The sequence below is a fragment of the Arthrobacter sp. NicSoilB11 genome, from assembly GCF_019977375.1.
Lineage (GTDB): Bacteria > Actinomycetota > Actinomycetes > Actinomycetales > Micrococcaceae > Arthrobacter.
Genome location: NZ_AP024657.1, coordinates 2,856,718 through 3,087,403 on the forward strand (window position 1 = coordinate 2,856,718; position 230,686 = coordinate 3,087,403).

Genomic DNA, 230,686 nt, shown 5'->3' on the forward strand with positions numbered 1-230,686 from the left:
CACGGCAACGGTAATGCCATTCACCCACACCCCTTGATCAGGGTCGGTGCCGGATACCAGGGTGACGGGCGCGGTCAGTTCGCGCGGCGTGCCGTCGGCGGCGCGGATCATGCCTGTCACCTGCACCTTGGACTTCCCGTTCTGTTCGGATATGACCAGGGCGCGCACACCGTCGCGTGAGACGCGGAATTCCTTGACCGTGCGGCCGGCAAGCCAGGAGGGTGCCAGCGTCACGGACGGAACGGCGGCGCCCTCTGCCACTCCGGTGGGATGGAAAGCCACTACTTCCGTGGCTCCGGTGGCACCGGGTCCGGCCGTCCATACCCAGTCGGAGACACTGAAGGACGGGCGGGTGAGGGTGCTCCGGGTAGTCAAGGCGCGCGCAGGCTGGCCGGGATTGATGCTGTACAGCGTGGTGCGGCCTTCATTGAGGAAGGCAGCCGTCTGTGACACCGGGGATTCCGCCGGATAGCGGGGGTTGAGCGCAGACACCGGCTGCATGTCAGGCAACGGCGAGACGCGGTTGTTTTCATAGCGCACCAGTTCGTTGCCGCTGATGGCGATCTGGCGTGAGGGCACGGTCCTGTCCAGCACCGGAGGAAGAACGGACCCGTTGTCCTCCACCCGGACCAGGTCCTGGTTGGCACGGAGTTCAACATTGACCACGTCAGGCTGGCTGCGGAATGTCAGGGTCAGCTGCATCTGCATGCGGAGCCGGTCCTCCGCCGATGTTTCCGTCAGCTCCTTGGCTGTCAGGTCCACCTGTGCGGCCCCGGACACCACCGGCACGGATTCCCGGGCGAGCTTGATCCCGGAAGGGAAGGCACTGGCGACGGCGCCGCGCAGGTACGGGGCGGGCCCGGCCAGCAGGGCACTGGTCATTGCTTTGACCGTCTTGTTCTTCAGGAACCAGCGGACGTCCGGGATGGCATAGGTGAAGGTGGGGTCGTAAAAGTAGATGGGGTAGGCACCGTAGATCACCTTGAACGTTTCCTCGGCAATGGCGGTCCCGTCGGGAATCGCCGAAATCCGCCACTCTCCATCCACCTGGGTCACCGTCACCGGGATGCGCTCCACGGTTCCCGGCGGCGACTGGGTGGCTATGCCGTCGGCGTCCACCGTGTAGGACACATCGAGCTCGTAGTTGAAGACGTTTTCCGTGCCCGTGGGCACAACGCGCGCCTCCCGGTATACCAGCGCGCGTTTGTCCGGTTTCCAGGACACAGCCGAGGCCTGGGTCAGGTACTGGCGGGCCACCGCATAGTCGTCCTCGTAGCCACTGCCTGCCCGGTAGAAGTAGTCGATGATGGTCTCGGGTGATGCCCCGGGCTGCGGCGCTGCCGGGAGGAACACGGGGGCGCTGACGTTGCCGGCGCTGCTTTCGCTGCTTTTTCCCACCGGACCGGACGTGGGGATCCGTGCGCAGCCGGACAAGAGGACGATCAGCAGGGCAAGCAGTGCCGCCGGGTACTTCGCCAGGCGCACGGTGGCCCTCATGGTGTCTCCTCGGGCGCGCGCACCGGAGCAGGCCGGGCCGCTCCCGCCTGCAGCACCAGCATGTTTTTGTAGTCCTGTTCCGCGGGAACGCTCCCCGGTGCTCCGGGATTGGTGACGTCCTTTGGCTCCAGCTGGACGGGCGACTCAGTGATGCCACCGTCCTGGCGCAAGGGAAGGGTCAAACGGAAGTTGGCGCCGTCGCCTTTCCTGCCCCAGGCCTGGAGCCAGCCGTGGTGCAGCTTCGTATCCTCCATGGCGATGGACAATCCCAGCCCGCTGCCGCCCGTGGTGCGTGCGCGGGCAGGGTCGGCTCGCCAGAACCTGTCGAAAACCCTGGCGGCCTGTGCCTGGTCCATCCCGATCCCGTGGTCGCGGACAGCAACGCCCACGGCAGTTTCATTGACCGCGACCGTGACGGCCACCGGCTTGCCCTCACCGTGCTCCACCGCGTTCAGGATCAGGTTCCGCAGGATCCTGTCGATGCGCCGGGCGTCCATCTCCACCACCACGGCGCCCTCGGGAGCGGTCAGGACAATCTCCGAACCGTATTCAGCCGCCACCGGCGCGGCGCCTTCAATGACGTGGGAGATCACTTGGAGAAGGTCCTCGGGTTCAGCATCCAGGACGGCCACGCCGGCGTCGAAGCGGCTGATTTCGAGGAGATCGGAGAGGAGGGACTGGAACCGCTCCACCTGGTTGTACAGGAGCTCTGCGGACCGCTTGTTGATGGGGTCGAAGTCATCGCGGGCGTCGTACAGGACCTCTGCCGCCATGCGCACGGTTGTGAGCGGCGTCCGGAGCTCGTGCGACACATCGGACACGAAGCGCTGCTGCATCTGGGAGAGCGTCGCCAGCTGGGTGATCTGCTCCTGCAGGCTGGCGGCCATGTGGTTGAAGGAAGCGCCAAGGCGGGCCACCTCGTCCTCCCCCTTGACCACCATGCGCTCCTGCAGCTGCCCGGCGGCGAGCTTCTCCGAGACCATCGCGGCATGGCTGACCGGGCTCACCACGTTGCGGGTGACGTACCAGGCGACAGCGCCAATCAGGAGGACCAGCACCGCACCGCCGGCCCACAGGACGCTTTGGATCTCGTTAAGCGTCTGCTGCGCTGTGTTCAGGTCGTAGATCAGGTAAAGCTCGTAGACAGTGCCGTTGAAGGTCACCTTGTTGCCGACCGCGATCCCCGGCCGGTCCTCGGTGCCCACGGGGATGACGGTGGAAGCCCAGTACTGGTCCTTCCCCGACTGCTGGACGGCCTTGCGCAGCTCAGGGGGAATGACGCTGACCGTCAGTTGGTCGGATGCCCGCGACTCAACCCACCGGTTGCGGGGCTTGGTCTGCTCCGGCATCGCCTCGAAGACGTACCGGCGCTGGATCACTGAACCCCGGCCCTCCACCGCGTTCAGGGTGTCGTAGACCAGGGTGATGACGCTGGACTGGTCGGTGACCTGGGCGCCGTCGAACGTTTCCTGGACCTGCTTGACGTTGTAGCGGGTCTCGGACTCCGCCTGCGTCAGCCGCTCCTGGAACAGGTTGTTGGCAATCTGGTTGGACAGATAGGCACCGACCACGGCGAACGAGGTCACCGCGAGCATCAGGGTGGTGAGAACGGTGCGGAATTGAATGGACCGGCGCCAGCGCCGCTGCAAGGCCCGCCCAAGGTACCGCAGACCGGGAAGGAAGCGCCGGACTCCCGTCCGGACGAGCCGGGCGACGCGGAGCGCCACAATCAGGGCACGCCGCTGCCAGATCCTTGCCCGGAACGCCACGTGCCGCAGCCCGGGAGTGGCGGCGTCGCCGGCTTCCGGCGCATCCTGGACGGCGCCGTCCTGTTTCACGGCATCCGCGGAGTCCGGGGTTGGGCGCTGGTCCGGTTCCCCGTCCTGCGCGGCGGGGTCAGACCCCTGCTTTATAGCCGACACCACGCACCGTCAATACGACTTCCGGAGCTTCCGGGTCCTGCTCGATCTTGGACCGCAGGCGCTGGACATGGACGTTCACAAGCCGGGTGTCAGCGGCGTGCCGGTAGCCCCAGACCTGCTCCAGCAGCAGTTCCCGGGTAAAGACCTGCCAAGGCTTGCGGGCCAGCGCCACCAGGAGGTCGAACTCCAGCGGCGTCAGGGAGATCCGCTCATTGCCCCGGCTGACCGTGTGCCCGGCGACGTCGATGGTGATATCCGCGATGCGCAGCGTTTCGGGGGCTTTCTGGTCCCCCGGGCGAAGGCGGGCACGCACGCGTGCCACCAGCTCGGCAGGCTTGAACGGCTTAGGCACGTAGTCGTCAGCCCCGGATTCCAGCCCGCGGACGACGTCTGAGGTATCGGACTTGGCGGTCAGCATGACGATGGGCACGTCCGACTCGCCGCGGATCTGGCGGCAGACCTCGATGCCATCCATACCGGGAAGCATGAGATCGAGCAGGACCAGGTCCGGCCGCGATGACCGGAACACGTCCAGGGCCTGGGCGCCGTCGGCGCAAAAGACCGGCTCGAAGCCGTCATTACGGAGGACAATTCCAATCATCTCGGCCAGCGCTTCGTCATCATCTACCACCAGAATGCGTGCCTTCATAGCTATATATTCCCTTATCGGGATGGGTTTGTCCTGTTGAGCGGCTTCCGGCATGGCGGGGCACTAGGCCGTCCGGCGCCGGAACTATAGTCTTGGGGTCATGCCCCGCGTGGCCGGTGCGCCCTTTTGCCGGGTGCATTTCCGGCGCAGGAGCAGGCGGACTGGTATTGGGGGAGGAATCAGTGTCACCACAGGAGTCGGGGCCCGGGGAGCCGGCGCAGGAGCAGCCAGGCGTTGGACACGACGACGTCGGGCCGGCTTCCGCAGGCGGGCCCGGGCCGGTGCCGCCCGCCCGGGAACAGCAGTGGGACCAGCCCTGGACGCCGCCCGAGGGCAAGCAAGCAGGCCCCTGGCCGGGAACCGAACCGCGGCAGCAACCGCAGTGGCAACAGCAGCTTGGACAGCACCCGCCCCGAAATGCCCCGTACCCTGACGCCCCCTACCCTGGCGCCCCGTCCCCCGGAGCCTTCCCATCCGGCGGCCAGGCCTACGGGACCCCGGGATACAGCGGCCAGCCTTACGGCGGACCCCCAGATATCCGGTCGCCGTATTCCGGCGGTTCCTACGGCGCCTGGACCTCAGCGCAGCCCAGGTATGCAGCCCCGCCCAAACCCGGGATCATTCCGTTGCGGCCGTTGTTGTTCGGGGAGGTCCTGGACGGTTCCTTCCAGGCCATCAGGCGCAACGCCAAGGCGATGCTCGGCGCCGGCCTCCTGGCGCAGTCCCTGGCAGCCATCCTCGCGGCGGTGCTAACGGGAGTCCTCGCGACGTCGTCAGGGTCCATCGAAGCCTGGGCCCGGACGGCGAGCAACACCGATATCGCTTCTCTGGGATTCGGGCTGATGGCCACCTTCGTCCTGTTGTCCATCCTGTCCGTCTTCATCACCGTTGTCCTCCAAGGTGCCATGGTGGTCCCGGTGGCCCGGTCCGTCCTTAACCAGCCCACCGGCTTCCGGCGCATGCTGTCGTTGGCGCGCCCAAGGTTTGGGTCACTGATCAGGTTGGCGGCGCTGCTGGTTGCAGCCGTGCTGGCCACGGCGATCGTTTTCGTCGCCGTCGTCGTGCTCCTGTTCTCCAACGTGCGTGGCGCGGGAGCCCTGCTGGTCATCCCCCTGATGCTGGCCTTCGGCGCCGGGTTCCTCTGGGTGGCGGTCAAGCTCATGGTGGCGCCCGCCGCCGTCGTTATCGAAGAACTCGGGGCGTTTGCCGGCCTTCGCCGGTCCTGGAAACTGACCAGGGGCAACTGGTGGCGGATCTTTGGCATCACCCTGGTGGTGGGGATCCTGGTGGCCGTCATCACCCAGGTGGTCCTGATCCCGGCCAACATCCTGCCAACGGTCCTCTCCGGGGTGGTCTCGCCGCACGGCGGCAGCGGGCAGGAAGCAACGCTCGCCGTGGCCGTCGGCATCTTCACCGCGGTGGTCGGTGCCCTGGTGGGCGCGGTCGGTTACGCCTTCCAGACGTCAGTCATGGCGTTGCTCTACATGGACCTGCGGATGCGCCGGGACGGCCTGGACATTGCGCTGCTGCACCAATTGGAGAACGGCGCTGATCCTGACGGCATCCCGGGCCGGGGCGCGCACCCCGGCAACCACCGCCCGTATCCCGGATATGGAGCCTCGCCTGGAGCCTGGCCTTATGGCAGCTGAGCCACCCGTGCGTCCGGGTGCCGGGGAGGCACGGCGCTGGGCGGAGGAGGAATTGGCCAAACGGGAGTACCGTGATGCCGCCCCCTCATGGCTCGGCACCCTGTGGCGGAACTTCTTGGACTGGCTGCAGTCCCTGGATGGCTCCCAGGGAGACGCTGCCCCGGTGCCAAGCCCCGTCATCGCCCTCGTTATTGCCGCCATCATCGCGGCTGCCATCATCCTGGCCCGCCCCCGCCTGCACGCCCGGTCCCGGCAGGCCAGGGACGTCTTCGAACGGGAACCCACCCTTGATGCCACCGACTACCGGGCCCGTGCGGAAGCGGCGGCCGCCGCCGGAAAGTGGGGGGACGCCGTCGTCGACCGCTTCCGCGCGGTGGTCCGTAGTGCGGAGGACCGGGCCATCCTGGACCCGCAGCCCGGCCGCACTGCCGACGAAGCGGCCCGGGCCTTGTCCGTTCCGTTCAACAGCCAGTCCGGGCGCCTTGCCCGGGCAGCGGCCACTTTCGACGGGGTCCGCTACGGAAACAGGGCGGCCGACAGCGGGGACTACCGGCAGATGGTGGAGCTTGATACCGCCTTGGACGCCATGAAGCCCGCCACCGCCGGCACTGCGGCGGTGACGCCGTGACCGGCCTTCCCGCCATCGGCGAGAAACCCCGGGACGCGGGCAGGGAACCGGACGGTGGCAAGCAACCGGCCACCGGATCCGTGGCTGACAACCGGAGAATTCGGGGTTGGCTGCGGCGGCACCGCGGCCTGACCGCGGCGGCAATGGTGGTGGCTGCGGGGCTGGCACTTGTCGTGGGCACGCAACTCGCTCCGAAGGGTGACGCCGTTCCCCTCTCGGTCCACAATGCCGCGCCGGAAGGGGCCAGGGCGCTGGCGCAGATCCTGGGCCGGCACGGGGTTTCCGTTCACACACCCGGCCGGTTCGATGCAGCGCTGGCGGACCTGCGCTCCGGCTCCTCCCCCACCCTCCTGCTCTACGACAGGAACGGCATCCTGGGTGCGCAGCAGCTGGCCGACCTGAGAGCGGAGGCAGACCGGGTGGTGGTGCTCTCCCCACGGCTGGAGACGCTCACCGCCCTTGACAGCGGCATCCACCAGGCCGGCGTTGTTCCCGATGCCTTCCCGATCCTCGATGCCGGGTGTTCCCACCCTGACGCGGAAGCTGCGGGACAGGTCACGGGACAGGGAGGATTTGTGTACGACGGCGGCACGTCCTGTTTCCGGACAGCAGGAACCGCCGGGATGCTTGCCGTCAGCGGCGATGGCCGCCTGGCCGTGCTGGGCAGCACGGCCGTCCTGGGCAACGGGAGGCTGGACGAACTGGGAAACGCCGCGCTTGCCACCAGGTTGCTCGGCGCGTCGCCTGACCTGGTCTGGTACTTGCCCTCGATTGAGGACGCAGCATCCAACGGATCCGGGAAAACCCTCGATGACATTGCTCCGGCCTGGGCCCGCTTCCTGGGCCCCTGGCTGCTCCTGGTGGCGGTGACGGCCGTCGTGTGGCGGGGCAGGCGGCACGGGCCGCTCGTATTCGAGCCGTTGCCGGTGGTGGTCAAGGCTGTTGAGACGGCCGAGGGACGTGCCCGGCTCTACCAGGACGCGCGCGCCATCGACCAGGCACGGGACAACCTCCGGGCCGGCCTGCTGGTCCGGTTGTCCGGGAAGCTGCGGATGGGACCAGGCGCCACCGCCGAGGACACGATTTCGGCAGCAGCCCGGCTCCTGAACCGGGACGCCACTGAAGTCCGCACGCTGATCAACGAACGCCCCGCAACCGAGGCCCGGCTGGTTGCCTGGTCGCAGGCCTTGGACAAACTCGAGAAAGAGGTCAAGATCCGATGAGGGAACAGAGCAGTGGCCAGCGGGTCCTTAATACGGTTGACGACGACGGCGCACGGCAGGCGCTGCTTGCGGTCCGCCGGGAGGTGGCCAAGGCGGTGGTGGGGCAGGATGCCACTGTCACCGGCCTCCTGATTGCACTGCTTTCCCAGGGGCATGTGCTGCTGGAGGGCGTCCCCGGGGTTGCAAAGACGCTGCTGGTCCGGGCGTTGTCCTCCGCGCTGAGCCTGGACACCAAGCGGGTGCAGTTCACCCCCGACCTCATGCCAGGTGACGTCACCGGTTCCCTGGTCTACGACTCGCACACCTCCGAGTTCAGCTTCCGGGAAGGACCGGTCTTCACCAACCTCCTGCTGGCGGACGAGATCAACCGGACTCCTCCAAAGACCCAGGCTTCACTCCTCGAAGCCATGGAAGAGCGGCAGGTGTCTGTGGACGGCGTCTCCCGGCGACTGCCCTCGCCATTCCTGGTGGCGGCCACCCAGAACCCCGTGGAGTACGAGGGGACCTATCCCCTGCCTGAGGCACAGCTGGACCGGTTCCTCCTGAAGCTCACCATGCCGCTGCCTGAACGCAGGGATGAGATAGAAGTCATCCGCCGCCACGCCGCCGGGTTCGATCCGCGGGACCTGGCTGCCGCCGGCGTCCGGGCCGTGGCCGGCGCGGAGGACCTGGAACAGGCGCGGGAGGCAGTGGGCCGGGTGGCGGTGGAACCGGAAATTATCGGCTACATCGTTGACCTGGTGCGCGCCACCCGGTCAGCGCCTTCATTCCAGCTTGGCGTCTCACCGCGTGGCGCCACCGCCCTGCTGAACACGTCAAGGTCGTGGGCGTGGCTCTCCGGCCGTCCTTTCGTGACCCCGGACGACGTCAAGGCGCTGGCTTTGCCCTGTTTGCGGCACCGGGTGGCGCTGCAGCCCGAAGCACAGATGGACGGGGTCCGGGTGGACGACGTCCTGGGCAGCATCCTGGCCGCCGTCCCCGTTCCGCGCTGATGGCCATCTCCGGGCGCTTCGTGGCAGTGGCGCTGCTGGGACTTGTACCGGTACTGCTGTTCCAGGAATGGCTGACGGTCCTGGCCACGATCGCGGTGCTTGTGGGACTGCTGGGGGCCGACCTGCTGGTGGCGGCGCAACTCCGGCAGGTCAATCTGGTGCGTGCCGAACCGGAGAACGTAACCCTGAACAATGCGGTGGAGGCGGCGCTCACCATCCGTAACGGCGGCAGCAGGCGGCTTCGGGGATCGTTCCGGGACGGGTGGCAACCTTCCGCCGGTGCCCGGAACCCCGTCCAGGACATTGATGTCCCGGCCGGGGAAGGCAGGCGGTTCGCGGTTCGGCTCCGGCCGGTCCGGCGGGGTGACCTCTCAGCGCCGCACGTGACGCTTCGGTCCTTTGGTCCGCTGCACCTGGCAGCCCGCCAGCGGACCATTGACTGTCCGGGCTCGGTGCGGGTGCTGCCGCCCTTCCATTCCCGACGCCACCTGCCGTCAAAGCTGCGGAAGCTGCGTGAACTTGATGGGAAGGCGGCAGTCCAGGTCCGGGGCGCGGGCACCGAGTTCGATTCCCTGCGGGACTATGTCCGCGGTGACGACGTACGCTCCATCGACTGGCGCGCCACTGCCCGGCGCTCCTCCGTGGTGGTCCGGACCTGGCGCCCGGAACGGGACCGGCGCGTGGTGATGGTCCTGGATACGTCACGTACCGCCGCAGCAAGGATCGTGGACGAATCGCGCCTGGACACCGGGATAGAGGCTGCGCTCCTTCTGGGTGTCCTGGCCGAACGGGGTGGCGACCGGGTGGACCTGGTAGCCTTCGACCGCAGGGTCCGGGCGCGGGCGGGCTCTGCCGGGCAGGGCAATATGCTGGGCCGGCTGGTCCAGGCTATGGCTCCGCTTGAGGCCGAGCTGATTGAGATGGATTGGCCTGCGGTCCCGGCCCAGGTCCGTGCTGTTTCGGCGCACCGGTCGCTGGTGGTGCTGTTGACGTCGCTGGACAGCGGGGCGCCGGAGGAGGGCCTGCTTCCCGTGGCGGAGCGGCTGGCGAGCCAGCATGTTGTGGTGGTGGCGGCTGTCCGCGACCCGCAGCTGGGCGCCATGCTCCGGGAACGGAACGATGCCACGGCGGTGTTCCGCGCGGCCGCGGCCGAGCGCGCCCTCCTGCAGCGGGCGGCGGTCTCAGCCGAGCTGCGCCGCTACGGGGTGGAAGTGGTGGACGCCGAGCCCCACGAGTTGCCGCCCCGGCTGGCGGACATGTACATCCGGCTCAAGGCTGCCGGTAGATTGTGAATCCGGAGGCTATCGTCCTCCCCCGGCAACAGGAGGTCCACTTCATGAACGTCCCGATATACCAGCAGGCCCTGGGCCGGGAATTCTCCCGGCTGCAGCCCGAGCTCCAGGAGTACTTCTCGCTGGTCCCGGGATCCGGCCAGTACGGCGTAGGGGAAGGAACGTTCGACGTCGTGGGGTGCCGCCAGCGGTGGCTGCGCCCTTTGCTGAGGGTCACCGGGGGCGAAGAGGCCTTCTTCCCCGAGTACGGGGAGAACGTTCCGTTCCGGATCGAGAACCACGCCCACCAGGATCCGTTCGGCCGTTCCAGCCTTACCGCCCGGCGCGAGATCCGGTTCCCGGCGCGCACCCGGCTTTTCCAGGACACCACCAGCGTCACCAACCGGGGTGGCACCACCCAGCTGGTGGACTACGTGGGCAGATACCGGCGCCTGGTGACCGACCTGAACCTGAGCGTCACCGCTGCCGGAAGGCTGCGCGGTGTCTCAGAGGCGTCGCGGCTCTTCCTGGGCCCGCTCCGGGTCCCGCTTCCGGCAGGCCTGGACGCCAAGGCGTACGCCGAACAGTGGTGGGATCCCGCGGAAGGAAGCAACGGGCGGCACCGCATCCAGGTGAAGGTCATCCAGCCGCAGATCGGCCTGGTGCTGGTGTACGCGGGCGCCTTCGATTACCGGCTGCGGCCCTACACTGGCGGCAGTTCCGCCCAAAGCTTCCTGCCCCGCTACGCCCAGCCGGACCGCTGGGAGAACAGGGTGTAGCCCTATCCCAGCGCCTGCTGGTTCAGGCCGTCGGCCACCTGGATCAGCCGGCCCAGGACGGCGGTGGCCTGCGCAGGTGTGTGGCCTGCCAGTCCTGCTGAAGGCGTCACCCGGATGGCGCCAAGCAGCGACGGCGGAAGACCCAGCTGGCGCCACGGACGCCATACTGACTCCACGCAGTCGGCGACCCTGGGCAGCGGGGCGCCGGCGGGGACGTCCAGCGCACCGGCCCAGAACTGTTTCCCTGACTCCAGTGCTGCGGCAAGCTGTTCCCACTGGCGGTTGGTCAGTGCCTTGAGCGGCAGGGCGACGCCGTCCGCACCGGCCGCCAGGACCAGCTCGATCGGCGCTTCGATTTCAGGACATGAGACAACAACCTCAGCGGCACCGGCCGAGCGGAGGGCGTCCAGGACCAGGCGCCAGGATTCGCGCGCTTCCGATGCCGGCACTGCGCGGAGGGTGCGGTAACCGCTCGCCGTGGGTATGGTTCCGGCCAGCACGGCGGCGATGGCGGGCTCGTCCACCTGCACCACCAGGCGTGCACCCGGTACGGCCGCCGCAACCCGGCGAAGGTAACCGCCGACGCCCGCGGCAAGGGACGCGGCCACGTCCCGTCGGGCTCCGTAGTCCAGGAGGGCGCGCTCCCCGTTATGCAAGTGCAGGCCGGCGGCAAGGCTGAGCGGCCCCACCAGCTGCACCTTGAGTTCACCCGCCGACACGTCCTCGCCCCCGGCCACGTCGGCGAGGACATTCAGGTCGGTGGACAGCGCCGACACGGCACGCTGCATGTCCTTGCCGGGGCGGTCAACAAGCCGCCATCCGTAGGGCTGGACGTCCACCGCCAGCTCTTCCAGGAACGAGGCCGTACGGCCCAGGGCGTCTGAGCCGACACCGCGGTCGGGCAGTTCGGCGAGGAATGGCAGGTGCGGGCTACCGAGCTCGCCGCGGATGATCCGGGCGGCTTCCAGCGGGTCCTCGCCCGGCCACGGTCCCAGTCCGGTGGCCGTCACTTCCCTGGCTGTGACCTCCTGGAAGGGAGCCGCGGCCGGACGCGGGGCTGGGCCCCTTTGGTGCTGTTCCCGGCTCACGCCAGTGCGGAAGTCTGCGGCTGCTGGCCCGACGAGGCCTGGTGGTCCTCGGCGATGGCCTCGTGATGGCGGATCACCTCGCCGATGATGAAGTTGAGGAACTTCTCTGCGAATGCCGGGTCAAGGTGGGCGTCCTCGGCGAGGCGTCGCAGCCTCGCGATCTGGGCTGCTTCACGTCCTGGGTCGCCGGCCGGAAGGCGGTGTGTTGCCTTCAGGAAGCCCACTTTTTGTGTGGCCTTGAATCGCTCGGCCAGGAGGTACACCAGGGTGGCATCAATGTTGTCGATGCTGGAGCGGATGGACAGCAGTTCAGCCATCACCGAATCGTCCACGTGGCCAGCCAGTGAGCTGGCGGAGGGATCAAAATCGTCGGAGCCAGGAGTGCTGGGGTTGTGCTGCGTCATGGCTCCAGTCTATGGGAGCCGACGGAATCGACGCGGGTGTGAAGCGCCGGTGCGGCCGTCCGCCGGCACCGGCGCCCCACACTGCGGGCCTGGAGGGTCAGATGCCCAGGAGTGCCCGGTGCTCCTCCCGGCGTTTGGCCTGTTCGGCCGGGTCCGGCACGGGCAGGGAGGCGATCAGCCGGCGCGTGTAGTCATGCTGGGGGTTCCCCATGACCTGGCTTCCGATCCCCTGCTCCACCAGCTTGCCCTTGTACAGCACGCCCACCCACGAGGACAGGATGTCCACTACAGCCAGGTCATGGCTGATGAACAGGCAGCCGAAGCCGAACTCCTCCTGGATGTCCCTGAACAGCTCCAGGACCTTTGCCTGCACCGAAACGTCCAGGGCCGACGTCGGCTCATCCGCTATCAGCAGCCGCGGGTTCAGGCTCAGCGCCCGCGCCAGTGATGCCCGCTGCCGCTGGCCGCCGGACAGTTCGTGCGGGTAACGGGCCGCGTACGACGCCGGCAGCTGGACTGATTCGAGCAGCTCACCGACGCGTTTCCGCGCCTGGGCCGGGCTTGGATTTGTGTGGATGACCATAGGTTCGGCGATGCATTCCCCGATGGTCAGCTGCGGGTTAAAGGAGGCGGCGGGGTCCTGGAACACGAAGCCGATGTCCTTGCGGAGCGGCTTGAAAGTGCGTTCGCGAAGGTTGAGCATCTCATAGCCCAGCACCTTCAGGCTGCCGCCGGTGGTCCGGTTGAGCCCGGCGATCGCCCGCCCGATGGTGGTCTTGCCGGACCCCGATTCGCCCACCAGGCCGAAAACCTCACCCCTGGACAGGGTGAAGCTGACGCCGTCCACGGCCTTGAAGGCAGGGGTGCCGAGCCGCCCCGGATACTCGATGACCAGGTTGTCAGCAGCCACAAGGACTTCCTCATCCTGGTGGCGCCGTTCGGTAAGGCCTGCGGACGCGGAATTCCGGCCCAGGTGCGGGACTGCAGCCAGGAGCTTGCGGGTGTAGTCCTGGCGGGGTTCAGCGAACAACGTCTTCGCCGGGGCTTCCTCCACAACGTCGCCCTGGTACATCACCACCACGCGGTCCGCCAGGTCAGCCACCACGCCCATGTTGTGCGTGATCAGCACTATGGACGTGCCGTACTTGTCGCGAAGGTCTCGCAGCAGCTCCAGGATCTCGGCCTGGACGGTGACGTCGAGGGCGGTGGTGGGCTCGTCGGCGACAATCAGTCCGGGGTTCAGCGCCAGCGCGGCGGCGATCACCACACGCTGCTTCTGCCCTCCGGAGAACTGGTGCGGGTAATAGTTGACGCGGTGTTCCGGGTCAGGGATGCCCACCTTGCGGAGCGCCTCGATTGCCCGTGCTTTGGCCTCCTTTGCCGAGACGCGGCCTCCGCCATCCACGGCGGCGTGGGCGCGAATCCCCTCGGCGATCTGCCAGCCCACTGTGAATACGGGGTTCAGGGCCGTGGACGGCTCCTGGAACACCATGGCCACATCCCGGCCGCGGATCTGCCGCAGCCGGTGCGGACTGAGGCTGATGATGTTGGTGCCGTTGATCAGGACCGCGCCGGAACTCGTGGCGGTTTCCGGGAGCAGGCCCAGGATGGTTTTGGCCGTGACGGTCTTGCCGGAGCCGGACTCCCCCACGATGGCAAGGACCTCACCCTTCCTGACGTTGAGGCTCACGTCCTTGACTGCGTGGACGTCGCCTGCGTCCGTGGCGAACGTGACCTGCAGGTGGTCGATGTCGAGCACGTGCTGGCCGGCGTCGGGCTGGTGTACCGGCGACGGGTCGATGTTGCCTGTCATGAATTCCTCACTTCTGCAGCGATGGCCTCATTGGCCACCGGGGCCGGCGCCGTGCCGCCGGCACGCTTGCGTCCGCGCAGGCGCGGGTCGTTCAGGTCATTAATGCTCTCCCCGACCAAGGTGAGTCCGACGACCGTCAGGACTATGGCCAAGCCAGGGAACACACCGGTCCACCAGATGCCCGAGGAGGCATCGGACAGTGCCTTGTTCAGGTCAAATCCCCATTCCGCAGCGGAGCTCGGCTCAATGCCAAAGCCCAGGAAGCCCAGCCCTGCCAAGGTCAGGATGGCTTCCGATGCGTTGAGGGTGAAGATCAATGGCAGGGTCCTGGTGGCGTTGGCGAAAATGTGCCGGCCGATGATCCTGGCGCTGGAGGCACCTACCACCTGGGCGGATTCCACGAACGGTTCGGCTTTCAGCCGTATGGTTTCGGCACGTATCACCCGGAAGTACTGCGGGACAAACACTGCGGTGATCGCCAGCCCGCAGGCGAGGATTCCACCCCAGAATCCGGACTGCCCCTTATTGATCGCGATGGACATAACGATCGCTACGAGGAGGGTCGGAAAGGCATAGATGGCATCAGCAACCACCACAAGAACCCGGTCCAGCCAGCCACCAATGTAGCCACTGACGAGCCCCAGAAATACCCCGAGGAAGATTGACATCACGACAGCGGCCACAAGCACCGCTGCGGCTGTCTGTGATCCCCAGATCACGCGTGACAGGACGTCGTAGCCTCCAACAGTCGTCCCCCATGGGTGCTTGCCACCGGGTTCCGCCTGGGCCGGAAACGAGCCTGCTTCATCGGAAATCTGGGAGAAACCATAGGGCGCCAGCAGCGGCGCGAAAACAGCAGCCACCACAAAAACAACACAAAGCACGACGCCGATCAGCAGCATCGTGCGCTGCAGGCCAACGCTTTGGCGGATGTGGGACGCCACCGGCAGGCGGTCGAGCAGCGGCTTTTTGGGATGGGGCAGGGCTTCGTTATTCATCAGTACCTCACCCGCGGATCAATCAGGGCGGCAGCAATGTCCACCACGAAATTGGTGACCGCAACGATGACGGCCAGAAGCATGACTATCCCCTGGACCGCAACAAAGTCACGCGCCGTCAGGTACTGCGCCAGCTGATACCCAAGGCCCTTCCACTCAAAAGTGGTTTCCGTCAGCACTGCGCCGCCGAGCATCAAGGCGATCTGCAGGCCCATAACGGTGATGATGGGGATCAGGGCCGGCTTGTAGGCATGCTTTGTCACAAGCCGGAATTCGCTGACTCCACGGGAGCGGCCGGCCTCAACATAATCCTTGCCCAGGGTGCCAATGACGTTGGTGCGGACCAGGCGCAGGAAAACACCGGCTGTAAGCAGGCCGAGGGCGACGGCAGGCAGAACCGCGTGGTGGACGATGTCGCCAAAAGCTGCCAGGTCACCGCTGCGCAGGGCGTCCAGCCAGTAGATCCGGCTGGGCGCTGCCAGCCTGCCCATCGCCAGTTCCGTTGTAGTGGATGCACGGCCCGCGACGGGGAACCAGCCCAAGCCTACGGAAAAGACCAGCTTCAGCAGCAGACCTGCGAAGAAGACAGGAGTGGCGTAGCAAAGAATGGCAAACAACCGCAGGAGGGCGTCCGGAACCTTATCGCGTTTGTGGGCGGCAAACATCCCCAGCGGAATCCCCACCAGCAGCGCCACGATCAAGGCATTGATGCTCAGTTCCAGCGTGGCGGCCCCGAAAGTGGTCAGCATCTCGATGACGGGCCGCCCGTCTGAGATGGTCCTTCCGAAGTTGCCTGTGGCGATGTTGCCAAGGTACTCGACGTACTGAATGAACAGGCTCCGGTCATAACCAGCCTGGTGGATCAACGCATCAATCTGCTCCTGCGGCAGGCGTCCGCCTTGGGATGCGGTGATGGGATCGCCAGTGATCCGCATCAGGAAGAAGACCAGGGTGACGAGGATGAAGATCGTCGGAAAGATAAGCAGGAAGCGGATCAGGATGTATCTCCCGAGGCCACCTCCCGCGGATTTGGATTTGGGCGGCGCTACCGTTGGCGGCGGCGCATCGATCATTGTGGCCATGCTGTCCCTGCTTGGTAAGAAAACGAAAGATGTGGGGCCAACAGTTAGGAGGCGGAGCCGCGCAGGCCCCACCTCCTAAGCTGGCGGATTGGTGATTACTTGGAAACGGTCCCGAGCCTGAACTTGAAGGATGCGTCCAATGTGGAATCCACGCCCTTCACGTTTTTCCCTGAAACGGCCACCTGGGCTCCCTGCAGCAGCGGCAGGGTGGAAATGTCCTTGGCCAGTTGGTTTTGAATGTCCTGGATAGTCTTAACACGCTCCGATTTGTCGGCAGTGACCAACTGCTTGGCAATCAGCGCTTCGACGTCGGTGTTGGAGTAGTGGTTGTTGAAGAAGCCGCCCTTAGGGAAGAAGGGGGTCAGGTAGTTGTCCGCATCACTGAAGTCCGGGAACCAGCCAAGCTGGAAGACGGGGTAGCTGTCCTTCTTCGATGCCGAGTTGTAGGTGACCCACTCGGTGGACTGCAGATCTACGGTAAAGAGGCCGCTCTTCTCCAATTGGTCCTTGACCATGGCATATTCGTCACCCGAGGACTTGCCATAGTGGTCCGGGTTGTACTGCAGTTTGAGATTGACCGGACCGCTGATGCCGGCGTCGCTGAGGACCTTCTTCGCCTTGTCCAGGCTCGGCTTGCCGCTTCCGTCGCCGTACGCCTGCTTGAAGGATTCGTTGGCGCCGAGGAAACCGGACGGAACATTGGACCACATGGGCAGATAGGTGCCCTTGTAGACCTGGTCGGAAATGGCCTGGCGGTCAACGAGGTTGGCCATGGCCTGCCGCACGGCCAGCGCCTTCTTAGGATCTGCTTCGGGAGTCTTGGCGCCGAAGGGCATGGTGTCGAAGTTGAAGACGATGTACCGCATCTCGCCGCCGGGGCCGACGTTGACCTTGACGTTGGAGTCCTTTTTGAGGTCGTCAATGTCCGTGGCGCTGAGGCTGCGGTTGGCAACGTCGATCTGCCCACCCTTGACTTCCAGCTTCATGTTGGTCTGGTCGGTGTAGTACTTAATGGTGGCGCCGGAATTGGCCGGTTTGCCGAGGACACCGTCGTAATCGGGCCAAGCCGTGAGGCTCACCAGCGTGTTCTTGTTGTAGGAGTCGATAACGTACTGGCCGTGGAAGGCCTTGGCCTTGACGATCTCCTCGTCACTGAGGAGTTTGTCCGCCGGGAAGACTTCATCGTCAACAATGGGGGCCGCGGGACTTTGCAGGATCTGGGTGAAGGTCTGATCGTTGGCCTGCTTGAGGGTGAACACCACTGTGGTGGCATCCGGGGTGGCAATGGACTGGATGTTGGTCAGCAGGGATGCAGGCCCGTTGGGATCAGCGATCTTGACCTGGCGGTCGAACGAAAACTTCACGTCTTTGGAGTCCAGTACGTGCCCATTGGCCCATTTAAGGCCGCTCTTCATCTTGACCGTGAATTCCGTGGGTTTAGTAAAGGAACCCGATTCGGCCAGGTCCGGTGCAGGTTCGGCGCCGCCGGGCTTGGAGTTCATCAGGAAGGAGTAGATCTGGTTCATCACCATGAACGAACCGTTGTCGTACGACCCCGCCGGGTCCAGGGCAGTGACTTTGTCGGTGGTGCCGTAAGCAATGATGCTGCCTGCACTTCCCGATGCTGTGCTGCTTCCGCCTCCGGACGGGCCTGTGCAGGCCGTCATTGCCAGCGCGGAAATGCCTGCCAGCGCGATCGCGCCATGCAGGGCTTTGTTGCTCTTCGTCATCTGTGAGCTTTCTGTCCGATGAGAACGTGCGCTCCGGGCACATGGGCGTGTGTGCCCCTGCCCCGGAGCACAGGGCTGATCCCTAGATTCAATCAGAGAGTCAGCCCTCGGGACGGCCAATTTGTGAGTTGAAACACAAAATTTATCTCATTGGTACCCCTGCCCACTGGTCGGACTGCGGATGCAGGCGCCTGAGGGACAGGAATCGGCCGGAAACGCCAAAGCACCGCCCCGGCGACAACCGGGACGGTGCTTTGGGATGGTGTGGCTAGAGCGCGGCGCGCTGCAGCGACCGGGCGGTGTCGATGGTGGCCTGGCCCAGTACCCGGCTGCCCTGGTAGAGCACCACTGTCTGGCCGGGGGCCACCCCCCTCAGGGGCGTCACCAGCCGGACCACCAGCTGGCCTCCGGCTCCGTCCGTGGCAGGCTCCATCCTGGCAGTGGCCGGCACCGGGTCCCCGTGCGCCCGGACCTGGGCGTAGCAGTCGAACTCAGCTCCCGTTTCCACCTCGGCGATCGGAAGTCCCGCCCAGGACACCTTGATGCCGCGGATCTCGTCGATCGCCAGCAGCGCCTCGGGACCCACCACCACCTTGTTTTCCTTGGGCCGGATTTCCAGGACGAAGCGGGGCTTGCCGTCGGCAGCGGGAGTTCCGAGTTTTAGTCCGCGCCGCTGGCCGACCGTGAACGCGTTGGCTCCCGGGTGCTCCCCCACCTTCGCGCCGGTCTCGTCGACAATGTCGCCGGTGGTCATGTCGATTTTTTCCGCAAGCCAACCCGCCGTGTCGCCGTCGGGAATGAAGCAAATGTCATGGCTGTCCGGCTTGTTGGCGACAGACAGGCCCCGCCGCTCCGCTTCGGCACGCACCTCGGCCTTGGACGGGGTGTCGGCCAGCGGGAACATGGAGTGCTTGAGCTGTTCGTGGGTGAGGACGCCAAGGACGTAGCTCTGGTCCTTGGCCCAGTCCGCGGCGCGGTGCAGTTCCCGGTTGCCGTGGGCGTCTTCGATCACCTTGGCGTAGTGGCCGGTGCACACGGCATCAAAGCCCAGGGCGATGGCCTTTTCCAGCAGGGCCGCGAACTTGATGCGTTCGTTGCAGCGCATGCAGGGGTTGGGCGTCCTGCCGGCCGCGTATTCATCGATGAAGTCCTGGACGACGTCTTCCTTGAAGCGCTCCGAGAAATCCCACACGTAATAGGGAATGCCCAAAACGTCGCAGGCGCGCCAGGCATCCCGGGAGTCCTCAATGGTGCAGCAGCCGCGGCTGCCCGTGCGCAGGGTGCCGGGCATGCGCGAGAGGGCCAGGTGGACGCCGACGACGTCGTGCCCGGCCTCCACCGCGCGGGCGGCGGCAACAGCGGAGTCCACTCCGCCGCTCATGGCTGCTAGTACTCGCATGCTGGCCTTCTGTTGAGGGATATGTTTTTCCGGGCCGGGCTGGGACCCACCGGCAGCGGAAACGATCTTCGCCTATCTATTCTACGGTGGCAGGCAAATCGGCCGGCACGATCCAGGCCGGTATGGGCACGAAGAACGTCGGGTGGCGCGTTCACACGCCGCGCAGCGCCTGCCGCGCCACGGTTCCTGCTGTCTGGATGGAGGACTCGTGCCCGGCCATGCCGGCCTGGCGGGCCCGCGCATAAGCCTCCGGAAGCGCCCTCAGCAAAGCATCAACGTCGGCCTCGGTGGACGCGTGCCCCAGGCTGAAACGCTGGGCTCCGCGTGCCGTTTCCTCGTCCAGGCCCATGGCGAGCAGCACGTGGGATGGCCGCGGCACGCCGGCGGTGCACGCCGAGCCGGTGGATGATTCGACGCCGGCCAGGTCAAGAAGGAACAGCAGCGAGTCACCTTCGCAGCCGGGGAACGTGAAATGGGCATTGCCTGGCAGCCGGCCGCCGTGGGGTGCCCCGCGGAGGACGGCCTCCGGAACGCTTTCCCGGACGCCCTCGATCAGGCGGTCACGCAGTGCGGCAATCCGCGCCGCTTCCGCCGGCAGCCCGGCGGTGACGGCCTCCGCGGCGGCAGCGAAGGCAGCGATGGAGGCGGTGTCCAGCGTGCCGGAGCGGACATCACGTTCCTGGCCGCCGCCGTGCTGTACCGGCGTCAGTTTTACAGCGCGGCCCAGCAGGAGTGCGCCCACCCCCATCGGGCCGCCGATCTTGTGTCCGGAGATGGACATCGCGTCCAGGCCCGATTCCTTGAAGTGCACCGGGACGGAGCCGAATGCCTGGACGGCGTCCGAGTGCACGGGGACGCCGGCGGCATGGGCCAGCTCAACCACCCGGTGGATGGGCTGGATGGTGCCCACCTCGTTGTTCGCCCACATCACGGTCACCAGGGCCACGGCGGCGGGGTCGCGCGCGAGCTCGGCTTCGAGGACGTCGAGGTCCAGGACACCCTTGCCGTCCACCGGCAGCCAGGTCACGTCGGCACCCTCGTGGCGTTCGAGCCATTCGACGGTGTCCAGCACCGCATGATGTTCGACGGCGGAGCAAAGGATGCGGCGCCGGTGTGGGTCCCCTGCCACGCGGGACCAGTACATACCCTTCACTGCGAGGTTGTCCGATTCGGTGCCTCCGGAGGTGAAAATTACCTCGGAGGGGTGGGCTCCCGCGGCCGCTGCGATCACCTCGCGCGCATCCTCAACGGCACGGCGCGCCCGGCGTCCCGATCCATGAAGCGAGGACGGGTTCCCGGTCCGGGCCAGTTCACGCGTCAGGGCGGCGAGCGCCGCTGCGGACAGCGGAGTGGTGGCGGCATGGTCGAGGTAGGCGGGCATCCCCCAATTCTATCGTGGCCTGCCGCCGCATCCCCGGGGAGCCGGTCAGTCCCCGCCGGTAATCCTCGCGCAGCAATGGCCGGCGCCGGCAGCCGGGGCAACGCGCTCTTCCGGACTGCCACACCCCACCGCGGCCCCGCGCAGGAAGGCGCCGTTCATATCGCACACCACTGCCGCATGTGCCCGCGACAGGCGGTGGAACGGGCAGTTGGGAAGCAGGTAACCGCCCTCGCCGTCGTGCTCTGGCTGGTAGCCCGATTCGGTCAGGAACTCTTCCAGGTCCCCCGCCGCTTCCGCCAGTTCCCGGCCCTTCCGGAAGGCGGCCGCGCGGAGCGACTCAGCCACAGGCGCGCCGTCGGCCTGGGAGGCTTCGATGGCGGTCGCCATGAGTTCCCCGGCGAGGTCATAGTTCCGGTCCGGCACCGACGCGCCGATTTCACTCCCCACTGTCCGGTACATCTTGGCGGGGCGGCCGGAGCCCGGCCCCGTCCTTCCTGCGGGCTTGTGGAACTCCACGGCCAGCAAACCGTCCTGGACCAGCCTGTCCAGGTGGAATGACACTGTGCTGCGGGCCATGCCTGCGGCCTCGGCAACATCGTCGCGCCCCAGCGGCCGTGGTGATGATGCCACGAGCTCGAAAAGATGCAGCCTCTTGGCGTCCGTCAGCGAGGCAACGGCAGCAATCCTGTCAGCCCAGGGAAGTCGGTACATAATGCCCACCAATCCAAAGTCAAGATCTATTGATTATAGAACGTGCGCTTTCTAAAATGGGCATACCTACTTTTAGAAGGAGAACGCCATGAAATCAGCATCGGCAGTGCGTGCCCAGCACGCATCAACCACCATGCCGGCGGCCCGGCAGGCGTTCGTGCTGCTGCGTACCGTCTTCACCGTTGCTCCGGTCCTTTTCGGCCTGGACAAGTTCACGAACATCCTGACTGACTGGACCATCTACCTGGCGCCCCAGGCAACAGCGGTGGTGCCGCTGCCGCCCCAGACCTTCATGTACATCGTCGGCGCAGTGGAGATCATCGCGGGCATCGTCGTGGCTGTCCGGCCGAAGTATGGTTCGCTGCTCGTGGCGGCGTGGCTGGCAGGGATCATCGTCAACCTGCTCCTGCTGGGAAGTTTCTACGACGTGGCCCTCCGGGACTTCGGGCTGCTGGTCGGCGCGCTGGCCCTTAACCGGCTGTCGATGGGGACCAGCCGAACTGCTGTCTGACGCCGCTGGCGCCGGCCAGGCGCAAGCACTACAGACAGCGCACAGCATTACTCACGGCGCGGAGCGTTGTGCACATCCAAAGCCGCCGGCAGCTGAGCCCTCCAGCCGCCGGCGGTTTTACGAGCCGGACCCCGCGCCCCAGCCCTGCAACAGGGCCCATGCATGCACGTTGTCCGGGCTCAAGCAGACGGAGGCAGCAACGGCAGGTAGCGGACCACCTCGTCGCGCGCTGTGGCCAAGGTGGCCGGATCCGGGCAGGACACGGATATATAGGCCGAGGAGCCTGCGGTGCCGAAGACCCTCGCCAGCACGGCGGTGGACCTTCCGCCGGGAGCCGTCTGCTCCAGCGCCAGCACTTCCACATTCTTGCCGGGAGCCTCGGGGGTACCACCCCACCGCAAAGTCCCGGTCTTCAGGTACGAGGGCTGGATGGTGGTGTCCAGGTACTGGAAAAGGGCGACAGACGATTCACGGTCATCGCCGCGGACCAGCGGCCCCTGGCCTGTACTGACCCGTGCGGCGACAACGCACCCATCCGCCTTGACGTATTCATTGGCGCCCGACACGTTGTCCTTGGTGACCTTCCAGCCGGGCACGTCCTTCAGCCCGTCAGAAATTCCCACCGGCACCCCGGGCGCCAAGGTGCCACCGGCGGCAAAGGGCAGGTCCCGTCCCGCCACTGCAGCGGCGTCGTGGCCCGGGGTGATGGTTGGCGTGGACAGAACGGGCGTGCTGGCAGGGGCAGCAGGCACGGAAGGATCCCGGACGTCCACGCTGCAGCCGCCAAGAAGCACCGCAACCAGGCCTGCAATGGCGGGCTGCACTCCCCGGTTCCATGTCCTGCCGGCCCGTCCCGCCGTCGTCGGCATATCCGTCTCCAGTCCGTCGCATCCCCTTCGGCCGGTGTCCGGCCGCGCTGGCAAGAGTCTAGACGCCGTCCGCCGGGAACCTGGAAGCCCCGGACATTCGTTGTTACGGCAGGCCCATCAACCGTGCTGGCTAGACTGGGCGGGCACTTTGCTTTCCCTGCGGAGAATTAAGACGCCGCGCATCAAGAAAAGGAAGATCTTGACCGAGAGCAGCAGCTCCCACTACCAGGTCCTTCGCGTGGCCGTCACCGCCACCGAAAAGGAAATCAAGGTGGCGTACCGGCGCGCTGCCAGGGCGGCACACCCGGACCACGGGGGTGACGCCGCAACCTTCCGCCGGGTGACCGCCGCGTACGAGACCCTCATCGATCCGCAGCGCCGGAAAGCCTACGACCGCACCTATGGCGCGGGTGCGGTCCGTGACACGTCCGACGGCGGCGCCCACTTTGATGCGCCCGCCGCCGGAAGCCGGGCCTCTGCCACCGTCCGCAGGCCGGACAACGGCAGGAACACCGCAGGCGACCCGCCGGTCTACGTTCCGCCGTACGAGGCAGCTGGCTCCGCGGTCCCGCTCATTCCCCTTGCCCAGGCCCGCCAACAGGTACACGGGATGCCGCGGAAACGGGGTATCTTCGGTGCCGAGGCCCGCATCCAGCGCGAGATGCGCACCGTTCAGCTGCTGACCCGGCAGGTGCTTCCGGCCATCCCGGCCGCGCGGCTCATCAACGGCCTGCAGTCGCCCGCGGACAACAGCCACATCGACCACGCGGTCCTGTCCGGCTACCGGCTGGCCCTGGTCAACTCCATGCTGCTGCCCAAGGGCGCCTATGCATGGGACGGCCGGACCCTCAACCACGGCGGCCGCGCGGTGGCACCACCGCAGCTCGCCCGCGTGGTGTGGGCCATGCAGGACATCTTTCCCGAGCTGAACGTCACCGGATGGACCGTGGTGCACAGCCCGGACGGCAACCTCCACGAACCCGTGATCGACCACCACCGGCGCCCCGCGGGCGCCCTGGAGACCGTCCAGATCGTCAATGCCGCCGGCATGGTGCGCGGCCTGAAGGAGTTCCTGGCATCGGGCCCTGCCCCGAACACCGTCAACGTTCCGGTCCTCGCAAGGCTGCTGCGGGGAATGCACTAAGAACGGATCGCTAGGATGGGGAGGTGTTCCGCATCCTTTTCCATGCCCCAGAAATCCCCGGCAATACCGGCAACGCCATCCGCCTTGCCGCAATCACCGGCGCAGAGCTGCACCTTGTGGAACCCCTGGGGTTCGACTTCTCTGACGCAAAACTCCGCCGGGCGGGCCTCGACTACCACGACCTCGCCGTCGTCACTGTGCACAAGTCGATCGAAGCCGCCTGGGAGCACCTTCAGCCCGGGAACGTTTACGCCTTCACCTCTGACGGCACCACCAGCTACACGGACATCACCTACCGTCCCGGTGATGTACTGATGTTCGGCCGTGAATCCGTGGGACTGCCGGCGGAACTGAAGACCGATCCCCATGTAACGGCCACCGTGCGCCTGCCCATGCTGCCGGCCCTGCGTTCCCTGAACCTCGCAAACGCCGCCTCGATTGCCGTATATGAGGCCTGGCGCCAGCAAGGTTTTGCGGGGGCCAGGCTGTAGCAGTCCTCCGGACCGGCGTCCCCTCCCAGGAGCCATGCAAATTCTTCAGCCGCCGTCCCATCCGCCCCGCCTCCGGCCTCGAATGACTCTTGACGACATTCGAGCGGAGCAAGGAGCGGCAGGTGACACTACTGGAGTCAGGATCGAGGCAGGCAAGCCGCAACCGGCACGGCAGTGCTCAGGATTCGCCGCCCGGAGACTTATGCTTGGACTTAATGGAAACTCCCAACGCGCCAAATTCCGAGGGCTCCGCCGCGGTGACTGACCCGCCGGCAGACCTCAGCCAACGCCTGTCAATCCTGCTCGCGGGCATCGCCCGCGGAGACCAGGCGGCGTTCGCCGAGTTCTACCAGTTGACGTCCCGCAGGGTCTTCGGCATGGCACGGCGCGTCCTGATCGATCCCGAACTCAGCGAGGACACCACCCAGGAAGTCTTCCTGCAGGTCTGGCAGAACGCGGCGAAGTTCGATCCGCAGGCAGGGAGCCCGCTTTCCTGGCTGATGACCATCTCGCACCGGCGGGCCGTGGACAAGGTGCGCTCGTCGCAGTCTTCCACCGACAGGGAAGCCAGGTACGGGGCCAGCACGCAGGACATCGACCACGACAGTGTTTCCGACGAAGTGGGCAGCCGGCTTGAGGCTGAGGCGGTGGTCCGCTGCCTGGGGACGCTGACCGAAACACAGCAGGAATCCGTGCGCCTTGCCTACTACGGCGGCCTCACCTACCGGGAGGTCGCCGAACGGCTGAACGCAGCCGTGCCCACCATCAAGTCCCGCATCCGCGATGGACTGATCCGATTGAAGACCTGTTTGGGGGTGAGTTGAGATGAGCGGTATGGACGAAGGGCGCAGTGGACGTTCGGGTTCCTTCGGCGACACTGTCGCCATGGACCTTGCGTCAGGCCGCGCCGTTGACCTGGCCGAGCTCTACGCCCTGGATGCGGTCACGGAGCAGGAACGCGACGCCATTGACCAGTACATCTCCTCGGCCCCGGCAGCGGAGCGCCTGGCCTTCCTGGACCGCGTCCGGCAGTCCCGCGAGGCGCTGGCGCGCACTTTCCGGGTGGAGGAAGAACCCCCGTCGGACCTCTTCGAGCGGATCATTGCGCAGCTTCCTGCCCAATTCCCCGGGCAGGAGGGGCTGCCCGGTGGAGCCGTACCGGCCGCAGGCACCCCGCCAACCCCATTTGAAGGCAAGCCTGCAGGGCCGGACGCACGCGATGAGCTGGCGCAGGCCCGCAAGCGCCGGGAGGACCGGCGCGGCGCTTCCGGCGCCCGGCGCTGGCTGGTCGGCGTGGCAGCTGCAGCAGCCATTGCGCTGGGCGGCGTGGGCGTTGGCGCCTACATTGCCGACCAAAACGATCCGGTCAACCAGGTGGCCAGGGCCGGGGACCTGCGCGAAGCTTCCGTGAACGTGGTGGGCGGCGGCAAGGCCACCCTCCTGATTTCAGCGTCGGAGGACGCGGCCGTAGTGAAGATGAGCGGCGTGCCCGCTCCCCCGGCGGGCAAGGTCTACCAGATGTGGCTGATCCCCAAGGACGGCTCCGCACCGGTGTCGCAGGGCCTCATGGACGAACAGGCCCTGTCCAAGCCTGCGGTGGTCCAGGGCATCCACTCGGCCGCTTCACTGGGAATCACTGTTGAGCCGGCGGGCGGGTCCAAGGCCCCCACCCTGCCCACGGTGGCGGCAGCCCCGCTGGGAGCCTGACCCGGCCCCGGCATCAGCCGTCAACCCGGCGCACCAGCCGTCAAACAGTAAAGCGCCCCCGGTTTCCTTCCTGAGGAAGGAACCGGGGGCGCTTTACCAACTCAAAAGCCTGCGATGGTCCCGGGCCCGTTGATTGCCACCACGTGGAAGGCTTCCGCGCTGCGCCCCTCCGGCAGCCCGGCCCGTGCGGCATTGAGCCGCATACCCTGCCGGACGGCGGCTTCCATGGCAGCCACGTCAGGATGCTGGCTGACGTGGACATGGATGGCGGCCAGCTTGGCGTCCACCTGGGCGGTGACGTCCACGAAGTGGTTCTCCCGTTCCTCGGGTCCGGCGTAAAGCCACAGCCACGGCAGCTTGTAGGCTGCCAGGCCGGCTTCGGCCAGTTCCGGGTAGGCGAACGGGTTCTCGAGCGCGGGATACACGGCACGTGTTACCGCTTCCCCCACGGCCAGGTGGTCGGGATGGCTCTTTTGGATCCGCTGCCAGTTCCGTTCCGGATGCATGGCGAGGACGACGTCGGGCCGGAGTTCCCGGATCAGCCGCACCACCCCTTTCATCACCTCGTGCGACGGCTCGAGGTACCCGTCCCGCTGGTGAAGGTAGTGGATGTCGGTGACGCCCACCAGTTCCGCGGCACGGCGCTGCTCGGCGTCGCGCATGGCGATGATGTCCGCGCGGTGCGCCGGGTCGAAGCCGCCGGCGTCGCCGTCGGTCATGATGCAGTAGCTGACCTCCACGCCGGCCGCCGTCCAGGCGGCAACGGTGCCGGCTGCGCCAAAGTCGATGTCGTCAGGGTGGGCCGCAAAACAGAGCACCCGCCCAACCCGGTGTATGTCCGGGTTGAACGGGCTCCCTGCCTGCCCGTGGGAGGCAGTCAACGATTCAGCCTTTTCGCTTCTTGATCTCGGCGGTGGCCTGCGGGAGGACTTCGAACACATCGCCGATGATGCCGAAATCCGCAATCTCGAAGACCGGGGACTCGGCATCCTTGTTCACGGCAACGATGACCTTGGACGTCTGCATTCCGGCTTTTTGCTGGATGGCGCCGGAGATGCCTGCGGAGATGTACAGCTGCGGGGAAACTGTCTTGCCGGTCTGCCCCACCTGGGCATCGTGGCTGATCCAGCCCGCGTCCGTGGCGGCACGGGAGGCGCCCACGGCGGCACCGAGGGCATCGGCCAGCTCTTCCACCGGGCCGAAGTCGCCGTCCATGCCGCGTCCGCCGGCAACCACGATCCGTGCGTCCGTGAGGTCGGGCCGGCCGCTGGCCACCTTCTGCTCACGGGCCGTGATCCGGGCGGCTGCAGCCACCGCGGGGACCTCAACCGTCGCTGTTTCGGGCGTTGTGGGTGCAGGGGCAGGTTCCGGGGTGACGTTGTTGGCCTTCAGGGTCAGCACGGAAACCGGGGTGGTGGCTTTGCAGTCCGTGTTGTACGAGCCGGCCAGGACGGACTTGTGGGCAGTGCCGTCCGGGTCCACGGCCACCACGTCAGTAATGACCCCGGCGTTCAACCGGATAGCCGCCCGCGCCGCGATCTCCTTGCCTTCGGGCGAGTTGTCCAGCAGCACGATGCCGGCGCCGCTGGCTTCAGCCGCGGCGGCCACGTAGGCGGCCTTGGGTGCCACCAGGAAGTCATCCAGGTCCTGGGCAGACGGGCGCAGGATGCTTTCCACGCCGTATTCGGCGAAGGTGGCTGCGGCGCCGTCGGAAAGGTCTCCGTTGAGCGCCACGGCGCCCCCGCCCAGGGAACGGGCCAGGGTCAGCAGCTCAAGGCTGCTCTTCTTGAGCGATTCGCCGGGGTTGTCGATGAATACGAGTACTTTTGCCATGTCGATGTCCCTCTTAGAGCAGCTTCTGGGCGGCCAGGAAGTCAACCAGCTTGATGCCGGCGTCGCCCTCGTCGGTGATGATGGTCCCTGCAGTCCGGGGCGGCCGCTGTTCCGCGCTGGCCACGCTGGTCCAGGAACCCGCGAAGCCGACCTGGGCGGGGTCCACACCGATGTCGGCCAGGGACAGCGTGGTGATGCTCTTGCGCTTGGCTGCGATGATTCCCTTGAAGTTGGGGTACCGGGGCTCGTTGATCTGGTCCGTCACGGATACGACGGCGGGCAGCGGCGCCTCCACGGTCTCCGAGGAGGTGTCCGCGTCGCGGCGGGCCGTCAGCCGGCCGTCGTCGACCTCCAGCGTGGAGGCAAAGGTCACCTGGGGCAGCCCGAGCCGCTCCGCCAGCTGCGCCGGGACAAGCGAGGTCTCACCGTCGGTGGAGGCCATGCCGGTGATGACCAGGTCCACGTCGCCCAGGTGGCGGACGGCCGCTGCGAGCGCAAGCGACGTGGCCGCGGCGTCCGAGCCGGCCAGGGCGTCGTCCGTCAGGTGAACGCCCTCGGTGGCGCCCATCTGCAGCGACTTCTTGACGGCGTTGACGGCTCCGGAGGGTCCCATGCTCAGGGCGATGACCTGGTTGCCCGCTTTGCTCCCGCCCCTCGCCTCGGCCAGCTGCAGCGCTGCCTCGAGGGCGTACTCGTCAAGCTCGGACAGAATGCTTTCGTCGCGGTCCACCGTGTTGCCCTCACCGTTGAGATGACGGTCGAACTGGGCGTCCGGTACATGTTTGACCAGGACTACGATCTTCAATGTCTCTTCCACTGTGTTTACAGCAGCCTTCCATGCTTGTGGACAGCCAGCCGGGTGGGTCATGGCCGCGGAATGCCCGGCAGGCGGGTAGCTCCTAGCTAACCATATCGGCGCGCCCCTGCGCCCTCTTCCGTTAACGCCTGTGTCAGGCCCTCACCGTGGCTCAGCATGACGACGGCGGCGCCCCCTTGGATGGGAACGCCGCCGTCGTCATTGCTGCACGATGTTGCTGCCTGGCCTCAGCTGGCTGCGGCACCCAGCGTGACGTCGAATGTCTGTTCCTTGCCGCTGCGCTGGACCGTGATCTTCACGGTGGAGCCCGCCGGCTGTTCGCGGACGGCCGCGGTCAGCTGGTTCGGTTCGCCGATGGTGAGGTCGTTGAACTTGGTGATGACGTCACCGACCTTGATACCGGCTTTTCCTGCGGCAGAGTTGGGGTCAACGGTTGCCACGTCGGCCCCCACCGAGAATTCGGAGGAGGCACCCGACGTCTTGGCCTTGACGCTGACACCCAGCTGGCCGTGCGACGCCTTGCCGGTGTCGATGATTTCCTGGGCGACGCGCTTGGCGTTGTTGATCGGGATGCTGAACCCCACGCCGATGTTGCCGCTCTGGGAAGTGGACGTCCCGGAGCCCGCGGAAGCTATGGCGACGTTGACGCCGATGATCTCGCCCTTGCTGTTCACCAGGGCGCCGCCGGAGTTGCCAGGGTTGATGGCAGCATCAGTCTGGATGACGTTGATGGCGATGGATCCCTCGCCCGCGCTTTGCTGGCTCTGGCCGCCGCCCGGAGGGGCGAACTGGAAGCCCTGGTCGCCGCCCTGGCTGTTGTCGCCGCCCTTCGGGGCTGCGGACGATGCAACGCTGATGGTCCGGTTGAGCGTGGACACGATGCCGTCCGTGACCGTTCCGGTCAGCCCCAGCGGGGAACCGATGGCGATGGCCGTATCACCCACGTTCAGCTTGGAGGAATCACCGAGGGTGGCAGGGGTAAGGCTTGACGTGTCGTCCACCTTGATGACGGCGAGGTCGGACAGGGGGTCGGTGCCCACCAGCTTTGCCGGCAGGACCTTTCCGTCACTGGTCCGGATTTCGAGGGTGGCATTGGCGGTCTGGCCATCGAGGGTCACCACGTGGGTGTTGGTCAGGATGTGGCCTTGGTCGTCAAGGACGATGCCCGAACCCGTGCCCCCTGAGCTGCCGCTGGTGGCACTGATGGTGACGACGCTGGGCGAGGCCTTCACGGCAGCCGCGGTAATGGCGTTGACGTCGTCCTTGTTGTTGACGATGACCGTGCCGGGCTGGCTGTTGCTGCCGACGGTTGAAGTGCTGGACCCGGTGTTCCCAAACAGTTCGCCGGCACCCACCGTAGCCACGCCGCCTCCCACAAGGCCTGCTGCGAGGATGCTGGCCACGAGGGTACCGACGCCAAAGGTTGCCTTCCGGCGCGGCGCGTCCTTGGGATTGGGGGTGTAGCCGGCGTTGCCGTTCGGCGTGCTGGGGCCCCCGCCGTGAACGGGCTGGCCTTCGTGGTGCTGCTGCTGGCCATAGTATCCGGACTGGCCGTAAAACGGCTGGCGCTGCGGATACACCGGACGTGGAGCTCCGGGCAACTCCTGGGTGTGGTCGCGCTGCTCAGCACCGCTGTAGCCGCCGGGCTCCTGGTCCGCGGTCCCGTTCCCATACTGAGTGGCCACCTGCCGGTCACCGGGCTGCTGCGCGTCCTGCTGCTGGCCCTGCCGCTGCCACGGGTTCCGGTTGCCCGCGTGGCTGTCCTCCGGGACCGGTCCTGGGGTTTGATTCTCAGTCATGGGACTTCCTTTCATCCTCGTCTGCCATTAACTATGGACCGTCCCGCTGGAACAAGCTCGGATGTTTGCTGAGAGCTTCCTGAACGTTCCGGTCATGTCCTTCTGGAGGGCGGGGCGTTTCGCTGGGGGCATATTCGCCGTCATGGACTGGCTGTGGGGTGCACCATAGAATCAAAGATGAATTGCCACAGCGACCTGCGGCTTCACACCAAGCGTGGGGGCGCTGTTGGATTCGACGACTGATTCGTCCCGAATCGGTGTCAGGCGTGCTGAAGGGTTGCACATGCGGTCAAAGTTCAAACGTTTCCTCGCCGTGATCGGCCTTGCCGGGCTGCTGGCGGTACCCGTCGGCGCCGCCTGGGCCGAAAACCCGGTCACCATCCCCTCCGGCACCAACATTGTTGATGACGCGAACGTCCTGGGCAGCCGGAAGGGCGAGGTCCAGGACGCCATCCAGAAGCTGCTGAAGGACCACAAGTACAACCTGTACGTGGTCACGGTTAAGTCGTTCGAGAACCCCACTGATCCCGCAGCCTGGAGCAATGCGGTGGCGCAGGCCAAGGGAATGGGCAAAGCAGACGCCATTCTTGCCATCGCCACCGAGCAGGGCAAGTACTACTTCTCGCCCAATTCCGCCAGTTCCATTTACTCCAAGCGCAGCAACATCACCCAGAACGCTGTCGCCGCCAACCTCGGGGCGGGCAAGCGCGACTTCGCGCAGGCTGCCATCGATACCGCCTCAGCCATCGGCGATGCTGCCGGCGGCGGCAGCGGCAATGTGTCATCCGGTGACGGGGCCGGCGCGGGCATCCTGGTGGGTGCCGGCGTGGTGGTGGCCGGCGGCGGCGCGTACCTGTATTACCGGAACCGGCGAAAGAAGGCCGCCGGCAAGGATGCGTCCACTGGAAGTTACGGCCCCCAGGGCGCAGAACTGGACCCGCTGGCGTCACTGAGCGTGGAGGAACTCCGCCGGAAGAGCGGATCCCTGCTCATCGAAGCGGATGACGCCATCAAGTCCAGCGAGCAGGAACTCGGCTTTGCCCAGGCACAGTACGGTGATGCCGCCGTCGGAAACTTCACCAAAGCTTTGGCGGAAGCGAAGGCCCACATGACGGAGTCCTTCAAGCTTCAGCAGCAGCTGGACGACCACATTCCGGATACCGAGGAGCAACAGCGGACCTGGCTGGGCGAGATCATCCGGCGCTCGGAAGCCGCCCAGGCCTCCCTGCAGGAGCAGAAAGCGGACTTTGACTCCCTGCGTGAGCTGGAGAAAAACGCACCGCAGGCCCTTGAGGCGGTCAACACCGGAGCCCGCGAAGCGGACGCCAAGATCGCCAGCGCGGAGCAGTCCCTTGCCGCCATGCGGTCAAAGTACGCCGACAGTGCGCTGACCCAGGTCTCGGACAACATCGTGCAGGCCAAGGAACGGCTGGCGTTCGTCCAGAACGCCTCCGAAACCGCGCAGCAGAAGCTCGGCGAGGGCGAGAGCAGCCTGGCGGCAGTGGCCGTTCGCGCAGCCGAAGAAAGCCTGCACCAGACCAACGTCCTGCTGGATGCCATCGCCAAGGTCGCCGCCAATCTCGACCAGGCCCGCAACGGCCTCGAAGCGGCGGTGGTGGATACGTCCCAGGACCTGGCCCAGGCAAAGGCCATGATCCAGTCCGGCACCCACGCCGAACTGGCCGGTCCAGTGGCAGCGGTCGAGGCCGCCCTTGCCCAGGTGAAGACCGAAATCCGGGGCGGAAAGATTGACCCCATCGCCACCCTGCAGAGGGTGGAAACCGCGCACCAGTCCCTGGACCAGGCCCTGACCGGGATCCGGGACCAGCAGGAGCAGGCCCGCCGCGCACAGGCGTCGCTGCAGCAGACCATCATGTCCGCCCAGGCCCAGATCAGTGCCACCTCCGATTACATCACCGCGCGCCGCGGCGGGGTGGGCACCGAGGCACGCACCAGGCTTGCGGAGTCGCAGCGGAACCTCGACTACGCACTCTCCATTGCCCGCACCGACCCCGTCACCGCGCTTACCTACGCGCAGCAGGCCCACGCCCTGGCAGCACAGGCCGCACAGCTGGCCCAGGCCGACGTCGAGCATTTTGACGGCTATGCCAACCAGGGCTTCGGCCGTGGCGGCATGTTCGGCGGCGGAGGCGGCGGCGGACTGGGCGGCGCCATCCTGGGCGGCATCCTGATCAACTCAATCCTCAACGGTGGCCACGGCGGCTGGGGCGGCGGCGGCTGGGGTGATGGCGGTGGAGGCGGCGGCTTCGGCGGGGACGGCGGCTTTGGCGGCGGTGATTTCGGCGGCGGAGACTCCGGCAGTTTCTAAACACTTCCGTCGGAACACGCTGGAGAACCCGGCGGGCGGACAGAAGCACGACACCACTGTTCACGGACGTCAGTGGTCAACACAGAGCAGGACGAAAGGCAAACACCATGGTTAAGCAGTCCATTTTCGGCCGGATCGCGCAGCTGGCAAAGGCCAATATCAACTCCTTGCTGGACAACGCCGAGGATCCGCAGCGGATGCTGGACCAGATGGTCCGCGACTACACCAACAACATCGCCGAAGCCGAGTCCGCCGTGGCGCAAACCATCGGCAACCTCCGCATGCTGGAAGACGACTACAACGAAGACGTCAAGAACGCCCGCGACTGGGGGAACAAGGCACTGGCCGCCTCCCGCAAGGCTGACGAGTTCCGCGCCGCCGGCGACGTTGCCGACGCCGAGAAGTTCGACAACCTGGCAAAGGTCGCCCTGCAGCGGCAGATGGCGGCCGAGAACGAAGCCAAGGGCGCAGAGCCGAGCATCGCCTCCCAGCGCGAGGTGGTGGACAAGCTGAAGACCGGCCTGGACCAGATGAAGAACAAGCTCAACCAGCTGACCAGCAAGCGCAACGAACTGGTGGCCAGGTCCAAGACGGCAGAGGCGCAGTCCCAGGTGCACGACGCCATCAAGAGCATCGACATCATGGACCCCACCAGCGAAGTGGGACGCTTCGAAGAAAAGATCCGCCGCGAAGAGGCCAGGGTCCGCGGCCAGGAGGAACTGGCAGCGTCCAGCCTGGATGCCCAGTTCAACCAGCTGGAGGACCTTGGCGAGCAGACGGAGATCGAGGCCCGGCTGGCCGCTTTGAAGGCCGGCGGCGCCACACCTGCCCTCGGCGCCGCCAACGCCGCGGAGTCCGAGGCAACCGTGGAGGAAGCGGACTTCGACAAGCTCTAAGGCCAGCCAGCACCACACAGTCGAAACCAGGCGGTGGCCGGGACCCCGTGGTCCCGGCCACCGGCATGTCCGCAGTGTGTAGCGTGGAGCCATGACCTCCTCTGAAGAGACCGCCCTGGTCTGGCTGCGCGATGACCTTCGCCTGGATGACAACCCCGCCCTCAACTCCGCCGCCGCGCTGGGCCTGCCGGTGACAGTGGTGTACGTCCTGGATGAAGAATCTGCGGGCATCCGGCCGCTGGGCGGTGCAACCCGGTGGTGGCTGCACCACTCACTGGCACGGTTGGCCTCCTCCCTCGAGGCCCGCGGCTCGCGGCTGCTCCTTCGCCGGGGGCCGGCCGGGCGGGTGATTAAGGAAGTGGCTGTGCACGCCGGAGCAACGCACTTGTTCTGGAACCGGCGGTACGGTCAACCCGAGCGCAGCATCGACGCCGCGGTCAAGGCGTGGGCCGGGGAGAACGGCCTGGAGGCGTCAAGCTTCCAGGCAAACCTCCTGTTCGAGCCCTGGACGGTCAAGACCGGCTCCGGCGGCCCCTACAAGGTGTTCACTCCTTTCTGGCGGGCATGCCTTGCCGGCCAGGAGGTCCGGGACCCCCAGGAGCCTCCGGCCCGGATCCCGGGACCCCCGCAGGGCGGCCGTCTCCAGGCCGGCGACGAGCTCGACAGCTGGCGGCTGCTCCCCTCCTCCCCCGACTGGAGCGGCGGCCTCTCCGCCACCTGGACTCCCGGCGAGGAAGGCGCGCGCCACCGGCTGGCGGACTTCCTGGACGGCCCTGCCGAGGAATATGGAACCGGACGGAACCTGCCCGGCATCGAGGGAACCAGCCGTCTGTCACCCCACCTGCGTTTCGGCGAAGTCAGCCCGTTCCGGGTGTGGCGTGAGATCCGCCAACGCTTTCCGCATAAGGTGCCGGCCGACGTCGGAATTTTCCGCTCGGAGCTTGGCTGGCGGGAATTCTGCTGGCAGCTGCTGTACAACAACCCGGACCTGGCCACCCGCAACTACCGGCCCGAATTCGACCGGTTCGCCTGGCAGCAGCCGGGCAGGAGTGAGCTCGCGGCCTGGCAGCAGGGACGCACGGGCTACCGGCAGCTCTGGCAGACCGGCTGGATGCACAACCGGGTGCGGATGGCCGCGGCCTCGTTCCTGGTGAAGAATCTGCTGGCCGACTGGCGGATTGGAGAGCAATGGTTCTGGGACACGCTGGTGGACGCCGACGCCGCCAGCAATCCGGCCAACTGGCAGTGGGTGGCCGGTTCCGGCGCGGACGCGTCGCCGTACTACCGGATCTTCAATCCCGTCACCCAAAGCAGGAAATTCGACGCCGGCGGCCGGTACCTGCGCGAGTTCGTTCCGGAGCTCGCGGACCTGGACAACAAGTCCATCCACGAGCCCTGGAAGACCGGGGTCCCGGACTACCCGGAACCCCTTGTGGAGCTTCCTCAGTCCCGGGAACGGGCGCTGGCTGCCTACCAGCAGCTCAAGGACGGCTGAGCCGCCCCGGCTGTGGGGTGCCGGGTGGCCTTAGCGGCTGACCTTGCCCATGAGGGAGGCGATGGGCCGCAGGAAGACCGGGCGGGCCAGGAACCACGCGGCCGCCATGACGGCCACGGAGGCCAGGAACACCCAGAAGCCGAACCAGCCGTCGTCGTCCCGGACCCCGTACATGTGGTTCAGGTTCCGCAGAGCACCCGTGGTGAGCACCAGGAAGACGTGGACCACGATGAAGGCCACGAAGTAGATCATCACCGGGAAGTGGACGGCGCGGGCCCATTCGATCGGGTAGGCCTTGTTCAGGCCGGCAGCCTTCTTTGGCCAGGCGGAGGACATCCGCAGGCCCGTGATGAACGCCAGCGGAGCGGCGAGGAAGACCGTCACGAAGTAAGCCAGGAGCTGCAGCGCGTTGTAGTTGATCCAGCCGTCTTCCGTGGGCCAGTCCAGCGAGGCGTATTGCAGCGCGGCCGACAGGGCGTTGGGGAAGACGTCCCAGCTGGTGGGGACGATGCGCATCCATTGCCCGGTGGCGAACAGCAGCACGGCAAAGACGAGCCCGTTCAGGATCCACAGGGCGTCCAGCGTCAGGTGGAACCACAGTTCAAGGCTGATCTTGGTGGGCGCGTTCCTGGTGCGGATCAGGCCCTTGTTGTTCCGGGTCCAGTGCCCGCTGGGCCGTGTGGTGGTCCGCACCTGCCATCCGGTGCGGATGATCAGGAGCAGGAAGAAGGCGTTGAGGAAGTGCTGCCAGGCGAGCCACGCGGGGAATCCCACCGGGGCGCCGGCCGGCAGTGCCGACTGGCCCGGGTAGTCGGTGACAAAGGACGCGACGGCGGGCAGTCCCACGACCAGCCTGGCCGCCAGAACCACCAGGACCAGCGCCACGAGGACAGCAGGAACCGCCCAGTAGAGCCGGGACCGCTTACCCGTCGCGGCGCCGGGTTTCTTCGTGGGTGTGGCCATCGAACAACATACCTCTCAAGAATGACTGGAGCAGCCCGCAGATCGCGGGACCCTTCGAAAGAGAATACTAGGAACTGTGCGCATCCAAGGAAAAGAAAGACCCCGGCCGGCGTAACTGCCGGTCGGGGCCTTCATAAGTTGCGGGGACAGGATTTGAACCTGTGACCTCTGGGTTATGAGCCCAGCGAGCTACCGAACTGCTCCACCCCGCGTCGCTTGATCAACACTACCCTACTTTCACGGCCGGCCTGACCACACATCCACCAGGCCCCCTTGGGGTTCGACGACGGTCCCGGCGGCTCCAGCGGAGAAAGCAAAAGACCCGGACATTGTTTCCAATGTCCGGGCCTTTCCTCAGTTGCGGGGACAGGATTTGAACCTGTGACCTCTGGGTTATGAGCCCAGCGAGCTACCGAACTGCTCCACCCCGCGTCGCAAGAACTACTTTACCGGGAGGTGAACCGCAGGCCAAATCGAAGCGGCGTGACGTCCGTTACGCCGGCCCGGCACCTTGCCCCCATGGGGCTCGGATGCCGGGCCGCCGCCGTCGTGCTGCTGTGCCCGTCCTGCTACCGGCCCGCTGACGGGGACGGCGTTGCCGAGGGTGAGCTGGAAGCAGCGGGGGCCGGGCTTGCCTCCGGAGCGGTGACCGGGATCTTGGCCTCGGCGTCCATCGCCTTCTTCAGCGCGGCCGCCACCTTCTTCTGCGCCTCGCCATAGGCAGCGAAGTCGCCTGCCGCCAGTGCCGACTGGCCGGACTGGATGGCCGCATTCGCCTCGTCCAGGGCCGCCTTCAGCTGGGCCTTCGCGTCCGCTGCGGCCGGTGTCGCAGGCGCTGCCGGGCCGGCCGGCACCTGGCCGTTGTTGGCGGAGTCACCCGCTGCTGCACCGGAGTCACCACCGAAGAGCTGCTTGAGGGCCGCGTCAAGCGTTGGCGCGAAGCCCACCTTGTCCCCGAAGGCCACCAGCACGCGTTGCAGGGTGGGATAGGACGTCTCACCGGTGGACTTGAGGTAGACAGGCTGGACGTAAAGGATGCCGCCGCCGACGGGCAGGGTGAGCAGGTTGCCGTTCAGCACGTCCGACGCACCCTGCCGCAGCAGGTTCAGTGCCTGCGAAACAGTGGGATCGGAGTTGAACTTGTTCTGCGCCTGGCCCGGACCGGGCACCTGCGTTTCCGGCGGGATCTGCAGCAGCCGGAGCTTGCCGTAGCCGTCCGCCTTCACACCGGCCTGGTTCCCGGCATCCGAGTCAGCGGCGAGGAACCCGTACAGGACGTTGCGGGCATTGCCGTTGACGATCTGCGGGATGAACGAGGACGTCAGCTGGAACGCAGGCTTCTGCTGGTCCGGCATCTGCAGCGACATGTAGAACGGCGGCTGCTTCACGTCCGTATCCACCGTGGGATCGGCAGGTACGCTCCATGCGTCGTTGTTCTTGTAGAAGCTGGTGGGATCCGTCACGTGGTACTGCCCCAGCAGCTCACGCTGGACCTTGAAGAGGTCCTCCGGGTAGCGGACGTGGCTCATCACCGCGCCGGACATCTCCGAGTACGGCTTCAGGGATGATGGGAAGACCTTCTGCCAGGCCTTGAGGACCGGGTCCGTGTCGTCCCAGGCATAGAGGGTGACCGAGCCGTCGTAGGCATCCACAGTGGCCTTGACCGAGTTGCGGATGTAGTTCACCGTGCTGTTGGGCAGGGCCACGGCGCGGCCGGAGCTGGTCTGCGAATCAGTGGTGGCATCCGAGAGCTGCTTCTGCTGCGAGTACGGGTAGTACTGGCTGGTGGTGTAGCCGTCCACGATCCATTTGACCCGGCCGTCCACCACGGCCGGGTAAGCGCCGCCGTCAACGGTCAGGTAGGGTGCCACCTTCTGGACACGCTCGCGGGGGCTGCGGTCATACAGGATCTGCGACGCCGGGTTCACGCCGTCCGAAAGCAGCAGGTCCGAGGACTGGAACTTGATGGCGTAAAGGATCTTGTTGAAGAAGGATCCAACATTGGGCCCGCCGTTCCCCTTGAACGTGTACTGGGTTTCGCCTTCCCCTTCCTTGCCGGAAGGGCGGTCCTGCTCGCGCGGGGTGGCGCCGTCGGGTGCGCCGACGATCGAGTATTCGGGCGAGGACTCGCCGAAGTAGATCCGCGGCTCGTAGGTTGTATCGTTGCCCAACACCCCGGTGGACGGAATGCCGGACTGGAGGAATTCAGGCTTGCCGTCAACCGTGAACTTGTTGCCCTTGGCAGCCACAACCCCATAGCCGTGGGTGTACACCACATGCTGGTTCAGCCAGCCCTGCTGGTTGGTTGCCACGTTCGTGGGATTCAGTTCCCGCACGGCGATCACGGTGTCCTGGATCTTGCCGTCCACCTCGTAGCGGTCCACATTGAGGGCCTTGGGGAACTGGTAGTACGGGCGGTACTGCTCCAGCTGAGCAAACGCGTCCGAAATCAGGTTCGGGTCCAGGAGGCGGATGTTGGCAGTGGTCTGGGCGTCCGGCGCCAACGCGCCGGTACTGGCCGTGTTGGTGGCGTCGTACCGGGTTTCCTGGATGCCGTCCAGGCCGTAGGCCTTGCGCGTGTTCTCGATGTTGCGCTGGATGTACTTGCTTTCCAGCGTCTGCTCGGACGGGCGGACCTGGAACTGCTGGATCACCCAGGGATACACGCCCCCGGCCAGGATGGAGGTGATGATCAGCATGGCGGTACCGATCACCGGAAGGCGCCAGCGGCCAATCACGGCGGCCACGATGAACAGGATGGCCACCAGCACGGCAGCCACGGCGAGGATGGCCTTGGTGGGGATGACGGCGTTGACATCCGTGTAGAGGGCGCCGGCCCAGCGGCCGCCGTTGCTCTGGACGGAAGAGTAGCGGTCCAGCCAGAAGTTAACGCCGAGGAGCACCAGGAAGGCGGCGCCGGTCACGGCGATGTGGATCTGTGCCGCGCGGCTGGTGAACACGCCGCGCTCCATCAGCCGGATGCTGCCGTACAGGTAGTGCGTGAGGATGCCGGCGATGACCGCAATCACCACCACGCTGATCAGGAACCCGGTCACAAAACCGAGGAACGGCAGGGTCATCAGGTAGAAGCTGATGTCCATGTTGAACTGCGGATCGGCCTCGCCGAAGCCAACCTGGTTGAAGAACAGCAGGACCTTCTGCCACTGGCTCGCCGCAGCGCTGCCCGCAAACAGGCCGAAGAGGACCGGCAGGCCCACCATGACGATGCGCCGGACCGGCTCCAGCTGCGCCTGGTACCGGTTGAGGTTGTCCCTGATTTCAGAGTCCGGCGCGTAGACCGGCCGGGCGTTGTAGGCAATGCGGATCGAAAAGAAGACAGCCGCGAACATGATGGCGAAGCCGGCCACGAAGGTGGCGATCTTGGCGAGGTTCTCGGTGACGAAGACTTCGATGAAGCCCAGTTGCCGGTACCAGAGGACGTCGGTCCAGACGTTGGCGAAGAAAATGAAGCCCACTACCACCAGGGCGACAATAATCAGGGTGGGCGTCAGCACGCCGCGTCGTGAAGGGGGCCTGCCGGTGGACATGGTGCTGGCGGGACGGGACAAACTGGGTACCTCATAGCTGGTCGTCGAAATATTCGAAGCGTGCGAGCGACGTACGGTACCGGTCAAACGGCTGGTTTCGTCCGTCAACTGTGCCACGAGTGGCGGTAAAGCTTAGTTCCTGTGAGTCTAGTTGCGCCCAGTCTATTTGCTGGCGCAGGCCGGGAGCGCGGATGTGTCCTGGCCGCTTCCGGCCAGTTCCACGGCATGCCGGGCTTCCGAGAGGTTTTCCACGCGGACCACCTGGAGGCCGTCGGGAACGTGGCCGGCCACTTCGTTGCAGTTGCCGGCGGGCGCCAGGAAAAGGGTGGCACCGGACGAACGCGCACCCCGCATCTTTTGCCCGATGCCGCCGATGGGTCCCACCTTGCCGTCAGGCGAGATGGTGCCGGTACCCGCGATATGTTTTCCGCCGGTGAGGTCCCCCGGCGTAATCGTATCGATGATGCCCAGTGAGAACATGAGCCCGGCACTGGGCCCGCCCACCTTGTCCAGGGAGATCTGGACCTGGAAGGGGAAGCTGAAGAGGTACTTCAACATGACACCGAGGATGAAACGGCCCTGGCCGTTGTCCTTGGGCGTGACCTGGACGGTGACGGGCTGGCCGGCGCGTTCCACCGTTACCGATACCGGGGCACCCTTGCCCGAGGCCAGCTCATCCTGGATCACACTGAGGGCGGTGATGTCCCTGCCGTTAATGGATTTGAGGATGTCCCCTTGCTGGATCCTGCCGGCGGACGCGGAATCCTTGGACAGGTCCGCGGCCTGGAGCTGTTGGCTGAAGGGAATCCCGAGTTCATTCAGGGCGGAGGCCACCGCGTTCTCCTGGGACGTGGCCATGGCCACCGCACTCTGTTCCTGGGCCTCTTCCTTGGTTGTGCCCGTGGGATAGATCAGCTCCACCGGGTACACGGCTTTGGAGTTGTCCAGCCATGCCGAGAATGCGTTGAGGATGCTGACCGGGCCGTTGGGGCCGCCGTCAACGTACACGGTGGTCAGGTCGAGGCTCCCGGCAGCCGGATACGTTTCGCGGCCGCTGACGTTGATGACCGGATGTCCCTGGCTCTCCCCCAGCGTGTTGTAGGTGGGCCCGGGCGATTCAATGACATACGGCACCGGAAGCGTCCCCACGGCAATTCCCAGCCCCAACGCCGCCAGCCCGGCAACCATCATGGTGGAAAGCCGCCTGCCCGTGCCGCCGCCGTCGGACGCGCCGGGGCCGCTGCCTTCAACTGCCTGGCCGCCACCGGCCCCGGAGCCTTCGGGCGGGCTGCCGGCACCAAACGGACCGGGATTGGAGAAAGGGGGAAGATCGGGAACGTGGTCCTCTGAAGGGTGGCCGCCACGGGTTGTAGTCACCCCACCAACAGTACGCGGTGGTGGTGCGACGGGGCGCTTTGCCTAGAGCGAACGACGGCGGCGGGCGGCAGACAGCCGACCCCCACCGGGGTACCGTGAAGGTTGATCAACAGTCACACCATCGATCGGCGGGACCATGACCTCCAACCCACTCAATCCGTCCAACGGCGACGACACCCCCAAGGATCCGTTGACCGAAATGCTGCAGAACCTAATGGGCGGCAAGGGGATGGAAAACTTCGATCCCGCCGAGCTGGCCAAGGCGGCCGGCCTGCCGGACGACCCCAACCTGCTGGCCCAGATGTTCTCCCAGGTTCAGGCGATGATGAGCGCACCGTCCGAAGGGCCCGTCAACTGGACACTGGCCCACGACAATGCCCGGCGGGTTGCGGCCGGCAGCGCGGACCCGTCCGTCACTGCCCAGCAGTCCCGGGAGGTGGATGAAGCCCTCCGCCTCGCCGAGATGTGGCTGGACCCCGTCACCGACCTGCCCGCCACCGGTCTGATCGGCAAGGCATGGTCCCGCGCGGAATGGGTGGAGGCCACCCTGGGCACCTGGAAGCGGCTGACAGAACCCGTGGCCAACAGCATCGCCAATGCGCTCTCCTCCGCCATGACGGAGCAGATGCCCGAGGAAATGAAGTCCATGATGGGCGGCGCCTCCTCGATGCTGCAGAACATGGGCGGCGCCATCTTCGGTATGCAGCTGGGGCAGGCCATCGGCGCCCTGTCCAAGGACGTGGTGAGCTCCACCGACATCGGCGTCCCGCTGGCCGACCTTGAGATGGCACTCCTGCCGGCCAATGTCGCCGCGTTCGGCGAGGGCCTGTCCCTGCCCGAGAACGACATCCGGCTGTTCCTGGCCGTGCGGGAAGCCGCGCACGCCCGGCTGTTCGTACAGGTTCCCTGGCTGCGCGGACACCTGCTGGGCGCCATCGAGGCATACGCCCGCGGCATCCACATCGACACCTCACGCATCGAGGAACTCGCCCGCGACCTTGACCCCAGCAACCCGGAAGGCATCCAGGAGGCCCTGTCGCAGGGCGTGTTCATGCCACAGCGGACTCCCGCCCAGGAACAGGCACTGGAAAAGCTCGAGACCGCACTGGCCCTTGTGGAGGGCTGGGTGGATGAACTGACCGCGGCCGCCACGGAGAAGGTCCTGCCGTCCGCCGGGGCACTGCGCGAAACAGTGCGGCGCCGGCGGGCAACGGGCGGTCCCGCCGAACACGCCTTCGCTTCACTGGTGGGACTCGAGCTGCGTCCGCGCAGGCTGCGGGACGCGGCCACTCTGTGGGCCACGTTGAAGGAGGAACGCGGGATCGAGGGCCGTGACGCCATCTGGCACCACCCCGACCTCCTGCCCACGGCCGAGGACCTGGATGATCCGAAGGGTTTCAGCTCCCGCCGCAAGCTTGCCGAGGCAAGCGACAGCGAGGTGGATGACGCGCTGCAGAAACTGCTGGACGGCGGTTTCGACGACACCTCCGGTGATCAGGGCGGCGCCGGGGACACCGGCAGCAAGGACGACGACGGCGGAACGGACCAGCCCAAGGGCTGAGACATTGCTGGCGGGCCAGGGCTTCCTGGCCCGCCAGACTGCTTTTCGCCGGATTTAATGCCCGCTATTGGACTACGTCAGCGTCAAGCGGGCCGACGTCAGGCTGGTCGGCATCTTTGTCCATTCCCCGCGACGTGGCGAAGGAAACACCCTCGAGGAAGGCCTTGGCCCGCTGGGTTTCGGGGTAGGCCTCCAGCAGCTGCCAGAAGGCAGCGTTGTGTGAGGCCACCAGAAGGTGGGCCAGCTCGTGGAGCAGCACGTAGTCGATGACCCACTGGGGCATGGGCCGCAGCTTGTCAGACAGGCGGATGGTCCCCTCGGCCGGCGTGGCCGAACCCCACCGGGAATTCTGGTTGCTGACCCAACGGACGGATGTGGGCACTGACCGGCCACCGAGGTATTGCGTGGACAGCGTGGCCGCATGGGCTGCGAGGGCCTCATCTGTGGCAGGACGCCGCCGCCCGGCTGCCGCATGCCGCTGCCCCTGCGTGTGCAGTTTGGCCAGCATTTTGTGGACCCACTCGCGCTCCTGCGCCGCAGTGAAGCGGGCCGGAATGGCAACCACCGCCGTCCCGTCTTCCCAGAACGCCGCCACGGTGCGTGTGCGCCGGGCAGAGCGCCGCACCTCCACCGGAGAACCGTTCGAGGTGGTCAGCCCTGACGCCTGCCGGGCACCGCCGCTGGCTCCGCGTTTCACAGGACCGAGCTTTCGACGAGGACCCGGAGGACGTCCTCCCCGTACTTTTCCAGCTTGGATGGGCCAACGCCGGCCAGGCCGGCAAGTTCCTCCAGCGACGCCGGCCTCGCCTCCGCGATGGCAGTGAGGGTGGCGTCGGTAAAGACGACGAAGGCCGGGACGTCCGCGGATTGGGCCACCTCGCGGCGCCAGTTGCGGAGCGCATCAAAGGTCTGCTCCTCGTAGCTGGGGGGACACGCGTTGCAGCGGCCAACCTTGCGTTCCGCCCCGGTGGCAAGCATGCTCCCGCAGACCCGGCACACGGCGGGGGCGGCAGCCTTGCGGCGCGGAAGCGCGCCCTTCCCCCGGGTGCTTGAGCTTGCCACCGAGTCCGGCCGCAGGCCGTCGAGGAACCGGGACGGCTTCCGGTTGGCGCGGCCGCCGGGGGTCCTCGCGGTGCTCCACGAGAGGGAAAGGTGTTCACGGGCGCGGGTGATGCCGACATAGAGGAGGCGGCGCTCCTCATCCACCGATTCCGGTGAATCGGCGAAGGAAATGGGCATCAGGCCTTCGCTGAGCCCCACCAGGAAGACGGCATCCCATTCCAGGCCCTTGGCCGCGTGAAGCGAGGCGAGCGTAACGCCCTGCACGGTGGGCGCGTGCTGGGCGAGGGAACGCTCCTGGAGTTCGTTGACGAAATCAGCCAGGCCAAACTGGGGGCCGCGGGACTGCACCAGTTCGTCGGCGAGCGCCACCAGTGCCGCGAGGGACTCCCAGCGTTCGCGCAGGGCACCCCCGCTGTGCGGTGCCGAGTCGGTGTAGCCGAGGGAGGAGACGATGTCCCGGACCAGTTGACCCAGGGGTTCCGGTGTGTCCGATTCGGAAACCGCCCGGGTGGCGGCACGCAGCTGGAGGATCGCGTCCCTTACCTCCTTGCGGGCGAAGAAGCGCTCGCCGCCACGCAGCTGGTAGCCGATGCCTGCCGCGGCCAGCGCCTGCTCGTAAGCCTCGGACTGGCCGTTGGTACGGAAAAGGATGGCCACCTCGCTGGCTGGAGTGCCGGCGTCGAGCAGTGCCTTGATCTTCTGCGCCACCGTGGCGGCTTCAGCTTCGTCGTCCGTGCACTCGGTGAACTGGGGCGCGGGCCCGGCGGGGCGCTGCGCCACGAGCTGGAGGGGCGATGCCCACGCGGCGTCGGCGGTGGGCCCGCCGCTGCGGCGGGCGGCCAGCAGGTCATTGGCCAGTTTCACCACCTGCGGGGTGGAGCGGTAGTCCCTGATGAGCTTGACCACGTTGGCCTGGGGGTATCGGGTCTTGAAGTCCAGGAGGTGCCGGGGCGATGCGCCGGTAAAGGAATAGATGGTCTGGCTTGCGTCACCCACCACGCAGAGTTCGTCACGGCCGCCGAGCCACAGGTCCAGGAGCCGCTGCTGCAGCGGGGAGACGTCCTGGTATTCGTCCACCACAAAGTGCCGGTACTGTTCCCGGACCGTGGCGGCCACCTTCTCGTCCTCCTGCAGGATGCCCACCGTGATCAGCAGGACGTCCTCAAAGTCGATCACGTTGCGGTCCGTCTTGACGTCCTCGTAGGACTGGAAGACCCGGGCGACCGCGGTGAGGTCGAACCCGCCGGGCGCGCCCCTCCCCTGGGCGTTCTCCAGGTAATTGGCCGGTGTCAGCATGGACACTTTGGCCCATTCGATTTCCGAGGCAAGGTCGCGGATGGAGGCCCGGTCCGTGCTGAGCCTGAGCCGCCGGGCGGCCTCTGCCAGCATCTGGGCCTTGTGGTCCAGCAGGTTGGGCAGTGTTCCACCCACCGCCTGGGGCCAGAAGAACTGCAGCTGGCGCAGGGCAGCGGCGTGGAAGGTACGGGCCTGCACGTTGCCGGCGCCAAGGTCCCGCAGGCGGCTGCGCATCTCTGCCGCAGCCCGGGCCGTGAACGTTACGGCGAGCAGGCGCTGCGGAGTGTAAACCCCCGAGTGCACGCCGTAGGCGATGCGGTGGGTGATGGCACGGGTCTTTCCGGTGCCGGCGCCGGCCAGGACGCACAACGGGCCATTCAAGGTGCTGGCCACCTCACGCTGTTCGGCGTCCAGTCCGCCGAGGATCCGGTCCTCCAGCGAGGCTGCTCCGTCAAAATTCTCTGTAGTCACTTCTGCTGCTTTGTTTCTCGACTACCGCGTGCTGGAGTCTGGTGGATGGAATAACTTAGGCGCCAGTGAGGTCCTGGATCCGGCCGCCGTACCAGTGCTCAATAAGCGAGCGGGCAATGGAGAGCCTGGTGGAGATGGTGATCTCCCCGCTGAGCACCGCTTCCTGGAGTTCCTCCCGGCTGAACCAGCGGGCCCTGGTGACCTCCACGCCGTCGGGCGTTGCCTGGGCGTCCTCGGTGACGGCGGTGAATCCAAGCATAAGGGAGGCGGGGAACGGCCACGACTGGGAGCCGAGGTACTGGCAGGCGGTGACCCGCACGCCCACCTCCTCCTGGATCTCGCGCACCACGGCCTCTTCAAGGGATTCGCCAGGCTCAACGAACCCGGCGAGGGTGGAGTAGTTCCGGGCGTCCACGGGGCCGCCGCCGCCCAGGAGCAGCCGGCCGTCCGGGCCGACGACAGTGACGATGATGGCGGGGTCCGTGCGGGGGAAGTGTTCGGAACTGTCCGCCGGGCACCGGCGCACCCAGCCGCCGGCCACCACTTCCGTGGGGGTGCCGCAGCGTGGGCAATGCGTGTGGGCAGCGTGCCAGTTTGCGATGGCGCTGGCTTCCACGAACAAGGCTGTGGAAGTGGCCGTCAAGCCTGCTGCGACGTCGCGGAATCCAGCCCACTCAGCATCCGCGGGGATACCGGCGGTCCCGGGTTCCGGGGGCTCAGGAAGGACGAACAGCAGCAGCTCGGTCCCGGCCGGAAGGTGTGAGGCAGGCAGCGCCGAGCCCAGGTACACCACGAGTTCCGGCGCGGCTCCTGCTGCTTTCAGCTGTGCCAGGAGTTCCCTGGCCCCGGTCAGCATCATGTCGCCGCCCTGCACCAGCCCCTGGCGCCTCGACAGGACCGCAGCCAGCGCATCCGGGCCGGACAGAAGATCATCGATCAAGCCGGGCCTGGCGCGCGCGGCCGATCCGCGGTCCACCAAGGCCGGCCTTACGGGGAGCAGGGTATCCACCAGATGGTTCGCCGGCAGCCGTTCCGGCGCCGCCTGGTGGACGGGTATGACAGACTCCGCATGGCTCATGGTTCCACCGTACTGACTGCTTCCGACATTTCACATTTCGGGAGGTACCGCCCCGCCGCAGGGAAGCCCCCTATTTGCAGCTATCTCAAGACTCGCCGCGGCCGGACCGCTGTCTGGGAGGGCGGGCAATCTACCGTGGAACGGTGAGAAGAAAACCGATTGAACTGGCGGCAATAGCAACCGCGGCAGTCCCCGGACTGACCCCGACGGCCGTTAGCTCCGCGCCGGATGACCCCGCGGACTTCGATTCGGCCCTGCTCCTCGATTCCGAAGGAAAGCGCTGGCGGGTCCGGTCGCCGCGCCACGCGGAAGCCAGCGCGCGGCTGGAAACGGAATTCCTGGTACTCCGGGCTTTTGCTCCCGCCGTGCGCGCCGAACTGCCGTTCCTGATGCCGACGGTGGCCGGCAGCGTCCGGCTGGGAACGCTGACCACCTTCGTATACTCGCACCTGTCCGGCACCACACGCAGCGTCGAGGAGCTGACGTCGGGGCCTGCCGGCCTGGCCCGGGAGATCGGCTCCGCCTTGGCCGCGGTCCACGACCTGCCCCGCTCACTGGTCAGCAACGCCGACCTGCCCAGCTACACCCCCAACGAGTTCCGCCAGCGGCGGCTGAACGAACTGGACCAGGCAGCCACCACCGGCAAGATCCCGGCCGCACTGCTGCGCCGCTGGGAACACGCCATGGAGGATGTGTCCCTGTGGCGGTTCAACCCCTGCGTGGTCCACGGCGACCTGCATGAGGACAACCTGCTGGTGGAGGCGGGCAGGGTGACCGCAGTAACAGGTTGGACCGACCTGCGCATCGGGGACCCGGCCGATGACTTCGCCTGGCTGGTGGCTTCCAATGAACAGGACTTCATTGACGCCGTGCTGAAGGCGTACACATCCAGCCGACGCGACGTGCCGGACCAGCACCTCCTGCGCCGGGCCGCCCTGTCCGCCGAATTCGCCCTGGCTCAGTACCTGGTCAAGGGCCTCGCCACCGGTGACCAGGACATGGTCACCGAGGCGGAAGACATGCTGGAGAGCCTGGCCAGCGACATCGCCGAGTACGGCGGCCAGCCGATCAGCGTGGAGCCGCTTCCGGTCAAGGACAGCCCGGACGCTGCAGGCGCATCCGTTCCCGCAGCCGCCACCGGATCCGGAACAGGCGCGGCTTCCGGGAGCGGCAGTTCCGCCGTCACTCCCGCCGTTACGGTGGTTCCGGTCCCCGCCGGGTCCACTACGCCAGCGGAGCCGGCAGTCTCCATCCAACCTGCAGTGCACGTTGCCCCCATCCCGGCGGAGCAGCCCACTGCAGCCGGTTCCGCGGAGGCCACGGGCGCCGAAACCCCCGGAACCAAGGGTCCGGACGATACATCCACCGCCGCCATCTCGGTCATTAACGTCAAACAGGGCTGAGCCTGGCCAGGCCTGGCCACGTGGCAGTCCCACTCAAGGCCGGCTAAGCGCAGCGGCAACGATTCCTTCCAGCTCGTCGGCCGATCCCAAATCGTGCGGCCGCACCACAGCGTTGTCAGCCACGTAGAAGAATGCAGCCCGCACGTCCTCCAGGGGAACATCCTTCAGGCGTGCCCACGCCAGCCGGTACACCGCCAACTGGATCGAACGGGTCTTCAGCTGCTCCGCGGACGGCCGGCGGCCGGTTTTCCAGTCCACCAGGTCCCAGCGGCCATCGGCGTCACGGAATACGGCGTCCACCCGGCCCCGCACCACAACCTCCCCAACCCTGGTTTCCACCGGGACCTCGACGAAGGCCGGGTTCCGCTCAGCCCAAGGGGAAGCCTTGAACGTAGCCACCATCTCATCCAAATCGTAGGCAGCATCGATATGGTCGTCCGAACCGGGCGCTTCGCCGAGGTCCAGCATTCCGGCCCTGCCAAAATATTCCTCCACCCAAGCATGGAAAGCGGTGCCCTTCCGGGCCGACATGCCCGGTTCCCGGGGCACCGGCCGGCGCAGGCGCCCCAGCACCGCCTCAGGGTCATCCCCGAGGTCAACCAGGGTGGAAGCAGAGATGTGGGTAGGCAGGTGCACATCCTGCCCACTGGATCTTCTGGCCCTGCGCTCCAGCAGCAACGCGGCTTCGCGTGCCCAGCCGGCCGCTGCTCCCGTCAGGCCGGGCTGCGGCCCGGACCGCTCCGCGGGCACCAGCGCTCCCCCGCCGGTGGACAGGATCCCGAGCACCCGTTGGGCCGCCGACTCCATGGCCGTCCTTCGCCCGCGGGCCAACCGAAGGCGCTCACCGCTGCGTGGGTCCACGGGCCCTTCAAGGGGGTCGTACGGCCAGGTTGCTTCTTCTGTTTCCAGTGTCAACGGACTCTGCAGGGGCAGCGCTGCCTCCTCCAGCGACAGCGGGTGGACCACAGCCTCCCGACTTCCCGCGCCGTCAGCCGGTTGCGCCAGGACTTCCAGCTCCGCAAGGAATGGAGACATCTCCGCCCGCCCCGCCCGTGAGCCCACCCAGGCGGCACTGGACACCCACAGGACATGCTTGGCCCTGGTGTAGGCGACGTACGCCAGCCGCCGTTCCTCCGATTCGCCGTGGGCCTGCACCCCGGCCTTGTAGTCCTTCTCCGCGTCCAGCCAGCCTTTCTGGTCCGGTTGGTCGAGGTCCCACTGCGGAAGGTCGGCCCGGTCCCCGCGCAGCGGCCAGGGCAGCGCGGCGGAACCGCTGCTCCAGCGGGAGTCCCTGTCGCTGGGGAAGGCGCCGGCATTCATCCCGGGGACAAACACAACATCCCATTCCAGGCCCTTGGAAGCGTGGACCGTCAACAGCTGCACGGCCTCCCGGTTCACGTCACTGGCAGGCGCTTCCAACCCGTTTTCTTCCGCTGAAGCAGCCTCCAGCCAGGACAGGAAAGCGAGGATATCCACTCTCTGGGAGGTGCGCAGGAACCCGGCGGCGGCACCCTGGAACGCATCGAGGTTGCGGCGGGCCTGGTGGATGCTGATCCCCGGGCGCGCTGCCACTTCGATGTCCAGCAGCATGGCCCTCTCCACCTCGCCCAGGAGCGTGGTGAGGTCATCGCCGAGGTATCCGCGCAGTTGCCGCAACTCGGCAGACAGCCGGGCCAGCCTGCTGCGGGCCGCAGCGCTGAGGATGCGGCCATTCTGCGACGTCCACCCGTCACGCGGCAGGAAGTCCAGGGCCTCCACCAGGCTGGCGCCGTCGGTAAGGTCACCCTCGAGGACGGGGACGCCTGCTTCATCGCTGTCACCGTCCCGGGTGTCGGCGTCGAACTCCTGCGCAGCCCGCCCCCGCCTCCTTGCCAGCTGGCTCGACCAATCGCGCAGGGCCATGAGGTCGGCAGGACCTATCCGCCATCGGGCACCCGCGAGCAGCCGCATCAGGGCATCAGACCGCCCCGGATCGGCAAGCACGCGGAGGGTGGCCACCAGGTCAACAATCTCCGGGGTGTCCAGGAGTCCGCCAAGACCGACGATTTCGTAAGGGATCCCCCGGGCCTCGAACTGCCGCCGGACGGTTTCCATCTGGGCGCGCCTGCGGCACAGCACGGCGAGGGCCGGCGGCTCGGGCACACCGTCAGGTTTCAGTTCGAAGTCTGTCACCCGGTATTTCAGGACATCGTCAGCCAGGGCTGCAGCTTCCTCCACGTCGCTGGCGAAACGGCCCAGCACCACCGTTCCGTCCACGGCATGGGGGCTCGGCTGCAGCGGGGGCACGTCCGCAGCTGCTGCCCTGTCCCCGGCAGGTCCCTTGTGGGCCGCTGACCGGCCGAGGGATTGCGACATGACGTTTGCTGCGGCCAGGATCGACCGGCCGTTCCGCCAGGCCGTTGTGAGGTATGAGGTGGGGGCAGGCGCCCAGCCCGGTGCCTCGTCCGGTGCGCTGGTCCGGACGGGAAATTCGCGGACGAAGTGGAACAACTGGCCCGCGGAAGCGCCACGGAAACCATAGATTGACTGGTTGGGGTCCCCGACCGCTGTCACGGCGTGGCCGCCGCCGAACAGACGGGAAAACAGCACCAACTGCGCGTATGAGGTGTCCTGGAACTCGTCGAGCAGGACCACTTTGTACCGCTGGCGCTCCATCTGGGCAGCCAGCGGGACCTCCTGCGCCACCTTGGCGGCGAGGGCCACCAGGTCGCCGAAATCGAGTGCGCCGCGGGCCCGTTTGGCTGCGGCGTAGCGGCCCACCATGTCAGCGACGCTTGCCCTGGTCCGCAGCATTCCACCCAGGTCCAGTGCCGCCTTGGGCGGGTTCCTTTTCTTTCCGGCCACGTAGGGCAGTGAATCAAACTCCGAAAGGCGGGCCATGAGCCACGCTTCGACGTCCTCAGGCTCCTGAAGGTGTTCCGCGCATTCCCCCGCCAGCTGAATGACGGCCTTCACCAATGTGGACTTGGCGGCCCGGAAGTGGGCGTATTCGCCGTCGTAGGCCTCAACCACCTCACTGGCCAGCTGCCAGGCCTGCGCGCCGCCCAGCAGAACCACGTCCCGCTCCACCCCGAGCCGCAGCCCGTAGTCGGAGACGATGCCGCTGGCGAACGAATGGTAGGTGGACACTTTGGGCTCAAGGGCGTCACTGCTGCCCAGGGCCTCCGGAAAGACGCCTTTCCCGGCCTCCTTCGCCGCAAGACGCTGCAGGGCCAGGAGCTTTGACCGGATCCGGCTGGCAAGTTCGCCGGCCGCCTTCCGGGTGAAGGTCACGCCCAGGACCTCCTCAGGGGTGACCCACCCGTTGGCCACGAGCCAGACCACCCGGTCCGCCATGGTGGCGGTTTTTCCCGATCCGGCTCCCGCGATGACCAGCCGCGGAGCAAGCGGCGAGGAGATGATCGCTGATTGCTCAGGCGTTGGGGTATTTCTTTCTCCGAGCAGCGCAGACAGTTCTTCGGGGCTGAAGCGCACCGCCGGAGCGGCTTCCGCGGCTGCCGGCACCCCACTCATTCGGTCACCTGCCTTCCGCGCGCGCACAGGGGGCACACCTCAGGGAGCCGGCAGCCATGGCCGCCATGGCTGCCCTTGGCAGGGTCATGCCGTGCAACGAACTCCTTGCCGGCCATCACGGCGGCCGCCTCCTCCACCATGTCCAATGCCCAGTTCTCCTGCGGGTCGAGTGGTTCCTGCTGCTGGATGGCTGGATTGATGGCTCCAGTCCCCAGCTGTGCCAGCACGGCCCCGCCGGACCTGGGGCGGTCCCCGTCAGCGCCGGCATCGAAACCGCCCGCCAGTACTGCCGCCTGGTATGCGCCGAGCTGTGGGTGGCGGGACAGATCGTCCTTGCCTGGCTGCCGCTTCCCGGTCTTGAGGTCCACCACCACCAGCCGCCCTTCGGCGTCGATCTCCAAACGGTCCACCTGGCCGCGGAGCACCGCTTCACGCGGCGGAGCATCGTCCACTGCCACCTGACCAAGGGCCACTTCAAAGTCCTTTTCCACGCCCAGCAGGCTGCGGTTTCCGCTCCTCATCGAAAGCACGTACTGCGCAAGCTTGCGCACCATGGCTTCAGCACGCTGGAAGTCCAGCTTTCCCTCCCAGTTGTCCTTCATACCCAGCGCAGGCCAGCGCCGCACGAGTTCAGCAACGTACTCTGATCCGGACGCGTCCGGCATGTCCTGCGCGATCGCGTGCACCAGGGTGCCCAGGCTCCGGGCGAAGTCCGTTGCTGCTTCCCCGCCGGCTGCCTGGACGAACCAGTCCAACGGCGACTTTTGGACGGTCTCCACCTTTGAGGGGGAAACGGACACCGTCCCGCCGGGCGGGACCACCGCCTCCGAGGAGGTCAAAGGGGCAAGTCCCCACCAGCTGTCCGGGTGCGCTCCGGCCACGGCAGGGTCCTGCGCAGCGAGATGCGCCAGAACCCTCGCGGCTTCCGCTGCCTGGGCTGTCCCCTCCAACTGGACATGTTGCCGGAGCTCGGCGACCAGGGCGCGCAGCGTCATGGGCCGTTCCACCTGGGTGAACGCCCGCCCCTCCTCCCCCGGGTCCAGGGGCGCAACGAAGTCCAGGAAGGATGACGGCTGGCAGTCCTCCGACGAGACTGCCGTACAGACCAGCAGCTCCCGTGCCCTGGACACCGCCGTGGAGAAACTCCGGAGTTCGTCGTAGCGGATGTCCCGGAGGCGGCTCAAGGGGTCCCGCTGGAGGGCATACTCCGGACCATGTTCCACGGCATCCGCATACAGCGTGCTGCCGAGCAGTTCACCGCGGAGCCTTGTGTTGGGCCACACCCCCTCCTGCAGCCCCGCAACGATCACGACGGGCCATTCCCTCCCGGCGGCACTGGCGGGGGTCATCAACTCCACGGCATCATCCACCTGGGCGCGGGCGGCGAGGGTGTCCATGGGAAGCTCCTGGTTCAGGAGGTACTCCAGGAACTGTTCGGGGCCCGCGCCGGGCATCTGGTCCACGTAGCGCTCCGCTGTGTGGAACAGCGCCATCATGGCGTCCAGGTCGCGGTCAGCCCGGGCCCCGTGCGGGCCGCCCGACAAAGCGGTGGCCGTCCACACCGATGAGAGCCCCGTGGAGTTCCAGAGCGCCCACAGCACCGACTCGGCGTTGGCACCGGGCAGGTGGGCGGCTTCCCGCCCGGCCTGGATCATCCGGGCAGTCCGGCGGGCGGCGCGGCCCTCGATACCCAGTGCACCCAGCGCGCCGGGCTCAAGCAGTGCCTCGACCAGCAGCACATCGCTGGCGCGGCCCCCGCCGCCCAGGAGTTCCTCGCGCCGCAGCGATTGCCGGAGCCTGCGCAGTTCGATGGAGGTGGCACCACCGATGCGGGAGGTGAGAAGTGACACTGCGGCCTCGGGTGTCAGCAGCTTGGGATCCAACGCAATGGCGAAAGCATCCAGCAGGGGCCGGACAGCCACCTCGTCCCGGACCGCCGATTCGGCCACAGGCACCCGCACCGGAATGCCCTGCCCGGAGAGATAACGCTGCAACTCGCTGACCTGGCCGCCGTTGCGGACGATGACTGCAATATCCGCGAGACCGCGGTTGTGGTTGATGTGCTGGTCCAGGATCCGCTGTGCAACATACCGGAGCTCATGCACCGGAGTGGGGACCAGATGGGCCTCGACGTTCCCGGGAACGGCAGGTCCGGGGCGCGCGGGGCCTTCGGCCTGTCCAGGCCACACCGGCGGTTCAAGGCGCCGTGCCAGCTGGCCGCCTGCGCGCTGCGAAATGCGGCCCGCGACGTTTTGCCACGCCTCGGCCAGGCTGGGCGCCAGGCCGTGGGCGTGCCACAGCGGGCGCTCCAGGACAGGCGTCCGGGTTGACAGCAGCCGGGGCAGCTCCGCCACCAGGTCGGGACGGGCTCCCCGGAAACCCTGGACCACCGTGTCCGGGGACGATGTCACGTAGCAGTCCTTGCCGGCGGCGATATCTGCCAGCAGCTCAAAGATAGCGGGGTTTGCTTCCTGGATATCGTCCACCAGGACAACCTGCAGCCGGGCACGTTCCGCGGCGAGGAAATCCGGGGCGTCCTGGAAGATCTGCCGGGCGGCCGTGATGATCCCGGCGGGATCGAAGGCCTCGGGCATCCGCAGGTCAAGGACGTCGCGGTACTCGGCATACAGCGCAGCTGCGGCTTTCCAATCGGGCCGGTTGCATTCATCCGCCAACCGGACAAGGTCCCCGGCCGTGCGGCCGGATTCGATGATGCGGTCAAAGAGCTGCCGCACTTCCTGGCGGAAGCCGCGGGTTTCCAGTGCCCCCTCAAGATCGGCGGGCCAGGGCAGTTCAAGGCCGGGAAGCCTGTGGCCTTCGAGGAGTTCCCTGATGATGAGGTCCTGTTCCGGGCCGGACAGCAGCCGTGGCGGCCTGGAAAGCGGGATGACGCCCTCGGCCTTGGCACGGCGGATCAGGTCGAAGGCGTAGGAGGCCCACGTCCTGGCGGGGGTGGTGCTGAGGCTCCTGTCCAGCCGGGCGGTAAAACGGTCGCGCAGGAAATCGGCAGCGAGGCGGGTGGGCGCGAGAATCAGCATGCGCTCGGGGTCGACGCCGTCACGGAAGACCCGCTGGACGGCGGCCTCGACCAGGACGGTGGTTTTTCCCGTGCCCGGTGCGCCCGGGACCAGGACGGGCCCGGAACCCTGTGCCACGTCAACTGCGGCCTGCTGGTCCGGCGTGAGCCGGAGGGCTTCCACGTGCACCCGTCGCGGGGGCAGCAACCGGAGGGCAGGGACAGCAGGCAGGCCACTGCCGCTGTCCGGGGTCCCTGCGTCGGGAAAAGCCTGCTCCTGCCCCGTGTGGGGCTGGCCTGTCCTCGGCGCCTGCCGGTGCGGGTCCCAGGGGCCGGTCAAAGGAATTGTTACGGTCACAAAATCATTCCATCATCAGCCACCGACAATCTGTGGAGGCTGCGCTCAAGTTGCCCGGCAATTGCGTCGATACTGTCAAAATCACTCTCCGTGGGTGCCCAGCGGGCGGCCGCCAGGTCAACCCGCCACCGGCCCTCCCCGGTCCGGAGGTACGAACTGAAGTCGCCAAGGAGCGCGGTGCCCTCTTCAAGGTAAAGGATGAGGGCCTCGGCCTCATGCCCCTCGGGCACGTGGCCGCTGGCCTTCAGGACGCGCCACCAGGGAACGCCGCCGCCATGGTGGCTCATGACGGAACCGATCTGGCGCGGTCCGCCCGAACCCAGGAGCTCGGCCACATCCCCGTACGACACTGCGGACCCTGGCGGTACCAGCCTTACGACGGCAAGGACCGCTTGGACGTACTCATTCCGCATTGATCCAATCTAGCCCCAGTGGCGTTCCACGGATTTGTCAGTGGGTCCCTTTAGCGTTGAAGCATGAGTTCCTGGAACACCCTTCCCCGCGCAGCCTTCGACCTGGAAACCACCGGCCGCAATTCGCGGGCGGCAAGAATCGTCACCGCATCAATCACCGTGGTGGACCACCAAGGCCAGGTCATCAAGGAACACGAGTGGCTGGCTGATCCCGGCGTGGAAATCCCCACCGAGGCAAGTGACGTCCACGGCATCACCACCGAACAGGCCAGGCGGGACGGCCGCCCGGCGCACGAGGTCACCCGTGAAGTCGCCGCGGTGCTCCAGGAGCTCTTCGATTCCGCCATCCCGGTGATCGCGTTCAACGCGAGCTACGATTTCACGGTCCTTGCCGCTGAATCCGCCCGCTATGGGATTCCCCAGCTCAGCCGCTTCCCGGTCCTTGACCCCTACATCATGAACAAGCAGGTTGACCGGTTCCGCAAGGGCAAGCGCACGCTCACCGCATTGTGCGAGGAGTACGGCGTGGTCCTGGACAATGCCCACACTTCGGCCGCGGATGCGCTTGCCACCCTGCGGGTCCTCGATGCGATGGCGGGCAAGTTCCCCAAGCTGGTGATGCCGGCAAGCCAGCTGCACCAACTGCAGGTGGACTGGGCGGTCAGCCAGGCGGCGGACTTCCAGGGGTACCTCCGAAAGACAAAGCCGGCCGCCGTGATCGAGGGTGACTGGCCGGTGCTGCCGCCGCAGGATGCAACGGCAGGTGGCTTCTAGGCGCAGCCGCGCCACTCCAAACTGGGAGGCATGTCACAGTCATGCTGCTTCACAAACCGCGGAGTCTCTGCACCTGCATCCTTCACCGGAAGAGGGTAACCGCGCGCAAGCTGCTCCAACTTCCTCATAAAGGGCAGAATTTCGTTTGGCAGAACCGAGATTGGGCTCGCGCTTCTTCGGCAAGGACCCTCACTTCACGCTAGTGAGACAATAAAGTTTTGCGGTCACCCCTGCCCCGGACGGCTCGACCGGCACCGGGCAGGTGCCAGGCGCCACAGCGCTGCCTTGCGGCCCGGTCGACTTATGACTCATATGAAAGTGACAACCTGATGAAAATCAAAGCGATGAAGTGGCTCACTACCGCTCCCGTTGCACTTGCCCTCGCGGTTTCCCTCGCAGCCTGCGGCGGCGGGTCTTCCCAGCCCAGCGGCACCCCCACCGATGCCCTCGCCGGCAGCGACCAGCAGACGCTGGACAAGTACACCACCGCCAACGTCACCCCGGTGGACAAGATCGACAAGACCAAGCTGGGCCTCATCACCGAGGGCACCCTGCGCGTGGGAACCCTCTCGGACGCCCCGCCCAACATCTTCATCGACCCTTCGGGCAAGTTCACCGGCTACGACAACGAGCTGCTGCGCGCCATTGCCGACAAGCTGGGCCTCAAGGTTGAGTTCGCCTCCACCGACTTCTCGGCCCTGCTGTCCCAGGTGGCCAACAAGCAGTTCGACGTCGGATCCTCCTCGATCTCCACCACCGACGCCCGCCGCAAGACCGTTGGCTTCACCAACGGCTACGACTTCGGCTACATGGCTGTGGTCACCAAGAACGGCTCCAAGGTCAACGGCTTCGCCGACCTCAAGGAAGGCGTCCGGATCGGCGTCGTCCAGGGCACCGTCCAGGACGACTACGTCACCAACACCCTCAAGCTGGAGCCGGTCCGTTTCCCGGACTACAACACCGTGTACGGCAACGTGAAGAACGGCCAGATCGACGCCTGGGTGGCACCCTCCCAGCAGGCAACCGGCCAGGTCAAGGAAGGCGACAACACCAAGATCGCCGAGAAGGTTGTGAACACCCAGAACTTCACCGCCTACGCCGTCAACAAGGACAACCAGCCCCTGATCGACGCCCTGAACTCCGGCCTGGACGCGGTCATCGCGGACGGTACCTGGGCCAAGCTGACGTCCGAGTGGTACAAGGACCGCCCCACCGCCGCTGAACAGACCCCGCAGGGCTGGAAGCCGGGCAGCAAGGCCGTCCAGATCCCGGCCGCCAAGTAACCAGGGCGTTCCATGGATATCCTCAAGCAACTCGCTGACACCTTCCTTGACTGGAAGGCGATGGGCGAAGTCATCCCCAAGATGTTCGCCGTCGGCCTGCCGAATACCCTCGTGCTGGCCATCATCTCGGGCATCATCGGGACAGCCCTGGGGATGCTGCTCGCCCTGATGGGGATCTCCCGGAACGCAGCAGCGCGCTGGGTCGCGCGGATCTACACGGACATCCTGCGCGGCCTCCCGCCGGTCCTGACCATCCTGGTCATCGGCTTCGGGTTCGGGCCGATCGTCCGCGAATTCACGGGTTCCACGAGCCCCTACCCGATGGCTGTCGCGGCGCTTTCGCTGATGTCCGGCGCCTACATCGGCGAGATCTTCCGCTCCGGCATCCAGAGCGTCGACAAGGGACAACTCGAGGCTTCCCGCGCCCTGGGGTTCGGCTACGGTGCGTCCATGCGCCTTGTAGTGGTGCCCCAGGGCATCCGGCGGGTGCTTCCGGCCCTGGTCAACCAGTTCATTGCGCTGATCAAGGAATCATCCCTTGTCTTCCTCCTGGGACTGCTGGCAAGTGAGCGCGAGATCTTCCAGATCGGCAAGGATGCGGCGGCCACCACCGGCAACCTGTCGCCCTACGTGGCGGCAGCCGTCTTCTACCTGGCGCTGACCATCCCGCTGACCCACTTCGTGAACTGGATCGATGCCCGGCTGCGCACCGGCAGGCCCGAAAAGAAGGAACCGGACGAGGCCGCAGCGGTCGTTGGAAAGGGAGCCCAGGCATGAGCGAATTTGCGTCGGGAACACTGAGCGCCAAGAACATCCACCTTTCCTTCGGCAGCAACCACGTCCTGCGGGGCATCGACCTGCACGTTCCCCAGGGCACCACGGCGTCCGTCATTGGACCGTCGGGTTCGGGCAAGTCCACGCTGTTGCGCGTCATGAACCGCCTGATCGAACCGGACCAGGGGGACATCCTGCTGGACGGGCGGTCAGTCCTGAAGGACAACCCGGACGAGCTGCGCCGCCGGATCGGCATGGTGTTCCAGCAGTTCAACCTGTTCCCGCACAAGACGGTGGAGGAAAACGTTTCACTGGCCCTGCGGAAGCTGCGCAAGCTCTCCAAGGAGGAGGCGCGCAGTGAGGCACTGGAGCAGCTGGACCTGGTGGGCCTGAGGCATAAGGCCGATTCCCGCCCGGCCAACCTCTCCGGCGGCCAGCAGCAGCGCGTGGCCATCGCCCGTGCGCTGGCCATGAAGCCGGAGGTCATGTTCTTCGACGAGGCAACCTCTGCCCTGGACCCGGAGCTGGTCAAGGGCGTGCTGTCGCTGATGGCGGACCTCGCCAAGGGCGGCATGACCATGGTGGTGGTAACCCACGAAATGGGCTTCTCCCGCAACGTGTCCGACGCCGTGACGTTCATGGACGCCGGTGTTGTGGTGGAGTCCGGTCCGCCGGAGCAGCTCTTCACCGACCCGAAGACGGACCGGCTCAAGGGCTTCCTCTCGGACGTCCTCTAGGGCCGAAGGCACGCACAGACAGAAAATCCCCGCTTCCCGGACTTTCCCCTCGCATGCAGTGGGATTTGTCCGGAAGGCGGGGATTTTTCGTCCCGGCGGCAGGTTCACGACGCCGGGACGCGCCTTTTCGCTGTTCCTACCCCTGGGCGGCGGCTGCGGCCCTGGCTGCCGCGGGAAGGGCGTCGTAGATCCGGTTCATGGCATCATCGTCGTGCGCGGCGGAGAGGAACCAGGCCTCGAAGACCGACGGCGGCAGGTACACGCCGGACTCCAGCATGGAGTGGAAGAACGGCGCGTAGCGGAACGCCTCCTGAGCCTGGGCGTCGGCGTAGTTGTGGACGCCGTGGGCCGAGGTTCCGAAGGCCACCGAGAACAGGTTGCCGGCGAACTGGATGGAGTGGTCCACCCCCGCGGCATCCAGGGCGTTGGACAGCGCGGAGGACAGTTCGAGGGACCGGACGTCGATGAAGGAATAAACGTCCCGCGTGGCGTGCGTCAGGGTTGCCACACCTGCCGCCATGGCCACCGGGTTCCCGGAAAGCGTTCCGGCCTGGTAGACCGGGCCGGTGGGGGCCAGGTAGTCCATGACGTCGGCACGTCCGCCCAGTGCCGCCGTCGGCATTCCGCCGCCGATGACCTTGCCGAAGGTGAGCAGGTCCGGAGTCCAGGGGTCCTCGGCATCCGGTGCGCCTCCGGTGAGGCCCCAGTAGCCGGAGTAGCCGGTGCGGAAACCGGTCAGGACCTCGTCGACGATGAGCAGCGCGCCATGCTCGCGGGTGATCCGGGAAAGCCCTGCATTGAACCCTTCGGCGGGGGTGACCACACCCATGTTGGCGGGCGCCGCTTCGGTGATGACGGCCGCGATATTGGATCCGTGCGTGGCGAAGGCTTCCTTGACGGCCTGGAGGTCGTTGTAGGGCAGCACCAGGGTTTCGGCGGCGGTGGCTTCCGTGACGCCGGCGGAACCGGGCAGGGCGAGGGTTGCCACGCCGGAGCCTGCAGCGGCCAGGAGTCCATCGAGGTGGCCGTGGTAGCAGCCGGCGAACTTGATGATGAGGTTGCGGCCGGTGAACCCGCGGGCCAGCCGGACCGCCGTCATGGTGGCTTCGGTGCCGGTGGAGACCATGCGGAGGCGCTCGACGGCGGGGACGCGCTCCTTCACGATTTCGGCCAGGTTCGCTTCGTCCGGGGTGGAAGCGCCGAAGGAGAGGCCGCGGTCGACGGCGGCGTGGACGGCATCCAGCACGGCCGGGTGGGCGTGCCCCAGCAGCGCCGGGCCCCAGGAGCAGACCAGGTCCACGTATTCCTTGCCGTCGGCGTCGGTCAGGTAGGGCCCCTTGGCGGAGACCATGAAGCGCGGCGTCCCGCCGACGGAGCCGAAGGCCCGGACCGGCGAATTGACTCCGCCCGGCATCAGCTGGCGGGCGCGGTCGAAGAGTGCCTCGTTGCGAGGATTGCTGGAAGTCATGGTTTCTATTCTCTCAGTTAGCCGGAAGCGCAGTCAGCCGGCGAGCAGCTCTGCCACCCGGGGCGCCACCGCGGTGCCCATCAGTTCGATTGAACGCATCATGGCCGCGTGCGGCAGCGGTCCGTTGCTGTATTTCAAGTCGAAGCGGTCCACACCCAGGTTCCGCTTCAGCCTGACGATTTTTTGGGCCACCGTTTCCGGCGATCCGACGTAGAGGGCGCCTTCCGCGGAGCACAGGGCGTCGAACTCTCCCCGGCCGGCCGGTCCCCATCCGCGTTCGGCGCCGAGCTTGTTGCGCAGCTTCAGCCAGTGCGGGAACAGTTCTTCCCGGGCCTGCTCATCGGTGTCGGCCACGTGCCCGGGCGAGTGCGTGGCCATCTGCTGCATGGGGTGCCCGTACTTGGCCATCGCCTCCCGGTAGAGGTCGGCAAGCGGCCGGAAGCCGCGCGGCTGGCCGCCGATGATGGCAAAGATGATGGGATAGCCGTACTGGGCGCAGCGCAGCACCGATTCTGGTGTTCCGCCCACCCCGATCCACGTGGGCAGCAGGTGGTGCTCCAGGGGCGGATAGACGCTCAGGCCGTGCAGCGCGGGCCGGGTGCGGCCTTCCCAGTGCACGGGCTTTTGCGCGCGGACCTTGTCGAACAACTCGAGTTTCTCTTCGAACAGGACCTCATAGTCGGCCAGGTCCAGGCCGAACAGGGGGAAGGATTCGATGAAGGATCCGCGCCCCAGCATCACTTCGGCGCGGCCGTTCGAAATGGCGTCCACAGTGGAAAAGCGCTGGAAGACACGGATGGGGTCATCCGAGCTCAGGACTGTTACGGCGGAGCCCAGCCGGATGCGGGTTGTGCGGGCGGCAGCGGCGGCCAGGAAGACTTCCGGCGCTGACACCGCGTAGTCCTTGCGGTGGTGCTCCCCCACGCCAAAGGCATGGAGCCCGACGGCGTCGGCAAGTTCCGCCTGTTCCAGCAGTTGGCGCAGGACCTGGGCGTGCGGCTGCTGGCTGCCGTCCGGAGCCTCGCCAACGTCACCGAAGGTGTTCAGGCCGAGGAGGATGCGGTCCTCCCCCACCGGCGCGGTGGGTTCCGCGGCCTGCCCGGCTGTCACCGGGCTTCCTTCAGCCAGCCGGCCAGTTCGGCGGCCCAGTACGTGAGGACCATGTGGGCCCCGGCCCGCCGGATGCCCAGGACGGACTCGGTGATGGCTGCGCGGCGGTCGATCCAGCCGTTGGCGGCGGCGGCCTCGATCATGGCGTATTCACCGGAAATCTGGTAGGCGGACACCGGGACGGGACTCATCGCGGCAACGTCGGCCACGATGTCCAGGTAGCTCATGGCCGGTTTGACCATGATGATGTCCGCGCCCTCGGCGAGGTCCAGTTCAACCTCGCGGAGGGCTTCGGTGCGGTTGCCGGCATCCATTTGGTAGGTCCGCCGGTCGCCCTTGAGCTGTGAGTCCACCGCTTCGCGGAACGGCCCGTAGAACGCCGAGGCGTACTTGGCGGCGTAGGCGATGACGGAGGTGTTGGCATATCCGGCTTGATCCAGGGCCGACCGGATGGCGGCGATCTGGCCGTCCATCATGCCGGAGGGGCCCAGCATGTGCGCGCCGGCCTCCGCCTGTGCAACGGCCATCCTGGCGTAGATCTCCACGGTGCGGTCGTTGTCCACGTACCCGTCGGCGTCGAGGACTCCGCAGTGGCCGTGGTCGGTGAATTCGTCCAGGCACACATCGCTCATGACCACCAGGTCATCGCCCACTTCGGCGCGGACGTCCCGGATGGCCTTGTTCAGCACTCCCTCCGGGTCGAGTGATGCCGAGCCTTCGGCGTCACGGGTTTCCGGGATGCCGAAGAGCATGATGCCGCCCAGGCCGAGCTCAACGGCCTCCGCCGCGGCCCGCTTGAGCGTGTCGGTGGTGTGCTGGACCACCCCCGGCATGGAAGTGATGGGGTTGGGTTCGGTCAGTCCCTCGCGGATGAAGGCCGGAAGGATGAGTTCCGCCGGCGAGAGGCGGGTTTCGGCGGTCAGCCGGCGCATGGCGGGGGTGATGCGCAGGCGGCGGGGGCGTTGGTTGGGGAAAGTCATGGGTCCTGTCCTTCGCGTTGTTCTTGAAGCTTGAGGGGGCATACCGGGGCGGGACGGTCAGGGCGGGTTGAGGGCCTTCGCGACGGCCGCCACCAGCCCGTCCGGTGTGGGCTCAGCCGCCACCGCAGCCACGTCCAGGCCCAGGGCAGCAGCCTGGTCCGCCGTCGAACGGCCGATCACCACCAGCCGGCAGCCGCCCAGGGGACCAAGGGCGGAAATACGGCGTACGGCGCTCGGCGAGGCGGCGATCACGGACGCTATGCGCCCTTCGGCGATGTCCGCGGCGGCCGTTTCGGGCGTCAGGAGGGAGTACGACGGCGGGTGCTGGCCGGCGTCGCCGTCTTCCGGCTGCACGGCGAGCCTGCGGTCGGCTGCCGCCGGATAGTCGACGGTGCGGTAGGCCGTTACGGCGGTGACGGCGCTGCCTGCGGCAGCGAGGCCCTCTGCCAGTGTGCCGGCTGCGATGTCCGCCTGCGGCAGCAGGATCCTGCCGCCGCCGGGCCATACCGCGAGGAGGCCGGTGGCCGACTGTTCGCCGGCGGGGGTGAGGGCGGCATCCAGCCCGCCCGCCGACAGCAGCCTCCGCGTGGCGGGGCCGATCGCGGCGATCCGGGTACCGGAGGGGACCAACTGGCCCAGGCCAAGGCCACGCTCGGCGGCCTTTTCCATCAGGACATGCACGGTAGTGGCACTGCTGACCACCAGCCAGTCGAAGGCCCCTGCCGCCAGGGCGTCGCAGGCGACGTCGAGCGCGTGCTGGTCCGGGGCCCGTTCGAAGTCGATGAGCGGCAGCAGCACCGGCATCGCGCCGGCTCCGGCCAGGGCCTCCACCAGGGCACCGGACCGCTCCGGGCTGCGCGTGACGAGGACGCGGGCTCCGCCCAGCAGGGATTGGCTTGGTGGAATCTGCGGTCCGGACCTGCGGGAAGGCTGCGTCATCGCCGGGTCAGGACGCCTGCAGGTCTGCGATGTCGGCGGCTCCGGCGGCAAGCAGCGCTTCGGCCAGTTCGATGCCCAGCAGGGTGGCCCCGACTTCCGTGAGTCCGTCCGTGGCGCGCTTGTCCCGGACCGTTGCGGTGCCATCGACGGCGCACACCACGGCTTCCAGGTGCAGCATGCTGCCCTTCCGGTAGGCATAGGCGCCTACCGGGGCTGCACAGCCTGCTTCGAGCCGGGCCAGCAGGGCGCGCTCTGCCGTCACGGCAAGGCGGGTGTCGGGGTGATCCAGGGCAGCGAGGGCTTGGGCCAGGACCTCACGGGATCCTTCATCCGATCCCGGTTTGGGCGGCGCGTCGGCAGTACGGCACTCGATGGCCAGTGATCCCTGTCCGGCCGCGGGCAGCATCACGTCCGTTTCGAGGTACTCGGTGACGGCGTCCAGCCGGCCAATGCGCTCAAGGCCGGCGGCAGCAAGAACCACGGCGTCCAGGTCGCAGGATTTCCCGGGGACCACTTGGTCAGTGGAGTTGCCTGGCAGGCCGGGAACACGGCCCAGGCGGGTGTCCACGTTGCCGCGGATGTCGACAATGTCCAGGTCGGCGCGGGCGGCCCGCAGCTGTGCAGCGCGGCGGGGCGACCCGGTGCCGACCCGGGCTCCGGCAGGCAGGTCGGCCAGCTTGAACCCATCGCGGGCGCACAGGACGTCGCGGACGTCCACCCGGCGCGGCGTGGCGGCAAGGCTGAGTCCTACGGCCGCACCGGTGGGCAGGTCCTTGAGCGAATGGACGGCGACGTCGCACTCACTGCGCAGCAGCGCGTCGCGCAGGGCCGCAACAAAGACGCCCGTGCCGCCCATCTGGGACAGCGACCCGGTGAGGACGTCACCGTCAGTGCGGATGTGCACCAGTTCCACCGGGAAACCCCCGACGGCGGCGAGCTGGTCCGCGGTCTGCTGGGTCTGGGTGAGCGCCAGTTTGCTGGCGCGGGTTCCAATCCGGACCGTCACGGCTGCGCCGTCTCGCCGGCATCCCCCGAGGGATAAGGGTCATGCCCCGTGCCCACGGTGGTGTCGGCTCCTGCAATCGTGGGTTTTTCGCCGCGGAAGTTGGCGCAGCAGCCCGGGCGGCAGACGTCGTACCAGGGGCCAAGATCCGTCAGGGCGGGACGGTCGCTGATGTTGTTGGCCACCGTCCGCTCGCAGATGAGGTCCACCAGTCCATTAACGAACGTGCGGTGGGTACCGGGGGTGGGGACGCGGGTGGCCGCAAGGCCGAGGTTTGCGCACGTTTCCATGGCCTCGGTGTCCAGGTCCCAGACAACTTCCATGTGGTCGCTGACAAAGCCCAGGGGGACGATGACGATGCCCTTGACGCCCTGCCCGGCGAGTTCCTCGATGGCGTCATTGATGTCCGGTTCCAGCCACGGCACGTGCGGGGCGCCCGAACGGGACTGGTACACCAGGGACCACGGTGCGGTCAGGCCGGTTTCATCCTGGACCCGCCCGATGACGGCCGCGGCGTTGGCGAGGTGCTGCGCCACGTAGGCGGACCCTTCCTCGAACTCACGCGGCTCACCCTCGGACCGCCCCGCGGCCTCAGCATCCCGGGTAGGGATGGAGTGCGTGGCAAACAGGATGTGGACGGGCGCGTCGGGGCTTCCGGCGTCGGCAAGCTTGGCGCGCACATCGGCCAGTCCTGCGGCAGTTCCCTCGACGAACGGCTCCACGAAACCGGGGTGGTCGAAGTACTGGCGGACCTTGTCCACTTCCAGCCGGCCGTCCAGGCCGGTCTCCGTCAGGGCCATGCCGATGTCCTCGCGGTACTGGCGGCAGCTGGAGTAGCAGGAGTAGGCACTCGTGGTGAGCATCAGCACCCTGCGGTGGCCGGCGTCGTACGCTTCCTGCAGGGTCTGGGGGATGTACGGCGCCCAGTTCCGGTTGCCCCACAGCACGGGCAGGTCGATGCCGCGGGCAGCCAGTTCGGCTTCCAGCGCTGCCTTGAGTTCCCGGTTCTGCTGGTTGATGGGGCTCACGCCGCCGTTGGCGCGGTAATGGTGCGAGACTTCCTCGAGCCGCTCGTCCGGGATCCCCCGGCCGCGCGTGACGTTGCGGAGGAACGGGATGACGTCCTCCTGGCCTTCCGGACCGCCGAAGGAGGCGAGCAGGACGGCGTCGTAATTCTTGGGGGCCATGCGCCCGGCCTCGGTGACGGGGTTCACGGCGGTGGCAAGTGTGGGGTCGAGCGGGTTCATGCGAGCACCTCTGCTACTTCTTCGGCGGTGATCCGGCGTCCGGTGTAGAACGGAACTTCCTCGCGGACATGGTTGCGGGCCTCCGTGGCGCGCAGGTGGCGCATCAGGTCCACGAGGTCCACCAGTTCGGGTGCTTCCAGGCCGAGGATCCATTCCCAGTCCCCCAGGGCGAAGGAGGAGACGGTGTTGGAGATGACCTGGGGGAAGTCCCTGCCCAGCAGGCCGTGGTCGCGGAGCATCTTGCCGCGCTCGGCCTCCGGCAGGATGTACCACTCGTAGGAGCGCACGAACGGGTAGACGCACAGCCACTCGGCCGGAGCGACGCCCCGCGAGTAGGCGGGCGTGTGGTTCTTGGCGAACTCCGCCTCGCGGTGGACGCCCATGGCGGACCACACGATCTCCGTGCCCGCGAAGAGGGGGCTGCGGCGGATGTCGCGGATGGCCTGCTGCAGCGCCTCGGGCTTGGGGCCGTGGAGCCACACCATGACGTCGGCGTCGGCGCGCATGGCCGAGACGTCGTAGCTGCCCCGGTGCGTGACGCCGGCCGCGGCGAGCCGCTCCAGCAGCGCTTCGAAGTCGGCGGCGGCGTCGGCGCTGCGGACCACTGACTCTGACCGCTTGAATACCGTCCAGAGGGTAAAGAACTGCTCGGCTGATTCTTCGGTTTTAGTGACAGATTCGGCAGAAGTGTGGCTCATGGTTACAAGTTTGCCCCTTCGCTGCCCCCAAGGCGAAACCGAAGAGTTCTACGACTCGTAGAAGTGAGCAAAGTCACGTTTGCCTGCCGTGGAGGGCTTCCGGCGCCGCATCCTCAGGGGCGGCGCATGCGCAGGAAGACCAACCCGGCGGCGGCACCCACGCCAACCAGTCCGGCGCCCAGCCACACCATGGCATCCGGCATGTCCGGCAGGGGGCCGGTGGAGGAAACGGCGCGGCCCGGGCCCGCGGGTGCAGCGGCAGCCTGCGGCACCCGGGTGGGCTGGGACTGGCGTGCATTGATGGACAGCGCGGTGGGCAGCGACGTGGGCAGGGTGGGAGAAGGCGCAACCGCTCCCCCACTCGCGGCCGGGCCGGCCGCTTCTCCACCGGCCTCTCCACCGGTGGCGGTACCTGCCGCCCCGCCGGGGGCTGCTACGGCATCCTGTGAACCGGACGCCTGGCCTGCCGCTTCTGTTCCAGGCGAGGGAGGCGTCGGGGCCGGGGCGCCCCCCGCCGGGGAGGTACCGGCCGCGGGGGCAACCCCTGGCGCGGTGGCTGAGGTGGGCCCCGGCTGGGTGCCGGATCCTGGTCGGGTTGCCGTGGAGGATGCTCCGCCGGCCGGCGCCGCAGTCGAGGTGGTCGGGCCGCCGGTCACCAAAGGCGTTCCGGAGACTGCGGGCAGCGGGACGTCCGGAAGCGGCAGTCCCGTCATCGAAGCCTGCGCTGTGGCCTGTGCCGTCGCCGTCGTCGAACTGGGTGCGAGCGAAGCCTTCACGGCCGGCAGCAATGCTCCCGGCACGGCAGGGATGGCCGGAACCTTGCCACGAGGGGTGGCAGTTGCACCGTCCGCGGCCGTTCCGGCCGGGGACGCCTGCGCTGGGGAGTCTTGGGGAGGGGGAACCGCGTCGTCAGCCAAGGACGCCTGCACGCCGGTGGAAAGAACCAGTACCGCTCCGAACGCAGCGGCTGCAGTACCGCGTCGGAGTCCCCCATGGATACCGGTCCGGGACATGGAAAGCTCGGACCTGTGTTGAACCATAGTCATCGACCCTAACCAGAACGGATGGCCGATTGAAAACCGGGAAGGGCCGCGGGGCGTGCGGGTGGATACTGCCAAGAACCCGACGCGCCGGGCTGACCAGCACCGATGCCTAGGCGGCGGTTAATTGGCCGATTTGCTCACGTGTGTCGGCAACGACGGCGGCGAGGCCGTTTCCGGCCACCCAGCCGCCCACGATTGCCAGGCCACCGGCGGCGGTGCAGGCCTGGCGGATCTCTGCTGCCCGGGCGCGGTGCCCCACGGCTGCGAACGGCAGCGAGCCGCGCCATCGGACAACGTCCCATCCGCGCACGTCCCCGCCGGCGATCTGGAGGCCCAGGAGAGCGGAAGCGTCCCGCAGGGCGGCTGCGAAGAGCTCGTCATCGGTTTCCGGTCCGGCAGGCTGGTGCACCGAAGCGCCGTCCACCCGGCCGTAGGAAAGGCGCACCACGTGGCGTCCCTGGCCGGCAGCAGCCGCCAGCCAGTCCCATTTGCCCGTTGCATGCGTCAGCGCCTTTGCCTCGATGCCCGGCGTTTGCGGGGCCACCAGGATTCCTGTCCCCCGGGGCCGCCGGTCAAGGTCCGGTTTGTCCAGGACCATGGTGACCAGCTTGACGTCAGGTCCGGACGCAGGCTTCTTCCCTGCGATCAGCGGGACGGCATGTTCCAGCAGTCCGACGGCGGCCGGGCCATCCACGGCCACCACCAGCAGGGCGGTGCGGAAGGCTGCACCGCCGGCCTCCACCAGCCAGCCTTCAGGGGTGCGGGATACAGAGGTGGCAGCGGTGTTCGCCAGCAGGGCGACGCCCCGTCGCCTGAGATCTTCCACCAGTGCCTCCACCAGGGTGTGCATGCCGCCTTCGAGGCCCGCGACTGCGGAACCGGCCTTGGCAGGTTTTCCTGCTTGGCCGGGCTGGAGTGGGGTGCCGGCGCCGGCTGCCCCGGAATTCTCACCGGCCCCGCGCCGCTGGGCCGAAACCGCGGCAGCGAGGGAACCGTGCCGGCGCAACCCTGCCCGCAGCCCTGGAGCCACCATGTCGACGTCGAGCAGCCCGGGATCTGCGGAGTGGACGCCGCCCACCACCGGCGAGACCAGGCGCTCCAGCACCCGCGAACCCATCCGGGCCCTGACCAGCGCGGAGACGCTGGTGACGCCCGCACCGGCGCCCACGGAAGCGGGCAGCAGCCTGTCCAGGGAGGCCCGCAGCGAGCCCAGGGTACCCAGGGTGCGCCGGACTTCAGGATCCCAGGGGTTGGCGGGGATGCCCAGGACGCCGGTCCTGGGAAGTTCGCGGGCACCATCCGGAAGCTGCACCCACGCACCTCCGGGGCGGGGCGGAACGATCCTTGCGCCCAGGCCAAGTTCTGCGCACAGCCGCGCGACGGCGTCGGACCGCGTGGCGAACGACTCGGCGCCACTGTCCAGCGTGAGACCCGCTACCGTGTGGCTGCCCACGCAGCCGCCCCACGCCGGGCCCGCCTCCAGGACCGTCACCTCGTGGCCGGCCGCGGCGAGTTCCCGGGCGGACAGCAGCCCGGAGATTCCGCCGCCCACCACCAGTGCCGTGCCGGGCCTCGCCGCAGAACTGCCCATGTGGCTACTCCGGCGAGATGGAGTGGATGAGCTCCACCACCCGGGTCAGGACGTCCGGGTCGGTTTCGGGCGGCACTCCATGTCCCAGGTTCAGGACGTGGCCGGGGGCGGCGGAGCCGGCGGCGATGACCTCGCGGACATGGGCCTCGAGGATGTCCCAAGGAGCCGCCAGCAGTGCGGGGTCGATGTTTCCCTGCAGCGGGACGGTTCCGCCCAGCCGGCGGTTGGCCTCATCGAGCGGCAGCCGGTAGTCGACGCCCACCACATCCACACCCACGTCGCGCATGGCAACGAGAAGTTCGGAGGTGCCGGTGCCGAAGTGGATGAGCGGAGCCCCGAGGTGGCGGACATGGTCCAGGGCGCGGGCCGACGCCGGTGCAACGTACTTGGTGTAATCGGCCAGTCCCAGCGAACCCGCCCAGGAGTCAAAGAGCTGGGCGGCGGATGCGCCTGCCTCCAGCTGGGCCTGGAGGAACATGCCCGAGGCATCGGCAGCCCAGTTGGCCAGGGCGGTCCACGTCTCCGGATCCGCATGCATCATGGTCCGCGGGCCGAGGTGGTCACGGCTGGGTTTTCCTTCCACCATGTAGGCGGCCAGGGTGAACGGTGCGCCGGCAAACCCGATCAGCGGCGTCTTGCCCAGTTCGGCCACGGTCAGGCGGACGGCTTCGCGGATGGGTTCCAGGGCTTCCCAGGTGAGCTGGGGCAGGGCGGCAACGTCGGCCGCCGTACGCACCGGCATGTCAAGGACCGGGCCCACCCCGGGAACGATGTCCACGCCCACGCCGGCGAGCTTCAGCGGGATGACGATGTCCGAGAAGAAGATGCCCGCGTCCACATCGTGGCGGCGTACGGGCTGGAGCGTGATTTCGGAGGCCAGCTCCGGCCGGAGGCAGGAGTCCAGCATGGCGATGCCCTCGCGCACCTTGAGGTATTCCGGCAGCGACCGGCCCGCCTGCCGCATGAACCAGACGGGACGGCGGGACGGCTTGCCTCCGCGGTAGGCCGTGATCAGCGGTGAATCCGCTGTGCGGCCGTCCATCAGTGGATGGTCTGCGGCAAGGGCGCCGGCAGCGGAGACGGCAGGGCTAGGAGTCATGCTTTTGATTGTGCCGAAAAAGAGCTGCAAAAGATAACGACAACCTGTCGCTGGCAACGCGGGCCAGGGGGAGGTGGCGCGGATCACGGTGGAATGTGGCGGTTATCCTTTCGGGTGGTTGTTCTACCAGGCAACGAAAAAGCTATGATTGGTCTGCTGTGGTTCTTTTCTCATTGGTGGCTACACACGCCGACATCGACCTTGAAACCGTTGCTCAGTTGAGCAACGGTTCCTCCGGGATTGCCGCATCCGCGCTCACCGAATCCCCCGCCGTGGCAGGGGCAGTGGTGCTGGCCACCTGCAACCGCTACGAAATCTACGGCGAAGCTGCCAACCCCAACGACGTCGAAGCAGCCCGGGCGGCACTCGTGGCCCGGATCAGCGAGGCCAGCGGACTGGCCGAACCCCTCGTTTCACGTTCCTTCAGCACACGCACCGGACCCGAGGTGACCCAGCACCTGTTCGCCGTCAGCGCGGGACTGGACTCCGCCGTCGTGGGTGAACGCGAAATCGCCGGCCAGGTGCGGCGGGCACTGATTACCGCCCAGCACGACGGCACTGCCAGCGCCGGCCTCATCCGGCTTTTCCAGGCCGCCTCCAAGACAGCCAAGGATGTTGGCGCGCAGACGGCGCTCGGTTCCCGCGGCCTGTCCATCGTCTCGGTGGCACTGGACCTTGCCACCGATCTTTCCGAAAACCCGGACTGGACAACCAAGAAGGTTGTGCTGTTCGGGACCGGCGCCTACGCCGGGGCCACCATGGCACTGCTGCGTGAACGCGGCTGCACGGACATCTCCGTTTACTCCTCGTCCGGCCGGGCCGAAGGATTTGTCGCCTCGCGCGGCGGGACCGCCCTGGACGTGGACTCGCTGCGGTCCGCAGTGGCGGCTGCGGACGTCATGATCGGGTGCAGTGGGTCGGACACCCGGGTCGAAGCCGACGAGCTCGCCCAGGTGCGCGCCGATTCGCCGCAGCCCCTGATCGCCATCGACCTTGCCCTCACCCACGACTTCGACCCCGCCGTCGGCGAGCTGGACGGCGTGGAGCTGCTCACCCTGGAATCAGTCCGCCTGGCCGCGCCGCAGGAACAGGCGGAATCGCTGGCCCAGGCCAGCGGAATCGTGAAGGGTGCCGCCAAGGCCTTCGAGCAGGAGCGTGAAGCCCGCTCCGTCGATTCAGCCATTGTTGCCCTGCGGCGCCACACCATGAACGTCCTGGACGCGGAGATGGAAAAGGTCCGTGCCCGCCACGGCTGCACCGCCGCCGCCGAGGAAGTCGAGTTCGCCCTCCGCCGCATGGTCAAGCAGCTGCTGCACGTACCCACGGTCCGCGCCCGCGAACTCGCTGCGAACGGCCAGCAGGACGACTACGTTGCTGCGCTGGAGGCCCTGTACGGCATCACTGTCGAACAGCCCGCCACCGCCTCCCCTGCCGCCGTCGAGGCCGAATGCCCGGTGGACCACCAGGGCCGCGAAACCGCCTGACCACGCCCCATCACTACCTGCACTATTTACGGCAACGCCCCATCACTTTCTTCTGGAAAGTGATGGGGCGTACTCCAAAAGGGCGCGGGAAGTGATGGAGCGTCCCGTCAGTAGACGGGCTTCTGGGGTTCCACCTCACGCACCCAGGCCAGGATCCCGCCGTCAAGGTGGCTGACCCGCTGGTAGCCGGCCTGCCGTGCCGCTGCCAGCACGTTCGCGGACCGGGTGCCGGCCTTGCAGTGGAACACGATGTCCCGGTCCTGCGGAAGTTCGTCCCACGCCTCCCCGGCAAGGATCCGTCCCTGCGGGATCAGTTTGGCCCCGTCGATCCGGACGATGTCGTATTCCCCGGCTTCGCGGACATCTACCAGCTCGAAATCCTTGAGCCCGGCTTTCCGCGACGCCAGCATGGTGGCCAGCTGGGTAGCGGTGACTGTATGTTCCGTGTCCGCCTGCGAGGCGGGAGCGATGCCGCAGAAAGCCTCGTAGTCAGTGAGTTCGGTGATGGGTTCCGCCGCGGGGTCCTTCGACACCCGGATCTCCCGCCAGCTGCCGCCCAAGGCGTCAAAGAGGGCCACGCGGCCCAGCAGGGAACGCCCGACGCCGGTGATCAGCTTCACTGCCTCGGTCACCATGAGCGATCCCACGGCAGCGCAGAGCATGCCGAACACACCGCCCTCGCCGCAGGACGGCACGGACCCCGCGGGGGGAGCCTCCGGATACAGGTCGCGGTAGGTGGGCCCGTGCTTCTCCCAGAACACGCTGACCTGGCCGTCGAACCGGAAGATGGAACCCCACACGTAGGGCTTGCCCAGGATGGCCGCGGCGTCGTTCACCAGGTACCTGGTGGCGAAGTTGTCGGCCCCGTCAAGGATGAGGTCGTACCCCCGGAACAACTCCAGGGCGTTGGACGCGTCAAGGCGCAGGTTGTGCAGCCGGACATCCACCAGCGGATTCAGCTCCGCGATGGCATCGCGTGCCGACTCGATCTTGGGCCGGCCCACGTCGCTGACGCCGTGGATCACCTGCCGCTGCAGGTTGCTCAGGTCCACCACGTCGTCGTCGACGATTCCAATGGTTCCAACGCCTGCCGCGGCCAGGTACAGCAGGGCCGGGGCGCCCAGGCCGCCGGCACCGATCACCAGCACCTTGGCGTTCTTGAGCCGCCGCTGGCCCAGGGCACCGATCTCGGGAATGATCAGGTGCCGGGAGTACCGTTCAACCTCGGCAGGGGTGAGGCCGGCGGCCGGTTCCACCAGCGGATCCAGGGAATGGGTTGAAACATTTGCGGTGAAAGACGAAGCCATACTTCAATGTATGCCCCGGGATACCGCCGGGTCATATTACCCCGCAGTAAAGTGAAGGTAACTGCAATGGAAAGAAGGACAACTGTGGTCCCTGAAGCACGGGCTGACCGCCCGCCCGCCGCCGAACCGCAAACTCCCTCCCGCCCCGCAGGCCATCGGTCCGCCCGGCTGCCCCGGGATGAGCGCCGCGCACAGCTGCTTGCCGCCGCCCAGGAGGTGTTCGTGGCCAACGGCTACCACGGCGCGGCCATGGATGAAATTGCAGAGACCGCCCATGTCAGCAAACCGGTGCTGTACCAGCACTTTCCGTCAAAGCGGGAACTCTACCTCGCACTGCTCGAGAGCCACCTTGCGTCCCTGACCGAGTTGATGCTGGGTGCCCTGAATTCCACCACGGACAACGATGAACGGGTCCAGGCCGTCATGCGCGCCTACTTCCATTTCATCGCCAGCGACGACCAGGCCCACCGCCTGGTGTTCGAGTCCGACCTGATCAACGACCCCGACGTCAGCTCCAGGCTGGAAACCTTCAACCGGACCTTCGCCGACGCCATCGCCAGGGTCATTGCCGAGGACACCAAGCTCCCCCACCTCGAGGCCGAACTCCTTGGCCGCGGACTGGCCGGAATGGCGCAGGTCAGCGCGCGGTACTGGCTGGAAACGGACGGTAACCTGGACCTCAACGTGGCCAGTGACCTCATCTACCGTTTAGCTTGGCGCGGAATCTCTCGCTTCCCCAAAGAGTCCTAGACTACAAATAAGACATCATCGACGAACTTCACAGGCTGGGAGGCCCCCTTGGAAATTAAGATCGGCGTTCAAAACGTTGGCCGCGAGATCGTGCTGGAATCGGACCAGGACGCGGAGACTGTGGCCAAGGTTGTTGGCGAAGCCATCACCGGAGGCAACGAACTTCGCCTGAAGGATGAAAAAGGACGCCTGATCATTGTTCCGGGCAACGCTCTGGCCTATGTGGAAATCGGTGCCGAAGAGGTTCGGCGCGTAGGTTTCGGCCAGTTCTAGTCCCCGGTTCCAAGGAGATCCATGCTTTCGCTGTCCATCGTGGTGCTGGCCACTGTCGCCGGCGGCTTCGTCGTCTGGGCCAATGACAAGCGGCACGCCAAGTACGGTGCGGCGCTTCCGGCCGGCGTCGCCGCGGGTGCTGCGGCGCTGGTGTGGATCATTCTGATGGCGGCCGGTTTCGGCTACCTGCCCGGGCTGACCTGGCTTCCCTGGGTCCTGCCCATCGTTCTGGGCATTGCTGCCGCCATCGCCGCCGTCGCCTATTTTGGCCGTACGCGGGCGCGCCATGATGCGGAACGGCTCACTGCGATCCTGCGGCGCTGAGCCGTCGCTGGCAGGCTCCCAGGCATATGGCTGTGGCCACCACCCAGGCGGGTGGTGGCCACAGCCCTTTAAGTGAATGGCCGATGCCTAGAGGAACTCGGCCCGGCCTTCCATGGCGGATGAGGCGAGGGCATGCTCCCGGCGCGGGATGCGCCCGGCCGCCCGGGCCATCCTGCCCGCGATCACCGCGTGCATGAAGGCTTCTCCCATGAGCGTGGGGTTCTGGGCGCGGGTCACGGCCGTGGCCAGCAGCACGGCGTCGCAGCCCAGCTCCATGGCAAGGGAGGCGTCGGATGCCGTGCCGATGCCGGCATCCAGGACCACGGGCACGGAGGCCCGGGAAACGATGAGCTCAATGTTGTGCGGGTTCAGGATCCCCAGGCCGGTGCCGATCGGGGCACCCAGCGGCATGACGGCGGTGGCTCCAAGGTTCTCCAGCCGCAGGGCCAGCACAGGATCGTCGTTGGTGTAGGCGAAGACCTTGAAGCCGCGGTTGACCAGCTGCTCGGTGGCCTCGACCAGTTCCACGGCGTCCGGCAGGAGGGTTTGTTCATCGGCGATGACCTCCAGTTTCACCCAGTCTGTTTCCAGGGCCTCCCGGGCCAGTTCCGCGGTAAGGACCGCGTCCCTGGCCGTGAAGCAGCCGGCCGTATTGGGCAGGACCCGGATTCCATGATCCACCAGCAGCTGGAACAGCGAGCCGGTTTCAGCCGTGGAGTAGCGCCGCATGGCCACGGTGGTCAGTGCGGTGCCGGAGGCAAGGAGCGCCGCGCCCAGGCCATCGAGGCTGGGCGCTCCCCCGGTGCCCATGATGAGCCTGGAACCCAGCGCGACGCCGTCGATCACCAGGGCGTCGCCGGCACCGGCGTTTCCTGCAGGGTTGATGGTGCTGGTTTCGGTCATGGCGTCAGCCTCCCTGTACTGCTGTAACAAGTTCGATGTCGTCGCCGTCGGCGAGCGCGGTGGCGAACCATTGGCTGCGCGGCACCACCTGGGCATTGTGCGCGACGGCGACGCCGAGTTTCCCGCCGTCGGTCGCCTGTCCGTTGTCCGCCAGCGGGCGTCCGGTGACCTCGCTGACCAGCGTGGTGATCGAAGCTCCGTCGGCCACCGTGTGCGGGTTTCCGTTAAGGGTGATGTTCACGCAGTCTCCTTGATGTGGGGGCTTGTTGCTGCCGTTGCCGGCCTGGAAAACCGGTCCGGGCTGAAGGGACCCCAGCGGGGATCGGCCCTGCCGTCCAGCAGTTCCCTGCAGATGGCCGCCGCGGCGGGAGTGAGCAGGACTCCGTGCCGGAAGAACCCGGTGGCGATGATGAGTCCGGGGACGTGCCCGGCCTGTCCTCCCCCGGCGCCCGGAGCGGCCGGCACCCGGCCCAGGAGCGGCGCGTTGTCAGGGGTACCGGGGCGGGCGCGGGCGGTGCATTCCAGGAGTTCGAGTTCAGCGACGGCGGGCACCAGAGCCTGCGCATCCCGCAGCAGCTGGTAGACGCCGCCGGCACTCACGGCATCGGAGAGGGCATCCTCCCGCTGCGTGGCTCCGATCACCACGGTCCCGTCCTGCCTGGGAACGATGTACACGGGGATGCCGTGGACCAGGCCGCGCACCGTTGACGTCACCAAGGGCTGAAGGTGGCGGGGAACGGCAAGGCGCAGGATATCCCCGTGCACGGGCCGCAGCGGCAGCTCAAGGCCGTCCGGCAGGCCGTCAAGCGCCCCCGCCTGCAGGCCATTGGCCACCACGGTCTCCGTTGCCAGCACCGTGCCGCCGCCGGCCAGGCGGACCCCGGACACCGTTCCGCCCTCCCACAGCAGCCCGGCTGCCCGCTCCGGCACGGCAAAACCTTCCACTGCCCCGGCAACCGCCAGCTGGGGCTGCTCCTGCGCCGCGCCGGCCAGGGCCAGCCGCAAGGCGGCCACCAGGCGCCGGGGATCCACCTGGTGGTCCGCCGGGGTATCAAGTGCGCACGCAATGGCCGGGCTGAGCAGCGGCTCACGCTTCCGGGCCTCCCGCACGGTCAGGGGTTCCACCGCCAGCCCGTTGGCCTGCTGGACTGTGCGCAGGTCCATCAGCGCCCGGCGGTCGGCCGCGTCGGCACCCACGGCGAGGGTCGGCGTCGTCAGGTATCCGGAATCCGCGCCCGTTGCCCTGCCCAGCCCGGCGGCGAACCCGGGCCAGCGCGATGATGCGTCAAGCATCAGTTCCAGGAGCTCTTCCTCCTGGTAATGCAGTTCGCTGACGGGAGCCAGCATGCCGGCCGCCGCCCAGCTGGCGCCGGTACCGGGCGCGTCATCAATGAGGACCACCGAGCGCCCGGAACGCTGCGCCTCCCAGGCAATGCCGTGCCCCACCACTCCCCCGCCGATGACGGCAACGTCGGCCCGGAGGGTGGAGGGAATGGAGCTGCGGGCGGACCCGGGGTGATGGGTGAAGGGGGTACGCATGTGGGTTCCTTCCCTACGCCGGCATTAACCGGATCAGGTCAAGCGGTCGGCTCTGACGCCCTCTCAGCCCGGCGCTTTGTGACAGCCGCCGCGGGCTCCCGCAGTACCAGCCCAGTTTAGAGGAACTAGGCTTGCACGCATGAATGTGTCCACCCCATCCTTTCCCGCCGGCCACCACGCTCCAGCCACCGAAGTCGTCAATTCACGGGACAACGACGCCCTGAAGGCAGCCCGCCTGTACCTCTGCACCGATGCGCGCCGGGACCGCGGCGACTTCGCGGAGTTCGTTGACGCCGCGTTCGCCGGTGGCGTGGACATCATCCAGCTGCGCGACAAGACCATCGAGGCGGCCGAGGAACTGGACCTCCTGGCGGTGCTGAAGGAATCCGCGGTACGGCACGGAAAGCTGTGGGCGGTCAATGACCGTGCGGACATCGCCGTCCTCTCCGGGGCACCGGTGTTCCACATCGGCCAGAAGGACCTGCCGCTGGCGGCGGCGCGCACGCTGGTCAACGGCAACGCCGCCATCGGGCTCTCCAGCCACACCACCGGGCAGGTGGACGCCGCCCTGGCAGCAACTGCCGGACCAGCCGGGCTGGACTACTTCTGCGTGGGTCCGGTCTGGGCAACCCCCACCAAACCCGGCAGGTCCGCCGTGGGCACTGACCTGGTGAAGTATGCCGCCGAGGCCTCACGGCAGGCGGCGGACCCCGTGCCCTGGTTCGCCATTGGCGGCATTGACCACGGAAACGTCCACCAGGTGGCGGAAGCCGGTGCGCGCAGGATCGTGGTGGTGCGCGCCATCACCGAGGCCTCCGATCCCGCCGCCGCTGCCGCCTCCCTCCTCGACGCATTGGACGCCGCCGCCGCCTGATGCCATATCGGCGGACTTGGAGCTACGCTGACTTTTGTGTCACATCATCGGCTGGCTCCAAACGTCCATGACCACAGGAACGCTCTGGAAGAGGCGTTGGGCCTGCTGCGCACCGAACTTGAACTGCCGGGACCGTACCCGGCTGAGGCAGTGGCGGATGCCCGGGCCGCGGTGGCAGCGCTGAAGCTTCCGTCCTACGACCTGACCGCCGTCCAGTTCGTGACCATCGATCCGGCCTCCTCCACGGACCTGGACCAGGCGGTGTTCATCGAACCGGACGGGAACGGCTACCGGGTAATGTACGCGATCGCCGATGTGCCGGCGTTTGTTGCGCCGGGAGGTCCCCTGGACGCCGAGACCCGGCGCCGCGGCCAGACGTTCTACGCTCCGGACGGCCGGATTCCGCTGCACCCGGAAGTGATCAGCGAGGGGGCAGGAAGCCTGCTGCCGGGCCAGGATTGTTCGGCTTTCGTATGGGACTTCACGCTCGACGGCGACGCAACGGTTGTGTCGGTGGGCGTCAGGCGGGCGCGGGTCCGCAGCCGCGACAAGCTCAGCTACAAGGGTGCGCAGGAAGACCTCGACGCCGGGACGGCCTCGCCGGTGCTGCGGCTCCTCCGCGAGGTGGGCCTGAAGCGGGTGGCCCTGGAGCGGGAACGCGGCGGGGCCAGCCTCAACATGCCCGAGCAGGAAATTGTCCAGCTGCCCGACGGCGGCTACCGCATTGCTGCCGTACCGCAGCTTCCCGTGGAGGACTGGAACGCGCAGATTTCCCTGATGACCGGGATGGCCGCCGCGCAGCTCATGCTGGAGGGCAAGGTGGGAATCCTGCGCACCATGCCCGCCCCGGACGAACGGTCGCTGAAGCATTTCCGGCTGCAGACCGAGGTGCTGGGCAGGCCCTGGGACGGTGAAGTCAGCTACGGCGAATACCTGCGTTCCCTGGATCCCACCGATCCCCGCCAGCTGGCCATCATGCATTCCGCCGGCATGCTGTTCCGGGGCGCCTCCTATACCGCCTTTGACGGAACGGTCCCCGAGGACGGCGTGCAGTCTGCCATCGGCGCGGCCTATGCCCACACCACCGCGCCGCTCCGCCGCCTGGTGGACCGCTTTGTGCTGGTGATCTGCGAGGCCCTCAGCAATGGCGGGGATGTTCCGGACTGGGCGCGGGAAGCCCTGCCGCTCCTGCCGGGCATCATGGCCGGATCGGACCAGCTCGCGTCCAGGATGGAACGACTGGCCCTGGACACCGTTGAGGCCGCGCTGCTGCTGAACCACATCGGGCAGGAGTTCGATGCGATCGTGATTTCCGGCTCCCGGCCGCAAAACGGAAACGGGAATGGAAACGGGACCGGGACGGTGAAAAACGGCAACGGGAAGAACGGAAACGGCAGCGGAAGTTCGGGCATTATCCAGATTGCCGAGCCCGCGGTCACTGCCCGGTGCGCCGGCGAGCTGGAGTCGGGTACCAAGGTCCGGGTCCGGTTGGTTTCCTCGGACATCACCACCCGCGAGATCCATTTCGAGCTGATCCCGTAAGCGGCGGCGGCCGCGGCAGGCGGGCCGAAACGTGTTTCTGCGACGTTGCAGCTAGACTGAGAGGGTAGAAATGGATGCCCGGTCGTTGATTTCCTTGATTTGAAACCAACAAGCCCGCCCCTACGCGATCTTGAGATTTGCCCGTTGGTCACCAGTGCCAGCATTAGATAGCCCGCGATCGGCTTCCACTGGAATCGCTTGCGCGCCTGAGCGTGCTCCGGAACGGCCAGTCCTGGCCGGCCCGTTGAGCAGGCAGCGCCATTGCCCAAATGAATAAGGAAACTCCCCCGTGAGTGAATTGCATACCCACCAGCTCCTGAGCGATGAGACCGGCACGGAAACCATCGAGCCGGAAGAAACCATCATCTCGGACGAGACCCCGCACGAGATCGCGGAAAAGTCCTTTGCCGACTACAACGTCCGCGAGGACATCGTGGAATCCCTGGCTGACGCCGGGATCACCCACCCGTTCCCCATCCAGGCCATGACCCTTCCGGTGGCGCTGGGCGGCCACGACATCATCGGCCAGGCCAAGACAGGCACCGGCAAGACCCTGGGCTTCGGCATCCCCGCCCTGCAGCGGGTCATCGGGCAGGACGACCCCGGCTACGCCAAGCTGGCCGTCCCGGGAGCCCCGCAGGCCCTGGTCATCGTCCCCACCCGCGAACTGGCGGTGCAGGTGGCCGGTGACCTGGTGACCGCTTCCCGGAAGCGCAACGCGAGGATCGCCACCATTTACGGCGGCCGCGCCTACGAGCCCCAGGTGGAGGCCCTCAAGCAGGGCGTCGAGGTTGTGGTGGGTACCCCCGGCCGGCTGATCGACCTTTTCAAGCAAAAGCACCTGAGCCTGAAGAACGTCAAGATCGTGGTGCTGGACGAAGCTGACGAGATGCTGGACCTTGGCTTCCTGCCGGATGTCGAGACCCTCATCGCGGCAACTCCCGCAGTTCGCCAGACGCTCCTGTTCTCCGCCACCATGCCCGGTCCGGTCATCGCCATGGCCCGCCGCTACATGACCCAGCCCACGCACATCCGCGCCGCGGACCCTGAGGACGAGGGCCTTACCAAGCGCGATATCCGCCAGCTGATCTACCGTGCGCACAGCATGGACAAGATCGAAGTGGTGGCACGCATCCTGCAGGCCCGCGGCCGCGGACGGACCATCATCTTCACCAAGACCAAGCGCACCGCCGCAAAGGTGGCCGAGGAACTGGTGGACCGCGGCTTCGCTGCCGCTGCCATCCACGGTGACCTGGGGCAGGGCGCCCGTGAACAGGCACTGCGGGCATTCCGCAACAACAAGGTGGACGTCCTGGTGGCAACCGATGTCGCGGCGCGCGGCATCGACGTCGAGGACGTCACCCACGTGATCAACTACCAGTGCGTGGAAGACGAAAAGATCTACCTGCACCGGGTGGGCCGCACCGGCCGCGCGGGCAACAAGGGCACCGCTGTCACGTTCGTGGACTGGGACGATGTTCCCCGCTGGGTGCTGATCAACAAGGCGCTGGGCCTCAACGTGCCCGAACCTGTCGAAACCTACTCCTCCTCGCCGCACCTCTTCGCGGACCTCGACATCCCCGTGGGGACCAAGGGCCGGCTGCCGCGTGACAAGCGGACCCTGGCTGGCGTCGACGCCGAGGTGCTTGAGGACCTGGGCGAAACCGGCAAGAAGAACAGCCGCGGCGGCAGCCGCGACGGCGGCAGCCGCGACGGCGGCCGGTCCCGGGAACGGGACGGCCGTGGGCGGGAAAGCCGCACTGGCAGCCGCGAAGGTTCCCGCAGCGAAGGAAGCCGCAGCGGAGGCGACACCGCGCGCAGCGGCGAGCGCCGCCGTCGGACGCCGGACTCCGCCGCCGCTCCCGCGGCCGAGGCTGCCGCACCCGCAACGGGCGGCGAACAGCCTTCACGCACCCGCAGGCCCCGGACCCGCACCCGCCGCCGCAACGGCGAAGTGGTGGCAGGCGCCGACACGGGCACGCAGCCTGGCACGTCAGAGGGCTAACTGCCCCGATGACTGACACTGTTTGGGCGCCGGACGGCGGCAGCCTGGTGGTACACGCTGACAACGCGGAGTACCTCCCCACGCTGCCGGACGGCGCCTTCACACTGATTTACGTGGACCCGCCCTTCAACACGGGCAGGCCGCAGCTGCGCCAGGAAACCAGGATGGTGGTTAACGCCGGCGGCAGCGGGGACCGCGTGGGCTTCAAGGGCCGCTCCTACGACACCATCAAGGGCGCCCTGCACCGCTACGATGACGCGTTCAGCGACTACTGGTCCTTCCTGGAACCCCGGCTGGTGGAGGCATGGCGCCTGCTGGCCGACGACGGAACCCTCTACCTGCACCTGGACTACCGCGAGGTGCACTACGCCAAAGTGATGCTTGATGCGATCTTTGGCCGCGAATGCTTCCTGAACGAGATCATCTGGGCCTACGACTACGGCGCGCGGGCCAAAAACCGGTGGCCCACCAAGCACGACAACATCCTGGTGTACGTCAAGAACCCGGCGAAGTACCACTTCGACAGCGCCGAGGTGGACCGCGAGCCGTACATGGCGCCTGGATTGGTAACGCCTGCCAAGCGCGAGCTGGGAAAGCTGCCCACCGACGTCTGGTGGCACACCATCGTCTCACCCACCGGCAAGGAGAAGACCGGTTACCCCACGCAGAAGCCGGAGGGCCTGGTCCGGCGGGTGGTGGCCGCCTCGAGCCGGCCCGGTGACTGGTGCCTGGACTTCTTCGCCGGCTCCGGAACGCTGGGGGCCGTTGCCGCCAAGCTTGGCCGGAAGTTCGTGTGCGTGGACCAGAACCAGCCCGCCATTGACATCATGGCCAAGCGGCTGGGCGCGCACGCCACCGTTGCCTCGTTCCAGCCCAGCTGATATGTAGATCTCGTTGTCAAGAGTGCATGGATGAGCGGCTCCTGGGTTTGGTTCCCGGGGGCCGCTCATCGTGTGCCGGCCGGTTGTGATGCTGTGGGGGGCGTGGCGAGTCTTTTTCGACTGGGGCAGTGTCAGGCTGACATTCGCGGGTTGGTTACCGCATGACGATTTGTTCGGCTGGAGCGTATCGGTGTCTAGGATCGAGCGTCGATGGTGGTTTGGACCGTCTGCTCATAGCTGAAGCCCGAGTTGGCTCCGGGTGCTGTCATCGCCCCCCGCAACTGCTCACTGTCGGCGGGCAGGTTCCGGGTCAGGCCGCTTTCATGTGTTGTCCTTCCTGGAGCGGGGCGGCCAGTGACCAGCACCAAGCGGCGAGTTCGCGGGCGATCGCCGTGTTGGCCTTCACTGACATTTTGTGGCGTTCATCGAAGTGTTCCCATTTGCGGTGCAGCCGGTGGTTTCCTTCGAGGGCCCGGATGCGGGTTGCCGGCGCGACCAGGTCAAGTTGGCGCAGCAGCCGTTCTCCGGGCCGGGCGTAGGGGCGGCGGTGCTGCCAAGCCGCTTCGATGAGGAGTTTCCGGGCATAGGTGTTGCCGGCTTTGGTGATCGGGCCCTGGTGCCGGGACTGGCCGGAGGATTCTTCGCTGGGGACCAGACCGAGATAGGAGCCGATGGATGAGCCGGTGAAGCGGGTCCAGTCACCGATTTCCACGGCCAGACCGAACGCGGTCGTGAGCTGGATGCCGCGTAAGCACATCAGCGCGTCAATCACTGTTGCGTAGCGGCACGCCGCCGCTGTGATGGTGATCTGTTTGTCGATGCGAGCCAGATGCGCTGCAAGCAGCTCGGCCTGCTCGACATCGGCGTCGTAGGTGAACTGCAGCGCCGGGTCGTGAAAGCTCTGGCGGTGCAGCCACCGACTGTGTTCTGTAGTCCACCTGCTGTCCTTGGGGTAGCGGATCCCGTGCCGGAGCAGGACGGCGTTCACGTGCTGCCGGGCATGCGCGAGGTCTTTGGCGGTGCCCGAGCGCAGCCGGGACAGGTCCCGCAACGCCTCTTCGTCCGGCTCCGGGATGCGGACTTCGGTGACCGAGCCGACCGCGAGCATCTCAGCCAAAACCCGGGCATCCCGCCTGTCGGTTTTTACCCGGTCCCCGGGAGCGCGCAGCAGCTTCGAGGACGCCGCCACCACACAGTTGATGCCCGCGGCCCGCAGGTGCCGGGCCAGTACAAACCCTGTCGGGCCTGACTCATAAACGACCTTGACGGGCGGCTCGAATCGCCGGACCCACTCCAGGATCAGGGCCGGGTCAGCGGCCATCGTGTGGAGACTGATTTCACCAGTGCCTGGGTTCAGCGCATGGCCGACGACATTGACCGCGTGAACATCCAGACCAATGAAAGTATGCTCAAACATAGCCGGGACCTCCCAAACCTCACATGTGGCACTACCATTGCACCCCCAATGAGCCTCGCAGGCCACGGGAGCCGCCAATGGCAACCCACGGACCCTGTGAAACAGAAGGCCCCGGCCCCCCATGCTCCCGCCAGAACCTGCCCTTCCGGGATAAGGGACATCACTGCCGGGAACAGGTCCTGCAGCGGCCAGATCCCTCTCAGGGCCGCCGATCACATCAAGCCGGCGCTGCAGGACCGCCCGGCGATAATGGACCGACCCCGGACGGGCAGGTTCTGTTCCTCTTCATATCGTCTAGGGCCGGACGACGGCGGCTCCCGTGCCGAGTGCCTCGATCCGCGCGAGCATGTCGGGTGCCGTGAGGTTTTCGCCGAGCAGGTTGGGCTTGCCGGTGCCGTGGTAATCGGAGGAACCGGTAATCAGCAGGCCGTGTTTGGCCGCGAGCCTGCGCAGGAAGTCCCGGCCCTCTTCCGGGTTGTCCCGGTGGTCGATCTCCAGGCCGGCCAGCCCGGCGTCGATCATGTCGCGGTAGGTCCGCTCCCCCACGATCCGTCCCCGTGCGGACGCCACAGGGTGGGCGAACACGGGCACGCCGCCGGCGGCACGGACGAGTTCGACGGCGGTGGCCGGGTCCGGAGCATAGTGCGGGATGAAGTACCGGGACCGGGAGGTGAGGATGGAGGCGAAGGCTTCCGAACGGTCCTCCACCACGCCCGCCGCGACGAGGGCGTCTGCGATGTGCGGCCGTCCAAGGGTGGCGCCGGGTGCCACGTGGTGGATCACGTCATCCCACGTCAGCGGGTAGTCCTCCGCCAGGATGGTGACCATCCGTTCGGCCCTGGTGAGGCGGGAATCCTTGGCCTTGGTGATTTCCTCCAGGAGGCCGGGATGGGTGGGATCATGCAGATAGCTCAGCAGGTGGACGCTGATGCCCTCCTCCGTCCGGCATGAAACCTCCATGCCCGGTACCAGTGCCACCCCGCAGGTTGCTGCGGCCGCTGCCGCCTCCGCCCAGCCTGCCGTGGAGTCGTGGTCGGTCAGGGCCACCACATCAAGGCCGGCACGCGCGGCGGACGCCATGACATCGGCGGGCGTTTCGGTACCGTCGGAAACATTGGAGTGGGCATGCAGGTCAATCCTCACTGGTCCAGCGTAGTGGACCACGGCCCCGGGACCCGGCTGTCCTGTTCGCTTAGCCGGGATGCTGGTGAGACGATGGTGCCGTGAACGATGCCGAAAACACCCAAAACTCTGCTTCCCAGCCGTTGGAGGAGCGCGTCAACAACCGCTCGCAGCGGCCCAGTTCCAACGCTTTCAAGGCCTTCATGGCCAGCAACTGGGCGCCGTCCAGCCAGGAGCTTCCGCAGCGGGACGCCGTCGCCGGATACGCCGCTGCCCGGCGCAAGGCGATCTCCGCCCTGTTCAACGGCGAACGCCTGATCATCCCCGCGGGGCCCCTGAAAGTCCGTTCCAACGACTGCGACTACCGCTTCCGCCCGCACTCCGGCTTCGCCCACCTGACCGGGCTGGGCCTGGACCACGAACCGGATGCCGTCCTGATCCTGGAACCCGTGGCAGAAGGAACGGGCGACGACGGCGGGAACCACCGCGCGACGCTGTACTTCCGGCCGCTGGCCGGCAGGGACACCGAACAGTTCTACGCCGATTCCCGCTCCGGCGAGTTCTGGATTGGGGCCCGCCCCACCCTGGAGGAATTCGAGGCCCGCCTGGGACTGGCCACCGCGCACATCGACCAACTGGAAACGGCCATCACCAAGGATGTGGGCGCCCCGGAGATCGGCGGAATCTCCATCCGCCTGGTCCGCAAAGTGGACGAGAACATTGACGCACTGGTGGACACGGCCCGGTACAACACGGCCAGGGACCCTGAGAACCTGGACCTTGGCGTCCTTGATGCCCTGGACGAAAAGCTCAGTGAGGCCCTTTCCGAACTGCGCCTGCTCAAGGATGAGTGGGAAATCGAGGAAATGAAGATCGCGGTGGCGGCCACCGTCGAAGGCTTCGAAGAAGTGGTCAAGGCACTTCCGCGGGCACTGACGCATGCCCGCGGCGAGCGGGTGGTGGAGGGAGCCTTCTTCGCCCGCGCCCGCGAAGTGGGCAACGAACTGGGTTACGACACCATCGCAGCATCCGGCAACAACGCCACCGTGCTGCACTGGACCCGCAACACCGGACGCATCCACGCCGGCGAGCTCCTGCTCCTGGACGCCGGTGTCGAGGCCGACTCGCTCTACACTGCAGACATCACCCGGACGCTTCCGGCCAGCGGCTCCTTCAGCGACATCCAGCGCAAGGTCTACCAGGCAGTCCTTGATGCTGCCGACGCCGGGTTCGCCGCTGCCCGGCCGGGAACCAAGTTCCGTGACATCCACACCGCCGCCACCACCGTGCTGGCAGAACGCCTGGCCGAATGGGACATCCTGCCGGTCAGCGTGGAGGAGGCCATCAGCCCCGAGGGGCAGCAGCACCGCCGGTGGATGCCGCACGGCACCAGCCACCACCTGGGACTGGACGTGCACGACTGCGCGCAGGCCAAACGCGAACTCTACCTGGACGGCATCCTCACCGAAGGCATGGTCTTCACCATCGAACCAGGCCTGTACTTCAAGAAGGAAGACCTGGCGATTCCCGAGGAATACCGCGGCATCGGCATCAGGATCGAGGACGACATCCTCATGACCGCTGACGGCCCCGTGAACCTCAGTGCCGCCCTGCCGCGGAAACCGGAAGACGTGGAGGACTGGATGGCCGGCATCTACCGGACCGAAGAAGCCTGACCCCGGCCGGAAACAGCAAAGAGCGGGGCCGCCGGATTCGTTCCGGCGGCCCCGCTCTTTGCGTTGGCGCTCCCAGGTTTCCTTGGCTTTCAGGTTTCCTTGGCTTTCAGGCTTCCTGGACCTTGGCTGCTCCGGCCGTCCTACTGCCGGTGGTCGCCGTGGTGCTGGTCCCCGTCCTGGCCATGCCGGGCGTCGGGTTGGTGTTCCGCGTTCTGTCCTGGCGCAGGCTGTCGGGGCTCTGGCTGTCCTGGCCCTGGCTGTCCGGCGCCGGGACCCTGCGGCAGGCGCACGCCGTACTGCGGGCGGCCATCCGGCAGGTCCGGGTAGCGGACGGCCCGGACCGGGCTTGCCGGCTGCGCCGGCTGGTGCTGGCCGCCGTCGTATTGCTGCCCGCCGTGCTGCTGCCCACCGTGCTGCTGCCCACTGTGCTGCTGACCACTGTGCTGCTGGCCGGCGTCGCCTTCGTAGCCGCTTCCGTCCTGGGCTGATCCATCCTCGGCGGCTGTGCCGGCGGACCGCTGGCCGTAGGGATCGTTCCATCCGGCGGGACGGGCAGGGCCCTGCTGCTGCCCCGGCTGCTGCTGGTGCTGGTACGGCTGGTTGTAGTAGTCGTGCTGTGTGTACGGCCGCTGGCCCGCTGCCGCGTCCGAACGCGTCATGGGCAGCTGCTGCAGCAGGCGCCGCGCCTCGTGGGCGGCCTCCGGCGCAACGATCACGTCATAGCTCGTTGCCACCACCTGGCTGGTGGACGTGAAGTCCCGCTTGCCGCGCTGCATGGCGTACGTGACGATGCCGAAGAGCATGAAGAACGCCGCACCCATCAGCACCGACGTCATGATCGAGAAGTAGCCGGGCGAGGGTGCGAAGAAGGACAGCATGACGCCGACGAACAGGCCGAACCACATGCCGCTCAACGCCCCCGACAGCGCCACCCGGGGGTAGCTGAGACGCCCGGTGACCCGCTCCACCATCTTCAGTTCATTGCCCACGATGGAGACCATCTGGACCGGGAACTGCTGGTCCGCCAGGTAGTCAACCGCTTTTTGGGCGTCGAGGTAGGAAGTGTAGGAGCCAACGGTGTCGCCGGTGGGAACAGCCCGGGCATCGTCCGGTCCGTTCGCGGCGCCGGCCCTGGGAGGACCAAAAATGTTCGACATAACCCCATTCTTGCCCATCAAGGTGGGTGCTGCCTGTAAATTCAGCTAAAAGAGAGCAGACTCGGTAGCCTGTAGTGGTGAGCACAACACCTACTCGCGTCTTCGTGGCGCGCCTCCTGGGCCTCGATGTCTTCGACCCGCTGGGCGACCGGCTGGGCCGGCTGCGCGATGTTGTTGTGCTGTCCCGCGGAACCCAGGGAGCCCCCCACGTGGTGGGCATCGTGGTGGAAGTACCGGGAAAGAAGCGCGTCTTCGTGCCCATGACGCGCATTACCTCGATCGACCAGACCCAGATCATCTGCACGGGCCTGGTCAACCTGCGCCGGTTTGAACAGCGCGGAGCCGAAACGCTGGTGGTGGCGGAGATGTTCGACCGCAGGGTCACCCTCCGTGACGGCAGCGGGGACGCCACCATCGAGGACATCGCCATCGACCAGCACCGGTCCCGCGACTGGTTCGTCAGCAAGCTCTTTGTCCGGCGCGGCCATTCACTGTCCCCCTTGAGCCGGCTGCGCCGCAACGAAACACTGATCATTGACTGGGCGGACGCCCAGCAGGGGCCACGCACCGAGCCGCAGGCAGCCACACAGTTCGTGGCCAACCACGAGGACCTCAAGCCCGCTGACTTCGCCGAGGCACTGCAGGAGATGAGCGACAAGCGCCGGTTCGAAGTGGCCAGCGAACTGCAGGACGAGCGGCTGGCCGACGTCCTCCAGGAGCTTCCCGAGGACGACCAGGTGGAAATCCTCTCCGCGCTGGATGTCCAGCGCGCCGCCGACGTCCTCGAGGAGATGGACCCCGACGACGCCGCCGACCTCCTCGGCGAACTCCCCTCCGCCCAGGCAGAGGAACTCCTCCAGCTGATGGAACCCGAAGGCGCGGAGGACGTCCGCCGCCTGCTTGAATACGACGAGGACACCGCCGGCGGCCTGATGACTCCGGTACCGGTCATCCTGCCGCCGGAAGCCACGGTTGCCGAAGCCCTGGCCCACGTCCGGCGGGAGGAGCTCTCCCCTGCGCTGGCGTCGTCGATCTTTATTGCCCGGCCGCCGCTGGAAACCCCCACCGGCCGCTTCCTGGGTGTGGTGCACATCCAGCAGCTGCTGCGCTTCCCGCCGTTCGAGGCTCTGGGAAACCTGGTGGACAAGAACCTCGAGCCGTTGTCCGACCAGGCCCACATCAGCGAAGTGGCACGGACCCTGGCCACCTACAACCTCAACTCCCTCCCGGTGGTCAACGACGCCGGCCGGCTTGTGGGGGCGGTGACTGTTGATGACGTATTGGATCACTTGTTGCCGGACGACTGGCGCGCCCATGATGGCGAAGCCCCGATAAGAAAGCTCGGTGGCCGCATTGGCTGATAACAGCGCCCCGAAGAACCCCAGCCAGCGGAACCTGGCCAACGCGGAATCAAAAGGCAGTCTCGATACTCCCTTGAGCGCGCGGCAGCGGATCCTGCCCAAGTTCTCCCCGGATCCGGACGCATTCGGCCACGCCACCGAGGGCTTTGCCCGGTTCATGGGCACCCCGCAGTTCCTGGTCTACATGACGGTGTTCTGTATTTTCTGGCTGGGCTGGAACACGTGGGCGCCCGTCGAGTGGCAGTTCGATTCAAGGGACCTTGGCTTCACCCTGCTGACCCTGATGCTGTCGCTGCAGGCTTCCTACGCCGCGCCCCTGCTGCTGCTGGCGCAGAACCGGCAGGATGACCGCGACCGCGTCTCGGTGCAGCAGGACCGCCAGCGCGCCGAACGCAACCTGTCCGACACCGAGTACCTGACCCGGGAACTGGCCTCCCTGCGGATCGCCCTGCGCGAGGTAGCCACCCGCGACTACGTCCGCGCCGAGCTGCGCTCACTCCTTGAAGACCTGCTGGAAGCCCAGGAGGAACTCCGGACCCACGATGACACGGGCCCCGGTTCGCACGAATCCCCACGGGACAAGGTCAAGGACAAGCTGCGCGAACAGCGGGACCGGCAACGCAGCCCGCGCACCCAGCAGATCCCCCGGGTGAAACCGGGCCACTCTGCCCAATGACCGCCAGGCCGCCCTCCGGCAGGCCCGCCGCCGCATCCGTACGAAAGCCGAGGCTCCTCCCATGAGCGCCCCCATCGATCCCGCTGACTCCACCCAACCGGCACTGGCACAGGCCGTCAACAGCGCCCTCGCCACCGTGATCGATCCCGAACTCCGGCGCCCCATCACCGAACTGGGCATGGTGGACTCCGTCCAGGTTTCCGACGACGGCAAGGTGAGCGTGGCGGTCCTGCTCACCATTGCCGGCTGCCCGCTGCGGGACACGATCACCGCCGATGCGCAAAAGGCCCTTTTCGCAGTCCCCGGCGTCACCGCCGTCGACGTCGAGCTCAAGGTGATGGACCAGGCCCAGCGCGATGCCCTCAAGGAGAAGCTGCGCGGCGCCGGCGGCCAGCGCAAAATCCCCTTCAATGAGCCCGATTCCCTTACCAGGGTCTACGCCGTGGCCAGCGGCAAGGGCGGAGTGGGCAAGTCCTCGGTCACCGTCAACCTGGCCACGGCCCTGGCTGCCCAAGGCCTGCGTGTGGGCATCGTGGATGCAGACGTCTACGGCTTCTCCGTCCCTGCGCTGATGGGCATCACCCAGAAACCCACCCAGGTGGACGACATGATCCTGCCCCCGGTTGCGTACGGCGTGAAGGTGATCTCCATTGGCATGTTCGTCACCGGCAACCAGCCGGTTGCCTGGCGGGGACCCATGCTGCACCGGGCCCTGGAACAGTTCCTCACCGACGTCTACTTCGGCGACCTGGACGCCCTGTTCCTGGATCTCCCGCCGGGTACGGGTGACATCGCCATTTCCGTGGCCCAACTCCTGCCCAAGGCCGAAATCCTGGTGGTCACCACGCCCCAGGCGGCGGCGGCGGACGTTGCCGAACGCGCTGGCGCCATCGCCACCCAGACGGGTCAGAAGATCGCGGGCGTCATCGAGAACATGTCCTACCTGGAGATGCCCGACGGCGGCCGGATGGAACTGTTTGGAAGCGGCGGCGGGGCGGTCCTCACCGAACGCCTCAGCGCCACGGTCGGGGCGGAGGTACCGTTGCTGGGCCAGATTCCCCTGGACATCCAGCTGCGCGAAGGCGGGGACTCGGGGGTTCCGATCGTGCTGGGCCAACCTGCTTCGGCGGGCGCTGTGGCGCTGGCCGGCATCGCAGGGCAGTTGGCCGCAAAACCCCGTGGCCTTGCAGGGATGAAGCTGGGACTGCAGCCGCGCTGACCGGGCCGGAACTGGCGGGGCGCGAAAACCCTAGGTGGCTTCGGTGTCGAAAGGGGCTGCATCGCCAGGGGCCAGCCTCTGCACGACTCTTTCGGGCCGCTGCGGGGCTGCATCCGCCACGGCCGCGGCGCCGGAAACTGCTGCCACGGCGGCCGGAGCATTTGCGCTGACGGGCTTGGTGTCGTCGTCGAGCAGTGCTTCCTTGATGATGCGGCGGGGGTCGTACTGGCGGGGGTCGTACTTCTTCCAGTCGACATCGTCAATGTCGATGCCCACTTCTTCCTTGATTTGTTCACGCGCCCCGGAAGCCATGCGGCGGAGTTCCTTGACCAGGTTTGCCAGCTTCTGGGTATATTCCGGCAGCCGCTGGGGGCCGATCACCAGCACGCCGATGATCAGCAGAAGGATGAACTCCGGGCCGTTGATTCCAAACACTTTAGGAAGATTACCCTCTCCGGGCTGCGAGTGACGATTCCCGTCCGGCGGACGGGAAAACAGTCTGCATTACTGGGTGAACAGGGCAGCTATCTTGTTGATCCCGCGCTCCAGCCGCGACTCCAGGGGCTCCGGTGCCGGCGTCCCTGTGGTGTCGGGCACGGCGGCGGCAACCCCTTCCGCCGCGGTATCGGCGTACTGCTTGAGCACGGGCAGGGCATCATCTGCCTGCTCGGGGGGCAGATCGGAGCGGTAAGTGATGGTGAGGCCGGCTGCCCGGTAGGTGGCGGACCAGGGAGAGGTGCTCGAAACCTGCATTGGACCACCTTGGCCGGCGGTGCCCTCCCCCGCCGGGCCGCCCGGTGCCGGTGTGGCGTTGCCGGCCGGTTGATGATCAACCGGGTGCTGTTCCGTGACGGTGGCGTGATGGGTACCGTCGGTGAGCCGCAGCTCCACTGCAGGTTGCCCGTCAACCACCAGCGCCCTGGCCGCTTCCACATGGAATCCCATGGCCTGCAGTTCGGGGCAGGCCCACCCCTCGGAACGCAACGTGGCCAGCTGCGCGGCGGTCAAGGTCCGGCCGTCCGCAGGGGTCTGGGACGAGACGTGCGAAAAGGCTGCTTCGGTCCCCGCCCGTTCCCCGGCCGCAGGGTCTCCCGCTGCCGTGAAGGCCCCTACGGCCAGCACTCCGGCCGCTGCCATGGTTCCGCCCGCGGTGAATGCAAGTGCCCGGGCGGCCACACGGGAGGTCCCGCCCTGATGGGCAGGGGCGGGCGGCTGGGCTGCCAATTCGTGGGTGCGGGTCAGCAGCCGCGCCGTCAGGTCCTGGCTGGCGGGCGGAATGGGAGCATCGCGCAGACGCTCCAGGTACTGCCGTTCCCGGCGCACGGCCGCAGCACACTCCTGGCAGGCCTCAAGGTGGCTGCCGCTGCGCTGATGCCTGCCGCCGAAAGGAAACTGGGACTTCATGTGCCGTTCAGAGGATGCCGGCGATGCGTGGCATCGCAAGCTTGCGGCGGGACTGCTGCGGGCGGGGGTCCCGGTGGGCCAGCTTTTCACGGAGCATGGTCCTGCCACGGTGGATGCGCGAGCGGACGGTGCCCAGCTTCACGCCCAGGGCCTCGGCGACTTCGTCGTAGGACAGCCCCTCGAGGTCGCACAGGACCACGGCGGCACGGAAGTCCGGCGGCAGTTCCTCCAGCGCGGCCTGTACGTCCAGGTCCAGGTTGTTCAGCTCGAAGCTCTGCTCCGGCCCCGGCTCACGGCCGGGCAGCCGGGACTCGGCGTCCTCCGCGAGGGCGTCGAAACGGATGCGGGTCCTGCGCCGGGCCTGGTCAAGGAACAGGTTGGTGGTGATGCGGTGCAGCCAGCCATCGAGTGTTCCTGGCTTGAAGTTCTCCAGCGACCGGAAGACGCGGACAAACACCTCCTGGGTGAGGTCCTCGGCGTCGTACTTGTTTCCGGTCAGGCGGTACGCCAGCCGGTACACCTTTGCGGAATGGTTGGTGACCACTTCTTCCCAGGTGGGACGGACCCACTCATCATCGGGATTGTTTACTGCAGGGACAGGTGCCACAACTGAAGATGACATCGTCCACTCCCCTCGTGGAATGCTAACGCCCGGATACTGTTGACATCTCTGATTCGGCGCCGGTCACCTTTTGGATGAGCGGATATCAATCATGTCAAACTTGGCTGGGAATTTCCTGACCATGGGCAAACTTCAGCCTTCGGCGCAACGGCCGCTTTCCCGGCCGGCCGGCCCGAACACAGTAGGCTTGAGGAGACATTCCCCCCTTACGCCCAGAAAGCGATAATTCATGAGCGCCGACAAATCCAGCAGCTGGTCCTATGCAGAAGATCTGCCCGCTGAGGATGAGGTTATGCTTCGGGCCCGGGAACGTTCATTTGAATTGGGAGTAAGCGCCATCAGCCCCGGCGTGGGGGCCGTCCTGACGGTGCTGGCCGCCGCCTCCAAAGCCCAGACCGCCGTCGAGATCGGCACCGGCGCCGGCGTCTCCGGCGTCTGCCTGCTGCGGGGCCTGGGACCGCACGCAGTCCTGACCACCATCGACGTGGATGTGGAGCACCTGAGGGCCGCCCGCGAAGCGTTTGCGGAGGCCGGCAGTCCCGCCAACCGCACCCGCACCATTTCCGGCCGTGCGGGCGACGTCCTGCCACGGCTGACCGATGGCGCCTACGACCTCGTCTTCATCGACGCGGACAAGCCGGGCCTTCCGGGCTATGTGGAGCAGGCCATCCGGCTGCTGAAACCCGCGGGGCTGCTGGTCATCAATGACGCGCTGGACAAGGACAAGGTTGCCAACCCGGCGGGCCGGGAGGCCACCACGGTGGTCCTGCGGCAGGTGGGCAGGGCAATCCGCGACGACGACAGGCTGGCGTCGGCAATGCTCCCCACAGGCGATGGCCTGCTGGTGGCAGTCAAGAAGTAAGCCTCCCAAAAAAGGACAGGGTGCGCAGCCCGCGGGCCGCGCACCCTGTCCGGTACGACTATTCGGTAACGCCTACCAGGCATTCCTTGAGGTTGGCTGCCTCGGCAGCGTTCAGTTCGACCACCAGGCGTCCGCCGCCTTCGAGCGGGACGCGCATGATCAGGCTGCGGCCCTCCTTGGTGACTTCCATTGGGCCGTCGCCGGTGCGTGGTTTCATAGCCGCCATGAGGAATTCCCCTCCATTTTGTCCCAGGACTGATCAGCCCGGGCGGGCTGTGTCCGCATGTCGATCAGGCCGCTATGGCGGGGTGGTGGTGCCACCGCCAAGGCTGCGCGTTTTCTGAATGCTTTTGTCCTTGCTTACCTATCATTATCGCGGAATTACCCGTACGTAGCTAATCGATGGACATTTTCCGGCAACTGTTATTTCTCGGCTGACCTGCGCGGAAGCCTGATTTGTCAGGGCGGATAATCCCCTCCGCCGGGAAGCTGCGCCCAGGCCCAGAGCCAGACGATCCAGACCATCTGAAGCAGCAGGAACATCACCACCACCGTGCCCCGGTAAGCCCTGGAACGGGACAGGAACGCCGCCCCCAGGGCCAGTGGAAACAGCGGCAGCAGCATCCTGAAGGTGCTGGTTTGCGGATGGAGGAACATCAGCAGGTAACCCATGTAGCAGGCGCACCAGAGCCGCAGTTCGACGCCGAGCCGCACCACCGGGGGAAGGAACAGCATGGCAATGAACAGTGCCACGAAAACCACGGGGGCCAGAAGGCCCAGCACGGGGCCGAAGAGTTCGACGCCGGTGTCGAACCACGGCTGGAAGGGGACCAGGTCCTGGCCCCGCCACACCGTCTCGGTTTTGGTATAGGCCTGCGGGTCGCCCGTCGCTGCCCAGGCGGCGGCGGGCCAGGCCAGCGCGGAAACGCCTGCGACGGCGGTGAGCCCCGTCAGTGCCGCCAGGTCCCGGAGGGAATGGGCTGCTTCATCCGCGCCGCGCTGCCGCCCCTTCCGGATGTGCGCGGCGGCGCGGAAGACCAGCAGCAGCCCCGCCATGGCGGCGAAGGGGACGCCCACCGGCCGGGACAGGCACAGCAGGAACACCACGGGGATGGCCCAGAGGTACTGCCGGCGTACTACCAGCAGCAGGGCCGCGGCCAGCAGCAGGAGTGACAGCGGCTCGGCATACGGGACCTGCAGCACGGCGGAGACGGGAAAAGTCGAAAAGAACGCTACCCCCCACATGGCCGGCACGTGTGCGGCCTTCTGCCGGAAGAGCGTGTAGACCACCAGGGCGGCCGCCCAGCCGGCCAGCATGGCGATGAGGGTCAGCGAGGCGGCAGGGTTCAAGCCGGTGAGGCGGCTAAGTCCACCGGCCAGTGCAGGATAGAGCGGGTAGAAAGCCCACGTATTTTCCTGCACATTGCCGGCGGCATCCGTGGGAAGGATTGACGGGTAGCCGTTGGCGATGACCTGGGCGTACCAGCGGGCGTCCCAGATGTTGATGAAGTTCCAGTAATCCGGCTTGGGCGGGAACCAGGGGTTGACGCCCTGGTGGAGCGCCGCGGCCATGAAGATGCAGGCCGAAACGAGGCGTGCGGCGGCATACAGGCCGGTGACCTGGAGCCACCACGGCCAGTTGCGGACGGCTGAGGCCAGGTGCCGGGCCAGGGTGCCGGCAGAGGGCGGAGCGTTGCGGGGGGCCACCGTGCTCACAGGCCGCCCTGTCCCGGCACGGCAACCTCGTCGGCCTCCCCACTCCCGGCGTTCCCGCTGCCTGGCACTTCAGGTGCCCTCCCGCCGGGTGCCGCGGGTCCGCCGTCGGAAGCCTGCTCCCCCGCCTGCTCCATGGCAGCCAGCCGGATACGCAGCTCCGCCAGCTCGGTGTCCCTTGCGGTCAACTGGTCCCGCAGCTCGTCCAGGACCTGGTCCACCTGGTCCATCCGGTAGCCGCGCAGGCCAAGCGAAAAGCGGATCTGCTCAACGTCTTCCGGAGCGGCACGCTCCGGAAGCAGCACGGGCGGCAGGTTGGCGGGCGGCTCGTCGAATCCCCCGTCCAAAAGGGCGGGCAGCGCAGCCCCGCCGGTCTTGCGGGCGCGCCGGCCCAGGCCGGCCCAAAGGACGGCCGCCACCAGCACGACGGCCAGGAAAACGAGGAAGAAGCTCACGGTTCCATCGTGCCAGACCGGCGGCCCGGACTTTGGCCTGCAGCTACTCCGGCCGCTGTTCCCCGTTCAGGGACGGTGTCACGCCTGCATGCAGGACCCGGTCCACTGCCTCCGCGGGATCGTCCACGAGCTGGATCAGGTCCAGGTCCTTTTCCGAGACCATGCCTTCGGCCACCAGGGTGCCCCTGATCCAGTCGATCATCGGTCCCCAGAATTCGACGCCGAGGAGCACGATGGGAAACGAGGTCACCTTGCGCGTCTGGACCAGGACCATGGCCTCGAACAGCTCATCCAGGGTGCCCAGCCCGCCGGGGAGCACAATGAAGCCCTGCGCGTATTTGACGAACATCGTCTTGCGGGCAAAGAAGTACCGGAAGTTGATGCCCAGGTCCACCCACTGGTTCAGGCCCTGCTCGAACGGCAACTCGATGCCAAGGCCAACCGATACGCCGTTGCCCTCCACCGTCCCCCGGTTGGCCGCCTCCATGGAGCCCGGCCCGCCACCGGTAATTACCGCGACTCCGGCTTCGGCGAGCTTGCGGCCCACCTCCACACCCATCTCGTAGTACTGGCTGCCCGGTTTGGTCCGCGCCGAGCCGAAAACGCTGACCGCTTTTCCAATGTCTGCCAGGGCACCGAAACCTTCGACGAATTCACTCTGGATCCGCAGGACCCGCCACGGATCGGTGTGGACAAACTGGCCCGGACCCTTGGTATCAAGCAGGTGTTGGTCCGACATCTCCACGGCCGCCTGCTTGCGCCGCAGCTCAAGGGGCCCCTTACGGCGGGGCTGGGAATTCTTGGCCGGATCTGCGTTGATACTCATTCCCCTAGGCTAACCTCCCACTCCAGGTATCTCTTGAATCACGATCAGCAGGAACTTGGGGTGATTGGCGTCATAACGCACGGTTCTTCGCTAGATTCGTTCCTATGACTACTCATGTGCCCGGCGATGCCCTCGTCTCCCTGAACGCCGTAAACAAGCATTACGGCCAGCTGCACGTTTTGAAGGACATCAACCTGCAGGTCCGCAAGGGCGAGGTTGTTGTGGTCATCGGACCCTCGGGATCCGGTAAGTCCACCCTCTGCCGGGCCATCAACCGCCTGGAAACCATTGAGGGCGGAACCATCAGCATCGACGGGAAAGTCCTCCCCGAGGAAGGCAAGGAGCTCGCGCAGCTCCGTGCCGACGTCGGAATGGTTTTCCAGTCCTTCAACCTCTTCGCCCACAAGACGATCCTCGAGAACGTGACCCTGGGGCCCATCAAGGTCAAGGGCGTGTCCAAGGCGGCCGCGGAAAAGGACGCCATGGCCCTGCTCGAACGGGTGGGCGTGGGCCACCAGGCGCCCAAGCTGCCGGCCCAGCTCTCCGGCGGCCAGCAGCAGCGTGTGGCGATTGCCCGCGCCCTGGCAATGAAGCCGAAGGTCATGCTGTTCGATGAGCCCACATCCGCACTGGACCCCGAAATGATCAACGAGGTCCTGGACGTCATGGTCCAGTTGGCCAAGGAAGGCATGACCATGATTGTGGTCACGCACGAGATGGGCTTCGCCCGCAAGGCCGCCGACCGCGTGGTGTTCATGGCGGACGGCCAGATCGTCGAGGACGCCACCCCGGAGGAATTCTTCACCAACCCGAAGAGCGACCGCGCCAAGGACTTCCTGTCCAAGCTCCTCACCCACTGAGTTATTCGAACCATCACACGTCAGTTCGCATCCAGGCCGGAAACCCACGGCCACCAATGAAAGGAATGTCATGAAGGCATTTATGTCCAGGCGGAAATCCTTCGTCGTGGCGGCCACCGCTGCCCTCGCCCTGTCCCTCAGCGCCTGTGGCGGCGGAGACTCGGGTGGCTCCAGCAACCCCAGCCCCGTTGAGAAGCCGTCGTTCGCTGCCGGAACCACCATGGCAAAGCTGTCCTCCGCCGGCACCATCAAGATCGGCACCAAGTTCGACCAGCCACTGTTCGGCCAGGTTGGCCTGGACGGCAAGCCCGTCGGTTTCGACGTTGAAATCGGCAAGCTGATCGCCGCCAAGCTGGGCATCGCCGCGGACAAGATCGAATGGTCCGAGACCGTTTCGGCCAACCGCGAGCCCTTCATTGAGCAGGGCAAGGTGGATCTGGTAATTGCCACCTACACCATCAGCGACAAGCGCAAGCAGGTTGTCGACTTCGCCGGCCCGTACTACGAAGCCGGCCAGGCCCTCATGGTGAACAAGGACAACGACTCCATCAAGAAGCCCGAGGACGTCAAGGGCAAGAAGGTCTGCTCCGTGACGGGCTCCACCCCGGCCGCCACCATCGTGGACAAGTACGGCGCGGAACTGGTTCCGGCCGCCACCTACTCCGCCTGCCTGGAGCCGCTTCGCAACAAGCAGGTTGAAGCCGTCACCACGGACAACGTGATCCTCGCCGGTTTCGTTGACAAGGAGCCGGATGCCTTCAAGCTCGCCTCAGAGGAAACCTTCACCAAGGAGCCTTACGGCATCGGCCTGAAGAAGGGTGATACCGAGTTCCGCAACTGGATCAACGACCAGCTGGAATCCTTCGGGAAGGACGGCTCGTACAAGAAGGCGTGGGAAGCCACCGCAGGTTCGGTTATCAAGACCGCGCCCAGCCTCCCGGCCATCAACCGTTACTAAGTAGCGTCCGCCATGCTGCCGGGGCCCCTCAACGGCCCCGGCAGCACAGCCTTCAATCCGTCCACGCTTACAGCCGAAGGATCTTATGGACGTCATCTTTGAAAACCTGCCCCTGTACTGGGAGGGTTTTCTCCGCACTCTTTTCCTTTCCGTCGTCTCCGGTATCTTCGCGTTGATCCTTGGCACTTTGCTGGCCGCGGCACGCGTCTCCCCGGTTGCGGCACTCCGCGGTTTCAGCACCGTCTACGTGGAAGTCCTCCGCAACACCCCGCTGACCATCGCGTTCTTCTTTGCAGCAGTCGTGCTCCCCCGTATCGGAGTCAAGTTCGAACAGTTCGAGATCGCCGCGATCATCGCCCTCAGCACCTACACCGCCGCGTTCATCGCCGAAGCTGTCCGCTCAGGTGTCAACAGCGTGCCTGTCGGCCAGGCCGAGGCAGCGCGCAGCATCGGCATGAAGTTCGGCCAGGTGCTCTCGCTCATCATCCTCCCCCAGGCCCTGCGGACGGTGATCCCGCCGCTGATCAACATCCTGATCGCGCTCGTCAAGAACTCTTCGGTGGCCGGCGCCTTCTTCGTCCTGGAGCTGTTCGGCTACGGCCGCCAGCTGGCCAACGCCAACGGCGACGCCGTCATCACCGTCCTGCTGGGCACGGCGTTCTTCTATCTGCTCCTCACCGTTCCGCTGGGAATCCTCGCCAACACGGTGGAACGAAAGGTGGCGATTGCCCGATGAGCTCGGTTCTCTACGACGTCCCCGGCCCCAAAGCGCGCCGGGTCTCCCTCATTGCCTCGATCATCGGCGGCCTGCTGATTCTCGGCCTGCTGGCCTGGGTGGTCACGATCCTCGCCCAGCAGGGCATCTTCGAGGCGCGCCGCTGGCAAATCTTCACCCGCGGCGACGTGTGGCAGCTGCTCGGTAAAGGGCTGGGGTCCACGCTTTCCGCAGCCGCACTGGCGGCAGTCATCGCGTTCCCGCTGGGCCTGCTGCTGTGCCTGCTCCGCATTTCGGATGCCGCATTCATTCGGATTCCCATGAGGATCATCCTGGAATTCCTCCGCGGCATGCCCGTGGTCCTCATGATGCTCTTCATCCTGCTCGGGTTCGGCACCTCGGCGTTCATCGCCGTCGTGGCCGGCCTGGTGCTGTACAACGCTGCGGTCTTTGCCGAGATCATCCGCGCCGGCATCCAGTCCCTGCCCAAGGGACAACGGGAAGCCGGCCTGGCCATCGGCCTCACCAGCTACAAGTCCCGCATGCTGATCGAGCTGCCGCAGGCGATCCGCCGCATGATGCCGTCCCTCGTGGCGCAGATGGTGGTGCTGCTGAAGGACACCTCGCTGGGCTACATTGTGGCGTACGGCGAGCTGCTGCGCGCGGTGCAGGTCATGGCGGACTTCCTTGGCACGCAGTACCTGTTCCCCATCTTCTTCGTGGCGGCGGCCATTTACATCGCCATCAACATCTCGGTCTCGCGGCTTGCCGTGTGGATCGAGCGCCGCGGCTCCAAGAAGGCAGCCGGGGGCATGGCGAAGGCCGAACCCGATGTTTTGGAAGCTGCGGCTCCGTAGCTTCCAAGAGCCCACAACAGGAAAGGTCCGGAGCTCCCGTGGGGAGTTCCGGACCTTTCCTGTTCGTGGACCGTCAGGCAGCGAGCCAGCTCTGCACGGCGGCCAGGCACTTGCGGATGGCGTCGGCGTGGACGTGCTCGTCGTCCTTGTGCGCCAGCAGCGCGTCCCCCGGGCCGAAGTTCACCGCCGGGATGCCCAGCTCACTGAAGCGGGCGACGTCGGTCCAGCCGTATTTGGGCTTGGGCTCGGCTCCCACGGCGGCCACGAACGAGGCGGCAGCCGGGTGCTGCAGTCCGGGCCGCGCGCCGGCGGCGGCATCGGTGCGGACCACGTCGAAGCCCGCCAGCAGCTCCCGGACGTGGGCTTCGGCTTGGTCCGGCGTCTTGTCCGGGGCGAACCGGTAATTGATCTCGACGACGCAGCGGTCCGGGATGACGTTCCCGGCCGTGCCGCCGTTGATCTTCACCGCGTTGAGGCTTTCCCGGTAATCGAGCCCGTCGACATTGATGATCCGGGGTTCGTAGGCAGCCAGGCGGGCAAGGATCGGTGCCGCGGCGTGGATGGCGTTGCTGCCCATCCAGGCGCGGGCCGAGTGGGCGGCCTCCCCCACCGTGCTTGCCTCGAACCGGCTGGTGCCGTTGCAGCCGCCCTCCACCGTGCCGTCCGTCGGTTCCAGCAGGATGGCGAAGTCCCCCTTCAGCAGGTCGCCGTGGTTGCGGACCAGGCGTCCCAGTCCGCTCTTCACGGCCTCCACTTCCTCGTGGTCATAGAAGACGAAGGTGACGTCCCGCTTGGGCTGCGCGCCGCCGTCGAACAATCCTGCCGCCAGTGCGAGCTGGACCGCCACCCCGCCCTTCATGTCCGTGGCCCCGCGGCCATAAAGGACGCCCTCGCCCGGAACACCCGATTCCCAGCTGGAGGGAACGGTGCCCCGGGATCCTTCGGTGAGCGGAAGCGGCACTGTGTCCAGGTGGCCGGCAAGGATCACACGCTCAGCGAGTCCAAGTTCGGTCCGGGCGATGATGGCGTCGCCGTCGCGCACCACGGCCAGCTGGGGAATCCCGAGCAAGGCGGACTCGACGGCGTCCGCGAGCTGCTTTTCATTGCCGGACACGCTGTTGATGTCCATGAGCGCTGCGGTCAGCAGCGCCACGTCCTGGCGGAGGTCAAGGGTGGACACGGAAGAGTCTGGGGCGGTTTCAGCAGTCACGAAGCCAGTCTAGTTCGAACCCCATGCCCCGCCCTCGATAGACTGGGGCACATGACTGAGACCGCTTCCTCTGCCGTGCCCGAAACCCTGACCTCCAACGCTGATGACCGTTCCGCCTACGGTTTTGGCGTAGCCACCATTGCCACCGGCGACGCCACCGTCCTGGACGTCTGGTTCCCCGCGCCGGCACTGGGAGTTGCGGCGGAGAACCTCCGCACGGTGGACAACGCGGATGAAACCCTGGTGCAGATCGCCGAGAACGGCACGGACGAGGACCGCGGCACCGAGCAGAAGGTGGTCTTTGTCCAGATCAACCTCGATGAAGCCCCGGCGGACACCGCGGACGCCTACCTCCGCCTCCACCTCCTCTCGCACCGCCTGGTCCAGCCCAACACCATCAACCTGGACGGCATCTTCGGCAAGCTTCCCAACGTGGTGTGGACCAACTTCGGCCCGGCCGCCGTCGAAGGCTTCGAACTGACACGCGCAAGGCTTCGCCGCCGGGGCGCCGTCACCGTCTACGGCGTGGACAAGTTCCCGCGCATGGTGGACTACGTGGTCCCCTCCGGCGTCAGGATTGCCGACGCCGACCGGGTCCGCCTGGGCGCGCACCTCGCCGCCGGCACCACAGTCATGCACGAGGGCTTCGTCAACTTCAACGCCGGCACCCTGGGCACCTCCATGGTGGAAGGCCGTATCTCCGCAGGTGTCGTGGCCGGCGACGGCAGCGATGTTGGCGGCGGCGCCTCCATCATGGGCACCCTGTCCGGCGGCGGCAAGGAAAAGATCACCATCGGTGAGCGCGTCCTGCTCGGTGCGAACTCCGGCGTGGGCATCAGCATCGGGGATGATTCCGTGGTGGAAGCCGGGCTTTACGTCACGGCAGGCACCCGGGTCCGCGTTCCGGGCCCCAAGGACGAGGTGGGCGATGACACCACCAAGATCGTCAAGGCCGCCGAACTCTCCGGCGTGCCCAACCTGCTGTTCCGCCGCAACTCCACCACGGGGGCGGTGGAGGCCCTGCCCCGCAAGGGCCAGACCGTTGAACTGAACGACGCCCTGCACGCCAACTGATCCCTTCGTGGCACGCAGACGCGGCCTGCGCCGCCTGGCGGTGCTGCTGCTCACCCTCGCACTGGCAGCGGGCGGAATTTACACAGCAGTGTTCTTCGTGCAGCGTTCCGAAACCCTCGTTTCGGAGCGCTGCACCGCTGCGGCCGGCAACCGGACCGGTGAACTTGCGCCGGACCAGGCGGCCAACGCCGCGCTGATTACCGCGGCGGCCGTCAGGCGGGGACTGCCGGCGCGCGCCGCCACCATTGCCATCGCCACTGCCATGCAGGAGTCGAAGCTGCGCAACATCGGGCACGGCGACCAGGCCGGTCCGGACTCGCGGGGGCTTTTCCAGCAGCGTCCGTCCCAGGGTTGGGGCACGGAGGCCGAGATCATGGACCCCTACTATGCCGTTAATGCCTTCTATGACGCGCTGGTGAAAATTCCGGGCTACGAGGCGCTCGACATCACCGATGCAGCTCAGCGGGTCCAGAAGTCGGCCTACCCCAAGGCATATGCCCAGCACGAGGACATGGGCCGGGCCTTTGCCTCCGGACTCACCGGACAGACGCCGGCCGGAGTGCAGTGCACGCTCCGCTCCCCGGCGGCCGGCGGGACAACAGCATCGGTGGCCACCGACCTGGACCAGGCCTACGGCGGCGTGGACTCACAGGTTGACGGCGCCACCCTGGTGGTGGACGCCGACGGCGCGCTGGCATGGTCGGTTGCCCAGTGGGCGGTTGCCAACGCCAAGGACCTGGCCGTCACCCAGGTGGAGGTGGCAGGCCGGACCTGGCACCGTCCCGATGGGGACGGATGGCAGGCTTCAGGGGCCCCGGAGGGACAGGTGCGCATCACCGTACGTCAGGACAACGGCGGCAGCTGAAGGGCCGCCGTCGTCCTGCCTTAAGGGCGGCTAGACCAGGATTTCCAGCACCGGCTGGACGTAGCTGCGGAGGAGGTCCGGCTGCCCCATCAAATCCTGGCTCATGATGATCTTGTCGGGCTCCAGGTACCAGGCCCGCTGCTCGTCCAGCGGCAGCTCGATGATGGTCAGCTTGAAGTCCCGCGAGTCCCGCCCCACTTCCATCAGCCTGTCGTCCACCATGTCCTCAAGCAGCTGGTCCGTTCCGGAGGCCACCCGTTCGGCCTCGAGCTCGGCGTATTCGCTCCTGCGCTCCCTGGCCCAAGTGAGGGCGGAGCCGAAATGGGCCTGCAGGACCCGCTGCAGGGCCGGAGAGTTGCCGAACGCGTCAAAACTGGGCGGGGAGAGTTCCGGCGATGTGTGCGGATGGGCCTTCAGCAGCTGCTCCCACCAGGCCTCCCACTCGGTCTTCAGCGCGCTGATGCCACCAACGTCGGCCGTCAGGTGGGAGTGGTCAGCCGAACGGACCTTCGGCGACGCATGGGACAGCATCGGTTGTCCCACTCCGTTCAAGCCGGCCGCATCCCGGACGTACAGTGCGATCATCATTGGCCCGGACGTGTCGGTGGTGATCTGCCACCCTGAACCGCTTGCGTGATGCATCCAAAGTCCTTCCCTGGCCTTCCCATGCCGGGCGGCATGACCCGCTCTGCAGTACCCGGCTATCAGTCTATTCCCGCAGCCAGTTCCCGGTAGTGCAGGATTGGACCCGGGCGCCTACCGTGCCAGTCCGTCCAGGTGCCGCTCAAGCACGTCGCGGCACATCTGCGCTGTCATCCAGCCCGGTTGCAGCAGGGCATGCATGCACAGGCCGTCCAGGGTGGCCAGAAGGCGTTCCGCCTCCACCACCAGGTTCTCCTGCGGTTCATCTTCGGGGAGCAGGGATGCAACCACTACGCCCACGATGGCGGCCACCTCGCGGTGGCTGCGGTCGGCCTCGGCGGCAAGGAACGGCCTGATCCGCGCCGCGTTCTTGAAGGCAAGCCAGGCGCAGGCCTCCACAGCTGATTCCTCATCCAGCGGAAGCATGCCGCCCAGGAGGGTCAGAACCGCCTGCCGCTGTTCAGGGCTGGCCTGGGCAGCCTCCTGCACGCCCGGCAGCAGTGCCTCCAGCCTGCCGACCACCCGGTCCACCACGGTGCCGAACGAGAAGGCCAGCAGTTCATCACTGCCAGCGAAGTAGTGCCGGACGGAACCGACTGCCAGGCCGGCCTCGTCCGCCACTTCGCGCAGCGAGGCACGTTCCAGCCCATCGACGGCGATGATGCGCAGAACCGCTTGGACAACATCCTGACGCCGGGCATCCGCGTCTACTATTTTGGGCACCATTCTTATTAGCACACTTGTGCTTCCACTGCCGCCTCCACCGTCCGGTCGACGCCCGCCATCCGGGACGCAGGGGCGGGGACCGCTTCCCGTGGGATAGCGTTGAGGCATGAAAATCTTGGTCACAGGGGGTACCGGCTACATCGGTTCCCACACTGTTCTTTCCCTGCAGGAAGCCGGCCACGACGTGGCCGTCATCGACAACCTGGTCAACTCCAGCGAGGAGTCACTGCGCCGCGTGGCTGAGCTCAGCGGCAAGACCGCGGAGTTCCACAACGTCGACCTGGTGGACGAGGCCGCCGTCGACAAGGTCTTCGCCGGCGCCGGCATTGACGCCGTCATCCACTTCGCCGGGCTCAAGGCCGTGGGCGAATCAGTGCAGCAGCCGCTCAAGTACTACTACAACAACCTGGTGGGCACGCTCAACCTCATCCGCGTCATGGACCGGCACGACGTCCGCTCCATTGTCTTCAGCTCGTCCGCCACCGTCTACGGCGAACACAACCCCATCCCCTATGTGGAAAAGATGGAAATCGGCGCCAACAACCCCTACGGGCGCACCAAGGAACAGATCGAGGACATCCTCTCCGATCTTGGCGCAGCCGACTCCCGCTGGCACATAGCACTGCTGCGCTACTTCAACCCGGTGGGCGCGCACCCCTCAGGACGCATCGGCGAAGATCCCCAGGGCATCCCCAACAACCTGGTTCCCTTCATCGCCCAGGTGGCGGTGGGCCGCCGCGAGAAGCTCATGGTCTTCGGCGGCGACTACGACACCCCGGACGGCACCTGCCTGCGCGACTACATCCATGTGGTGGACCTGGCGGCAGGGCACGTCGCGGCACTGGACCACATTGCCGGCCGGACGGGCGTCTTCCGCTGGAACCTCGGCTCCGGCAAGGGCTCCTCCGTTCTGGAGGTCCTGCGCTCCTTCGAGAAGGCTGTGGGCAAGCCCATCCCCTACGAAATCACCAGCCGCCGGGCAGGGGACCTGCCCGCCTTCTGGGCCGACGCCACGTCCGCCCTGGCGGACCTGAGCTGGTCCACCACCAAGACGGTGGACCAGATGTGCGAGGACCACTGGCGCTGGCAGAAAAACAACCCCCAGGGCTACGCCTCGTAGTCCCCTTGAATGTGGCACAACGCGAAGCGGCCGCCCACCTTGGAAAGGTGGGCGGCCGCCGTCGTTATGGCCGGTTTCAGCGGACCGGGTAGTCCCGCTCCGGCTCGCCGATGTACAGCTGGCGCGGACGGCCGATCTTGGTGTTGGGATCGCTGATCATTTCACGCCACTGGGCAATCCAGCCGGGCAGGCGGCCGATGGCGAACAGGACGGTGAACATCTTCTCGGGGAAGCCCATGGCCTTGTAGATCAGGCCGGTGTAGAAGTCCACGTTCGGGTAGAGCTTGCGCTGGATGAAGTAGTCGTCGCTAAGCGCCTTCTCTTCCAGCCGCATGGCGATGTCCAGCAGTTCGTCGTTGCCGCCGAGCTTGCTGAGGATCTCGTGCGCCGTGGCCTTGACGATCTTGGCGCGCGGATCGTAGTTCTTGTACACGCGGTGCCCGAAGCCCATGAGGCGGACGCCGTCTTCCTTGTTCTTGACCTTCTCCATGTAGTCCTCGGGCTTGAGGCCCTCGGCCTGGATCTGGCGGAGCATCTTGAGCACGGCCTCGTTGGCACCGCCGTGGGCCGGGCCGAAGAGGGCGTTGATACCCGCCGAAACGGACGCGAAGAGGTTGGCGTTGGAGGAGCCCACCAGGCGCACGGTGGAAGTGGAACAGTTCTGCTCGTGGTCAGCGTGGAGGATGAGGAGCAGGTCCAGGGCCTTGACGATGACCGGGTCCAGCTCATACTGCTCGGCGGGCAGGCCGAAGCTGAGGCGCAGGAAGTTCTCCACCAGGTTCATCGAGTTGTCCGGGTACAGCATGGGCTGGCCGATGGACTTCTTGTGGGCGTAGGCGGCGATGACCGGCAGCTTGGCCATGAGCCGGATGGTGGAGACCTCCACCTGTTCGGCGTTGAACGGGTCCAGCGAGTCCTGGTAGAACGTGGACAGCGCGGACACGGCCGAGGACAGCACCGGCATGGGGTGCGCGTCGCGGGGGAAGCCGCCGAAGAAGCCCTTGAGCTCCTCGTGCAGCAGGGTGTGGCGGCGGATCTTCTGGTCGAACTCGTCCAGCTCGGTGGGCGTGGGCAGGTTGCCGTAGATCAGCAGGTAGGACACCTCAAGGAAGCTGGAGTGCTGCGCCAGCTGCTCGATGGGGTATCCGCGGTAGCGCAGGATGCCCGCATCGCCATCGATGTAGGTGATTGCCGAGGTGGTTGCTGCGGTGTTCATGAAGCCGGGGTCGAAGGTCACGGCACCGGTCTGCTTCAGCAGCTTGGAGACGTCGTAACCCTCGTTCCCTTCAACAACCTGGATGCGCGGGAGCTTCAGCTCGCCACCTGCGTGGAGCAGGGTCGCAGCATTGTTGGTCTCAGTCATGGAGTCCCCTTCATGAGGCTTCTGGGCCTCTGTCGAAAGCTTGATCCAACATCAGGTGAGCCGCGCACGAAGCCTGAGGAGACAGGTTCCAACACCCGGGCTGCCTTCTTGTAGAAAGCCACCATTGATAGTCACTTAAAAAGTACCGCCCCTTGGCGGGTGTCACTAATCCGCAGCCGTCAAATGCACCCTAAAACGCGCCTGATGTGGGGCGAGTCACACGATTATTACGTACCCTTAGGAGCCTGATCGGGCCAGGCGTGCCACGGCCGCATCGATCCGCTCGTCGGATCCGGTGAGGGCAACGCGGACATAGCCGTTGCCGGCGTCCCCGTAGAAGACGCCGGGTCCCACCACAATGCCGCGGTCAGCCAGGCGGGCCACCGTGTCCCACGTGTCCTCCCCCGCCGTCGACCAAAGGTACAGCCCGGCGTCGGAATCCTTGATCTCCAGGCCGAAGTCCAGCAGGGCGGGCACCAGCCGCTCCCGCCGGCCCCTGTAGAGGTCCTTTTGGGCCTCGACGTGGGAGTCGTCCCCCAGGGCCACACGCATGGCCTCCTGGACCGGGTAAGGGACAATCATGCCCGCGTGCTTGCGGCTGTTGACCAGGTTGGGCATCAGGTCCGGATCACCGGCCACGAATGCCGCGCGGTAGCCGGCGAGGTTGGACTGCTTGCTCAGCGAGTACACGGCAAGCAGGCCCTGGTGGGAGCCGCCCGCCACCTGCGGGTCCAGGATGCTGGGAACGCGCCGGCCGCCGCGCTGGACGTCCCAGTCCCCCCATCCGAGTTCGGCATAGCATTCGTCCGAGGCCACCACGGCACCCAGCTCACGCGCCTGTTCCACAAGCGCCTTGAGGGATTCGATGCCCCGGACGCTTCCCGTGGGGTTCCCGGGGGAATTGACCCAGATGAGGCGGACGCGCGAGCGGGTGGCGTCATCGAGTTCGTCCAGGTTGTCCGTTGCCACGGAGGTGACGCCTGCGAGGGTGGCGCCGATATCGTACGTCGGGTAGGCCACCTTGGGGCGTACGACGACGTCCCCCGGCTTGAGGCCCAGCAGCAGCGGAAGCCACGCAACGAGTTCCTTGGACCCCACCGTGGGCATGATGTTCCGGGGATCAAGGCCGGACACGCCGCGCCGGCGCTCGAACCAGCCCGCAATGGCTTCCCGGAGCGCCGGGGTGCCGTGCACCGTGGGATATCCCGGGGCATTCGCGGCCGCCTTCAGTGCATCCTGTATCAGCTGCGGCGTGGGATCGACGGGTGTCCCGATCGACAGGTTCACGGCTCCGCCGGGATGCTCCGAAGCCTTCGCCAGGTACGGCGCCATGGCCTCCCACGGGTAGTCGGGCAGGTCCAGGCCAAACGAATTCGTTGCTGCGGTCACGGCTTGCGTCCGCGTCAGTGGTCTTGGTTCTGCGGCGGCAGGGCGGCGATCATGGGGTGGTCCTTGCCCGTGTTGCCGACCTTGGCCGCGCCACCCGGGGACCCGAGGTCATCGAAGAACTCAACATTGGCCTTGTAGTAGTCGGCCCATTCCTCGGGGGTGTCATCCTCGTAGTAGATGGCCTCCACCGGGCACACCGGTTCACAGGCGCCGCAGTCAACGCATTCGTCCGGATGGATGTACAGCGAACGCTCGCCCTCATAGATGCAGTCGACCGGGCATTCCTCAATACATGCCTTGTCCTTAACATCCACACACGGCTGCGCGATTACGTACGTCACGTCCCTGGCCTCTCCACGTTGGGTTCCGGCTTCCCGCCGGCTCTTGCATCCGGCAGCACGGCCGGACTGTTGACATCTGAGCCTATTATCCCCCAGCCCGTTCCCGCGAACCTAGCCGGCGCACCTAGTATGAACTGGTGAGTCAGCCACTACCCGCACCCGCCCGCTTCCTTGCCTCGGCTGCGCCCGGCATCCGCGTGGTGGTGCGCTACCGGATCGAAGGAGGCCTCACGGACGCCCTGGGTCACCTGCTGGCCTGCGACGCCGGTTCCTGTACAGTCCGCACCCGGCAGGCCGACGTCGTTATTCCCCTTGGGCAGGTGGTGGCCGCCAAGGAGGTCCCGCCTGCTCCCCCGCGCCGCCCGGCCGTGCGCTGACTGCCGCTCCCGGTGCGCCCGGACTGCTCCTGCGCGCTGATCCCGGGCTTCATCGCGCCGTCCCGTACATGGCAAGTGCCTTACGGACGATTCCAACGAACTCCGCGGGGTCGCGGACCAGCATCTCGAACGTCACCCGGAGAGTTGGGACACCCCTGATGACGGTGACATTCCAACGCCGCCTGTCTTCCCGATAGGCCTCCCGGCTGCGCCTCGCGGCGAGCGTCCGCAGGTGGTGGAAACGGCTATGTGGAGAACGGACCCTGGCGCCGAAGTAGGCGCCCAGTGCGCCCACGCCGTCCCTGCGCATCGAGGCCGGGGTTGGCAGCGCCGCCTGGCTTAACGCAGAATGCCACCGGTGCAGTACCGGTGGCATTCTGGGCGTTCAGGCGTTGCTATGCCTTGGCGCGGGCGCGGTTGGCCTTGGCGCGCTCGTTGGTGTCCAGGATGACCTTGCGGATGCGGATGGCTTCCGGGGTCACCTCGACGCACTCGTCCTCGCGGGCGAATTCCAGCGATTCCTCGAGGGTGAGCTCGCGCGGCGGGGTCAGGTTCTCGAAGGTGTCGGAGGAAGCGGCACGCATGTTGGTGAGCTTCTTTTCCTTGGTGATGTTGACGTCCATGTCGTCGGCGCGGGAGTTCTCGCCCACGATCATGCCCTCGTACACCTCGGAGGTGGGCTTCACGAAGAAGGAGCCGCGTTCCTGCAGGTTGATCATGGCGAACGGGGTCACAACACCGGCACGGTCAGCAACCATGGAGCCGTTGGTGCGGTACTCGATGGGGCCGGCCCAGGGCTCGTAGCCTTCGGAGATGGACGCTGCGATGCCGGCGCCGCGGGTGTCGGTGAGGAACCGGGTGCGGAAGCCGATCAGGCCGCGGGCGGGAACGATGAACTCCATGCGGCACCAGCCGGTGCCGTGGTTGGCCATGTTGGTCATCCGGCCCTTGCGGGCAGCCATCAGCTGCGTGACGGCGCCCAGGTATTCCTCGGGCACGTCGATGGTCATGTGCTCCATCGGCTCGTGGATCTTGCCGTCAACGGTCTTGGTGACAACCTGCGGCTTGCCAACGGTCAGTTCGAAGCCTTCACGGCGCATCTGCTCAACCAGGATGGCCAGCGCCAGCTCGCCACGGCCCTGGACTTCCCAGGCATCCGGACGCTCGGTGGGGAGCACCTTGATGGAGACGTTACCGATCAGTTCCTTGTCCAGGCGGTCCTTGACCTGGCGGGCGGTGACCTTGGCGCCCTTGACCTTGCCGGCCAGCGGCGAGGTGTTGATACCGATTGTCATGGAGATCGCGGGATCGTCCACGGTGATCAGCGGCAGCGGCTGCGGGTTCTCGGCGTCGGTCAGGGTCTCACCGATGGTGATTTCCTCGATGCCGGCGACGGCGACGATTTCGCCCGGTCCGGCGGATTCCGCCGGAACGCGGTCCAGCGCCTTGGTGGCCAGGAGTTCGGTGATCTTGACGTTCTTGAGTTCACCGTTGGCGCGGGCCCAGGCAACTGTCTGGCCCTTGCGCAGGGTGCCGTTGTAGATGCGCAGCAGCGCCAGGCGGCCCAGGAACGGGGAAGCGTCCAGGTTGGTGACGTGCGCCTGCAGGACACCTTCGGGGTTGTAGGTGGGAGCCGGGATGTGTTCGATGATGGTCTTGAACAGCGGCTCAAGGTCCTCGTTGTCCGGGGCGGCACCGTTGGCGGGCTGCTCCAGCGATGCGCGGCCAACCTTGGCGGCGGCGTAGACAACGGGAACTTCCAGGACCTTGTCCAGGTCCAGGTCCGGCACCTCGTCGGCAAGGTCGGAGGCCAGGCCCAGGAGCAGGTCCATGGACTCGTGGACCACTTCGTCGATGCGGGCATCGGGGCGGTCGGTCTTGTTGACCAGCAGGATCACGGGAAGGTGCGCGGCAAGGGCCTTGCGCAGCACGAAGCGGGTCTGGGGCAGCGGGCCCTCAGAAGCGTCAACGAGGAGGACGACGCCGTCCACCATGGACAGGCCGCGCTCCACCTCGCCGCCGAAGTCGGCGTGGCCGGGGGTGTCGATGACGTTGATGGTGATGGTCTCGCCGTTGGAAGACGGACCGTTGTAGGCCACCGTAGTGTTCTTGGCCAGGATGGTGATGCCCTTTTCGCGCTCCAGGTCACCGGAGTCCATCACCCGGTCCTCGAGGTGGTTGTGCTCGGCAAAGGAGTTGGTCTGCTTGAGCATGGCGTCGACCAGGGTGGTCTTGCCGTGGTCAACGTGGGCCACAATCGCGACGTTGCGCAGGTCACTGCGCGATGCAGTGGCTACCGCGGTGTTGGTGGTGGTTTCAGACATGCGTAATGGCTCGATTCAGTGGAGTCAGCTGTTGTATCGCGACATTTCCAACTGGAACGCACGACGGACAAGGCCCTTGGCACAGGGCGCCTTCCTCTATTCTAGCCGCCCAGCCATTTGTTGGCCTAAATTCCGGCAGGTTTGCCGGCGCCGGGAATGCCGCGATCAGGCCCAACCGATCCGGCATGTGACTAAGTTCACTCCCACTTCCGCGTACGTGGCATGATGACTGTGACACAGCCCACTTCCGAGACCGCCGGAGACAACGATGCCCCCAGCCAAGGCCAGCACACCGCGGGGTGCCGCCCGGGCTGCCGCCGCCGCTGTGTCTGGCCTGGTCGCAGTATCGGCAGTGCTCGGACTCGCCGGCTGTGCGCTGTCCGGGGACTCTCCCCAGGGCGGCCTGGCACGGGCGGCAGCCGGCCAACCGGCGGACGGACAGGCGGCCGCGGGGCAAGCCGGCGGCGCAGGAGCGAAACCGGCCGTGGTGGCCACGTCCCGGATCCGCAATCCCGGAAACGGACGGCTCGAGGCGGTGGTTCCGGACATCAGCAGGACCGTGCTGCTGATTGGCGATTCACAGTCGGAACCCGCGGATGGCTGGCCGCGCCTGGGCCTCGCCGCTGCCGGCTACAACGTCTACTTCTGCGGCCGCGGCGGCACAGGCTTCGTGGCGGCGAACGGCTCCACGGGCAATTACATCGATGCCCTGCAGCGCGGGGACTGGCTGCTTCCCGCCGGAACGCCGGCACTGATCGTGATTGAGGGTGGCGGGAACGACGCCGCCGGGGGCGCCGGCGACGCGCAGATCGCAGGAAACGCCCAGCGGTTGCTTGCCGAACTGCGGACCCGCTATCCCGGCACGAGGATTGCCATGATAGGCACCCTGGCGCGGGGAGCAAACGACGGCGGTGGGCGCCGCAGCGAGGTGGACGCTCTGCTGGGTGCCGTGGCAGCAGCCAACGGACTTCCCTTTGTTTCCGTGGGCGACTGGCTCACCCGGTACGGACTGGCGAAAGACCTGGCGGATGCCGTCCACATGAACGCCGAAGGCCGTGTGGCGCTCGGTGGGATTCTTGAGCACAGGCTGCGCGAACTGGGACTGGACCGGAAACCGGCAGTGGAGCAGTGAAACAGCTTGAGCCGGGACCCGAAGATCCCGGCTCAAGCCGTTCAGCGAAAACGTTCCGCTACGCCACCTCAGGAGGAAGCATCAGCTTCGCACCGGGGATGGCGTTGAGCAGGGCCTTCGTGTATTCCTGCTGGGGCGACTCGAAAACATCGTCCGTGGATCCCGTTTCCACCAGGCGCCCCTTTTCCATGACGCACACATGGTCGGCAATTTGCCGCACCACTGCGAGGTCGTGGGTGATGAACAGGTAGGTCAGCCCAAGGTTGGCCTGGAGGTCGGCGAGCAGGTTCAGCACTTGCGCCTGAACCAGGACGTCGAGGGCGGAGACAGCCTCATCACAGATGATGACTTCGGGGTCCAGCGCCAGTGCCCGGGCAATGGCAACACGCTGCCGCTGCCCGCCTGACAGCTCGTTGGGATAGCGCTGCATGGCGGACTGTGGCAGTGCCACCTGGTCCAGCAGCGTCCGGACCTTCTTCTCCCGGCTGGCCTGGTCCCCGATCTTGTGGACCCGCAATGGCTCCTCGATGGTGCGGAAGATATTGTACATCGGATCGAGCGAGCCGTACGGGTCCTGGAAGATCGGCTGGACCCGCCGGCGGAACTTGAACAGTTCGCCGGGCTTCAGGGCCGACGTGTCGACGCCGTCGAACAGGATCCTCCCGTCCGTCGGCTTTTCCAGCTGGAGCACCATCTTGGCCACTGTGGACTTGCCGGATCCGGATTCCCCCACGATCGCCGTCGTGGTGCCGCGCCGGACGTCGAAGCTCACGCCGTCGACGGCTGCGAAGTCCGTCGCCTTGCCCAGCCCTGAGCGGAGCTTGTAGACCTTCCGCAGGTCCTGGATCTGCAGGAAGGTCTCCGGCTTCACCGTTTCGGCGGCAGGTGCCAGCAGGTCCGACGTCTCCACGCCCTGTTCCTTGGCCACCTGGATGCGGCGGCTGGCAAGGGAAGGCGCGGACTCGACGAGCCGCTTGGTGTACGGGTGCTGGGGATTGCGCAACAGTTCCAGTGACGGGCCCGCCTCAACGACGCGGCCCTGGTACATGACCACGACCTTGTCGGCACGCTCGGCGGCCAGGCCAAGATCGTGGGTGATCAGCAGCACCGACGTGCCCAGGTCCTTGGTCATGGTCTCCAAGTGGTCCAGGATCTGCCGCTGGACAGTGACGTCGAGGGCCGACGTCGGCTCGTCCGCAATCAGCAGGCGCGGCTGGCAGGAGAGGCCAATGGCGATCAGTGCACGCTGGCGCATACCGCCGGAGAACTCGTGCGGGTACTGGCTGGCCCGGCGCTTCGCGTCCGGAAGTCCCGCCTGGGACAGCACTTTGGCGATATCGTCCGGACCGCTGGGCCGGCCGTTCGCCCGCAGTGTTTCCCGGACCTGGTAACCGATCTTCCACACGGGATTCAGGTTGGACATCGGGTCCTGCGGAACCATGCCGATGGTGTTGCCGCGCAGCTCGATCATGCGTTGCTCGCTCGCATGGGCGATGTCCTCGCCGTCGAGCAGGATCTGGCCGCCGGACACCTTGCCGTTGTTGGGCAGCAGGCCGATGGCGGCCAGGGCGGTGGTGGACTTGCCGGAGCCCGACTCGCCCACGATGGCGACGGTTTCGCCGGGCATGATGGTCAGGTGCGCATCACGCACTGCCTTGACCTCGCCGCTGCCGGTCTTGAAGGTGATGGCAAGGTCGCGGATCTCCAGCAGCGGCCTTACACCGGCGGCCCCGGATTCATCAATACGGACGTCTGCACTGGTCATCTTGTTATCTCTCATCGCTGGCGGCTCTTCGGGTCCAGGGCGTCACGCACGGCGTCACCGAGCATGATGAAGCTCAACACCGTAAGGGACAGCGCCGCTGCCGGGTAGAGCATGATTTCCGGCCGGGTCCTGATCGATGCCTGCGCGCCGGCAATGTCATTGCCCCAGGACATGATGCTCTGGGGCAGACCGATACCCAGGAAGGACAGGGTGGCTTCGGCCACGATGAACACGCCCAGTTCCAGCGTCGCCAGGACGATGATCGGAGCCAAAGCGTTGGGCAGGACGTGGCGGATCAGTGCGCCGAACTTGGAGACCCCCAGCGCGCGGGCAGCGGTAACGAAGTCCGCGTTGCGTACTTCGATGACGGCTCCGCGGGTGATGCGGGCCATCTGCGGCCACGCCAGGAGCGAAATGACGAACACCACGGTCCACACGCTCTTGTTCTCCCGGAAAAGGGGCAGCTGCGTGATCACCAAGGCACCCAGGACCAGCGGCAGGGCGAAGAAGATGTCACCCAGGCGTGCGAGGACGGCGTCGACCCAGCCACCGTAGTAGCCGGCGAGGGCGCCGAGTGTCACACCGATCACCAGCACGCAGAGGACGGAAAGCAGGCCTACGGAAAGCGAGGCCTGCGTGCCGTGGATAACCCTGGAGTAGACGTCGCAGCCCTGGAAAGTGAAGCCGAACGGGTGCCCGGCCGTGGGGGCGCCTTCGGAATTGGCCAGCTCACAGCCCTCGTTGGGGGGCGTCGATGTGAACAGGCCCGGGAACAGCGCAACCACAATCAGGGCAAGGATGAGCAGTGCCGAGATGATGAACAGCGGACGACGCCGGAGCTTGCGCCAGGCATCGGCCCACAGGCTGAGCGGGGCTTGGTCCGCCTTCACGGCGTCAGTGGCCTGCAGCGGGGTCTCATCAATGGGGGCCACGAAGTGGCTGTTATTACTGGTCATAGCGGATCCTCGGGTCAAGCCAGGCGTACAAAAGATCGACAAGCAGGTTGGCCACCACGAACACCAGCACCAGCACGCTGACGATGGAGACGATGGTGGGGCCTTCACTGCGGAGGACAGCCTGGTAGAGCTTGTTGCCGACTCCGGGAACGTTGAAGATGCCTTCAGTAACAATGGCACCGCCCATGAGGCCGCCAAGGTTGGCGCCCAGGTAGGTCACTACCGGGATCAGTGAGTTGCGCAGGATGTGCGCCACCACTACCCGCGGCCGGGAAAGGCCCTTGGCGGTGGCTGTCCGCACGTAGTCGGCGTTCATGTTCTCGCTGACCGATGCACGGGTCAGGCGAAGGACATAGGCGAAGGACACGAGTCCAAGGACCACCGCCGGCAACAGCAGGGTGACCCAGTTGGCGTTGGCGCCCACGGTGGGTTTTGCCCAGCCAAGCTGCACGCCGAACACGAGCTGGAAGACGAAGCCCAGGACGAAGGTGGGGACTGCGATGACCACCAGCGAGGCGACCAGGACAGTGGAGTCGAACCAGCCACCACGGCGCAGGCCGGCGAAGACGCCGAAGGCAACGCCGAAGATGGCCTGGATGGCCAGTGCCTCAATGGCGAGCATCGCCGTCACCGGGAAGACGCGGGCGAGGCTGGCTGCAATCGGCTGCCCCGTGAAGTCATTGCCCAGGTTAAACGTGAAGAGGTTCTTGAGGAACAGTCCGTACTGGACCCAGAAAGGTTGGTCCAGGTTGTACTGGGTGCGCAGGGTGTCGATGACTGACTGCGGGGGCTGGCGGTCGCCGAACAGGGCCGCGATGGGATCGCCCGGCAGGGCGAACACCATGTAGTACACCAAGAGGGTAGTGCCGAGGAAAACAGGGATCACCTGGAGGAGTCGGCGCAGGATGAACCGGATCACAGGATCACCTGCCTTCCGGTAAAGGGGAAAACGCGTTCATGAATGCCTTCCTGCCGCTTGCAAGCCAATGGGGGCCCGGACGTGACCGGAACCCCCATCAGCCTTACGGCAAGTTAGATCTGGGACTACTTGGCGGTGATGCCGTAGTAGAGAATTTCACCGTTCCAGCCGGTTTCGGCCTTCGTGATGTTGTTGCTCCACACGATCGGACGTGCCTGGTCCCACAGCGGCAGGCCGGGCAGGTCCTGGAACAGGATCTCCTGCGCCTGGTTGAACTTGGCGTTTGCCTCGTCGGTGGTCTTGCTGGCAAGGCCTTCCTTGAGGAGCTTGTCGAACTCGGGGTTCGAGTACTTCTCGTAGTTCGACGGAGCGTCAGTGGCCCAAACCGGACCCAGGAAGTTGTAGAGCGACGGGTAGTCACCCTGCCAACCGGAGCGGGTCAGGCCCGGAAGCTGCTGGGACTTGCGCAGGTTCAGGACTTCGGCGAACTTGGCGAAGGGCTGGATTTCAGCCTGGATGCCGAGGTTGTTCTTGAAGCCGTTGGTTACGGCGTCGATCCATTCCTTGTTGCCGCCGTCGGTGTTGGAGGCAATCTGGAGCGGCTTGGAGTCGTCGTACGGCTTGATCTTGTTGGCCTGGTCCCACAGGTCCTTTGCCTTGGCGGCGTCGAACTTCAGGACTTCGCTGCCCTTGAGGCCTTCCTTGAAACCGTCGATGACCGGCGGCGCGAACGCCTTGGCCGGGGTACGGGTGCCGTTGAAGACCACCTTGGCGATTTCCTCGCGGTTGATGGCGTAGGACAGTGCCTGGCGGCGCAGCTTGCCGGCTTCACCCTGGAAGTTCGGGTTGTAACCGGGGATGTTCAGCGTGGAGTCGGTGGCAACAGCCTTGGTGGCATTGCGGTCCGGGAAATCGTTGACGTAGGTCTTCAGGGCGTTGGACGGCAGGACGTCGGTGATGTCCAGGTTGTCCGACTGCAGGTCCGTGTAAGCGGGGCCCGGATCGGTGTAGAACTTGAACGTCACGCCACCGTTCTTGGCGGGGCGGGTGCCGTTGTAGTCGGCGTTCTTGACCAGGGAGATGGACTGGTCGTGGACCCAGGAGCCCTGCTTCTCGAACTTGTAGGGACCGTTGCCCACGGGGTTCTCACCGTAGGACTTGGGGTCCTTCAGTGCTGCGGAGGGCATGGGGTAGAAGGCGGAGTAACCGAGGCGCAGGGACCAGTCGGCCTCAGGCTGGGCGAGCTTGACCGTGATGGTCGAGTCATCCGTCGCCTTCAGGCCCGACATCGTGTCGGCGGTCGGCGCGGGAGTGGTGGTCTTCTTGCCGTCCGCACCTGTCGAGGACGTTACCGCAGATACTTCCGGGTAGCCCTCGATTGACTCAAAGAAGAAGCCGTTCTGCTGCAGGTTCTTCGAGTTGGCGGCGAAGTTCCAGGAGTCGACGAAGGTCTTGGCCGTGATGGCCTCACCGTTGGTGAACTTCTGGCCCTGCTTGACCTTGATGGTCCAGTTCTGCGCGTCGGGAGACTCGATGGATTCGGCCAGCGCATTGACTGCCTTGCCGTTCGCGTCGTAGCTGCGGAGACCTTCGAAGAGCAGGTTGACGACGCGGCCGCCATAAACCTCTCCGGTGTTTGCCGGCAGCAACGGGTTTTGTGGCTCGTTGCTGTAGGCGGTGATGACCTTGTTCGGATCGCCGGCAGCATTGCTGGCACCCTCATTGCTGCCGCCGCCGCCGGTGCCGCATCCGGTCAGGGCAAGCGCGGCGATTGCCACGATGCCCAGTGCTTTGGAAGTGCGCGTAAAACGCATTCCGCCTCCTATGAGTTGTGGGAGAGATGTATAGGGGAATCTTGTGCTTCCCCGCAGGCCGAAGCAGCTCACCGCTGTGACGAAACCTACATATACGGGTTAGCCTAACCGCACAAAGTCCAGATACTGGTACTCCGTTGCCAAACCGTGACCGGCGCAGTCAAATGCCCCAGGCCACAGTGGATAGTTAGGCACGTCACATGCTACTCGCCAGTAAGCCAGACGGCGAATCGGCTGGCGCGGCTCCCCGCAAGGGCCGGAAGACCTAAAGGAAACGCGGCTGCGTCAGGACAGACGCCAGTCCCATACGTTCCACCACACACCGAGGGGGCCGGGACTGGTCTTCACGCCGGCCACCCTGGAGTTGAAGGCAGTTGTGCCGAGGGTTTGGTAGAGGGGCAGCCCGTAGGCGTCCTCCCAGACGTGCTTGTCGATCTCGGCCAGGAGCTCGTCCTGTTTGCCGAGATCCGTCGTGGCGGCGAGTTGTTCCATGATCTTGTCCGCGTCGCCGTCGGAATATCCCGTGAAGTTGCTGCCTGCCCCGGTGCGGAAAACCTGTGGCACCCTGCTGACGCCTCCCTCGGTCCCGATCCACCCTGAGAGGGCGGCCTCAAAGCCGCCCCGGCTCAACGCCGCGGGCCAGTCGGCGCTTGCCAGTCCGCCGTCGACCACCTTGAATCCCGCCAGCGCGGCTGAATCGCGGATCAAGCCGAATGCCCTGGCCCGGTTCGGGTTGTCGCGGTTGTAGAGGATGCGGATGCTGGGAGAGGCGCCCTTCAGGAGCTTCTTTGCACCATCGATGTCCACCTTGGCGTAGTCGGCGGACCCGTTGTTCTTCACGGTGTCGTCGTACTTCGGCTGGCCGGGGAGGAACACCTGCGAATCCAGCGGCTTGGTGTCCTGGGTTCCCACCACCGCATCCACGATCGCCTGCCGCGGCACAGTCTTCAGGAAGGCCTCCCTGACATCCTTGTCGGAGAACGTCCCGGTGAAGTTCAAATCAAGGTGGTCATAGCCGGACTGCTTGTAGCGTTGAACGGTGATGCCCTGGCTGGAGAGTCCGCTGAGGAGGCTGTCCGTTGAGGCCGAAGGCTGGGGCGAGATGATGTCTGCCTGGGCGCTGCGCAGGGCGTCGACTGCTGCCGGCACGGCCCCTGTGAACCTGACGTTGATTTCATCGAGCCAGGGTTCGGCGCCCCACACGTAGTCCCGGTTCCGGACCAGTTTCATGGAGACACCCGGCACGATGTCGCGGACAATGTAGGGGCCGCTGGAGAGGTACAGCGCGGGGTCATCGGGAATGGATTTCGCGTCGAACCCGGTGTTCCAGAAGTCACTGACCTTCTTGAGGGCCGGGTTGGAGGCCGGCTTTTCCGGGTTGCCCCGCGGCGTGTCCTTGAGGAGATTGACCAGGTCTTTTTCGTCGTTGAGTCCACTTTTTGCAGCAACGACGTGGGCTGGGAGTCCGACGTCGAACGCCACTTCCCAGTCAGCGTAGGGCGCGGCGTACTCAATGGTGATGGACCGTCCGTCCGAACCGATGTCGGGGAACAGGGTGCCCGCCAGGCCCGTGGTGTCCGAGGCGACGGAAAAGTATTTGGTGCCCTTCCCGGCAACAGGATCGACGTCGTCGAAATACCCCGATCCTGCAGCCCAGGCCAGCAGGAGGTCTGCCGCGCCGATCGGGGCCCCGTCTGACCACTTCACGCCCTCGTTGACCGTGTACTTCACCTTGAGCGGCTGGTCCGAGACCTTCTCGAAGTGCCCGAACTTGTCATTGCGGACCACTTTGGAGCTGTCGTCCAGGTAGTAGAAGCCGGAGTGCGTAATGGCACCGATCTTGGAGTTGATGTCGGTATTGCCGCCGGCGCTGTAGGGGTTGAACGAGGAGAACGCATTGACTTCTGCCACGGTGACGCTGCCGCCGCGCTTCGCCTCCCCCACCACCACCGAGGGGGCACTGGTGCCTGAGCAGCCTGAAAGAACCAGGGCAGCCGCCAACACGGCGATGAGCAACTGCATCAGACGCCGGACCGGCATGCCGCCTCCTTGTGTTTTCCCTCTCCGGAGGGGACGGGGTCGCCACGATCACGCCCTACAGACTCAGGATAAGCCGTCCGGCCGGTCAGACGTTGAAGCGGAACTCCACCACGTCGCCGTCGGCCATGACGTATTCCTTGCCTTCGATGCGGACCTTCCCGCGGGACTTTGCTTCAGCCATGGAGCCGGCCTCCACGAGGTCGCTGAAGGAGACCACCTCGGCTTTGATGAATCCGCGCTGGAAGTCGGAGTGGATGACGCCGGCGGCCTGCGGTGCCGTGTCCCCCTGCCGGATGGTCCAGGCCCGCGCTTCCTTGGGCCCGGCAGTGAGGTACGTTTGCAGCCCCAGGGTGTGGAAGCCGACGCGCGCCAGCTGGTCCAGGCCGGATTCGTCCTGGCCGTTCATCTCGAGCATCTCGCGGGCCTCTTCCTCGTCGAGTTCCACGAGGTCTGCTTCGAGCTTTGCGTCAAGGAAGATGCAGTCCGCGGGGGCCACCATGGCGCGCAGCTCCTCCTGCTTTTCCGGGCTGCCCAGGATGGCTTCATCCGCATTGAAAACGTAGATGAAGGGTTTGGCCGTCAGCAGCCCCAGCTCCTTGAGGTGCTCCATCTCCAGCTTGTCGCTCTTGATGGAGGAGTAGATGGTGTCACCCCGTTCCAGGACCGCTTGCGCGGCCTTGATGGCCGCAAGCTCGGCGGCCTCCCGCTTCTTGATCTTGACTTCCTTTTCGATCCGCGGGATGGCCTTTTCGATGGTCTGCAGGTCGGCGAGGATCAGCTCGGTGTTGATGGTTTCCATGTCCGAGCGGGGATCCACCTTGCCGTCGACGTGCACCACGTCGGGGTCATCGAAGACCCGGACAACCTCGGCGATGGCTTCAGCCTCGCGGATGTTGGCCAGGAACTGGTTGCCCAGCCCCTCCCCCTCCGACGCACCCTTGACGATGCCTGCGATGTCGACGAAGGACACGGCGGCAGGCAGGACACGCTGCGAGCCGAAGATCCCGGCGAGCTTCTGGAGCCTGGGGTCCGGGAGGTTCACTACACCGACGTTCGGTTCAATGGTGGCGAACGGGTAGTTCGCGGCCAGGACCTGGTTGCGGGTGAGCGCGTTGAAGAGGGTTGATTTGCCGACGTTGGGCAGTCCGACGATGCCAATAGTTAGAGCCACGAGCATTGATTCTACCCGTCCGGCCCCGGCAGCCCCTACCGGGGAATGTCATTGCCTTTGATTGTCAGAGGCCCGTGCAACAGTGAAGCCATGGATGCTTTTGCCTTGATTCTGGCCCTTCTCATGCTGCTGCTTGGTGCGCTTGCCGGCGCCGCGGCCACTTATTTCTCCCTGCGCAGGAACTCGCATGCCTTGGAGGCGGACTTTGACCAGGTGTCGTCCCGCCTTTCGGAGGTCACGGCGCAGCTGGCAGCGGCCGACGCCGAGCGGCGGCTTTTGGCGGTGCAGAACCGTGAGCTGGGCGAGGCCAGGACGCAGGACGGCAGTGTCCTGCGCGCCCTGGCCCCGGTGGCGGAGAAGCTGTCCGCTGTCCAGCAGCAGGTGGCGCTGCTGGAGCGGGACCGGGTGGAACAGTACGGCCAACTGGCGCAGCAGCTGCAGGAGGCAAGGCTTTCCGATGAACAGCTCATCCGGTCCACGCATGCCCTGGAATCGGCCCTGCGTTCCAACAGCGCCAGGGGCCAGTGGGGCGAGGTGCAGCTGCGGCGTGTAGTGGAGGCCGCGGGGATGCTGCGCCACGTGGACTTTGTGGAACAGGTGCACAGCGCCGGCCAGGACTCGGCTGTCCGCCCGGACCTGGTGGTGCAGTTGCCGGGCGACAAGCAGCTGGTGGTGGATGCCAAAGTCCCGTTGTCGTCCTACCTTGAGGCACAGGAACTGGGTGCGGTGGATCCGCGCGCCGGCCAGCCCTCCGGACTCCAGTCGGTAAGTGATGGGCGGAACCGGCAGGCGCTGCTGGCGGCGCATGCCAAGGCCCTGAGGGCGCACGTTGACGCATTGGGCACCAAGAAATACTGGGACATCCCGGGAAACTCTCCGGAACTGGTGGTCTGTTTCATTCCGGCCGAATCCATCCTGGCGGCGGCTCTGACTGCCGACGCCGGGCTCCTGGATTACGCGTTGTCCCGCAACGTGGTCCTTGCGTCGCCGAGCACCCTGCTGGCCGTGCTGAAGTCGGTGGCATTCACGTGGCGCCAGGACGTCCTGACGGACAGTGCACGTGAGTTGTTCGAGCTCGCGCGGCAGCTGTACGACCGGATGGGCACCCTGGGTGAAAACGTCACCAAACTGGGCTCTTCCCTCAAGTCTTCGGTGGACCGTTACAACGCCATGGTGGGCACCCTGGAAGCCAGGGTGCTGCCCACTGCCCGGAAGCTCAACACGCTCGAGGAGTCCGGCCTGGTGACACCTCCTGTTGTGGAGGTGACGCCGCGCTCGCTGGTGGCACCCGAACTCCAGGGCGACGGCGAAGCCGCCTGACAACGGGCCGCGGATGCAGGACGGGCCGGGCAGTCGTGTGACTGCCCGGCCCGTCTTTTACGTCTGGTTGGCGTCCGGCTGCTGATAATGCAGGGGACTCAGCTGCGGGGCCGGCGTCCGCCAAGGGCGCGGCTGACGTCGCCGGCCTGCTTCAGGGTTGCGCGGAGTTCCTTGGGCAGCGAGAACAGGAGGTCTTCCTCTGCCGTGACCACTTCCTCCACCGCGCCGTAGCCATAGTCTGCCAGGAGCCTGAGGACGTCCTGGACCAGGACTTCCGGAACCGAAGCCCCGGATGTGACGCCCACGGTAGCGACGCCCTCGAACCAGGCTTCGTCAACCTCGTTGGCGAAGTCCACCCGGTAGGAGGCTTTGGCGCCGTACTCAAGTGCCACCTCCACCAGGCGGACGGAGTTCGACGAGTTGGCCGAGCCCACCACGATCACCAGGTCCGCCTTGGGTGCGATCTTCTTGATGGCGACCTGGCGGTTGGTGGTGGCGTAGCAAATGTCATCGCTGGGCGGGTCCTGCAGGGTGGGGAACCGCTCCTTGAGCAGCCGGACGGTCTCCATGGTCTCGTCGACGCTCAGCGTGGTCTGCGAGAGCCAGATGACCTTCTCGGGGTCACGGACAGTTACCTTGTCCACTTCATGGGGACCGTTGATGATCTGGATGTGTTCCGGCGCTTCACCGGAGGTGCCTTCCACTTCCTCATGCCCGTCGTGGCCGATCAGGAGGATGTCGAAATCGTCCTTGGCGAAGCGGACGGCTTCCTTGTGCACTTTGGTAACCAGCGGACACGTGGCATCAATGGTGCGCAGGCCGCGCTCTTCGGCGGATTCGACCACTGCGGGGGAAACGCCGTGGGCGGAGAAAATCACCAGCGCGCCTTCGGGCACTTCGTCCGTCTCCTCCACGAAGATGGCGCCCTTTTCCTCCAGGGAGCTGACCACGTGGACGTTGTGGACGATCTGCTTGCGGACATACACGGGCGGCCCGTAGTGTTCCAGTGCCTTTTCGACGGCGATCACGGCCCGGTCAACGCCTGCACAGTAGCCACGGGGGGCAGCCAACAGCACCTTCTTGGTGCCGTTCACGGGGGCTGCCGCTGCTACGTCCTCAGGCGAGCGGCGCCTGCGTGGAATGGTTGGCATCGAGAGGGGTACAGCCGAGGTGGTCATCCCTCCATGCTACCGGCTGGCCCGCGCCCGTTTCCGGGATGCGAACAACGTCACAACGCCTGCTGCCATAAGAACGCCACCTGTCACCGTGGCCGCTGCGATCCACGTCTGGAAATCGGTGCCTGCGGCGGCCAGGAACTCGTCACGGAACATGTTGGCCACCGCATTGCCGGTGTCCGTGGCCTGGGCACGGGCCGAACCCAGCTGTAAGGCCAAGCCCCACGCCCCTGCAAGGGCCAGTCCGCCGAGTCCGGCTGCCAGCAGCACTGTCCAGCGGCGCCGTGCCGCGACGAGAGCCAGCAGGAACGCTATGGCTGAACCGATGGCCAGGATGTAGCCCATGGGTGCGTACGTGGCCAGCCGCTCGGTCCATTGCCGCTGAACGGGCTGGCCGACATTGATCAGCGTTTGCTCCGGAGGGTCGAGGGGAAGCCGGGTGGTGCGGGAGATCTCCTCCGAGCCGAGGGCAACCAACGGGGCGACGTCGAGGGTTAACGAGGATGCCGAGGCACCGCCCTGCGGACTGGCCGCCGGGTCGGCGAAACTTAGGCGGTGGCTCCGGCGGAGCGTCTCCTCCCACGCCGCCGGATAGCCGGGAAGCCCGGTCAGGGACTCCGCCGCCTTCTCGAGCATCGGCTGGACCAGCCCGGACAGGAAACCGGGGACAGATCCGGTATCGATCGTTCCCACCGCCGCCGCAGCGAGTTTCCTTTGGAAGTCTGAGTCCTTGCCGAGTGGAGCTGCAAGGCGGACAAACCCGTCTTCCTGGACAATGTTCCGGTCCACCCACATGGCGGGAACCGCAACGGCGGCCAGGAGGATGCCCAGCACGGTGGCGATGGCAGAGACAAAAGTGCGCACAACAGGTCCTTCGGGGTTGGGGGCCTTACCCCATCCTAGGCAGGGTGGAAGGGCCGTCCCTGTCAGTGCCCGGTGCTACACCTTATGGATAAGGTTGATTGACCGCCCACAACAGATGAAGGACCGCATGCCCGCAGCACCAGCAGCCTCCCAACGGCGTCCGCATGTCTGACCAGGCCTCCCTTCCGGGTGCGGCGCCCACTACCCTGCCGGCCACAGCGGCGGAAACCAGCCCGGACAACCCCTGGCCGCTGCAGCTGTTGTCGCAGAAGCTTAAGGCGCATATCGACCGCACCCCGTCGGCATGGGTGGAAGGCCAGGTCATCGAGCTGAACCGCCGCGGCACCAACGCCTACCTCACGCTTCGCGACGTGGACGCAGAGGTGTCCCTTCCCGCGTCGGTGTGGACCAAGGTGCTGGAACGGCAGAATCTGCCGCTGGAGCGCGGTTCACGGGTGGTGGCCCTGCTGAAACCGGAGTTCTGGTTGAAGACGGGCAGGCTCAACATGCTGGTGCGGGACATTCGGCCCGTGGGATTGGGCGACTTGCTGGCCAGGATCGAGCGGCTGCGCCAGGCGTTGGCGGCTGAGGGCTTGTTTGCCGACTCACGGAAGAAACCGCTGCCCCTGCTGCCTCACCGCATCGGCCTGATCACCGGGCGGGATTCGGACGCCAAGAAGGACATCCTGCGCAACGCAGCCCTGCGGTGGCCGGCGGTGGAGTTTGAGATCCGCGAGGTTGCTGTCCAGGGGAATACCGCCGTGGCCCAGGTGGTCCGCGCCCTGCGGGAACTGGACGCCCGGCCTGAGGTGGACGTCATTGTCATCGCCCGGGGCGGCGGGGCGCTGGAAGACCTCTTGCCGTTCAACAGCGAGGAACTGGTCCGGGCAGTGGCTGCCGCCGCCACGCCCGTGGTGAGTGCCATCGGGCATGAGGCCGACCGGCCGCTGCTGGATGATGTTGCAGACCTCCGGGCTTCCACCCCCACCGACGCCGCCAAGCGGATCGTTCCCGAAGTCTCGGAAGAACTCGCCGGCGTGCGCCAGGCGCGGGAACAACTGCGGCGGTGCATGGACCGGCTGGTGGACCGGGAGTCGGACCGGCTGGCGGCCCTGCATTCCCGGCCCGTCATGGCGGCACCCGAAGGAATGGTCTCCGTCCGGGCCGAGGAAATCGAGCGGCTGCTGCGGCGGTCCTCTGCGGCCGTGAGCTCCACCGTGGTGCGGGCAGCGGACCAGCTTGAACACCTGAAAGCCCAGGTCCGGGCCCTCTCGCCCCAAAAGACGCTTGACCGGGGGTACGCCGTCGTCGAACTGGCAGGCGACCAGGCCGCCCGGATCGCCCAGGCCGGCCACGCCGTTGTCCGCCGTCCTGCCGAAGCGCCGGCGGGGGCCGCCCTGTCCATCCGCGTGGCAGAGGGGCGCTTCGGAGCCACGTCTACCGGCACCATGTCCACCGGGGCCGGCGGGTCACAATCAGGAAACCCCGACCACCACCAGGAATTGGAAGAGAAGTCATGACCGAACAGAAACCTGAGTCCGACGTCGCAGCCCTGAGCTACGAGGAAGCGCGGGAGCAGCTCATAGCAGTGGTGGGCAGGCTGGAGGCAGGAGGGGCAAGCCTGGAGGAGTCCCTGGCCCTGTGGGAACGAGGTGAGGCGCTGGCGGTACGCTGCGAGGAGTGGCTGGAGGGCGCCCGGAAGCGGCTGGCTGCAGCCCGGGACCAGCCGCTTTAGGCAAACCCGGAAGCGGGGAAAACCAAACAGGGAAGCTGAAGCATGACCACGGCCAGGGCCGGCCCTCAGGAACGGGCCACCAGCTCCCGCTCGGCAGCTACGTCGAACTCGGCCTTGGGCCACTCCAGCTTCAGGCCGGACAAGGCGCCGAGCAGCAGCTGCTGGACCGCGATCCGGGCGAACCACTTCTTGTTGGCCGGAACAACATGCCATGGCGCGTTGGGCGTACTCGTTTCGTCGATGGCCGCCTGGTATGCGGCCATGTAGTCCTCCCAGTGGGCCCGCTCGTCCAGGTCTCCCCTGCTGTACTTCCAGTGCTTGGAAGGATCATCCAGCCGGGCCAGCAGCCTCTCCTTTTGCTCCGCACTGCTGATGTGGAGCATCACCTTGATGATCTTCGTCCCCGAGTCGGCCAGCCGTGTTTCAAACTCATTAATGGCCACGTAGCGCCGCTTGATCTCGTCCGGGGTGGCCCATCCGTGGACGCGATGGATGAGAACGTCCTCGTAGTGGGAGCGGTCGAACACACCCACCATTCCGGCCGCCGGCACTTCCTTTTCGATCCGCCACAGGAAGTCGTAGGACTTCTCCTCGTCGGTGGGCGCCTTGAATGCCTTGAACTGGACGCCCTGAGGGTTCATCGCCGCCATGACATGGCTGACGATTCCGCCCTTGCCGGCGGTGTCCATGGCCTGCAGGATCAACAGGATCCGCTTGGTCCCCCCGAACCGGGATTCGGCAAAGAGCTTTTCCTGCAACCCGGAAAGTTCGTCGTCCATCTCCGCCAGCAGCAGCCGGCCGTCAGCCTTGTTGCCGCTGTACCCGGGGGTCGAGTCCGGGTCCACTGCGGCAAGGGAAAACCCCTCCCCGGACCGAAGGGTTTCAGCAGGATGCTGGTCGAAGCCGACGACGCGGGCCATGGGAGTCCTTTCCGCAAGGTTGCACGGACCGGTGGGCCCGTGAGCACAGGCTAGTTCCCCTGGTACCTGGTTAGGAAGTCCCCCATCCGGCCGATGGCCTCTTCAATGTCCTTGACGTTGGGCAGCGTCACCATCCGGAAATGGTCGGGGCGCACCCAGTTGAAGGCACGGCCGTGGGACACCAGGATCTTCTGTTCCTTCAGGAGGTCAAGGACAAACTTTTCGTCGTCCCGGATGTGGTAGACCTCCGGGTCGAGCCGGGGAAAGAGGTAAAGGGCACCCCGGGCCTGCTGCGTGCTGACGCCCGGGATGGCGTTCAGCATGTCGTATGCCTTGTTGCGCTGCTCCAGCAGGCGGCCACCGGGGAGGATCAGGTCGTTGATGCTCTGGTAGCCGCCCAGCGCCGTCTGGATGGCGTGCTGGGCCGGGACGTTGGCGCACAGGCGCATATTGGCCAGGAGGTTGATGCCTTCGAGGTAGTCGGCGGCATCCTTCTTGGGCCCGGAGATGGCCATCCAGCCGGCCCGGTAGCCGCAGACGCGGTACGCCTTGGACAACCCGCTGAACGTCAGGCACAGGACGTCGTCACCGGTCAGTTTGGCGAGGTTCACATGGACGGCGTCCTCGTACAGGATCTTTTCGTAGATCTCGTCGGCAAAAATCACCAGGCCGTGCTTCTCGGCGAGGGCGACGATTTTCTTCAGCGTCTCTTCCGGGTAGACGGCGCCCGTGGGGTTGTTCGGGTTGATGACCACGATGCCCTTGGTGCGCGGCGTGATCTTCGCTTCCAGGTCGTCAAGGTCGGGCTGCCAGCCGGATTCCTCGTCGCAGAGGTAATGCACCGGCCTGCCGCTGGCCAGCGCCACGGACGCGGTCCACAACGGGTAGTCCGGCGTGGGGATGAGCACTTCATCGCCGTCGTCAAGAAGGGCCATGAGGGACATGGTGATGAGCTCGCTGACACCGTTGCCCAGGTAGATGTCATCCACGTGGATATTCTGGATCCCGCGGGTCTGGTAGTACTGCGAGACGGCGGTGCGTGCCGAAAAGATGCCGCGGGAGTCGCTGTAGCCCTGGGCATGGGGCAGGTGGCGGATCATGTCCACCAGGATGGCGTCCGGCGCCTCGAAGCCAAACGGCGCCGGGTTGCCGATGTTCAGTTTGAGGATTCGATGGCCCTCCGCCTCCATCTGCTGGGCGGCCTGCAGGATCGGTCCACGGATGTCATAGAGGACGTTGTTGAGCTTCGTGGACTGCCTGAATTCTGCCATCCCTCAAATATGCCACAGGAAGGATGCATCCCCGTTGAGACGTCCACCACACGGCCGACGGCGGCTGCCGGGCCCCCGCAGGTCCGGCAGCCGCCGTCGTTAATCACCAGTCCGTACCCTGCCCGTGCGGACAGGGAACCGATTTACTTGACGATGCCCTTGTCCTTCAGCCAGGCGGTCGCTGCCGCCTTGGCGTCCTGCTTCTGGCTGCCGCTGACTGCCCGGTTGAGGTTGATCAGGTCATCCGTCGTGAGCGTGCTGGACACGGAGTTGAGCGCCTGCTTGGCCTTGTCTGTCATCTTGGCCTTGTTGTACAGCGGCAGGACCTGCTGGGCGATGAAGTTGTTCTTCGGGTCCTCCAGCACCACCAGGTCGTTGTCCGCGATGGACGGCGTGGTGGTGTAGATGTCGGCCACCTGCACCTGGTTCTCCAGCAGCGCCTTGAGCGTCACCGGGCCGCCGCCGTCGCTGAAGGGCTCCAGCTTCTTGGGGACGCAGTTGTAATTCTTCTTCAGTCCGGGCAGGCCGTACGCGCGCTCGGCGAACGTGGCCGGAGCCCCCACTACGATCTCGCTGCAGACCTTGGCCAGGTCCTCGATGGACTTCAACTGGTACTTCTCCGCCGTTGCCTTGGTGACCACCATGGCGTCCTTGTCCTCGGCCTTGGACACGTCCAGCACGCCGAGTCCGTCCGGCAGCTTGCCGGGCAGTGCCTTGGCGATGTCACCGGCGGAGACCTCCTTGGCTTCCTTGTCCACGTACAGCAGCAGGTTGCCGCTGTAGTCCGGCACCACGTCCACCGAGCCGTCCTGGACGGCCTTGAAGTAGACCTCGCGGGAGCCGATGTTCGGCTTGGTGGTGGCGGTGATGCCGTTGGCGTTCAATGCACCGGCATACAGCTCGGCGATGATCTGGCTCTCCGGGAAGTCGGCTGAACCCACCACGAGGGAGGTCGCCCCGCCCGATGCACTGCCGCTGGTGGCCGGCGGGTTCTTCAGCGGATCGGACGACCCCCCGCAGGCGGACAATGCCACTGCCAGGCCAAGCCCGGCGGCCAAACCGCTGAACGCCCGCCTTCCGAGGCGCTGGGGACGGCTATCTTTCATGACTTACCTCCTTGAACAACAGTCTCCGCAACAACGGGGTCTGTGAGATCAACCGCAGCCTCATGGCTGCGGTAGGACAGCTTCGAGGCCCCTTGGGTCAGGAACAGCCTCTGGAACAGGGACAGGACAAGGTCGACGGCGATCGCCAGCGCCGCGATGAGGAGGGAACCTCCCAGCATCTGGGGGAAGTCACTAAGGACAAGGCCGTCGAAGAGATAGCGGCCCAGGCCACCTAGGTTGATGTAGGCAACGACGGAGACGGTGGCGATCACCTGCAGCACGCCGGTCCGGAAACCGCCGAACATGACGGTGAGTGCGTTGGGCAGCTCGGCCCGGAACAGGACCTGCAGTTCAGTCATTCCCATGGCCCGGGCCGCGTCCACCACATTCCGGTCCACGCTGGAGATGCCGGCATACGTCCCGGCCAGCAGCGGGGGCACGGTGAGGATCACCAGCGCCCAGATGGGAGGCATCAGCCCGATGCCGGCCAGCAGAACGAACAGGATGAGCAGGCCCAGGGTGGGCAGCGCGCGCAGGGCTCCGGCCAGGGCGACGACTGCCACCCGTCCCCTTCCCGTGTGGCCGACAAACAGCCCGACGGGAACGGCGATGGCAGTGGCGATCAGCATGACGAGTCCGGTGTACTGCAGATGCTCCAACATCCGGGCGGGGATGCCCATGCTTCCGGACCAGTGCAGGGGGTCGGAAAGCCAGGCGAAGGTATCTGAAAAGACGTTGCTCACGCTGCTTCTCCCGCCAGGGTGGCGCGCTCCGCAGCGGCGGCCGCAGTGCCGCCTTCATCCCTGCGGCCCCGCCGCGTTCCTGCCCGTTCCCACGGAGTGAGGATGCGTTCCAGCAGGACGAGGACGGCATCCATCAGCAGCGCGAGGATCAGGATGGCGACGATCCCCACCACCACCTCGGTGACGAAGTCGCGCTGGAGGCCATCGGTGAAGAGCATGCCCAGGTTGCCGACACCCAGCAGGGCGGCGACGCTCACCAGCGAGATGTTGCTGACGGACACCACCCGCAGCCCGGCGAACAGGACCGGCAGGGAGAGCGGCAGGTCCACCTGCAGGAACCGGGCCAGCGGCTTGAAGCCCATGGCCTGCGCGGCCTGGCTGACGTCTGCGTCCACGGAATCGAAGGCATCCAGGGCGGCGCGCACCAGCAGTGCCACGGCATAGATGGTCAGGGCCACCACCACGTTGAGGGGATCCAGGATCCGGGTGCCCAGGATGGTGGGCAGGATGATGAACAGCGCCAGCGAGGGGATGGTGTACAGGAGAGAGGAAGCCGTCAGGACCACGGAGCGGAGTGCACTGTTCTGCCGTGCCAACTGCGCCAGCGGAATGGAAATCAGCAGGCCCAGGGCCATGGGAACGAGTGCCAGCACCAGGTGCTGGCCGCCGCGTTCCAGGATCATGCCGGTGTTGGCCAGGAACCATTCCATCAGAGGGCAGCCTGCCGCAACTGGCGCGCCTCTTCGATCAGCGCCAGGACCTCACCGCCGCGGACCACGCCCAATACCGTGCCATCGGTATCAACGGCGACACCGAGGCCCGACGGGGACGACAGGGCCGCGTCAAGGGCCCGCCGCAGGCTCTCTCCCGGACGGAACAGCGACCCACCCGGAACGAGCTCGGTCTCGGTCCCTGGTGCCGACCATCCCAGGGGATGTTTGTCCGCATCCACCACCAACTGCCAGCCACCGGCAGCACTGGCATCAGACTCATATCCGTCCGGAGAGCGGACGATCGTGGGCACGGGATGGATGGCCACGCCGTCGGACGGCGTGAAGCCCAGGTGGCGGAAGCCGCGGTCCCGCCCCACGAAGGATGCGACGAAGTTGTTGGCCGGCGCCCGCAGGATTTCCTCCGGGGTGGCGTACTGGGCCAGCTTGCCGCCGGTGGCAAAGACGGCGACCTTGTCGCCCAGGATGGTGGCCTCGTCGATGTCGTGGGTTACGAACACGATGGTCTTGGCCAGGTCCTTCTGGAGGCGCAGCAGTTCCTGCTGGAGTTCGTCCCGGACAACGGGGTCCACGGCGCTGAACGGCTCATCCATGAGGAGAACAGGCGGATCTGCGGCGAGCGCGCGTGCAACGCCAACGCGCTGCTGCTGGCCGCCGGACAGCTGGGACGGGTACCGCTTGCCCAGGGAGTGCGCCAGGCCCACCACGTCCAGGAGCTCCTCTGCGCGCTTCCGGGCGTCAGCTTTGGAGACGCCGTTCAGCCGTGGAACGGTGGCGATGTTGTCGAGGACCGAGCGGTGCGGCAGCAACCCTGCCGACTGCATGACGTAGCCCATGGAGCGGCGCAGTTCGGCCGCCGGCACCGTGGTGACATCCCGGCCGTCCACGGTGATGGTCCCTGACGTGGGTTCCACCATGCGGTTGATCATCCTGAGCGATGTTGTTTTACCGCAGCCGGAAGGACCCACGAAGACCGTCACAGTGCCTTTGGCAATGGACATGGACAGCCCGTCCACCGCCGGCTGGCCGCCCGGGTACTGCTTGGTAACGCTCTGGAACTCGATCATCGCCTGGTCCATGGTGCGGACTTACCTGTTCTCTTGGACGGGCTGTTGTCAGCACCGCGACATTGCCATCAGCACGCTGATAGTTACGGTAACCCAAACGGGGGCCGGCTTCAGCAGATGAGGCCCTAATCCCCGCAAAGGAATCCCTACTGTAATCATTCGGTACCCCGCTTGGCGTGGATGGGTAGCCGAAGCCGGGCGGGCCTAAAGTGGAGGCGTGACCAACTTGGAAGTTTCACCCCAGCAGGAAGTTTGTCCGCCCGCACCTGCCGGAGGCACGTCGGGCCCGTGCCTGCAGCTGTGGCCCGAACGTGAGGTGCCCCTGGGCGGGGTGCGCGCCATGAACGTCAAGCGCACCCTGCCCCAGCGCGGACTGCCCACCATCGGCGCGTGGTGCTTCCTGGACAGCTTCGGGCCGGACCGTACCGCCATGTCTGTCCTCCCCCATCCCCATATCGGGCTGCAGACGGTGACGTGGCCGCTGGCTGGGCACATCCGACACCGGGACAGCGTTGGCAGCGACGTGGTAGTGCGCCCCGGGGAGCTGAATATCATGACGGCGGGGCACGGGGTCTCGCACTCTGAATTCGCCGTGCTTCCAGACGGCGGGGAGTTGCCGCTGCAGCGGGGCCTGCAGCTCTGGGTGGCCCTTCCCGACGGGGAGAGAAACCGGGAGCCGGCGTTCGAACAGCACCGGGAACTGCCGCGCGTCGCCGGCCACGGCTTCACCGCCACCGTCATGGTGGGTGGGTTTGCGGGCGTCGTGTCCCCCGCGACGATGTTTTCGCCGATCGTTGGCGCGGACGTTTCCTGCGAAGGGGACGCGGTACTGCCACTGGACCCCGCCTTTGAGCACGGCATCCTGGTGCTCGACGGCGGCCTGGCGGTGGACGGGCAGGACCTGCCGGCGGGGCCGCTGGGCTACTTGGGCACCGGCCGAAGCGAACTCCGGATGGAGGCCCGCCCCGGCACGCGGTTCCTGCTGATTGGCGGTGAGCCGTTCGGTGAAGAACTGCTGATGTGGTGGAACTTTGTGGGCCGCACCCACGACGAAGTGGAGCAGGCCCGGGAGGACTGGGAAGCGCAGGCCGGGCTGCCGGATGCCGAAACGGCTGCGGCCAGGTATGGACTGGTGCCAGGCCACGGTCCGGAGGCCGGGGCGGAGGCCGGCCGCATTCCCGCTCCCCCGCTGCCCGGCGTGCGGTTGACGCCCCGTAAGCGCGCCGTCGACTAAGCGCGCCGCCTGGCCCGCTGACGGGCAAGCGCGGTTTGGTTCCTGTCGGCCGTCAGGCCGGTTCGGCCAGGAGTTGCAGGACGCCGAACACCGGTTCCTGGTCCAGGACCCTCACGTCAGTGATGCCGCCTGCTTCGAGGTTCCGGCGGAATGACTCCTGCAGCGGTGCCACGTTCATGCCCAGGCCGCCGCCCAGGATCACCGGACCTTCAATTTTCAGCTGGCCCAGCACCTGCCCGGCCAAGGCGGCAAGGTCGCGGCCGGCCTGCTCCAGCAGGGCTGCACTGTCCTGGTGCCCGGCAGCGGCCGCTTCCACGACATGCCTGGCCTGCTGGGCCCAAAAGCGCCGTCCCGTGTCCGGGGAATGGAACAGCGCAATCAGCTTGTTGGGGTGGTCCAGGCCGCAGGATGCCAGGAGGGATGCCGTGAGCTGGTCAATCGGCAGGCCCTGGTTCATCCTGCGCAGGCTGTGCCGGACCGCTTCCCTGCCCAGCCAGTAACCGCTGCCCTCATCCCCCAGCAGGTAGCCCCATCCGCCCGCCCGGGCCTCGCCGCCGTCGGCGTTGCGTCCCCAGGCAGCCGAGCCGGTACCTGCAATGACCGCAACTCCCGTACTGGCACGGCCCGCGGCCAGCAGCAGGCGGGAGTCGTGGACAACGGTGATGCGGGCCTCCGGGACGAGTGGCTGGATCAGGGCCGCCAGGGCGGCGGCGTCCTCGTCGGTATCGATTCCGCCGGACCCTGCGTACACCCGGTCCACGCGGCCGCCACCGATCCTGGCGAAAAGCTCCGCCAGGTTCCGTGCTGCCTGGTCGCGGCTGACGTTCTGGACGTTGGAGCTCCCCGCCGCATCGTCCGCGACGGGCACTCCGTCTTCAAAGCGGATGCCGTGTGTCTTGGTGCCGCCGATGTCCAGGCCGATCGTGACGCCGTGCAGTGGGTTGCCTGGCGAGTCCGTGGCGTGCTGGTCGGGACTGGTGGAGGGGTTCTGGGTGTTCGTCACGTCACAAGGGTACTTGCGTGGCCTGGCTTTGGGGCGCCGCGCCTGCCTTCCGCGGAGGCGCGGCCGCCACCCGCCGTCGTCATCCGGTTCCCCGGGTCAGCGGCCCGCCCTGGTGACCAGCCCGGCCAACAAGCGTGGCCCCTGGGCCACCACCAGCTCGCGGAAGAGCCTGGCGGGAACGGGTTCGGTTTCGGGTTTCCGGCGCCGCCAGCTCACTCCGACTTCCCGGAAGGCCAGCTCCGAGTCCAGCGGCACCTCCACCCAGCCGAGGTCTCCGGTTTCCGGGCGCAGCGTCCTGCCGGGGGCGTCGCCGCCGGGCGGCAGGATGCTGACGCCCAGGCCTGCCGAGACCAGTCCGCGGACCGTGTGTGAATCCTGGCTCTCGAAGGCGATCCGCGGCCGGTATCCCGCCTCGCGGAACAGGGCGTCCGTCAGCGAACGCAGCCCGTATCCGGTTCCCAGCGCCACGAACGGTTCCGTCCGGATATCGGCCAGCCGGGCCATCCGCTGCCTGGCCAGGGGATGGGCGTGATGCACCACCAGCCGGAGCGGTTCCCGGTACAGCGGGGCCGAATCGAGGGTTTTGCCCGCCGGCGCCACGGGAGCGGTGAGGGCCAGGTCCGCTTCCCCGGATGACAGCTCTTCAAGGCATGCGCTCCGGGCGCCCTGGCTGAGCCGGAACCCGGTCCCGGGATGCCGGGCACGGAAGGCGCTGATCAGCAGGGGCAGGGTAGCCTCGCCGAAGGTGTGCTGGAAAGACAGGGACACGGTGCCCCTGACCAGTTCGGACTCGTTCCGGACCAGGTCCAGGCCGGCCTGGAACTCCGCGAGCGCCTGCTCGATGTAGGGCAGCAGGGTGCGGGCTGCGGGCGTCAGGCGGACACCGCGGCCGTCCCGGACCAGGAGTTCGGTGCCGACGGCGGCGCTGGCCCTTGCCACTGCCCTGCTCACCGTCGATTGGGGTAATCCGAGGAGTTCGGCCGTCTCCGTGACGTGTTCGGTCCGTCCCAGCTCGGCGAGTACCGGCATGAGGGGCAGAAGTTGGGCCAATTGTTTCCGGTCCGGTTCCATGGCTGCTCCCTTGCCGGTTCCCGAGCTTTCCCGAAACCGGGAAGCAATCCGATATTGCTATCAGTTTGGCATAAAATATGCATTGGAAGCATTCATTGCCCGGGGACTACGCTTGCTTGATGCCACAGAAAGCGAGCTCCGGCACGGCGGCTTCCCCTCCGTGGAACGGCCATCCCAAAGGGTCCAGGGCCTACGGGCGGATCCTGGCCGGTCTGTCATGCGCAGGGGTTGCAACGTTCGCGCAGCTTTACTCCACCCAGGCGGTCCTGCCCCTCCTGGCGGCCGATCTGCGCGTCACTGCCGCCGAGGCTGCCCTCACCATTTCCCTGGCCACCGTGGGTTTGGCCGCAACCGTGATCCCCTGGTCCTTCCTGGCGGACCGGATCGGCCGGGTGAAGGCGATGATGTGGGGCATCACGGCGGCCACGGTGCTGGGACTGCTGGTGCCCCTGTCCGCCAGCTTCGGCATGCTGCTGGTCCTCCGGCTGTTGGAGGGGATGGCGCTGGGCGGAATCCCCGCCATCGCCATTGCCTACCTCAACGAGGAGGTCAGCAAAGCGCACGCCGCGCTTGCCGCCGGAAGCTATGTTGCCGGGACCACCCTGGGGGGACTTTCAGGGCGGCTCGTGGCCGGCCCTGTCGGCGAACTCTGGGGGTGGCGGTCGGCAGCCCTGGCAGTTTCCGTGCTGGCGACGATTGCCGCCGTCGCCTTCCTTGTCCTGGTGCCCCGGGCCAGGGGTTTTGTTCCTGCCCGGGCCGCCGGACTCCGGAGCGCCGTCCGGACGCTCGGGGGCCACCTTAGGAACATCCGGCTGCTGGCCCTGTATGCCCAGGCCTTCCTGATGATGGGCGGGTTCGTGGCCGTCTACAACTATCTGGGGTTCCGGTTGTCGGGCGCCCCGTTCGGGCTGCCGGCCACCGTGATCAGCCTGATCTTCCTGGCCTATCTGTCCGGCACCTTCTCCTCCCGCTGGGCAGCGGGGATGACCTCGAAATACGGGCGCCGGAACGTGCTGCTGGGCGGACTTGGCCTGGCTGTTGGCGGCCTTGCCCTGACCCTCACCCCGTCCCTGGTGCTGATCCTGTGCGGGCTGGTGGTGTTCACGGGCGGCTTCTTCGCAGCCCACAGCATCGGCTCCGGCTGGACGGGCGCCATCGCCAGCACCGGCCGCGCGCAGGCAGCGTCCCTTTACAACCTGGCCTACTACCTGGGCTCCAGCCTCCTGGGCTGGGCAGGTGGCCTGGTCTTCCAGGCCTGGGGCTGGAACGCACTGGCTGGAGCCGTGATCGCCCTGGCGTGCCTCACTGCCGCAACTGTCGCCGTCGTCCATTCCCGCGCGGAAACGGCCGCTGCCTGACTCGGTGCCGCACTCGAATTAACACGCTCCAGCAGCTTCGAGGATAGAGCGGATGTTCGGCAGGACGCGTGCCTGTGGAGCCGATGGTGGAGATTCTGCGGTCTAGGATGAACTAAGGACCGTGTGGAAGGAACCGCCGTGAGTACGAATGCCAGGAACACCAGGCCCGGGGCGCACCTGGAGCCGCTGGATGCCATTGACGAGCGCCTCCTTGCGGCCCTCGTGGCAGACGCCAGGATTTCCAACAAGCAGCTCGCCGAAATGGTGGGTATTGCGCCGTCGACCGCCTTGATGCGCACCCGCGCCCTCTCGGAGCGCGGGATTGTGCAGGGCTACGAGGCGAAGCTGAGCCTGTCGGCCATCGGCCGGTCGGTGCAGGCCCTGGTGGCCGTACGGCTCCGTGCCCACGACCGGGACCAGATCGACCGTTTCACTGCGCGCGTGCCGCACCTGCCCGCCGTGCTGTCGACCTTCCACACCTCAGGTTCGGTGGACTACCTGCTGCACATCGCCGTCGGAAGCACCGAAGACCTGCGGGACTGGGTCCTGGACAATTTGGCTACCGATCCCGTGGTGGGCCACACCGAAACCACGCTGGTCTTTGAACACATCCAGGGCAACCACGGCCCGCTTCCGGACTAGCGCCGCTGTAGATCCACCCGGCTCAGACGGACCCCTGTTTCGTTGCTTTGATGGAAGCGGTGAGGGTGACGGCTGACAGGGCGAGTGCCGCCGAGCCGCACAGCAGGACGAATCCCTGCACCGCTGCCGCCATTCCGAACACGGCGCTGGCCCAGCCCAGGCCGAGGACCGGCACGGCGCTGCCCAGGTAGGTGATGACGTACACGGTGCTGATGATCTGCGCGTGGCGTGCCGGCTCCACCTTGCCCGCCACCTCGTTGAAAACCATCCGGAAGGCCATGCCCTGCCCCAGGCCGGCGGTAACGGCAGCCCCAACGAGCAGCAGTGGGCTGTGCCATGCGCCGGCGGCTCCCAGCAGGATGACGGAGACGCCCAGGACGGCCAGCCCCGCAGGCACGGCCAGGCGCCCGCGCAGGGTCACCAGCTGGCTCAGGGCTGACGCCCCCAGCGGCAGACCGGCCAGCACGCCGATCAGTGGCCGGGAGTCCGTGCCCAGGACCTGCGCGAAGTAGCCCGGGGCCAGTGACAGGGAGAAGCCAAACACGGCAAAGCTCAGGAAGCCGACGCCGGACGCCAGCCAGAAAGCGCCCCTCGCCTGCCGTGAAACGGAGGGACGGCGCGGGGCAAGGACGTGCAGCGGGCGGGACACTGCCGGCACCATGATGGCCGGGCGTGCGCGGATCAGGTACAGCGGGACAAGGAGCGCGGCCAGCAACAGCGAATGGACGACGTACGGAGCCGTGGTTGCACCGGGAAGCAGCGACAGCAGTCCGCCGATGACGGGACCCGCCGCTACGCCCCCCGAGGAGGCCAGCAGCGTAAAGCGCGATGCCCACTCCGGCCGGGACGGGAGCAGCTCGCGAAGGGCTGCCGCGCTGGCCCCCGTGGCGAGCGCAACCGCCATTCCCTGCAGCGCCCGTCCGGCGCACAGGGCAGCCAGCGTGCCCGCTTCGGCGAAGATCCAGCCGCCCGCCAGTCCGGTCAGGACAGCGACCAGGAGGGCGGCCCGGCGGCCGATATGGTCCGACCAGTGCCCGGCGAGCAGCAGCGTCCCCACCAGGGCCAGGACGTAGCTGGCGAAAGCCGCCGTTACGTCGAGGCTGGACAGCCCGAGGTTGGCCTGCAGCAGGGGGTACAGCGGGGTGGCAAGGTTGGCGCCCACCAGGAGCATGAAGATGACCGCGCCGGAAATCACCAGCCGCGCCGTAGTGGTGGCATTCCATCCGCTGGCCGTGGCCGGGCGCATGCGCAGTTCGCTGAAGACCGTCATTGTGCCGCCTTAGGGGTCGCCGCGGCGGGTGGTCCTTGTGGGAGCCCGGCGCGGATACAACTGTGATGGTTCAAGAATGCGGTACCGCTGCGCCATATCTTTCGACCTTGCAGGGATAATTGAGCAAAATCATCAACTTATGGATCCACGAATGGTGGAGAGTGACGATCTTGAACAAACTGGACCCCACGGACCTGAAGATCCTGCTGGCCCTCATCCGGGATCCCCGCATCCAGATCGGTGAGCTGGGCGAGTCCCTGGGCATCGCCCGCAACACGGCCCAGTCACGGGTTCGCCGCCTGCTGCGCAGCGGGGTGCTGCGCCCGGGCGGGCGCGAGGTTGACCTGGAGGCGGTGGGCTATGACGTGGTGGCCTTTGTGACCATTGAGGTCTCCCACCGGGAGCTGGACGGCGTCGTGGCAGCACTGCGGCTCATCCCGCAGGTCCTGGAAGTCCACGAGATCTCCGGCCGCGGCGATGTCTGGTGCCGGGTGGTGGCCACGGACACCCACAACCTCCAGTCGTCCCTGCGGCAGGTCCTGCGGATCAAGGGTGTCATCCGGACAGAGACCGTGCTGGCCCTGCACACCCATATCCCCTACCGGACCGAGCCCCTCATCAGCGGCCTGAGCAGTGCCGCAGCTCCGGCGGCTAGGATTTCCTGAATGACCATCATCGATAACGCCGTCTACGTCAACGGCGTCCGCCATGCAGAGCCCGACAGTCTTGAGCAGACCTTTGAGACCCTGTCCCTGCATGGCGGCATGGCATGGATCGGCCTCTACCGGCCCACGGCGGAGGAAATGGCGGCCGTGGCCAGCGAGTTCGGACTCCATGCCCTCGCAGTGGAGGATGCCGTTTCGGCCCACCAGCGGCCCAAGCTGGAGCGTTACGACGACAACCTTTTCACCGTCCTGCGGCCCGCCCGGTACGTGGACGAGGACGAAACCGTGGAATTCGGCGAACTCCACGTGTTCACCGGCAAGAACTTTGTGGTGACGGTGCGGCATGCGGAAACGGCCGGCGTTGCCAGGGTGCGGCAGCGGCTGGAGGGGCGGCCTGATCTCCTGCGGCACGGTCCCGAAGCGGTGCTGTATGCCCTGCTGGACCGGGTGGTGGATGACTACGCCCCGGTGGTGGCGGGGCTGGAAAACGACATTGACGAGATCGAGGACCAGCTGTTCAGCGGCGATTCCTCCGTGTCCCGCCGCATTTACGAACTGGCCCGGGAGGTCATCCAGTTCCAGCGCGCCATCCACCCCCTGCCCGAGATGCTGGACCAGTTGAAGCGCGGCTTCGAGAAGTACGAAGTGGAAAGCGAGCTGCGGCATAACCTGCGTGACGTGGAAGACCACGTTGAGCGGGTGATTTCCCGGGCGGACTCCTTCCGGGACTTGCTGCAGAACGCCCTGACCCTCGACGGGACACTGACAGCCAACCGGCAGAACGAGGCCAGCGCCGAGCAGAACGAACAGGTCAAGAAAATCTCGTCCTGGGCGGCCATCCTGTTTGCGCCCTCATTCGTGGCCGGGATCTACGGCATGAACTTTGACAACATGCCCGAACTCCATTGGTCCTTCGGCTACCCCCTGGCGCTGCTCCTCATGGTGGCTGCCGGCGGCCTTATGTACGGCATCTTCAAGAGGAAGGGCTGGATCTAGCGGGGCGGGATCACCGTCGCGGGCAGCCGTCCGGTGGCCAGCGCCACCCGCATATTGCCCACCGCGTGCACCATGAGGGAAACAACCAGGAATGCCACCAGAACCTGGCCGGTGGAACCCAGCACCCTCACCCATCCGCCATCGAGGGTTGGGTCAAGGAAGTCGTACACGTACCATCCGTCAAGGCCGCCCCGGATCCACGAAAACGCAAGGAAGGCCACTGGATAGCCCAGCCAGGCGAGGGGCCGCCACCAGGGACCTCGGACCGTCCGGGTGACGAGAATCCAGTCAAGCGCCGCCACCAGCGGGGCCAGGCGGTGGTGGGCAACCTGCGGCCAATACAAATCCCATGTCCACCACGGCTCTTCCGGCGGAGCCACGAGCACGATGTAGATGATGCCCGTCATGACCATGTACAGGACCAGCGCGCCGAACATCTGGTCCCACCACAGCGGCGGCCGGCGTCGCCGCAGCACCCCTGAAATGATCAGGACAAGCCCGAAGACAAGATTTCCCTGCACAGTGAATTCCGAATACAGCTGCGGGACATCCACGTCGTTGCCGGGCAGGGTGGCGTCGAAGGTCTTTTGCACGATTGCGGCCAGCACGACAAGACCGACGCTGATCCGGGTGGCCCGGATCCATGGGCGGTCGGGGTGCAGGGCACGGTTGATGGCAAAGTTGCGCACGACCGGCGGAGCCAGCTGTGGGGGGTGCCCTTCCTTCTTCGTGAGGCTCATGGAGCAAGGGTCACGCCGGCAGGAGGAAAAAGACAGGGTCCTTCGACCGCTAACGCCCACCGCCCACCCGGGCCGGTGACAGCCGGTCCGGGCAGGCGGTGACGGTCAGGCGTTGGTTCTGCGCTTCAGCCAGCCCCAGACGCCGGTGGCGACGAAGAGGACCAGGCCGATGATGGCGAGCCAGAGAAGGCCCTTCACGACGAAGCCGACGATGGACAGGATGAGCCAGAGGACAAGAAGTCCGATGATGATTCCCATGAGGCCCACTCTAGGCCCCCACCCATCCGATCGGGCCTGCATCCGGGGGCGTTTTGCCTATGGGAACGGTAACGCGTCCCGCGGTTCCGTCCACCACCACTGTTTGCCCGTTCACGAGGGTGCGGGTTGCGGACCTACCTTCCAGCTCACTGCGTTTGGCGGCGCGGGCCAGCACACGCCGGCGGTGCCGCTCCTTCTCCGCCGGCGGCAACGCCCCGCCGTCGGGCATTGCCGCAAAGTTCCTCGAAGCGCAGGTGAGTGACATCCGTGGGCCCGGCCAGGACACCGGCTTCCGTGAGGCGCCCGCCCAGCGTATGCGGCGGCACCGGAAAGCCTCCGCGCAACAGTTCGCCCACGTTGGCGCCCTTTGCCCGGTCTGCGGAAGCGGCTCGTTGCATCAGGGCCACGGGAAGGGACGAGCGAGGGAGGGATCCGCGGAGTCCGCCCGCGGACAGGAATCGCCCGGCGGTGGGCACCTGCGTTTGAAAAGGAAGGCAAACCAGGTGTTCTGGCTCTGGCAACACGCCTGCAAATGGTGGAGCTAAGGAGATTCGAACTCCTGACCTCTTCGATGCGAACGAAGCGCTCTACCAACTGAGCTATAGCCCCGGAATGGGCCGCAACCTGCAAGGCGTTCCAGGATGGTGCGGAACCGGTGTCCCTAGGCTACAAATTTTCCCGGCCCAACGCCAATTGACGCTCCGGCCGGCCGCGGGACCCCAAGGCGCCCCGCCCAAACTTTACGCGCGCCGGCGCTGAAGAACGTCGTCGAGGTTGCTCAGCGCGCTCTGCGCCTTGGTCAACTGCTGATCGGCCACCTGCTGTGCTTCCGCGGACTCCGCTGCCTGCACCCCGGCAGCGCCCTGCTTCAGGGACGGCTTGCCAACTGCCTTGGGCGCCTCAGGAAGTTCAAGAGGCTGCGGCTCCGGGCGCTTTGCCTTGGCTGCGTCCACGTAAACGGGCTTGGGGACTTCCACCGGCTCCCAAGGGGTTCCCGCCGGAGTGGCCGGGGCCGCCTCTGCAGCACTGGTATCGCCGGCAGCCACCGCGACGGCGAGGGCTGCTTCACGAAGCTCAACTGCCGTGAGCCGCTTGATCCCGGCCTGGCCTGCCTCGGCATCGAAAAGCGGGCTGTCCGGCCGCGCGGGGGCGGCCTCAGGTTTTGGGGGAATCGCGTCGGCCGTCTCCGGGCGGCGTGCAGGCGCACTCATGGCCGAGCGGAACGCAGCATTGACCTTTGCCTTGCGGTCGCGGACGGCGAGCATACGCAGCAGCGCCACCGACCCGAGAGTCAGCACCGTGCACAGGATCGGAAGGGCAGGCGAACCGATGCCAAAGGCAGCCAGGATCCCGGAAATGAATGCAGTGACAAGGGAGAGCAGCCCCATCAGGGCCAGCGCGGTCCGGCCGTAGCGGATGCGGAGCCGGGCCGGAGGGGGGGTGCTGGCAGCGCCGGCACCGGGTGACGGACTCTTCCTGGGTTCCATGGCTTTCTCCTGCTGGGCGGCGACGTTCAAGACCAGGCCGGCGTGCGGATCCGGCCCCTCATCGGCGGGGGCGTCTGCCAGGAAGTCGACGGCAGGCTGGAACTGGTGCCGGCGGTTCCGGAGGACGTAAGGGGCAACCCATACAATCCAGAGCGCGACGGCAACCACGAGGATCACTGAGCTGCTAAGGGGGAAGTCCACACTCAAAACCGTATGAGCATCATGCCTGCTCAGGCCGCATTAGCCCCGGTGTGTCGTGCCCCCTCTGGCAAACCGTTGGATTTATGACCGGCGCGAGGCCAGCCAGGGGCCCAGCAGGCCCTCCGGGACTTCTTCCGCGGTGAGGGCGAAGGAACGGTGGTCGGCCCATTTGCCGTTGATGTGCAGGAAACGGGGCCGGTACCCCTCGTCCCGGAATCCCAGCTTTTCCACCACCCGCAGGCTGGGTCCGTTCTCGGGCCGGATATTGATTTCCATCCGGTGCAGGCCGAGGGTCCTGAAGCAGTGGTCCGTCACCAACGCCACGGAGGTGGGGGCGATCCCCCGTCCAGCCCGTGCCTGGTCAACCCAGTAGCCAAGGGTTGCCATCATGGCCGAACCCCACACGATTGACGACACGGTCAACTGGCCCACGATGGCGGGGCTGCTGAGGCCCGGCCTCCACTCGGTAATAAGGAAGGGCAAAGCTGTGGCCTGCGCGGCCTGCACTTTGAGCGACCGGACCATGTGCCGGTAATCGGGCAGCCCACCGCCCGGATCCGGATTGGAGGCCTCCCACGGCTGCAGCCACTCACTGTTGCGCGAGCGCACCTCCATCCATTCATTCTTGTCGCGGTACCGGATGGGCCGCAGGACCAAGTCGCCGCACTCCAGGGTGACCGGCCAGATGGGACCACTGCGCATGGCGCTAGCGGGAAAGGTCCGAGGTGAAACCTGGCAGCCATTCCCGCAGGCCCGGGCCCAGGTCGTCGCTGTCGATGGCGAGCTGGATGCAGGCCTTGAGGTAGCTGAGTTTGTCGCCGGTGTCGTAGCGCCGGCCCCGGAACACGACCCCGTACACCCCGTGCCCTTCACCATCACCGGAGGCAAGTTCCTGGAGGGCATCCGTCAACTGGATTTCCCCGCCCCGGCCCGGTTCGGTGTGTTCAAGGACGCCGAACACGGCGGGGTGCAGGACATAACGCCCGATCAGGGCCAGGTTGGAGGGCGCTTCCTCGGGTGACGGCTTTTCCACCAGCCGGTTGACGCGGACGTAGTCTTCGCCGTCGATGTCCTGGATGTCCGCACAGCCGTAGGCGCTGATCTCCGACGGCTCCACTTCAATCAGGGCGACGACGGACCCACCGGTTTTGGCCTGGACGTCAATCATCGTGCTGAGCAGTTCGTCGCGGGCGTCAATCAGGTCATCTCCCAGCAGGACAGCGAAGGCTTCGTCACCCACGTGCTGTTTTGCGCGGAGCACCGCATGGCCCAGGCCGTGGGGGTCGCCCTGCCGGACGTAGTGGATGTCACCCAACTGGCTGGCCGCCTGGATGGACGCCAGCTTCTCCGTGTCCCCTTTGTCCTCGAGCGTTGACTCAAGGGACGGCACGCGGTCGAAGTGGTCTTCCAGGGCCCGCTTGTTGCGGCCCGTAATCATCAGGATGTCGTGGAGGCCCACGTGGACGGCTTCCTCCACCACATACTGGATGGCAGGCTTGTCCACGACGGGGAGCATTTCCTTGGGCATCGCCTTGGTGGCTGGCAGGAACCTGGTGCCCAGGCCCGCGGCGGGAATGACGGCTTTGCGGACTCTGGGGTTACTGGTGTTCACCGGTCTAATCTAACGTCAGCGTCAAGCATTTCAGTAACCACCGGAGCGGCAAGCCCGTGCCGGTGCGGGAAGAACCTCCCAATACGGGGCATTGCAGGAAGGACACCATGCTGCAGGAGACCAACGCAGTCAAGGACGGCATCAGGGCCGCCCACCGCCGGCGGCGGGCAGCGCTGACGCCGGCGCAGCTCGAAGCTGCCGGCGCGGCCCTGGCCGTCCATGGGGAAGCATGGGCGGGGACGGTCACAGGGAAGCACGCCTCGATAGCCTGCGTGTACCTTGGCGTGGGACACGAACCGCCCACCCTGCCCCTGATCAACGCCCTGCATCGCAGCGGCCATCAGGTACTGCTTCCGGTGTGCGAGGAAGGCCGCGAATTGAGCTGGGTGTTCTGGACGCCGGAGACCAGCTTCGAGCGCAGCAAATATGCACCAATCCTGGAGCCCACGGGGCACCGTCACGGGCCGGAAACGGCCGGTGCCGCAGCGGTGCTCTTTATTCCGGCCACCGCAGTGGACCTCGCCGGCAACAGGATCGGGCAGGGCGGAGGCTACTACGACAAATTCCTGGGGCACCTGGCTACGGCAGGGAAGGAAATTCCCCTGGCCGCTGTTATCTACGATGACGAATTGCTGCCCGCCGGCCGGATACCGGCCGAGAAGTTCGACCGACCGGTCCCGGCCGTCCTGGCCCCGTCCGGATACCGGCCATTGGCGGGCAACGCCTGAGCCCGTCCATTCGGGCACAGTGATAGAATTAGCACTCAGGCCCTGCGACTGCTAACGGTTTACCCGGTGGCAGCACGGGACCTCTCGTTTGCCCAAGAGGAGGAGCACCAGTGCCAACATATGCTTACGCCTGCAAGGATTGCGGCCACGCCTTCGACATTGTCCAGTCGTTCTCGGACAGCAGCCTGACGTCCTGCCCGGAATGCGAGGGCACGTTGCGCAAGAAGTTCAACAGCGTCGGTGTCGTCTTCAAGGGCTCGGGTTTCTACCGCACGGATTCCCGCGATTCCAAGGGCAGCTCCGTCTCCCCCACACCCGCAGCGACGCCCGCTGCCACCCCCGCCGCGTCGGCGCCGGCAGCAGCTGCCGCCAGCTAAGCAGCCCAGGACTTTACGACGGCGGCCGGACGCTCCCTGCGTCCGGCCGCCTTTGTCCACATAGCCGCCGTCCGGGCTCCCGTGCCGCTTTGGCGTCACCTAGCGTGGGCGCATGCCAGTACTCTTCCGACGTCGCCGCGACGGTCTCCGGTTCCCCGGCCATGTCCATGCTGCAGGTGCCCGTAACATCCCCCGCCACCCCGGACGGCGTCCCCTGCACTCGCGGTTTGCCGGCTGGCTAAGCCGCAACCGACGCCTCGTAGCGGCCCTGCTCTTGTGCGCAGCTGCAGCAATCGCTGTCCAGCAACTCACTCCCGCCCCGCTCACCACCGTCACGGCGCTGGCCGCTGCCCGGGATCTGCCCGCGGGAACAACGGTAACGGCAGCAGACCTGGCCCAGGTCCAGGTGCCGCCCGGGATGGTGACCGACGGCTTCCTCCGGGATGGATCCGCAACCGCAGGCAAGCAGCTCGCAGCGCCGCTGCGGAAGGGCCAGCTCCTCACCGACGCCCAGCTGCTGGGCCCCGGGCTCCTGGCAGGGACGCCCCCCGGTTCGGCCGCGGTTCCCCTGCGGATGGCGGATGCCTCATCCATCCAGCTGGTCTCCCCCGGCCAGCTGGTCAACATTGTGCTGACATCAGCCAACGGGTTCGACCAGAAGGGTCCCTCTGAGGTCCTGGCGTCTGCCGTCCCGGTGCTGTGGACCTCGAACAACGGCGGCCAAGGGGGTCAATGGCTCGGCACCACCGAGACCGATGGACTGATCGTGGTGGCAGCCACCGCCGAACAATCACTGCGCCTGGCCGGCGCCTCCACCCAGGGCAGGCTGTTCTTCGTCCTGGTCGGGGCGCCCTGACCTCAAGCGTGGCCCGGATGATGTTGGTCAGCCCCAGTGCGGCGGTTTCTGTTCCTTCAACCAGGTATCGTGATCGTCCTCCCGGTCACCCCAGCTGCGGGCGTCGTCTTCCGCCGCCTTGCTCGGGAGGATCTCGTCGGTGCCCGCCGCTGCCGGCCGCGCCCCCGGAGAAGGCACCGGCGCTGCGGAATCCGCGGGAGCGGCACCGCGGTCAGTTCCGGCTGCGGCCCCGCTCCTGTTCGCGCCGCCGTTCTTGTCCAGGTCGTCGTTCCTGTTCGAGCCGCCGTTCTTATCCAGGTCGTCGTTCCTGTTCAGGTCGTTCGTGTTCCGGGTGTTGTTCTCGTTCTGGCGCATGTCTTCCTCGGGCCTGTCTTTCCCAGGCCGGTCTTCTCTCGTCGTGGCACCCGCTTCCCTTGTCCCCTGGGCGCGCCGGCCTTGGCTGACAGCCTCGGAAGGCAGGTAGGAAACACCGGCAGCAGGCGCCCCATCAATTCCGTGAAGTGCGTGGTTGAAGTCATCGTCCAGGAATCCTGTGCTGGACGTGGTCCGGCCCGGAAGCACCATCTTCTCAAGTCCCAGGTAACCGGCGATGCGGTCCGCGCAGGACGAGGGGTCCGTGAAGACCTCGATGGTCCACAGGGGCATGTACCGCCATCCCAGGCGTTCCAGCAGTTGCGGCCGCAGCCTGCTGCGCTCACGCACGCTCATGGTGCGGTACTGGGCCGTGCCGTCGGATTCGATGGCCACGGGCCGCGGGAGGTCGGGGTCGTCCTGGCCCATGGTGTTCAGGGGATCCGCCGCGGCAACCACGTCGATGGCGCCGTCGTACTGGTGCCAGACCCTGGCGCCCCGGGCCCGCAACCGGTCCCCCAGGTCCGCTACCAGCGGGTCCGCTCCCAGCGCCTGCTCGCTGGCCGCGGCACGGGACGCGGGAGTCCCGAGATCGGTGTTGCCGGAAATTTCCCGGTCCAGCAGCGTATAAAGATCCACCGCCCCGTGGGTGAGCCTGGTGTGGTCCAGGTCCTCCGGCCGGAAGCAGGTGAGCACGTGCATGGAACGGCGCGCCCGGGTCATGGCCAGGGCAAACTTCTCCCGGCCGCCCTCCGCGGAGAGCGGCCCGAAGTTGTGCAGGGCGCGGCCGTGCGGGGTCCGCCCGAATCCGGGCGAGAAAATGACGTGGTCGCGGACCAGGCCCTGGGCGCGTTCAAGGTCAACTACCCGGAAAGATTCCGGCCCGGCGCCGAAGAAGCCGGCCAGGCCCGGCTGGTTGGACAGCTGGAGCCTGATGGATTCACCAATCCTGGCGGCGTGCCGCAGGCTTGCGGTAACCACTGCCAGCGACGTTCGCGGGCGCAGGCGGGCGTGTTCGAAGACGAGCTCCACCACGCGGTTGACCTCGGCCACCACGGACTCCACGCCTTCGTCGCCGGCACTGGGCAGGCCCGTGCCGTCCGGCAGGTATTCCACCAGCAGCGACCGGTCCAGCCCCGTGGCCGACTGGCCTTCCGGCAGCCGGCGCAGGCCGCCGTCGTAAAAGTTCTTGCTCAGCTGAAGGACCAGGTCCTCGTCCACCGCCCGGTACACCACGTTGAGCCGCCACACCGGAAGCACGGCAGACAATGCCGTGAAGGCACTTTCCACCCGGTGGTGGGCCGACTCGCCGGGCGCCAGCCGTTCCACCCCGACGGTGAAGGTCCGCGGCGTGGCAATGCGCGAGTCGCCAAAGGCAATCACCTGCCGTGCACGGGCGATTGCCGGCAGGACAGCCTGAAGCGAGGTGGCTTCCGCATCGAGGATCACGACGGCGTCGAAGTGCTGTTCCGCCGGAAGCAGGCCCGTCATCAGGTACGGGCTGACAGACCAGACGGGAACCAGGGTGCCGATCAGGTCCGGAGCCTGTGCGGTAAGGGCCGGCAGGGAGACCCGGCCGTCCTTGAGCAGGCTCCGCAGCAGGTCGGCCTGGCGGGGCTGGGCAGCGATGGCTGTGCGCCACCGTTCCGCCAGGTCCCACCGCAGTCGGGCGGCGCCGCTGGCAACGTGGGCGTTGTCCGCCAGCCGGTACTCTGCCTCAAGCTGGCGCAGCGCGTCGCCGTCGGACATGGCCAGGTAGTCGTCACCGCTGATCATTGCCTCAAGCGCGGACTGCCACCAGGCCAGCTCCAGCTCGGCGGCAACGGATCCCTCCGGGACTTCCCGCTCGGCGAGGTCGGCCAGGAGCTCGCCCAGGCCGTGTTCGCGCATGTTCTCGACCAGGAGGGTGCGCTCGGGCAGGGTCTTGAGCGTGTCGGTGTCCGCCACCAGGCGCTCCAGGCGTTCCATCAGCCGCGCGTAGGGAACGGTGGACAGCGAGCCGCCGCCTTCCGTGTGCCGCAGCGCCTCACCCAGCTGTGCCAGTTCGCCGTCCAGGGACCGGTACATGGCAATCATTTCGGCCAGGCCGGAAGGTACGGCGGGGTGCCGCTGCGTGGTGGCGTAGCCCGCCCACAGGGCGCGCTGCTCCTGCACCAGCACCAGGGATGAGTGCAGGTCTGCGATGTGGACGCCCGGGCGCACGTATTCCTTGGCGACCCGGCGCAGCCTTGAGCGCTGCATGGCAGTCAGCTCGATGCCGCGCTCACGCCGCCAGGCGGACGGCGCGGTGGCGGAAATTAGGTCCGTCACGGGCCGGTCAAAGATGTCCGGGGTGAACTTGTCCAGGCTTCCGCGGACGGCGACCAGCAGTTCCAGCTGCTCGCCCCACTCGGCGAATGATTCGCCCAGGCGGATTTCGGCGTGCTCCGCAACGGCGTCCATGCGGTCGCGGAGGAGGGGAAGGCTCTTGGCGACGGAGCGGACCAGGTCCTGCGCTTCCTCCGTTTCCTTGCGGGTCAGCAGCCGGGCCCCGTGCCAGGGGCTGGTGGTGGCCGCCTTACTGAAGCTGCCCAGTTCCGCGGCGCGCCTGAGCCTGCCGGCCAGCTCCTCGCGGTCCCGGATGCTGTCCAGGACGCTGCGCTTGAGCCGGACGGTGGTGGCGGGCGCGGGGTGGATGGAGGTGAGCTCCGCGAGTGACTGCATGGCCTGGTAGGGCGAGCAGCCCCAACGCTCGCGGACGTTGTGGAGCGACGCCACGTGGTCCATGAGGGCGTGCCGGTGTTCCACCAGGGTGTTGTGGAGGTTCCCGAGCTGGGGTTCCAGTGACTTTTCGTTGCGCACGATCGCCCGGAGCAGCTGGCCCTTCAGCTGCTGCGCCGTGACGTTTCCGGAGAGCTGGAACAGGATGGACTCCAGCCCCAGCGACTCCAGATGCCCGGAGACCTCGTTGAGGCTGGCGCGGCGGTCGCCCACCACCAGGACAGTCTTGCCGGCGTCCACCAGGGCACCGATGGTGTTGATGGCCGTCTGGGTCTGCCCGGTGCCGGGCGGACTGCTGACCACCAGGGAGTCTCCGGCGCGGGCCGCGTCCACGACGTACTGCTGGTCAGTGTCCGCATCCAGCAGCAGCAGCTCGTCCTTGGGGTGCCTGTTGTCCAGGTGGGGGAAGCGGGAGGGGTCGGGTTCCTCCACGTCCACCACTTCGCCGCCGGCAGCAGTTGCCAGCGCGGACACAAGGGGATGGGAGTCGTTGATCCAGGGATCGTCGAGGTTGCCGGAGAGGTCGGCGAACGTGGAAACGAGCAGGTTGTGCTGGGTTTCCGCGCCGTGGATGGGCCGGATCAGGGTGGCCAGCCGGTCCAGGACAGGCTGGGGGTCGAACCGGGCGGTGCTGTAGGCGAGGCGGGTCACGGCGTTGACGTCAAAGACGATCCCGTGGATGTTCTTCAGGTGCCGCACCAGGGCCGGGTTGATGTGCGCCTGCTCGGTGAGCTGCAGTTCGAAGTCGTCCTCCCCCGGCCGTACCGTGAGGGAGATGGCGGTCAGCATGACCGGAGCGGACACCCGCTGGGGTTTGCCGCCGACGGCTGACGTCCACACCACAGTGCCGGCGGACAGGTAGCCGGCATCGATGCCGCGGTCGTTGGCGAGCTCGAAGATCTTGGACCGGATGTTGCGCGAAGCGCGGGCCGCCACCACATACTGCTGCCGGTCACGGATCAGGGTGGACAGGCGTGTGCGGCGCCCGGCCATGAGCTGGGCGAGCCCGGAGGGGTGTGCCGACGTAAGGTCGATGGAGCCTTCGGGTGTCTTGGTGAAGCGCAGCATCGTGTCCGCGCCGGTAACGGGTTTAAGCCCGGACAGCCATTTGCGAAGCTCTTCCGAGCCTTCCGGGTGGCCTTGACCAACTGACACTTCTGCCTTCTTTTCTGCGCTTGCACGTGACGTCCTGGACCATACCGGCATAGATTCGAGAGTAGCCGCTTCGGCGCCGGACTTGAGCGACCGCAACACTGGAGCACGGGAAATTGCCGGGATTCATCCGGGAAAAGCAGCGGCCGGCCCCCGCTGGCGGAGGCCGGCCACTTAGGATGCTATTCCCATTCGATGGTTCCCGGCGGCTTGCTGGTGACGTCCAGGACCACCCGGTTGACGCCGTCCACCTCGTTGGTGATCCGGCCGGAGATCCGGGCCAGGAGATCGTAGGGCAGCCGCGACCAGTCGGCCGTCATGGCGTCCTCGGAGGAGACGGGGCGAAGCACGATGGGGTGGCCGTAGGTACGGCCGTCGCCCATGACGCCCACGCTGCGGACGTCCGCCAGCAGGACGACGGGCATCTGCCAGACCTCGTTGTCCAGGCCGGCTGCCGTGAGTTCGGCGCGTGCAATGGCGTCTGCCTTGCGCAGCAGGTCCAGCCGCTCCTTGGTCACTTCGCCGACAATCCGGATGCCCAGGCCGGGGCCGGGGAACGGTTGGCGGCCAACGATTTCCTGCGGCAGCCCCAGCTGGGCACCCACTGCGCGGACCTCGTCCTTGAACAGGGCGCGCAGCGGCTCAACGAGCTCGAACTGCAGGTCCTCGGGGAGGCCGCCCACGTTGTGGTGGCTCTTGATGTTCGCGGCACCTTCGCCGCCGCCGGATTCGACGACGTCCGGGTACAGGGTGCCCTGGACCAGGAACTTGATCTTCTCGCCGTGGGCAGCTGCCTCGGCGATGATGGCAAGTTCGGCTTCCTCAAAGGCGCGGATGAACTCGCGGCCGATGATCTTGCGCTTGGTTTCCGGATCGCTGACGCCTGCCAGGGCCGAGAGGAAGCGTTCCTGTTCGTTGGCGACGTACAGCTTCACGCCGGTGGCGGCCACGAAGTCGCGCTCCACCTGCTCCGCTTCGCCTTCACGCAGGAGTCCGTGGTCCACGAACACGCAGGTGAGCTGGTCGCCTACGGCACGCTGGACCAGGGCTGCCGCCACTGCGGAGTCAACGCCGCCGGAGAGGCCGCAGATGACCCGTGCGTCCCCCACCTGCTGGCGGATGCGCTCCACCTGCTCTTCGAGGATGTTGCCGGTGGTCCAGTTGGGTTCGAGCTTGGCGCCCTTGAAGAGGAAGTTCTCCAGCACCTGCTGGCCGTAGGCCGAGTGCTTGACCTCCGGGTGCCACTGCACCCCGTACAGGCATTTTTCCTCGTTGGCGAAGGCAGCGACTTCGGCGCCGGCCGTGGTGGCCAGGACGTCGAACCCGGCAGGTGCTTCATGGACGGAGTCGCCGTGGCTCATCCAGGTCTTCTGGTGCTGGGGCATGCCCTCAAGCACCGAGCGGCTGTCACCGAGGATGGTGGTTTCGGTGGATCCGTACTCCCGCAGGCCGGTCTTGTCCACCTTGCCGCCCAGGGCGTTGGCCATGGCCTGGAAGCCGTAGCAGATGCCAAAGACGGGGACGCCGGCTTCGAAGAGGTCGGCACCCACGCTCGGGGCGCCGTCGGCATAGACGCTGGAAGGTCCGCCGGACAGGATGATGGCGGCGGGATTCTTGGCCAGGAGCTGCTCGGTGGTGTAGGTATGCGGAACCACTTCCGAATACACATTCGCTTCCCGGACGCGGCGGGCAATCAGCTGCGCGTACTGGGCACCGTAATCAACAACCAGCACCGGCTTCTGGGAAGTTTGGGATGCAGTGGGAGTAGTCACCGTAATAGCCTACTTGGCGCCGTTGCACCGGCGCACCTTGAGACGCCGTGCTGTGACGGAGCAGACGTACGACGGCGGGCGGCCGCCGCGAGGGGCCAGGCACCTCAGCGGCCGGCAGCCCGGAGGGCTAGTACCGCTGCGGGGCCTGCGGGTTGGCAGCGAGTTCGGCCTCCGCCTCGGCGTGGAACTTCTTCTCGACGATGAAGGACAGGAACGGCACCACGCCGCCAAGGGCCAGCAGGACCAGCTTCAGGAAGGGCCAGCGCATCAGGGACCACAAGCGGAAGTTGGAGATCAGGTAGACGACGTACATCCAGCCGTGCACGATCAGGACCGTAACGGAGACGTTCACGCCGTTCAGTACTCCCGGCGGCTCGGCGTCCGCGAACCCGAAACCGAACGGCTGGCCGGTCACGGCGTTGGTGCCGCCGGCGAACAGGTACTGCCCGAAGCCGTACCGCGCCACGAGTTCAGCGCACAGCAGGAGCAGCATGGTGCCGGTGAGGTAGGCCATGACCTTATAGAACTTCAGGGCCGACCGGATCTGGGCCTCGGTGCCGCCGAAGCGGCGCTTCCTGCCGGACGTCTTGCCGCCGGGAGCCTGCGGGGACGGGGTGGCCGGTTTCGGATCAATCATGGCTGTACCTTCTGCTGGGACTGGTCAGGCTGCTGGTGCTGGTCAGGCTGGTGCGGGGGAAGCTGGTGCGGTTCGTGCGGTTCGTCCTGCTCGGAACCTTCGGCGTCATCGAGGGCCTCCTCGAGGTCCCGGTGGTAGTCGTCCTTGACCAGCCGCCACCAGATGAAAAGGGCAAAGCCGGCGAAGACGACCCACTCGATGGAGTAGAAGAGGTTGAGCCAGTTGATGTGCTGTGCCGGCGGCTGGGGGCCGATGTCCAGCGGCAAGAGGTTGCCGGGTACGGCCGCGGCACTCACGTCCTGGCCGCCCACCACCTCTGCGGTGGCCGAGACGAAGCCCGGGTAGCTGCTCACGTCCCAGTAGTTGATGAGCTCGGCCACGGAAACCGCCGACGCCTCCCCCGGCTTTGGCGCCTTTCCGGCCACCGGCGCCTCGGACGGCAGCAGCCGTCCGGTCAGTTCAACCGGGCCCGACGGCGGTGCTGCCGCGTCCCGCGGGTCAGCCACCCACCCGCGTGCCACGGGGATCCAGGTCTGCGGTGTTGCGGCGGCTCCGGTCAGGGTGGGGGCGCCGTTCACGGCGAAGGCCGAGACCACCCAGTAGCCGCTCTTTCCGTCATGGAGCCGGCCGGGAACCAGGACCTGTTTGTCCGCACTGTACGTTCCCTGCGCAGTGACCATCTGGTCCGCGACGCTGCCGTGGAAGAACTCGCCAGGCTGGAGCGTGCTTGTCAGCGGCTGGACCTGTTCGGTGGCCGGATTAACGGGCACTTCGGGTTGGGTGGAGCGGCCGAACTGCCATTGGCTCAACAGCACGAAGACCCCGGAGAGCGCGATCGCGAAGACAAAGCCTGCGATCCATCGGGGCTTGAGGGCTGTTTTCCACACGTCTTAACCGTACTTCGTACTCTTGTAGAACAACTAAACGCCGGGGACTCCCGGACCTGGAAAGGGCGGACACGCGGGCCTGGTGGTCCGGGCGGACCTAGTGGTCGAAGAACACCAGGCTGGAGTTGATGAGTTCGGCGATCACTTCGGCGTCGTAGGCGCGCCGCAGCGATTCGCGGAAGGATTCCTTGGAAAGCGACCGTGCCAGGGTGGCCAGCACTTCCAGGTGGTCCGAAAAGGAACTGGCGGGGGTGGCAATCAGCAGGATCACCGTGGCCGGACCGTCGGCGGCGCCGAAGTCCAGGGCATGGCCGTACTTGGCGATCCCCACCGCGATCGAGGTCTGGGAGACGAACTCGCTGCGCGCATGCGGCAGCCCGATGCCGCCCGGGAGCCCCGTGGCAAGCTGGTGCTCGCGGGCATTGACGTTCTTCAGGAACCCGTCAAGATCCGAGATCCGCCCGGCTGCGTGCAGCCGTTCCGCCAACTGGGTGGTGGCGTCGGTCTTGTCCTTCGCTTCCATTTCCAGGATCACCATGTCGGCAGTGGTGAGGTGGGCGTCATACGGGTCCAGTGGTTCCGCCAAGGCGTATCCCTTCTGTCAGCAGTGCAGGGCGAACGGCCCCTCAGCGCAAGGGCACGATGTTTTCCGCGCCCAGGCGGGCGGCGTCTGCGGATTCGTCGTCCGGCTGTTGCTGGCTGAGGCGTTCAGCTTCCACGCGGGCAATGTAGTGGCGGACCTCGTTTTCACGCTGCGCGTCACTCCAGCCAAGGACGTCACCCATCAGTTTAGCGACAACAGGGGCAGCGGACACGCCGCGGTCCCAGGCCTCGATGGAAATGCGCGTCCGCCGGGTCAGGACGTCCTGCACGTGGCGGGCCCCTTCATGGGTTGCGGCATAGACGGCCTCCGCCTGCAGGTAGTCATCCGCTCCCGGGATGGGCTCGGCAAGTTCCTTGTTCTGCTCGATGATGGCCAGCACCTCGGGCGTCATGGAGCCGTACCGGTTGAGCAGGTGCTCGATCCGTGCCACATGGACCCCGGATTCCTCCGCGGTGCGGTTCCGGCGGTTCCAGGCCGCACGGAAGCCGCTGGCGCCCAGCAGCGGGATGGTTTCCGTGCAGCTCGGCGGGACCCGTTCGTCCATGGTGCGGGTGGCCTCGTCCACCGCATCCTTGGCCATGACCCGGTAGGTGGTCCACTTGCCGCCGGCCACCACCACCAGGCCGGGGACAGGGTGTGCCACAACGTGCTCGCGGGACAGCTTGGCGGTTGAATCGTTTTCACCGGCAAGCAGCGGCCGGAGTCCGGCATAGACCCCTTCAACGTCCTCCCTGGTCAGCGGGCGCTTGAGCACCTGGTTGACGTGCTCCAGGACGTAGTCGATGTCCTTGCTTGAGGCCGCGGGGTGGGCCTTGTCCAGGTGCCAGTCGGTGTCCGTGGTGCCGATGATCCAGTGCCGTCCCCACGGGATGACAAAGAGCACCGACTTTTCCGTGCGCAGGATCAGGCCCACGGTGGATTGGAAGCGGTCGCGGGGAACCACCAGGTGGATGCCCTTGGAGGCACGGACCTTCAACTGGCCCCGGTCGGTCACCATGGCCTGGGTTTCGTCCGTCCAGACTCCGGTGGCGTTGATGACCTGCTTGGCCCGGATGCTGAATTGCGTCCCGTCCTCATGGTTCTCCACCTTGGCTCCGACCACCCGCTCGCCCTCGCGCAGGAAGTCCACCACGGCCATCTGGTTCACGGCGTGGGCGCCGTAGTACGCAGCGGTACGCACCAGGTTTGCCACGTATTTGGCGTCGTCCACCTGTCCGTCGTAGTACCGGATGGATCCCACGAAGGCATCATTCTTCAGGCTGGGGGCGGCGCGCAGGGTGCCGCGCTTGCTCAGGTGCTTGTGGAACGGCACGCCGCGGCTGTGTCCGCTGGAGATGGACATGAGGTCATAGAGCGCGATGCCGGCGCCCACGTAAGGCCGCTCGACAAACGGTTTGGTGAGCGGATACAGGAAGGGCACCGGGCGGGCAAGGTGCGGGGCGATTTCGGAGAGCAGCAGCCCGCGTTCCTGCAGGGCCTCCTTGACCAGGGCGAAGTCGAGCATCTCCAGGTACCGCAGGCCGCCGTGGATGAGTTTCGAAGACCGTGACGACGTACCGGCAGCCCAGTCGCTTGCCTCGACGATGCCAACGCTCAGCCCCCGGGTCACGGCGTCCAAAGCGGCTCCCGCTCCGACGATGCCGCCGCCGACGATCAGGATGTCCAGTTCCCGGCCGGGTTCGGACGTGGCGCGCAACCGCTGGATGGATGCTTCCCTGGCTTCGGGGCCAAGGGCTCCGCCGTTTGCAGGAACACTCTTCATTGAACGCCTCCAGTGCCTCTAGTGCCGGTTGTAAACCCACACTACTTGCTGGCGGCGTGCTTTGGGCAGGGTGGGCGGCGCCCACCCTGCCCCGTCCAACGCGTCAGTTCCCTGCGTAGGGCGATACGACGACGTCGACCCGCTGGAATTCCTTGAGGTCCGAATAACCGGTGGTCGCCATGGAGCGGCGCAGCGCACCAATGAGGTTGGACGTGCCGTTGGTGTGGTGGCCGGGCCCGAAGAGGACTTCCTCCAGCGGACCCACGGTGCCGACGTTGGCGCGGTCACCGCGCGGCAGTTCCAGGTGGTGCGCCTCCTGGCCCCAGTGCCAGCCCTTGCCGGGTGCCTCTTCGGCGCGCGCCAGCGCGCTGCCCAGCATGACGGCGTCGGCGCCCATGGCGATGGCCTTGACGATGTCACCCGAGGTGCCCATGCCGCCGTCGGCAATGACGTGCACGTAGCGGCCGCCGGACTCGTCCATGTAGTCCCGGCGGGCGGCCGCGACGTCGGAAATGGCTGACGCCATGGGCGAGTGGATGCCCAGGGCGCGCCGCGTGGTGGTGGTTGCGCCGCCCCCGAAGCCCACCAGCACACCAGCCGCGCCAGTCCGCATGAGGTGCAGCGCCGGGGTGTAGCCGGCCGCCCCGCCCACGATGACGGGGACGTCGAGTTCGTAGATGAACTGCTTCAGGTTCAGCGGTTCGTGGTTCTTGGAGACATGCTCGGCGGAGACGGTAGTGCCCCGGATGACGAAGATGTCGACGCCTGCGGCCACGACCGTCTTGTAGTGCTCCTGGGTGCGCTGCGGGGTGAGCGATCCGGCCACGGTGACGCCGGCCTCGCGGATCTCGGCCAGGCGGGACGTGATGAGTTCCGGCTGGATGGGCGCCCGGTACAGCTCCTGCATCCTGCCAGTGACGGCTGGGCTGTTGGTTTCGTCCTGGAGCGCAGCGATTTCATCCAGAACAGACTGCGGATCCTCGTACCGGGTCCAGAGTCCCTCAAGGTCAAGGACGCCCAGGCCGCCCAGCTTGCCCAGCGCGATGGCCGTTGCCGGTGACATGGCGGAGTCCATCGGGGCCGCGATCACCGGCATGTCGAACTGGTAGGCGTCGATCTGCCAGGAGACGGAAACGTCCTTGGGGTCGCGGGTGCGACGGTTGGGGACGATTGCAATGTCATCCAGGGAGTAGGCACGACGCCCACGCTTGCCACGGCCGATCTCGATCTCATAAGTCACTGCTCTAGGTTATCCCAGCAGCCCCGTTGATCCCGGCCGGTGGCTACAGTGGCTTGATGGGCAGACGCTGGATCTTCGACGGGCACATCGCCGGCATTGGCACCACATCCGGACTGCGCGCGGTGGTTGGCATGTGGCAGGAGTCCCCTTTCGGGACCTTCTCGGACGTCATGGTGCAGGAGCCCTCAGGTCACCGCCTGCTGCTTGCGCCGTCCGCCGACGTTGCCGGCTTCATAGCGTCGACCTACAGCTTTGATGAGGTGCGCATGGTGGACGTTGCTGCCGGACTGTCCGTCGGCGGGTTGGCGGTCGACGCCGGGCCGCTGGCAATCCAGGCAGTCACCGGGGCGAGGACCTACCTCGGTTCCGCGCTGAAGGCGGTTCCCAGGCGACTTGCAGTCCATCCACGCTGGCTCTCCGCAGTCAGTCCGCTGGCCGCCCTGGCAGCCCGCGGTGCCCGCACCTACGGCACGGCGGGCAGCGGCAGGGCAGAGTTTTACGGGGTGACGGACCTGCACCACGTGACCTCCGCCGTCGTTTCATGGGAAGGCGCCGACGCCGGCGCGCTGGCCCCCATCCGGCCCGCCGTGACCTTCGGTTTCAGCAGCGTCCCGCCCAGGCCCAGTGTCGCGAGGGTGCGCACCACCATAGTGGAGGCCTAGTTTGCTGTAGGTTCCTCTACCGTCAGCTGGGATTCGAACATCCTGAAGTACCTGCCGCGCAGGGCCACCAGTTCCTTGTGCGTGCCCTGCTCCACGATTTCGCCGTCCTCCAGCATGTACACGATGTCGGCTTTCTCGATGGTGGCAAGCCGGTGGCTGATGGCGATGATGGTGCTGCTGCGGTCCGCGAAGAGCCGGGTGAAGATGCGGTGTTCGGCCAGGGCATCAATGGCGGAGGTGGGCTCGTCCATCACCATGAAGGACGCGTCCCGGTAGAAGTTCCTGGCCATGGCAAGACGCTGCCACTGGCCGCCGGAAAGGCCGCTGCCCTTCCGGCCGCGCGGGTCCTCCATCCAGTTGCTGACGTGGTTGTCCAGGCCGTTGGGCAGCTTATTGATGAAGTCGAGCGCCTCGGCATCCGCGGCCGCCTTGCGGATGCGGTCATCGTCCCGCGGCGAGTCAACGTCGCCGAAGTAGATGTTCTCCGCCGCGGTGGCAAACTCGTATTTCAGGAACTCCTGGCTCAGCACCGCCAGGTGGCGGTGCCAGGTGGTGACGTCGACGGCGGCGAGGTCCACGCCGTCGAGCAGCACCTGGCCGGAGTCCGGACGGTAAAGGCCGGCCAGGATGCGGATCAGCGTGGACTTGCCGGCACCGTTCTCCCCCACGATGGCAATGTGCTGGCCTTGGCGGATGGTCAGGCTGATGCCCCTGATCACTTCGATGTCACTGCCGGTGTACGTGAAGCGGATGTCCTTCAGCTCGACTTCCTTCGGCGCTGCCAGCAACGGCGGCGCGTGCTCCGAGTGAACCGGCATTGCCATGAACAACTCGTAGTCCTTCAGGTTGGCGAGGTCTTCATCAATGGAGCTCAAGGAGGACACCAGGTTGTTTGCGGTGGACAGGGCGCGGCTGACGATCTGCTGCACATAGAGGAACTGGCCCACGGGCTGGGCGCGGGCAATGATCTGACCCACCACCCAGATCAGCGACACCACCTCCGCACCGTACTGGAGTGCATCGGCGGCCAGCTGCTTGGGGATGTAGCGCCGCTGGTAGTCAAGGCGCCGCCGCTCGTCTGCGTCCCGAAGCCGGGAGCGTAGGTCCATGAGGAAACCGACAATGCCATACAGCCGCATCTCGGCAATGTGCTGCGGCCGGAGGAGGTTGGTTTCAATCATCCGGCGTTGGCGGCGTGAGTCCACCTGCGTGTTCCAGTGCGCAATCTGTTCCCTGGACAGCTTGAACTGCAGGTACACGCTGGGCACGATCGCCACCAGGACGATCACGGCGATCCACCAGCTGACCAACAGCAGGGCGCCGATGGCCAGGATGACCGAGATGAGCTGCGTAAAGATAGCGGCAATCCGGTCCAGGACCCTTGCATAGGAGTCGGAGAACCGTTTGGCGCGGTCGTAGAGGTCCACGGTTTCTTTGTCGTCATAGCGCCAGAATTCGAGGGCGAGGAAGCGCTGATACATCTGGTCGCCCACAATGGCGCCCACCTTGAAGCTCATCAACTGCTGGATGTACCGGTCAACGCTGTTGAAGGCGCCCCAGAAGAGTCCCAGCGCCGCGGTGACAATGACGTAGACGATCGCAACGCGTCCGGCTCCGGCGTCGCCCGCGTAGGCTGCGGCCAGCGCGGTTGTGGTGAGGGACGCAAAGTAGGTGGTGACCAGGGGAAGAACGGCCGAGATCAGCGAGCCGAGCACCTTCATGATTACCGCGCCCGGGGATGCACGGAAACTGACCCGCAAGACCTGGGCCACGGCGCGGGCGTAAGGCCGTATGGCAAGCCGCCGGTGGGGTTCGCTCTTCGGGCTCAGTTCCGCCGGATGGCGTGATGGGGGCATACCTCAAGCCTAGGGCGCGCACCGAAAGTTTGCGGTAGCCCGGAAGGGCGTTCGGCGCAGCCAACAACCGTTGCCGCAGGCCGGCTGGGGCTGGTTCTGCAGGTCCGTTCCCACCTCTTGCCCGCTGTCATGACAACGGTGTCGAGCGCCGTGCCGGTCAGACGGGCTCGCAAGCAGCCAGGTCCTTACCGATGCCCGGCCGCCGGAGTTCGTTGACTTGTCTCGTGGACTTAACCTACGCTCCGTCACGTATTGACATCGTTGTCTAACTGAACGCGCGATGAAGGGCGACCTCAAAATGCACAGAAAACAAAAGGGAAGCACGCGGCTCCTTTCGGCCCTGACGCTGACGGGTTTGATATTGACCGGAGCGTTGGCCGGCGCCGGACCTGCGATTGCAGGGAAGTCGGTCGGGAATCCTCCCCCCGGGCCCACCACGGGCAGCACTTTGGGCCAGGAAACCTACAGGCCGGCATACCATTTCTCGCCGGCCAAGAACTGGATGAACGATCCCAACGGAATGGTCTACCACAAGGGGATCTACCATCTTTTCTTCCAGCACAACCCGTCCGGAAACACCTGGGGCAACATGTCCTGGGGACATGCCACCTCCACTGACCTCGTTCATTGGCAGGAGCAGCCGCTCGCCATTTCCACGGATACCCAGGAGGACGTGTTCTCGGGCAGCGTTGTGGTGGACAAGAACAATACGTCCGGTCTGGGGACTACGGAGAACCCGCCGCTGATTGCGATTTACACCAGCGCCTACAAAGACGCCTCGCCGCACCGCGGGCTCCAGGCCGAGTCGCTGGCCTACAGCCTTGATGACGGACAAACCTGGACCAAATACAGTGCGGACCCGGTCCTGAACCGGAACTCCGCCAACTTCCGGGACCCAAAGGTGTTTTGGTACAGCACTGCCGAAGGCGGCTACTGGGTAATGGCGGCCGTTGAGGCCCTCGACCACAAAGTACTGCTTTACAAGTCAACCAACCTCAAGGACTGGACGGCCCTGAGCGAATTCGGGCCCGCCAATGCCACGGGCGGACTGTGGGAATGCCCCGACCTCTTCCCGCTGGCCGTTGACGGAGACCCGAACAACGTCAAATGGGTCATGGTGGTCAATATCAATCCCGGCGGGGTGGCTGGCGGCTCGGCGGGTCAGTACTTCGTGGGCAGCTTCGATGGCGTCACGTTTACCTCGGAGACCACGAAACCCAGCGATGCGCTACCCTCCGGAACCCCCGTGGCGGGATTCAACGACGGCACATACAACGGGTGGGCCGTGAGCAATGAACCCGGCAACTGGAAGAACGGACCCTTCACTGACGCTCCGGCAGCCGGAACCCTGCCGGGCCAAAACCTCGTTGGCGGGTTCGTAGGCGCGGGCTTGGTAAATTCCTTCAACGACGGCGACTGGCCCCTGGGGTCCATGTCCTCGCCTGGCTTTACCGTAGACAGCGACTACATCAACTTCCTGGTGGGTGGAGGCCAGCATCCGCGGGTCTCCGACAAGCTGGACAATACGCCGCCGCCGGGAGACCTGCTGTTCAATGGCTTCGAGGTCCCCGACGGCACTACCCTCGCCGAAGCCGGCTGGACCGGCACGGGCGACCTCGCGCCGTCGTATCAGCCCGCCACGGCGGGAGGCGACTACTACATCGGCGCTAAACGCATCAACACCTTCGAAACTGGCGCGGCCCCGGGTGACGACCGGCAAGGCAGCCTGACCTCCCCCGAGTTCACGCTCTCCCGGAACTTTGTGAGCATGCTGGTGGGCGGCGGGCACCGTTCCCCGGACTCCGGGCAAGTACTGGAGGCCCAGTTGCTGGTGGACGGGAACGTGGTGCGCACCCTGGCCGGGGACGACGCCGGCGCGCTCAACTGGAAGGGCTGGGATGTCTCCGAATTCGCGGGCAAGCAGGCCCGGCTTCGAATCGTTGACCAGGCGACCGGCGGCTGGGGGCACCTCACCGCTGACCATGTCATGCTGACCGACCAGGCTGCGGTGCCGCGCTCGGACGAAACCACCGTGAACCTGGTGGTGGATGGCAAAGTGGTGCGCACAGCTACCGGTGCGAACAGTGAGGTGCTGGACTGGGCGTCGTGGAACGTGGCGGAATTCCGCGGCCGCCAAGCGCAGATCAGGGTCGTGGACAACAACCGGTTCGGCTGGGGACACATCCTGGCCGACGAGTTCACCGCTTCCCCGCAGCCGGCCCGGCCGCGCCTCAACAGTTATGACTGGCTGGACTATGGCCGCGACTACTATGCCTCGGTTTCCTTCGGCAACATGCCCGAAGATAAGCGGGTCATGCTCGGCTGGATGAACAACTGGGACTACGCCAACAGCATTCCCACTTTCCCATGGCGCAGCGCGATGTCGCTGCCCCGCGAGATCGGCCTGACGCAAACGCCGGACGGCCCGCGGCTGACGCAGCAGGCAGTGAAGCAGGTGGACGGGCTGGCCTCTGCGCCCAGTTACCGGAATACCGCAGGCGGGACCATCACTCCCGGAACGCATGCCCTGCCTTCCGCGGCGTCGGGGGATGTGCAGCGGATCGATGTGACCTTCGCTCCCGGCACTGCGGTCAAGTCCGGGATCACCCTATTCGGAAACGGATCATCGTCCACAGCCGTCGGTTACGACGCCGCCACAAAAGAGGTCTATGTCGATCGCGCGAATTCGGGCAATGTCGGCTTCCATCCGCTGTTTGCCTCGGTCGATTCGGCACCGGTCAGCGTGGATGCCCAGGGAAATGTGACCCTCCGGATCTACGTGGACAGGTCCTCGGTGGAAGTCTTCGCCCAAGGCGGACTGCGGACAATCACCGATCAGGTCTTCCCTGCGGACGGAGCCAAGGAGGTAGCGCTGTTCGCCGAGGGCGGCGTTGCGCAGTTGAAGTCGCTCACCGTCACACCGATGAAACAGGCCATGTTTCTGGCGTCCCTCAAGGCGGTCAACGCCGGAGGGAAGGCCCGGGGCTGAGAAAGCAGGCTTCAGCATGCCCAGCCGGCGGCATCCGGTGGCCGGGCATGCTGAAGCCCCCGGCGAAACTATTCCACCGGCTGCAACCAGGTCAGGACCGACCCGTCCTCTTCGATGTGCCGCGCCAGCTCGGCATTGAATGTGGCTCCGTATTCGGCGGTGATGTGCTCCTGGAAAGCGTCGTCGTCCCGGTACACCTCGAATACGAAGTACTCACGCGGGTTGGACTCCCGGGTATACGGAAGGAAATGTTCGTTGCCCGGCTCGCGGCGCACGCGCTCCGTCAGTTCCCGCATCATCTCCGCGACGCGTCCTTCGCTTCCGGGCTTGACGGTGAATTCTGCATACAGTGTTTTGGTCATGGGCTTGCTTCTTTCTGTTGTGGGTGGGTCAGTTCGACGGCGGCAGCTCGCCCGAGCCGCGCACGATCAGTTCCGAGGGGACAACATAAGTCTGGGGAGCGCTGTCGTCGCCGTCCATGCGGGCGAGCAACCGCTCAGCGGCGAGCTTCCCGATCCGGTCAGGATGCTGTGCGATGACGGTGATGCCCGGGTCCATCATGTCGGCGAGTGTGAAGTCGTCGAAGCCCACCAACGCCACCCGGTGGCTGGCTCCCCGTTCACGCAGTGCCCTCATGACGCCGAACGTCACGAGGTTCTGGCTGGAGAAGATGGCAGTAGGCGGGTTGTCGGACGCAAGGAGTTCGTGGGCAGCGAGCCGCGCTGATTCTTCGTCGTGCAGGCCATCGCGAACCGGAACAGAACCGGTGGCAACGCCCGCCCGGCCGAGTTCCTCCATGAAGCCCCTGCGGCGATCGCGGGCAGTCTGGATATCAGGGCGGTCACCCAGGTAGGCAAGTTTGGTATGGCCGTGCTTGAGGAGATGGGCTGCAGCCCGCGCAGAGCCGGCAGCGTTGTCGGTTACCACAGCGTCGGCCTCGATCCCCACCGGCTCGCGGTCGATGAAGACGAGGGGCAGGTCGCGGGAGTGCTCGGGGATCACGTAGGCCTGGCTCCTGGCAATGGGTGTCAGGACCATGCCATCCACCCTGCGCCCGAGGAACGCTCCCACCAGGGCCTTCTCCCGCTCGGGGTCGTCGTCGAGGCTTGCAGCGAACACGGCGATTCCGCGCTCGGCGAGGGCGTCTTCCAGTGCGCGGTGGATTTCGCTGCTGAAAGGGTTGGCAACGCTGGGCAGCAGCAACCCGATGGACAAGGTCTTTCGGCCGGCGCGACGCAGGCTCCCCGCCGCCATGTCCAATTGGTAGTGCAACTGCTGGGAAGCTCCCAGGACACGCTGGCGCGTGGCCTCCGAAACGCCGGGCTCGTCATTCATCACCCGGGAAACAGTCTTGATCCCAACGCCAGCCAAGGCGGCCACATGGCGCATGGTGGGTCGGTTCGTGCTGACCTCGGACTGGTAACGATTAGACATCGTTGTCAATACCTCGCTCTTCATCATTGATTCACACTTGACTCTACCCTGTGACATTGATTACATGAGCGATGACATCGTTGTCAGGCACGCTAAGTGCCCTGAGACCAGGAGATTCAATGTTGAGTTCCAAAACCCCGCGGCACACTGTTACTCGTTCCCTCGCCATCGGCGCAGTCCTGACCCTGGGCGCCCTCAGCCTCTCGGCCTGCGGGGGCAACTCTTCCGCAACAGGCTCCACCGACGGTACTTCCTCGGAGAAAATCGGTGTCTCACTGATCGTGAAGACCACGTCGAACCCGTTCTTCGTCTCCATGCAGGAGGGTGCGAAGAAGGCGGCTGCTACGGACGGCGTCGACCTCAAGCTCGCGGCAGGAAAGGCCGACGGCGACGAAGACACCCAGATCCAGGCAATCGAAAACGCCATCTCCAAGGGCGACAAAGGCATCCTCATCACGCCCAACGGCCCGTCCGTCGTCGACGCCCTGAAGAAGGCGAAGGACGCCGGGCTGTTCGTCATCGCACTGGACACCCCACCGGACCCGGCCGATGCCGCCGACATCACCTTCGCAACCGACAACTTCGCCGCCGGCGAGCTGATCGGCAAGTGGACCGCGGCGCAGCTGGGCGGCAAGAAGGCCACCATCGCGCTGATCGACCTCTTCGACGACAAGGTTGTCTCGGTTGACTACAACCGCGACCAGGGCTTCCTGACCGGCCTGGGCGTTGACACCGCCGACAAGAAGAAGAACGGCGACGAAGCCAAGACCGGAAAGTACACCGGCGGCAAGGGCGGCGAGTACGAGATCGTGGGCAACCAGGCTTCGCAGGGCGCCGAGGACGGTGGCCGAACCGCCATGGAAACGCTGCTCTCCAAGAATCCGAACATCAACGTCGTCTACACCATCAACGAACCGGCCGCAGCGGGCGCCTTTGAAGCCCTGAAGTCTGCAGGTAAGGAAAAGGACGTGCTGGTGGTCTCCGTTGATGGCGGTTGCGCGGGCGTGAACAACGTCAAGTCCGGCATCATCGGTGCGACCGCGCAGCAGTACCCGGTCAAGATGGCCGAACTGGGCGTCAAGGCAATCGTCGACCTCGCCAAGACCGGCAAGAAGCCCGAAAACTCTGCCGGCCTGGACTTCTTCAACACCGGCGTCGAACTGGTCACCGACAAGGCGGCTGACGGCGTCAAGAGCATCACGACCACGGACGCCACCCAGATCTGCTGGGGCAAGTAAGCCGGAACTGTGACAGGAGCAACGATGACCCAGCAACAAACCGCAGGCCCGCCGGTTACCGGGCCCACCGACCTGGCCGAGGAATTCCTCGACCGCCAAACTCCCCTTAGCCGCATCCGCAATGTGCTGCACCGCTACCCGGCACTGAGCCCGGCCATCGTCCTGATTGTGGCGGTGGTGGTGTTCGGCCTGCTCAATGACCGCTTCCTGCGGTTCGAGAACCTGTCCCTGATCACCCAGCAGGTGTCCGTCGTCGGAACCCTGGCCATCGCCCAGACCCTCATCATCCTCACCGCCGGAATCGACCTTTCCGTGGGCGCCGTGATGATCCTGGCCTCCATGGTGGTGGCGCAGTTGGCTGTGAACAACGGCATGCCGGGACCCATCGCACTGGTGGCGGGGCTCGTCGTCGGACTTGCCGCCGGGGCTGTCAACGGCTTCCTGGTGACCAGGTTCCGGCTCCCTCCGTTCATCGTGACGCTGGGAACCCTGAACATCTTCATCGCCCTGACCCTGCTCTACTCGGGCGGCTCCACGGTCCGTGGCTCGAGCATGCCGGGGCTCCTGACCTGGATGGGCAGCACGTTCCCCGTTGGGCCCGTTCGCATCTCCACCGGCGTGGTCATGATGCTCCTGCTCTATGTGGCGGTCGCCTTCATCCTGGGCAAGACGGCGTGGGGGCGGCACGTGTACGCAGTCGGCGATGACAAGGAAGCCGCCCGCCTGGCCGGTATCCCCGTCAACCGCGTCCTGATGAGCGTCTACCTCGCGGCCGGCGCGGTGCTGGCGATCGGAGCGTGGATCCAGATCGGGCGTACCAACGCAGCAAGCCCCAACGCCGGGGTGGACCTGAACCTGGACTCCATTACCGCCGTCGTGATTGGCGGGACCAGCCTCTTCGGCGGCCGCGGCTCCGTCTGGGGATCCCTCCTCGGTGCGCTGATCGTGGGCGTTTTCCGCAACGGGCTTTCCCTGGCCGGGCTGGACGTGCTGTTCCAAACCCTCGCCGTCGGCGTCCTCATCATCATCGCTGTGTCGATCGACCAGTGGATCCGAAAGGTGAAGTCATGACCTCCACCGGGATTGAATCCCCCAAGACCGAAACCCGGCAGCCGATCCTCCAGGCGCGGAACCTCGTCAAGACCTTCGGCAAGGTGGTTGGCCTTGACGGTGTCAGCCTTGAGCTGTATCCGGGCGAGGTGCTGGCCATCATCGGCGACAACGGCGCCGGCAAGTCCACCCTCATCAAGTGCCTCACCGGGGCCGAGGTTCCGGACTCGGGCGAGCTCCTGGTTTCCGGCCAGCCGGTGCACTTCAAGCGTCCGCAGGATGCCCGCGCGCATGGAATCGAAACGGTCTACCAGAACCTGGCGGTCTCGCCGGCCCTGGACGTGGCGTCGAACCTGTTCCTGGGCCGGGAGGAACGGGTGGCCGGACCGCTCGGGTCCATCTTCAGGGTCCTGGACACCAAGGGGATGCGCCGTAAGGCGAAGGAGGAGCTCACCCGCCTCGGAATTTCGACCCTTCAGGATGTCACCGTCCCAGTGGAGAACCTCTCCGGCGGACAGCGCCAGGCCGTGGCTGTGGCAAGGGCAGCAGCGTTCGGTTCCAAGGTGGTGGTGCTCGACGAGCCCACCGCGGCACTGGGCGTGCGGGAGTCGAACCAGGTCCTCCAGCTGGTCCGGGATCTGCGGGACCGCGGCCTTCCAGTCATCCTGATCAGCCACAACATGCCGCACGTTTTTGACGTTGCCGACAGGATCCACATCCAGCGTCTCGGCAAATGCGCCGCCACGATCACCCCGAAGTCGCACAGCATGACCGACGCGGTGGCCATCATGACCGGCGCCGCCACGGCCTGATCCGCGTTCGACCGCTTTCCTTCACTCCCCTTCCTGTTCGCGGACCTGCTCGCCTGCCCCGGGCGGCAGGTCCGCGCCCGTCTTCACGAAAGTTTGCTCCCATGCCCTACACCAGTGGCTCCGGCACCAGCGCCTCCACTCCCGATGTCATCGTGGTTGGCGAAGCACTCGTCGACGTCGTCCGCACCTCCGAAGGCACGGCGGAGCACCCCGGCGGTTCCCCGGCCAACGTCGCCTACGGGCTGGCACGGTTGGGCGTGCGAACCAGCCTCCTGACCTCAATAGGCGACGACGAACGCGGCGCCCTGATCGAGCGTCACCTGGGCAGCGCCGGAGTTGCGCTGCTGCCAGGGTCGAAATCACCGGGCCGCACGGCTTCCGCCACCGCCACGCTGGGCGCTGACGGGTCCGCCAGCTACGAATTCGACGTTTCCTGGGAGCTGCCGCCGGTGCACCCCGCCACCTTTCCCAAGGTGCTCCACACCGGCTCGATCGCCAGCTTCCTGGCGCCCGGAGCCGGTTCCGTCAAGAGCCTCCTGGAACGGGCGCACCGTGAATGCCTGGTTTCCTACGATCCCAATATCCGCCCCGCACTCTTGGGCAGCCACGCGGAAGCCCTCGCTGTTTTCGAAGACCTGGCCCCCTTAGCCGACGTGCTGAAGCTTAGCGACGAGGATGCCCGGTGGCTCTACCCGGGGGTGGCGTTCGAGGACGCCGCGGCGCGGATCCTGGAACTTGGTGCGGGCCTGGCTGTGGTCACCATGGGTTCAGCCGGCTCGCTGCTGGCAACACCCGCCACACGGGTGCACATTCCGTCCGTCCAAACGGTAGTGGCAGACACCATCGGAGCCGGTGATTCCTATATGGCGGCCCTGATCTACGGCCTGCTCTGCCGGAGCACCGATGGCTTGGCGCCGTCCGTCCTGGAAACCCTGGGCAGGATGGCATCCAAGGCTGCCGCGATTACGGTCAGCCGCCCTGGCGCCAATCCGCCCACCCTTGAGGAGCTGACGTCGGAACTGCAGCCGGCGGTATAGGGGCTTAAATGCGGAAGGAGGCGGGGAATTCCCCACCTCCTTTCCGCAGCATTAAGCCACCGGGATCAGCGCGAACCGTAGTTCGGCGCCTCCACGGTCATCTGGATGTCATGCGGGTGCGATTCCTTGAGTCCGGCAGACGTGATGCGGACAAACTTGCCGCGGGCCTTCAGCTCCGGGATGGTCGGTGCGCCGGTGTAGAACATGGTCTGGCGCAGGCCCCCCACCAACTGGTACGCCACCGAGGACAGCGGCCCGCGGTAGGCAACGCGGCCTTCGATGCCTTCGGGGATCAGCTTGTCGTCGCCGGACACGTCCGCCTGGAAGTAGCGGTCCTTGGAGTAGGACGTGTTCTTGCCGCGGGACTGCATGGCGCCCAGGGAGCCCATACCGCGGTAGGACTTGAACTGCTTGCCGTTGACGAAGATCAGCTCGCCCGGGGACTCGTCACAGCCCGCCAGCAGCGATCCCAGCATGACGGTGTCGGCTCCGGCCACCAGTGCCTTGCCGATGTCGCCCGAGTACTGCAGGCCGCCATCGGCGATCAACGGCACGCCGGCCGGCATGGCAGCCTTGGCGGATTCGTAGATGGCGGTAATCTGCGGGACGCCCACGCCGGCCACCACGCGGGTGGTGCAGATGGAGCCCGGACCAACACCCACCTTGATGCCGTCCGCGCCGGCGTCGATCAGTGCCTGGGCGCCTTCGCGGGTGGCAGCCTGGCCGCCGATGATGTCCACGTGGGCGGCCACGGGGTCGGACTTGAGCCGGCGGATCATGTCCAGCACACCCTGGGAGTGGCCGTTGGCGGTGTCCACGAACAGGGCATCGACGCCTGCGTCCACCAGGGCCATGGCCCGCTCCCAGCCGTCACCGAAGAAGCCGATGGCAGCACCCACGCGGAGCCGGCCCTCGTCGTCCTTGGTGGCCAGCGGGTACTGCTCGGCTTTGGTGAAGTCCTTGGTGGTGATGAGGCCCTTGAGCCGGCCCTGCTCGTCCACCAGCGGGAGCTTTTCGATCTTGTTGGTTGCGAGCTTGTGCGAGGCTTCCTCGCGGCTGATTCCCACGTGTCCGGTGACCAGGGGCATCTTGGTCATGACGTCGCTGACCAGCCGCAGCGGGAAATCGGACTCGGGGACAAAGCGGGTGTCGCGGTTGGTGACGATGCCCAGCAGGCGGTTGTCCTCGTCCACCACGGGCAGGCCGGAGACGCGGTAGTGGGCGCAAAGGTCATCAAGTTCCCGCAGCGTGGCCTCGGGACGGATGGTGAGCGGGTTGGTGATCATCCCTGACTCGCTCCGCTTGACCCGGTCCACCTGGTCAGCCTGGTCCGCGATGGACAGGTTGCGGTGCACCACGCCCAGGCCACCCTGGCGGGCCATCGCGATAGCCATGCGGGATTCCGTCACGGTGTCCATTGCGGCGGAAAGCAGCGGGGTCTGCACCGTGATCCGCTTGGAGATCCGCGAGGAGGTGTCTGCTTCGGACGGGATCACGTCGGTGTGGCCCGGCAGGAGCAGGACGTCATCGTAGGTCAGGCCGATGAAGCCAAAGGGGTTGTGTTCGGGCTCGGTCATGAGTGCGCCTCTTACCTTGGTTGCTGGGTCACGGGTAGGGGTTGCAGCCGATGACCAGCCCGTTATTACGGAACTGGCCTGTGCAGACGATCCTGCGGGACCACCGTGCAGGACGGCGTTCCGGGGGCAGAAAGTGTTGAGTAAATATTAGAACCTCGGCGCCGATCCCCCTATTCCACACGGGTAATGTGAGCAACCGCACGCCCCCACCCACCCTTAGGGCCGGCTCAGCTCCAGCCGGTTGCAGCCAGCAGCCGCTGCTCGAACATGGGGATCATGGTCTCCACATAGGTTCTGGTCAGGTGGTTGTCGTCCTTGTAGACGTACACGTTCCCCACCACCGCAGGGCAAACGCCCCGGGCACAGATGAAGTCACTCATGTCCATCAGGTGCAGCCCGGGCAGCTTGCCGCGGTAGTTCTCCAGTGGCGATGGCTCCACCAGGGACTCGGCGAGCGATGGATTGCAGGCAGCCGCGCCGGCGCCGTTCCGTTGGGCGCACTGGGGCATGTTGAAGGTGAATCTCGGGTTGTCGCGGATTCCCACGATCTCGATTCCCGCGTCGGCGAACGGCTTGACGCCGTCAAGGTACCCCGGCACCTCCGTTTCGAACGGGGCATCCTCATGGGTGAGCGTTGCCACGGTGAACACCGCATCCGGGCGGTGTTCCAGGACGTAGGCGGAGCTGGCCTTGTTGTAGGCGTTGCATTCGGCATTCCTGGTCTCCGATTCGGCGCCGAACCGGCATGCGGGCATCAGGAGGGTGACCAATTCCCACCCACGCGCGGCCGCCACGGGAGCCAGCGCTGCCAGGTACTGCTGGGCATGGGAGTCGCCCAGCACCACGATGCGCCGGGTGGACGGTTCCTCCGGAAGCTCCTGCCGGCACCCCTCCAGGATGGGATCGCCCGTGGCGTTGGCACCTGTGCAGGGCGAGTCGATCCCGGCCCAGTCGTTGTCCAGGGCGGTGGGCCCGGGGATGGTCCTGGCCCTGGGCGCGGGCGTGCTTTCGTTCTCCGGCGTGAGCGACAAGGCCCCCGGCGTCAGCTCACGGGGCTGTGCCGCCGTCGCGCTTTCCTCTGCGGTGAGCGATGTCTGCCAAACCGCCACGGGACCAGCCAGCAAGGCACCGCAGGCAACAATGACGACGGCGGTCCGCCAGGCGCGAAGCTTGGGCCAATGCCAGTCGCGCAGCGGCTTTTCAACAAAGCGGGTGGTCAGGACAGCGAGCACGATGGAGGCAGCGACGATGCCCAGTCCCTGCTTGAGGTTGGGTGCCTCCACGCCGGTGGCCGCGAGCGCCAGCACCAGGACCGGCCAGTGCCAGAGGTAGAGGGCGTAGGAGTTGTCACCCAGGGCGACGGCGGGGCGGCTGCTGAGGAGCCGGTCCACGCCGAACCGGCTGCCGGTTTGCCCTGCGATGATGATGGCCGCCGCGGCCAGTGTGGGCCAGAGCGCCACGTACCCGGGAAAGGACCGGTCGACGGTCAGGACCAGCCCGCAGGACACCATGGCTGCCAGTCCGGCCCAGCCCAGGGCCACCCGCACCACGCGGCCGGGCTTGACGTAGGGCAGCACCAGTGCCAGCAACGATCCCAGCGCAAACTCCCAAAGCCGCGCGCGCGTATCGAAGTAGGCGTAGGCCTGGTTGCCGGCGGTCTGGTCAATGGAGTAGGAAAGCGACACCGCCAAAACCGTTCCAAAGACTGCGGCGAGCAACCCTCGGTAGGTCAGCCCCTGCAGGCGGGGAACCCGGCGCAGCCGGTTCAGCAACGCAGCGGTCGCGGCAAAGATCAGTGGCCACAGAATGAAGACCTGTCCCTGGATGGACAGGGACCAGAAGTGCTGCAGCGGACTGGCTCCGGCGTGGTCCTGCGCGTAGTAGTCCACTGCATTGTCTGCCAGGAGCCAGTTCTGCCGGTAAAGAAGGGACGCCCAGGCCTGGTCCAGCACCTGTGGCCAGCGGCCCTGCGGCAGGATCAGCCAGGTGCCTGCCAGCACTCCAAGGATCACCACGACGGCGGCCGGCAGCAGTCGCTTGAAAAGGTGCAGCCAGTGCGCCATCAGCCTGAAAGGGTGGCCGGATTCGGCTTTGCGGACGAAGGAAAGCGTGAGCAGGAACGCCGAGATCAGCAGGAAGATGTCCACGCCGCCGGACACGCGGCCCAGCCACACGTGGTACGCCACCACCATCAGGACAGCCAGGGCCCGGAGCCCCTGGACCTCGGGGCGGAAAGTGGGCTTCCGTTTCCTGTTCGCGGCACTGGACTGTTTCCTGTTCGCGGCGCTGGACGGGGGTTCAGGTGCCTTCGACGTTTCCGTTATCGACACTAGAACCTCTCAGGACGCCCGCCAGCCAAAGCATCAAGCCTAGCCAAGGCGGTCAGCAACGGCCAATCAACGCACCTGTTCGGACTATGCTGGGCCCAATCATCGAAGGGAGACGGCGTGGTTGTCCAACTGCGGATTTGCGTGCCCGGCGAGCTGTCCGCCGTGACGCTGAAGACGTGCCGGGACCAGCGGGGCGCGGCAGAGGTTGCGCTGGTTGCGGGTGCGTCGGTGGTCCCGGAAGGCGACGTTATCGAGGTCCTGATCGCCCGGGAGTCAGTGGAGGAACTCCTCGAGAAGCTGGAGATCCTGAAGGTCCAGGACGTTGGATCCATTGCCATGTCCACGCCGGAATTAGTCCTGTCAAAGAAAGCCGACCGGGCGGAGCGGGCCGCCCCCGGGGACGGTGCGGACGCAGTGATCTGGGACGACGTGACGCGGCAAACCGGAGAGGACTCCCGCCTGACATGGAACTTCCTCGCCTTCCTGGTGCTCGCAACCCAGCTTGCCGGGATCGGCATCGTGACGGACTCCCCCATCGCGATTGTGGGAGCCATGGCGGTAGGTCCCGAGTTCGGACCGCTGGCCGCCCTCGCCGTCTCGCTTGCCACCCGGCAGTGGAAGCTTGGCCGCCGTGCTGCCATTGCCCTGGGTGTCGGGTTCCCCGTGGCCATGCTGCTGGCGGCACTGACGGCGTGGCTGTCGGTGCCCCTCGGTCTCTTCCCGCGGGATGCCCTGGACAAGGGTTCCGCGGTGGAATTCATCTACCATCCGGGTCCGTATTCGCTGATTGTTGCCGTCCTGGCCGGCATCGCGGGAATGCTCTCCATCATCGGCCGGCGCTCCGCGGCCCTGATCGGGGTCTTCATCTCGGTGACCACCGTTCCGGCGGCAGGGTACGTTGCGGTGGCCCTGGTCCTGGGGGAATACCAGAAGGCTGCGGGCTCGGCGCTCCAGTTGCTGCTCAACCTCGTGGGCATCGTGGTGGCCGCCCTCGCGGTACTGCTTTTCTACCGCACAATTTCCAGGCGCGTGCCGCACGGGGTGGCACGGAACCTGAGGCGCCAGCGGAGCGGGGCCCGCAACTAAAGAGCCTCCGCATTCGCGGTGCGCTACGGCCGCAGCAGGGCGCGCAGGGTCTGGATCGTGTCTGCTTCGGCCGCAGCCTTGTCATCCCGGTAGCGCTTGACCCGGGCAAACCTCAGGGCGATGCCGCCGGGATAGCGCGGTGACTGCTGCACGCCGTCGATGGCGATTTCCACCACCGTGACCGGCTCAACCCACACCGTGCCGGCCGTGCGCCGCACCTCAAGCTCCTGAAACCTCTCCGTCTGCCATCGCAGCAGTTCGTCGGTGAGGCCCTTGAAGGTCTTGCCCACCATGACGTAGCCGCCGGGTTCTCCGAACTCCCCAGCGGGGTCAAGGGCGCCCAGGTGCAGGTTGGACAGCATCCCGGTGCGGCGCCCGGACCCCCATTCGCAGGCGAGCACCACCAGGTCGTACGTCAGCACCGGCTTGACCTTTACCCAGTTGGCTCCGCGCCGGCCGGCCGCGTAGGTGGAACCGATGGCCTTCACCACAACGCCTTCATGGCCTGCGGCAAGCGCCTCCTGCGACACCCGTTCCGCAACGGCGGGATCGGCCGTGACCTCCCCCGGTATCCGGTGCTCCGGCGCGATCCGCTCGAGCTCACTGATCCGGGCGGACAGCGGCTCATCAAGCAGGTCCCGCCCATCGATATGCAGCACGTCGAAGAACCAGGGATGCAGCACCGTCTCACGCGCGGCATCCGCACCGAAGCGCGCCATGGTTTCCTGGAACGGCCGCGGGCCGCCTTCCTCGTCCAGGGCCAGGGTTTCACCGTCAAGGATCACGTCCCGCAGCGGCAGCCCGCGAACCAGGTCCACCACCTCGGGGAGCCGGTGGGTGACGTCGGCGAGGTTGCGCGTGTAGATGCTGACGTCGTCGCCGGACCGGTGCACCTGGATGCGGGCGCCGTCGAGCTTGTATTCCACCGAGGCCTCCCCGGTCGCCTCCAGGGCTGCGCTGGGACTGGCCGCGGTGGCCGCCAGCATGGGCTGCACGGGGCGGCCAACCACCAGGCCGACGGCGTCCAGCTCGGCTTCGGTGCCCGTGATGGCCAGCAGGGCTGTTCCGCCCAGGTCGCCCGAAAGCATCGCAGCGCGCCGTACGGCGGCAACGGGCTTCCCGGCAGCGCGGGCAACGGCATCCGTCAGCACTCCCTCCAGGGCTCCTATACGCAGCTCGCCAAGCAGGACACCTGCAATGAAGGCCTGCTCAGAAGCAGTGGCTGCCGCCATCAGCGTCCGGAGGGTGGCCGCGCGCCCCGCGCCCGATCCGGTACCCGCCGTGGCAAGCAGCCGGTCCAGGGCAGCGTCGAGGTCGGCCAGGGTGAGGGTTGGTTCGACGGCGGGTTCCTCCTTGGCCGCCGCCACGGCACTCCATCCGACGCCCACGCGTCCCTGGCGGGGCTTGGCAACCAGCCAGCCCACCGCCGTCGGGATTTCCGCCGGCTCAAGCCGGCCCAGCAGCTGGGCCAGCGCATCCACCTTGGCCAGCCGGGAGCGGGTGGAGGTGACGGCCTCGGCGGTGTTGACGAGCTCAAGGAGCAGCATGGCACCATCCTGCCACGGCACTGGACAGGGCCGGAGCCCCGTTCCAGACTTGGTGGATGGGCAACATCGTCGCGAACCTGTTCATCACCCTGGACGGCGTCTACCAGGCGCCCGGCGGCCGCGAGGAAGACAGCGAGGGCGGGTTCAACCTTGGCGGCTGGCAGGCACCGGTCTCCGACGACGAATCCGGCGCCGCCATTGCGGCTGGAATAGCGCGGATGGATGCCCTGCTCCTTGGCAGGAAGACCTACGACATCTTTGCCGCCTACTGGCCCCAGCAGTCCGGGGACATCGCGGACACGCTCAACCGGATACCCAAGTTTGTGGTGTCAAGCTCCTTGTCAGATCCGGCATGGGCCGGCACCACCGTGCTGCCGGATGCCGCGGCGGCGGGCGGGCTCCGGGACGAGTACCAGCAGGTGCACATGTTCGGCAGTGGCGTCCTCATCCGGTCCCTGCTGGAGGCGCAAGTGCTGGACCGCCTTCATCTCTGGCTGTATCCGGTCACCCTGGGGCAGGGCAAGCGGCTCTTCGACGCCGGGACGGTCCCCTCAACATTCCGGCTCGCCGAGCCGGTACGCAGCTACCCCAAGGGAGCCGTGTCGTTGGTCTACGAGCCTGCGGGCGGAGTCGAAACCGCCGAGATGGCGGCTACGTAGCACCCGGAACACAGAAAACCGGCCCAGCTGGTGCTGGACCGGTTTTCTGTATGTGAAGACGGGCAGGATCAGTGGCTGTGGCCTGCGTGCTCGTCCTCTTCGGCCGGCTTCTCCACGACAAGGGTCTCGGTAGTGAGAACCAGCGCGGCGATGGAGGCCGCGTTGCGGAGGGCTGCACGGGTGACCTTGACGGGGTCGATGACGCCCGCAGCGATCAGGTCCTCGTACTCGCCGGACTTGGCGTTGAACCCGTTGTTGATTTCCAGGTCGGCAACCTTGGAGGTGACCACGTAACCGTCGAAGCCGGCGTTCTGGGCGATCCAGCGCAGGGGCTGGACCAGTGCGCGGCGGACAATGCCGACGGCCGCGGCAGCGTCGCCTTCGAGGGCGTTGACGGCGGCGTCCTCATCCAGTGCCTTGAGGGCGTGGATCAGGGCCGAGCCACCGCCGGCCACGATGCCTTCTTCGAGGGCAGCGCGGGTGGAGGACACTGCGTCCTCGATGCGGTGCTTCTTTTCCTTCAGCTCAACCTCGGTTGCGGCACCCACCTTGATGACGCCGATGCCGCCGGCCAGCTTGGCCAGCCGCTCCTGGAGCTTTTCGCGGTCCCAGTCGGAATCGGTGCGGGTAACCTCGGCGCGCAGCTGGGCAACGCGTGCGGCCACGTCCTCGGCCGAGCCTGCGCCGTCGACGATGGTGGTGTTGTCCTTGGTGACGGTGATGCGGCGGGCGGTACCCAGCACCTCCAGGCCAACGGTGTCCAGGCTCAGGCCCAGCTCCGGGGAAACAACCTGCGCACCGGTGAGGGTGGCGATGTCCTGCAGCATGGCCTTGCGGCGGTCGCCGAAGCCGGGAGCCTTGACGGCAACAACGTTCAGGGTGCCGCGGATGCGGTTGACGATGAGCGTGGACAGGGCCTCGCCCTCGACGTCCTCGGCGATGATGAACAGCGGCTTGGAAGCCTGCAGTGCCTTTTCCAGCAGCGGCAGGAATTCCTGGATCGAGGAGATCTTGCCCTGGTTGATCAGGATAAGGGCGTCCTCGAGGACTGCTTCCTGGCGTTCCGCGTCGGTGACGAAGTACGGGGACAGGTAGCCCTTGTCGAACTGCATGCCCTCGGTGAGGACCAGTTCGGTCTGGGTGGTGGAGGACTCTTCGATGGTGATGACGCCATCCTTGCCCACCTTCCCAAAGGCCTCGGCGAGCAGTTCGCCGATTTCGTCGCTCTGGGCCGAGATGGCGGCAACGTTAGCCACCTGGGTGCCTTCGACCGGGCGGGCGTTTTCGAGCAGGCGGGCAGCCACGGCTTCAACCGCAACTTCGATGCCGCGCTTGATCTGGCCGGGAGCGGCGCCGGCAGCAACGTTGCGCAGGCCTTCCTTGACCAGGGCCTGGGCCAGGACCGTGGCGGTGGTGGTGCCGTCGCCGGCAACGTCGTTGGTCTTGGTGGCTACTTCCTTGGCCAGCTGCGCGCCAAGGTTCTCGTAGGGATCGTCAAGTTCCACTTCACGGGCGATGGTGACGCCGTCATTCGTGATGGTGGGGGCGCCCCACTTCTTGTCCAGGACGACGTTGCGGCCGCGGGGGCCGAGCGTCACCTTGACGGTGTTCGCGAGCTTATCGATGCCGGCCTCAAGGGACCGGCGGGCAGCGTCGTTAAACGCAAGCTGCTTTGCCATGGTTTTGTCCTTTCAAAGACAGAAACCCCGCACTGCCGGCCAGCATGAGCATGGCCGGCGGCACGGGGATCCGGAAGAGTTACTTGACGACGACAGCCAGGACGTCGCGGGCGGACAGCACCAGGTACTCGGTGCCGCCGGTCTTGACTTCGGTTCCGCCGTACTTGGAGTAGATGACGACGTCGCCAACGGCAACGTCAACCGGAACCCGCTGGCCGTCTTCGAAGCGGCCGGGGCCTACTGCAACAACTTCGCCTTCCTGCGGCTTCTCCTGGGCGGAGTCCGGGATGACCAGGCCTGAAGCCGTGGTCTGCTCGGCTTCGAGCGGGCGGACAACAATACGATCCTCAAGAGGCTTAATAGAGACCGACACTCGGACCTCTCCTTTTCGTCAGCAAAATTCGTGGACTGGAAAGCTTTCCGCCGTAGCTGGCAAACCGTCGTCGCGGTGCCGGCAGCAGCCTGGCTGGCAGCTCTTCATGTGTTAGCACCCTCCTAGGGAGAGTGCTAATGAAGACTCTATGTAAGGGTTAGCACTCGGTCAAGGTGAGTGCCAACGTTTCGTCATCGGCGTAAGCCTTTCGGGCTCCGGCCGACGGCGGTCCAGGGCGGCAAACATGCTTCCCTAACGGCCCAGGTCGTCGAAGTCCACGTCCTCGCCACCGTCGGCCTCGCCGCCTCCCTGCTGACGTTTCCGGTAAAGCACCCAACCGGCCCCGGCTGCGGTGAGTACGGCAACAACGATGAAGAAAATGCTCCCGGCCCGTGCGCCGTCGTACAACCCGCGGATGTCCCGCGCCTCCTGCGTGTTGTCGTGGATGTCGTTGCCGCCCACCGAATAAACGGTGGCGTTGAACGTGTCCAGCAGGAAAATGATCACCAACAGGGCGATGCACACCACGGCCACCACGGCCGCGGCGATCAGGGCTGGACGGGCAAACCTAGCCACACCGCGGTCCCTGGGTCGATGTTCGCCGGTCTCCCCTGGGGCTGCGCTGTCATCCATGGTTTCAACAGTATCCGCATCCCGGCAGCCGTCCTCCACTAGGCTGGAAACCATGCCCCACGCTCCCCAGGACCAGATCGCACCCCTGTTGACCCCCGAAGGCTGGGAGTTGCTGGCATCGCTGGGCCCCTACCGCGAAGAGGACGCGTTTGAGCTCAATTCGACGCTCCGGAAAGCCGGCCACCCGGGCGAACTTGTATCCGCCGTCCTGACGCAGTCCAGGCTGCGGACCAGGGCCGAGGCGAAGTTTGGTGAGTTCGCCCGCCAGATGCTTTTCACCCAGGCAGGCCTTGAGCAGGCCACCCGGCTGAACGTCGCCGCACACCACGCGCAGCGGTTCGCCGCAGCCGGGATCCGGCACGTGGCGGACCTGGGCTGCGGTCTTGGTGCCGACGCCATGGCCCTGGCTTCCCTGGACATCACCGTCACCGCCGTGGAGATGGATGAAACCACCGCCGCCTGCGCCACCATGAACCTCATCCCCTTCCCCAATGCCACGGTGGTCCACGCGGACGCGGCATCGGTCCCGCTGGAGGGGATCGACGGCGTCTGGCTGGATCCGGCACGCCGCGTCACTTCCACGTCGGGGACCAAGCGGATCTGGGACCCGGAGGCGTTCTCACCGCCGTTGTCCTTCGTGGAGTCGCTGGCGGCCGGGGGGAAGGCGGTGGGCGTGAAGATGGGCCCCGGCATGCCCCACGGGTCCGTGCCCACGGGATGCGAAGCCCAGTGGGTTTCGGTTGCCGGGGACGTGACCGAGGTGGCCCTCTGGTTCAACGCCGTGCGCAGGCCCGGGGTCCGCCGGGCGGCCCTGGTCCTGGGGTCCCAGGGGCCCGCCGAGCTGACCAGCGCAGAGGAATTCGGCGCCGGCCCGGCCGCTCCGGTGGGACCCGTGGAGGGTTACCTGTACGAACCCGACGGCGCCGTGATCCGTGCCGGGCTGGTTGCCGACGTGGCGCTGCAGCTCGGCGGGCACCTGGTGGATGAACACATTGCCTACATCTGTGCCGCGGAACTTCTGAACACCCCGTTCGCCAAGGCTTACAGGGTCCTGGAAGTCATGCCCTACAACGTCAAGGCACTCAAGGCCTGGGTGAAGGAGGAGGGGATCACCGTGCTGGACATCAAGAAGCGCGGCACAGCGGTGACCCCGGAAGAGCTGCGGAAGCAGCTCCTCCCGCAGGGCAAGGGCGCCGCCAAAAAGGGTTCCGCCAGGACGGCCACGCTGGTCCTGACTCGCATCGGCGAGGACCGCGTGGCCATCGTGGTGGAACCGGTGTAAACGCCTACTGGGCGCGCATGAACTCCTCGGCTGCCCGGACCTGTTCCGCGGTGGGGCGCACTCCCGTGTACAGCACAAACTGTTCCAGGGCCTGGATGGTGGCAACCTCCGCACCGGTGATGACGTGCTTGCCTGCCGCGCGGGCGGCCCGGATCAGCGGCGTCTCGGCGGGCAGTGCCACCACGTCGAAGACCACGCGTGCGGCCTCGATGGCCTCCGCGGGGAAGGACAGGCTGTCCGCTTCGGCGCCGCCCGCCATGCCGATGGGGGTGACGTTGATGATCATGTCCGCCGTCCCGCCGTCGAGCGCTGCACGCCACTGGAAACCGTACTGGCCTGCGAGCGCACGCCCGGCGGCCTCGTTCCGGGCGATGACGGTGACGTCCTTGAAACCGGCGTCCCGGAGCGCGGCGACGGTGGCCTTGGCCATCCCGCCTGCCCCCTGGACCAGCACGGAATAGTCGGTGGGGACCCCGTTGGATGCCAGCAGCTGCTCAATGGCCGTGTAGTCGGTGTTGTACGCCTTGAGGTGGCCGTCGGTGTTCACGATGGTGTTCACGGAGTCGATGGCCTTGGCGGACGGGTCCATCTCGTCCACCAGCGCGATGACGTCTTCCTTGTACGGCATGGAGATGGCACAGCCGCGGATGCCCAGGCCCCGCACTCCGGCGATGGCCTGTTCCAGGTTGGTGGGCGCGAACGCCTTGTAGATCCAGTTCAGGCCCAGCTGTCCGTACAGATGGTTGTGGAAGCGGGTCCCGTTGTTGCTGGGGCGGGCCGACAGCGAGATGCAGAGGGTCATGTCTTTATTCAGAATGGGCACCAGACCATTAAACGCGTTCCAGCCATCGTGCGGGGTCCCCGGTCCGGGGTCCGGGGCAGGAGCCAGAGGTCAGGGGCAGCCGGTTCCCGCAGGGAAAGGCCCGACGGCGGCGGGCAGGTTCCCGGGAGCAGGCGCCTTGCCTGCCAGCACGGCCACCAGCGCATCAAAGGCGGCGTCGGTGCGGCCGTACAGCGCCAGCTTCACCGGAGCCGTGGAGTTTTGGAGCGGCCAGGGGGCATCCAGGGCCACGGCAATGTCCCCGGCCGCTGGATTCCCGCCGAAGCCGATGAGGTTCACCAGCGGTCCTGATCCAACCGCGAGGCCGGCACGTGCGGCGGCGGCTTCGAAGCGCTCCCGGTCCCCCGGTCCCCCGCCAGCCACACGCACCGCACCGGGCACCAGGGGTCCGCTGCAGGGACCGGAGACAACCGTCACGGCCGACGCCGAGACCCGCGCCGACAACGCCGCACCGCTTCCGGCCGGGGCACCTGTGCCGGCTGTTCCGGCAGGCGGCGTGGTCCGGGCATGCCAGATCATCATGGTGGCCACCCGCTGCGCGGCCTCATCCAGCCGGGAGGCGGGAAGCGTGCCGGCGGCCAGGGCCTGGAGGATGGCGGCGTGCGCCTGTTCCACGTCCGCGGGCATCAGCAACAGGTCGGCGCCGGCTCCCAAAGCCTTTACGGCTGCTGCGCCGGCGGGGTACTGCTTGTCCACGGCTCCCATGTTGAGGGCGTCCGTCACGGCTACACCTTTGAATCCGAGCTCCCTCATCGCGGCGTAGCTCGGTGCGGAGAGCGACGCCGGCACACCGGGCTCCAGCGCAGGCACAGCGATGTGGCCCGTCATGACGACCGGCAGGCCCGCGGCCACCGCCGCCTGGAAGGGTTTCCAGTCCCGGGCCCGGAGCTGGTCGATGCCGGCCGGCTGGACCGGGAGGCTGAGGTGGGAGTCCGCGGTCACCGAGCCGTGGCCGGGAAAGTGCTTGACGGTGGGAAGCACGCCGGCGTCCAGCATGCCCTGGGCGAAGGCGACCCCGTGGGCTGCGGCGGCGGCAGGATCCGCGGACATGGAGCGCGCGCCGATGGTGGGGTCGCTGGGCCCGATGGTCACGTCGGTATCCGGCGCGAAGTCGAGGTCGAATCCCAGCGGCACCAGCTCGCCGGCCAGGCCCTTTCCTGCTTCCCGGGTCAGGGCCGGGTTGCCGGCCGCTCCGTAGCTCATGGGCGTGGGCCATTCAGTCAGGGGCTGCCCCAGGCGTGCCACGGCGCCCCCTTCCTGGTCCACGCCGATGATCCCGGGCCACCGCCGGCCGCCGGCGCCGACAGCCTGCTGCAGCCGCTGGTTCACCGCGCCCATGGCGGCAACATCCACGTTCCCCTGCGGATCGCGTGGCACGTTGTCGCCCATGACGATGGATCCGGCCAGGTGCAGCCGCTGGATGAGCGCGGCGTGCGCCTCCACCTGGTTGCCCTTGAAGAACGGGAGCAGAACCTGCCCCGCCTTCTCCTCCGGAGTCATGGCTGCCACGGCCGCGACGGCGGCGTCCTGGTCGCGCTGCTCCGGGCCCCACCCCAGGGGGCGGGAGCCTGCGTCAGGTGAGGCAGAAGCGGTGGGAGGCGCCGTCGTCGTACTTGCCGACGCCGAAGGGGACGCCCCGGTGGGCCCGGAGGACGACGACGGCGGGGCTGCTGTTGGGGAGGCTGTGCAGGAGGCCAGCGCCAGGGCCGACAGGGCCAGGAGGAGCGGGAAGGATTTGGCGGGAGTGGTTTTGGCAGGTCTGTGACGCGTGGGGAACGGGGCCATCAATACGATGCTACCCCTGCACTAGACTTGAACCACCCGTTCGCCTGCCGGCAGCAGCCTGTGAGCGGCATCAGCCAGCGGCAAACCGGACAGTGAGGAAACGTGTGAAGATCGACTTCGCCCCATCGAGGCAGTCAACCCTCGGTGTTGAGTGGGAGCTTGCCCTGGTGGACGGAAAGACGGGCGAGCTCGCATCCGTGGCCAACCAGGTGCTCCGCGGAGTTGCTTCCCGCCACCCGGAACTCAACGAAGACGACGAACATCCGCACATCAAGCAGGAACTGCTGCTGAACACCGTGGAACTGGTCACCGGCATCTGCGAAACAGCTGCCGAGGCCAAGGAAGACCTCAGCCGGTCTGTTGCCGCCGTCCGCGAAATCACCGATCCCATGGGCGTGGAACTCTTCTGCGCCGGCAGCCACCCGTTCAGCCCGCCGCAGCTGCAGCCCGTGACGGACAAGGCCCGCTACGCCAAACTCATCGACCGCACCCAGTGGTGGGGCCGGCAGATGGTCATTTACGGCGTTCACGTGCACGTAGGACTTGACCGCCGCGACAAGGCACTCCCCGTCCTGGACGGCCTGGTCAACTACTTCCCGCACTTCCAGGCGCTCTCCGCATCCAGCCCCTTCTGGGGCGGCGAGGATACCGGATATGCCTCCCAGCGGGCCCTGATGTTCCAGCAGCTTCCCACCGCCGGCCTGCCCTTCCAGTTCAAATCCTGGGAGGAATACGAGTCCTACGTGCAGGACATGTTCACCACCGGCGTGATCGACACCATCTCTGAGATCCGCTGGGACATCCGGCCCGTGCCGGCGCTTGGCACCATCGAGATGCGCATCTGCGACGGCCTGGCCACGTTGGAGGAAGTGGGTGCCATTGCGGCCCTCACCCAATGCCTGGTGGACGAGTTCTCCACCACCCTGGACAACGGCGGCACCATTCCCACCATGCCGCCCTGGCACGTGCAGGAGAACAAGTGGCGCGCCGCCCGGTACGGCCTGGACGCCATCATCATCCTGGACGCCGCAGGGCGGGAACAGCTGGTCACCGAGCACCTGCTGGAGACGCTGAACCGGCTGGAGCCGGTGGCGGCCAAGCTGCGCTGCGCCGACGAGCTTGCCGACGTCGAGAAGATCATCCGCCGCGGCGCCGGGTACCAGCGCCAGCGCCGCGTGGCCGCGGAAAATGGCGGGAACCTCCAGGCCGTGGTGCTGGACCTGGTCAAGCAGATGCGGAACGGCCCCACCGCGTAACGTGCTCCTGCCCGAAGTGGGGCACTTCGGCACGGACACGCCGGCCGCCATCGTGATGTACGACGGCGGAGCCCGCCAAAGTGCCCCGCGACGGTTCGCTTTCCCCCGGCGCTCTGCCGTCAGGCCGGCAGCGACACCAATGTAACCGGCATTGACGAGTCCGGGGCGAAGGCGATTCCACTGGGTTCGACGCCGGCCATCACCAGCTGTGCGCCGAGGGCGGCCACCATGGCGCCGTTGTCCGTGCAGAGGTCCAGGGGCGGCACGTGCAGCCGGATGCCGGCGGACGCGCACCGCTGCCCGGTCAGTTCCCGCAGCCGCGAGTTGGCCGCCACTCCCCCACCCAGCAGGACATCCTTGATGCCGTACTCGCGGCAGGCCAGCACCGCCTTGGACGAAATCACGTCCACCACGGCTTCCTGGAAGGCGGCCGCGATGTCAGCCACGGGGATCTCTTCGCCGCGGGCCTCGAACTGCTCCACGCACCGGGCCACTGCCGTCTTGAGGCCGCTGAAGGACCAGTCATACCGGTGCGGCCCCGGCTCATCCGCCGTGCCCATGTACTTGGGCTGGGTGAGGCCGCGGGGGAAGCGGATGGCCTTGGGATTGCCGCCGCGGGCCACCTTGTCGATCGCAGGGCCGCCCGGGTAGCCAAGACCCAGGATGCGTGCCACTTTGTCGTAGGCCTCGCCGGCGGCGTCGTCGATGGTGGAGCCCAGGAGCTCCACGTCGCTGGTGATGGTCCTGATCCGCAGGATTTCGGTGTGGCCGCCGGACACCAGCAGGGCGCCCAGGTTCTCCGGCAGCTCCTGCTTCCGGCCGTTGGCGCGGTCATCCAGCAGCCCCACGCCCACGTGCGCCACCAGGTGGTTGATCGCGTACAGCGGCTTCCCGGTGGCGACGGCGAGCGCCTTGGCAGCGCAGACACCCACCATGAGTGCGCCGGCCAGCCCGGGCCCGGATGTGACGGCGATGGCGTCCACCTCGTCAAGGCTCACGCCTGCGTCTGCCAGCGCCTGATCGAGCGTGGGGACGAACGCGTCCAAGTGGGCGCGCGAGGCGATCTCGGGGATGACGCCGCCAAAGCGGACGTGCTCGTCCATGGAGGAGGAGACGGTGTTGGTCAGGAGGGTGGTGCCGCGGACGATGCCCACGCCGGTTTCGTCGCAGGATGATTCGATCCCCAGCACCAGGGGCTGTGAGCGGTTCATTGCCGGCCTGCTTCCGTTGCTTGGTGGCCATCAGTTTCCGGTGCGGCCAGCTGGAGCCGCATGATGAGCGCATCCACGCCGTCGCGGTAGTAGCGGGGGCGGATGTGGATCTGTTCGAAGCCGAACCGCACGTACAGCTGCTGCGCCCGCGGGTTGTCGGCGCGGACCTCAAGCAGGACATCGGCGGCACCGCGGTGCCTGGCCTCGGCGATGAGTTGGGTGAGCAGCCTGCTGCCGATTCCCCGCCCCTCGTAATCAGGAACGACGGCGATGGTCTGGATGTCGGCGATGGGCTCGATGCACATCAGCCCGGCGTAGCCCACGATGCCGTCGGTGGTCTCCGCCACAAGGTAGCGGCGGGTTTCCGGCTGGGAGAGTTCATCCAGGAACATCTGCACGGGCCAGGCGTCGATGGGGAAGAGCTTGTGTTCCAGGGCGCCGACGGCGGGTACATCGCCCAGGGTCATGTCGCGGACGGTGACGCCTGCCATGTGGGGTTCCGGGGTGGTACTCACAGTGCACGCTTCCGTGGTCCGGGTACCTGGGCATCTGATTCGCGCAGGTACAGGGGCGTGGTGTCCAGCAGGGCCTCCCCGGCAGCCAGCCGCGCCAGGGCAAACTGGCCAAGATACAGGGCGTCGGGCTGCTCCCCCGCGAACTCGGGATCGGCTTGGAGGACGTCGGCGTAGAGACCTGCGCCCGCGCCGAAGGCGGGCAGGTCCGGCAGGTCGGCGGCGAAACCAACATGGGGGCCGTCCTCCAGCAGCGGCAGCTGCCCGTCACCCAGGCTGTAGCGCGCCCAGTAGACCTCTTTCCGGCGGGCGTCGGTGGCCACCAGGAACTCCGGGACGGCGGCGGTGGATTCGGCTACCTCCAGGGCCACCGCGTCCAGGCTCATCAGGCCGTGCAGCGGCTTGCCCCAGACGAACGCCAGCGTCCGGGCGGTGGCAATGCCCGAGCGCAGCCCGGTGAAGGGGCCGGGGCCTACGCCCACCACCAGCGCATCGATGTCCTGCCCGGTGACGCCGGCTTCGGACAGCAGGGTGTGGATGCCGGGAGCGAGCACCTCGGCGTGGCTGCGGGTGTCCTCCGTGGAGAAGCTGGCCACCACGCCTTCGGGGGCTGCATCGGACACCAGCGCGGCGCTGGCCACCGCGGAAGTGTCAATCGCGAGGATCAGCATGGGGTGCTTCCTTCCGGTCCGCCCAGCTCCGGCCCACCCAGCTCCGGCCCACCCAGTTCGGGGGCACCCAGTTCGGGGGCAGTTGCCCAGCGCGGCCCGTGGCCGCGCATCACGATGGTGCGGGGCTCGTCGGTGTCTTCGCCGTCGAAGTCCAGGCTTCCACCTCCACTGCCGGCGGCATCCAGCCCGATGGCACGGAGGAGGTCGATCTCCAGCCGGCTCTCGCTGAGGTGCTCCACCCGGTCCTGTCCCCACTCCACCACGGTCACGGACGAGTCCATGGTGTTTTCGAGGTCGATGTCGTCGATCTCCGCTGCGGAACCCAGCCGGTAGGCGTCCACGTGCACAAGGTCGGGGCCGCCGGGACGCGGACCATCCGGCAGGTTCGGGTGGATCCGGACCAGCACAAAGGTGGGTGAGATGATGCCTGCGCGGACACCCAGCCCCTCGCCCAGTCCTTGGGTGAAGGTGGTTTTCCCGGCACCCAGCTCACCGGAAAGCACCAGCAGGTCCCCGGCCCGCAGCACCTCCGCCAAACGTGCGCCGAACGCGTGCGTCTGTTCCGCCGTCGTCGCCGTGAACGTCTTTTCCCAGTTGGCAGCCAACTGTCCGGCCGCGCTCATGCGGCCCCCGCCGAGCCGGGCGCGCCCACCAGGCCGTGCCCGTTGCCCGCGTGGCCGGTGCCCGCCGGCTGGTCCTCGTTGATGAAGCGGCGCGGAACACGGGGGCTGATGCGGGTCACGATTTCATAGTTGATGGTCCCCGCGGCGCGTGCCCAGTCCTCCGCGGTGGGCCCGCCGTCGGCGCCGTCCCCGAACAGTTCCGCTTCCGCGCCCTGCAGGTCAGCCCCGGATGCCTCCGGCCCAAGGTCGATCACCATCTGGTCCATCGCGATCCGGCCCACCACGGGATAGGTCTTCCCTGCGACGCGGACGGGTCCACCGGTGGCGACCCGGGGGACGCCGTCGGCATAGCCCACCGGAATCAGGGCCAGCGTGCTCGCCGTCCTGGTGCGGTAATGCAGCCCGTAGGAGACGCCCTGCCCCTCGGGCACGTCCTTGCACTGCGACACGAGGGTGCGCAGCGTCATGGCGGGCCGGAGTCCCAGTTCTGCTGAAGTCTGCCCGTCAAACGGCGACAGCCCATAGATGCCCAGGCCAACCCTGACCAGGTCGAAGTGCGTGTCCGGGCGGGACAGGGTGGCGGGGGTGTTGGCAAGGTGCCGGACCTCGGGATCCACGCCCGCGTCCTCGGCAATGGCCAGCGCCTCCCGGAACGCGGCCACCTGCTGGTCCGTTTCGGGCCGCTCCGGTTCGTCGGCCACGGCCAGGTGGGAGAAGATGCCAACTACCCGCAGCAGGCCCTGGTCCTGGTATTCCACGGCTTCCCCCACCAGGCGGTCCCAGGACTCGGGGGTGGCTCCGTTCCGTCCCAGCCCGGTGTCCACCTTGAGATGCACCCGTGCCGGCCGCTCCTGCTCACGGGCCGCGGCCACGATGCGTTCCAGCTCCCACCCTGAGCAGCCAATATCGACGCCGGCGGCCACCGCGGCACCGAAGTTGCTGTCCGTGGTGTGCAGCCAGGCGAGAAGCGGCGCGTCGATGCCGGCGGCGCGCAGCGCCAGGGCCTCGGAAATGTGGGCCACGCCGAGCCAGGCCGCGCCTGTCTGCAGGGCTGCGCGGGCCACGGGGACGGCGCCGTGCCCGTATGCATCCGCCTTGACGACGGCCATGACTTTCGCGGGGGAGGCAGCGGCGGCAAGCCGGCGGACGTTGTGCCGGATGGCGTCCAGGTCGATCACGGCCGACCGCTCGTGGCGGGGGTCCGGCCCGGAGGCAGCGCTGAATTCACCGGTTGTTGCGGGATAGGTCACCTAAGTGATTCTAGTGCGGGCACTTCGCGCCGAATAATCAGGGCCTCCAACGCCGCCTAAGCATCCGACAAGTGCGCGATGGTGGCGGCCGCCCTGCGCTGGGCTGACAGCGGCACGTCGTCGATGATGTCAGCGAGGAACCCGAAGCGCCGCAGCCACTGGCTCGTCTGCCGTTCGGGGCGGGCGTTGGCGCGTCTCCACCAGTCGGCAATGTCGCCCCAACCCGGCGCCGCCAGCGAGCCGCCCACCTCCTGCACCGCCATGGACGCGCACAGGTTGGCAAAGCGCAGCCGGTCCCCCAGCGGCCACCCGGCCAGGGTGCCCACGATGAAGGCTGCGTCGAAGCAGTCGCCGGCTCCGGTGGGGTCGTGCGCCTTGACCGGAAGCGACGGGACCCATTCTTCCTCGCCCGTTTCCGAGTCCACGGCCATGGCGCCCTGCGGGCCCAGGGTTACGACAGCCACCGGAACGTGGTCCGCCAGCGCGTACAAGGCGCTCCACGGATTGTCCTTGCCCGTGAACGCCATGGCCTCGCGCTGGTTGGGCAGGAAGGCGTAGAAGTACTGCAGGTTGTCGAGCCTGACGGGCGCCCATTCCCCGCTGGGGTCCCATCCAACATCGCCGAACAGCTTTACCCCGCCGGCGTGGGCTGCGTGGGCCCACGGCTCCACTTCCAGGCCCACCTCAGCGATTCCGGCGAGGGCCTTGGGCGGGTCTCCGATCAGCTCGGAATTTGTCACCGGTGCGGAGTGCCCGTGGGTCACCAGGGAGCGGTCCTGGTCCACGCAGAGGGACACGGTCACCGGGGAGTGCCAGCCCGGGACGCGTCGGGAAAGGCTGAGGTCCACGTGTTCCTGGCCGGAAAGGATCTTCCAGTTGAAGTCCCCGTACCCGTCGTCGCCGAAAGCAGCTGCCAGCCCGGTGCGCAGCCCAAGCCTGGCAGCGGCAATGGCCTGGTTGGCCACCCCGCCGGGGCAGCTGCCCATGCCGTCGCTCCAGATTTCCGTGCCGGGTTCGGGCCCGTGGGGCAGGCCGGTGAAGATGATGTCCTGGAACACGGTCCCGGCCAGCAAGAGGTCGAATCCGGGTTCGGCCGGTGAACGGACGGCAGCCAGGGGGTCGTAGGGGCGTGCTGGGATGGCGTCCATAGTGCGCAGGATACGCCGTGCCGCACCGCTGCGGTAGGGGCCTTGGTCGGGCGTGGACAGGCCGCGGGACACCCCGCCTACACTGCATGGTATGCGGCTTCTGATTGCCGGCGGCGGGGGTTTCCGGGTGCCGCTGATATACCGGGCCCTGGTGTCCGGCCGCTTTGCCGGGCTGGTCACCGAGCTGGTGCTGTACGACGTCGATCCCGCGCGCCTTGATGCCGTCACCGCCGTGCTGGAGAGCATGCCGGTGGGTGATGGTGCCCGTCTTCCGGTCCACGCCACCACCGATCCTGCCGAAGCACTGCCCGGCACCACCGTGGTGTTCGCCGCGATCCGGCCGGGCGGTACAGCGGGGCGCATTGCGGACGAGAAGGTGGCGCAGGACCTAGGGCTGCTGGGCCAGGAGACCACGGGGGCCGGGGGAATTTCGTACGCTTTGCGGACCATTCCGCAGATGCTTGGCCTTGCCCGGCTGATGCGGGAGCACTGCCCTGACGCGTGGCTGGTCAACTTCACCAACCCTGCCGGGATGGTCACCGAGGCGCTGCTTCCCGTCCTGGGCCACCGGGTCATCGGGATCTGCGACTCTGCCGGCGGTCTGGTGCAGCGGGCGGCGGCCGCTGCCGGGGTGCAGTTGCCGGAGGGAAGGCTCGACGGCGTGGGCTACTACGGGCTGAACCACCTGGGCTGGCTGTACCGCCTGGAGTCCGGCGGCCGGGACGTGCTGCGTGGCCTTTTGGCGGATGCCGGCGCACTGCAGTCGTTCGAGGAAGGCCGCCTTTTCCCGCAGCCGTTCCTGGCCCAACTGGGCATGCTTCCAAACGAGTACCTGTATTACTACTACCAGCGCGACGCAGCCCGGCAGGCGATGCAGGCCATGGCGCAGACCCGGGGCGAGACCATCCACAGCCAGCAGCGGGAGCTCTACCCGCGGCTGGCTGCTGCCGGGCCGGACGCCTACCGGCTGTGGGAGGAGGCGCGGCGCTCCCGCGAAGAGGGCTACCTGGCCGAGGCCCGGCACGACGGCGAGCGCCGCGCCGAGGAGGACCTGGCCGGGGGCGGCTATGAGCGGGTGGCGCTGGCGGCCATGCGGGCCCTGGCCGGCCGCGGGGAGACCCAACTGGTCCTGAACACCCGGAACACGGCGGCACCCGCCGGGACACCTGAAGGCCACCCACCCGCCTCCGCCACGGCTGCCCCGCCCGCGCCCCAGCCTGCCATTCCAGGCCTCCCCGCCGACGCCGTCGTCGAGGTTCCCTGCACGGTGACGGCCAGGGGCGCCGTGCCCCTGCCACAGCAGGCGCCGGACGGCCCGCAGCTGCGGCTGCTCCAGCGGGTCAAAGAGGTGGAACGGCTCGTGGTCCGGGCCGCCGGCACCGGAGCCCGCGAGGCAGCCCTTGAAGCCTTCGCCCGGCACCCGCTCGTGGATTCGCCGGACCTCGCCGCGAAGCTTCTGGCTGGTTATGAGCAGGCTTTCCCGGCTTTGGGGAAGATCTGGGAGGGCGGCGGGCGTTAGGGGAAGGAGTAATGTTTTATCGAATGCGCACTGAGCCGGCTCCCCTGATACCCGCCGGCGGCCGGAAGGAGGTCCCGTGGCACTGATCCGCAGGGTCGCGCTGCTCTCCCTCCACACCTCCCCCATGGAACAGCCGGGCTCCGGTGACGCCGGCGGAATGAACGTCTATATCCGCGAGCTGGCCTCCGCCCTGGCCGAGGCGGGCGTGGAAGTGGAGATCTTCACACGCGCCACCTCAGCCGACCAGCCCGCTGTCGAGCATCCCGATCCCGGCGTCTGCGTGCACAATGTCCTGGCCGGGCCGCCCAAGAAGATCCCCAAAGAGGAGCTGCCGGGGTTGCTGCACGCCATGGTGGCCGAGATCGAACAGATCCGCCGCCGGCAGCCCCACGGCCGCTATGACGTCATCCATTCGCATTACTGGGTGTCCGGGATCGCCGGGCTGGAACTGTCCGAACTGTGGGGCGTGCCGCTGGTGCACACCATGCACACCATGGCCAAGGTCAAGAACCTGCTCCTTGAATCAGGCGAACAGCCGGAGCCGCGCCGGCGCGAGGTGGGCGAGCACCGCATCGTGGACGGCGCGGCACGGCTGATCGCCAACACCAGCTCCGAGGCAGCCGAGCTCGTTTCCCACTACGGCGCCACCTACGACCGCATCGACATCGCCCCGCCCGGAGTGGACCTGGCCACCTTCACGCCGGCATTCCGGGCGCGGTCCCGGGCCCGGCACGGCATCAGCCCGGACACCTTCCATCTGGTGTTCGCCGGCCGCATCCAACGGCTGAAGGGCCCGCAGGTCCTGGTCAAGGCGGCGGCGCTGCTGCGCAAACGCCGGCCGGACATCGACCTGCGCGTCACCATCCTGGGCGCCCTGAGCGGCAACAAGGAATTCAACCTGCGCTGCCTGGTTGCGGAGGCAGGAATGGACGACGTCGTCACGCAGCTTCCGCCGGTTAAGGCACCTGAGCTGGCGTCCTGGTTCCGCGCGGCGGACGTGGTGGTGATGCCTTCCTTCAGCGAATCCTTCGGGCTGGTGGCACTCGAGGCCCAGGCCTGCGGTACGCCCGTCGTGGCCACCCGCGTCGGCGGGCTGTCCCGCGCCATCTTCCACGGCCGGACGGGGCTCCTGGTGGATGGCCACCATGCCGCCGACTGGGCCGATGCCCTCGAAGCCCTGTACGACGACCCCGCCACCCGCGAAGAACTGGGCCGCGCCGCCGCCATCCGCGCCCAGAACTCCGGCTGGCAGCGCACAGCCGCCATCACGCTGGAAAGCTACCATGCCGCCGTCGAGAATTTTGTGGGCCGGCGCCTGGCCCCGGTGGTTCCCGCTTCGTGACGTTCCTGCCCTGGTTTCCCGCCCGGCTTTTCTGTCATGGGCTTTTCCTTTTCCTTCGCGGGCGCCCCGGGTGCTGTTAGCTTAGGGGCAGGCCTCCGGCGCCTGCCGGCGCCGGAATGGACTGGGCAGGATGAAGCTGCGCAGGAAAGGACAACGATGTCTGCTCTCCCTTCTGATCTCGAGATAGCCCGGGCTGCCCGGATCCGTCCCATTGCGGACATCGCGGCTGCCGCGGGGGTTAATCCGGAAGCCCTGGAACAGTACGGGCGGTTCAAGGCCAAGATCGATCCGGCCAAGCTCGATGCGCCGGCTCCCTACGGCAAAGTGGTGCTGGTCTCGGCCATGTCCCCCACGCCCGCCGGCGAGGGCAAATCCACCACCACCGTGGGATTGGCGGATTCCCTGGCCAGGGCCGGCCGGAAGGTGATGATCGCGCTGCGGGAACCCTCGCTGGGTCCGGTCCTGGGGATGAAGGGCGGCGCCACCGGCGGCGGCTATTCGCAGGTGCTGCCCATGGATGAGATCAACCTGCACTTCACCGGCGACTTCCATGCGATCACCTCGGCCAACAACGCCCTGATGGCGCTGGTGGACAACCACATCTACCAGGGCAACGCGCTCAATATCGATCCCCGCCGCATGACGTTCAAGCGTGTGCTGGACATGAACGACCGCGCCTTGCGTGAAGTGGTCATTGGCCTGGGCGGGCCTTCGCAGGGGGTGCCGCGGCAGGACGGGTTCGACATCACCGTGGCCTCCGAGGTCATGGCCGTCTTCTGCCTGGCCAAGGATCTGGCGGACCTGCGCTCCCGGCTGGGCCGGATCACCTTCGGCTACACCTACGACCGGGTACCCGTAACGGTGGCGGACCTGGGGGTGCAGGGCGCCTTGACGCTGCTCCTGAAGGAGGCGGTCAAACCCAACCTGGTCCAGACCATCGCCGGCACCCCGGCCCTGGTCCACGGCGGCCCGTTCGCCAACATCGCGCACGGCTGTAATTCGTTGATTGCCACCCAGACCGCCCGGCGGCTGGCGGACATCGTGGTCACGGAGGCCGGTTTCGGCGCGGATTTGGGGGCCGAGAAGTTCATGGACATCAAGGCCCGGTACGGGGGCCTGGCGCCGTCGGCCGTGGTGGTAGTGGCCACGGTGCGGGCGCTGAAGATGCAGGGCGGGGTGGCCAAGGACCGGCTGGCCCAGCCGGACCTGGCGGCCCTCGAAACAGGGGTGGCCAACCTGCGCCGGCACGTGCGCAACGTGGAGAAGTTCGGGGTCACCCCGGTGGTGGCGATCAACAGGTTCTCCTCCGATTCCCAGGAGGAGCTGGACTGGCTGCTGGCCTGGTGTGCTGCCGAAGGCGTGGCGGCGGCCGTGGCGGACGTGTGGGGTCGCGGCGGCGGCGGTGACGGCGGCGACGAACTGGCAGCGTTGGTCCTCCAGGCTGCGGAGGGGCCCAACAGCTTCCGGCACCTCTACGCCCTGGGACTGCCGGTGGAGGACAAGATCCGGACCATTGCCCAGGAGATCTACGGCGCCGACGGCGTGGATTTCTCGGTTCCGGCGTTGAAGCGGCTGGCCGATATCGAGCGGAACGGCTGGAGCGGGCTCCCGGTCTGCATGGCCAAGACACAGTACTCGTTCACGGACGATGCCTCCCGGCTCGGTGCCCCGAAGGGCTTCACCATCCATGTCCGGGACCTCCTGCCCAAGACAGGTGCGGGCTTCATCGTGGCGTTGACCGGCGCGGTGATGACCATGCCCGGCCTCCCCGCCGTCCCGGCAGCCCTGCGCATGGACGTGGACGCGGACGGCAACCCGGTAGGCCTCACCTGACACGCCCGCTCACCTTTGGCAGCACAACACCAAACCCCCGCTCACCTTTGGCAGCACAAAACCAAACCCCCGCTCACCTTTGGCAGCACAAAACCAAACCCCCGCTCACCTTTGGCAGCACAAAACCAAACCCCCGCTCACCCCCTTCCGCGGCGAGCGTCGGGCAAAACGGCGAACCGGCACGGCCTGTGGATAACTCAACACGGGTATCCGACATATGCATGACAATGCAGTATGCGATCCCGCCTTCCCTTGCCTGTGCATCTGGCTGGCAGACCCTTCACGCTTGAAAGCTCAAGAAGCGCCGGACTGGACCACAACCGCCTGCGTCACAACGACGTCGAACACATCAGCCGGGGCCTCTACCGCCCTGCTGCATGGGACTTCTGCCTCGAGCATGCTGCCCGCGCATTGTCGGAGGCGACGCCCGGCGCATGGATTTCCCATGTGACAGCGGCGCGCCTCCAGAGTTCGCTCCTGCCCGCTTGGTTGTCCGACTCCAATGAACTTCACCTAAGCAAGCCCACGCTGCTTCCGGGAGCCCGCAGGAAAGGAATTCACGGCCACCGGCTCATTGTGAAGCCTGGCGAGGTGGAGTTCGTCGAGGGGATATGGATCAGCACACGGGCACGGACATGGCTGGACATGTCACGGCTACTGCCGTTGGCAGACTTGGTGGCTATGGCGGACCAACTGGTACGGCTGCCCCGGCCTGAACTGGAGGGCAGGGAGGGCGCCTACTCAACAATTGAGGAACTACGGGACATGGTTGCCCGTCATCCAAACCTTCAAGGGGTTGTGCGTGCCCGGCAGGCACTGGACTTGGCGCGGGTTGGATCGGACTCCGCGCCCGAGACCTTCCTCCGGTTGGCCATGTTTGACGCTGGTCTCCCGGAGCCAGAGCTGCAGCTGGCACTTTATCCTGGAGACCCTCGATCGTCGTCTGCCGACCTCGGATTTCGGCAGCGAAGAATTGCTATCCAGTACGACGGCGGCCATCACCTTATGGAAGCCCAGCGACTAAGCGATCGGCGCAGGGACAAGGCCTTCGAAGCGGCCGGGTGGACTGTCATCATCGTCGACAAGGCCGATCAGAAGGACAGCTTCGCTGCCGCTATCAGAAAGATCAGGCGAGCCGTGAAGAACTCTGTGGCGGATGCGACGGTGGCGTCGGGGTTCGCAAACGGGGACTAGTTGAACGGGGCTCACTTTCAGCTGGGATCGACTGAACGTTCGCCGGTGAGATGCGAGCGGGCGTCCCCAGAATAGTCGTCAAGAGTGAGCGGGCGTCGTAGAAAAATCCGCCAAAAGTGAGCGGGCGTCGCCAGAAAACCTGCAGGAAGTGATGGGGCGTCTTAAATGGCGGCGCTCCCCCACCCCGGAGGGTGAGGGAGCGTCGGCAACGAGGTGTGGAGTTCTAGCGCTCCACGTCGCCGCGGATGAAGGCTTCCACCTTTTCGCGGGCGAGGTCGTCGTTGAACTGCTCCGGCGGGGACTTCATGAAGTAGCTCGACGCGGACAGCAGCGGGCCGCCGATGCCACGGTCCAGGCCGATCTTCGCGGCGCGGATCGCGTCGATGATCACACCTGCGGAGTTCGGGGAATCCCAGACCTCCAGCTTGTACTCCAGCGACACGGGGGCGTCGCCAAAGTTGCGGCCCTCCAGGCGGACGAACGCCCACTTGCGGTCATCGAGCCACTGCACGTAGTCGGACGGACCGATGTGCACGTCCTTGGCCGCCAGCTCGGCCTCAACGTTGGAGGTCACGGCCTGGGTCTTGGAGATCTTCTTGGACTCCAGCCGGTCACGCTCCAGCATGTTCTTGAAGTCCATGTTGCCGCCAACGTTCAGCTGGTACGTCCGGTCCAGGGTCACGCCCCGGTCCTCGAACAGCTTCGCCATGACCCGGTGGGTGATGGTGGCGCCGATCTGGCTCTTGATGTCATCGCCCACGATCGGAACACCCGCGGCAGTGAACTTGTCCGCCCACTCCTTGGTCCCGGCAATGAAGACCGGCAGCGCGTTCACGAACGCCACGCCGGCGTCGATCGCGGCCTGCGCGTAGAACTCGGCCGCTTCCTGGGAGCCGACGGGCAGGTAGCAGACCATAACGTCAACGGCAGCGTCCTTGAGGGCCTGGACCACGTCCACGGGCTCTTCAGTGGATTCCTCGATGGTCTCGAGGTAGTACTTGCCCAGCCCGTCCAGGGTGTGGCCGCGCTGGACGGTGACACCGGTGGGCGGGACGTCGGCGATCTTGATGGTGTTGTTTTCGCTGGCCGTGATGGCGTCGGCAAGGTCAACGCCGACCTTCTTGCCGTCAACATCAAACGCGGCGACGAACTGAACGTCACCCACGTGGTACTGGCCGAACTCAACATGCATCAAGCCCGGAACAGTCTCTGCGGGATCGGCATCCTTGTAGTACTGGACGCCCTGCACCAGCGAGGCGGCGCAGTTGCCCACGCCAACGATTGCAACACGGATGGGATGTGAAGACACAGAACTCCTTTGGGGACAAACGTCAGCCGGCCGGGTTTGCCTCGCAGACAGTACGACGGCGGCCGGCTGGCTCGGCGCCGCGCGGCGCCTTTTCATACTACCCAACGCAGCGGGACCGGGCGCAGTGCACCCGGTCCCGCTGCGTAAAGAGAATCACCGTCAGGCGTTTTGCTTCCAGAGGTTGATGTCCGACTCAACCGCAAACTCGTCAATCGCGGTCAGCTCTTCATCCGAGAAGCTGAGGTTGTTGATGGAGGACAATGTGTCCTCCAACTGCTGGACGCTGGAGGCGCCAACCAGTGCCGAGGTGACGGGCGAGCCCTTGGGCTGGTCGCGCAGGATCCAGGCGATGGCCATCTGGGCCAGGGTCTGCCCCCGGCCTTGGGCGATCTTCCGCAGTCCGCGGACCCGGTCCAGTTTTTCCTCGGTGATGGAGTCCTCCGAGAGGAAGCGCGCCTTCGCTGCCCGCGAGTCGTCAGGAATGCCGTGGAGGTATCGGTCGGTGAGCATGCCCTGCGCCAGCGGCGAGAAGGCGATGGATCCGGCGCCCACCTGGTCCAGGACCTCGTACAGGTTGGGTGAACCGTCCTCGGTCCAGCGGTTCAGCATGGAGTAGCTGGGCTGGTGGATCAGCAGCGGCGTGCCCAGTTCCTTGAGGATACGGGCGGCCTCGAGGGTCTGCTCCGGCGTATAGGAGGAAATGCCCGCGTACAGTGCCTTGCCGGAACGGACGGCGTAGTCCAGGGCACCCATGGTCTCCTCCATCGGTGTTTCCGGGTCGGGCCGGTGGCTGTAGAAGATGTCCACGTAGTCCAGTCCCATGCGCTGCAGCGACTGGTCCAGGCTGGAGATCAGGTACTTGCGCGAGCCCCATTCGCCGTAGGGACCGGGCCACATGTAGTAGCCGGCCTTGGTGGAGATGACCAGTTCGTCGCGGTAGGGCTTGAAGTCGTCCCGCAGGTGCCGGCCAAAGTTGGTCTCGGCGGACCCGTCCGGCGGCCCGTAGTTGTTGGCGAGGTCGAAGTGGTTGACGCCCAGGTCGAAGGCGCGGCGGAGGATGTCCCGCTGTTCCTCGAAGCGCTTGTCGTCGCCGAAGTTGTGCCACAGTCCCAGCGAGATGGCCGGGAGCTTCAGGCCGCTGCGGCCCACCCGGCGGTAGGGCATGGATTCGTAGCGGTCGCCTGCTGCAATGTACGTCATCAGTTTCTCTCTTCCGTCGGTTCAGGCTTTGAGGATCGCAGCGCTCCAGGGCGCCAGTTCCAGGGACCCGCCGTCCAGTGTGGTTCCGTTGTCCGTGGCCAGCAGCACGCTGCCGGCGGCCTCGTCCAGCCGGACCTTCGAGTCCCCGAAGTTCACCAGGACCTCGACGGATCCGCGCCGGAACCGCAGCCAGCCCGCGTCGTCGTCGAACTTAACTTCCGTCCCGCCGAAGCCAAGCCCCGCCAGTTCCGGATGCCCGCGGCGCAGCGCCGTCAGCGCCCGGTACAGCTCCAGGAGCCGCGCGTGGTCGCCAGAGGTGGCCTCGGCCCAGTCCAGCTTGGACCGGCGGAAGGTTTCCGGGTCCTGCGGGTCAGGCACGACGGCGGGATCCCACCCCATGCGCTCGAATTCCTTGATGCGCCCTTCCGCGGTGGCCTTCCCGAGCTCCGGTTCGGGATGGGAGGTGAAGAACTGCCATGGTGTGGTGGCGCCGTATTCCTCGCCCATGAACAGCATGGGGGTGAACGGGGAGGTCAGCGTGAGGACCGCGGCCACGGCGAGCTGCCCGTAGGACAGGGACTGCGAGAGCCTGTCCCCCGTGGCACGGTTGCCGATCTGGTCGTGGTTCTGGTTGCAGACCACCAGTGCCGCGGGGTCCACCAGGGCGGCGTTGATGGGCCGGCCGTGGTGGCGTCCGCGGAAGCTGGAATAGCTGCCGTCGTGCAGGAACCCGTCCTTCAGCACCTTGGCCAGCACGGCCAGGGATTTGAAGTCGGAGTAGTAGCCGGTGGTCTCGCCGCTGACGCTGACATGCACGGCATGGTGGAAGTCGTCGCTCCACTGCCCGGCCAGTCCGTACCCGTTGACGTCACGGGGGTAGAGCAGGCGCGGATTGTTGAGGTCCGATTCTGCGATGAGCGTCTTGGGCAGCCCGGTCCCGGCTGAAATCGCGTCGCCCAAAGCCCCCAGGTCCTCCAGGATGTGCACCGCGCGCTCGTCCCGCAGCGCGTGCACGGCATCGAGGCGGAGCCCGTCCACGTGGTAGTCGCGCAGCCAGAGAGCGGCGTTGTCCAGGATGTACTCGCGGACCACGTCCGAGCCCGGCCCGTCCAGGTTCACCGAGTCGCCCCAGGTGTTGGCGTCCCCCTGCTTCAGATAGGGGCCAAACCTGGGCAGATAGTTTCCGCTGGGGCCAAGGTGGTTGTAGACCACGTCCTGGATGACGCCCAGTCCGGCGGCATGGGCGGCGTCAACGAATCGCTGGTACGCAGCCGGCCCGCCGTAGCCTTCGTGCACGGTGTACCACTGGACGCCGTCGTAGCCCCAGTTATGCGTGCCGTTGAATCCGTTGACCGGCAGCAGCTCCACGAAGTCGATGCCCAGGTCCACCAGGTAGCCCAGCTTCTCCGCGGCGGCGTCCAGGGTTCCTTCGGGGGTGAAGGTGCCCACATGGAGTTCGTAGATGACGGAACCCTGCAGGTCCTTGCCGCGCCAGCCGGAATCCTGCCATGCATAGGCGGCGGGATCGTAGGTCCGGGATTGCTCGTGCACGCCGGCGGGAAGCCGGCGGGACCTGGGATCCGGGACGGGGGTGGTGTCCCCGTCCAGCAGGTAGCCGTAGTCCACGTCGCCGTCCGCGGGCGCGTCGGGGGCCGTCCACCACCCTTCCGATCCCGGCGCCGTGTCCTTCTTCTGCATGGGATATTGCCGGCCATCGGCCAACAAAACCACCGATGAAACGTCCGGCGCCCAGACATCGAAGCGCTCAGGTCCAACGTTGACCAGGGTCATGCCTTCTCTCCATCTTCGGGTACCAGTAGGGCCACCGGGTAGGTACCCAGCACATCTGCCACCAAAACCGGGCCCGGCCCGTAGCTGGCTCCCGTAAGTTCGTCGCGCATGGCAGTGGAAAGGTCGACGGCGGTGTCCCGCCACCCGCCGCCGGCTTCCAGTCCGGCGGGGAGCCGGGTGGCAAGCGTGAGGGCGCCGGAGGAGGCATCGGTTCCGCGGGTGAATGCGAGCAGGTGCCCAGCAGCCGCGCCGGTGGCTGGGACTGGCGTGTAGCCCTGGAACAGCTCCGGCCGGTCCCGGCGCAGGCGGAGTGCCCGTGAGGTGACCAGGAGCTTGCTGGCCTCTGTGCCCTCGTCCGGCAAGGTGCCGGCGTCGAGCTTTGCCAACTCAGCCTGCCGGGCACCAAAGTCAACCGGCCGGCGGTTGTCCGGGTCCGTCAACGAACGTTCCCAGAACTCGCTGCCCTGGTACACGTCCGGCACGCCGGGCATGGTCAGCTGGACCAGCTTGGCGGAAACCGAGTTGGCGGCGGAGAAGGAGTCGATGCGGGCCACGAAGTCCGTCACCACGTTGGCGACCTTGGCGTCGTCGAAGACTGCGTCCACGGCGGCCTTCACCGCGGCCTCGAAGTCCTCATTGGGATTGGTCCAGGTGGTGGAGTTCCCGGCCTCCCGGGCCGCCTTCTCGGCGTATCCCTGAAGCCGTTCCCGGCTTGCCGGCCAGGCACCGATGATTGCCTGCCACAGCAGGTTCTCGTACGGGCCGTCCGGGATGGGCGCCAGGCCGCGAAGGCTCTCCAGCGTTTCGGCCCACTCCTGCGGCAGCTCGGCGATGACCGAGATCCGTGCCCGGGCATCCTCGCTGCGTTTGGTGTCGTGGGTGGACAGGGTGGTCATGGACAGCGGGAGGTCCTGCTGGCGCCGCTGCATCCGCTGGTGGAATTCCTCCGGGTCCACGGCGAACTCGGTGGGTTCAGCGCCCACCTCGGTCAGGGTTCCAAGGCGGGTGTAGCGGTAGAACGCCGTATCCTCCACGCCCTTGGCCATGACCATGCCGGAGGTCTGCTGGAACCGGATGGCGATGGCGTTGGCCGGATCCAGCAGCAGCGGAAGGAGGGTTCCCACCGCCACTTCCAGGTCCGGCCGGTGGGCTGCCGCGGATTCGCATGCTTCCTTGAGGACATCGGCGCCCACGGGCAGGTACGAACGATACACCGGGAAGGACGCGATAATCTCCGCGATGGCGTCGGCTGCCTGGTCCAGGGCGAGGCCGTAGGACTCCGGGACCAGTCGGGCCAGCCGCAGCACTTCCGAGCGCAGGATGCCGTCGGCGATCATGCGCTTGGTGCCGCGGATCATTGCGGCATAGTCCGCGGGCTCTGAGGAGCCGCGCAGCCTGGCGTCCAGTGCGTCCAGTGCCTGCTGCCCCGCGGGGTCCACAAAGACCCGGTCCACGTCCGCCAGCGCGTCGTATCCGGTGGTGCCTTCGCACGCGAACTCCTGCGGCAGCACCTCGCCCGGTTCCAGGATCTTCTCCACCAGGACGTAGGCGCCGCCGCTGAGGTCCTTCAGCCAGCGGAGATAGCCGGTGGGATCGGCGAGGCCGTCCGGGTGGTCCACGCGGAGCCCGTCCACCAGGCCCTCGGTGAACCAGCGCCCCACCTCGGCATGCGCTTCCTGGAAGACCGAGGGTTCTTCGACGCGGATTCCGGCGAGCGTGGTGACCGCGAAGAAGCGCCGGTAGTTCAGCTCGGCGTCGGCGCGGCGCCAGTCCATCAGCTGGTAGTGCTGGCGGCTGTGCACGTCCTGCGGGGAATCACCGTCGCTGTATGTGCCTTCGGCCAGGGGGAACCGGTGATCGTAGTAGCGGAGTTCGCCGTCCTTGACCTCCAGCTTGTCCAGGTCGGCGTCGGAGCCCAGCATGGGGAGCCGGACCTTTCCGCCGCCCAGGTCCCAGTCGACGTCGAAAGCTTCCGCGTAGGGTGATTCGCGGCCCTCCTTGAGCAGGGACCACCACCACGGGTTCTGCGGAGGGGATGCCACGCCCACGTGGTTGGGCACGATGTCCACCAGGACGCCCATGCCGTGCTCGCGCGCTGCCCTGGACAGGGCCAGCAGCCCTTCAGGGCCGCCGCGGTCCGGGTCCACGGCGGAGGGGTCGGTCACGTCATAGCCGTGGTCCGAACCTTTTTCCGCAGTGAGGATGGGCGAAAGGTACACCCAGTCCACGCCGAGGTCCTTCAGGTACGGGACCTGGTTGGCGGCGTCGAACAGGGTGAAGCTGCTGCGGATCTGCAAACGGTAGGTGGAGACGGGCGTCCTCATGCCTCGGTTGCCTTCGCAGCCTTGGTCTCCTCCGCCTTCGCAGCCTTGGCGTCCTCGGCTTTGGCTGCCTTGGTTTCCTCGGCCTTTGCCTCGCTCGCTTCCGCGGCCTTGGTCTGGGCCTCCACCATCTCCTCCTGGGCTTCCTCGTGCTCTACCCTGGACGCCAGTGAAGCGGCAGCGGACGTGTCCACTTCAGCTTCCGGGCCGGAGTAGGCGCGCAGCACCACCATGGACTTCGCGTCCAGGGTCAGCGTTGCCTTCGCCTTGAGCGGTTCATACGCGTCAGCCTGGGCCGCGGTGTCAATCAGGACCTCCCAGTACTGTGAGTACTCTTCGTTGGGAAGGCAGAAGTCCACGGCATCGTCGTGGGCGTTGAAGGCCATGATGAAGCTGTCGTCCGTGATGCGCCGGCCGCGTGAATCCTGTTCCTGGATGCCGTCGCCGTTGTAGAACACGCCGATGGTGCGGCCGAAGCCGCTCCCCCAGTCCTCCGGCAGCATTTCGGTGCCGTCCGTCTTGAGCCAGACGATGTCCGGCAGCTTTTCGCCTTCGCCGCGGCGCACCGGCCGGCCGTCGAAGAAGCGGCTGCGGCGGAACGTCGGGTGGTCGTGGCGGAGCTTGTTCACGAAGGCGGTGAACTCCACCAGCGGCTGGTCCATGGCTTCCCAGTGGATCCAGCTGAGCTCGGAGTCCTGGCAGTAGGTGTTGTTGTTGCCCTGCTGGGTGCGGCCCAGCTCGTCGCCGTGCAGCAGCATGGGCACGCCCTGGGAGAGCAGCAGCGTGGCGATGAAGTTCCGCTGCTGGCGGGCGCGCAGGGTCAGGACCTTGTCGTCGTCGGTGTCGCCTTCAACGCCGCAGTTCCAGGAGCGGTTGTGCGATTCGCCGTCGTTGTTGCCCTCGCCGTTGGCCTCGTTGTGCTTCTCGTTGTAGGAGACCAGGTCCCGCATGGTGAAACCGTCGTGGGCGGTGACGAAGTTGATTGAGGCCACTGGACGGCGGGCGGAGCTTTCGTAGAGGTCGGCGGAGCCGGTTAGCCGGGAGGCGAACTCGCCAAGCGTGGAGGGCTCGCCGCGCCAAAAGTCGCGGACGGTGTCGCGGTACTTGCCGTTCCATTCGGTCCACTGCGGCGGGAAGTTGCCCACCTGGTAGCCGCCCGGGCCCACGTCCCACGGCTCGGCGATCAGCTTCACCTGGGAAACTACCGGGTCCTGCTGGATGAGTTCGAAGAAGGTGGAGAGCTTGTCCACGTCGTAGAACTCACGGGCCAGGGTGGAGGCAAGGTCGAAGCGGAAGCCGTCCACGTGCATCTCCGTGACCCAGTAGCGCAGGGAGTCCATGAGCAGCTGCAGCGAGTGCGGGTGTCGGACGTTCAGGGAGTTGCCCGTGCCGGTGTAGTCCATGTAGTGCTTGAGGTCGTTGTCCACCAGGCGGTAGTAGGCCTGGTTGTCGATGCCCTTGAAGGACAGCGTGGGGCCCAGGTGGTTGCCTTCGGCAGTGTGGTTGTAGACGACGTCGAGGATCACTTCGATGCCGGCGCGGTGCAGGTCGCGGACCATGGCCTTGAATTCCTGGACCTGGTGCCCCACGTCGCCGGTGGCGCTGTAGGTGTTCTGCGGGGCGAAGAAGCCGATGGTGTTGTAGCCCCAGTAGTTGCTGAGCCCCTTTTCCACCAGGGTGCCGTCGTTGACGAACTGGTGGACGGGCATGAGTTCGATGGCCGTGACCCCGAGCTTCTTCATGTGCTCAATGACCGCAGGGTGGGCCACGCCGGCGTAGGTGCCGCGCTGTTCGTCCGGGATTTCCGGGTGGAGCTCGGTGAGGCCCTTGACGTGGGCTTCGTAGATCACCGACTCGTGGTACGGGATCCGCAGCTGGCGGTCGCCGTCCCATTCGAAGAAGGGGTTGATGACCACGCCGTGCATGGTGTGCGGGGCGGAATCGGCGTCGTTGCGGGAGTCGGGGTCGCCGAATTCGTAGGAGAAGAGGGCCGGGTCCCAGTCGATCTGGCCCTGGATGGCCTTGGCGTAGGGATCCATCAGCAGCTTGTTCGGGTTGAAGCGGTTGCCGCTGGCGGGGTCGTAGGGACCGTGCACGCGGTAGCCGTACTTCTGGCCGGGCTGGATGTGCGGCAGGTAGCAGTGCCACACATAGCCGTCCACCTCGGTCAGTTCGATGCGCGTTTCGGTCAGGTCATCAGCCAGGAGGCAGAGTTCGACCCGCTCGGCCCGTTCGCTGAACAGGGCGAAATTGGTGCCGGTGCCATCAAAGGTCGCTCCCAGCGGATAGGCAGTTCCAGGCCAGACTTCCATCGTGCTCCTCATTTTGTGGTCAGCAGCAGAGGGCATCGGAACGCCCCGCTGCTGGTGCGAACTAATGCCTACCGTAGTGGTTGGCTGTGACTATTACGTTTCCAGGCTCCATATTTACTAAGCATGCTGACTTTACCCCAAATTTCGGGTATGGCATTCGCGACGCCGCCTGCCGTGATCGGACCACCTGTCACCGCCTCCGACGCCGCCAGCCCTGCCCGCCCGTGCAGCGCGGCGCCCAGTGCGGCAATGGCGGCCCACCGCCCCTCCGCCGCTATGCCCACCTCACTGAAGCGGCCGACGTCGGGCCCCGCCTGGGCGAGCAGCGCACCAATGACCCCGGCCAGGACGTCCCCACTGCCTGCAGTGGCGAGCCAGGGCGTACCGTCCGCCTGGCTGAAGGTCTCTCCCCAGGGTGCCGCCACGAGTGTGGTGGCGCCTTTGAGCAGGACGGTGGCTCCCGTACGGTTGGCGGCCTGGCGTACGGCGGCGAGGGTTCCGGCTTCCACGGCTTCCCGGTCCTCCCCACCGCCCAGGCGTTGGAACAGCGACGCCAGCTCGCCGGCGTGCGGGGTCAGCACCATGTGCGGGGCGAGCATGGCCGGCAACGCGGGCAGCGCGCCGGCGTCGGCAACGACGGGAAGTCCGGACGCGATGGCATCGCGGGCACGCGTCAACTGGTCATGGTCCTGCGGGCCCATGCCCGAGCCCACCAGCCATGCCTGCACCCGGTTGTCGGCCACGCTCCCGGTGCTGCACACCACCTCAGGGCAGGACTGCCGGACGAGGTCGGCCACGGCCGGCGGACCGAGGTACCGCACCATGCCGACTCCTGCGGCCAGGGCGCCCCGGCACGCCAGGACTGCGGCGCCGGGATAGTCTTCGGATCCGGCCACCACTCCCAGCACTCCGCGGGAGTACTTTTGGGCCCGCCGTGCAGGACGGGGCAGGAGGTGGGCCAGTTCGGCATCCTCCAGCCGGCGAAGGGACGGCTGCGGCAGGTGCTCCTCGATCCCGATCGGCACCACCAGGACGCGTCCAGCATGGTCCGCGCCCGGGTCCGCCAGCAGGCCGGCCTTCGCTCCCCCGAACGTCACGGTCAGGTCAGCGGAAAGGACCGGCCCGGCTGCCTCGCCGGTATCGGCGTCCACGCCGCTCGGGAGGTCGCAGGCCACCACCAAACCGCTCCTGATGCCGTCACTGACAGCCTGGACCAGGTCTGCAGCGCTGCCCCGCAGCCCGCCTTTCGCTCCGGTCCCCAGCACGGCGTCAATGACGACGTCGGCCGCGGCAGCTTCCGCCGCCAGTCCCGGGATTGCAGATTCAGTGAGCCGGTGCACCCGGCCGCCGGCGCGCTCGAATGCCGCAAGGCCAGCCGGATGGGCGGAATCGCCGGTGAGTACCGCCGTCGTGCGCATTCCGCGGGCGGCAAGGAAGGCGGCTGCGAACAGGCCATCGCCACCGTTGTTGCCCTTGCCAACCAGCACCACCACGCGGGCACCGCTCAGGCGGCGGCCCCGGGACTTGAGTTCCTGGACGACGGCGCCGGCCAGGCCGTGTGCGGCGCGCTGCATGAGCACGTCCCCCAGGCCGGTGGCCAGGAGGGGTTGCTCGGCGGCCCGGACCTGCGTTCCGGTGTAGGCGTTGATCATGCGGCGGCTGCCTGGTCAGCCTTCGGCCAGGACCGTGGCGGTGGCGATGCCGCCGTCGTGGCTGATGGACAGGTGCCAGCGCTTGACGCCTTTGGCCTCGGCAACCGCAAGGACGGTCCCCTTGACCTGGACGGTGGGTCCGTTATGGTCGAGGCCGATCCAGCAGTCCTGCCAGTTCATGCCGGCGGGCGCACCAAGGACCTTGGCCACGGCTTCCTTCGCGGCGAACCTGGCTGCCAGGGAGCGGGTGTTCAGTTCCCGTTCCGCCGGCACGAACAGGCGGTCCCTCAGGCCCGGCGTCCGTTCCAGCTGGCGGCCGAACCGCTCGATGTCTACTACGTCTACCCCGATGCCAACGATCATGCGCTTCATTCTACGGGGGCGCGCCTGGCCGGAAGCGGGTGCAGGGTGCGGTTTGACCCCGGAAATTGCGGTTGTCCGCCATCAGCGCAAACACCTGGTTTTGGCACGGCAGGGTTAAGGTGAAAGCCTCGGGCCCACTGACTGGTTCAGTGGGCCCGGGGCTTTCAGCTGTTCATTGGCTGGCTGTTACTCGACGGTGACGCTCTTGGCGAGGTTGCGGGGCTGGTCCACGTCGTAGCCCTTGGCTGCCGCGAGTTCCGCGGCGAAGATCTGCAGCGGGACGGTGGTCAGCAGGGGCATGAGCAGGGTGGGGGTTTCGGGGACGTAGAAGACGTACTCGGCGTAGGCCTTGACGGCTTCGTCGCCTTCCTCGGCGATGACCAAGGTGCGGGCGCCGCGGGCGCGGACTTCCTGGATGTTGGAGACCACCTTGGCGTGCAGCGAGTCGCGGCCGCGCGGGGACGGGACCACCACGAACACCGGCTGGCCTTCATCGATCAGGGCGATGGGGCCGTGCTTGAGCTCACCGGCCGCGAAGCCCTCCGCGTGGATGTACGCGATTTCCTTGAGCTTCAGCGCGCCCTCGAGGGCCACCGGGTAGCCCACGTGGCGGCCCAGGAACAGCACGGACTTCTCGTTCGCCATGCTGCGGGCCAGTTCGCGCAGCGGCCCGGCGTTGTCCAGGATGGTCTGGATCTTCGCGGGGATCTTGTTCAGGTCCGCGAGGACGTCCTTGATCTGGCCGGAGAAGATGTTTCCGCGCAGCTGGGCGAGGTACAGGCCCAGCAGGTAGGCGGCGGTGATCTGCGCCAGGAACGCCTTGGTGGACGCCACCGCGATTTCCGGGCCGGCGTGCGTGTACAGCACGGCGTCGGATTCGCGCGGGATGGTGGAGCCGTTGGTGTTGCAGATGGAGATGGTCTTGGCGCCCTGTTCGCGGGCGTACCGGACTGCCATCAGCGTGTCCATGGTCTCGCCGGACTGGCTGATGGAGACCACCAGGGTGTTCTGGTCCAGGATCGGGTCCCGGTAGCGGAACTCGTGTGCCAGCTCCACTTCCGTGGGGATCCGGCACCAGTTCTCGATGGCGTACTTGGCCACCATGCCCGCGTAGGCGGCGGTGCCGCAGGCCAGCACGATGATCTTGTTGACCTGCTTCAGCAGTTCCGGATCAATCCGCAGCTCGTCCAGGGTCAGCTTGCCTTTGATGTCCGAACGTCCCAGCAGGGTCTGCGCCACGGCGTCGGGCTGGTCGTGGATTTCCTTCTCCATGAAGGAGGAGAAGCCGCCCTTTTCCGCGGAGGCCGGGTCCCAGTCCACGTGGTATTCCTTGCCCTGGGCCGGGTTGCCGTAGAAATCGGTGATCTCCACCGTGTCCGCGGTGATGGTCACGATCTGGTCCTGGCCCAGCTCCACCGCGCGGCGGGTGTAGTCGATGAACCCGGACACGTCCGAGCCCAGGAAGTTCTCCCCCTCGCCCAGGCCCACCACCAGCGGTGAGTTGCGGCGGGCGGCCACGACGACGTCGGGCTGGTCCGCGTGCACGGCCAGCAGGGTGAAGGCGCCCTCCAGGCGCTGGCAGGCCAGCTCCATGGCGCGGGTCAGGCCACCGTTCGCGGTGTCCCCGCCCAGCTTGTTCCGGAGGATGTCGGCCAGCAGCGCGGCAGCGACCTCGGTGTCCGTCTCGGACAGGAACGTGACGCCCTTTTCAAGCAGCTCGAGCTTGAGCTCGGCGAAGTTTTCGATGATGCCGTTGTGGATCACGGCCAGCTTGCCGCCGTCAGCCAGGTGCGGGTGCGCGTTGCGGTCCGTCGGGCCGCCGTGCGTGGCCCAGCGGGTGTGTCCGATCCCGGTCACCGTCTCAGGCAACGGGCGGGCCTCCAGCTCGGCAATCAGGTTGCTCAGCTTTCCTGACTTCTTCCGCGACTCAATGGCGCCCTTGGACACCACTGCCACGCCGGCAGAGTCATAACCGCGGTACTCCAGGCGGCGCAGTCCTTCAAGGACAACATCCAGGGCACTGTGACCGTTAATTGCACCGTCAACCGGACGGCCTACGTATCCCACGATTCCACACATAGGCACAAGACTATCGGCAGCGTGCCTGTTGCTCTAAACCGGCGGCCCACCCGGCGGGGCTTTTACGGGGGCCTGCGTGACGGGCTCCGCCGCGCTGAGCAGGGCGCTCATTTCGTGATGGGCCGGGCGCGGGGCAGAATCTTTAGCGTGACTTCGCAACGCAATGAAGCGAACGGGGAGGGTGCCTCGCCGTTCGTGGAGCTGGACCGGCAAACCTGGTCCCGGCTCGCAGCCCAGATGGAACAGCCCCTTAATGAAGAGGATGTGCTGCGCCTTCGCGGGCTCGGTGACCCCCTGGACATCAATGAAGTCAGGGATGTCTACCTGCCGCTGTCACGGCTGCTGCACCTGTACGTTGAGGCGGCGGGGCAGCTGCACGCGGCCACTACCACGTTCCTGGGCGAGCAGACCCAGCGCACCCCGTTCGTGATCGGCGTGGCCGGTTCGGTTGCCGTGGGCAAGTCCACCATCGCCCGCGTGCTGCGTGAGATGCTCCGCCGCTGGCCGGGCACCCCCAACGTGGAACTCATCACCACCGATGGCTTCCTCTACCCCCTGGCCGAACTCAAGCGCCGGCAGCTGCTGGACCGGAAGGGCTTCCCGGAGTCCTACGACCGGCGGGCGCTGCTGCGCTTCGTGAGCGAGATCAAGGGCGGCGCCGAGGAAGTGCGCGCGCCCTGGTACTCCCACGTCACGTACGACATCGTGCCCGGCAAGGAAGTTGTGGTCCGCCGCCCGGACGTGCTCATCGTGGAGGGCCTGAACGTCCTGGCTCCGGCACGGCCCCGGCATGACGGCCGCCAGGGGCTGGCACTGAGCGACTTCTTTGACTTCTCCATCTATGTCGATGCCAAGACCTCCTACATTGAGGAGTGGTACGTGGACCGGTTCCGGAAGCTGCGCAGCACCGCGTTCGCGCAGCCGGAGTCCTACTTCCACCGCTACGCCACGCTGTCCGACGAGGAAGCCGAAACCACGGCACGCGACATCTGGAAGCGGATCAACGAGCCCAACCTGGAGGAGAATGTCCTTCCCACGCGGGGGCGGGCGCAGCTGGTGCTGACCAAAGAAGCGGACCACTCCATTCGCCGCATGCTCCTCCGGAAGGTGTAGCACAGGTGTGCTACCAATGCGGGTCCCCCAGCCGGCGCAGCTTCACCCGGTTCCTCGCAGCGGGGGCCGGGCTGACTGTCCTCTCAGCGTGCACGCCTGAGGCACCCAAGGCCGTGCCGGCGTCGTCCGCTGCTTCTTCCGCAGCCCCCTCCCCTGCTGCGGTCACCGCTTCAGCGGGCCCGACGGCGGAAGCCGCCACGGTGGGCCAGTCACCGGAGGTGCCGTCCCCCGCACCGTCACCGTCGCCGTCGGCGGCCCTGGCGCGTCAGTTTTCGCTTGATGACCCGGCCAGCCAGTGGGTCATCGTCAACAAGCACCGGCCCCTGAAGCCGGCGGACTTTGTGCCGGCTGACCTGGTGCGTCCCGCCGTCGCCATTTCCGCCGCGGGCGAGGCGGCGCTGTTGAACAGCACGACGGCTGCGGCGGCCGAAGCGATGTTCGCGGCCGCCGCGCAGGATGGCGTGGCTTTGGTCCTGGCCAGCGGCTACCGCTCGTACAGCACGCAGGTGACCACCTACAACGGGTACGTCGCGGCGCGCGGTCAAGCCGATGCCGACACGGCCAGTGCCCGGCCCGGCCACTCGGAGCACCAGACGGGGTGGGCGTTCGACATCGCGGACGGCGGGGGCGCCTGCAGCTTCCAGCCGTGCTTTGCCGACCAGCCAGCGGCGTCCTGGGCGAAAGCCAACGGCCACCGCTTTGGATTCGTGGTGCGGTATCCCTGGATGCTGCACCCCATCACGGGGTATTACTACGAGCCGTGGCACCTGCGGTACGTGGGCGTGGAGGCGGCCACGGACATGCTGAACCGGGGCATTGGCACGCTGGAGGAATACTTCGGCCTGGAGGCGGCACCGGCGTACCTGTAATGCCGGTGCGCTAGGTTGGTTTCCATGCTTAGTGGATTCAAAAACTTCATTATGAAGGGCAACGTGGTTGACCTTGCGGTCGCCGTCGTCATGGGTACTGCTTTCGGCGCCGTGGTGACGGCGCTGGTCAACAAAGTGCTGATGCCCTTCGTCTCAGGCCTGGTGGGTGCACCCAACTTCGACAGCTTTGGAAGGGTGGAGCTGAACGGCAACGCCATCGAGTTCGGGGTGCTGCTGACCGCGGTGGTGAACTTCCTGCTGATTGCGGCGGCCATCTATTTTGTGGTGGTGATGCCGATGAACATCATGATTGAGCGCCGCAACCGCCGGCTTGGGATCAACAAGGATGTGAAGAAGGACGCTGCAGAGGATCCGCAGGTTGCGCTCCTGACCGAGATCCGGGATGCATTGAAGGACCGGGTCTAAGCCTTTCCAACCGCAAAGTGGCCCGTCTCCCTGTTGGGAGGCGGGCCACTCTTTTTGCTGCGGTTGTTTTGAGCCGCGCCGGCTAGTTGGAGGCGAGCTCCAGCGCGAGTTCGGTGCGGACCACCTGGGCCAGGTGTTCGGCGATGGACTGGGCCGTCTCCTCGTCGGCGGCCTCCACCATGACGCGGACCACGGGCTCTGTGCCGGATGGGCGGAGCAGGACGCGGCCGGTTTCCCCAAGCGCTGCTTCCGCCGATGCCACTGCCTGGGCCAGGACATCGCTGCTGCCCACGCGGGTGCGGTCCACGCCCTTGACGTTGATGAGGACCTGCGGGAGCTTGGTCATCACGGTGGCGAGTTCCTTGAGCGGTTTCCCGGTCAGGGCCACCTGCGCGGCGAGCTGCAGGCCGGTGAGGAGGCCGTCGCCGGTGGTGGCGTGGTCGGCGAAGATGACGTGGCCGGACTGTTCGCCGCCCAGGTTGTAGCCGCCGTCGCGCATGCCCTCCAGCACGTAGCGGTCCCCCACCGCGGTTTCCACGATGGTGATGCCGGCTTCGCGGAGGGCGATCTTCAGGCCGAGGTTGCTCATGACGGTGGCTACCAGGACGTCATCCTTGAGTTTGCCGGAGTTCTTGAGCGCGACGGCGAGGATGGCCATGATCTGGTCGCCGTCAACCTCGTTGCCTTCGTGGTCCACGGCCAGGCAGCGGTCGGCATCGCCGTCGTGGGCGATTCCCAGGTTGGCACCGTACTTGATCACGGCTTCCTTGAGCGGGCCGAGATGGGTGGAGCCGACGCCGTCGTTGATGTTGAGTCCGTCCGGATCGGCGCCGATGACGACCACGTCAGCTCCGGCGTCCTTGAAGAGCTGGGGCGAGCAGCCGCTGGCCGCACCGTTGGCGCAGTCAAGGACCACGGTGAGGCCATCGAGGCGGTGCGGGAGGGTGCGGAGCAGGTGGACGATGTAGCGGTCCTCTGCGTCGGAGAAGCGCTGTATGCGGCCTACGTCGGCGCCGGTGGGCCGCACGGCTTCCTTGCCCATCTGGGCTTCGATGGCGTCCTCCACCTCGTCGGGCAGCTTCTGGCCGCCGCGGGCGAAGAACTTGATGCCGTTATCCGGTGCCGGGTTGTGGGAGGCGGAGATCATGACGCCGAAATCCGCGTCCAGGTCCGCCACCAGGTAAGCGGCCGCGGGGGTGGGCAGGACCCCTGCGTCATAGACGTCGATGCCTGAGCTGGAGAGCCCGGCTTCCACGGCTGCGGCGATGAATTCGCCGCTGGCGCGCGGGTCGCGGGCCAGCACGGCGCGGGGCCGGGAGCCGTTGGAGTTGCGGTCGTGGCCGAGCACGACGGCGGCCGCCTGGGCCAGCTGCAGGGCCAGTTCTGCTGTCAGCAGGCCGTTGGCCAGCCCCCGGACACCATCAGTTCCAAATAATCTAGACACCGGTCAAGTGTAGAGGATGGGTTCGCCGGCCTCGCAGCGGGGTCCCGGATAGACGCGCGGCGACTGTCTACGGCTGCGCCATCATAAGATCCTGCTTGCGGGAGCCCATCTTGCCCACGAGACGGCCAACCCGCCCGGCAAGCAAGAGACTAGGCCGCTCGACGAATCGGTAGAAAATTTCGGTTGCTACCAGCGACAACGGGATAGCCAAGGCGGCAATCAGGAATGGATTGGTGATATGGGAAGCGAATCCAATCGATACCACGATTGGTTCGTGCACGAGATAGAGGCTGAAAGACCGAGTCCCCAGCCATTGCAGGATTCGGTTATTGCCTGCGCTGACTGCGGGTGGCCATGCAAGGAATGCGATAACGACTAGCGCACCCCCGATGCATGCCATGCATATGACCGTGGGAAGCTGCGGGAAAAGCCACCGCGAAGAGAGCAGCAGCATTGAGGAAGCAACGAGACCGATCCACCTAACGCGACCGAGATTGCCTCCAAAATGTTCCAGTGCGTCCCTGCGCACTGCCAGGAGTACACCGATGCCGAACATGGACATGTAGACGATGGCCGGCACATACAGGACCGTTCCGACCGCGATCAACGAAAAGAGTGTGAGAAAGCAGGGCAGCCAGGCATTCCGAATCCGTAGGGCCAGCATCACGTAGAGAGGAAGAGTTATAGAGAACAACATTTCCCATTGCAGCGACCAGAGCGGCGAATTGAGAGAGCCCGCACCACCGACGAGGATGCCATCAGCAAACACATTCGGAGACTCATCGTGAATGAGTAACCATGCGCTAAGATCGGGGCTCCCCAACCGCGGCGCGATCCATGCCAAAAGCAAAGCAACAACCAAGGACGCCCACACGGGAAGGTAGATCCGGACGAATCGCTTGGCGTAATAAGCCCGCCAACCTGGTCGCGCTGCACCGACGAAGGGAAGAGTGAGAACGAAACCGGAGAGAATGAAAAATACGTATACTGCCTCGGTGCCCGCCCACAGCAAATGCAGTGGCGTGAAGGTGCTCCACCAAACCCACGGTTCGACTTTTTGAGTGTCGATACTGGCCACGGCCAGCGAAAGATCCGGGGAGACCAAAAGGCAGTGGTGAATGACCACTACTGCGGCGGCAAGTCCCCTCAGGCCGTCAAGTGAGCGGTAGCGCGAAGACCCGATGTTCCCTTTGTCATCCCCCATGCGCCCCGATCGTAGTGATGCGCCGGTGGGCGGTCCCGAGTAGTAACTACCTGCATCGAAGCGGGGCGGAATAGGCAGACTACTTGATTCTTCTGTCCGGTACGTGTCTTTACCAAAAGGTCTCGCGGGCAGCGGTGGGCACCCCTAATCTCTGATGCATGACACCTAGCTATGGGGGCTTGGCGCTCGAAATTGTAGTACCGGTTTTCAACGAGGAAGCCGTACTCGAACACAGCATCTCAAGACTCTCCGAATACCTGACGCAGGAAATGCCATCGACATGGAAGATAACCATTGCCGACAACGCGAGCACCGACAGGACTCCGGCGATCGCTGCCCGACTCAGCGAGCAACTGCCAAATGTTGAATACCGCCGCCTCGAGGTCAAGGGCAGAGGGTTCGCCCTTCGCGATGCTTGGAGCGCCTCGGATGCCAAGGTGCTCGCCTACTTGGACGTCGACCTTTCCACCGATCTTGCCGCGCTCCCGCCGCTTGTAGCACCCCTGCTGTCCGGGCATTCGGACATTTCCATTGGGACTCGACTGGGCCAGAGCTCACGCGTCAGCCGTGGCCCGAAGCGGGAATTTATTTCCCGCTCTTACAACTTTCTGCTGCGCCGCACGATGCAGGTTCGTTTTTCCGATGCGCAGTGTGGATTCAAAGCCATTCGGGCCGAGGTCGCCAAGCGTCTACTCCCGCACGTAGAAGACAACTGCTGGTTCTTTGATACGGAGTTGCTCATCATCGCTGAACGCTCGGGGTTGAGGATCCACGAAATCCCCGTCGACTGGATTGACGACCCGGACAGCCGGGTCGACATCAAACAAACGGCTCTAGACGACCTGCGCGGGATGGTGCGGGTAGCCGGTTCCCTGGTGAAAGGTTCGATTCCGGTTCAGGCAATCTATGCCGAACTCGGCCGAGCGCCGATAGTCGCACCTGGCCGGCCCAGCTTTTTTGGCCAGGTTATTAGGTTTGGACTCGTGGGCGCTATTTCAACACTCGCATTCGCACTCTTGTATTTGGTTCTGCAGGGACCCTTCGGCGCACAGCAAGCCAATTTTCTGGCCCTGCTCATAACGGCCGTCGGCAACACGGCTGCGAACAGGAGGTTCACCTTTGGAATCAGTGGTCCTTCCAAACTATTCACTCAACAGTTCCAGGGCCTCGTCGTCTTCCTTCTGGCGTGGGCCATTACCTCCTCGTCGCTGATGGTGCTGCACGCGTTGAATCAGGATCCAGCCCCAAGCATGGAACTTCTAGTCCTGACCACGGCCAACGTCTTCGCCACACTGCTCCGGTTTATACTTCTTCGCCTCTGGGTGTTTCGGGTTCGCCGCAATTACGGACATTCGGCTCGCCTCGCACTCCAGCCCGCTGGGCAGTCCGTTCGGTGAGTATCAAAGAGGCGAGTCTGGTTCCCGCTCCCGCCCGCTCAATAATGCGGAATCCCCCAAAATGGGAACAACTCGGCTTGGTGGCGCTCCTGGCTGGCACCGCCATGTCCTTCCTTTGGGGGCTGGACAGGAATGGATGGGCCAACCCTTACTATTCGGCAGCTGCCCTTTCCGGTTCACAGGACTGGAAAGCATTTTTCTTCGGCTCGCTCGACGCCGGGAATCTTATCACCGTCGACAAGCCGCCGCTGAGCATCTGGATCATGGCATTATCTGTCCGTCTCTTCGGCCTTAATTCCTGGTCCCTTCTCGTACCGCAGGCCCTGATGGGCATCGCCACCACTTGGCTTATTTACAAGATCATCCGCCGGAACCATGCGGCCGCGCCGGCACTGCTGGGCGGCCTCATTTACGCGACGACCCCGGTAGTTGTCCTCATGTCCCGGTACAACAACCCCGAACCTCTCATGGGACTGCTCACCGTCGCCGCAACGTATTTCGTCGTTCGTGCCGTTGAGAACAACCGCTGGCGGTGGTTTCTCCTCGCCGGAACCGCACTGGGACTGGGGTTCATGGCAAAGCAGATTCAAGCCTTCCTGCCGATCCCAGCCTTTGTCCTTGCGGTTGTTCTCTTTGGCGCTGGAACGCTGGGCTCACGCATATGCCGGCTCCTGGGTTCACTCGCCGCACTCATTGTGAGCGGAGGCTGGTGGCTGGTCGCCGTCGACCTGATTCCCGCCGGAAGCAGACCATACATCGGGGGTTCTGCTACAAACAGCATGCTCGAGCTCACCATCGATTACAACGGACTCGCCAGGTTTCTGCGTTTCAGCACCGATCCGAAGACGGGAGCTGCACCGAGCTCGGAAGACCTCCAAGCAAGTTCCTACGACGGCGGACTCAGCCGGCTGTTCAATGCAAACTTCGCTCCTGAGGGGGCATGGCTGCTGTTTACAGCTCTGACGTGCATGCTCGCCTTGGTGATGTTGTGGCGACAGTCGGCCCACGCCTCCAAGTCCAAAACCGGGCTAATGACGATCTCCGTAGCCTGGCTCGCGACCGCCTATGTCGTATTGAGCTTCATGGGAACCATGACACATACGTACTACATATTTTCCCTAGCCGCCCCGATAGCGCTGGTCATTCCGATGGGCGTCGCCCTGTTGTGGAGACTCCGTGGCCGATTGATCCCTCGGACTATGGGCGTTGTCCTGTTGTTGGGAACAGGCTACGTGGCGACCCGGATTTTTGAATACAGTGACGATTGGGGCATTTGGCCGGTCAGCGCAATTGCGGTAACGCTTTTGGCGGCGGTAGGTTGGCTCCTGGCTGTATCCAGGATTCAGGTCCGGATCACGCAGGTACTCATCGTGCTCGTATTGACATGGGGTCCGCTGGCAACGGACATGATCACGCTTTCCGCACCCCACTTTGGGACAAACCCTTTGTCAGGGCCCGTGAGCAACAATCCCGGGACACTCTCAGCGCACCTTGACGCCGCACGCCGAGGCGATCCGCCTCTTGCCCGTCAGCTCGGATTTGGTGCAGAACCATCGCCCGAAGTGACGGCGCTTTTGCAGAACGCCAAAGAGTCCGAATGGGCCGCAGCCACCTACACAGCCCAGAACGCAGCGCAATATCAATTGTCATCTCAGCGCCCGGTTATAGCACTGGGAGGCTGGCTCGGCACCGACCCCGCTCCCACTCTTGACCAGTTCAAATCTCTGGTGTCGAGTAGGCGCATCGCATATTTCATCTGGCAGCAAGCCATCGTCGACGGTATCCCCCTAGGCCGGGACGCCGCAGCTGTCACAGAATGGGTTCAGTCGAACTTCAAGGGGGAGAACGTTGACGGCGTCACTATCTACGACCTTCGGGGCTGACCATAAAGAGGCGGCCTTGCGGTTTCTCCGTGGTTTCGTATGGGGGCATCCCCAGGATCCAGTGTGGGAGCGGCCGGTGTTGCTGCTCATTTTGGTGTTGAACGGGATTCTCAACTTTTGGAATCTGGGCATCAACGGTTGGGCTAATGCTTATTACAGCGCTGCTGTCCAGGCGGGCTCTATGGACTGGAAGTCATTCTTTTTCGGATCGCTCGATTGGGGTAACTCCATAACGGTGGATAAGCCTCCCCTGAGCCTGTGGATCATGGGAATCTCTGTTCGACTGTTCGGACTATCACCAGAAAGCATCATGGCGCCGCAGGCCGCCATGGGCGTAGCGACTACACTTATGGTCTATCGCCTGCTCCGTAGCAACTACTCCGCCATGGGAGCACTTACGGCCGCCGTGGTCTTCTTCACCACGCCAATAATCACACTGCTCTCGCGTTACAACAACCCCGATCCGCTAATGCTCCTGTTCATGGTCGGGGCCGCGTACCTGGTGGTACGGGCCGTGGAGAAAACCAATGCGCAGCTCGTCTATTGGGCGGGGCTTGCCCTCGGCCTAGCCTTCATGACCAAACAGCTGCAGGCCCTACTTTGCTTTCCGGCGATCGCCGTAGCCATTGGGATTTCCTACAAGTCATCACTCTGGCAACGACTCAAAGTTGGACTCCTTGGCTTTGGCGTGATGATTATCTCAGGCTTGGCCTGGATGTTGATTGTCGAGCTTATCCCAGCGTCTGCACGGCCGTTTATCGGCGGTTCCCCAAGTAACAGTATTCTTCAATTGACGTTGGGCTATAACGGTATAGATCGAATCATCAGCAAAGAAGAAGACCCCACCATTCAATTACTTCCCGCAGATTTTCGGTCTCAAGAAAGTGATGCCGGAATTTTCCGGTTATTTAATGCAAATTTCTCCCAAGAAGCATCTTGGTTACTCATCGTCGCGCTTCTTGCCTGCTTCGTCATAGCGTTCAAATGGCGTTCAATCACGGCCAGCCGCGGTCGTCTAGCCACCTCGATAATAGCCGTCGGGTGGTTCTTGACGGCGTACTTCCTGCTCAGCTTCATGGGTAACGGAATACACACATATTATTCAGCAACCATGGTGCCGCCGCTGGCGCTTGTCATCGGCTTGGCATTGGACCTTCTGATGGAAAACCGGGACAGAATCAGCGCTCGCCTCGCCGCGAGTGCCATCTGTCTAGTCGGAACAGGTTTTGCTTTCGCAATCATCAGCCTGGGGACGGGATGGCTAGAGTCCTTTGGTCCTTCGATCTTGATGGCAGGGTGCGTTGGATCAGCTCTGCTGGCAGTCAAACCTCCATTTCCAGCAATTGACAGGATCGCCATAAGTTTGCTGATTGTCGCGCTTCTGGGACCACCTGTTGCTGCGTCCTGGCACAACGCTGTGACCCCACATAACGGCTCAAATCCTCTGTCAGGAACCCTCACAAAGAGCGACAAATCACTGAGTCAGTTTCTGGCCAAGGCTTCGCTTGGTGATCCACCGTGGGCGAAGGAGCTCGGCTACGGATTGGACCCAGGTCCGGATCTCACTACACGCCTTCAAAAATCTGAATCCTGCCTGTGGGCAGCGGCCACCTACCCGGGTCAAACTGCTGCCAAGTATCAGCTCGCCGCAGGAAAGCCTGTCATGTCCTTGTCTGGGTTCATGGGTGTAGACCCGAACCCAACCCTCGAGCAATTCCAGTCGAAGGTCGCCGCCGGTCAGATTTGTTACCTGGTCTGGCAACAGAGTCACCTGGAGGTACCCGAACGGGCGACTACGCTTACGCAAATATCCCAATGGGTAAAAGAAAACTTCACATCAGAGATAGTCGACGGATCGATTGTTTATGATCTTCAAGAAAGATTGCACTAGAACAAGAATCCGTCCGGCGCGCAGAAAGCCCGCCCCGCCAAACGGCGGAACGGGCTTCTGTGCAATCGGATTTAGCGCTTGGAGTACTGCTGGGCCTTACGGGCCTTCTTGAGACCGGCCTTCTTACGCTCGATGACACGGGCGTCGCGGGACAGGTAACCGGCCTTCTTCAGCGTCGCGCGATTGTTCTCGACGTCGATCTCGTTCAGCGAACGGGCGATGCCGAGACGCAGTGCGCCGGCCTGGCCGGAGATGCCGCCACCGTGGATGCGGGCGATGACGTCGTAGGCGCCTTCGAGATCAAGGATCTTGAAGGGCTCGTTGACGTCCTGCTGGTGCAGCTTGTTCGGGAAGTAGTTGTCCAGCGCACGGCCGTTGATGGTCCACTTGCCGGAGCCAGGCACAACGCGGACGCGTGCAACGGCTTCCTTGCGGCGGCCAACAGCTGCGCCGGCAACGGTCAGGGCCGGGCGCTCCTTCTTGGGCGCAGCGGCGTCAGCAGCTGAGCTTTCAGAGGTGTAGCTGGTCAGGGTTTCCTCAGCCTCAACGGCTTCGGTGGTCTCTTCGTTCTGAGCCACGATTCTCCTTGTATAGATAAGTTGTTTGGTGGCCAGGACTACTGGGCGACCTGGGTGATTTCGAAAGTCTTGGGCTGCTGGGCGGCGTGCGGGTGCTCAGCACCGCGGTACACCTTCAGCTTGCCGAGCTGCTGGGCAGCGAGGGAGTTCTTGGGGAGCATGCCCTTGATGGCCTTCTCAACGGCGCGGACCGGGTTCGATTCCAGCAGTTCCGCGTAGTTGACGGAGGTCAGGCCGCCCGGGTAGCCGGAGTGGCGGTATGCGCGCTTCTGCTCCAGCTTGGCGCCGGTCAGGGCTACCTTCTCAGCGTTGATGATGATGACAAAGTCGCCCATGTCCATGTGGGATGCGAAAGTGGCCTTGTGCTTGCCGCGCAGCAGGATTGCGGTCTGGCTTGCAAGACGACCAAGGACAACGTCGGTGGCGTCAATGACGTGCCACTGGCGGTTGATATCGCCGGGCTTCGGGGTGTACGTACGCACGGTGTTTGCCTCGTTCTTGTTCTGGCGTTCTTGTTTAGGTGTCGCTAGCTCGCGCACCTACTGTCTGCGCGCTACCGGAACAGAGGTGAGGGCTCCATGTAACCAGTCATCCTGAAGTTCCGAATGTGCACGTTGAGTAGTTATCCTGCAACCGGATTCTCAAGCGGGCACGCACCATCGGAATAGGACACGCACAACGACTACCAAGATTAGCGCGTTAAGGGGTTCAGGGTCAAAATGGGGTAGCCGGCGGCTGGTACATCGCGCGCCGGCCCAAGCTACTTAGGGGGCGCAGTGGTATCAGCAGGGGGCAACGGTCCGACCACTGGGCTCATGGTCGTTTCAATGGGCCTCTTGGGGCTCTTCCTGTCCCCCGTGGCCGAGCTCTTGATCTCGCGACTGCTCCCGCGGCTGGGCGGCCTTCCTACGTTGCGGGTTCGGACTACGACGGCGGCAATCACCGGCGCCGCCTGCGCCGCATTCGTCTTGCGCGTCGGAATTACTGCGGCACTGCCGGCATTGATACTCCTGGCCGTACTTGGCGTACAGCTTGCCAGGGTGGATATTGCGCTGCATTTATTGCCCAACCAGCTGGTCATAATTTTGCTAGTAGCCGGCGTTCTCTTGTTGGCAGCACCCTTGATATTTGGTCAGCAGGCTGATGACTTTCTGCGCGCACTTCTCAGCGCCGCGATTTTGTTCGCCGCCTACCTTATCTTGGCGTTGATTTCCCCCGGGGCCATCGGTATGGGTGACGTAAAGCTGGCGGCGCCTGTCGGCCTTTACCTGGGGTACCTAGGTTGGAGCCAGTTGCTCTACGGCGGCCTTCTGGGATTCATCATCAACGGCATCACCACAGCTGTCCTCATTAGCGGAAAACGCCGGAATACTGCCACGGAAGTGGCACATGGCCCCGCCATGCTGGCCGCCCTGACCATCACAGCAGTGCTCATCCCCTAGCCGGAACCCTCCCCTACGGACGCCTGCGGCCCTTAGTGAAGCGCACCCATCCAAGTAGTGGAGAGAACACTCGGATCGCCCCCTAGGTACTTTTCCAAGTATTCGAGTACGTCACTTCAGCATGCCACGAAAAATTCGAGTACTACTACGCATTGTTGCCCGTTGGCTTGAATGACAATCTCTTCTTAGCGAAGTCCAGCCGCTAAGGATTTATGGGGGCAGCTGGAAATTCGTTGAAATAAAAAATCAATTCAATTTCACCGAATTAAGGAAAATACAATGACTTCTCTTATGGTCTCGATGATGGCATTCGTTGCCGGCGTCAAGGATCGCTTCTCTTCGGAAAAGGGCGCGACCGCCACTGAGTACTCGCTGCTCGTGGCCTTCATCGCCCTGCTCATCATCATCGGCGTCACTGCCTTCGGCACGGCGCTGAACACCTGGTTCTCCAGCTTGGGATCCCGGGTCGGCACCTGGTAGGTGGCACCCTCCCGAGTGCGCCGCGTCCTTGCAGCCCAGCAGGCGCGGCGCACTTCGTGGCAGCGACAGACCTCTCAAAGCTGCCAGTCAGTGATCGCCTGGGGCGATCAGCCGGCGCATCAGCGACCGTGCCAAGACAAGAAATTAGGGACAGAAATGACTTCATTCATGGTCTCCGTACTCGCCTTTGTGGCGGGCTGCAAGGAGCGCATCTCCTCGGAAAAGGGTGCAACCGCGACAGAGTACTCGCTGCTCGTGGCATTCATCGCACTCCTCATCATCATCGGCGTCACTGCCTTCGGCACGGCGCTGAACACCTGGTTCTCCAGCCTGGGCTCGACAGTCGGCACCTGGTAGCCAACCCACTTTCGGTTGTGCCGCGCACCAAGCCGCGGCACAACCGAAAAACGCAATCAACCACGGGGGATCCGTTGAAAAAGATCCGCAAAGAAAACACAGAACACAAGAGCCGTGGCGCCGTAGCTGTGGAGTTCGCGCTGGTGGCTCCCATCCTTCTGTCCATCGTCGTAGGGATCGTCGAGTTCGCCAATGCCTACAACGCCCAAATATCCGTCACCCAAGCCGCTCGGGAAGCCGCTAGGACCATGGCTGTCAAAAACAGCCAGGCCGATGCGAAAGCTGCGGCCGTAGCCGGAGCCCCCGGAGTAAACTCTGCGGCTTTCGCGTACACCTTCAGCCCGGCTGCGTGCGCGCCGGACACGACGGAGAAGGTGACCATCACCTACTCCGCGACAACATTAACGGGGCTGTTTGGGAGTTCCGTAACCGTCACTGGAGTTGGAGCAATGAGATGCAACGGCTAACTCGGCAAACTGCTGACCGCGAGCGCGGAGCAGCCGGAGTCATGGTCGCCGTCATGATGGTTGTCCTCATCGGCGCTGGGGCCTTAGCTGTCGATACCGGGCAAATCTACGCCGAGCGGGCCCAGTTGCAGAACGCTGCAGACGCGGGAGCGCTTGCCGGAGCTGACCTTTGCTCCGCCACGGGTGGTTGCAGCCAGTTGGCGGTGGATACCGTGGCGGCAGCGCTAGCCAACAATAACTCGAATGATGGCAAGTCCACGGTTGAGTCGGTCGACCTTTCAGTCGCCGGCCAGGTGACCGTTACTACCTCCACCAAAGACGGGACCACCAACGCGGGTTTCCTGAGCAAGATGTTCTCCAGCGCACTGAACGCACCGCCGGCGAAGGTGGGAGCTACAGCCACGGCGAAGTGGTTGTACCCCACCAAGGGAGTTACCGTTCTTCCTCTGACTTTTGCCCCCTGTGAATTCAACGATGACGGCCTGCCCCACAAAATCCTCATCCAGGGCGGAGCGCAGGACTGTAACGGGCAGAACCCTTCAAACCAGATCATCCCAGGCGGATTTGCCTGGCTAAAGCCGGATGGGAACACGGGCTGCAAAGTTACGGCCGAAGTTGGTCAGTGGAGCATGACGAGTACCGGGGCCGCCGTTCCAACCGGATGCATCGACCTTTTCAACCCGACCCTGAATCCGTCTCTCGCCAATTCCACTGTTGCGCTTCCCGTCTACAAGTACACGTGCGCCGGGATGCCGGCGGCACAATTCGGTTCATGCAGCGGTAGCTCCGTGCAGTACTACATCGAGAAATGGGCCGGCTTCAAGATCCAGGCATGGAACCTGGGCGGCCAGGCGAAGTACGACCCGACCAACGTGTTCACGGGAAGTGAGAAAGGCCTCTACGGCACCTTCGTCGGATACGCAGCGGATCCAAGCCTTTTCACCGGAGGCACAACAACGTCCACAGGCAACGTCGTTGTCCTTGGGCTGATCAAGTAGAAAATCACCTAAAGGGGAAGAAAGTGAAAGCACGCCTACTGGGAGGCATCGCCGCGCTAGTCATCGCGATAACCGGCACAGTCCTTCTTATTACTTACGTACAAAGCGCGGATGCCCGTGCCATGGCCGGAACTGAAACATCTGAAGTGTTTGTGGTTCAGGCCGCCGTTCCTGCAGGAACAGCAGTCAGCGATCTCGGAGGGTCAGTAGCTAAGAAGCCACTCCCCAAGTCAGCACTCACCGCTGACAGCGTGACCGACCTGAACTCCTTGGGGTCGAAGGTCACAGCCGTTGCCCTTGTTCCAGGTGAACAACTCCTATCGAGTCGGATGGTCGAAAAGGAATCATTCCTGGGGCCCTCGAGAGTCGCCGTTCCTGATGGCATGCAGGAAATTTCGCTCAAACTTCCCATTGAACGCGTTGTCGGCGGAAAAATCTCCGCCGGAGACACGGTGGGTATTTTCGTCTCCCTCACCGAGTCATCCACCAACGGGGCAGGTCAAACAGCTACTCAGTCGGCCGGCACCCAGCTCACGTTCCACAAGGTACTTGTCACAGCCACCCAGTTGAGCAACGGGAGCCCGGCTCAACAGGATTCGACTCAAAAGTCAGATGGATCCCTCAGCTCGGGCAGCAACGCTCAAAGCGACGGAAACTACCTGATCACAGTCGCCCGGAATTCGGTTGACGCCGAACGCCTGGTTTACGCAGCAGAGTTCGGCAAGATCTACATGTCGAAGGAGCCCACGGGGGCTACAGAAGGCACGACTGGTGTCGTGGACAAGACGAAGGTATTCCGATGAGCCGCTTTGTCCTGATCACTCCGAACACGGATTTCGAGCGCAAAGTTCGCCTGGCCACTGCAGCAATGCCGGGGACCCTTCAGTACTTCCAGGCTGATTATCTTCCCCAAGGCCCTGAAGAAGTCTTAACGCAACTCCTCGGCGAACCGCCGGAGGTCTTCATCCTGGGGCCCGGACTCCCGGCCGACGAGACGTTGAAGTTCGCTGCAGTGATGGATCTGCAGTATCCCGAGATCAGCATGATCCTGGTCACCGACGAATCTTCCGAAGTGGCCATCCAGGCGATGCGGGCCGGCATCCGGGATCTTCTGGATCCGGCAGCAGAAGTAGACCACATCCGGATCATCGTCGAGCGGGCCAGCCTGGCTTCTGCGGGCCGGCGGCGGGGATTGTCCCCCAGCAGCTCCGAGCATCATGAACACGCCGCCGGGGGCCGCATCATCGCCGTCATCTCTCCCAAGGGAGGCGTGGGCAAGACCACGGTTGCAACGAACCTGGCCGTGGGCCTCGGAAAGATCGCTCCGATGGGGGTAGTGATCGTCGACCTGGATCTGCAGTTTGGAGACGTCGCCAGCGGACTGATGCTGGAACCTGACCACACCATCACGGACGCAGTCGTCGGCGCCGCCAGCCAGGATTCCATGGTCCTCAAGACGTACCTGACCGTGCACCCTGCCGGCATCTATGCCCTGTGCGCTCCGAAAAACCCTGTGGAAATGGACAGGATCACCGGCGAAAACGTCAGCCATCTGCTTTCCCAACTGCGTCAGGAGTTCCAGTACGTCGTTGTCGATACGGCGCCGGGGCTCGGTGAACACGTCCTGGCCACCTTAGACCTGGCTTCCGACGCCGTATGGATCTGTGGCATGGATGTTCCCAGCATCCGCGGCCTTCGCGCCGGTAACCAGATCCTCTCCGAACTGAACCTCTTGCCGGAAGTACGACACGTGGTCCTCAACATGGCGGACCGCCGCAGTGGGCTGACGCTCCAGGACGTAGAAGCAACGATTGGTGCTCCGGTCGATGTAGTGCTCCCCCGCTCCAAGACCCTCCCCTTTTCAACCAATAAGGGAATCCCGCTCCTACAGGACGGCAGCAGGGACCCCGCGCAGAAGGGCCTGCGGCAACTGGTAGAGCGGTTCAAACCCAACTGGGAAGCAAGACCCCACAAGAAGTTGCACAGAAGGGCGGTAGTCCAGTGAACCTTTCACGCAGGCTTGAAAAGGCGCGCGGCACGGAACCGAGTTTGGCAGTGGTCGAGGAGAGCCACGATCCTTTCCTGCTGGCTAAAGACGCAGTTGAACCGGCGACGTTGGGCCGCATGCATGACGCCAAAACCGCAGAAACGGCGCAAGCGGCCGAAGTCATTGAGCTGAGCCCCACTGCGGCTGTAGCGAGCGGTGCATTGAGCGCTCTCAAGGAACGCGCAAGCCACGCGCTATATGAGCGGCTGGGTGCACGCATCACTGATTCCTCCCTCGAAGAGAGCGAACTCCACCAGTACGTCAAGGACGAACTGAAAGTCGTGGTCGACGAGGAGCAGGTTCCGCTGTCCTCCTCGGAACGCCAACGCCTTATCCGCGAAATTATTGATGACGTTCTTGGCCATGGCCCGATCCAACGATTCCTGGATGATCCTTCGGTAACAGAAGTGATGGTTAATAGGTTCGACCAGGTTTATGTCGAACGGGGCGGCAAGTTGACATTGACGGACACCAAGTTCGCCTCCGACGACGCACTAAGGCGGGTCATCGAGCGCATTGTGTCCAAGGTTGGACGCCGCATCGACGAGTCCTCTCCTCTTGTAGACGCACGGCTGGCAGACGGATCCCGTGTCAACGCAATCATTCCGCCGCTGGCTGTAAACGGGCCTGCCCTGACCATCCGGAAATTTGGCGGTGACGCCCTGACGGTCCAGAAACTCATCGCATTCGGAAGCCTCTCACCCGAGATGGCCGAATTGCTTCAAGCGTGCGTCCTGGCCCGGATGAACATCCTCGTTTCCGGTGGTACCGGTACCGGCAAGACCACGCTGCTCAACGCGCTGTCTTCCTTCATTCCCGCATCGGACCGCATCGTCACGATTGAAGACGCGGTAGAACTCCAGCTCCAGCAGGACCATGTTGTGAGGCTCGAAAGCCGGCCGGCGAATATCGAAGGGAAAGGCGAAATTGCTATCCGCGACCTCGTGCGAAACTCGCTCCGTATGCGACCCGATCGCATCGTGGTCGGAGAGGTCCGTGGCGGCGAATGCCTGGACATGCTGCAGGCCATGAACACTGGGCACGACGGATCACTTTCCACGGTCCACGCCAATTCACCCCGTGATGCCATAGCCCGCCTTGAGACATTGGTGCTGATGGCCGGTATGGATCTTCCCCTTCGCGCCGTCCGGGAACAGGTTGCCTCTGCAGTGAACCTCATTGTGCACATCTCCAGGCTCCGCGATGGAACCAGGCGCGTAACTCACATCACCGAAGTGCAGGGAATGGAAGGCGATATCGTCACTCTCCAGGACGCGTTCATATTCGATTTTGCTGCTGGGGTTGATGCGAACGGAAGGTTCCTCGGGAAGCCAGTACCAACCGGCGTTCGCCCCAGGTTCACCGACCGGTTCGCCGACCTTGGCATCCGGGTCTCGCCGCACATCTTCGGTGCCGAAACGGGCAGAGGACGGTAATCATGACACCGGATATGCCAGTGGCCATCTTCATGACCGGCCTCTTCCTGGTCTACACGTCCCTGGCCCTTGTGTTCGTATTCGTCTGGAAAGGACGCCCCGGCGTTTCCCTGGCCCGACGACGTCCTGAGATCGTCCAGCAGTCGTCCAGCCTGACCCGGTTGACCAATCAGGCTGTAGGTGCCCTGAACCGTGGCCTCAAGAAGCGCCCCACGTCAATCTATAACCGCGACAAGCTGGAACAAGCAGGTCTTAACAAGGAGCCCGGAGACTACCTCTTGATTGCCGGAACAGTCACCTTGGTGACTACGGTCATGGCATTCCTTCTCGGTGGCTTCGGCATGAGCATCCTTGCTTTCCTTGCTACGCCCTTCCTCCTCTATCTGGGCCTAAACTTCCTCATTGCCCGGCGCAGAAAAGCCTTCGATGCTCAAGTACCCGATACGCTGCAAATGTTCTCCGGCGGCCTTCGGGCAGGGCACAGCCTTCTGAGGGCCATCGACGCCGCAGCGCAGGAAAATGACGGGCCCATGGCAGCGGAACTCACCCGTATCGTCAACGAAACCAGGATCGGCCGCGACCTGGGCGAATCCATGGCGGACGTATCCCGAAGGACTGCCAGCGAGGACTTCTACTGGATAGCGCAAGCCATCGAGATCCACCGTGAAGTCGGTGGGGACCTGGCCGAGGTCCTGGACCATGTGGGCGAGACTATCCGCGACCGGAACCAGGTGAAAGGCCAGGTCAGAGCACTAAGTGCAGAAGGGCGTATCTCAGCACTAGTCCTGATGGCCCTTCCGATTCTGATGTTCATAGGCTTGGTGCTCTTCAACCCGACCTACTCTCGGGTCTTCACCACGACCTTCGTGGGATTCGCGATGCTGGGCGCGGCGATCATCCTTCTATCCGTAGGCGGCCTCTGGCTCAGCCGCATCATCAAACCGAAGTATTAGGGGCGAGGACATGCAACCCATCGCATTAGCAGCAATATTGGCCATTGTCGTGCCCATTTCGGGCATGGTTTGGCTGTCCTTCACGGGTGACCGGGCTGGCCTGCGGCGCATCAAGGCCAATCTGGGCGGCCGCTCCGTTCAAGCTTCACAGTCGCTCAACATCAGCCAGCAACTCTCGGACCTCTCCAAACGGATAACACCGCGTGGCTACGAGGCCTGGCTGGACAAGCAAGTGTCAGGTGCGGGGAGGCCAAAGCAATGGCCGCTTTCCCGGATCCTCATGATCAAGCCGATGCTCGCCTTCGGGGGAGCCCTCCTGGGCCTTCTGGTCTTCATGGGTTCCCCCTCGGCAGGCAGGTTCTTCATTGCCTTTGTCCTCGTCGCGCTGGCCTATTTCCTACCCGACATCCTTTTGCGGAACTTTGCCCAGAAGCGCAGGGAAGCAATCAGGCTCGAGCTCCCAAATGCCTTGGACCAGATGTTGATTTCGGTTCAAGCCGGGCTCGGTTTTGAAACCGCCATGGGGCGCGCGGGAGAGAACGGCCGGGGCCCTCTGGCAGACGAGCTCATCAGGACGCTCCAGGACATTCAGGTCGGGCGGTCCCGTAAGGAAGCTTATCTGGCCCTCTCGGAACGAGTTGATGTCCCCGCAGTGCGAACATTCGTTCGGGCAGTTGTTCAGGCCGACACTTACGGTATAGCCATTGCCGGTGTCCTGAAAGCACAAGCGAAGGACATGAGGATCAAACGGCGGCAACTTGCGGAGGAGCACGCCATGAAAATGCCGGTCAAGATGCTGTTTCCGCTCATCTTCTTCATCCTGCCGACTCTTTTCATCATTCTGCTGGGGCCAGCGGTCCTGCAGATCATGGCAGTCTTCTCCTAGGTAGATCGTCATGTCGAACCGGATCCGCGATTTTCAGAACCGAATCGCCTCAACTCTGCTGACCCTAGTGACGGACCAACGGGGGGCAACGGCCACCGAATACGGGATATTGGTCGCGTTCCTTGCCACGGCCCTGGTTATCGGCATCACCGCTTTTGGGCAGGCCCTGAACCTCCATTACCAGAACCTGGCCACAACATTGAGCTCGGCTCTGGGAATCCCCTGATCCTTCCACCAAAAAGCGCAACTTGCGCCCCATAGACCGGACCCCCTCGGCACCCAGAACCGAGGGGGTCCGTCGTTGCCGTCCAAAGAGGCCAGCCGAGTCGGTGAAACGAGCAGCTGGCTTACCGACAGAAACCATAGGAGGGCGGTTTCCTCTTCGGATCGTTTCCATGGAGATCGCGGACTAGAGGTCGCAGCCCACGAATCTATACAAGATGGCGGAGCCTTGTTGGTCGACTTTGACGAATGCCGACGAATCCGGGGGAACGCTAATGCCCGGAAAATCATTCACCTCGGTGCGCAGCGGATCAATGTAGTGCTCGCCAAAATCAAGGAGGAATCCAACATTCTCCCTCTTTGCAGCCGCACAAGCCTCTGAGCCGGCCGTGGCTTGATTTAGTGTCTTGGCCACCAGCAAACGGTCCGGATTCGAACCTGTGTATGCGTGCGGGAAGAGTACCCGGCGGTTCGCGATGGCGAAGGCTGTGGAACTACCATCCCACGGGTTGTTGGCCATCACCGCACCCTCCGGGACTTCGGCACTAAGACGGCGCAGCAATTCAAGTTCATCGGGGCTCAGCAAGGGTGAGTCTGCTGTAAGAGCGTAGGTTCGTTCCCTCCCCGGCGTGGTTTGAGAATTTGTTGGCCACATCACGGTAGTAGCGGCCGCGGCTGCGATGCCAGCGGCAACAAACCATCTGACACGGTAGCTGGAGGCGATGTCTTCAAAGAGCCACGTCGCTGCCAGACCGACAAACACAGCCCAGAACATCGGCAGAAGGGCAGCGAGCCGGGGTGGGTCCCCGTACCACGCACCAATAATGATTTGCCTCGCGAGCGGCTGTGGTAGTGAGGCCGCCACCAGGTAAAGCGTGACGGCGCCTCCGTACGCGGCCAGAAACCACCGTCCGGTTGGGCGTCTGGACATGATGGCGGTTCCCAGCAGTGTGACCACCGCAAGGCTCCAGCTGACGTCCCCGTGAGTAGGAGCCACTAAGAGGACACTGCCTATGGCCGCCGCAGGGGTGTCAATCGGATCCCAGGTGGTGGTCCACGGCCTCACCACGGCCCAGACCACCAGGCCAAGGGAAAATACGGTCGTCCAAAGTGCTGTCCATTGGAGGTAGGCAAGAGGATCGGACTTCCTCTGTTTGAGTTGCCGGAACGAACGTACGGTGGCCATGGCAGCGAAACCCGATGTAAGCCCAACAAGGGCTACCAGCGCCGACATGTGTGTGACCACAAGACCGGGCATTCCGGCCACCAGTGTCGTGAGGCCTAGCGGCCAAGGCATCGGTGTCCGGCCGAACCCAAGTAACGAGGCCGATACCGTCAGCAGGGGAGCCAGGAAAGTGACAGCGAGCATATACGGGAACAGCGGACCGAAGTCGCTCTTTTGGCTCTGCATGATAGTAAAAGGAAAAGCGAAAAATCCTGCGCTCGCAGTACCGGCAGCCAGCAAGGCGATCATCTTAGGTCCAACCACGACGTGGACCAGGAGAAGTACACCGATCGGCCATGCCAAGGCTACGACGGCGAAGTTTAGAGCATTCGATGCCTCGACCACGGGCAACCCTGCCGCCTCTGCCACAAGGGCAGCAAGCGCGTGCCATATTTGAGGGTAAAAACCGCCTCCTTCCCCCATCAGCTCCCTCACAGAGAAGGGTGAACCGTCTTGGGAATCAATGATCTGCTGGACGAGGTTAAGGTGAAATGGCGTGTCTATGCCTTGGTTGATGTTGGCCGGATCCTCGACAATCTGGGCATAGCGCAGGGTCAGAAGGATCCCGCTGGCGAGTAAGGCAAGCCAGTATGCAGCGCCTGCCGAGTTCTCTGCGGGATCCCAATTAAAGTACTTCGGCCAAAGCCTGGCTGCTACACGGACCAGGACAAGCGCAACTCCGGCGCACACCACTACGGATACGGTGAACACGCCCAACTGCCAGTCAATGTTCACCCACCAGCAAACCAAGGTGGAGACTGCAACAAGTGACGCAGTCAGGACCGGCGCAAGTGACATCATCCAAATACGCCGCAACCCCAGCGTCCAGCCGAGAAGCAGCCCGGGCAACAAGAGCACCGCCGCCGCCATTCCAAAGCCCGGCAGAGCAGTAAGCCAAGAGTTCAAGGATTCCCCAAGTAGTTCATCAGTATTCCCCAAGTTTCGACATTCTGCCCGGAAGCCCTCCCTGTGCGCCTATAGCATACCTAACATGAAACTTAGCCACGGGGGCCTGGCGCTTGAAATTGTTGTACCGGTTTTCAATGAGGAAGCCGTACTCGAAAAGAGCATCACTAAACTCGCAAATTATCTGCGTAACGAAATGTCAGTGACGTGGCAGATTACCATCGCCGACAACGCAAGCACTGACGAGACACCAGTCATTGCGGCTGGCCTGGCCGCCAGTATGTCAAATGTCGCTTACCGGCGGCTTGATGTGAAGGGCCGCGGATGGGCGCTCCGTGATGCCTGGACTTCTTCCGCCGCGGAAGTCCTGGCGTATGTAGACGTCGACCTCTCCACGGACCTCGCGGCACTGCCGCCGCTTGTCGCCCCGTTGCTGTCAGGCCACTCCGATATCTCCATTGGCACGAGGCTTGGCCAGAGCTCCCGCGT

General features: G+C 66.0%; 202 protein-coding genes, 3 tRNA genes and 1 riboswitch (2 of these 206 running past the window's edge). Of the genes, 85 read left to right on the forward strand and 120 right to left on the reverse strand.

Annotated elements, in window-relative coordinates:
* The 3 genes in view from LDO14_RS13250 to mtrA are tightly spaced (at most 58 nt apart) and all read right to left on the reverse strand, a layout consistent with a single transcriptional unit that may run on beyond the window.
* Window positions 1-1,497: the 5' portion of an LpqB family beta-propeller domain-containing protein gene (locus LDO14_RS13250; RefSeq protein ID WP_056388097.1), read on the reverse strand. It extends 219 nt beyond the left edge of the window; 1,497 of the gene's 1,716 nt are visible here — the first part of the coding sequence; it begins with the start codon at window positions 1,495-1,497; its stop codon lies beyond the left edge, outside the window.
* Window positions 1,494-3,335 (reverse strand): MtrAB system histidine kinase MtrB, encoded by a 1,842-nt coding sequence (mtrB, locus tag LDO14_RS13255; protein ID WP_223995225.1) that lies wholly within the window; start codon window positions 3,333-3,335, stop codon window positions 1,494-1,496. Before mtrB ends, LDO14_RS13250 begins: the two co-directional genes overlap by 4 nt.
* 58 nt (window positions 3,336-3,393) lie before the next feature.
* Window positions 3,394-4,068, reverse strand: coding sequence for an MtrAB system response regulator MtrA (gene mtrA, locus LDO14_RS13260; protein ID WP_018768515.1), 675 nt, complete (start codon window positions 4,066-4,068; stop codon window positions 3,394-3,396).
* Window positions 4,069-4,250: 182 nt separating this feature from the next.
* Here mtrA and LDO14_RS13265 point away from each other — a divergent pair, with 182 nt between their 5' ends.
* From LDO14_RS13265 to LDO14_RS13290, 6 genes are read left to right on the forward strand one after another with little or no spacing between them, the layout of a single operon-like run.
* Entirely contained in the window at window positions 4,251-5,717 is a 1,467-nt protein-coding gene (locus tag LDO14_RS13265) for a hypothetical protein (RefSeq protein ID WP_223992115.1), read from the forward strand.
* Window positions 5,707-6,345, forward strand: coding sequence for a DUF4129 domain-containing protein (locus LDO14_RS13270; RefSeq protein ID WP_134163799.1), 639 nt, complete (start codon window positions 5,707-5,709; stop codon window positions 6,343-6,345). Before LDO14_RS13265 ends, LDO14_RS13270 begins: the two co-directional genes overlap by 11 nt.
* Window positions 6,342-7,568, forward strand: a complete 1,227-nt coding sequence (locus tag LDO14_RS13275) for a DUF4350 domain-containing protein (RefSeq protein ID WP_056388102.1) — start codon at window positions 6,342-6,344, stop codon at window positions 7,566-7,568. Before LDO14_RS13270 ends, LDO14_RS13275 begins: the two co-directional genes overlap by 4 nt.
* Window positions 7,565-8,560, forward strand: coding sequence for a MoxR family ATPase (locus tag LDO14_RS13280; RefSeq protein WP_134163798.1), 996 nt, complete (start codon window positions 7,565-7,567; stop codon window positions 8,558-8,560). Before LDO14_RS13275 ends, LDO14_RS13280 begins: the two co-directional genes overlap by 4 nt.
* A complete protein-coding gene (locus LDO14_RS13285) occupies window positions 8,560-9,852 on the forward strand; it encodes a DUF58 domain-containing protein (RefSeq protein ID WP_223992117.1) in 1,293 nt (430 codons plus the stop codon). Before LDO14_RS13280 ends, LDO14_RS13285 begins: the two co-directional genes overlap by 1 nt.
* Window positions 9,853-9,896: 44 nt before the next feature.
* Window positions 9,897-10,610 carry a DUF4166 domain-containing protein gene (locus LDO14_RS13290; RefSeq protein ID WP_056388107.1) on the forward strand — a complete coding sequence of 238 codons (714 nt, stop codon included), beginning with the start codon at window positions 9,897-9,899 and terminating at the stop codon, window positions 10,608-10,610.
* 2 nt (window positions 10,611-10,612) lie between these two features.
* Here the strand turns inward: LDO14_RS13290 and LDO14_RS13295 are convergent, their stop codons facing one another.
* The 9 genes from LDO14_RS13295 to LDO14_RS13335 form a co-directional block, all read right to left on the reverse strand.
* Window positions 10,613-11,620 (reverse strand): hypothetical protein, encoded by a 1,008-nt coding sequence (locus tag LDO14_RS13295; protein ID WP_018768522.1) that lies wholly within the window; start codon window positions 11,618-11,620, stop codon window positions 10,613-10,615.
* 74 nt (window positions 11,621-11,694) lie between these two features.
* Entirely contained in the window at window positions 11,695-12,102 is a 408-nt protein-coding gene (locus LDO14_RS13300; RefSeq protein WP_056388109.1) for a chorismate mutase, read from the reverse strand.
* 97 nt (window positions 12,103-12,199) lie between these two features.
* Entirely contained in the window at window positions 12,200-13,915 is a 1,716-nt protein-coding gene (locus LDO14_RS13305; protein ID WP_056388110.1) for an ABC transporter ATP-binding protein, read from the reverse strand.
* Window positions 13,912-14,913: an ABC transporter permease gene (locus tag LDO14_RS13310; RefSeq protein WP_018768525.1), complete on the reverse strand. Its 1,002-nt coding sequence runs from the start codon at window positions 14,911-14,913 to the stop codon at window positions 13,912-13,914. The genes LDO14_RS13305 and LDO14_RS13310 overlap by 4 nt, the downstream gene beginning before the upstream one ends.
* Window positions 14,913-15,995, reverse strand: a complete 1,083-nt coding sequence (locus LDO14_RS13315) for an ABC transporter permease (protein WP_018768526.1) — start codon at window positions 15,993-15,995, stop codon at window positions 14,913-14,915. The genes LDO14_RS13310 and LDO14_RS13315 overlap by 1 nt, the downstream gene beginning before the upstream one ends.
* Before the next feature lie 95 nt (window positions 15,996-16,090).
* A complete protein-coding gene (locus tag LDO14_RS13320) occupies window positions 16,091-17,725 on the reverse strand; it encodes an ABC transporter substrate-binding protein (protein ID WP_223992118.1) in 1,635 nt (544 codons plus the stop codon).
* A gap of 268 nt (window positions 17,726-17,993) precedes the next feature.
* Window positions 17,994-19,106, reverse strand: a complete 1,113-nt coding sequence (gene mnmA, locus LDO14_RS13325) for a tRNA 2-thiouridine(34) synthase MnmA (protein ID WP_235509712.1) — start codon at window positions 19,104-19,106, stop codon at window positions 17,994-17,996.
* Window positions 19,107-19,275: 169 nt separating this feature from the next.
* The gene (locus LDO14_RS13330; RefSeq protein WP_223992120.1) at window positions 19,276-20,505 is read right to left on the reverse strand and encodes a cysteine desulfurase family protein; all 1,230 of its coding nucleotides are present in this window, start codon (window positions 20,503-20,505) and stop codon (window positions 19,276-19,278) included.
* Window positions 20,506-20,550: 45 nt separating this feature from the next.
* Window positions 20,551-21,216, reverse strand: coding sequence for a helix-turn-helix domain-containing protein (locus tag LDO14_RS13335; RefSeq protein WP_223992122.1), 666 nt, complete (start codon window positions 21,214-21,216; stop codon window positions 20,551-20,553).
* Between the two features lie 88 nt (window positions 21,217-21,304).
* Between LDO14_RS13335 and LDO14_RS13340 the strand changes: the two genes are divergently transcribed.
* Window positions 21,305-21,727 (forward strand): hypothetical protein, encoded by a 423-nt coding sequence (locus LDO14_RS13340; protein ID WP_223992124.1) that lies wholly within the window; start codon window positions 21,305-21,307, stop codon window positions 21,725-21,727.
* Between the two features lie 179 nt (window positions 21,728-21,906).
* On the opposite strand, the gene LDO14_RS13345 is transcribed toward LDO14_RS13340, so the two are convergent.
* The gene (locus tag LDO14_RS13345; protein ID WP_223992126.1) at window positions 21,907-22,596 is read right to left on the reverse strand and encodes a hypothetical protein; all 690 of its coding nucleotides are present in this window, start codon (window positions 22,594-22,596) and stop codon (window positions 21,907-21,909) included.
* A 199-nt stretch (window positions 22,597-22,795) separates the two neighbouring features.
* Here LDO14_RS13345 and LDO14_RS13350 point away from each other — a divergent pair, with 199 nt between their 5' ends.
* The 4 genes from LDO14_RS13350 (at window position 22,796) to LDO14_RS13365 (ending at window position 25,938) form a co-directional block, all read left to right on the forward strand.
* Window positions 22,796-23,740 (forward strand): DnaJ domain-containing protein, encoded by a 945-nt coding sequence (locus LDO14_RS13350; RefSeq protein ID WP_018768533.1) that lies wholly within the window; start codon window positions 22,796-22,798, stop codon window positions 23,738-23,740.
* 23 nt (window positions 23,741-23,763) lie between these two features.
* Window positions 23,764-24,231, forward strand: a complete 468-nt coding sequence (locus LDO14_RS13355; protein WP_134163788.1) for a tRNA (cytidine(34)-2'-O)-methyltransferase — start codon at window positions 23,764-23,766, stop codon at window positions 24,229-24,231.
* Between the two features lie 215 nt (window positions 24,232-24,446).
* Window positions 24,447-25,055, forward strand: a complete 609-nt coding sequence (locus LDO14_RS13360; protein ID WP_018768535.1) for a sigma-70 family RNA polymerase sigma factor — start codon at window positions 24,447-24,449, stop codon at window positions 25,053-25,055.
* 10 nt (window positions 25,056-25,065) lie between these two features.
* Window positions 25,066-25,938 carry an anti-sigma factor gene (locus LDO14_RS13365; protein WP_056388202.1) on the forward strand — a complete coding sequence of 291 codons (873 nt, stop codon included), beginning with the start codon at window positions 25,066-25,068 and terminating at the stop codon, window positions 25,936-25,938.
* A 101-nt stretch (window positions 25,939-26,039) separates the two neighbouring features.
* On the opposite strand, the gene LDO14_RS13370 is transcribed toward LDO14_RS13365, so the two are convergent.
* From LDO14_RS13370 to LDO14_RS13385, 4 genes are all read right to left on the reverse strand, one after another.
* Complete coding sequence (locus LDO14_RS13370; RefSeq protein WP_134163787.1) at window positions 26,040-26,819, reverse strand: PIG-L deacetylase family protein; 780 nt, start codon at window positions 26,817-26,819, stop codon at window positions 26,040-26,042.
* Between the two features lie 4 nt (window positions 26,820-26,823).
* Window positions 26,824-27,771, reverse strand: coding sequence for an electron transfer flavoprotein subunit alpha/FixB family protein (locus LDO14_RS13375; RefSeq protein WP_018768538.1), 948 nt, complete (start codon window positions 27,769-27,771; stop codon window positions 26,824-26,826).
* 13 nt (window positions 27,772-27,784) lie between these two features.
* The gene (locus tag LDO14_RS13380; protein WP_223992128.1) at window positions 27,785-28,576 is read right to left on the reverse strand and encodes an electron transfer flavoprotein subunit beta/FixA family protein; all 792 of its coding nucleotides are present in this window, start codon (window positions 28,574-28,576) and stop codon (window positions 27,785-27,787) included.
* 239 nt (window positions 28,577-28,815) lie between these two features.
* Complete coding sequence (locus LDO14_RS13385) at window positions 28,816-30,387, reverse strand: trypsin-like peptidase domain-containing protein (RefSeq protein WP_223992137.1); 1,572 nt, start codon at window positions 30,385-30,387, stop codon at window positions 28,816-28,818.
* 283 nt (window positions 30,388-30,670) lie between these two features.
* On the opposite strand from LDO14_RS13385, the gene LDO14_RS13390 reads away from it, so the two are divergent.
* The 3 genes from LDO14_RS13390 to LDO14_RS13400 all read left to right on the forward strand — a co-directional run bounded on the left by LDO14_RS13390 (window position 30,671) and on the right by LDO14_RS13400 (window position 35,107).
* Window positions 30,671-32,716, forward strand: coding sequence for a TPM domain-containing protein (locus LDO14_RS13390; protein WP_223992139.1), 2,046 nt, complete (start codon window positions 30,671-30,673; stop codon window positions 32,714-32,716).
* A gap of 107 nt (window positions 32,717-32,823) precedes the next feature.
* Window positions 32,824-33,612 (forward strand): PspA/IM30 family protein, encoded by a 789-nt coding sequence (locus LDO14_RS13395; RefSeq protein ID WP_056388133.1) that lies wholly within the window; start codon window positions 32,824-32,826, stop codon window positions 33,610-33,612.
* Window positions 33,613-33,703: 91 nt separating this feature from the next.
* Entirely contained in the window at window positions 33,704-35,107 is a 1,404-nt protein-coding gene (locus LDO14_RS13400) for a deoxyribodipyrimidine photo-lyase (protein ID WP_223992141.1), read from the forward strand.
* A gap of 30 nt (window positions 35,108-35,137) precedes the next feature.
* Here the strand turns inward: LDO14_RS13400 and LDO14_RS13405 are convergent, their stop codons facing one another.
* The 5 genes from LDO14_RS13405 to LDO14_RS13425 all read right to left on the reverse strand — a co-directional run bounded on the left by LDO14_RS13405 (window position 35,138) and on the right by LDO14_RS13425 (window position 40,995).
* Window positions 35,138-36,070: a cytochrome b/b6 domain-containing protein gene (locus tag LDO14_RS13405; protein WP_056388136.1), complete on the reverse strand. Its 933-nt coding sequence runs from the start codon at window positions 36,068-36,070 to the stop codon at window positions 35,138-35,140.
* Window positions 36,071-36,208: 138 nt separating this feature from the next.
* Window positions 36,209-36,282, reverse strand: a tRNA-Met gene (locus LDO14_RS13410).
* Window positions 36,283-36,428: 146 nt separating this feature from the next.
* Window positions 36,429-36,502, reverse strand: a tRNA-Met gene (locus LDO14_RS13415).
* A gap of 137 nt (window positions 36,503-36,639) precedes the next feature.
* Window positions 36,640-39,618: a UPF0182 family protein gene (locus LDO14_RS13420; protein WP_223995227.1), complete on the reverse strand. Its 2,979-nt coding sequence runs from the start codon at window positions 39,616-39,618 to the stop codon at window positions 36,640-36,642.
* A gap of 162 nt (window positions 39,619-39,780) precedes the next feature.
* Entirely contained in the window at window positions 39,781-40,995 is a 1,215-nt protein-coding gene (locus tag LDO14_RS13425) for a S16 family serine protease (protein ID WP_223992142.1), read from the reverse strand.
* 136 nt (window positions 40,996-41,131) lie between these two features.
* Between LDO14_RS13425 and LDO14_RS13430 the strand changes: the two genes are divergently transcribed.
* Complete coding sequence (locus LDO14_RS13430) at window positions 41,132-42,556, forward strand: zinc-dependent metalloprotease (RefSeq protein WP_223992143.1); 1,425 nt, start codon at window positions 41,132-41,134, stop codon at window positions 42,554-42,556.
* Between the two features lie 64 nt (window positions 42,557-42,620).
* Here the strand turns inward: LDO14_RS13430 and LDO14_RS21660 are convergent, their stop codons facing one another.
* The 3 genes from LDO14_RS21660 to nudC are packed head-to-tail and all read right to left on the reverse strand — an operon-like array spanning window position 42,621 to window position 46,463.
* Window positions 42,621-43,253, reverse strand: a complete 633-nt coding sequence (locus LDO14_RS21660; RefSeq protein WP_223992144.1) for a M48 family metallopeptidase — start codon at window positions 43,251-43,253, stop codon at window positions 42,621-42,623.
* Complete coding sequence (locus tag LDO14_RS13440) at window positions 43,250-45,385, reverse strand: ATP-dependent DNA helicase UvrD2 (protein ID WP_223992145.1); 2,136 nt, start codon at window positions 45,383-45,385, stop codon at window positions 43,250-43,252. The genes LDO14_RS21660 and LDO14_RS13440 overlap by 4 nt, the downstream gene beginning before the upstream one ends.
* Window positions 45,386-45,440: 55 nt before the next feature.
* Window positions 45,441-46,463: an NAD(+) diphosphatase gene (gene nudC, locus LDO14_RS13445; protein ID WP_223992146.1), complete on the reverse strand. Its 1,023-nt coding sequence runs from the start codon at window positions 46,461-46,463 to the stop codon at window positions 45,441-45,443.
* Between the two features lie 143 nt (window positions 46,464-46,606).
* Here nudC and LDO14_RS13450 point away from each other — a divergent pair, with 143 nt between their 5' ends.
* Entirely contained in the window at window positions 46,607-47,866 is a 1,260-nt protein-coding gene (locus tag LDO14_RS13450; protein WP_018768552.1) for a macrolide 2'-phosphotransferase, read from the forward strand.
* A gap of 33 nt (window positions 47,867-47,899) precedes the next feature.
* On the opposite strand, the gene LDO14_RS13455 is transcribed toward LDO14_RS13450, so the two are convergent.
* The 3 genes from LDO14_RS13455 to LDO14_RS13465 form a co-directional block, all read right to left on the reverse strand.
* Complete coding sequence (locus LDO14_RS13455) at window positions 47,900-51,379, reverse strand: UvrD-helicase domain-containing protein (RefSeq protein WP_223992147.1); 3,480 nt, start codon at window positions 51,377-51,379, stop codon at window positions 47,900-47,902.
* Window positions 51,376-54,627 (reverse strand): ATP-dependent DNA helicase, encoded by a 3,252-nt coding sequence (locus LDO14_RS13460; protein WP_134163901.1) that lies wholly within the window; start codon window positions 54,625-54,627, stop codon window positions 51,376-51,378. Before LDO14_RS13460 ends, LDO14_RS13455 begins: the two co-directional genes overlap by 4 nt.
* A 122-nt stretch (window positions 54,628-54,749) precedes the next feature.
* Entirely contained in the window at window positions 54,750-55,166 is a 417-nt protein-coding gene (locus LDO14_RS13465) for an MGMT family protein (protein WP_223992149.1), read from the reverse strand.
* Window positions 55,167-55,229: 63 nt separating this feature from the next.
* Between LDO14_RS13465 and LDO14_RS13470 the strand changes: the two genes are divergently transcribed.
* The 4 genes from LDO14_RS13470 (at window position 55,230) to LDO14_RS13485 (ending at window position 58,734) form a co-directional block, all read left to right on the forward strand.
* Window positions 55,230-55,940, forward strand: coding sequence for a 3'-5' exonuclease (locus LDO14_RS13470; protein WP_018768556.1), 711 nt, complete (start codon window positions 55,230-55,232; stop codon window positions 55,938-55,940).
* A 329-nt stretch (window positions 55,941-56,269) separates the two neighbouring features.
* Window positions 56,270-57,223, forward strand: coding sequence for an ABC transporter substrate-binding protein (locus tag LDO14_RS13475; RefSeq protein ID WP_018768557.1), 954 nt, complete (start codon window positions 56,270-56,272; stop codon window positions 57,221-57,223).
* Window positions 57,224-57,235: 12 nt separating this feature from the next.
* Window positions 57,236-58,000: an amino acid ABC transporter permease gene (locus LDO14_RS13480; protein ID WP_018768558.1), complete on the forward strand. Its 765-nt coding sequence runs from the start codon at window positions 57,236-57,238 to the stop codon at window positions 57,998-58,000.
* The gene (locus tag LDO14_RS13485) at window positions 57,997-58,734 is read left to right on the forward strand and encodes an amino acid ABC transporter ATP-binding protein (RefSeq protein ID WP_018768559.1); all 738 of its coding nucleotides are present in this window, start codon (window positions 57,997-57,999) and stop codon (window positions 58,732-58,734) included. The genes LDO14_RS13480 and LDO14_RS13485 overlap by 4 nt, the downstream gene beginning before the upstream one ends.
* Before the next feature lie 136 nt (window positions 58,735-58,870).
* Here LDO14_RS13485 and hemL read toward each other — a convergent pair whose 3' ends face one another.
* From hemL to hemE, 10 genes are all read right to left on the reverse strand, one after another.
* Window positions 58,871-60,202, reverse strand: coding sequence for a glutamate-1-semialdehyde 2,1-aminomutase (gene hemL, locus LDO14_RS13490; RefSeq protein ID WP_018768560.1), 1,332 nt, complete (start codon window positions 60,200-60,202; stop codon window positions 58,871-58,873).
* 33 nt (window positions 60,203-60,235) lie between these two features.
* Window positions 60,236-61,312 carry an LLM class flavin-dependent oxidoreductase gene (locus LDO14_RS13495; RefSeq protein ID WP_018768561.1) on the reverse strand — a complete coding sequence of 359 codons (1,077 nt, stop codon included), beginning with the start codon at window positions 61,310-61,312 and terminating at the stop codon, window positions 60,236-60,238.
* Window positions 61,309-62,292, reverse strand: a complete 984-nt coding sequence (gene hemB, locus LDO14_RS13500; protein WP_223992151.1) for a porphobilinogen synthase — start codon at window positions 62,290-62,292, stop codon at window positions 61,309-61,311. Before hemB ends, LDO14_RS13495 begins: the two co-directional genes overlap by 4 nt.
* Before the next feature lie 57 nt (window positions 62,293-62,349).
* Window positions 62,350-63,231 carry a uroporphyrinogen-III synthase gene (locus tag LDO14_RS13505; RefSeq protein ID WP_134163772.1) on the reverse strand — a complete coding sequence of 294 codons (882 nt, stop codon included), beginning with the start codon at window positions 63,229-63,231 and terminating at the stop codon, window positions 62,350-62,352.
* Window positions 63,232-63,238: 7 nt separating this feature from the next.
* On the reverse strand, window positions 63,239-64,237 hold the full coding sequence (hemC, locus tag LDO14_RS13510) for a hydroxymethylbilane synthase (protein ID WP_134163771.1): 999 nt from the start codon (window positions 64,235-64,237) through the stop codon (window positions 63,239-63,241).
* A complete protein-coding gene (locus LDO14_RS13515; protein ID WP_134163770.1) occupies window positions 64,234-65,481 on the reverse strand; it encodes a ferrochelatase in 1,248 nt (415 codons plus the stop codon). Before LDO14_RS13515 ends, hemC begins: the two co-directional genes overlap by 4 nt.
* On the reverse strand, window positions 65,478-66,179 hold the full coding sequence (gene hemQ / locus LDO14_RS13520) for a hydrogen peroxide-dependent heme synthase (RefSeq protein ID WP_018768566.1): 702 nt from the start codon (window positions 66,177-66,179) through the stop codon (window positions 65,478-65,480). The genes LDO14_RS13515 and hemQ overlap by 4 nt, the downstream gene beginning before the upstream one ends.
* Before the next feature lie 113 nt (window positions 66,180-66,292).
* Window positions 66,293-67,219, reverse strand: a complete 927-nt coding sequence (locus LDO14_RS13525; RefSeq protein WP_134163769.1) for a hypothetical protein — start codon at window positions 67,217-67,219, stop codon at window positions 66,293-66,295.
* 112 nt (window positions 67,220-67,331) lie between these two features.
* Window positions 67,332-68,813 carry a protoporphyrinogen oxidase gene (gene hemG, locus LDO14_RS13530; protein WP_134163768.1) on the reverse strand — a complete coding sequence of 494 codons (1,482 nt, stop codon included), beginning with the start codon at window positions 68,811-68,813 and terminating at the stop codon, window positions 67,332-67,334.
* A 4-nt stretch (window positions 68,814-68,817) separates the two neighbouring features.
* Window positions 68,818-69,912 carry a uroporphyrinogen decarboxylase gene (hemE, locus tag LDO14_RS13535; RefSeq protein WP_043424792.1) on the reverse strand — a complete coding sequence of 365 codons (1,095 nt, stop codon included), beginning with the start codon at window positions 69,910-69,912 and terminating at the stop codon, window positions 68,818-68,820.
* A gap of 158 nt (window positions 69,913-70,070) precedes the next feature.
* Between hemE and LDO14_RS13540 the strand changes: the two genes are divergently transcribed.
* Entirely contained in the window at window positions 70,071-71,396 is a 1,326-nt protein-coding gene (locus tag LDO14_RS13540; protein ID WP_134163767.1) for a glutamyl-tRNA reductase, read from the forward strand.
* Between the two features lie 107 nt (window positions 71,397-71,503).
* Here the strand turns inward: LDO14_RS13540 and moeB are convergent, their stop codons facing one another.
* Window positions 71,504-72,703: a molybdopterin-synthase adenylyltransferase MoeB gene (gene moeB, locus LDO14_RS13545; RefSeq protein ID WP_056394059.1), complete on the reverse strand. Its 1,200-nt coding sequence runs from the start codon at window positions 72,701-72,703 to the stop codon at window positions 71,504-71,506.
* An 84-nt stretch (window positions 72,704-72,787) separates the two neighbouring features.
* On the opposite strand from moeB, the gene LDO14_RS13550 reads away from it, so the two are divergent.
* Genes LDO14_RS13550 through LDO14_RS13560 form a run of 3 tightly spaced genes read left to right on the forward strand, consistent with a single transcriptional unit; the run spans window position 72,788 to window position 74,050 of the window.
* Entirely contained in the window at window positions 72,788-73,453 is a 666-nt protein-coding gene (locus tag LDO14_RS13550; RefSeq protein ID WP_018768572.1) for a TetR/AcrR family transcriptional regulator, read from the forward strand.
* Window positions 73,454-73,501: 48 nt separating this feature from the next.
* On the forward strand, window positions 73,502-73,726 hold the full coding sequence (locus LDO14_RS13555; protein ID WP_018768573.1) for a DUF3107 domain-containing protein: 225 nt from the start codon (window positions 73,502-73,504) through the stop codon (window positions 73,724-73,726).
* A gap of 21 nt (window positions 73,727-73,747) precedes the next feature.
* Window positions 73,748-74,050, forward strand: a complete 303-nt coding sequence (locus LDO14_RS13560) for a hypothetical protein (protein ID WP_018768574.1) — start codon at window positions 73,748-73,750, stop codon at window positions 74,048-74,050.
* Window positions 74,051-74,137: 87 nt separating this feature from the next.
* Here LDO14_RS13560 and LDO14_RS13565 read toward each other — a convergent pair whose 3' ends face one another.
* The 3 genes from LDO14_RS13565 to thiO all read right to left on the reverse strand — a co-directional run bounded on the left by LDO14_RS13565 (window position 74,138) and on the right by thiO (window position 76,492).
* On the reverse strand, window positions 74,138-74,953 hold the full coding sequence (locus LDO14_RS13565; RefSeq protein ID WP_223992152.1) for a thiazole synthase: 816 nt from the start codon (window positions 74,951-74,953) through the stop codon (window positions 74,138-74,140).
* A 4-nt stretch (window positions 74,954-74,957) separates the two neighbouring features.
* Window positions 74,958-75,194 carry a sulfur carrier protein ThiS gene (thiS, locus tag LDO14_RS13570; protein WP_056394066.1) on the reverse strand — a complete coding sequence of 79 codons (237 nt, stop codon included), beginning with the start codon at window positions 75,192-75,194 and terminating at the stop codon, window positions 74,958-74,960.
* Complete coding sequence (gene thiO / locus LDO14_RS13575; protein WP_134163765.1) at window positions 75,191-76,492, reverse strand: glycine oxidase ThiO; 1,302 nt, start codon at window positions 76,490-76,492, stop codon at window positions 75,191-75,193. Before thiO ends, thiS begins: the two co-directional genes overlap by 4 nt.
* Window positions 76,485-76,604, reverse strand: a riboswitch (TPP riboswitch). (Overlaps the previous gene by 8 nt.)
* A 27-nt stretch (window positions 76,605-76,631) precedes the next feature.
* On the opposite strand from thiO, the gene thiE reads away from it, so the two are divergent.
* From thiE to LDO14_RS13595, 4 genes are all read left to right on the forward strand, one after another.
* On the forward strand, window positions 76,632-77,366 hold the full coding sequence (gene thiE / locus LDO14_RS13580; RefSeq protein ID WP_082581891.1) for a thiamine phosphate synthase: 735 nt from the start codon (window positions 76,632-76,634) through the stop codon (window positions 77,364-77,366).
* Between the two features lie 36 nt (window positions 77,367-77,402).
* Complete coding sequence (locus tag LDO14_RS13585) at window positions 77,403-78,908, forward strand: RNB domain-containing ribonuclease (RefSeq protein ID WP_144599985.1); 1,506 nt, start codon at window positions 77,403-77,405, stop codon at window positions 78,906-78,908.
* A gap of 289 nt (window positions 78,909-79,197) precedes the next feature.
* Window positions 79,198-80,913, forward strand: a complete 1,716-nt coding sequence (locus tag LDO14_RS13590) for a DEAD/DEAH box helicase (protein ID WP_223992153.1) — start codon at window positions 79,198-79,200, stop codon at window positions 80,911-80,913.
* 8 nt (window positions 80,914-80,921) lie between these two features.
* Entirely contained in the window at window positions 80,922-81,794 is an 873-nt protein-coding gene (locus LDO14_RS13595; RefSeq protein WP_056394077.1) for a site-specific DNA-methyltransferase, read from the forward strand.
* Window positions 81,795-82,104: 310 nt separating this feature from the next.
* Here LDO14_RS13595 and LDO14_RS13600 read toward each other — a convergent pair whose 3' ends face one another.
* Together LDO14_RS13600 and LDO14_RS13605 are read right to left on the reverse strand one after the other, a co-directional pair.
* The gene (locus LDO14_RS13600; RefSeq protein ID WP_223992154.1) at window positions 82,105-83,211 is read right to left on the reverse strand and encodes an IS110 family transposase; all 1,107 of its coding nucleotides are present in this window, start codon (window positions 83,209-83,211) and stop codon (window positions 82,105-82,107) included.
* Between the two features lie 294 nt (window positions 83,212-83,505).
* Window positions 83,506-84,354 carry a PHP domain-containing protein gene (locus tag LDO14_RS13605; RefSeq protein ID WP_018768582.1) on the reverse strand — a complete coding sequence of 283 codons (849 nt, stop codon included), beginning with the start codon at window positions 84,352-84,354 and terminating at the stop codon, window positions 83,506-83,508.
* Window positions 84,355-84,434: 80 nt separating this feature from the next.
* Between LDO14_RS13605 and LDO14_RS13610 the strand changes: the two genes are divergently transcribed.
* Complete coding sequence (locus LDO14_RS13610) at window positions 84,435-86,009, forward strand: aminopeptidase P family protein (protein ID WP_056394082.1); 1,575 nt, start codon at window positions 84,435-84,437, stop codon at window positions 86,007-86,009.
* Between the two features lie 140 nt (window positions 86,010-86,149).
* Here LDO14_RS13610 and LDO14_RS13615 read toward each other — a convergent pair whose 3' ends face one another.
* Window positions 86,150-87,166, reverse strand: coding sequence for a general stress protein (locus tag LDO14_RS13615; protein WP_134163762.1), 1,017 nt, complete (start codon window positions 87,164-87,166; stop codon window positions 86,150-86,152).
* Window positions 87,167-87,243: 77 nt separating this feature from the next.
* Here LDO14_RS13615 and LDO14_RS13620 point away from each other — a divergent pair, with 77 nt between their 5' ends.
* The 3 genes from LDO14_RS13620 to LDO14_RS13630 all read left to right on the forward strand — a co-directional run bounded on the left by LDO14_RS13620 (window position 87,244) and on the right by LDO14_RS13630 (window position 90,422).
* Window positions 87,244-88,527 (forward strand): CBS domain-containing protein, encoded by a 1,284-nt coding sequence (locus LDO14_RS13620; RefSeq protein ID WP_026265667.1) that lies wholly within the window; start codon window positions 87,244-87,246, stop codon window positions 88,525-88,527.
* A gap of 34 nt (window positions 88,528-88,561) precedes the next feature.
* Window positions 88,562-89,203, forward strand: a complete 642-nt coding sequence (locus tag LDO14_RS13625) for a DUF1003 domain-containing protein (RefSeq protein WP_223995234.1) — start codon at window positions 88,562-88,564, stop codon at window positions 89,201-89,203.
* 61 nt (window positions 89,204-89,264) lie between these two features.
* Window positions 89,265-90,422, forward strand: a complete 1,158-nt coding sequence (locus tag LDO14_RS13630) for an Mrp/NBP35 family ATP-binding protein (RefSeq protein ID WP_223992155.1) — start codon at window positions 89,265-89,267, stop codon at window positions 90,420-90,422.
* 30 nt (window positions 90,423-90,452) lie between these two features.
* Here LDO14_RS13630 and LDO14_RS13635 read toward each other — a convergent pair whose 3' ends face one another.
* From LDO14_RS13635 to sigE, 3 genes are all read right to left on the reverse strand, one after another.
* Window positions 90,453-90,857, reverse strand: a complete 405-nt coding sequence (locus LDO14_RS13635) for a twin-arginine translocation protein subunit TatB (RefSeq protein ID WP_018768588.1) — start codon at window positions 90,855-90,857, stop codon at window positions 90,453-90,455.
* Between the two features lie 69 nt (window positions 90,858-90,926).
* The gene (locus LDO14_RS13640) at window positions 90,927-91,826 is read right to left on the reverse strand and encodes an anti-sigma factor (protein WP_223992156.1); all 900 of its coding nucleotides are present in this window, start codon (window positions 91,824-91,826) and stop codon (window positions 90,927-90,929) included.
* 7 nt (window positions 91,827-91,833) lie between these two features.
* The gene (gene sigE / locus LDO14_RS13645) at window positions 91,834-92,448 is read right to left on the reverse strand and encodes an RNA polymerase sigma factor SigE (RefSeq protein WP_026265669.1); all 615 of its coding nucleotides are present in this window, start codon (window positions 92,446-92,448) and stop codon (window positions 91,834-91,836) included.
* Between the two features lie 229 nt (window positions 92,449-92,677).
* On the opposite strand from sigE, the gene LDO14_RS13650 reads away from it, so the two are divergent.
* On the forward strand, window positions 92,678-93,310 hold the full coding sequence (locus LDO14_RS13650; RefSeq protein WP_018768591.1) for an O-methyltransferase: 633 nt from the start codon (window positions 92,678-92,680) through the stop codon (window positions 93,308-93,310).
* Window positions 93,311-93,368: 58 nt separating this feature from the next.
* Here the strand turns inward: LDO14_RS13650 and LDO14_RS13655 are convergent, their stop codons facing one another.
* From LDO14_RS13655 to LDO14_RS13670, 4 genes are all read right to left on the reverse strand, one after another.
* A complete protein-coding gene (locus LDO14_RS13655; protein WP_009357720.1) occupies window positions 93,369-93,536 on the reverse strand; it encodes a DUF3117 domain-containing protein in 168 nt (55 codons plus the stop codon).
* Between the two features lie 233 nt (window positions 93,537-93,769).
* On the reverse strand, window positions 93,770-95,026 hold the full coding sequence (locus LDO14_RS13660) for a hypothetical protein (RefSeq protein WP_223992157.1): 1,257 nt from the start codon (window positions 95,024-95,026) through the stop codon (window positions 93,770-93,772).
* Window positions 95,023-95,478, reverse strand: coding sequence for a DivIVA domain-containing protein (locus LDO14_RS13665; RefSeq protein WP_056394094.1), 456 nt, complete (start codon window positions 95,476-95,478; stop codon window positions 95,023-95,025). The genes LDO14_RS13660 and LDO14_RS13665 overlap by 4 nt, the downstream gene beginning before the upstream one ends.
* A 43-nt stretch (window positions 95,479-95,521) precedes the next feature.
* Window positions 95,522-96,304 (reverse strand): TIGR00730 family Rossman fold protein, encoded by a 783-nt coding sequence (locus LDO14_RS13670; RefSeq protein ID WP_018768594.1) that lies wholly within the window; start codon window positions 96,302-96,304, stop codon window positions 95,522-95,524.
* A 104-nt stretch (window positions 96,305-96,408) separates the two neighbouring features.
* Here LDO14_RS13670 and LDO14_RS13675 point away from each other — a divergent pair, with 104 nt between their 5' ends.
* The 4 genes from LDO14_RS13675 to LDO14_RS13690 all read left to right on the forward strand — a co-directional run bounded on the left by LDO14_RS13675 (window position 96,409) and on the right by LDO14_RS13690 (window position 99,694).
* A complete protein-coding gene (locus LDO14_RS13675) occupies window positions 96,409-97,164 on the forward strand; it encodes an amino acid ABC transporter ATP-binding protein (RefSeq protein WP_026265670.1) in 756 nt (251 codons plus the stop codon).
* Window positions 97,165-97,234: 70 nt separating this feature from the next.
* Window positions 97,235-98,122 (forward strand): glutamate ABC transporter substrate-binding protein, encoded by an 888-nt coding sequence (locus tag LDO14_RS13680; protein WP_018768596.1) that lies wholly within the window; start codon window positions 97,235-97,237, stop codon window positions 98,120-98,122.
* Between the two features lie 85 nt (window positions 98,123-98,207).
* Window positions 98,208-98,858 (forward strand): ABC transporter permease subunit, encoded by a 651-nt coding sequence (locus LDO14_RS13685; RefSeq protein ID WP_018768597.1) that lies wholly within the window; start codon window positions 98,208-98,210, stop codon window positions 98,856-98,858.
* Window positions 98,855-99,694 carry an ABC transporter permease subunit gene (locus LDO14_RS13690; RefSeq protein ID WP_018768598.1) on the forward strand — a complete coding sequence of 280 codons (840 nt, stop codon included), beginning with the start codon at window positions 98,855-98,857 and terminating at the stop codon, window positions 99,692-99,694. Before LDO14_RS13685 ends, LDO14_RS13690 begins: the two co-directional genes overlap by 4 nt.
* A gap of 73 nt (window positions 99,695-99,767) precedes the next feature.
* Here the strand turns inward: LDO14_RS13690 and dapE are convergent, their stop codons facing one another.
* Window positions 99,768-100,904: a succinyl-diaminopimelate desuccinylase gene (dapE, locus tag LDO14_RS13695; protein WP_223992159.1), complete on the reverse strand. Its 1,137-nt coding sequence runs from the start codon at window positions 100,902-100,904 to the stop codon at window positions 99,768-99,770.
* Window positions 100,905-100,955: 51 nt separating this feature from the next.
* On the opposite strand from dapE, the gene dapD reads away from it, so the two are divergent.
* Complete coding sequence (gene dapD, locus LDO14_RS13700; protein WP_018768600.1) at window positions 100,956-101,978, forward strand: 2,3,4,5-tetrahydropyridine-2,6-dicarboxylate N-succinyltransferase; 1,023 nt, start codon at window positions 100,956-100,958, stop codon at window positions 101,976-101,978.
* Window positions 101,979-101,985: 7 nt separating this feature from the next.
* Window positions 101,986-102,843 (forward strand): hypothetical protein, encoded by an 858-nt coding sequence (locus tag LDO14_RS13705; RefSeq protein WP_223992161.1) that lies wholly within the window; start codon window positions 101,986-101,988, stop codon window positions 102,841-102,843.
* A gap of 30 nt (window positions 102,844-102,873) precedes the next feature.
* On the opposite strand, the gene LDO14_RS13710 is transcribed toward LDO14_RS13705, so the two are convergent.
* Window positions 102,874-103,485 carry a hypothetical protein gene (locus LDO14_RS13710; RefSeq protein ID WP_018768602.1) on the reverse strand — a complete coding sequence of 204 codons (612 nt, stop codon included), beginning with the start codon at window positions 103,483-103,485 and terminating at the stop codon, window positions 102,874-102,876.
* A gap of 114 nt (window positions 103,486-103,599) precedes the next feature.
* Window positions 103,600-104,208 (reverse strand): TetR family transcriptional regulator C-terminal domain-containing protein, encoded by a 609-nt coding sequence (locus LDO14_RS13715; protein ID WP_134163900.1) that lies wholly within the window; start codon window positions 104,206-104,208, stop codon window positions 103,600-103,602.
* A gap of 109 nt (window positions 104,209-104,317) precedes the next feature.
* Between LDO14_RS13715 and galE the strand changes: the two genes are divergently transcribed.
* On the forward strand, window positions 104,318-105,331 hold the full coding sequence (gene galE, locus LDO14_RS13720) for a UDP-glucose 4-epimerase GalE (protein ID WP_144599992.1): 1,014 nt from the start codon (window positions 104,318-104,320) through the stop codon (window positions 105,329-105,331).
* A 76-nt stretch (window positions 105,332-105,407) separates the two neighbouring features.
* Here the strand turns inward: galE and LDO14_RS13725 are convergent, their stop codons facing one another.
* The 3 genes from LDO14_RS13725 to fdxA all read right to left on the reverse strand — a co-directional run bounded on the left by LDO14_RS13725 (window position 105,408) and on the right by fdxA (window position 108,424).
* A complete protein-coding gene (locus tag LDO14_RS13725) occupies window positions 105,408-106,694 on the reverse strand; it encodes a citrate synthase (RefSeq protein ID WP_018768605.1) in 1,287 nt (428 codons plus the stop codon).
* Window positions 106,695-106,931: 237 nt separating this feature from the next.
* Window positions 106,932-108,083 carry a succinyldiaminopimelate transaminase gene (gene dapC / locus LDO14_RS13730; RefSeq protein ID WP_223992162.1) on the reverse strand — a complete coding sequence of 384 codons (1,152 nt, stop codon included), beginning with the start codon at window positions 108,081-108,083 and terminating at the stop codon, window positions 106,932-106,934.
* Between the two features lie 14 nt (window positions 108,084-108,097).
* A complete protein-coding gene (gene fdxA / locus LDO14_RS13735; protein WP_026265673.1) occupies window positions 108,098-108,424 on the reverse strand; it encodes a ferredoxin in 327 nt (108 codons plus the stop codon).
* Window positions 108,425-108,561: 137 nt separating this feature from the next.
* On the opposite strand from fdxA, the gene LDO14_RS13740 reads away from it, so the two are divergent.
* Complete coding sequence (locus LDO14_RS13740; protein WP_043424755.1) at window positions 108,562-108,801, forward strand: hypothetical protein; 240 nt, start codon at window positions 108,562-108,564, stop codon at window positions 108,799-108,801.
* 49 nt (window positions 108,802-108,850) lie between these two features.
* Here the strand turns inward: LDO14_RS13740 and LDO14_RS13745 are convergent, their stop codons facing one another.
* Both LDO14_RS13745 and typA read right to left on the reverse strand, forming a co-directional pair.
* Window positions 108,851-109,111: a hypothetical protein gene (locus LDO14_RS13745; RefSeq protein ID WP_223992165.1), complete on the reverse strand. Its 261-nt coding sequence runs from the start codon at window positions 109,109-109,111 to the stop codon at window positions 108,851-108,853.
* An 85-nt stretch (window positions 109,112-109,196) separates the two neighbouring features.
* Window positions 109,197-111,125, reverse strand: coding sequence for a translational GTPase TypA (typA, locus tag LDO14_RS13750; RefSeq protein WP_018768610.1), 1,929 nt, complete (start codon window positions 111,123-111,125; stop codon window positions 109,197-109,199).
* Window positions 111,126-111,393: 268 nt separating this feature from the next.
* Between typA and LDO14_RS13755 the strand changes: the two genes are divergently transcribed.
* Window positions 111,394-112,257, forward strand: a complete 864-nt coding sequence (locus LDO14_RS13755) for an SGNH/GDSL hydrolase family protein (RefSeq protein ID WP_223992167.1) — start codon at window positions 111,394-111,396, stop codon at window positions 112,255-112,257.
* A 58-nt stretch (window positions 112,258-112,315) separates the two neighbouring features.
* Here the strand turns inward: LDO14_RS13755 and LDO14_RS13760 are convergent, their stop codons facing one another.
* The 6 genes from LDO14_RS13760 to ychF all read right to left on the reverse strand — a co-directional run bounded on the left by LDO14_RS13760 (window position 112,316) and on the right by ychF (window position 120,922).
* Window positions 112,316-114,022, reverse strand: a complete 1,707-nt coding sequence (locus LDO14_RS13760) for an ABC transporter ATP-binding protein (RefSeq protein ID WP_223992169.1) — start codon at window positions 114,020-114,022, stop codon at window positions 112,316-112,318.
* An 11-nt stretch (window positions 114,023-114,033) separates the two neighbouring features.
* The gene (locus tag LDO14_RS13765; protein WP_223992178.1) at window positions 114,034-114,978 is read right to left on the reverse strand and encodes an ABC transporter permease; all 945 of its coding nucleotides are present in this window, start codon (window positions 114,976-114,978) and stop codon (window positions 114,034-114,036) included.
* On the reverse strand, window positions 114,968-115,897 hold the full coding sequence (locus LDO14_RS13770; RefSeq protein WP_141181986.1) for an ABC transporter permease: 930 nt from the start codon (window positions 115,895-115,897) through the stop codon (window positions 114,968-114,970). The genes LDO14_RS13765 and LDO14_RS13770 overlap by 11 nt, the downstream gene beginning before the upstream one ends.
* A 125-nt stretch (window positions 115,898-116,022) precedes the next feature.
* A complete protein-coding gene (locus LDO14_RS13775; RefSeq protein WP_223992180.1) occupies window positions 116,023-117,711 on the reverse strand; it encodes an ABC transporter substrate-binding protein in 1,689 nt (562 codons plus the stop codon).
* 285 nt (window positions 117,712-117,996) lie between these two features.
* Window positions 117,997-119,751 (reverse strand): ABC transporter family substrate-binding protein, encoded by a 1,755-nt coding sequence (locus tag LDO14_RS13780; RefSeq protein WP_223992182.1) that lies wholly within the window; start codon window positions 119,749-119,751, stop codon window positions 117,997-117,999.
* 85 nt (window positions 119,752-119,836) lie between these two features.
* Window positions 119,837-120,922, reverse strand: coding sequence for a redox-regulated ATPase YchF (ychF, locus tag LDO14_RS13785; RefSeq protein ID WP_223992185.1), 1,086 nt, complete (start codon window positions 120,920-120,922; stop codon window positions 119,837-119,839).
* Window positions 120,923-121,012: 90 nt separating this feature from the next.
* On the opposite strand from ychF, the gene LDO14_RS13790 reads away from it, so the two are divergent.
* The gene (locus tag LDO14_RS13790; RefSeq protein ID WP_018769255.1) at window positions 121,013-122,242 is read left to right on the forward strand and encodes a DNA recombination protein RmuC; all 1,230 of its coding nucleotides are present in this window, start codon (window positions 121,013-121,015) and stop codon (window positions 122,240-122,242) included.
* A gap of 98 nt (window positions 122,243-122,340) precedes the next feature.
* Here LDO14_RS13790 and LDO14_RS13795 read toward each other — a convergent pair whose 3' ends face one another.
* Both LDO14_RS13795 and LDO14_RS13800 read right to left on the reverse strand, forming a co-directional pair.
* A complete protein-coding gene (locus tag LDO14_RS13795; RefSeq protein ID WP_026265762.1) occupies window positions 122,341-123,420 on the reverse strand; it encodes a 4-hydroxy-3-methylbut-2-enyl diphosphate reductase in 1,080 nt (359 codons plus the stop codon).
* A 9-nt stretch (window positions 123,421-123,429) separates the two neighbouring features.
* On the reverse strand, window positions 123,430-124,281 hold the full coding sequence (locus LDO14_RS13800) for a hypothetical protein (protein ID WP_018769253.1): 852 nt from the start codon (window positions 124,279-124,281) through the stop codon (window positions 123,430-123,432).
* A gap of 164 nt (window positions 124,282-124,445) precedes the next feature.
* On the opposite strand from LDO14_RS13800, the gene xseA reads away from it, so the two are divergent.
* Entirely contained in the window at window positions 124,446-125,801 is a 1,356-nt protein-coding gene (gene xseA, locus LDO14_RS13805; RefSeq protein WP_056394115.1) for an exodeoxyribonuclease VII large subunit, read from the forward strand.
* Entirely contained in the window at window positions 125,798-126,016 is a 219-nt protein-coding gene (locus LDO14_RS13810; RefSeq protein ID WP_018769251.1) for an exodeoxyribonuclease VII small subunit, read from the forward strand. Before xseA ends, LDO14_RS13810 begins: the two co-directional genes overlap by 4 nt.
* 65 nt (window positions 126,017-126,081) lie before the next feature.
* On the opposite strand, the gene LDO14_RS13815 is transcribed toward LDO14_RS13810, so the two are convergent.
* The 6 genes from LDO14_RS13815 to LDO14_RS13840 all read right to left on the reverse strand — a co-directional run bounded on the left by LDO14_RS13815 (window position 126,082) and on the right by LDO14_RS13840 (window position 131,866).
* Window positions 126,082-126,936 (reverse strand): polyphosphate kinase 2 family protein, encoded by an 855-nt coding sequence (locus tag LDO14_RS13815; protein ID WP_134163752.1) that lies wholly within the window; start codon window positions 126,934-126,936, stop codon window positions 126,082-126,084.
* A 50-nt stretch (window positions 126,937-126,986) separates the two neighbouring features.
* Entirely contained in the window at window positions 126,987-128,207 is a 1,221-nt protein-coding gene (locus tag LDO14_RS13820; RefSeq protein ID WP_134163751.1) for a pyridoxal phosphate-dependent aminotransferase, read from the reverse strand.
* Window positions 128,208-128,350: 143 nt separating this feature from the next.
* Complete coding sequence (locus tag LDO14_RS13825; protein WP_056394123.1) at window positions 128,351-129,313, reverse strand: ABC transporter substrate-binding protein; 963 nt, start codon at window positions 129,311-129,313, stop codon at window positions 128,351-128,353.
* Window positions 129,310-130,056 carry an ABC transporter permease gene (locus LDO14_RS13830; RefSeq protein ID WP_134163750.1) on the reverse strand — a complete coding sequence of 249 codons (747 nt, stop codon included), beginning with the start codon at window positions 130,054-130,056 and terminating at the stop codon, window positions 129,310-129,312. Before LDO14_RS13830 ends, LDO14_RS13825 begins: the two co-directional genes overlap by 4 nt.
* Window positions 130,053-130,766, reverse strand: coding sequence for an ABC transporter permease (locus LDO14_RS13835; protein WP_223992188.1), 714 nt, complete (start codon window positions 130,764-130,766; stop codon window positions 130,053-130,055). The genes LDO14_RS13830 and LDO14_RS13835 overlap by 4 nt, the downstream gene beginning before the upstream one ends.
* The gene (locus LDO14_RS13840; RefSeq protein WP_134163749.1) at window positions 130,766-131,866 is read right to left on the reverse strand and encodes an ATP-binding cassette domain-containing protein; all 1,101 of its coding nucleotides are present in this window, start codon (window positions 131,864-131,866) and stop codon (window positions 130,766-130,768) included. The genes LDO14_RS13835 and LDO14_RS13840 overlap by 1 nt, the downstream gene beginning before the upstream one ends.
* A gap of 205 nt (window positions 131,867-132,071) precedes the next feature.
* Between LDO14_RS13840 and LDO14_RS13845 the strand changes: the two genes are divergently transcribed.
* Window positions 132,072-133,088: a pirin family protein gene (locus LDO14_RS13845; RefSeq protein WP_018769244.1), complete on the forward strand. Its 1,017-nt coding sequence runs from the start codon at window positions 132,072-132,074 to the stop codon at window positions 133,086-133,088.
* A 52-nt stretch (window positions 133,089-133,140) separates the two neighbouring features.
* Here LDO14_RS13845 and LDO14_RS13850 read toward each other — a convergent pair whose 3' ends face one another.
* Together LDO14_RS13850 and LDO14_RS13855 are read right to left on the reverse strand one after the other, a co-directional pair.
* Window positions 133,141-134,091 (reverse strand): BadF/BadG/BcrA/BcrD ATPase family protein, encoded by a 951-nt coding sequence (locus tag LDO14_RS13850; RefSeq protein WP_056394132.1) that lies wholly within the window; start codon window positions 134,089-134,091, stop codon window positions 133,141-133,143.
* A 96-nt stretch (window positions 134,092-134,187) separates the two neighbouring features.
* Window positions 134,188-135,162: a LysR family transcriptional regulator gene (locus tag LDO14_RS13855; protein ID WP_018769242.1), complete on the reverse strand. Its 975-nt coding sequence runs from the start codon at window positions 135,160-135,162 to the stop codon at window positions 134,188-134,190.
* Window positions 135,163-135,281: 119 nt separating this feature from the next.
* Here LDO14_RS13855 and LDO14_RS13860 point away from each other — a divergent pair, with 119 nt between their 5' ends.
* Complete coding sequence (locus LDO14_RS13860) at window positions 135,282-136,520, forward strand: MFS transporter (RefSeq protein ID WP_018769241.1); 1,239 nt, start codon at window positions 135,282-135,284, stop codon at window positions 136,518-136,520.
* A 138-nt stretch (window positions 136,521-136,658) separates the two neighbouring features.
* Entirely contained in the window at window positions 136,659-137,162 is a 504-nt protein-coding gene (locus LDO14_RS13865; protein ID WP_026265760.1) for an Lrp/AsnC family transcriptional regulator, read from the forward strand.
* 22 nt (window positions 137,163-137,184) lie between these two features.
* On the opposite strand, the gene LDO14_RS13870 is transcribed toward LDO14_RS13865, so the two are convergent.
* Window positions 137,185-138,432: an MFS transporter gene (locus LDO14_RS13870; protein WP_134163748.1), complete on the reverse strand. Its 1,248-nt coding sequence runs from the start codon at window positions 138,430-138,432 to the stop codon at window positions 137,185-137,187.
* A 170-nt stretch (window positions 138,433-138,602) separates the two neighbouring features.
* Here LDO14_RS13870 and LDO14_RS13875 point away from each other — a divergent pair, with 170 nt between their 5' ends.
* Window positions 138,603-139,097, forward strand: coding sequence for an Lrp/AsnC family transcriptional regulator (locus LDO14_RS13875; RefSeq protein WP_026265759.1), 495 nt, complete (start codon window positions 138,603-138,605; stop codon window positions 139,095-139,097).
* Entirely contained in the window at window positions 139,098-140,093 is a 996-nt protein-coding gene (gene corA, locus LDO14_RS13880; protein WP_018769237.1) for a magnesium/cobalt transporter CorA, read from the forward strand.
* On the opposite strand, the gene LDO14_RS13885 is transcribed toward corA, so the two are convergent.
* From LDO14_RS13885 to galU, 6 genes are all read right to left on the reverse strand, one after another.
* Window positions 140,090-140,833, reverse strand: coding sequence for a Pr6Pr family membrane protein (locus tag LDO14_RS13885; RefSeq protein WP_223992190.1), 744 nt, complete (start codon window positions 140,831-140,833; stop codon window positions 140,090-140,092). The two genes, corA and LDO14_RS13885, sit on opposite strands and share 4 nt — an antisense overlap.
* A gap of 105 nt (window positions 140,834-140,938) precedes the next feature.
* Window positions 140,939-141,091 (reverse strand): hypothetical protein, encoded by a 153-nt coding sequence (locus LDO14_RS13890; RefSeq protein WP_018769235.1) that lies wholly within the window; start codon window positions 141,089-141,091, stop codon window positions 140,939-140,941.
* Window positions 141,092-141,624: 533 nt separating this feature from the next.
* Window positions 141,625-141,700: transfer RNA gene (locus tag LDO14_RS13895), tRNA-Ala, on the reverse strand.
* A 131-nt stretch (window positions 141,701-141,831) separates the two neighbouring features.
* Entirely contained in the window at window positions 141,832-142,755 is a 924-nt protein-coding gene (locus LDO14_RS13900; RefSeq protein ID WP_134163898.1) for a hypothetical protein, read from the reverse strand.
* A gap of 105 nt (window positions 142,756-142,860) precedes the next feature.
* Window positions 142,861-143,481 carry a GNAT family protein gene (locus tag LDO14_RS13905; RefSeq protein WP_018769232.1) on the reverse strand — a complete coding sequence of 207 codons (621 nt, stop codon included), beginning with the start codon at window positions 143,479-143,481 and terminating at the stop codon, window positions 142,861-142,863.
* A gap of 4 nt (window positions 143,482-143,485) precedes the next feature.
* Window positions 143,486-144,391 (reverse strand): UTP--glucose-1-phosphate uridylyltransferase GalU, encoded by a 906-nt coding sequence (gene galU / locus LDO14_RS13910; protein WP_018769231.1) that lies wholly within the window; start codon window positions 144,389-144,391, stop codon window positions 143,486-143,488.
* Between the two features lie 107 nt (window positions 144,392-144,498).
* Here galU and LDO14_RS13915 point away from each other — a divergent pair, with 107 nt between their 5' ends.
* The 3 genes from LDO14_RS13915 (at window position 144,499) to LDO14_RS13925 (ending at window position 146,352) form a co-directional block, all read left to right on the forward strand.
* The gene (locus LDO14_RS13915; RefSeq protein WP_134163746.1) at window positions 144,499-145,119 is read left to right on the forward strand and encodes a 5-formyltetrahydrofolate cyclo-ligase; all 621 of its coding nucleotides are present in this window, start codon (window positions 144,499-144,501) and stop codon (window positions 145,117-145,119) included.
* A gap of 110 nt (window positions 145,120-145,229) precedes the next feature.
* Window positions 145,230-145,496, forward strand: a complete 267-nt coding sequence (locus LDO14_RS13920) for an FmdB family zinc ribbon protein (protein WP_223992192.1) — start codon at window positions 145,230-145,232, stop codon at window positions 145,494-145,496.
* A gap of 112 nt (window positions 145,497-145,608) precedes the next feature.
* On the forward strand, window positions 145,609-146,352 hold the full coding sequence (locus LDO14_RS13925; protein ID WP_223992194.1) for an RcpC/CpaB family pilus assembly protein: 744 nt from the start codon (window positions 145,609-145,611) through the stop codon (window positions 146,350-146,352).
* Between the two features lie 27 nt (window positions 146,353-146,379).
* On the opposite strand, the gene LDO14_RS13930 is transcribed toward LDO14_RS13925, so the two are convergent.
* From LDO14_RS13930 to LDO14_RS13960, 7 genes are all read right to left on the reverse strand, one after another.
* On the reverse strand, window positions 146,380-150,669 hold the full coding sequence (locus LDO14_RS13930; protein ID WP_223992196.1) for a DUF4011 domain-containing protein: 4,290 nt from the start codon (window positions 150,667-150,669) through the stop codon (window positions 146,380-146,382).
* Window positions 150,670-150,797: 128 nt separating this feature from the next.
* Window positions 150,798-152,387, reverse strand: coding sequence for a glutamine-hydrolyzing GMP synthase (gene guaA, locus LDO14_RS13935; RefSeq protein ID WP_026265758.1), 1,590 nt, complete (start codon window positions 152,385-152,387; stop codon window positions 150,798-150,800).
* Window positions 152,388-152,514: 127 nt separating this feature from the next.
* On the reverse strand, window positions 152,515-153,024 hold the full coding sequence (locus LDO14_RS13940; RefSeq protein ID WP_018769225.1) for a DUF3817 domain-containing protein: 510 nt from the start codon (window positions 153,022-153,024) through the stop codon (window positions 152,515-152,517).
* Complete coding sequence (locus tag LDO14_RS13945; protein WP_223992198.1) at window positions 153,021-153,911, reverse strand: SURF1 family protein; 891 nt, start codon at window positions 153,909-153,911, stop codon at window positions 153,021-153,023. Before LDO14_RS13945 ends, LDO14_RS13940 begins: the two co-directional genes overlap by 4 nt.
* A 97-nt stretch (window positions 153,912-154,008) precedes the next feature.
* Window positions 154,009-154,497, reverse strand: a complete 489-nt coding sequence (locus LDO14_RS13950) for a PTS sugar transporter subunit IIA (RefSeq protein ID WP_056394163.1) — start codon at window positions 154,495-154,497, stop codon at window positions 154,009-154,011.
* A gap of 40 nt (window positions 154,498-154,537) precedes the next feature.
* Window positions 154,538-156,277: a glycerol-3-phosphate dehydrogenase/oxidase gene (locus tag LDO14_RS13955; RefSeq protein ID WP_056394166.1), complete on the reverse strand. Its 1,740-nt coding sequence runs from the start codon at window positions 156,275-156,277 to the stop codon at window positions 154,538-154,540.
* 103 nt (window positions 156,278-156,380) lie between these two features.
* On the reverse strand, window positions 156,381-157,517 hold the full coding sequence (locus LDO14_RS13960; protein ID WP_018769221.1) for a GuaB3 family IMP dehydrogenase-related protein: 1,137 nt from the start codon (window positions 157,515-157,517) through the stop codon (window positions 156,381-156,383).
* Between the two features lie 56 nt (window positions 157,518-157,573).
* On the opposite strand from LDO14_RS13960, the gene LDO14_RS13965 reads away from it, so the two are divergent.
* On the forward strand, window positions 157,574-158,179 hold the full coding sequence (locus LDO14_RS13965) for a hypothetical protein (RefSeq protein ID WP_056394244.1): 606 nt from the start codon (window positions 157,574-157,576) through the stop codon (window positions 158,177-158,179).
* Here LDO14_RS13965 and LDO14_RS13970 read toward each other — a convergent pair.
* A complete protein-coding gene (locus LDO14_RS13970) occupies window positions 158,176-160,035 on the reverse strand; it encodes an ABC transporter ATP-binding protein (RefSeq protein ID WP_223992199.1) in 1,860 nt (619 codons plus the stop codon). The two genes, LDO14_RS13965 and LDO14_RS13970, sit on opposite strands and share 4 nt — an antisense overlap.
* A gap of 502 nt (window positions 160,036-160,537) precedes the next feature.
* Here LDO14_RS13970 and LDO14_RS13975 point away from each other — a divergent pair.
* Window positions 160,538-163,024, forward strand: a complete 2,487-nt coding sequence (locus tag LDO14_RS13975) for a GH32 C-terminal domain-containing protein (protein WP_263422479.1) — start codon at window positions 160,538-160,540, stop codon at window positions 163,022-163,024.
* 68 nt (window positions 163,025-163,092) lie between these two features.
* On the opposite strand, the gene LDO14_RS13980 is transcribed toward LDO14_RS13975, so the two are convergent.
* Both LDO14_RS13980 and LDO14_RS13985 read right to left on the reverse strand, forming a co-directional pair.
* A complete protein-coding gene (locus tag LDO14_RS13980; RefSeq protein ID WP_018769217.1) occupies window positions 163,093-163,386 on the reverse strand; it encodes an antibiotic biosynthesis monooxygenase in 294 nt (97 codons plus the stop codon).
* 28 nt (window positions 163,387-163,414) lie between these two features.
* Complete coding sequence (locus LDO14_RS13985; protein ID WP_223995236.1) at window positions 163,415-164,413, reverse strand: LacI family DNA-binding transcriptional regulator; 999 nt, start codon at window positions 164,411-164,413, stop codon at window positions 163,415-163,417.
* 164 nt (window positions 164,414-164,577) lie between these two features.
* On the opposite strand from LDO14_RS13985, the gene LDO14_RS13990 reads away from it, so the two are divergent.
* The 4 genes from LDO14_RS13990 (at window position 164,578) to LDO14_RS14005 (ending at window position 168,595) form a co-directional block, all read left to right on the forward strand.
* Window positions 164,578-165,696 (forward strand): substrate-binding domain-containing protein, encoded by a 1,119-nt coding sequence (locus LDO14_RS13990; protein ID WP_018769215.1) that lies wholly within the window; start codon window positions 164,578-164,580, stop codon window positions 165,694-165,696.
* 24 nt (window positions 165,697-165,720) lie between these two features.
* Complete coding sequence (locus LDO14_RS13995; RefSeq protein WP_018769214.1) at window positions 165,721-166,767, forward strand: ABC transporter permease; 1,047 nt, start codon at window positions 165,721-165,723, stop codon at window positions 166,765-166,767.
* Window positions 166,764-167,558 carry an ATP-binding cassette domain-containing protein gene (locus LDO14_RS14000; RefSeq protein WP_018769213.1) on the forward strand — a complete coding sequence of 265 codons (795 nt, stop codon included), beginning with the start codon at window positions 166,764-166,766 and terminating at the stop codon, window positions 167,556-167,558. Before LDO14_RS13995 ends, LDO14_RS14000 begins: the two co-directional genes overlap by 4 nt.
* A 101-nt stretch (window positions 167,559-167,659) precedes the next feature.
* Window positions 167,660-168,595 carry a carbohydrate kinase gene (locus LDO14_RS14005; protein ID WP_223992203.1) on the forward strand — a complete coding sequence of 312 codons (936 nt, stop codon included), beginning with the start codon at window positions 167,660-167,662 and terminating at the stop codon, window positions 168,593-168,595.
* A 65-nt stretch (window positions 168,596-168,660) separates the two neighbouring features.
* On the opposite strand, the gene guaB is transcribed toward LDO14_RS14005, so the two are convergent.
* Together guaB and LDO14_RS14015 are read right to left on the reverse strand one after the other, a co-directional pair.
* On the reverse strand, window positions 168,661-170,172 hold the full coding sequence (guaB, locus tag LDO14_RS14010; protein WP_018769211.1) for an IMP dehydrogenase: 1,512 nt from the start codon (window positions 170,170-170,172) through the stop codon (window positions 168,661-168,663).
* Between the two features lie 227 nt (window positions 170,173-170,399).
* Window positions 170,400-172,502 carry an acyltransferase family protein gene (locus LDO14_RS14015; RefSeq protein WP_223992205.1) on the reverse strand — a complete coding sequence of 701 codons (2,103 nt, stop codon included), beginning with the start codon at window positions 172,500-172,502 and terminating at the stop codon, window positions 170,400-170,402.
* Between the two features lie 117 nt (window positions 172,503-172,619).
* On the opposite strand from LDO14_RS14015, the gene LDO14_RS14020 reads away from it, so the two are divergent.
* On the forward strand, window positions 172,620-173,588 hold the full coding sequence (locus LDO14_RS14020) for a DUF389 domain-containing protein (RefSeq protein WP_223992207.1): 969 nt from the start codon (window positions 172,620-172,622) through the stop codon (window positions 173,586-173,588).
* Window positions 173,589-173,611: 23 nt separating this feature from the next.
* Here the strand turns inward: LDO14_RS14020 and LDO14_RS14025 are convergent, their stop codons facing one another.
* On the reverse strand, window positions 173,612-175,135 hold the full coding sequence (locus LDO14_RS14025) for an ATP-dependent DNA ligase (RefSeq protein WP_134163737.1): 1,524 nt from the start codon (window positions 175,133-175,135) through the stop codon (window positions 173,612-173,614).
* A 56-nt stretch (window positions 175,136-175,191) separates the two neighbouring features.
* Here LDO14_RS14025 and LDO14_RS14030 point away from each other — a divergent pair, with 56 nt between their 5' ends.
* Window positions 175,192-175,794 (forward strand): dihydrofolate reductase family protein, encoded by a 603-nt coding sequence (locus tag LDO14_RS14030; RefSeq protein ID WP_018769207.1) that lies wholly within the window; start codon window positions 175,192-175,194, stop codon window positions 175,792-175,794.
* A gap of 68 nt (window positions 175,795-175,862) precedes the next feature.
* On the opposite strand, the gene groL is transcribed toward LDO14_RS14030, so the two are convergent.
* The 3 genes from groL to LDO14_RS14045 form a co-directional block, all read right to left on the reverse strand.
* Window positions 175,863-177,473, reverse strand: a complete 1,611-nt coding sequence (gene groL, locus LDO14_RS14035) for a chaperonin GroEL (protein WP_018769206.1) — start codon at window positions 177,471-177,473, stop codon at window positions 175,863-175,865.
* A 79-nt stretch (window positions 177,474-177,552) separates the two neighbouring features.
* A complete protein-coding gene (gene groES / locus LDO14_RS14040) occupies window positions 177,553-177,846 on the reverse strand; it encodes a co-chaperone GroES (protein ID WP_018769205.1) in 294 nt (97 codons plus the stop codon).
* A 252-nt stretch (window positions 177,847-178,098) separates the two neighbouring features.
* Complete coding sequence (locus LDO14_RS14045) at window positions 178,099-178,479, reverse strand: DLW-39 family protein (RefSeq protein ID WP_223995238.1); 381 nt, start codon at window positions 178,477-178,479, stop codon at window positions 178,099-178,101.
* 52 nt (window positions 178,480-178,531) lie between these two features.
* Between LDO14_RS14045 and LDO14_RS14050 the strand changes: the two genes are divergently transcribed.
* Window positions 178,532-179,761: a class I SAM-dependent methyltransferase gene (locus tag LDO14_RS14050; RefSeq protein WP_223992209.1), complete on the forward strand. Its 1,230-nt coding sequence runs from the start codon at window positions 178,532-178,534 to the stop codon at window positions 179,759-179,761.
* Between the two features lie 4 nt (window positions 179,762-179,765).
* Here the strand turns inward: LDO14_RS14050 and LDO14_RS14055 are convergent, their stop codons facing one another.
* Both LDO14_RS14055 and LDO14_RS14060 read right to left on the reverse strand, forming a co-directional pair.
* Window positions 179,766-180,563, reverse strand: coding sequence for a shikimate 5-dehydrogenase (locus LDO14_RS14055; protein WP_134163895.1), 798 nt, complete (start codon window positions 180,561-180,563; stop codon window positions 179,766-179,768).
* Between the two features lie 90 nt (window positions 180,564-180,653).
* Window positions 180,654-182,102: a glycoside hydrolase family 3 N-terminal domain-containing protein gene (locus tag LDO14_RS14060; protein WP_223995240.1), complete on the reverse strand. Its 1,449-nt coding sequence runs from the start codon at window positions 182,100-182,102 to the stop codon at window positions 180,654-180,656.
* 389 nt (window positions 182,103-182,491) lie between these two features.
* Between LDO14_RS14060 and LDO14_RS14065 the strand changes: the two genes are divergently transcribed.
* Window positions 182,492-183,643, forward strand: a complete 1,152-nt coding sequence (locus LDO14_RS14065) for a glutamate--cysteine ligase (protein WP_018769199.1) — start codon at window positions 182,492-182,494, stop codon at window positions 183,641-183,643.
* A gap of 119 nt (window positions 183,644-183,762) precedes the next feature.
* On the opposite strand, the gene tsaD is transcribed toward LDO14_RS14065, so the two are convergent.
* From tsaD to LDO14_RS14095, 6 genes are read right to left on the reverse strand one after another with little or no spacing between them, the layout of a single operon-like run.
* Window positions 183,763-184,854 carry a tRNA (adenosine(37)-N6)-threonylcarbamoyltransferase complex transferase subunit TsaD gene (gene tsaD / locus LDO14_RS14070; RefSeq protein ID WP_223992212.1) on the reverse strand — a complete coding sequence of 364 codons (1,092 nt, stop codon included), beginning with the start codon at window positions 184,852-184,854 and terminating at the stop codon, window positions 183,763-183,765.
* Window positions 184,851-185,369 (reverse strand): ribosomal protein S18-alanine N-acetyltransferase, encoded by a 519-nt coding sequence (gene rimI, locus LDO14_RS14075; protein ID WP_134163736.1) that lies wholly within the window; start codon window positions 185,367-185,369, stop codon window positions 184,851-184,853. The genes tsaD and rimI overlap by 4 nt, the downstream gene beginning before the upstream one ends.
* Window positions 185,366-186,037, reverse strand: coding sequence for a tRNA (adenosine(37)-N6)-threonylcarbamoyltransferase complex dimerization subunit type 1 TsaB (gene tsaB, locus LDO14_RS14080; RefSeq protein WP_018769196.1), 672 nt, complete (start codon window positions 186,035-186,037; stop codon window positions 185,366-185,368). Before tsaB ends, rimI begins: the two co-directional genes overlap by 4 nt.
* The gene (tsaE, locus tag LDO14_RS14085) at window positions 186,031-186,660 is read right to left on the reverse strand and encodes a tRNA (adenosine(37)-N6)-threonylcarbamoyltransferase complex ATPase subunit type 1 TsaE (protein WP_223992214.1); all 630 of its coding nucleotides are present in this window, start codon (window positions 186,658-186,660) and stop codon (window positions 186,031-186,033) included. Before tsaE ends, tsaB begins: the two co-directional genes overlap by 7 nt.
* Window positions 186,657-187,910, reverse strand: a complete 1,254-nt coding sequence (gene alr / locus LDO14_RS14090) for an alanine racemase (protein WP_223992216.1) — start codon at window positions 187,908-187,910, stop codon at window positions 186,657-186,659. The genes tsaE and alr overlap by 4 nt, the downstream gene beginning before the upstream one ends.
* A 56-nt stretch (window positions 187,911-187,966) precedes the next feature.
* Window positions 187,967-189,058 (reverse strand): PfkB family carbohydrate kinase, encoded by a 1,092-nt coding sequence (locus LDO14_RS14095; RefSeq protein ID WP_134163733.1) that lies wholly within the window; start codon window positions 189,056-189,058, stop codon window positions 187,967-187,969.
* A 91-nt stretch (window positions 189,059-189,149) separates the two neighbouring features.
* Here LDO14_RS14095 and LDO14_RS14100 point away from each other — a divergent pair, with 91 nt between their 5' ends.
* The 4 genes from LDO14_RS14100 to LDO14_RS14115 all read left to right on the forward strand — a co-directional run bounded on the left by LDO14_RS14100 (window position 189,150) and on the right by LDO14_RS14115 (window position 194,946).
* Window positions 189,150-190,577, forward strand: a complete 1,428-nt coding sequence (locus LDO14_RS14100; protein ID WP_223992218.1) for a 6-phospho-beta-glucosidase — start codon at window positions 189,150-189,152, stop codon at window positions 190,575-190,577.
* 76 nt (window positions 190,578-190,653) lie between these two features.
* The gene (gene mshA, locus LDO14_RS14105) at window positions 190,654-191,919 is read left to right on the forward strand and encodes a D-inositol-3-phosphate glycosyltransferase (RefSeq protein ID WP_223992220.1); all 1,266 of its coding nucleotides are present in this window, start codon (window positions 190,654-190,656) and stop codon (window positions 191,917-191,919) included.
* Between the two features lie 156 nt (window positions 191,920-192,075).
* Entirely contained in the window at window positions 192,076-193,752 is a 1,677-nt protein-coding gene (locus tag LDO14_RS14110) for a formate--tetrahydrofolate ligase (protein WP_223992222.1), read from the forward strand.
* Window positions 193,753-194,343: 591 nt separating this feature from the next.
* Entirely contained in the window at window positions 194,344-194,946 is a 603-nt protein-coding gene (locus LDO14_RS14115) for an endonuclease domain-containing protein (RefSeq protein ID WP_223992229.1), read from the forward strand.
* Between the two features lie 223 nt (window positions 194,947-195,169).
* Here LDO14_RS14115 and LDO14_RS14120 read toward each other — a convergent pair whose 3' ends face one another.
* The 8 genes from LDO14_RS14120 to glmS all read right to left on the reverse strand — a co-directional run bounded on the left by LDO14_RS14120 (window position 195,170) and on the right by glmS (window position 207,973).
* Window positions 195,170-196,255, reverse strand: coding sequence for an inositol-3-phosphate synthase (locus LDO14_RS14120; RefSeq protein WP_018769188.1), 1,086 nt, complete (start codon window positions 196,253-196,255; stop codon window positions 195,170-195,172).
* Between the two features lie 159 nt (window positions 196,256-196,414).
* Window positions 196,415-197,455 (reverse strand): L-glyceraldehyde 3-phosphate reductase, encoded by a 1,041-nt coding sequence (gene mgrA / locus LDO14_RS14125; RefSeq protein WP_223992231.1) that lies wholly within the window; start codon window positions 197,453-197,455, stop codon window positions 196,415-196,417.
* Window positions 197,456-197,476: 21 nt separating this feature from the next.
* Window positions 197,477-199,246: a malto-oligosyltrehalose trehalohydrolase gene (treZ, locus tag LDO14_RS14130; protein ID WP_144600011.1), complete on the reverse strand. Its 1,770-nt coding sequence runs from the start codon at window positions 199,244-199,246 to the stop codon at window positions 197,477-197,479.
* Window positions 199,243-201,570, reverse strand: coding sequence for a malto-oligosyltrehalose synthase (gene treY / locus LDO14_RS14135; protein WP_223992239.1), 2,328 nt, complete (start codon window positions 201,568-201,570; stop codon window positions 199,243-199,245). The genes treZ and treY overlap by 4 nt, the downstream gene beginning before the upstream one ends.
* A complete protein-coding gene (glgX, locus tag LDO14_RS14140) occupies window positions 201,567-203,879 on the reverse strand; it encodes a glycogen debranching protein GlgX (protein WP_018769184.1) in 2,313 nt (770 codons plus the stop codon). The genes treY and glgX overlap by 4 nt, the downstream gene beginning before the upstream one ends.
* A 68-nt stretch (window positions 203,880-203,947) precedes the next feature.
* Window positions 203,948-205,531, reverse strand: a complete 1,584-nt coding sequence (locus LDO14_RS14145) for an NAD(P)H-hydrate epimerase (RefSeq protein ID WP_223992241.1) — start codon at window positions 205,529-205,531, stop codon at window positions 203,948-203,950.
* Between the two features lie 15 nt (window positions 205,532-205,546).
* A complete protein-coding gene (locus LDO14_RS14150; protein WP_013601780.1) occupies window positions 205,547-205,894 on the reverse strand; it encodes a holo-ACP synthase in 348 nt (115 codons plus the stop codon).
* A 186-nt stretch (window positions 205,895-206,080) separates the two neighbouring features.
* A complete protein-coding gene (glmS, locus tag LDO14_RS14155) occupies window positions 206,081-207,973 on the reverse strand; it encodes a glutamine--fructose-6-phosphate transaminase (isomerizing) (protein ID WP_134163725.1) in 1,893 nt (630 codons plus the stop codon).
* Between the two features lie 117 nt (window positions 207,974-208,090).
* Here glmS and coaA point away from each other — a divergent pair, with 117 nt between their 5' ends.
* Genes coaA through mscL form a run of 3 tightly spaced genes read left to right on the forward strand, consistent with a single transcriptional unit; the run spans window position 208,091 to window position 210,381 of the window.
* Window positions 208,091-209,086 (forward strand): type I pantothenate kinase, encoded by a 996-nt coding sequence (coaA, locus tag LDO14_RS14160; RefSeq protein ID WP_186447803.1) that lies wholly within the window; start codon window positions 208,091-208,093, stop codon window positions 209,084-209,086.
* A gap of 5 nt (window positions 209,087-209,091) precedes the next feature.
* Window positions 209,092-209,955, forward strand: a complete 864-nt coding sequence (locus LDO14_RS14165) for a M15 family metallopeptidase (RefSeq protein ID WP_223992244.1) — start codon at window positions 209,092-209,094, stop codon at window positions 209,953-209,955.
* Window positions 209,956-209,979: 24 nt separating this feature from the next.
* Window positions 209,980-210,381: a large conductance mechanosensitive channel protein MscL gene (mscL, locus tag LDO14_RS14170; RefSeq protein WP_056389022.1), complete on the forward strand. Its 402-nt coding sequence runs from the start codon at window positions 209,980-209,982 to the stop codon at window positions 210,379-210,381.
* Window positions 210,382-210,463: 82 nt separating this feature from the next.
* On the opposite strand, the gene glmM is transcribed toward mscL, so the two are convergent.
* Complete coding sequence (glmM, locus tag LDO14_RS14175) at window positions 210,464-211,825, reverse strand: phosphoglucosamine mutase (RefSeq protein WP_026265751.1); 1,362 nt, start codon at window positions 211,823-211,825, stop codon at window positions 210,464-210,466.
* 67 nt (window positions 211,826-211,892) lie between these two features.
* A complete protein-coding gene (locus tag LDO14_RS14180) occupies window positions 211,893-213,029 on the reverse strand; it encodes an acyltransferase (RefSeq protein ID WP_223992246.1) in 1,137 nt (378 codons plus the stop codon).
* Window positions 213,030-213,187: 158 nt separating this feature from the next.
* On the opposite strand from LDO14_RS14180, the gene LDO14_RS14185 reads away from it, so the two are divergent.
* The 3 genes from LDO14_RS14185 (at window position 213,188) to LDO14_RS14195 (ending at window position 218,200) form a co-directional block, all read left to right on the forward strand.
* Window positions 213,188-214,426, forward strand: a complete 1,239-nt coding sequence (locus tag LDO14_RS14185) for a bifunctional glycosyltransferase family 2/GtrA family protein (protein WP_223992247.1) — start codon at window positions 213,188-213,190, stop codon at window positions 214,424-214,426.
* A gap of 80 nt (window positions 214,427-214,506) precedes the next feature.
* Window positions 214,507-216,309, forward strand: a complete 1,803-nt coding sequence (locus tag LDO14_RS14190) for a glycosyltransferase family 39 protein (protein WP_223995242.1) — start codon at window positions 214,507-214,509, stop codon at window positions 216,307-216,309.
* Window positions 216,310-216,385: 76 nt separating this feature from the next.
* Entirely contained in the window at window positions 216,386-218,200 is a 1,815-nt protein-coding gene (locus LDO14_RS14195; RefSeq protein ID WP_223992248.1) for a glycosyltransferase family 39 protein, read from the forward strand.
* 71 nt (window positions 218,201-218,271) lie between these two features.
* Here the strand turns inward: LDO14_RS14195 and rpsI are convergent, their stop codons facing one another.
* Window positions 218,272-218,778 carry a 30S ribosomal protein S9 gene (rpsI, locus tag LDO14_RS14200; protein WP_050684362.1) on the reverse strand — a complete coding sequence of 169 codons (507 nt, stop codon included), beginning with the start codon at window positions 218,776-218,778 and terminating at the stop codon, window positions 218,272-218,274.
* Between the two features lie 38 nt (window positions 218,779-218,816).
* Window positions 218,817-219,260, reverse strand: coding sequence for a 50S ribosomal protein L13 (gene rplM, locus LDO14_RS14205; protein WP_015937805.1), 444 nt, complete (start codon window positions 219,258-219,260; stop codon window positions 218,817-218,819).
* 333 nt (window positions 219,261-219,593) lie between these two features.
* Between rplM and LDO14_RS14210 the strand changes: the two genes are divergently transcribed.
* The 11 genes from LDO14_RS14210 to LDO14_RS14260 all read left to right on the forward strand — a co-directional run bounded on the left by LDO14_RS14210 (window position 219,594) and on the right by LDO14_RS14260 (window position 228,070).
* The gene (locus tag LDO14_RS14210) at window positions 219,594-220,220 is read left to right on the forward strand and encodes a prepilin peptidase (protein WP_223992249.1); all 627 of its coding nucleotides are present in this window, start codon (window positions 219,594-219,596) and stop codon (window positions 220,218-220,220) included.
* 279 nt (window positions 220,221-220,499) lie between these two features.
* Window positions 220,500-220,700, forward strand: coding sequence for a Flp family type IVb pilin (locus LDO14_RS14215; protein WP_104184303.1), 201 nt, complete (start codon window positions 220,500-220,502; stop codon window positions 220,698-220,700).
* A 156-nt stretch (window positions 220,701-220,856) separates the two neighbouring features.
* Window positions 220,857-221,057, forward strand: a complete 201-nt coding sequence (locus tag LDO14_RS14220) for a Flp family type IVb pilin (RefSeq protein WP_109044377.1) — start codon at window positions 220,857-220,859, stop codon at window positions 221,055-221,057.
* 17 nt (window positions 221,058-221,074) lie between these two features.
* On the forward strand, window positions 221,075-221,524 hold the full coding sequence (locus tag LDO14_RS14225) for a TadE/TadG family type IV pilus assembly protein (RefSeq protein ID WP_223992250.1): 450 nt from the start codon (window positions 221,075-221,077) through the stop codon (window positions 221,522-221,524).
* A 41-nt stretch (window positions 221,525-221,565) separates the two neighbouring features.
* Entirely contained in the window at window positions 221,566-222,522 is a 957-nt protein-coding gene (locus tag LDO14_RS14230; protein ID WP_223992251.1) for a Tad domain-containing protein, read from the forward strand.
* Between the two features lie 23 nt (window positions 222,523-222,545).
* A complete protein-coding gene (locus tag LDO14_RS14235) occupies window positions 222,546-223,325 on the forward strand; it encodes an RcpC/CpaB family pilus assembly protein (protein WP_223992253.1) in 780 nt (259 codons plus the stop codon).
* Window positions 223,322-224,527: an AAA family ATPase gene (locus LDO14_RS14240; RefSeq protein ID WP_223992256.1), complete on the forward strand. Its 1,206-nt coding sequence runs from the start codon at window positions 223,322-223,324 to the stop codon at window positions 224,525-224,527. The genes LDO14_RS14235 and LDO14_RS14240 overlap by 4 nt, the downstream gene beginning before the upstream one ends.
* Entirely contained in the window at window positions 224,524-226,005 is a 1,482-nt protein-coding gene (locus LDO14_RS14245; RefSeq protein WP_223992258.1) for a CpaF family protein, read from the forward strand. The genes LDO14_RS14240 and LDO14_RS14245 overlap by 4 nt, the downstream gene beginning before the upstream one ends.
* Before the next feature lie 2 nt (window positions 226,006-226,007).
* Window positions 226,008-226,958 carry a type II secretion system F family protein gene (locus tag LDO14_RS14250; RefSeq protein ID WP_223992260.1) on the forward strand — a complete coding sequence of 317 codons (951 nt, stop codon included), beginning with the start codon at window positions 226,008-226,010 and terminating at the stop codon, window positions 226,956-226,958.
* A gap of 10 nt (window positions 226,959-226,968) precedes the next feature.
* Window positions 226,969-227,844, forward strand: a complete 876-nt coding sequence (locus LDO14_RS14255; protein WP_223992262.1) for a type II secretion system F family protein — start codon at window positions 226,969-226,971, stop codon at window positions 227,842-227,844.
* A gap of 10 nt (window positions 227,845-227,854) precedes the next feature.
* Entirely contained in the window at window positions 227,855-228,070 is a 216-nt protein-coding gene (locus LDO14_RS14260) for a Flp family type IVb pilin (RefSeq protein ID WP_223992264.1), read from the forward strand.
* A gap of 183 nt (window positions 228,071-228,253) precedes the next feature.
* Here LDO14_RS14260 and LDO14_RS14265 read toward each other — a convergent pair whose 3' ends face one another.
* Window positions 228,254-230,230 carry a DUF6541 family protein gene (locus LDO14_RS14265; protein ID WP_223992266.1) on the reverse strand — a complete coding sequence of 659 codons (1,977 nt, stop codon included), beginning with the start codon at window positions 230,228-230,230 and terminating at the stop codon, window positions 228,254-228,256.
* A 52-nt stretch (window positions 230,231-230,282) separates the two neighbouring features.
* On the opposite strand from LDO14_RS14265, the gene LDO14_RS14270 reads away from it, so the two are divergent.
* Window positions 230,283-230,686, forward strand: partial view of a bifunctional glycosyltransferase family 2/GtrA family protein gene (locus LDO14_RS14270; RefSeq protein WP_144600733.1) — the 5' end (the start) only. Its footprint extends 835 nt past the window's final position; the window shows 404 of its 1,239 coding nt (coding positions 1-404); it begins with the start codon at window positions 230,283-230,285; its stop codon lies off the right edge, out of view.

Bases quoted from the DNA above. Each gene is read 5' to 3' on its own strand.
- mtrA (WP_018768515.1), bottom strand. From the start codon at position 4,068: ATGAAGGCACGCATTCTGGTGGTAGATGATGACGAAGCGCTGGCCGAG.
- LDO14_RS13270 (WP_134163799.1), top strand. From the start codon at position 5,707: ATGGCAGCTGAGCCACCCGTGCGTCCGGGTGCCGGGGAGGCACGGCGC.
- LDO14_RS13280 (WP_134163798.1), top strand. From the start codon at position 7,565: ATGAGGGAACAGAGCAGTGGCCAGCGGGTCCTTAATACGGTTGACGAC.
- LDO14_RS13285 (WP_223992117.1), top strand. From the start codon at position 8,560: ATGGCCATCTCCGGGCGCTTCGTGGCAGTGGCGCTGCTGGGACTTGTA.
- LDO14_RS13290 (WP_056388107.1), top strand. From the start codon at position 9,897: ATGAACGTCCCGATATACCAGCAGGCCCTGGGCCGGGAATTCTCCCGG.
- LDO14_RS13300 (WP_056388109.1), bottom strand. From the start codon at position 12,102: ATGACGCAGCACAACCCCAGCACTCCTGGCTCCGACGATTTTGATCCC.
- LDO14_RS13305 (WP_056388110.1), bottom strand. From the start codon at position 13,915: ATGACAGGCAACATCGACCCGTCGCCGGTACACCAGCCCGACGCCGGC.
- LDO14_RS13310 (WP_018768525.1), bottom strand. From the start codon at position 14,913: ATGAATAACGAAGCCCTGCCCCATCCCAAAAAGCCGCTGCTCGACCGC.
- LDO14_RS13315 (WP_018768526.1), bottom strand. From the start codon at position 15,995: ATGGCCACAATGATCGATGCGCCGCCGCCAACGGTAGCGCCGCCCAAA.
- LDO14_RS13320 (WP_223992118.1), bottom strand. From the start codon at position 17,725: ATGACGAAGAGCAACAAAGCCCTGCATGGCGCGATCGCGCTGGCAGGC.
- mnmA (WP_235509712.1), bottom strand. From the start codon at position 19,106: ATGAGCGGCGGAGTGGACTCCGCTGTTGCCGCCGCCCGCGCGGTGGAG.
- LDO14_RS13330 (WP_223992120.1), bottom strand. From the start codon at position 20,505: ATGCCCGCCTACCTCGACCATGCCGCCACCACTCCGCTGTCCGCAGCG.
- LDO14_RS13335 (WP_223992122.1), bottom strand. From the start codon at position 21,216: ATGTACCGACTTCCCTGGGCTGACAGGATTGCTGCCGTTGCCTCGCTG.
- LDO14_RS13340 (WP_223992124.1), top strand. From the start codon at position 21,305: ATGAAATCAGCATCGGCAGTGCGTGCCCAGCACGCATCAACCACCATG.
- LDO14_RS13345 (WP_223992126.1), bottom strand. From the start codon at position 22,596: ATGCCGACGACGGCGGGACGGGCCGGCAGGACATGGAACCGGGGAGTG.
- LDO14_RS13360 (WP_018768535.1), top strand. From the start codon at position 24,447: ATGGAAACTCCCAACGCGCCAAATTCCGAGGGCTCCGCCGCGGTGACT.
- LDO14_RS13365 (WP_056388202.1), top strand. From the start codon at position 25,066: ATGGACGAAGGGCGCAGTGGACGTTCGGGTTCCTTCGGCGACACTGTC.
- LDO14_RS13375 (WP_018768538.1), bottom strand. From the start codon at position 27,771: ATGGCAAAAGTACTCGTATTCATCGACAACCCCGGCGAATCGCTCAAG.
- LDO14_RS13385 (WP_223992137.1), bottom strand. From the start codon at position 30,387: ATGACTGAGAATCAAACCCCAGGACCGGTCCCGGAGGACAGCCACGCG.
- LDO14_RS13390 (WP_223992139.1), top strand. From the start codon at position 30,671: ATGCGGTCAAAGTTCAAACGTTTCCTCGCCGTGATCGGCCTTGCCGGG.
- LDO14_RS13395 (WP_056388133.1), top strand. From the start codon at position 32,824: ATGGTTAAGCAGTCCATTTTCGGCCGGATCGCGCAGCTGGCAAAGGCC.
- LDO14_RS13400 (WP_223992141.1), top strand. From the start codon at position 33,704: ATGACCTCCTCTGAAGAGACCGCCCTGGTCTGGCTGCGCGATGACCTT.
- LDO14_RS13405 (WP_056388136.1), bottom strand. From the start codon at position 36,070: ATGGCCACACCCACGAAGAAACCCGGCGCCGCGACGGGTAAGCGGTCC.
- LDO14_RS13420 (WP_223995227.1), bottom strand. From the start codon at position 39,618: ATGTCCACCGGCAGGCCCCCTTCACGACGCGGCGTGCTGACGCCCACC.
- LDO14_RS13430 (WP_223992143.1), top strand. From the start codon at position 41,132: ATGACCTCCAACCCACTCAATCCGTCCAACGGCGACGACACCCCCAAG.
- nudC (WP_223992146.1), bottom strand. From the start codon at position 46,463: ATGAGCCATGCGGAGTCTGTCATACCCGTCCACCAGGCGGCGCCGGAA.
- LDO14_RS13455 (WP_223992147.1), bottom strand. From the start codon at position 51,379: ATGAGTGGGGTGCCGGCAGCCGCGGAAGCCGCTCCGGCGGTGCGCTTC.
- LDO14_RS13465 (WP_223992149.1), bottom strand. From the start codon at position 55,166: ATGCGGAATGAGTACGTCCAAGCGGTCCTTGCCGTCGTAAGGCTGGTA.
- LDO14_RS13470 (WP_018768556.1), top strand. From the start codon at position 55,230: ATGAGTTCCTGGAACACCCTTCCCCGCGCAGCCTTCGACCTGGAAACC.
- LDO14_RS13475 (WP_018768557.1), top strand. From the start codon at position 56,270: ATGAAAATCAAAGCGATGAAGTGGCTCACTACCGCTCCCGTTGCACTT.
- LDO14_RS13480 (WP_018768558.1), top strand. From the start codon at position 57,236: ATGGATATCCTCAAGCAACTCGCTGACACCTTCCTTGACTGGAAGGCG.
- LDO14_RS13485 (WP_018768559.1), top strand. From the start codon at position 57,997: ATGAGCGAATTTGCGTCGGGAACACTGAGCGCCAAGAACATCCACCTT.
- hemL (WP_018768560.1), bottom strand. From the start codon at position 60,202: ATGACTTCCAGCAATCCTCGCAACGAGGCACTCTTCGACCGCGCCCGC.
- hemB (WP_223992151.1), bottom strand. From the start codon at position 62,292: ATGACTTTCCCCAACCAACGCCCCCGCCGCCTGCGCATCACCCCCGCC.
- LDO14_RS13505 (WP_134163772.1), bottom strand. From the start codon at position 63,231: ATGACGCAGCCTTCCCGCAGGTCCGGACCGCAGATTCCACCAAGCCAA.
- LDO14_RS13515 (WP_134163770.1), bottom strand. From the start codon at position 65,481: ATGAACCCGCTCGACCCCACACTTGCCACCGCCGTGAACCCCGTCACC.
- hemQ (WP_018768566.1), bottom strand. From the start codon at position 66,179: ATGAGCCACACTTCTGCCGAATCTGTCACTAAAACCGAAGAATCAGCC.
- LDO14_RS13525 (WP_134163769.1), bottom strand. From the start codon at position 67,219: ATGGTTCAACACAGGTCCGAGCTTTCCATGTCCCGGACCGGTATCCAT.
- hemG (WP_134163768.1), bottom strand. From the start codon at position 68,813: ATGGGCAGTTCTGCGGCGAGGCCCGGCACGGCACTGGTGGTGGGCGGC.
- hemE (WP_043424792.1), bottom strand. From the start codon at position 69,912: ATGACTCCTAGCCCTGCCGTCTCCGCTGCCGGCGCCCTTGCCGCAGAC.
- moeB (WP_056394059.1), bottom strand. From the start codon at position 72,703: ATGGCTTCGTCTTTCACCGCAAATGTTTCAACCCATTCCCTGGATCCG.
- LDO14_RS13560 (WP_018768574.1), top strand. From the start codon at position 73,748: ATGCTTTCGCTGTCCATCGTGGTGCTGGCCACTGTCGCCGGCGGCTTC.
- LDO14_RS13565 (WP_223992152.1), bottom strand. From the start codon at position 74,953: ATGACCGAAACCAGCACCATCAACCCTGCAGGAAACGCCGGTGCCGGC.
- thiO (WP_134163765.1), bottom strand. From the start codon at position 76,492: ATGCGTACCCCCTTCACCCATCACCCCGGGTCCGCCCGCAGCTCCATT.
- thiE (WP_082581891.1), top strand. From the start codon at position 76,632: ATGAATGTGTCCACCCCATCCTTTCCCGCCGGCCACCACGCTCCAGCC.
- LDO14_RS13595 (WP_056394077.1), top strand. From the start codon at position 80,922: ATGACTGACACTGTTTGGGCGCCGGACGGCGGCAGCCTGGTGGTACAC.
- LDO14_RS13600 (WP_223992154.1), bottom strand. From the start codon at position 83,211: ATGTTTGAGCATACTTTCATTGGTCTGGATGTTCACGCGGTCAATGTC.
- LDO14_RS13615 (WP_134163762.1), bottom strand. From the start codon at position 87,166: ATGTCGAACATTTTTGGTCCTCCCAGGGCCGGCGCCGCGAACGGACCG.
- LDO14_RS13630 (WP_223992155.1), top strand. From the start codon at position 89,265: ATGAGCGCCCCCATCGATCCCGCTGACTCCACCCAACCGGCACTGGCA.
- LDO14_RS13640 (WP_223992156.1), bottom strand. From the start codon at position 91,826: ATGAAGTCCCAGTTTCCTTTCGGCGGCAGGCATCAGCGCAGCGGCAGC.
- sigE (WP_026265669.1), bottom strand. From the start codon at position 92,448: ATGTCATCTTCAGTTGTGGCACCTGTCCCTGCAGTAAACAATCCCGAT.
- LDO14_RS13650 (WP_018768591.1), top strand. From the start codon at position 92,678: ATGAGCGCCGACAAATCCAGCAGCTGGTCCTATGCAGAAGATCTGCCC.
- LDO14_RS13655 (WP_009357720.1), bottom strand. From the start codon at position 93,536: ATGGCGGCTATGAAACCACGCACCGGCGACGGCCCAATGGAAGTCACC.
- LDO14_RS13670 (WP_018768594.1), bottom strand. From the start codon at position 96,304: ATGAGTATCAACGCAGATCCGGCCAAGAATTCCCAGCCCCGCCGTAAG.
- LDO14_RS13675 (WP_026265670.1), top strand. From the start codon at position 96,409: ATGACTACTCATGTGCCCGGCGATGCCCTCGTCTCCCTGAACGCCGTA.
- LDO14_RS13680 (WP_018768596.1), top strand. From the start codon at position 97,235: ATGAAGGCATTTATGTCCAGGCGGAAATCCTTCGTCGTGGCGGCCACC.
- LDO14_RS13685 (WP_018768597.1), top strand. From the start codon at position 98,208: ATGGACGTCATCTTTGAAAACCTGCCCCTGTACTGGGAGGGTTTTCTC.
- LDO14_RS13690 (WP_018768598.1), top strand. From the start codon at position 98,855: ATGAGCTCGGTTCTCTACGACGTCCCCGGCCCCAAAGCGCGCCGGGTC.
- dapD (WP_018768600.1), top strand. From the start codon at position 100,956: ATGACTGAGACCGCTTCCTCTGCCGTGCCCGAAACCCTGACCTCCAAC.
- LDO14_RS13710 (WP_018768602.1), bottom strand. From the start codon at position 103,485: ATGCATCACGCAAGCGGTTCAGGGTGGCAGATCACCACCGACACGTCC.
- galE (WP_144599992.1), top strand. From the start codon at position 104,318: ATGAAAATCTTGGTCACAGGGGGTACCGGCTACATCGGTTCCCACACT.
- LDO14_RS13725 (WP_018768605.1), bottom strand. From the start codon at position 106,694: ATGACTGAGACCAACAATGCTGCGACCCTGCTCCACGCAGGTGGCGAG.
- LDO14_RS13745 (WP_223992165.1), bottom strand. From the start codon at position 109,111: ATGCGCAGGGACGGCGTGGGCGCACTGGGCGCCTACTTCGGCGCCAGG.
- typA (WP_018768610.1), bottom strand. From the start codon at position 111,125: ATGTCTGAAACCACCACCAACACCGCGGTAGCCACTGCATCGCGCAGT.
- LDO14_RS13755 (WP_223992167.1), top strand. From the start codon at position 111,394: ATGCCCCCAGCCAAGGCCAGCACACCGCGGGGTGCCGCCCGGGCTGCC.
- LDO14_RS13760 (WP_223992169.1), bottom strand. From the start codon at position 114,022: ATGACCAGTGCAGACGTCCGTATTGATGAATCCGGGGCCGCCGGTGTA.
- LDO14_RS13765 (WP_223992178.1), bottom strand. From the start codon at position 114,978: ATGACCAGTAATAACAGCCACTTCGTGGCCCCCATTGATGAGACCCCG.
- LDO14_RS13775 (WP_223992180.1), bottom strand. From the start codon at position 117,711: ATGCGTTTTACGCGCACTTCCAAAGCACTGGGCATCGTGGCAATCGCC.
- LDO14_RS13780 (WP_223992182.1), bottom strand. From the start codon at position 119,751: ATGCCGGTCCGGCGTCTGATGCAGTTGCTCATCGCCGTGTTGGCGGCT.
- LDO14_RS13790 (WP_018769255.1), top strand. From the start codon at position 121,013: ATGGATGCTTTTGCCTTGATTCTGGCCCTTCTCATGCTGCTGCTTGGT.
- LDO14_RS13795 (WP_026265762.1), bottom strand. From the start codon at position 123,420: ATGACCACCTCGGCTGTACCCCTCTCGATGCCAACCATTCCACGCAGG.
- xseA (WP_056394115.1), top strand. From the start codon at position 124,446: ATGTCTGACCAGGCCTCCCTTCCGGGTGCGGCGCCCACTACCCTGCCG.
- LDO14_RS13810 (WP_018769251.1), top strand. From the start codon at position 125,798: ATGACCGAACAGAAACCTGAGTCCGACGTCGCAGCCCTGAGCTACGAG.
- LDO14_RS13815 (WP_134163752.1), bottom strand. From the start codon at position 126,936: ATGGCCCGCGTCGTCGGCTTCGACCAGCATCCTGCTGAAACCCTTCGG.
- LDO14_RS13820 (WP_134163751.1), bottom strand. From the start codon at position 128,207: ATGGCAGAATTCAGGCAGTCCACGAAGCTCAACAACGTCCTCTATGAC.
- LDO14_RS13825 (WP_056394123.1), bottom strand. From the start codon at position 129,313: ATGAAAGATAGCCGTCCCCAGCGCCTCGGAAGGCGGGCGTTCAGCGGT.
- LDO14_RS13835 (WP_223992188.1), bottom strand. From the start codon at position 130,766: ATGGAATGGTTCCTGGCCAACACCGGCATGATCCTGGAACGCGGCGGC.
- LDO14_RS13840 (WP_134163749.1), bottom strand. From the start codon at position 131,866: ATGGACCAGGCGATGATCGAGTTCCAGAGCGTTACCAAGCAGTACCCG.
- LDO14_RS13855 (WP_018769242.1), bottom strand. From the start codon at position 135,162: ATGGAACCGGACCGGAAACAATTGGCCCAACTTCTGCCCCTCATGCCG.
- LDO14_RS13860 (WP_018769241.1), top strand. From the start codon at position 135,282: ATGCCACAGAAAGCGAGCTCCGGCACGGCGGCTTCCCCTCCGTGGAAC.
- LDO14_RS13870 (WP_134163748.1), bottom strand. From the start codon at position 138,432: ATGACGGTCTTCAGCGAACTGCGCATGCGCCCGGCCACGGCCAGCGGA.
- corA (WP_018769237.1), top strand. From the start codon at position 139,098: ATGACCATCATCGATAACGCCGTCTACGTCAACGGCGTCCGCCATGCA.
- LDO14_RS13885 (WP_223992190.1), bottom strand. From the start codon at position 140,833: ATGAGCCTCACGAAGAAGGAAGGGCACCCCCCACAGCTGGCTCCGCCG.
- LDO14_RS13890 (WP_018769235.1), bottom strand. From the start codon at position 141,091: ATGGGAATCATCATCGGACTTCTTGTCCTCTGGCTCATCCTGTCCATC.
- LDO14_RS13905 (WP_018769232.1), bottom strand. From the start codon at position 143,481: ATGCGCAGTGGTCCCATCTGGCCGGTCACCCTGGAGTGCGGCGACTTG.
- LDO14_RS13915 (WP_134163746.1), top strand. From the start codon at position 144,499: ATGCTGCAGGAGACCAACGCAGTCAAGGACGGCATCAGGGCCGCCCAC.
- LDO14_RS13925 (WP_223992194.1), top strand. From the start codon at position 145,609: ATGCCAGTACTCTTCCGACGTCGCCGCGACGGTCTCCGGTTCCCCGGC.
- LDO14_RS13930 (WP_223992196.1), bottom strand. From the start codon at position 150,669: ATGCCGGTATGGTCCAGGACGTCACGTGCAAGCGCAGAAAAGAAGGCA.
- LDO14_RS13940 (WP_018769225.1), bottom strand. From the start codon at position 153,024: ATGATTGATCCGAAACCGGCCACCCCGTCCCCGCAGGCTCCCGGCGGC.
- LDO14_RS13955 (WP_056394166.1), bottom strand. From the start codon at position 156,277: ATGAAGAGTGTTCCTGCAAACGGCGGAGCCCTTGGCCCCGAAGCCAGG.
- LDO14_RS13965 (WP_056394244.1), top strand. From the start codon at position 157,574: ATGGGCAGACGCTGGATCTTCGACGGGCACATCGCCGGCATTGGCACC.
- LDO14_RS13970 (WP_223992199.1), bottom strand. From the start codon at position 160,035: ATGCCCCCATCACGCCATCCGGCGGAACTGAGCCCGAAGAGCGAACCC.
- LDO14_RS13975 (WP_263422479.1), top strand. From the start codon at position 160,538: ATGAACGATCCCAACGGAATGGTCTACCACAAGGGGATCTACCATCTT.
- LDO14_RS13980 (WP_018769217.1), bottom strand. From the start codon at position 163,386: ATGACCAAAACACTGTATGCAGAATTCACCGTCAAGCCCGGAAGCGAA.
- LDO14_RS13985 (WP_223995236.1), bottom strand. From the start codon at position 164,413: ATGCGCCATGTGGCCGCCTTGGCTGGCGTTGGGATCAAGACTGTTTCC.
- LDO14_RS13990 (WP_018769215.1), top strand. From the start codon at position 164,578: ATGTTGAGTTCCAAAACCCCGCGGCACACTGTTACTCGTTCCCTCGCC.
- LDO14_RS13995 (WP_018769214.1), top strand. From the start codon at position 165,721: ATGACCCAGCAACAAACCGCAGGCCCGCCGGTTACCGGGCCCACCGAC.
- LDO14_RS14000 (WP_018769213.1), top strand. From the start codon at position 166,764: ATGACCTCCACCGGGATTGAATCCCCCAAGACCGAAACCCGGCAGCCG.
- LDO14_RS14005 (WP_223992203.1), top strand. From the start codon at position 167,660: ATGCCCTACACCAGTGGCTCCGGCACCAGCGCCTCCACTCCCGATGTC.
- guaB (WP_018769211.1), bottom strand. From the start codon at position 170,172: ATGACCGAGCCCGAACACAACCCCTTTGGCTTCATCGGCCTGACCTAC.
- LDO14_RS14025 (WP_134163737.1), bottom strand. From the start codon at position 175,135: ATGCTGCTCCTTGAGCTCGTCAACACCGCCGAGGCCGTCACCTCCACC.
- LDO14_RS14030 (WP_018769207.1), top strand. From the start codon at position 175,192: ATGGGCAACATCGTCGCGAACCTGTTCATCACCCTGGACGGCGTCTAC.
- groL (WP_018769206.1), bottom strand. From the start codon at position 177,473: ATGGCAAAGCAGCTTGCGTTTAACGACGCTGCCCGCCGGTCCCTTGAG.
- LDO14_RS14045 (WP_223995238.1), bottom strand. From the start codon at position 178,479: ATGGATGACAGCGCAGCCCCAGGGGAGACCGGCGAACATCGACCCAGG.
- LDO14_RS14050 (WP_223992209.1), top strand. From the start codon at position 178,532: ATGCCCCACGCTCCCCAGGACCAGATCGCACCCCTGTTGACCCCCGAA.
- LDO14_RS14055 (WP_134163895.1), bottom strand. From the start codon at position 180,563: ATGACCCTCTGCATCTCGCTGTCGGCCCGCCCCAGCAACAACGGGACC.
- LDO14_RS14060 (WP_223995240.1), bottom strand. From the start codon at position 182,102: ATGACTCCGGAGGAGAAGGCGGGGCAGGTTCTGCTCCCGTTCTTCAAG.
- tsaD (WP_223992212.1), bottom strand. From the start codon at position 184,854: ATGAACCGCTCACAGCCCCTGGTGCTGGGGATCGAATCATCCTGCGAC.
- tsaB (WP_018769196.1), bottom strand. From the start codon at position 186,037: ATGCTGATCCTCGCGATTGACACTTCCGCGGTGGCCAGCGCCGCGCTG.
- tsaE (WP_223992214.1), bottom strand. From the start codon at position 186,660: ATGAGCGCGGCCGGACAGTTGGCTGCCAACTGGGAAAAGACGTTCACG.
- LDO14_RS14095 (WP_134163733.1), bottom strand. From the start codon at position 189,058: ATGGACGCCATCCCAGCACGCCCCTACGACCCCCTGGCTGCCGTCCGT.
- LDO14_RS14100 (WP_223992218.1), top strand. From the start codon at position 189,150: ATGCGGCTTCTGATTGCCGGCGGCGGGGGTTTCCGGGTGCCGCTGATA.
- LDO14_RS14110 (WP_223992222.1), top strand. From the start codon at position 192,076: ATGTCTGCTCTCCCTTCTGATCTCGAGATAGCCCGGGCTGCCCGGATC.
- mgrA (WP_223992231.1), bottom strand. From the start codon at position 197,455: ATGACGTACATTGCAGCAGGCGACCGCTACGAATCCATGCCCTACCGC.
- treZ (WP_144600011.1), bottom strand. From the start codon at position 199,246: ATGACCCTGGTCAACGTTGGACCTGAGCGCTTCGATGTCTGGGCGCCG.
- treY (WP_223992239.1), bottom strand. From the start codon at position 201,570: ATGAGGACGCCCGTCTCCACCTACCGTTTGCAGATCCGCAGCAGCTTC.
- glgX (WP_018769184.1), bottom strand. From the start codon at position 203,879: ATGGAAGTCTGGCCTGGAACTGCCTATCCGCTGGGAGCGACCTTTGAT.
- LDO14_RS14145 (WP_223992241.1), bottom strand. From the start codon at position 205,531: ATGATCAACGCCTACACCGGAACGCAGGTCCGGGCCGCCGAGCAACCC.
- LDO14_RS14150 (WP_013601780.1), bottom strand. From the start codon at position 205,894: ATGATCGTTGGCATCGGGGTAGACGTAGTAGACATCGAGCGGTTCGGC.
- glmS (WP_134163725.1), bottom strand. From the start codon at position 207,973: ATGTGTGGAATCGTGGGATACGTAGGCCGTCCGGTTGACGGTGCAATT.
- coaA (WP_186447803.1), top strand. From the start codon at position 208,091: ATGGGCCGGGCGCGGGGCAGAATCTTTAGCGTGACTTCGCAACGCAAT.
- mscL (WP_056389022.1), top strand. From the start codon at position 209,980: ATGCTTAGTGGATTCAAAAACTTCATTATGAAGGGCAACGTGGTTGAC.
- LDO14_RS14180 (WP_223992246.1), bottom strand. From the start codon at position 213,029: ATGGGGGATGACAAAGGGAACATCGGGTCTTCGCGCTACCGCTCACTT.
- LDO14_RS14185 (WP_223992247.1), top strand. From the start codon at position 213,188: ATGACACCTAGCTATGGGGGCTTGGCGCTCGAAATTGTAGTACCGGTT.
- LDO14_RS14210 (WP_223992249.1), top strand. From the start codon at position 219,594: ATGGTCGTTTCAATGGGCCTCTTGGGGCTCTTCCTGTCCCCCGTGGCC.
- LDO14_RS14215 (WP_104184303.1), top strand. From the start codon at position 220,500: ATGACTTCTCTTATGGTCTCGATGATGGCATTCGTTGCCGGCGTCAAG.
- LDO14_RS14220 (WP_109044377.1), top strand. From the start codon at position 220,857: ATGACTTCATTCATGGTCTCCGTACTCGCCTTTGTGGCGGGCTGCAAG.
- LDO14_RS14230 (WP_223992251.1), top strand. From the start codon at position 221,566: ATGGTCGCCGTCATGATGGTTGTCCTCATCGGCGCTGGGGCCTTAGCT.
- LDO14_RS14240 (WP_223992256.1), top strand. From the start codon at position 223,322: ATGAGCCGCTTTGTCCTGATCACTCCGAACACGGATTTCGAGCGCAAA.
- LDO14_RS14250 (WP_223992260.1), top strand. From the start codon at position 226,008: ATGACACCGGATATGCCAGTGGCCATCTTCATGACCGGCCTCTTCCTG.
- LDO14_RS14255 (WP_223992262.1), top strand. From the start codon at position 226,969: ATGCAACCCATCGCATTAGCAGCAATATTGGCCATTGTCGTGCCCATT.
- LDO14_RS14260 (WP_223992264.1), top strand. From the start codon at position 227,855: ATGTCGAACCGGATCCGCGATTTTCAGAACCGAATCGCCTCAACTCTG.